Genomic DNA, 230,686 nt, shown 5'->3' on the forward strand with positions numbered 1-230,686 from the left:
GTAGTGTGGGGGATCCCATGTGAGAGTAGGTCGTCGTCAAGCTTCTAATACAGAAAGCCCTGATCAGAAATGGTCAGGGCTTTTCTCGTTTCTGAACGCGTAATCCAGAATAAAAAAGAATAGCCTACTCTGCTCCCTGAGCCTGTCGAAGGCTGGTTTAAAGGGGATTGAAAAGTGTGTCTTTTCTCTCATTTCATTGCTTCACTCTCCATTTAAACAGGCGGCTTTTCTGAAATCGACTAGCCACATACCGAACTTCGTCATGTATTGCCTTATTCCCCTGAAATAATCTGGAAACTTCATAATCGTTAACTCTTCAAAGTCAAAGAGTTAACGTGTTGTTATGCAAATTAATCTCAAATATCATGTTTTTTTCCGCAATTTTGGCGGAAAGGCTTCCTTTTATCTAGACTGAGTTCAGTACACCTCACCATACATTAGTTAAAGGGAAGAACAATGCGCATTCACTCTATTCGTTTAAAGGTCATGCTCCCAATATTATCTCTTGCAGCAATATTGGTCGCGCTTTTTACTTTTATGATTGTTATTAACAGTATTCAAAAGAATGCGATGTCTGTACAAGCAGAGCATTACTTTGAAGCGATAACGGAAGTATTAAACGCCGACCGAGACATTTATCAGGCGAGATTGGCATTGGAAAGGTATTATGCGAATGACGGCGACCCAATACAAAATAAAAGAGACTATGAAGAGAATGCCCAGCAAGTATTTGATAGATTTCAACTTTACCGACAATTTCTAGAAGATGAACCGAAAGAGCTGCTTGATCCATTTGAGTCATTTGATGAAGACTATAAAACATGGGTAGCAGCCAGTGACACCTTAATACAGACAACGCTAGCGAGCAATCAAGTTTCTCAAGAGTTTATCGACCTCGATGTAAAATTTTATAAAATTCGTAACATGCTGGATAAAGCTGGGGAAGAGTTACGAGATCATACTCATGTTATGGAACAAAAGCATGGATCGAATCTCGATATTGAACGCTATTTAGAAGGAATGTCAGAAGTACTCAATGCTGACCGAGATATGTATCAAGCTCGATTAGCTCAGCAAGAAATTATTAATGGTTTAGGGGATTACGAGGAGCGCAAAGCCACATTCGAAGAAAATGCCAAACAAGCAATACAAAGATTTCACTCGTATCGGACCTATTTATCCAAGGAACCTGAGCTTACTAAGGGTTATGAAGCATTTGACACTATTTATAATCAATGGCTACAAGAAAGTCGTCGTCTAATAGAGTCTCCTAACATTGAAAATAAATCCCATTTATCTGAAGACTTTATGATCGCCGAGGAAAAATTTGGCGAGATACGAGAGTTGCTTGATGTTGCAGGGGAAACGGTACGAGACTATGCGAGGGATATTGAAATAAAAATGTCCGAAAAAATATCTTTTTACCAAGATGTTGCAGTAGTTGTTTTAGCTCTCTCCTTCATTGTGGCGTTATTCTTTGGTTATTACGTCCCGCTCAAGCTTACGCAAAATATAGATAATATGGCGAGCCGAATTCGTGAGATCGCAGATGGAGACGGCGATTTAACACAAAAAATTCAATCAACCTCTAAAGATGAGTTAGGGGATTTGGCAAACGAGTTTGATGGCTTTGTTGAACAACTCAGGGTTATTATTGCTAATGTTCATCAGCAATCCAACGCTTTGGGAAAAATGACGCATGAGCTAAAAAATGCGTCAAACAATACTACGGAAATTACTAACGCGTTAACCAGTGTATCTAACTCTATTGTCAGTGCCGGACATCAAATGAGTATGTCAAACCAGCAAATGGAGAGTGCTGCGAGTGATACTGCAAGTGAGGCAACGAAGTCAACACAGCTCACTGAGCAGGGTATTAAAGCGGTAAAAATATCGCATAATGCCATTTCTAGTTTGATAAGTGATATTGAAGAATCTCTTACTAGAGCTAAAGAACTCGAAGAAAGCTCAGAAGCCATTGCTTCTGTGTTGGAAGTGATTAGGAATATCGCTGAGCAAACAAACTTGCTGGCTTTAAATGCCGCGATTGAAGCCGCTCGAGCGGGCGAGCAAGGGCGAGGTTTTGCAGTGGTTGCTGATGAGGTTAGAACCCTCGCGACTAGAACACAGGACAGCACAGACGAGATAGAAACCATGATTGATCGTTTGAAAGTCAATGTGAAAAAATCGTCTACATCTACTCAAAGTAGCCGCACCAACGTAAAACATACTGCAGATAATTTTGATGAAGTGATTCGCACCTTTGATGCGCTCAACGAATCCTTTGATAAAGTTCAGTCAATGGCTGCCCAAACTGCTCAGGCAACACAAGAGCAGTCAACAGTTGCAAATAACATCAACGAAAATCTCTTGTCTTTGCAAGAGCAAACCAATCAAGCTGAGAAGCTATCTAAATTGGTGGAAAGTCATTCGGATCAAATTTCAGAACTTTATGTGGGGCTAAATAATCAGGTAGGCAGTTTTAAAGTATAAATGATGTGTACTAGCTTAGACCTGATCTGACAGCTATCTCATTTTGAATCGGTGTCTCTCAGTTTAGATCTGAGCTAGTACAATTGACGGCAGTCACGCGGATCTCATGTGACGGCCGTCTTAGATTTGAATTAGCTCATAGAGTCATAACAATTCGGCCAGTAATATCTCCTTTCTCCATATCTGAAAAAATACCGTTTATATCATCAAGTTTTTTCTCGGTAATAATTGCTTTTACTTTTCCTCGCGCGGCAAACTCTAGACACTCTTCTAAATCTTTACGTGTACCGACAATTGAGCCTACTACACTGACACCATTGAGGACGGTATCAAAAATAGGGAGAGGCATGTCTTCAGGAGGTAGGCCTACTAGTACACATTTTCCTCCTCGGCGAACAACGTCATAACTTTGGCGAAATCCTACTTTGCTTACGGCTGTGCATACGCTGGCGTGTACGCCTCCTGTGAACTCCTTTATGTCCTCTACAACATTGTCTGTCATAAAATCAATAAACTCTTCTGCACCTAATGATAAAGACAGCGATTTTTTTGCGGCTCCTGTGTCCACAGCAATAACGCGCAACCCCATCGCAATAGCATATTGCACTGCGAGATGGCCTAATCCTCCAATGCCAAAAATAGCAACCCAATCACCCGGTTTGGCTTCAGACACTTTTAGAGCTTTGTAGGTTGTTACACCGGCACAAAATAAAGGAGCTGCGTCAACATAGCTGACTTCATCAGGTACTTTAACAACGTATTCGGAATGTGCTGCACAGTATTCAGCATAACTTCCGTTTACAGAGTATCCCGCGTTTTGTTGAGACAGACAGAGACTCTCTTTTCCGCTTAAACAGTATTCACAATGCCCGCACGCACTGTATAGCCAGGGTATGCCTACACGATCTCCCATTTTTAAATGTGTTACGGCGTTTCCAACTTCGACGATTTCGCCTACGCCTTCATGGCCAGGGATGAGCGGCATGATCGGTTTGACAGGCCAGTCGCCGTGGCATGCATGTAAATCTGTATGGCAGACTCCACAGGCGTGGATTTTTACTAAAATTTGGTGGGGTTCAATAGCCGGTTGTTTGACATCTTTAATGTCTAGCTTAGAACCAAATGCGTTAGCTACTGCTGCTTTCATAACAAACTCCATCTTCTATTTTGTGTTTTGAAGGAGCGAAATCGTCGCTCACTCCAAGCGTAGAACCTGTTAGGTTTAGAAATTTGCCTGCCAGTCCACATAATTAGCATATCAGTCTGACTTTTTTTAAAGATTGATTTAGCGCACGGTTCGCATTTACTTTTATCGGGAAGTCTTTATTTATGTGTTTTAAAAAAGGCGATCGCTATTAAAGAGAGCACTGACTGGGGAGACTTAAAGGTATTTCGATTGTGAGAAAGTGGCCTTATCGAAAACTGCTCGAAATTATGGCGTTCTATCGAGCGCTAAATGGAGTATAAATAAAAAAATGCGCCTAAATAAATAAAACGCTGTTTTAAAATATTGGATCTTAATCTATATTTGTGTAATATGACTTCGCTTTAGTCGCTCAAAGTTAACTACTCGAGGCAAGGATCCGTATGTTTATACACAATAATGATATTCCGCTTGAAGATCTTGGTGATGGTGTATCACGTAAAATCATGGCATATAGCGAGAACATAATGACTGTAGAGGTTCATTTTGAAGAGGGAGCAGTTGGGCCTATGCATCAACACCCTCATGAGCAGTTAACCTACGTATTGTCAGGAGAATTTGAATTCACAATTGGTGATGAAACTCGTTTGGTAAAGTCGGGCGATACCTTGTATAAAGAGCCAAATATTATGCATGGGTGTGTGTGTAAAAAACCAGGCGTCCTATTGGATAACTTTACACCTATGCGGAAAGATTTCGTCGAATAATAAGAGTCAAACTGGAGAGATTTATGAAAATTGCACTGATGATGGAAAATAGCCAAGCACCGAAAAACGCAGTCGTATTAGATCAGCTAAATACTGTCGCTGGCCCGTTAGGTCATGACGTATTTAACGTAGGCATGAGTGACGAAAACGATCATCACCTCACCTATATTCATTTAGGAATAATGGCAAGTCTACTCATTAATTCAAAGGCTGTGGATTTTGTTGTAACAGGTTGTGGGACAGGCCAGGGTGCGATGATGTCATTAAATCTTCATCCAGGTGTTTTATGCGGGTACTGTCTTGAGCCTTCGGACGCCTTTCTTTTTAATCAGATTAATAATGGAAACGCTTTGGCTCTTGCCTTTGCGAAAGGCTTTGGCTGGGGCGCAGAACTCAATGTACGATATATATTTGAAAAGGCCTTTACTGGAGAGCGTGGAGCAGGTTACCCATTAGAGCGAAAAGAGCCTCAAGTTCGCAATGCGGGTATCTTGAATGACGTTAAGTCAGCGGTACTAAAAGATAATTATCTTGAAACACTAACTTCAATTGATCAGGAATTGGTTAAAACCGCTGTTTCGGGCGAGCGTTTCCAACAGTGTTTCTTTGAAGGGTGCAAAGATGATGCTATTTCTGATTATGTACGTTCATTAATTAGCTAAAAGGTTTCGACTGTTAAATAACGTTAGAAGTCTTATTGTTCGAATAAAAGGCTGGCATGTATATGTCAGCCTTTTTTAGTGTTATAGGTGTTGATATATATCTTGTAAAAAATATCCATGAAAACTGGATAAAAGTGAAATTTTAGTGAAAAATAGTCTTGATAGCTTAGAGCTAAGTATGGTGTTGTTTTAACATGGAAGAATTCAATTTATAAGGGATAAATATGTTCTTATTACGAGGGGTAGTTTACCTCTTTTTTGTTGCCGGTGTTGCTCAGGTGATCTCGCTTGAAGCGTTTGATTTGGGCCCGTTAGCAGAATACTCTGAAGATTCATTAACAGAAACTCTACAAGATACCTTTGCAGCGTTAAGTGCAGCGATGTTTTTTACGGTAGCTTACATCAGTACCAAGTTTCGATATGCGGCGATATTGCTTGGCTCTCTCATGTCAATGATGTGGGTCCGAGAGTCTGATTCGTTTCTGGATCAAAATGTATTTGATGGTGCTTGGCAAGCAATTGTATTTGCGATCCTTGTTGTTACGCTATTTTCTCTTCGCAATAAGTTTGTTGCTGCTTATCAGTCCCTAAAAGACTACTCGACGACTGCAAGTTTCGGTTTAATGTCGGCAGGCTTAGTAATTGTATTGGCTTTTTCGCGACTTATGGGACGCGGTAAACTGTGGCAAGCTCTAATGGATGACTCTTATATGCGTGCCGTAAAGAACCTCGTCGAAGAGGGAACGGAGTTACTAGGGTATACCATTATTGTATTAGCGGCAGCTGAATTGTTAGTGTATGCGTTGAACTATAATAAGCGGACTAAAAACGAAGACGCTGCACATCCGAAAATGCAGTATCAGTAGATACTGTGTTTCATTAAGAGTAGTGTTAATTCTTAGGAAATGACTGAAGCATTTTCGATATCTGCTGTGTCATTTCTTTAATCTCTGATTGGTTTACGTATATCCCATCTAAAACGAGCCTTGCAAAACCATGCAGGCTCGCCCAGCAAGCTTGCCCGACTCTCAAAGGGCTGTTTTCTTTATCAAGAATTCCTTCCATTTGAAGCTCTTCAACCCATTTTATCCAAAGCTTGAATGTTGTTCTAGAGGCCGATTTTAGGCTATCTGTTTGTAATTGATTTCTCCATATTAACTGCCCGTACATAAGGTCATAGAGGTGGTGGTTATTGGCTGCAAAGGAAATGTAGCTTTGAACGTATTCTTCGAATGCCTCTCTTGATTTCTCTTTTTTCATTATTGTTTGTAGGGCGTTCTTTTGCGTCGCGAATCCAGATTCTGCTAGCGCACAAAGTAAGCTGTTTTTGTCTTTAAAGTGGTGATAAAGAGCGGTTCTCGACACGCCTACTTGAGCGGCAAGCTTTCGTATTGAAAGTTCGCTTACTCCTTCATTTTTCAATATTTTTTTTGCTTCTAAAAGTAATGTCGAATATAGGTCACCATGGTGATAGGGTTTAGGCATAGGGCTTACCATGTATATAAAAAGATGTAGTTTAGCGCCTATCTTGACGGTGTCAAAATTGAACGCTATCTTGACAGTGTCAACATAATAAAACAAGAATAAATAAAGTGAGGGTTTATGCCTAATTATCCGCTTCATGCCACTTATCCAAATGTGTTTACGCCGTTAGATCTCGGGTTTGCACAGTTAAAAAACAGAATCATCATGGGGTCAATGCACCTAGGGTTAGAGGAAGTTAAAGGTGGCTTTGAGAAAATGGCCGTCTTTTATAAAGAAAGGGCAGAGGGCGGCGTTGCACTAATCGTGACTGGAGGGATTGCTCCAAACTCAGAAGGAGCAGTATATCAAGGGGCTGCTCAAATGAGCACAGAGCGAGATGTTAACAATCATGCACTTGTCACAGAAGCCGTTCACAGCGTAGGAGGCAAAATATGTATGCAAATTTTACATGCTGGCCGCTACGCCTATTCCCCAAACCTAGTTGCCCCGTCGGCGCTTCAAGCGCCCATTAATCCTTTTCAGCCAAAAGCGCTTTCAGAAGATGAAATACAAAAACAAATTGATGATTTTGTTCAAGCGGCGGTTCTTGCTCAAAAAGCGGGTTACGATGGCGTCGAAATAATGGCTTCAGAAGGGTATTTCTTAAATCAGTTTATTTGTACGCGAACGAATCATAGGGACGATGGATGGGGAGGCTCATTCGATAATCGCATTAAATTGCCCATCGAAATTGTATCTAGAATCAGAGAAGCAGTTGGCACAGAATTTATTTTAATATTTCGCTTATCTATGCTGGATCTTGTCGAAGGGGGTTCTACCGCTGAGGAAACTGTGAAGTTAGGTCGTGAGATCGAGAAGGCGGGAGCGAATATAATTAACACTGGAATTGGCTGGCATGAAGCGCGAGTTCCTACAATTGCGACGAAAGTGCCTAGAGGAGCGTTTACATGGGTAACCAAAAAGTTTCGAGAGCAGCTTTCGGTTCCAGTAGTAACCTCAAATAGAATCAACATGCCAGAGACGGCTGAGTCCATATTAGCGGCGGGAGATGCTGATCTGATTTCTATGGCTCGTCCTTTTCTGGCGGATCCTGAATTTGTATTAAAGGCTCAAAATAAACGTACGAACGAAATTAATACTTGTATTGGCTGTAACCAAGCCTGCTTAGATCACGTATTTGATGGAAAAATGACGTCGTGCTTAGTTAATCCTCGGGCTTGCCACGAAACAAAAATTGTCATAACGCCAACAGACTTCCCTAAAAGAATCGCGGTTATTGGCGCTGGGCCAGCCGGATTGGCGTTCTCTACTACGGCGGCGAAACGAGGACACATGGTGACTTTATATGACAAGAACTCGAAAATAGGTGGTCAATTTAACATTGCTAAGAAAGTGCCCGGTAAATCTGAATTTAATGAAACACTTAGATATTTTGCTAAGCAGTTAGACTTATTCGGTGTTGATGTGGTGCTTAATCATGCAGTGTCTGCCAATGAGCTGAATGAATCAAACTTTGATGAGGTGGTGATAGCGACAGGAATTATACCCAGAGTACCTAAAATTGAAGGGGTTGCGCACCCAAAAGTGCTTTCCTATGTTGATTTGATTCGAAATGAAAAAACAGTAGGGGGGCGTGTTGCAGTGGTGGGGGCTGGCGGGATTGGATTTGATGTGTGTGAATACCTTGTTCATGAAAAAACGAGGGTGGCGGAACATCTTTCTGAAAAAGAAACCTTCTTACAGGAGTGGGGAGTTGATGGAAAGCTTAGTCAACGAGGTGGTTTGCTTCCTATCCAGCATAGAGAAAATCCAAATCGTCAAATCTATTTGTTACAGAGAAAAGATGCGAAAGTCGGTGCAAACCTAGGCAAAACCACCGGATGGATACATCGAGTAGGGCTTCTCAAAAAAGGTGTTCAAATGATGTCTGGTTGTGAGTATCTTAAAATTGACGACGCTGGGTTACATTTAAGAGTTAAGGGAGAGCATCTGACTATAGAGGTCGACAATATTATCATTTGTGCAGGCCAAGAGTCTTTGTCTGATATTCAAGAAGATTTGATATTGCCGAGCCATTTAATTGGTGGTGCGAGCTTTGCTTCTGAGTTGGATGCAAAACGCGCTATTAAGCAAGGGACTGAGCTTGCAACTAAGCTATAAGGTATATGTCTCTATTGGCGCCAATGTGGCACCAATAGGAAATGCAGCAAAAAGTTCGCTCTATATAATTTAGTGCTGAGTTTATTGTTCAGTACTGTCTTGGTTCGCCTCGTCTGTGCTTGATTGGCTAGGCGGCTCACCTGTTTTAAGTAATCGTAAGAGATTGAGGCGTTCTAAACTCGATTTCAAGGCGAGGTCTGTACGATATTGGTATTCGTTTGCCCAATCAGTACCTCGAGGTACGAGATCTGATAGATCACCAATGCCTTGGCGCATGACTGCCAAATAAGCTTGAATATTTTCTTCCTGATTGATTAGAATGTTTTTTAAAGCCGTTGAGCTGCTATGGCGTAAGTAGGTCTTGAGCACGCTGCTTTCTTGCTCTAGTTTACTGATAGTTTGCTGTTGCTGTGCAATTTGTGATTCAAGCGCTTTTAGTGTCTCTTCAACAGACTGTTCTCCTGTAACAGATTCGGTTACGCTGCTGCTAGAAAGGAAAAACGATATCCCAGATGACGCGCCGACACTGATTAAAAAGCACATGAAAAAACCAATAATTAATCCTAAAGGGAGCTTTAGTTTTTTCTTTTCGGCCTTGTCTTTCGTTTCTTCGTCTTTCGGTACATCATTTTTTGACATAAATAGTCCCCTTTATTAAAACGGGCTGATAATAACGGCTTTGTTAATTCTGTTGGCTTGATGTAGCGGGTTTAAAGCAATAATTCTGAATATTGCACGATCCGACGCTTAAGTTCCATCCTTTTACAGCAATTGTATGGGTGTAAAGGTTCAGTTTTTTAGAATTACACCGTAAAATACGCGCAAATTTTAAACTTATGATTAATAACCTACTAAATTAGTTGGTTATATACTTGATAAAAATACTGGGTTTTTTGTATACTTGGTCGCAAAGATAATCGTATTCGGTGGGTAAAATGCGCCTGACAACTAAAGGTCGCTATGCGGTCACAGCAATGCTAGACCTTGCTTTACACTCGGATAAAGGGCCTGTTTCTCTATCCGATATTTCTGCAAGGCAAGGCATATCTCTTTCGTACCTTGAACAACTATTTGCCAAGCTCCGTAAACAGTCGCTTGTTTCCAGCGTCCGTGGTCCTGGTGGAGGTTACCTCCTTAGTAGGGAGCGTTGCGACATATTTGTAGCTCAAATTGTCGATGCAGTTAACGAATCCGTCGACGCTACAGGATGTCGTGGACGCAGTGATTGTCAAGGAGGAACAACCTGTTTGACTCATCATTTATGGTGTGACCTAAGTGATCAAATTCATGATTTTTTAAGTGGAATCAGTCTCGAGAAACTCGTCCAACGAAAAGATGTGCGTTTGGTTGCAGAGCGGCAAGATTCTGATATTAGGCAGATTGATCAGTCGCATGATAAAGACCAAGACAAAATAAGTGCAGCGCTTCTTGGCTAAACCGTCAATAAAAGCATAGAAAATAATGGCAAAACGGGACTTCCCAATAAGTTTCGTCGAAAGCCAATAAAGAAAGTGGGCTTTCGCCCAATACAGTGAGTGAATTCCAATATGACAGAGCAGATTGATAAGGCGCTGGCGAGAGAATATGAAGCGGGTTTTGTATCAGAGATAGAATCTGATACGTTTGAACCAGGCTTAAATGAAGATGTTATTCGTCGCCTTTCGCAAATTAAAGGCGAGCCAGAGTGGATGCTAGATTGGAGGCTTAAAGCCTTTCGAGTATGGCAGGAAATGGAGGAGCCGGATTGGGCTCATGTCGATTATCCTAAGATCGATTTTCAAGCCATTGCTTATTATTCCGCCCCAAAAAGCATGCAAGATAAGCCTAAATCGTTAGATGAGGTTGATCCAGAGTTACTTCGAACGTACGAAAAACTCGGTATCCCTCTAATAGAGCAGCAAATGTTGGCCGGAGTTGCGGTCGATGCTGTATTTGATTCTGTCTCGGTTGTTACCACTTTTCGAGATAAGCTTGAAGAAGCTGGGGTTATTTTTTGCCCTATATCTGAGGCCCTTCATAAATACCCCGAGTTGGTTAAACAGTATTTGGGCAGTGTTGTTCCTACCAAAGACAATTACTATGCGGCGCTAAACTGTGCTGTTTTCACTGATGGGTCGTTTGTATACATTCCCAAAGGCACACGTTGCCCAATGGAACTGTCAACGTATTTCCGAATTAATGAGCAAAATACCGGACAGTTCGAACGTACTCTGATCATCGCAGATGAAGGTAGTTACGTAAGTTACCTAGAGGGCTGTACAGCTCCACAGCGCGATGAAAACCAGTTGCATGCCGCTGTGGTTGAATTGGTTGCAATGGATGATGCTGAGATAAAATATTCTACCGTTCAAAATTGGTATCCCGGTGATGAAGAAGGGAAAGGTGGTATTTATAACTTCGTTACGAAGCGTGGAATTTGCCATACGAACGCAAAAATATCTTGGACCCAAGTTGAAACAGGGTCTGCCGTTACCTGGAAATACCCCAGTTGTGTATTAAAAGGGGATAACAGTGTCGGTGAATTCTATTCTGTGGCGTTGACGCGTGGCCGTCAGCAAGCAGATACCGGGACTAAGATGATTCACCTTGGTAAGAATACTCGCTCGACGATTATTTCCAAAGGTATCTCCGCTGGTAAGAGTAATAACAGCTATCGTGGATTGGTGCGTATGAATCCCGGAGCGAAAGGTGCGCGAAACTTTACACAATGTGATTCATTGCTAATTGGTGATCAGTGTGGGGCTCATACTTTCCCGTATGTAGAGAGCCGCAATCCGTCTGCAATTATTGAGCATGAAGCAACTACGTCAAAAGTCAGTGACGAGCAAATGTTCTTATGTCAGCAGCGTGGGTTGGATCCAGAAAAAGCAGTATCCATGATTGTTAATGGATTTTGTAAAGAAGTTTTTAAAGAATTGCCGATGGAATTTGCCGTAGAAGCGGGCAAATTACTTGAAATAAGCCTTGAAGGTTCAGTGGGTTGAGGAATAAATCAAACATGTCTAACGAAAACGTTTTGTTATCGATTAAAGATCTGCACGCAAGTGTAGAAGAGAAGAATATCATTAAAGGCCTCAACCTCGAGATTAAACCCGGTGAAGTTCATGCGATCATGGGGCCAAATGGCGCGGGTAAAAGTACATTGGGTTATGTTTTATCTGGTCGCGAAGGTTATGAAGTTGATTCAGGTTCAGTTAGCCTAGGTGGCGAAGATTTGTTTGATATGGAAACGGAAGAGCGCGCTCGCGCTGGTTTGTTTTTAGCGTTTCAGTATCCAGTAGAAATTCCGGGTGTAAGCAACCTAGAGTTTTTAAAAGCATCCGTTGATGCGACTCGCGAAGCGAACGGTGAAGAAGCGATTACATCTGCGGATTTCCTTAAGCAAGCGAAAGAAGCCTGCAAAAAAGTTAATTTGCCTGTTTCATTTTTGAAGCGTGGTGTGAACGAAGGTTTTTCTGGTGGTGAGAAGAAGCGTAATGAGTTAATGCAAATGCTGCTTCTGAAACCAAAGCTTTGCATCCTTGATGAAACCGATTCTGGTTTGGATATTGATGCTCTTCAGGTAGTTGCTGAAGGTGTTAATAGTCAACGTTCAGACGAGCGAAGCTTTATTGTCGTAACACATTATCAGCGTTTGTTGGATTATATTAAGCCGGATTATGTGCATGTTCTCTCAGACGGCAAAATTGTAAAGAGCGGGGATGCATCGCTTGCGCTTGAGCTTGAAGCACAAGGCTATTCTTGGTTGCAAACTGAACCTGCTGAAGACGAACTAGAGGGCTAGGCATGAGCGAATGGTTTTCAAATGCGCTCATTCGAGCTCAAGACCTAACAGGGCTTGTGGATCAGCAATGGATGGATCCGGTTCGAACGAAAGCAATTACGCAGCTAAAAAACACTGCCTGGCCGAACCGCAAGACAGAAGCTTGGCGTTACACGCCGCTACGCTCTGTTGAGCGTACAACAGCATCTGTAAAGTCGACGGAAAACGACTTAAGCCAATTAGCACCTGTTGTAATACCTGGTATCGAGCCAATTGAAGTTGTGTTTATTGATGGTCGATATTGTGCGGCTTTAAGCTCTGGAGAGCTTCCTGAAGGCCTTTCTATTGTGCTTGGATCCAAGCTCGAAGCACGTGATGAGCTGCTAGATAAACTTTCTGCGATAAAGCCTGAACGGCATTTGTTTGGAATGCTAAATGATGCTTTAGCGCAAGACGTAGTTTGGATTAAAGTCGGTTGCGGTGTTTCGATTGATACTCCTATTCGAATCAGTAATTTGTCATCGCAGTCTGCAGAATCACACGTTAAGGCGTTTGTCTCTCTTGAGGAAGGCGCTCAAGCAACGATCTTAGAAATGGCTGATGCAGAAGGTCAGACATTGTCTACTGGGTTTACCGAGTATGATTTAGCGAAAAATGCTCGACTGGAGCACTATCGATTTGCATTGCAGACGGGCGACAACGTGTCGGTTGGAGGGAGTCATTTCAAGCTTGAAGAAGGTGCTCAATTAAATAGCAATATTATTGGTTTCGGTAGCGATTTACAGCGATTAGACACAGACATTATCTACGCTGGCGAAAACGCAAATGCTAAATTAAATGCTATTTATTTATTGGATGGAAAAGAGCTCTTTGACCTCCATGCTACGGTTGAGCACGCGGTGCCGAATTGCGTAACCGAAGAGAATATCCGAGGTATTGTTGCAGATCGAGCTCGTGCGGTTTTTAACGGTCGAATTCATATTCACCGTGATGCACAAAAAACGCTAGCTGAGCTTAATAACCGAAATTTGTTATTGTCTGATAAAGCTGAAATTAATACAAAGCCCGAACTTGAAATCTATGCTGATGATGTGCGATGTGCTCACGGTGCAACGGTTGCAGAGATTGATAAGAAGGCCCTTTATTATTTGCAAACGCGCGGCATCAGTAGAGCTAAAGCGCAAGTGATGCTCAATTTTGGTTTTATTAATGAGTTGATAGATCAGATGCCAAATGAAGTGATTGCGGAATGGGTGCGCCCTATGATTCGTAGTCGATTTGAGCAGATGGAAGTGAAATAGGCGGTAATGATGAAGTTTGATGTTGCGGCTATCCGTGAACAGTTTCCAATATTGAAGCGTGAAGTGGATGGCAATCCATTGGTGTATCTTGATAATGCTGCAAGTACACAAAAACCGCAGTGTGTTATTGATGCGCTGGTGGGTTATTACACACAATGCAACTCTAATGTTCATCGCGGTGCTCATCGGTTGGCGGACGAAGCCACTAAAGAGTTTGAATCAGCTCGTGACATTATTAAACAATTTATCAATGCCCCGCATCGCGAAGAAGTTATTTGGACATCGGGCACCACTGAAAGCCTAAACATTATTGCTCATGGCATGCGTGAGAAATTGCAGCATGGCGATGAAGTGATTGTTACTGAGATGGAGCACCACGCGAATATAGTAACATGGCAGCAAGCGTGTCGGTATGCGGGAGCGTCACTGAAAGTGGTTCCAGTATCGGAGCAAGGTGAGCTTGATTTGAACGTCTTTGAGGCGTTACTTAGTGTTAAAACTAAGTTGGTTGCTTTCCCTCATGTATCAAATGCATTGGGTACAGTGAATCCTGTTCATTGGCTAACCAAAAAGGCCAAAGAGGTCGGGGCACTCGTGTCGATAGATGGCGCTCAAGGGATCGCCCACGGTGGCGTAGACGTTCAAGATATCGGTTGTGATTTTTACTCGTTCTCAGGTCACAAAATATACGCTCCAATGGGTGTTGGTGTAATGTGGGGTAAGAAAGACGTCCTTGAAACTTGGCCAGTATGGCAAACAGGTGGAGAGATGATTTCGACTGTTACTCTTGAAAAAGCGACTTGGAATACGTTGCCTTATCGCTTTGAAGCCGGTACGCCAAATGTGGGTGATGCCATTGCTTTTGGTGCTGCGATCAAATGGTTTTGTGAATTTGATTTGCAAGAGGTTCAGGCGCATGAACAGCAGCTTATGGCTCGAGCAACGGAACTTGCTTCCGCGTTTGATGGATTAACTATTGTTGGAAATGCAAAAGAAAAAATTGGTGCACTGAGTTTTGTTCTTGATTGCGGTCATCCTGCTGATGTTGGATTTTTGCTGGATAGGCAGGGCTTTGCTATCCGTACTGGAGATCATTGCGCGCAACCGCTGATGTCTCGTTTCAATGTTCCTGGAACGGCACGAGTATCTTTTGCAATTTATAATACACTTGAAGAAGTGGATGCCTTTTTTGACGCACTTAAAAAAGTACGCATGATGTTGGCGTAGGAGGTAAAAGATGATAACTGCAACTTTTGATCCGAATCAAGCGGTGACGTTAACGGACGCTGCACAGAAATACTTTTCAGCAAAATTAACGTCTCAGCCGCAAAAGCTTATAAGGCTTAGTACTAAAGAAAGTGGTTGTACAGGCTTTGCTTACGTTTTGGATATCGTAGATAAAGCAGAAGACAGTGATGAGGTGCTAACGTTTGAAAACGACCTAGCATTTGCGGTTGAACAAGGATCGCTAAAACTGTTAAAAGGCACAGAAATTGACTTGGTGCGTGAGGGTGTGAATCACGTAGTAAAATTTAATAATCCAAACGTCGTTGCTGAATGTGGCTGTGGCGAAAGCTTTAGTGTGAATTAATTAATGCAGAAAATGGTTGTGACTCAACGAGCTTGTCCCGCTCGCCGAGTACCCAGTGGTGAGCCTATGCTCATTCCAGAAGGGCAGTTTATTACAATTAACCAAAGCTTGGGTGGAAACTATACCGTCACCTATCAAGGAAACATGCATCGTATTGATGGAACCGACGCCGATGCCATCGGACAGGAACCTGAAGTTCTAAATTTCGAAGATAACGGTTCCGGAATTATTGTTGAAGATCAGGTATGGCAGGCGCTAGATTCTGTATTTGATCCTGAGATTCCAATTAGTCTAGTGTCACTTGGATTGATTTATAGCGTAGATATTAATCAAGATGAAAATGCTGTTTCTATTAATATGACGTTGACTGCTCCGGGTTGTGGAATGGGTCCAGTACTGGTAAGTGATGTTAAATATCGAGTTGAACTTGTGCCTAACGTCGAAAGTGCCAATGTTGAGCTGGTGTTTGATCCGCCTTGGTCACGTGAAATGATGAGTGAAGAGGCTCAGCTCGAAGCAGGTTTGTTTTTTTAAGCTGTAATATAGTTTTTACAAAGATAAAATGTTCAAATAATTGTCTTAATGACAAGTTTTAATTTGACTAAATAGTGAACAACCATAGGCAAATGGCCTTTGGTTGTTTTTTTGTTTTTAGGGGTAAATGAGGGTAGTTATGTCTTTGCCAAGTACAGAAGATATTATTGATGATTTGTCGTTTTTTGACGATTGGGAAGAGCGCTATAAATACATCATCGATTTAGGTAAATCGCTTCCGAAGTTTGAGGAAGAATGGCGTACTTCTGAGCGTTTGGTAAAAGGCTGTCAAAGCAGTGTTTGGATTCAGCCAGGTAACGAAATGGATTCACAATATGGTGAAGTGTTGACGTTTTCTGTAGACAGTGATGCTGTGATTGTTCGGGGGTTGTTGGGGTTGGTGCTTGCTGCATATGATCACAAAACTGCCAAGCAAATCTTAGAGTTTGATATCGATGGGTATTTTGGAGCAGTGGATTTGGAGCGCCATTTAAGCCCGACTCGTGGGAACGGATTGCGCTCTATTGTCATGCGTATAAAAGCGATTGCAAGCGCTTCTGTTTAAAATTATTTAGTCGCTATTTCGCTCATTTTTAGATACATAAGTTAAAAGATAGTTAGAGACCCAATACATGCAAAGCCCAGTTTATCTCGATAATTCTGCCACTACTCCAGTGGATCCTCGTGTCGCCGAAAAGATGATGTCTTGTTTGACTGAAAACGGTAATTTTGGAAACCCTGCATCTCGTTCGCACCTTTTTGGCTGGCGGGCGGAAGAGGCCGTTGAGGAAGCTCGTCTTCAGGTTGCAGAGCTGATTCATGCTGATGCGCGCGAAATTGTCTGGACATCGGGGGCGACTGAGGCGGATAACCTCGCACTGAAAGGGGTTGCTTATGCTTATCGCAAAAAAGGTCGTCATATCATTACCTCTTCAATCGAGCATAAGGCGATATTAGACCCATGCAAGCAACTTGAGAAAGAAGGGTTTGAAGTCACGTATTTAAAGCCGAACTCTAAAGGTGAAATCACTGTCGCTTCTGTTGAGGCCGCCATTACTGAAGATACTGTTTTGGTGTCGCTTATGCATGGCAATAATGAGCTAGGAGTACTAACGGATATCGGGGCAGTAGGAGCGATTACAAAAGAAAAAGGTATATTTTTTCATGTAGATGCAGCCCAAACTACCGGGAAGGTAGATATAGATGTAAAGGCGATGAACGTAGATTTAATGTCTCTTACTGCTCATAAATCGTATGGCCCAAAAGGTGTTGGCGCTTTATATGTTCGGCGAACACCCAAAGTAAAATTAGAAGCCCAGATACATGGTGGAGGTCATGAGCGAGGCATGCGCTCGGGAACGCTGCCTACCCATCAGATTGTGGGTATGGGTGAGGCGTATAAGCTTGCTAAGCAAGAGATGGCGGACGATTCGATTCGCATTGCCGAATTACGGGATCATCTTTGGGAGGGGCTTCAAAAATTAGGCGGCGTGCATTTGAACGGTGCGAGTGATCAGCGCGTTGCGGGTGTACTTAACGTAGGGTTTGATGGAGTCGATGGTGAAGTTTTGTTGATGTCATTGAATGATGTCGCTGTATCTTCTGGCTCTGCGTGTACTTCCGCAAGCCTTGAGCCTTCTTATGTTCTTAAGGAAATTGGCTTGGATGATGCTTTGGCTCATGCATCTTTAAGGCTATCCATTGGCCGATTTACGACAAAGGCGCAAATTGATTACGCTCTAGATGTTATTACTAATGCGATATCTGCATTGCGTGAATAGAGCCGCATTACAGTTATCGCATATTGAGGTTGAAATGCTTTTTCGTTATTATCGCGCCAAATCTCAATAATCTATTGTTATTTAGGAAGCCACTCAAAAAACTCAATTTTGAGTCAGTGGTATTTATCATTTTTGAGAGTATAGTTATTAGTTAATGCTTTTTTCCATGCCAAATGGATTGCTGCATTTGAATGCTTACTTTAGATTGCTCGGTGTGGAAAAAGGATATTAGTATGACTAAGTCTGAAAAAGTAGAAATCGTTGAAAGTACAGAAAATGAAGCGACGGAAGAACTGTCAGGATCCGTTGAAAAAGCATCAGAGTCGGCAGCGTCTGAATTGGATCAGTTGCGGAACATTGTATTTGGAGCGGCAAAAGCTGATCTAGACGAAAGAATTCGAGCTCTTCAAAGTGAGATGAGAGCGGGCTTTGAGCAGGCTACTCAGTCTTTGCATCAGCAAATTTCAAACGTTCAAGCGGCACTGCAGGAAAGTGTTAATTCGTTAGAAGACCGTATTGGTCAGGTTGACAGTCACTACGATTATAAAACGTCAGAGCTTACTAAGAATATTGAGACGCTCGCCGCGGAAGTGGAATCGAATGACGAGAATAACCGTCAGTTAGATGAAGCACTTCATAAACGTATTGATGAAGAGATTCAGCAGCTTACCGATCAGTTTACTCAAAAACATAATCAAACAATTGACCTGCTTAATCAGGTTAAAAAAGAACTTAATTCCTCCAAAACAGACAGAAAAACCCTTGCGAAGCTTTTGGCTACGGTGGCGACAAATCTTGAGACAGAAGAAGACATCTGAGTTTGCCTATGAGCAGCAACAGGGACTCTCAAGCCAGTCAATTTGACGAAAACCAACAGATGGAGCAGTTGCGCTCTCTTGTTTTAGGTGAAGATTGTCAGATTGTTCGAGACGTTGTTGAAGAGAGTGCGCGAGATCTTGTTACCAATGTTTTAACGGAAGCGTTGCATGATAGGCAAAAAAACGACGGTAGTGTAACCGCTGTTATTGCGCCGCTTGTTGAGCAATCCGTAGAATCGTCGGTCGTCGCGCGAAAAGATCAATTTGTTAGTTACCTTTATCCGCTTGTCGGTAGCTTAGTTCGAAAGTCGGTAAGCTCGTTTTTAGCCGAGATTATTGAGCAGACTAATGAGCTTCTAGAAAGTAGCTTAACCTACAAAGGGCTTAAGTGGCGCTTTGAAGCTCGACGCGCGGGCATCAGTTATTCTCAGTACGTTGTACAGAAAACATTTGTTTTTCGTGTAGAGCAAGTTCTTCTTATTCATAAAGAAACGGGCATGTTGTTGAAAACGGTCATTCGGGATAAAACCCAAGCGACTGATGGCGATATGGTGTCCGCTATGCTGACAGCCATTAATGATTTTGTTGCCGACTCGTTTTCACCGCAAGAAAACGAACTAGAGCAAAGTTTGGATGAAATTAAAACGGATGATTTCATCCTTCTAATAAAACAGGGTCCTAAAGCCATGTTGGTTGCTGCGATTACCGGTAACCCTCCCGCTGGAATCGCTGACAAACTACAGCTTACTCTCGAGTCGATACATCAGATTTATAATGATGAACTAAACGACTACGATGGCGATTCATCTGAATTTGAAAACACCGAACAACAGCTTAATGAGTGTTTGTTAGCCCAGCAAAAAGAGAATAAAGCGGAGAAGAAAAAACTTCCGTGGTTAGCAATCGGGTTATTGTTGTTAGGGTTTGTTGGATTGGTTACATACTTCTCTAAAGGTTGGGAGCGAGAGGGTATTGCAAATGATATTCGCACTTTAAATGCGCCTCCTGGGATTGTGTTGCTCAGTTCTAAGACGTGTGGTGACAAGGTATGTGTTGAGGTACTGCGAGACCCTGTAGCTCAAGATGTGTCGACTTGGATCTCAAGTGTTTCTGATATGGATGATATTCTGCTTACCGAGCGAAGTTATCGTTCACTCGATGAAAGGCTACAGCCACAACGACTGAAAAAGGTTGCAAATACGTTTGCGGAGCTGCAATTTGATCCTGAAAGTGGAGTATTTCTCGGCAGTTTATCTAGAGAAAGGTACGATCAATTTCAATCTATGATTTCCGTAATCTTGGAGTCTAAATCTGTACAGGTAATTATGGATGCGGTTAAGCTGGATGAGCATAATGTGTCCAACACGATAGCGCTAAATAAATTGGCGAATAAGGTTCGTCTGCTTCCTGACGTACCCGGAATTGTACTGCTTAGTGCAGATGTTTGTGCAGAAAGTGTTTGTGTTGAGGTGCTTAGAGACCCTGATGCTCAAAAGGCATCTACTTGGATTCGTGATATTGGTTCTGAAAAACGAATAAAAATAAGAGAGCGTCATTTTCAAGCGGTTGATGAGAGGTTGTTGCCTAGTCGTTTAGCTAGAATCGTCAAAATGTACCCAGAACTGGTATTTGATTCTGATTCATTGCATATAACAGGCTCGATATCTGTGGCTCGGTTCCAAGAATTACGTACTCAATTGCTCGGCATACCTGAATCAATATCTGTCGATTTTCTGTTAAACGACGTCAGTGTTGAGTCGCAAAGCCTGTCTGAAAGAATGTCAGATGAACTGCAACTAGAACAATACATTTACGATATTAAGGCGACAAAAATTCGGTTTGATGTAAACGAAAATCAACTGCCTGATATTGAAATTGAAAACATTAAACGGCTAGGGATAAAGCTTGATGAAATACAACGTCTGGCTAAAAACGTAAAGCAAACGCTTTTTGTCATTATCATGGGAACGAGTACATCAGGTGGAACCGAAGCGTACAACAATAAATTAAGTCTAGATCGAGCTAATGCGGTAATGAAGGCGTTAATTGACGCAGGGATCCCTTCCAGTATTTTAAGAACGACAGGGCTTGGTGTGTTTGACCGGAATATCGATACACCAAAAGTGATATTTGATGTGGTCAGGCCATTATCCGAAGAAAATAGAGAAGTGCAGGACTAGATGATCCAAAAAAAAATATGCATGTTAGGTGCTTCTGCGGTTGGTAAAACCAGTTTGGTCAAACAATTTGTAGAAGGTATTTTTTCTGATAAATACCTCACAAGCATCGGTGTGAAAATCGATAAAAAGAAGTTGGAAGTTGACGAAACTACCGTGCAGCTCATGTTGTGGGATATTGAAGGTGTCGATCGATACGCAGGGTTTAATCCTAAATACCTACGAGGGGCTGCGGCTGCAATCATTGTTGTAGATCAAACACGCACTCAGTCATTTCTTGAGGGAATCGAAATTTGTCGTTTAGTAAAACTTGAAAAAGAGATCCCCATTTTTTTAGTAGCTAATAAAAGCGATCTGCCTAAATCAGAATCATGGGACAGTGCCGCTGATTGTGGTGTGACCTCGTTATTTGAGCTCAGTTTTAGTACGAGTGCAAAAACAGGGGAAGGCGTGGAAGATATGTTTCTTAATGTTGCTAAAGCAGCATTAAACAAATAGAGGTTGAGAGTATGAGTGCGCTGCTGTATCAAGAATTAGGAATATTCGATTGTGTCGTACTTAAGCATATAAAAGACGACTCTTTTCTGATTCATTTCGCAAACGATAACTGGTTTAACACTCTATTTCCCGGGATGCACGTAGGCGACGAAATCGTATTGGATGACACTCCTTATTATCTGGTTGACTTTTTGTATGATGCCAAAGAATTTTGGGGCTTAAATTCGCAGGGGCGAATTAATTCGGGTATCTGGAGTGAGCAAGTCGGTCGAAAGGTATTGCGTTTGGAAGCCGCAGCAATATCCAAAAAAGACGAGAACTTCCTTGTCCTCTTCAATCTTGAGAATGAATACAATAAAAGACAAAGTACGCTACAAATTGCGCGAGAGCTTCTTATTTCGAATGATAAGGTCTTAGAGCAACATGAAGTCATTCGCGAACGTATCGAAGCGTTAGCAGTTCAGCAAAATAATCGCAGTAGTATTAACTTGCCTGTAACGGAAGTTATTCAAGGAGCAGAGTTTGGCGTGGCTATCATAAGTCACGAATACCAGCCCATAGAGCAAAATCCTGCGTTGTTTAAGTTGTTTGAAATGCAGGTCGGTGACGGCGGTCAACCAGCAGCCTTGCTGATGGACTTGTGCGGACGTCAATTTCCTGAATTTCAGCGCATTTTAGATACTCGAAGTCGATGGAGTGGCGAGCTGTATTGGATGAAACCTCCGTCATTAAGTCGGTGGATGCAGCTTACCGTTTGTCCTATTGAAAGCGAGATCGATGGACTTTATTGGCTTCTTTTAGTGACTGACGTTTCTCGTGAGAAGTACCTTCAACAAAGCAATGAGAAGCTGACTTATTTCGATGTGTTGACGAACCTTCCCAACCGTCAATACTATTGGCAATGTTTAGAAAATGCGATAGACGGCGGTCAGAGCTTTTTTGCAATGCAGTTGGATATTAGGCAACTCAAAACGATCAATGAAGTGTTTGGTTTCGCTGTCGGCGATACGGTGTTGAAAGAGTTGGCGGAAAGATTGCGCCAACTGATTAGCCCAAACGACGTGCTTGCAAGGATCGGTGGAAATGAGTTCGCGGTCATTTTGCGAGAAGCGCCACATCAGAATTGTGAGCAGATCGCCAGAAGAATGGTATCTGATATTTGTGCTCCATATTATGTGATGGAAGAGCAGTATAAGTGCAGTGTGGGTGTAAGTATCGGTGTTTCGCATTTTCCATATGACAGTGTAATTGCAGAAGAGCTTATGAAGTACGCTGATTTGGCTTCTTTCACTGCAAAACAATCTGGGAAGAATGTTGTTCAATTTTACTCTCGCGAACTAAAAGACAGCTCATTGCGCCGGATGGAGTTAGAAGCAGCACTTCGTGATGCGATAGAGAACGGAGAGTTTGAGTTGTTTCTTCAGCCTATTCTCGACCTTTCTACTGGTAAAGTTTCTCAGGCTGAGGCGTTGATTCGTTGGCGGCGTCCTGATGTAGGGCTAGTCTTTCCTGATGAGTTTATTCCTATTGCTGAAAAAACGGGGCTTATCATTGCGATTGGGAAGTGGGTTATTCAAGAAGCTTCAAGGTTGTTATCGCAGCTTCATGAGAACGGACAGTATATTAAGTTGTCCGTAAACTTATCGCCAGCGCAGGTAAGTGACCGATCGCTTTTGCACTTTATTAAAGAGCATATTGAAACCAATGAAGTTGATCCGACTTATTTGGAGCTAGAGCTTACGGAAGGCGTTCTGGTTAACGACTTTGAGAGAATAAATCACTTTCTTTCTGAGGTTCGAAAATTGGGGGTTAGTGTCGCGATTGATGACTTCGGAACAGGATACAGCTCCCTTTCGTATCTACCTAAACTGCCGATCGATTTTCTAAAAATAGATCGCTCTTTTATCGGAGAGTTGATCGATAGTGAAAGTAATAAGGCGATTGTATTGGCAATTTTGGCAATGGCTGAAAGTCTGAAATTAGGCGTTATTGCAGAAGGTGTTGAAGTTGAATCACAAAAAGCGTTTTTGAGTAAACATAGATGCCAATCTGCCCAAGGCTATTTATTCAGTCGCCCTGTGCCGTTTGATGAATTTTGTAAGCTGCTTTGATACGCAAATGCAATGATGCCTGGTTTTTCCCTTGTTTGGGAATTAGTCATGTTTTCTTGCTCGACTGAAAAGTAATCAAAGATTTTTGCTATGAGCATACAATTTTAATAAATACATGCGTATAATCCACGCGCGAAACTTTTTAGATTACAGGCTCAATGTTTGGGTCTGTTAAAAAATACATATTGGAGTTTAAAATGGCGCTAGAACGCACCCTATCTATCATCAAGCCTGATGCTGTTGCAAAAAATGTTATCGGTGAAATCTACACTCGTTTTGAGCGTGCTGGTTTAAAAATCGTTGAAGCTAAAATGATCCAACTGGATGACGAGCTTGCTGGTGGTTTCTATGCTGAGCATAAAGAGCGTCCTTTCTACAAAGACTTGGTTGCTTTCATGACTTCTGGCCCAGTTGTTGTATCTGTTCTTGAAGGTGAAAACGCTGTAGCACGTCACCGTGAATTGATGGGCGCAACTAACCCTAAAGAAGCAGCGACAGGTACATTACGCGCTGACTACGCAGAATCTATCGATGCTAATGCTGTGCACGGTTCTGATTCTACGACTTCTGCTGAGCGTGAAGTGGCTTACTTCTTCGGTAACTAAGAATAAGCATGCGGTCTATTTAGCGACTAATATAAATAGACTTGCAGAGGTGCAGTCATTTTGCTGCACCTCTATTTAGAGGCTTCTGAAAAGCGTACTTCTTTTCAGAAGCTTTTTTCGTATTTAATATTTGTAACATTGGGTTTTTAGGCTGATAGTTCTGAATGGCTGTAAATCCCTCAAAGCGTTTACGCAAGTGATTGGTTGAAACATGTCTGCTATACAAAAAGTTAATTTGCTCGGTTTGTCCCCTGAAAAATTGATCGAGTTTTTCGAATCGATAGGCGAAAAGAAATTTCGTGCAACTCAGGTTATGAAGTGGATTCATCAAAAGGGTGCTGAAAGCTTCGAGGAAATGACGGACGTCAGTAAGAAACTGAGAGCGAAACTAGAAGGGATATGTGAGATTCGTGCGCCTGAAATTGTTGAGCAAAATATTTCGACCGATGGTACTCGTAAATGGATTATTCGAACTGAAGGTGGCAAAAATGACTGTGTAGAGACGGTGCTGATACCTGATGGCGACCGTGCGACGTTATGTGTTTCTTCTCAAGTCGGTTGTTCTCTAGACTGTAGCTTTTGTTCAACTGGAAAACAGGGTTTTAATCGTAATTTGACGCCTGCAGAGATCATTGGTCAGGTGTGGATCGCTATAAAGTCATTTGGACCTATGGATCCAAATGGTCCTCGTCGTGTCACTAATGTGGTGATGATGGGGATGGGAGAGCCGCTCATGAACTTTGAGCCGGTTGTTGATGCAATGATCTTGATGATGCACGACAATGCTTACGGCCTGTCAAAGCGACGTGTAACGTTGAGTACGTCAGGGGTTGTACCAAAGATTTACGAGTTGGTTAAGCGTACCGATGTGTCACTGGCCATTTCACTGCATGCTCCTAACAATCCATTGCGTGATGAATTGGTACCTATTAACCGAAAATACCCAATCGAAGAGTTGTTAGAAGCTTGTCAGCATTATTTAGACAATCTTCCTGATAAGCGTCATATTACAATTGAGTACACTATGATGGCGGGTGTGAATGACCAAGAAACGCATGCTCGTGAATTGGTAGGCTTGTTGAAAAATTTGGAATGTAAGGTAAACCTAATCCCATTTAATCCCTTCCCTCATTCTGGGTATGAGAAGCCGTCGAACAATCAGACTCGTCGTTTCCAGAAAATATTGGCAGATGAAGGGTACACCGTAACGGTTAGAACGACTCGTGGCGAAGATATCGATGCAGCGTGTGGGCAGTTAGTCGGTGACTTTCATGATAAGACGCGTCGGTCACAAAAATACATAGAACTGCGTGAAGTAAGCGACCAGTCTTAATCGATCAAAGACAGGATTTTATGAACTTTGATCGACTGAAACGTTCAAATAATGGTCAAAGTTCATGTTCTACCAAATTTTGATATAAAAATGTGCATTCTTTTGCGAATGAGGTTTGATGGTAGCCGTCAATCTTGTTTTAATAGCCATTATTGATAAGGTGTGCTTTTAAGTATTACATCAGGCTCGATAACTTGTTTTTTAATGGATATGTGTGATTTGACATGAACATAAGCCATAAAAATGAGTAATGATATGGATATGTCTGTCGTGAGTAGCTTTTCACGAGACTGACCTTTCTTTCCATTCATTTCATGCCACCTTGTTTTGCCTGAGACCCAAGGTATAAAAATGACTACCGAATATAAAGTAGAGACGGTCTCGTTAGACGATAACAGCGAGACAGAGATCGGAAAAAAATTAAAAATGAAAAGGATGTCGCTTGGTCTTGATGAAAGACAAGTAGCGACAGAACTGAAATTACCTATAGAACAGGTTATTGCACTCGAAAATAATCAATTTGACTATTTTCGCAGTAGCATGTTCGCTAGAGGTTATCTTAAAAGCTATTGCCGCTTATTAGACGTAGACCCTCGTCCGATTTTATCTGTTTTTGATCTACAGCAAGCTTCTCACGAACCTACCGTTAAACCTGTCGATAAAGTTAATAAACAGGCCAACTTTGGCGATCCAATTGTAATTCTTGTCTCCGTGGTCATTGTTGCGGTAATGATTTTTCTTGCTGTTTGGTGGCCGACATTGGAACGATCTTCGCCAAATGAAAGCGCTGAACCTGCATATCAAGAATCTGTGACTGAACAAGCAGGCGCGACTAACGATAGTGGTGTTGAGGTCATGCAACCGACTCAAGAGGGTTCAACGGTGACGGAGGCTGTCGTGGCAGGCGAGCTGGCTGAAGAAAAAGCGGTTGAAGACAGTGACATTGAAATTGGCTTATCTGCTGAAACAAAAGCTATTTTAGAAGAAGCGGGCGTTGATCCAGAAAAAGTCGCTAAAGATACAGCACGAGATACAAGCGAACCTGAGCCTGTACTTGAAGTGGTTAAGCCAGAATATAAAGACGACGTAGTGATGACCTTCAGTGCTGATTGCTGGACAGAAGTGAGAGACAGTCGAGGGAGAATACTGTATTCGGGCGTTAAATCTAAAGGAAGTACGCTTAAGCTAAATGGCAGCGCGCCTTATAGAGTCGTCTTGGGTTTTGCTCGCGGAGTATCGTCGCTTAAATATAAAGGCGAAGAGTTCGATTTTTCTTCATTTATTAGTAAAGACTTAGCTCGATTTGAGCTTAAATAGAGAGAACTATGCATTTCGAATCACCAATAAAGCGCCGACAGTCTCGTCAAATTATGGTCGGAAATGTGCCTGTAGGCGGCGGGGCACCGATCAGTGTCCAAAGTATGACGAATACAGAGACGTGCGATGTCGATGCTACCGTTGCGCAAGTTAGAGCAATTGAGCAAGCCGGTGCGGATATTGTTCGTATTTCCATTCCCTCTATGGAAGCTGCGGAAGCATTTAAAGAAATTCGAAAGCAAGTTTCGATTCCGTTAGTTGCAGACATTCATTTTGATTACCGTATTGCTCTTAAAGTGGCGGAATACGGGGTGGATTGTTTGCGAATCAATCCAGGAAACATAGGGAACAAAGACCGAGTGCGCTCTGTTGTAGACTGTGCCCGAGATAAAAACATACCAATTCGAATAGGTATCAATGCAGGGTCTTTAGAAAAAGACTTGCAAAAAAAGTACGGTGAACCGACACCGGATGCGCTTGTTGAGTCCGCATTTCGACAAATCGAGTATTTCGATGAATTGGATTTTCATGAGTATAAGTTAAGTCTTAAAGCATCAGATATATTTATGACGGTTGAGGCATATCGAAAGATCGCTTCTCAAATCGATAATCCACTCCATCTGGGCATTACTGAAGCCGGGGGCTTGCGCTCTGGAACCGTTAAGTCCTCAATTGGTTTGGGATTGCTTCTAATGGACGGTATTGGTGACACATTGCGAGTATCACTTGCAGCAGATCCCGTTCAGGAAGTCAAAGTAGGTTGGGATATGCTTCGAAGCCTAAAACTTCGTAATCGAGGGATTAACTTCATTGCTTGTCCAAGTTGTTCTAGACAGAACTTTGATGTTATCAAAACGATGAACGAACTTGAGGAACGTCTAGACGATGTTACTGTCTCAATGGATGTTGCAGTAATTGGGTGTGTTGTGAATGGTCCTGGGGAAGCGAAAGAAGCGGATCTCGGTTTAGCCGGGGGATCTCCAAATAACTTGGTTTATCTAGACGGTAAACCGAACAGTAAACTAAAGAATGAAACACTGGTTGATGGTTTAGAAAAAATGATTCGTGAAAAAGCTGCGGCAAAAGAAAACGAACTTTCTAACATCATCGCCAAGCAATAAGGAAACGAAAGTGGGTAGTAAAGTACAAGCAATTCGAGGTATGAATGATATCCTGCCTGGTCAATCCTCTATTTGGCAGTATATTGAAAATGCAGTCGCGGAAGTGGTTAACAGTTACGGCTACCATCAAATTCGTTTTCCTATTGTAGAGCATACTGAACTGTTTAAGCGCGGTGTTGGTGAGACGACCGACATCGTTGAAAAAGAAATGTACACATTTGATGATCGCAATGGAGAATCGCTTACGTTGCGTCCAGAGGGCACAGCAAGCTGTGTTCGTGCTGCAGATCAGGCTGGATTGTTATTTAATCAAATCCAGCGTTTATGGTACGTTGGTCCGATGTTTCGCTATGAGCGCCCGCAAAAAGGCCGCTATCGTCAGTTTCATCAAATAGGTGTGGAATCGTTCGGCATGGCGACGCCCGATATCGACGCCGAGTTAATTATTTTAACAGCACGCCTTTGGAAGAAGTTAGGTTTACTTGAGCACGTTGAACTTCAGTTGAATACCATTGGTGTCGCTGAAGCTCGTGAAAATTTCAAAGCCAGTTTGGTTGAATATCTAACTCAGTATAAAGATGAGTTGGATGAAGACAGTCAGCGCAGATTAGAAACGAACCCTCTACGTATATTAGATTCAAAAGATTCAAACACTCAAAAGGTGCTCGAAAATGCGCCAAGCCTAGATGAGTATATTGATGAAGAGTCTCAAGCGCATTTTGATCGTCTGCAAGCCATATTAAAAGCCAACGACGTCCCGTATGTAATTAATCGCAAGCTCGTTCGTGGATTGGATTACTATGGTAAAACTGTATTTGAATGGGTAACAACTCATTTAGGTGCTCAGGCAACAGTATGTGCTGGTGGGCGTTATGATGGGTTGGTAGGGCAGTTGGGTGGTAAAGCAACTCCAGCGGTGGGTTTTGCTATGGGGCTTGAGAGGCTTGTTCTATTATTAGAAACGCTGAACTTAGTGCCTGATGTCGCAAAAGCGTCCACTGATGTGTTCATTGTCAGCATGGGTGACGCTGCAGAGTTAGCTTCATTTAAAGCTGCTGAATCGATCAGAGAGACAGTGCCAAGTTTAACGGTATTGCGCCACTGTGGAGGCGGTAATTTTAAGAACCAGATGAAAAAAGCTGATAAATCTGGCGCACGGTTCACGTTAATAATGGGCGAGAACGAAGTCGAAAAAAATGTTTGTCAGGTTAAAGACATGACAACTGGGCATCAAGAAGAATGTGTTTTGGACAACATTGCTGAGTATTTACTGTCTTTTTTAAATTAATTGAACGCTAAGAGTTCTATCTTTAGTGGTGTAAGCAAAAAGGCAGTGTAAAGCAGCGGATTAACAGTAAAACAGCGGTTGTTAGCGATGTTGTCGTTAGATACGCTGTTTTGATTAATAAGATAAAGATGTAACCTGAGGACGATTAGGTGTCAGAGTTAAAAACAGAAGAAGAACAAATAGAAGCGTTTAAAACGTGGTGGAAGAAAAACGGTACAGCGTTGATTCTTGCTGTTGCTGTTGGAGTAGGTGGCTACTTTGGTTTTCAAACGTGGAAACAGAATGAAGCGGCTCACATTAGTGAAGCGTCATCCATGTACCAAACTTTGGTTGAAGCGGCTGCAGATCTAGATACTGAGAAAAACCAAAAAGATGTTGCTGCGCTCGCTGCTCAATTAAGTGAAGAGTACGGCGATACTGGCTATGCGATGTTTGCCGAGCTTTTTGTGGCAGAGCTTGAAGTAAACAAAGGCAATTATGATAAAGCCATTTCTGCTTTAGAGCGTGCTATCACTGGAACCGAAGATAAATCGTTCCAAGCTGTCGCTGTTATACGTGTGGCGCGCCTTCTCGCTGAGAAAGAAGATTACGATTCTGCGTTAAGCAAATTGGATATGGTTTCAGACAACGCATTCTCGGTACAAAAGAATGAACTGAAAGGTGATATTTATTTACGTCAAGGTAAACGAGACGAAGCAAGAACCGCTTATGAGCAAGCTAAGCAAGCACTGGAGGTAGGACAAAATCATCCTCTGCTTGATATTAAATTAGGTGATCTTGCGAAGAGCTAATTATGTCTAAAATATTGCTTTTGTCCTCTTTGCTTATTGCATTGTTTTTGCAAGGGTGTGCCACCCAACTGCCTTTACCTGAACCTGAAAAAATGGATCAAGAGGTTTTTTTTGATACATCTTGGCGACGTGGAGTCGACGGATCATATGGGGAATACACTGAACGCTTTAATCCAGTAGTAAAGGATGATGGTGTATTTTTCGTTACTCGTCGTGGAGCAGTATATAAACTACGCCAATCTGATGGCCGCCGCTTAAACTATTTTGTAACAGATTATGAGCCAAGTGCAGGCGTCGAGTTAAACAACGATTTGCTGTATTTTGGTACTTATGATGCAAAATTAGTTGCCGTTTCTCTGAGTACAAAAGAAGTGGTTTGGGAGCGTTCGTTGACGTCAGAGATTCTGTCGGAGCCGACTTACCAAAATGGCTTTCTTGCAGTTCAAACTGGCGATGGTTGGTTAAGTGTCTTAGAAGCGAATACTGGTGATACAATATGGCGCGCTAAAGAGGACATTCCTGCCTTAACGGTTCGTGGTACAAGTGTGCCCGTTATTTCAGGTAATAAAGTCATTGCTGGTTTTGCAGATGGTAAGCTTAAAGCCTTTTCTTTGTCTCAAGGAAAAGAGCTATGGTCATACGAAGTAGGCACCCCCAAAGGTCGTTATGAAATTGAACGATTAACGGACGTAAACGGTCGTCTTGTAGTTAAAGGTGAGACGGTTTATGCGGTGGCTTATAACGGAACGTTAAGTGCCTTATCGGTTGAAACAGGTAAGTTGGAATGGCAGCGCAGTATTCCAAGCGCTGTTGGCGTAGCGGTAAAGGATGATCAACTTGTTATTGTAAATCAGGATAGCAGCGTAATTGCTTTGAATGCTCTTAATGGAACCCAGATATGGGAAAACCGAGAGCTTGAGGATAGAGCGCTTTCTGAACCTACTTTCTTCAGAGATTATATTGCGGTTATAGACAGAGGTGGTTTTGTTTTTTTACTCGATCCTAAGTCTGGTGAGAAAAAAGCCTTTAAATTAGCCGATACCAATCAAAAGCCTGGAAGTAGAATGGTGTCTAATGGTAAGCAATTGTTTATACTTACGCCAGATTCAAAAGTAACTGCACTTAGCTACTAATTTATAGATACGTTTCTATTCGCTTATCTTAATGCTAAGAGTACTTTTTCAAGGCTGCCTTCTCTGAAACGGTCAGGGGAGGCATGATTAAGTCCACTGTATTGAGTGTGAGAAAATTGTTTCGTTAAAGGTAATTTCTCTGTAATGAATCTATTTACAGAGCGCTTTGATGGAATGTCGCACCGCGCTCATTGCCTTTTTAGTGTCATTGTTTTTAGCAGTTGAAGTATTGCTGGAAGTACGTCTTCCAATACTTTTTCGCGTTGATACATGAAACTCATTTAAAGGCGAAATGCACAGAGGCTAAATTCATCCTTCTTCAGGTAGCCGTACAATATTTAAATAGGTATAAAAATGATTCCAGTTATTGCATTGGTTGGTCGTCCCAATGTAGGTAAATCCACCCTTTTCAATCGCTTGACTAAATCTCGGGATGCGCTTGTCGCAGATTACCCTGGATTAACCCGAGATCGAAAATATGGTGATGGCAAATTAGGTGAGCATGATTTCATCGTTATTGATACGGGTGGTATAACAGGAGATGAGCAAGGGATCGATGAGAAAATGGCATCGCAATCCCTTCAAGCGATCGAAGAAGCGGATGCGGTTTTGTTTTTGGTTGATGGTCGACATGGCCTAAACCCCGCAGACGAAATGATTGCTAACCACCTGCGTCGCTCAAATAAATCAATTTATTTAGTCGTCAATAAAACAGACGGTATTAATGAAGATATTGCCTTAGCTGACTTCTACGCTGTCGGTTTAGGGGAGCTGTATCCTATTGCAGCTGCGCACGGAAAAGGTGTTCGGAGTCTGATTGATACAGCTTTAGCGCCATTTGCAGAGCAAGTAGCAGAAGCGCGCGATCAAATTCAGTTAGAGTCAAAAGGTATTCGTATTGGTGTGGTTGGTAGACCGAACGTTGGTAAATCCACGTTGGTAAACCGCATGTTGGGTGAAGATCGCGTTGTTGTGTATGACATGCCGGGAACGACTCGCGACAGTGTATACATTCCCTATCAACGACATGATAAAGAATATACCTTAATTGATACTGCTGGTGTACGTCGTCGAAAGCACGTTAAAGAAGCGGTTGAAAAGTTCTCCATTGTAAAAACGCTTCAAGCGATCCAAGATGCGAATGTTGTAATCTGTGTCATCGATGCGCATGAAGATCTTGTTGAGCAAGACCTTCATATGATTGGATATGTTCTCGACGCTGGGAGAGGGCTGGTTATTGCAATCAATAAATGGGATGGCTTGCAAAAAGACGAGCGCGAACATATAAAGAAAGAAGTTGAGCGTCGTCTTGGGTTTGTTCCATACGCTAAGGTGCATTACATCTCTGCGTTGCATGGAACCGCGGTAGGGGATCTATACGACACTATCGAAGAGACCTATGATTCTTGTTATTCTAAATGGTCTACAAATAGGCTGACACGAATCTTAGAAGATGCCGTTTCTGAGCATCAGCCTCCTATGGTGAAGGGTCGTCGTATTAAATTACGTTATGCGCATCAGGGGGGGTCCAATCCACCACGAATCGTTGTGCATGGCAATCAAACAGATGCTCTTCCAGGCAGTTATAAGCGTTACTTGGAAAATAAATTCCGTACTGTTTTGAATATAACAGGAACACCAATTAGCTTTGAATTCCTTTCGTCAGAGAACCCGTACGCACCCAAAAAATAGCGTGCTGGGTACGAACGCATTCTGCTAATTGAATATGAAACCATAGATCTATCGAGTAAGTTACTTGATCGGTCTATGGTTTTTTTATTTTCAGTTCGTACTTCCTTCCATTGAAATTTTCTCTATAGCGCTCTCATCAGATAACTTCTTTTCATAGTCTTTGAGTACGATTTTCAGGGCGTCTATCGCCGTTTGTGGTTGAATTTGATTTCCTTCTAATAAGTCGATCAAATCTACCGCTAATTTTATATGATCGGGTGCATTTTCTAGCGCCACGGGGTTCTCCTGTTGCATTTTTTTTGTATCTTGAAACTAAGAGGCAAAAGTATTTTTTAGAAAAAATGTGTAAATTGATCCAAACTGTGTTTGTAGACATATTTTTACCACACTTACTTTGCGAAGATAACAGAGTTGATTGAAAGGTGAGATTATTGTGATTACAAATGAGTTTTGGTTGGATCGATGGAAAGCTGGACGTATTGGGTTTCATGAAGATGAAGTTAGCCCATTGTTGACCTTCTATTGGCGAAGTTTACCTCGCGGCAGTCGAGTGTTAGTACCCTTGTGCGGTAAATCCAACGATTTAATTTGGTTGGCGGAGCAAGGGTATGACGTTGTTGGTGTAGAGCTGTCTTCACTTGCAGTGGTTGAGTTTTTCGGAGACAACGACCTCGAGTACACCACCGAAAGTACACCGTTAGGTAAAATGCACAGAGCATGCGATATGGCTCTCAGTATATTTGAGGGCGACATTTTTGACTTTGACGAAATAAATTTTGATGCATGTTACGACCGTGCTGCGATGGTAGCAATGCCGCCTTCTTCTAGGCAACACTATGTTGATAAAGTCAGTGCATGTTTACGACCAAAAGCCTACATCCTTGTAATTGCTCTATATCATGATGGGGACATCACTGATCCACCATTTTCTGTATCAGATGATGAGGTTGCTGCTCTTTGGAAGCGAGATATTCACAAAATCGCGAGCGAGGATTTAGTGCAAACTAACATCCGTTATAAAGAGAAAAATCATGCATTTTTCGAAGAAAGCGTCTGGCAAGTACTGCCGGATTAAAGTTTCTAATTGCTGCGGTATGCTGTGCTGAGCGCTAATGTCACTTGGTGCTGTATACCTGACTGTTTTTCTGGGATAATCGCATTTCTTAAGTTTACGACAAAAATAGCCGATCAGAAAAGCAAACTAATGCAGTGTTATTGCATACAGTGTCTGTCTGATCTGCAACTGAGTACCTCATGATAAAACGACACAAGACTGCGCCGGACCTTTTTTCCTATCCTCAATATTGGGCTGAATGCTATGGAGTTTCTCCGTTTTTACCCACAACTAGAGAAGAGATGGATGCCCTAGGATGGGATAGCTGCGACATCATCATTGTAACGGGTGACGCCTACGTAGATCATCCAAGTTTCGGAATGGCAGTATTAGGTCGTTTGTTAGAAGCTCAAGGTTATCGAGTGGGCATTATTGATCAGCCAGATTGGCGCAATAAAGATGACTTTATGCGTCTTGGCCGACCAAATTTATACTTTGGTGTCACGGCTGGAAACATGGACTCGATGATTAATCGCTATACTGCTGATTTGAAAGTTAGGAATGATGACGCCTATACGCCTTATGGGGTCGGCGGAAAACGTCCTGATCGAGCCGTAATCGTCTATTCTCAACGCTGCAAAGAGGCATTTAACGACGTTCCGGTTATGATCGGCGGGATCGAGGCCAGTCTCCGTCGTATTGCTCAGTATGATTACTGGAGTGATGAAGTTCGTCGTTCTGTATTGATTGATTCTACGGCCGACATACTTTTATATGGTAACGCTGAGCGCGCGATTGTCGAAGTGACTAAGCAAGTAGCAGCTGGCAAAAAAATGAATCAAATCACGGACGTTCGCGGCACGACTTTAGTACGTGATGTTCCACCCGGTGGTTTTTCGGAGATTGATTCAAGCCGTGTCGATTGGCCAGGGAAAATAGATAAGATTTACAGCCCATACGAATACATTCCAGAAGGCAAATGTCAAACGAAAGACTCCAGTGAAGACGATGATGTCATGCCGATTCGGGTTATACCTGCGCCATTGCGAAGAGGGGAGAAGCTGGATGCTGACAAAACGTATATTCGCTTGCCATCGTTTGAGAAAGTGTCAAAAGATCCCGTCCTTTATGCACATACTTCACGTATTTTACACTTAGAATCCAATCCTCATAATGCGAGAGCATTGATTCAAAAGCACGGTAAAAAAGAAATTTGGGTCAATCCGCCGCCAATTCCATTAGAGACTGATGAGATGGATGGTGTGTTTGATTTACCTTATGCGCGAGTACCACACCCGAAATATAAAAAAGCGCGTATTCCTGCTTATGACATGATTAAAACATCGATCAATATTATGCGTGGGTGTTTTGGTGGGTGTACTTTCTGCTCCATTACCGAGCATGAAGGGCGAGTCATTCAGTCTCGATCTCATGAATCGATCATCAATGAAATAGAGCAAATTAAAGAGAAAGTTCCTGGCTTCACAGGGCATATATCGGATCTTGGTGGCCCAACGTCCAATATGTATACACTGAACTGTAAGGACGATGCGATACAAGCATCATGTCGGAAACTATCGTGTGTTTATCCTACTATATGTTCTAACTTAAATACCGACCACAGTCCAACGACTCAGTTGTACCGTAAAGCACGTGCAGTGGAAGGGATTCATACGGTTTCCATTGCTTCAGGGTTGAGGTATGACCTTGCTGTAGAAGACCCTGAGTATGTCAGAGAGCTAGTAACCTATCATGTCGGTGGTTTGTTAAAGATTGCGCCTGAGCACTCGGAAAAAGGGACGTTATCGAAAATGATGAAACCCGGTATGGGGACTTACGATACGTTCAAACGAATGTTTGATAAATACTCGAAAGAAGCAGGTAAAAAACAGCACCTCATACCTTACTTTATTGCCGCTCATCCCGGATGTGAAGATGAGGATATGATGAATTTGGCGGTTTGGTTGAAGAAAAATGATTTTAAACCGGATCAAGTACAGACTTTTTACCCTTCACCTATGTCATTAGCGACTGCTATGTACCATTCGGGGAAAAACCCTCTGAACCGAGTGACGTATAAAAGTGAAGACGTTTATACGCCTAAGGATCATAAACAAAGAATGGTTCAAAAAGGATTTTTACGTTACCACGACGCCAGTAACTGGGGTGATTTAAGAGACACGCTTAAAAAGATGGGGCGAACAGATTTAATCGGCCATGGCACAAATAAACTGGTTCCTGCTGAAGACAAAGACAACCAGATGCCTCGTCGTCCGAAAAATGCCAAACCTGGGCAGCGTACTGGAGCATCGCATACGAGTAATCGGCCGACCGACAAAAATATTAAAGAAGCTGAGCGTAATAGACGTAAGTCTGCTAACGGAGAGTCGCCTGCCGCTAGGCCAGCATCCGGCAAAAACAGCGGAGTTAAAAAGCCAACGAACTCTTCGAAAGGCAGTACACACTCTCCTAATGGCGCTCGATCTAATAAGCCGACTAAACGCCGACGTTAGCTCGACTAATCTTTGATGTCTGCATTTAGCCGATAAATTAGCTAAGTGCAGACGTCTATTTATGGGCATTTGTATCAATCAAATATCGCCCCATTCAACGTAATCGCATTTATCGTTCGGGTGTGCTCCTCGAAAACACCATGACGAAAAAGCCGCGTTTATGAAGAGTATTAGCAGTTTTATTAGAAATTAGCGATTCAATAATTGTTGAAACTCTGTATTCTAAAGCATCTTAATCAATGAAAAAGATTGGGTTTTACTTTTTTAGAATGGACCGCACCCAATGGGGTTCATTTTGTAGTTGCCCTGTATCCACAATTTCTATGGCAATACATGACAGATTTTAAGCATCTTACATTTCCCTTTTCTGCAGTTGCAGGGCAAGAAGCGCTCAAACTTGCATTAATTCTTTGTGCGATTAATCCGAAAATTGGTGGCGTATTAATAAGCGGCCCTAGAGGGTCAGCTAAATCAACACTCGCTCGTGGTTTATCTGATGTGCTACCTCCATTTGAGGGGGAAGTGCCTGTCGCATTTGCTACGTTACCTCTTGGTACGAGTGAGGATCGACTGCTTGGGGCGATTGATTTACAACGTGTTTTGAATGACAAAAAAATTGATTTCCATCCCGGTATTTTGTCAAAAGCGCACGGTGGCGTACTGTATGTTGATGAAGTCAATTTACTGGCCGATAATCTTGTCGATCAATTGCTCGATGTCGCTGCAAGTGGATTGAACCGCGTTGAACGAGACGGAATCAGCCATGAACATGAAGCCAAGTTTTTACTTATTGGAACGATGAACCCTGAAGAAGGAGAGCTTAGGCCTCAGTTAAAAGACCGATTTGGGCTCATGGCTGTGTTGTCGAATCAATACAGTCTTGAAGAGCGTGTTCAAATTGTTCGATTGCGAGAAGAGTTTGATGGAAACCCACGCGCTTTTCGCGATGCATTTAAGTACAAACAAAAGACCTTGAAACAGAACATAAATTCAGCGCGAGCACGGCTCGCGAACGTTTCATGTTCTGATACGGTTCGAATGGACATTGCTTCAAGGTGTCACGATGCGAATGTCGATGGCGTTAGGGCGGATATTGTTTGGGTTCGAGCGGCGCTAGCTCATGCAGCTTGGCGTGGGGCGGGATCGGTGACGGCAGAGGATATTCAAGCCGTAGCAGAACTGGTATTGGTACATCGTCGCCATGCCTCGTCTGGCTCAAAAGGGTCGCAAGGAGAGTCTCATTCTTCGACACCGCCTTCTGCCTCCAGACCTCCAAGTAGTCGAAGACCTCCTGATTCGTATAAAACTCCTTCGAATAACCCGTCAGAAGAAAGTGAGGCATCGTCGGGAAAGCCACAAGCCGCTTCTGATCAAGATTGGGGCGGCCTTCCACCACAGCAGCAATCAACGTATTCAAAAATAGCGTTGAGCAAAGCTAATAATCATTCTGACGATCGACCTATAAAGACTGCTTTGTCTAGAGGACCGCTTCAGCAATGCGTCAGTAGGAAAATCGGCAAAGACGCGGGTGGTTATAGACTTTCCAACAGTTCATTGTCTACGTCGGTTAACTGGTGCAGAACATTGACGTTATCTCCCCACAAGTGGCCACCTAAACTCATAATGGCGAATGAGAAAACGGGACTGGGTGTATTGAATATTATAATGCTCGACACATCAGCATCTGTATTAGGTCAAACCGTTTTCTCGAAAATGAAGGGAGTAATTCTGGATATTTCTCAGCGGGCCTATTTAGCACGAGAGCAGCTTACTATATTTGGATTTTCAGAAGAGCGTGTCGAAACAATACTGCCGAAGGTTCGCTCTCCAAAAGATATACATACGTTACTTGATGGCCTTACCGCAGGAGGGGGGACGCCTTTATTATCAGCGTTGTCTAAACTAGAGTGTGAAGTCAGTCGCCATCGAAAACAGTATCCAAGGTTAAGCATAAACGCATATATAATGACGGATGGCCGAAGTCATATGCCGATTTCTGATATGCCTAATATCGACAGTAGAGTAATCTGGTTAGACACAGAGCTTGCTCACGTTAAGCGAGGAAGAGGCCGGCAATTTGCGGATGCGCTTGGTGCAGAATATTACACATTAGCACAGCTCTTAGCGTAACCTGTTAGAGACAGTAGCTTTTAAGTTATACGGATGAGCCATCGGCTTAGTGAAGTCGAGATACAACCTATTTTGAAAGATCAAAAGCAGAGTAATGATATGCCTTCAAATAAGATGATATTACAATCACCAAATACGAACCAAGTCGCATGCCCAGCGTTATTTCTAACTGCGCCTGCGTCGAATCAAGGTAAAACAACAATTACTGCTGCACTTGCCCGTCATTTTTCAAAATTAGGCAAAACCGTTCGGGTCTTTAAGACGGGTCCAGATTACTTGGATCCGCTAATACTTGCTCAGGCATCAGGGCATCCCGTTGAACAACTTGATATTTGGATGGCAGGTACAGAGTATTGTCAGGAACGTCTCTACTTGGCGGCACAACATGCTGATTTAATCTTAGTGGAAGGTGCGATGGGAATGTTTGATGGAGAGCCGTCGTCTGCTGATCTTGCGGCGTGTTTTGGTATTCCAATGGCCATCGTGATGGATGTAAAAGGCATGGCGCAAACCGCAGCGGCGGTTGCCAGTGGCTTAGCTGCGTTTAGAGACGATGTTGAAGTGTCTGGTTTGATTGCGAATCGCTGCGGCAGTGAACGCCACGCACAGCTAATACGAGACGCGCTACCTGAATCCGTTCCTTTGCTTGCAACATTGAAGCGTGACGAAGAAGTCACGTTGCCAGAAAGGCATCTTGGTCTTGTTCAAGCAGAAGAAGTAACTCAAGAGTTAGAACAAAAGTTTGAAGCCGCAGTTGATTGGTTACGGCAAACCAACGACAAAGGCCTTTTGGAATTGCCTAAGCCGGTTGTTTTTTCTGAACCCGTAACGTCTTATGAGAATAGCGATATAGAGCCACAGCTTGACGGGAAACGCATTGCTGTAGCGAAAGATTTGGCGTTTAGTTTTATATATCATGCGAACTTAGATGCTCTAGAGCGTTTAGGCGCTAAAATTTATTTCTTTTCTCCCCTTTACGATCACGAGTTACCGGACTGTGATGCGGTATGGTTACCCGGCGGGTATCCAGAGTTGCACAGTAATGTTCTCGCTAATAACGACGAAATAAAGCAAGCGCTGTATGCGTTTTATGAAGCAGGAAAACCCATTCTAGCGGAATGCGGAGGCATGTTATATTGCCTTGAGAGTTTGACGGATTTGGAGCAAAACACAGTGCCTATGCTGGGGATCTTGCAAGGCCAAGGGTCTATGCGAGGTAAGCGTGGTTGTCAGGGAATGCAGACTGCGGTTTGTCCTCAAGGAGAGATCAGAGCACACGCACATCATCGATCACGAAGTGCTGGCACACCGGATCCTATTGGACATGGACGACGACAACGACATCCTGCGCCCGGTGAACCGATATACCAAGTCAAAGGGTTAACCGCCAGTTATCTACATTTCTTCTTTCCTTCAAACCTGACCGCTATAGCGGCTATTTTTAGCGAACGATAAACGCGTATGTGGCCTGAAAGTGCAGAGGAAAATAAACCTCTTAGAACGGGATTAACAACAGGCACATGCGCAACGGTCTGTGTGATGGCTGCGGCGCAGGCTTTGATCGCACAGCGTGAAGATCCCAAGGCCTTTGTAGTGTTGCCGAAGGGGCAAAAAGTCTCTCAGGCAATTCTATATTACCAGTATCTCAATAGTGCTGTTAAAACAGCAACGATCAAAGATGGGGGCGATGATCCTGATGCAACCCATGGAGCGGTTGTTTGGGCTGAAGTTCGTCTCACCAAGCATAAAGGTATTTTCTTTATCGCAGGTGAAGGGGTTGGAACCGTAACGCGAAGTGGTCTCGTGCTCGATGTGGGAGAGCCTGCAATTAATCCCATCCCCCGAAAAATGATGATGGAAAACCTTACCTCTTTTGCAGCAGCATATGGCTATGAAGGCGGCTTTGAACTGACTATCGGAATTGAAAACGGTGACCAAATCGCGCAAAAAACCATGAACCCAAGGCTTGGAATACTGGGTGGCTTATCGATATTGGGAACGACCGGAATTGTTCGCCCGTTTTCTTGTGCGGCGTACATCGCGTCGATTCATCAAGGTATTGATGTTGCACGAGCAAATACGCTTAACCACATTGCTGCAACGACCGGGAACGCAAGTGAGAGTGCAATCAAAGCGCATTACGGTTTAACGGAAATGGCATTGATTGAAATGGGAGATTTTGTCGGCGCTGTTTTAAAACATATTCGTAAAGTAGAGAAAGAGCCACAGCTTAAAAAGCTCTCCATTTGTGGAGGCTTTGGTAAAATCAGCAAGTTGGCGCAGCGTAACATGGATCTAAACAGCCGAGCTTCCTCTATTAATCTCGATGCACTGGCTGACACCGCTTTAACATTAGGTGCATCAAGTTCTCTGCATGAAAAAATGCGTCTCGCGAATACCAGTGTAGAAGCATTAAAGTTTGCTCAACTCGAAGGGCTGGCTTTAGCTGATGTGGTTTGCGCTCAAGCTCTACACTTTTGTCGTGAATATATCCCTGATTATATGGAATTGGAAGTGTACGCAATAGACCGAAGTGGGCGTTTTGTTGGGCATGCTAAAGGTTAGAATTGATGCACGATGCCTTGGTATTTGTTTAATACAAAATGATAAGTGAAAATATTGAAAATTTTATTGCTTGGTGGAACCGCAGATGCCCGCCAATTGGCGGATCAGCTTCATTTGCGCGGTGTTCATGTGATCTATTCTATCGCTGGATTAGTACGTGTTCCCAGATTGGGGTGCGAAGTGCTGGTGGGGGGCTTTACTCAGTTTGGTGGGCTTGAGCGTTATTTAACGGATCACAATATCAGTTTAGTAGTCAATGCGACGCACCCGTATGCTCTTAATATGACGAATACAGCAGTGCGCGCCTCTAAAAAAGTAGGTGTAGATTGTTGGCGATTTTTACGTCCAGAGTGGCAAATTGAAGCGGGAGATAATTGGATCTACTATGAAAATGAAGACCAATTAATAAACGCTCTTTCTCGATTTCAGCGACCATTATTGAGCGCAGGGCAGCATTCACAAGAGTTTATAATGTCTGTTGCTGGGTTAAGTAGCATCGATGTCGTTTGTTGGCGTACCGCAGTCACTCCGAAGTTTATGCTGCCTGATGATGTTAAATGGCAAAAAGCAATCGGGCCATTTAATTTCGAAAGTGAAAGAGCATTTATTGGCGATAATCACATTGATGTTATTGTAAGTAAGAACAGCGGTGGAAAATCGACATACGCTAAGCTCGAAGTCGCAAGGAAGCAAAGTATTCCAGTGCTTATGCATAGAAGGCCAATTACCGAGACGGCTTCAGCGACTTACTCGTCACATGATGAGATAATGGATGACATTATCGATTTTTCTAATAAATTTTGTCAAAAGAACCAAGCTCAAAAAGGCAGCACGCAGCAGTGAAACAACCGCTAGAAAACAAAGATCAGTCTCTATTTAAGTATGAAGCGAATCCACAAGCGATCGAATCAGAAAGCTTCCGCCAGATTCGTGAATGCACAAATCTAGATCAATTTAGCCGAGATGAGCAGCAAGTCGTTATGCGGATCGTACACAGTTTGGGGTATCCAGACGTGGCTGAGCAAGTCAGGTTCAGTAAAAATGCGTGTGATGCAGGTAGAAAGGCGTTAGCAGGAAGCCACACTATATTGTGTGATGTTGAAATGGTGAAGCAAGGTGTGACGAAAAGAATGATTGAGACGCCGCCTGTCTGTCGCTTAAACGACCCAAAAACCGTTGAGCTGGCGAAATCTACCGGAGAAACCCGTTCGATGGCGGCACTTAAATTATGGGACACCGAACTTAAAGGAAGTGTCGTGCTCATTGGCAATGCGCCGACGGCCTTATTTCGCTTATTGGAAATGATTCGAGCTGGCGCTCCTAAGCCTGCTTTAGTCATAGGTATGCCCGTTGGTTTTGTTGGAGCGGCAGAATCGAAAGAGGCTTTATGGGAAGTGCATGAGTCGCTGGGAATAGAGTGCATTACACTTCTAGGAAAAATGGGCGGAAGTGCTGTCACCTCAGCCAGTTGTAATGCGTTGCTTCGTTGCAATAGAAATGAGTATTACTAATGCAGATTCATGTTGTTGGGCTTGGAGTTTCAGAGAACGCAGAATTAACAGAAAACGCCCGTTACCTAATTCATAACTTGACCCCCAGTGACCGATTGGTAGGAAGTGAGCGGCAAATAGAAATGCTTTCACAGTACCACTCGGGAACATCATTTATCTTGCCTAAGCTCTCTGAACTTAAAGAGGTGGTTAGCGCGTGGCATGAAAGCGGTGTTAACCGTGTTGTCCTTCTTGGATCAGGGGATCCGCTGTTTTACGGAATTGGGCGCTGGGTTCAACGACATTTTGCGTACCTCGACGTATCATTCTATCCTAATGTATCCAGCATTCAGGTCGCGTGCCATAGAATCGGTTTGTCGTTGCAAGACGTGCATACAGTGAGCCTGCATGGGCGTCCGCTGCAGATCCTTCGAAAACACCTTCATACCAATAAAGTACTTGTTTTATTAACCGACAGTAACAGTCATCCGGCGGCCATCGCTAAAGAATGTGTTCGAGCAAACCTTGGAGACAGTCGAATAACCGTCTGTGAAAGGCTGGGTTATAGTGATGAAAGAGTTCAGCATTTCACATCGAAAGAATTGCAATTCTCCAGTTTAACTTTTGATTTGTTAAATGTTGTGATCGTTGAAGTAAGTTGCCAACAAGCGTTAGTGCCTTCGACACCTGGTTTTCGCGATGATTTGTTTGTCACTGACAAAGGCGAAGGTAAGGGCATGATTACTAAGCGAGAAGTGCGCCTTTCTATTTTGTCTTATTTAGGGGCTGAAGAAGGTGAGACAATCTGGGATATCGGCGCAGGATGCGGAAGCGTGAGTGTTGAATTGGCTTATTGGAATTCGAATACGCAGGTGTATGCGATTGAGCATCATCCAGATCGCATTGCTTGTCTTGAACAAAATCGGGAAAAATTTGGATTGATGCAAAATCTCACGTTAATCCAAGGTAAAGCGCCAGAGGTACTTGACCAATTACCCCGTCCAGACCGTATTTTTATTGGGGGGAGCGGCGGTGAGCTGCCGGTATTGCTCCAATTTGTTTGGTCGTTGTTGCCTGAAGGCGGAGTATTGTTACTCAGCTCTGTTACTGATTCGACACAGCTCGAAGCCATGACGTTTCTTAATGTCAGAGAAAAAGCCTCTGATGCCAAATGTGAAAGTATCACGATTCAAGTTTCGCGCAGTGAAGTATTAGCAGGCAGTACACTGCGCAAACCCTCTTTGCCTGTTACATTGTGGCAATTTCAAAAGTCGCGCGTGTTAGAATCATGAAGCAAGAAATAGTGTTATTAATAGGAAAAAGTGAATGAATGCGCTTGGCTCTTTTGTTGGTATAGGTGTTGGGCCCGGTGATCCGGAGCTGCTCACATTAAAAGCTGCGAGTTTGATAGAACATGCACCTGTTGTTGCTTACTTAGCGAATGAGGAAGGTGTCTCACAGGCGAAAAAAATTGCGTGTATTGCAATGGAAAGACGATACTCTATACACCCTGATGTCGTTATTCCTATGCCCATGTCAATGGATAGAACGAAAGCAAACATTGCCTACGATCATGGAGCACAAGAAATTGCGCTGCATTTAAAACAAGGTCGAAACGTCGCATTTTTATGTGAGGGAGATCCCTTGTTTTTTGGCTCTTTTACCTACCTTATGGAACGACTGGAAGGCGACTACAATTGTCAGATTGTTCCAGGGATTTCAAGCATTCACGCAGCGGCATCTGCTCTTAAGCACCCGCTAACGGTACTTAAGGAGTCTTTCGCCGTGGTCAGTGGACGTCACTCAGACAATGAGATTGTGAGTGCACTTGAAAATCACGACTCTGTTGTCATTATGAAAGCGGGATCTGCGCGTCCGCGAATTTTAGCAGCGTTAAAAAGAACCGAGCGAATGTCCGATGCAAAATACTTGGAATACATTGGTCGAGAAAACGAGCATATAGTATCGGATGTTAGAGAGCTGGTTCCCGCTGCCGGCCCTTATTTCTCGTTGTTTGTCGTTACTCGAGGCGACAGAAACCGTCAATGATTCGCATTATTTCGTTAACAGAGCGTGGAAAAAAACTTTCTGAAGCGATAGCTAAAAGGTTGCAGGGTTGTGAAGTGACCCACAACCCAAAGCCCTTTAAAGAGACTGTTCAGGACTATTTTAAGCAGGGGGATAGCCTCATTTTCATCTGTGCGACTGGCATTGTCATACGCACCTTGGCTCCAGTGTTAGAAAGCAAACTTTCTGATCCGGCCGTATTGGTAATGGATGAATTTGGCCGGTTTGTCATACCTTTGTTATCAGGCCATGAAGGCGGCGCGAACCACCTTGCAAGCCAATTAGAAAAGCAACTTGCAGACTTTAACACACAGTTAGTTATGACGACTGCAAATACATATTTAGATCCTATTTATACACTTGGGATGGGATGTGAACGAGATTGCCCTTTAAGTTATTTAGAAGAATTGATGCTCGAAGCGTTAGCTTTAAAAGGCCTTGCTCCTGAAGACATACGTTCTCTTAACAGTATCGATATAAAGTCAGATGAGACTCACTTAATTGCTTTAGCGCAAAAGTATGGGTGGGCGTATGTGACTTACTCTGTTCAGGAGCTAGGAACAATGGAGTCGAGGCTTAATTCTCGCTCTGAATACGTTTATAAAACGGTTGGCGTATATGGCGTAGCGGAGTCTGCTGCTTTATATGGTGTACAAGAGGCAGCGGGTGCTACTCCTGAGTTGTTGCTACCTAAAATAAAAAATGCGAAAGCAACCTGTGCTTTAGCAAGAGCTTACCCCGCATCCAATCGCGAGGCCAGTCGTCGACAATAGAATATCAGGGTAAAACCATCGTAAAAGTAGGGATAATATCCTATTATTTGTTTCGTTTTGAATTGTCTTGGATCGAAGAGTTTCTATGCTTCATTGGTTAAATGCGTCATTAAACAGAAAGATAGGCAGTCTATTTGTCGTCCTTTTCTCGTTCCTATTCATTGTGATCATTTTCTCAATTTATAAGCTTCGTTTAATCGACTTTGAAATGAAAGAAGTCGCGGAGATTGATATCCCGCTTAATGAAGTGATGGTGCAGGCAGAAATGTTGCAACTAAAGCAACATGTCTTTATGGAGCAGTTTCGACGATTAGGGGGAGACGAGATGTTTACGGATCCCAAAGTACAATTCTCCGAGCGTCGTCAAGAACTGGTTCAGCTTTTGAACAGTGCAACTCACGTCATTCGTTCTAATATTGAGCGACATCGTATCCGGTTTGAGTTGTTAGAACACAAAGAACTTCTGAGAGAAATACAGGCCTTTCATCGAATAAGTAACGCTTTCGAAAACCAACTCGGTACGGTGTTAGATCTGCAGAATGTATCTGCATCTGAATGGCAGGCAGTCGAAACTCTTAGTGTACAGTTAGACAAGAGTATGAGTTCAATTCTGCATCAAATAGAAACTCTGTCATTAGAGGCTGCACGTTATACGGAAAAGCACGAACGAGAGTTTATGTTTATTAACGGGTTATTAGGAGCTGGAGCATTTGTTATAGGGCTTTTTTTAACCGTTTATATTATTCAAATTATTCGATTTCGAATTCTGCGAATACACAGTCAGGTTGAGAATATTCACCAATCGCTGGCAGAAGGTGGCCCTATTCAGGTTGATTTAACGTCAAACTCAAAGACAAAACCACAAGACGAGTTGGATGAACTTGAGCAAGACCTTCAAAAAATGGTGAGTCGCCTTTCGGATGAAATGGATGGACGGATTGCCGTGGAAAAGCAACTACTGACGCTTGCTACGCGAGACAAACTCACAGGCGCCTACAATCGCCATAAATGGGATGAGCAGATTAAAATCTCATTGGATCTCGCGCAGCGTGGCAGTGAATTTAGCTTAATCATGATGGATATAGATCATTTCAAAAAGGTCAATGATCAATATGGGCATCAAGTTGGCGACAAGGTATTACAGTTTTTTGTAACATCGTTAACTTGTTGCCTACGAAAATCAGATTTGCTGTTCAGATTGGGAGGCGAGGAGTTTGCAGTGCTTCTTCCCCAGCAATCTATTCAACAAGCTGCGGAGGTCGGAGAGCGAATACGTCAACGAATTGAAACGGCAGATGACGCTAATATTCCCGCTTTTACTGTCAGTCTGGGTATCAGTTCTTATCATGAAGACGACGAGGAAAGCTCAATTTTAACGCGAGCAGATAAAGCACTGTATAGGTCAAAATTAAATGGACGGAACATGCTGACGCTCGAAATAGAATCCTAAGAGATGGCTTCGCGTGTTTGAGTGACATAGCATATTGGCTGGGAGGTTATACGGTAATATCGATCAGGCTGCCAATCATGCTATCTGCGGTTTCAAGTACTTTTGTGTTTGCTTGTGCTTCTAACTTACTGCTAGAGGCTTCGATCAGTCCTTCTTGAATGTTAGAAGATCCGTTAGTCGAACCAGCCGTTGTCGCATTGACGACCTTATTACTTGCTTGATCTAAGTTGCTTTGGCTTCGTTGAAGCCCTGTTAGACCATTGCTAAAAGGTGATCCATTAATCTGCATCTTAGTTTACCTACTTTTCTCTACAAGCGAATTTATCAATTGTCAGCTTAGAGAGTCTACTTGAAAAAAGCAATGAGCTAGAGAGGGTGCAATTAAGCCTGTTGACTTCAATGAGCGGGCTGTTCGTCCAATACTCGGCAGTCGTCGCACCGAGTCCGATTACAACTACCGGGAGCGCCAATTGACTATACAGACGGGGCTGATGAAAAATACGAAGGCGTTAATTTCGTCGCAGTGTGTGGTTATGTTTTATAAGGTCGCTTTTTTATTACAACTTTTGACAAAAAGCGTGTTAACTGGCTTTTCAGGGTGTATCCGTTTTATCTTGAATCTTTTATGCTGGTTTGTTGAAGTATGTTTATCTTTTAAAACGCATTGAAGAGGGACGACGAGCTAAGATGATACGAAACGCGACACAGAATGATGCAGCCAAAATCGCGGCAATATACAATCACTATATTGCAAAAACAGTGATTACGTTTGAAGAAGAGCCTGTCAGTATTATTGATATTGTCGAGCGTGTGCAAAATGTTCAATCGCTTGATTTACCTTGGATTGTGGTTGAGGTAGATGGAGAGGTGGCAGGCTACGCGTATGCTGCTCATTGGCATAAACGAAGTGCGTATCGATTTTCAGTTGAAGCGACGGTCTACTTATCACCGTGCCACTCTGGGAAGGGTTTAGGAACCTTGTTGTATCAAGCGTTATTCGACAAACTTCGGCACTCTAATATTCGTACTGTTATAGGTTGTATTGCATTGCCAAATGATGCCAGTATTTCTTTGCATGAAAAGCTTGGAATGAAAAAAATAGGACACTTTGAAGAAGTTGGCTATAAGTTTGGTCATTGGTGGGATGTGGGTTATTGGCAGCTAACATTGGCGAGCGAATAAAAACCGAATTAACGCAGCGTAGAGCAAGGACAGAATATGATAGTTACCCCAATTTATGCCAGCCTGATTGCTTTATTGTTTGTTTATCTCTCTGTCCGAGTAATTAAATTGAGGCGTTTGCAAAAAATTGGCATTGGTGATGGAGATAATTTACTGCTTAAGCGTGCTATGCGAGTCCACAGTAATTGTGCCGAATATGCGCCGATCGGGGTTATCTTACTTGCGTGTTTGGAGTTTCAAGGCTTCTCTGTAATATTTGTACATGCGCTTGGGTTGATGCTGTTACTGGGGCGGCTGATTCATGCGTATGGCGTAAGCCAATCTAAGGAAAACCTCATATTTCGAGTCTCGGGAATGATGCTCACTTTTTCAAGTATTACCTTGTCTTCCATCTGCCTACTTGGCTATACCATTAAACTGGGACTATCTTAAAAGGAACGCATCTTTTTGCTGGGGTTCCTTAAAAATGGCCAGTTTTCTTACGTCGTTTTTAAAGCGTGGTGTCAGTGTTGTAACTCGTAAGCCACACTTTTTTGCGATTTGTCAGCCAGAACTTGAAAGCTTTCGCTTTAGATTGAGGCCGTTTCATATGGATGATGCCCGCCGAGTCGTGACTCTGGTGAATACGCCACTAATCGCTAATATGACTGCAAATATTCCGTTCCCTTATTCCTTGCATATGGCAGAAGACTGGATAAGTTCCCACCACCGCGCTTGGTTAACCAGTGAATACGGTGTGTTTGCGATAGAGCAAAAGTCCGATGGGCTGGTTATCGGAGCCTGTTCTTTAATGAGTTTCGCTAAGCACGAAGCGGAAGTCGGGTATTGGATCGGTACGGAGTACTGGGGGAGAGGTGCCGCGACGGAAGCAGTACGTGAAATATTAACGTTTGCCCATCAGTCTCTGTCTATTGAGTGTTTTCGTGCCCGACATCTAGTGGTTAACCCAGCATCGGGGAGAGTGTTAGAAAAGTTGGGTTTTAACCACACAAGTGATTCGTATGAACAAATTGGCTTAATGACTCATCCTCAGTGGATGAAAGTGTATGAATTGATATATTAAACGCACTTACTCATTCTCTAGATAAAGAAAAGGCTGCCCGAAGGCAGCCTTAAAAGGGGGATGTTGGTGATTAAAACTGGTTCATTGTGTTGTCTTTTCCTGATGCTTTCAGAGCCGCATCTCCAGAGAAGTATTCTTTGTGGTCGTCACCCATGTTTGAGCCAGCCATTGCTTGGTGTTTCACGCAAGCGATACCTTGGCGGATTTCTTGGCGCTGAACGCCTTTTACATAACCTAGCATGCCTTGCTCACCGAAGTATTCTTTCGCAAGATTGTCAGTAGACAATGCTGCTGTGTGGTAAGTTGGCAATGTGATTAGGTGGTGGAAGATTCCGGCTTCTCGTGCTGCATCTGCTTGGAAAGTACGGATGCGCTCATCTGCTTCAGCTGCTAGATCGCTTGCATCGTATTCAACAGACATTAAGTTGGCACGATCATATGCTGATACATCTTTACCTGCTTCGGCCCAAGCATCGAATGTTTGCTGACGGAAGTTTAGTGTCCAGTTGAAAGAGGGCGAGTTGTTGTAAACAAGCTTCGCATTTGGTACAGCTTCACGAATACGGTTAACCATGCCTGCAATCTGTTGTACGTGCGGCTTCTCTGTTTCGATCCAAAGTAGGTCAGCACCATTTTGTAGAGAAGTAATGCAGTCAAGTACAACGCGGTCTTCGCCAGAACCTGTTTTGAACTGGAACAAGTTGCTAGGCAGACGTTTAGGGCGAACTAGCTTGCCTTTTTGGTTAAGGAGTACATCACCGTTTTTCATGTTGCTTGCATCAACTTCTTCCACATCTAGGAAGCTGTTGTATTGATCACCTAGGTCACCTTCAGCAGCTGTTACTGCAATTTGCTTAGTTAAGCCAGCACCTAATGAGTCAGTACGTGCGACGATAACACCGTCTTCAACACCCAGTTCTAGGAAAGCGTAACGAACTGCGCGGATTTTCGCTAAGAAATCTTCATGTGGTACCGTTACTTTACCGTCTTGGTGGCCACATTGTTTTTCGTCAGATACTTGGTTCTCGATTTGAATACAGCAAGCACCTGCTTCGATCATTTGTTTCGCTAGAAGGTAAGTGGCTTCTTCGTTACCAAAACCTGCGTCGATATCAGCAATGATAGGCACAATATGAGTTTGGTAGTTGTCGACTTCAGCTTGTACTTTTTCTTCAGTAGCTTTGTCGCCAGCATCACGAGCTGCATCTAGGCTGCGGAATAATTCGCCTAATTCCCTAGCATCTGCTTGACGTAGGAAGGTGTATAGTTCTCCAATCAAACTTGATACTGAGGTTTTCTCATGCATAGATTGGTCTGGAAGAGGGCCAAATTCTGAGCGAAGCGCTGCAACCATCCATCCTGAAAGATACAAATAACGTCGGTCAGTAGAGTTAAAATGCTTCTTAATTGAAATCATTTTTTGTTGACCGATAAAACCGTGCCAGCAACCTAGAGACTGAGTGTATTGGCTAGGGTCACTGTCATAGCGTTCCATGTCCGCTCGCATGATTTTCGCAGTATAACGAGCAATATCCAAACCTGTCTGAAAACGATTTTGTGCTTTCATTCTTGCCGCAAATTCTGGGTTGATCGCTTTCCATGAATCTCCTTGGCTGGCGATCAAAGTTGCTGTGTCGTCGATATCTTTATTGTAATTAGACATGCTCAATTCCTCTATATAACAGTTTGAGTGGTTGCTTGAATCCGGTTAACAAATCCAGTTTGGCTATAAATAAATAATTTCTCAAATCTATGTTTGTTATTGTGTATATATATTTTATGAATGTGCTATTTCGTTTTTTATGCGGCATTATCGGTTTATAGGTTTTCTATACCGTTTGTTTTTGTGTTTTATAAGATTTGTATATTCATATTGTGAATGTGTGTATTTCGTAAAACGTATAGTTGATGTGACGGATCATGAAAATAACAATTAATAATGAAAGGGGCTGAAAGATGAATCAAATCCACCGGAATGGCTTAACAATAGCAACACCTCTCTATGATTTAGTGAACAACGAGATACTTCCTGAGACAGGGGTTATGCCTGATGTTTTTTGGGATGGATTTGAACGTGCAATAGAGACATTAACGCCAATAAACAAGGCTTTATTGGAAAAGCGTGAAGCCATGCAGAAGCAGCTAGATGAATATAACGTGTCTAGAAACCAGAGCGGTGACCCTTTTGCTCATTCTTTTGGTGAGTATGAAGATTTTCTAAAACGAATTGGTTATATCGTCCCTGAGGGAGCTGAATTTAAAATTTCTACTCAAAATGTCGATACCGAGATAGCTACTCAAGCAGCCCCCCAACTTGTTGTTCCTGTTAAAAATGCGAGATTCGCCTTAAATGCCGTTAATGCTCGTTGGGGGAGTTTGTATGATGCGCTTTATGGAACTAATGCAATTTCAGAAGCGGAAGGTGCGGAAATTACGACGGAATACAATCCGATTCGCGGTCAAAAGGTTGTTGAGTTTGGTCGAGCGTTATTAAATCAAGCAATACCGCTTTTGACTGGTAACCATGCTGATGTATTGCAGTATGCCATGGTCGATGGTGAGCTGGTTGCAACGCTGAAAAATGGCGATGCGGTACAATTAGCAAACCCGGATAAATGCATTGGTTATAAAGGTAAGGCTTCAAATCCTGATGCTATTTTATTGGTCAATAATCAATTACATATCGAAATCATTATTGACCGAGAAGGGAAAGTAGGCGGCACTGATAAGGCGGGAGTGCAAGACATTCTTCTTGAAGCGGCTGTTACAACGATTATGGACTGTGAAGATTCAGTAGCCGCCGTCGATGCCGAAGATAAGGTGGAAGTATACCGCAATTGGTTAGGGTTAATGAAAGGCACTTTGTCTGAAAAATTTGAGAAAGGCGGGCGAACCGTTACTCGCCAGATGAACCCAGATCGTGAATACCTAGATAAATCCGGTAATGAGTTTAGCTTGCCCGGCCGAAGCTTAATGTTTATTCGTAACGTTGGCCATTTGATGTCGAATCCTGCGATTAAAGATAAAGAAGGCAACGAGGTTCCTGAAGGCATAATGGATGCATTTATTACCGCACTGGCTGCAATTCACGATTTAAAAGGAAATACGGAACGCAAAAACAGCCGTGCGGGCAGTATTAATATTGTAAAACCTAAAATGCACGGTCCAGAAGAAGTGGCTTTTACAGTGTCGCTGTTTGAAAGCGTTGAAAAGGTACTCGGCTTGGCGCCAAATACCCTCAAAGTGGGGATTATGGATGAAGAGCGTCGTACAACGGTGAATTTAAAAGAGTGTATTCGAGCGGCTAAAGAGCGAGTTGTATTCATTAATACTGGGTTCTTGGATCGTACGGGAGATGAAATTCACACTTCAATGCATGCAGGGGCATTTGTTCCTAAAACAGAGATGAAAATGCAAGCATGGATCAAAGCCTATGAAGATTGGAATGTTGATGTGGGCATAGAATGTGGATTGCCAGGGAGAGCTCAAATAGGTAAAGGAATGTGGGCGATGCCTGATGAAATGGCAGCGATGCTTGAACAAAAGAGCGCACATCCGCTCGCGGGTGCGAATACTGCTTGGGTGCCATCGCCTAACGGAGCCACGCTTCATGCAACTCACTACCATTCGATCAATGTGTCGGAACGTCAGAACGTACTCAGTGAGCGTGACAGAGCAAGCTTAGAAGACATTCTTACTGTTCCATTGCTTCCGAAGGAACGTGTATTAACCGACGAGGAAATTCGGTCAGAGTTGGACAACAATACTCAAGGGATTTTAGGGTATGTGGTGCGTTGGATTGATCAGGGCGTTGGCTGTTCAAAAGTTCCTGATATTAATAACGTTGGCTTAATGGAAGACAGGGCGACTTTGAGAATTTCGTCTCAGTATATCGCTAACTGGTTATTGCACGGTGTATGTAATGAAGAACAAGTAATGGCGTCGTTGAAGAGAACGGCGGAGATAGTCGACAAGCAGAATAGCAATGATGCGTTGTATTCGCCAATGGCTCCAAGCTTTGATGGTACGGCATTTAAAGCTGCTTGCGATCTCATATTTAAAGGTGTCGATCAACCGTCAGGTTATACCGAGCCGTTGCTTCATGCCTACCGTTTGCAGAAGAAAATGGGGTAAAGGCGCTTCTTAACACTGCCAAGAAAAAAACCAAGTCCTTTTTTCTTGAAGAAGGTGTGCTCTTTTGGACTAAAGAGCTTTAAGTGAGCCTACACTCTAACTGTGTACGGCTCACTTTTCTTTTATCTAGAAAAATTTACGGCACTGATCGAATCTCGTTCTAACGTTTTTAGCCTTTTGTTGCTGATATTCTAATCGTCGTCAAAATCTGCTTCCAATATAAAAATTAAACTGCACGATGAAGTCAGTGGGCTTTTTCGTATCTTCCCTAGCCATTAAACCGCAAGAAGTTTCGTGTTACCCTGACCGTCAATTTTAGATCGTATGGTTTTTAGAGGTTAACGATGATGGTATTCCAGACCACAGCAAGGATGTTTATTGGAGTGATGGCCGTGTCTGTTGCTTCGACAAGTTGGGCGGTTGAGCGCCGAGAGGAGTCTAATTCAACTTTTATGGCTGAATACCAAACCGGTTCGGATATTGAAGCATGGTCATTGGGCTTAGGTGTCCAACCGAGCGATCAGCCGGGGAGCTTTGGTGGGATTTTTTATTCTCAGATGACGCTTAATGATGAGCAGTCGTTTGAAGGTGTCAGCTTGGGAGAACGTGAAACGACCATTAATAGCCTTGGTGTTCGAGGGTTTAGTGTAAACGGTACAGGCGATTCGTCTTATGGTGCAGATATGCGTATCGCGCTAAGTGAGACAAAAACTCAAAACTATTCACGTACAGGCCTGGAAATTGGAGCAGATTTTTACAGCCCGCTGGCAAAAGGTTTGACTTGGTTTGGCGGTATGACGCTTCGTCCGGAGTTTTTATCTTTTGACTGGAACTCGGATGTCATTACTGAAATTGGCGTAAACGTTGGGCTAGACTACCGCCCAGTGTCAGGAGTCGGGATTTTCGCAAAGTACTACTATGAAAATATGCTGACAGACAATTTAGATTCTTGGAATCTAGGAAGCGGTACATTAATTGGTGTAAACCTCGTATTTTAGGTTAAAAGCACCCTTGAGGTTTTGGTTAAGTCACTTCCGAGCTATATCATATAGTGAACGAAAGTGACTTAAAAAACTGAGCAGAAGAGCCTTATAGGCTCTTTGCTTTTTCTGTTAGGCGCATTGCCTCATCCGCCGCGTTAGCGAGCTCTTTTCCCTTTTTAACGAAATGACGCTTAAAGTAACTAGAATGCTCGTCATGCTCGTGGAAATTATGTGGCGTTAGCACGGCAGTTAGGACAGGAATTTCGGTTTCCAGCTGAACTTGCATAAGCGCATTGCACACGGTTTGAGCAACGAAGTCATGACGGTAAATGCCGCCGTCAACAACTAATGCACTGGCTGAAATCGAATCGTACTTTCCACTTTTTGCTAATAGTTTAGCCTGAAGCGGTATTTCATAAGCGCCAGGCACAGGGATTATATCGATGGAATTTTCATCATAACCGCGCTCTAGCAGTTCTGCTTTGAAACCTTCCCAAGCTTCTAGAACGATGTCTGTATGCCAAGATGCATGGATGAAAGCGATACGTTTGGTTTTTTGATTGTAGTTTTGGTTCGTCGAGCTCTGATTCATTTTGAATACCTATTACAACATTAGTGAATCAGGGCGAAGGTAGGGAACGTCTAAGCACAGACCATACAACCCTTTTATAGGCAAAATATTGTCTGCACTAGGACTCCATATAATTGGAATCTTCGTATACTACCCATTCTCTATCATCCGGACTGTAACCGTCGGCTCTGGATTCACACCAGATCTGCTGACCTTTCAAATTATTGAAAGCGCTCGCGGGCTTGAAGCATAACTTCTTACCGCCGGTGGGGAGTTTCACCCCGCCCCGAGAACGAATGCAGTTTTGTGACTGCATACTGAATATAACGACTTTGCTCTTTGACTGTCAAATACATCGAGACGATTTAGATCAACAAAAAATTAAATAGTGTAATTACTATGCATAAAGTGTTTAAGCCAGTAATATCTGCGTTACGAAATTGTGAATACGTCTACATGCTGAAGCCAGTAGAAGTATTCGTATTTTCTCTTAGAATCAATTTATTGAAGGTTAAAGTGAAAGGATTCGGCTAAATGAACAGATTAGCAAAAATTAATGTGTCCGTTCTGATTGTTTGTGCGTGTAGCGCTTCCCATGCAAATGACATGGTGGCGGCTTATGAATGTGAGGGGAAAGAACTTAAAGTTCACTTTCATGATGATTGGGCTGAAGCTCACTGGCTTGGCAGCGCGTATGAACTTCATAAAGCGGTCAGTGTCGATGATGTTGTTTATCTCGGAGAAGAGTTGAGTATTCGTGAAGACGCGACTCACCTTGAACTGGATATTATGAATAAAAAGCAAATACATTGCGTTCGAATTACATCTTAACGAAATGCAAGCTTACGACTTGATTGTTCACTGTTCTTGTTGAATTTTCCGGTTTTTCCATCATTCACGACTTGAACATTTCTCATTTTTTCGTTCGTTCCTTTCACCTTGGATTGCATCCGCTCCCAGTACAATGATTGATAGACAATAGCAAATCGAAATATGGTTTATAAACACTGAATGACGACATTATTTGTAATGGGAATGGGGCCGGGCGATCTAGGCTTGGTCGCTCCAAACGCAACGAAAGCATTGGCATCCTGCACTGATTGGGTCGCTTATGGTTATTATCTAGAGTTGTTGGGTGAGCTGAGCCAAGGTAAAACATTTCACGACTTACCCCTCGGAGAAGAAATTGGTCGTGCGCGATTGGCGCTCAACTTGGCCGCACAAGGGAAAAAAACAGCTCTTATTTCAAGCGGCGATATTGGCATCTATGCGATGGCGACCTTGGTGTTTGAATTGCTAGATCAGCAATTACAGGGAAATGAAAATCATCCAGAATGGCTGGATGTAGACATTGAGGTCATACCGGGGATTTCCGCTATGCAAGCGGGCGCAAGCCGTGTTGGCGCGTCGCTTGGACACGATTTTTGTACAGTATCACTGAGTGATTTACTCACTCCTTGGGAAACGATTGATAAGCGAATTCACGCTGCGGGTGCGGGTGATTTTGTGATTTCATTTTACAACCCAGTTTCAAAAAAACGAGACTGGCAATTGAATCACGCTCGGGATGTTTTGCTTCAGTACCGTCCTGCGAACACACCTGTCATGATTGGACGACAACTGACTCGGCCAGAAGAAGAAATTACGATTACCACATTGGCTGAGTTGGATGGCAAAAACGTCGACATGTTTACTATGGTAACGGTCGGAAACTCCGAATCAAAACACATTGTCAATAAAGATCAGCACTGGCTATATACTCCACGAGGTTATTCTAAAAAGCTTTAGAACAATACCAAGAGTAGAGAATCTCCCATTACTGCGGCCGAGTTGTTTAGAGAGTTATTTAGAGAGTAATTTATATGAAAGTGTTTTTTATCGGCGCAGGCCCTGGTGATCCAGAATTAATGACGGTTAAAGCGGTGAAGACCATCGAGCAATGTCCTGTAATCTTGTACGCAGGGTCGCTCATTCCGGAGCAAGTTATTGACAGTGTTAGAGGGAAAGCGGAAGCGATTTACGACACGGCATCAATGAATCTTGATGAAACCACTGCGGTTATAGAGAAAGCTGCAAAAGAAGGCAAAAGTGTTGCTCGTTTGCAGTCTGGCGATCCAGCATTGTACGGCGCGACAGGGGAACAAATGCGTCGATTGGACATCTTAGGTATTGATTATGAAGTGATACCCGGTGTCAGCGCGGTGGCGGCTTCTGCAGCATTGCTTAAGAAAGAGCTGACGCTTTCAGGAGTGTCTCAGACGGTGATTATGACGAGATACGAAGGTAAGACGCCATTTCCTGAGAGAGAGCGATTACCCGCGCTTGCACAAAGCGGAGCATCGTTAGCCATTCACTTAGGTATTACGCGAATACATAAAATAGTTGAGGAATTGATTCCACATTATGGGGAAGATTGCCCAGTCGCTGTTTGCTATCGAACAAGCTGGCCGGACCAAGATTATGTCACAGGAACACTGAGTGATATTGTCTCCAAAGTGCGAGAAAAAAAGTTCACTCGTACCAGTCTTATTCTCGTAGGACGCGTATTAGATACAGAAGACTTTGCAGACTCCTACTTGTATGACAAGAGTCAGGCCCACATATATAGAAAGATTCACAAAAATAAGAGCGAAGGTTGATCATGCAACTGAATAAAATTCCCACAACTGTCGTCACAGGTTTTTTGGGCAGTGGTAAAACGACGTTATTGTCGAACGTACTAAAACAAGCCGCTGGCAAGCGTATTGCCGTTATCGTTAACGAGTTCGGTGAGCTGGATATTGATTCTGATTTGCTGCGTAACTGCCCTTTAGACTGTGAAGACGGTCAGGAAGCAACACGCAGTGATGAGGGTTTTTACGAGTTGGCAAATGGCTGTATTTGCTGCACCGTAGAAGAAGAGTTTCTTCCTGTGATGGAACAGTTAGTGGCTCGTCGTGACGATATTGATCATATACTAATTGAAACCAGTGGATTGGCGTTGCCTAAGCCTTTGGTGCAAGCGTTTAATTGGCCGGGTATAAAAGAACATTGTACGGTCGATGCCGTGATTACCGTCGTTGATGGGCCAGCGGTCGCGGCCGGTCGCTTTGCGAATAATGAAGACGAAGTTCAGGAACAGCGTTTGGCCGATGAGTCACTGAATCACGACCCAAGCCTTCGAGAGTTACTAGACGACCAGCTAAGCGCAGCCGACCTAGTGGTTGTGAGTAAAAATGATTTATTGAATGACTCTGAACGCGAGGCGGTGAAAGATGTTATTCAAAAAGAGGTGCCAGACCAAGTTAAAACGGCCTATATAGAAAACGGCGAGGCGTCATTAGATGTGTTATTGGGGCTTGGTTCCGAAACGGAGTTGCGCATAGATCAAATACATAACCACCATGATCATCATCATTCTCATGGACATGAACATGATCACGCCCATGATCATTTCGACTCGTTTGTATTGACGTTTGGTGAAGTAGATTCAGAAGTCTTGGTTGAGACAATTGAGGATCTTGTTGAGTCGCGAAATATCTTTCGTGTAAAAGGCTTTGCGGCGGTAAATGCAAAACCAATGCGTAAAGTGATTCAAGTGGTTGGTAAGCGCGTCGACAAATATTTCGATCGTTTATGGGCTCCAGAAGAAATACGTAAAACCCAGCTTGTTTTTATCGGAAAAGGCATAGATAAAGATGATATAGAGGCTGCGCTTAATAACGCTTTGAGTGCGTAGTTTTCTATATTGAGATCTTCGCACGGTTAATCACAGAATTATAAAGGTGCATATGAAAATGCGCCTTTATTTTTTGAACAATATTAACAACTTAGAGGAAACTTGTGCACTTACTGGCAGCAAAACCGGGTGGCTTTGTTGATGATGAAGGCATTATCGACTTAGAGCAGGACCCAGCAGATATTGTCGTTTTATCTGCAGCAGACAGTGTATTAAGCGCGCTCGGAGGGGCTTTGGATCGGCTGCCCGATTTAAAGCACAGTGTGCGCTTGGTCAATTGGATGCAATTGGTAAAACCCGCTGCGTATGATTTGTACGAAGATTCCGTCTTGGATCATGCCAACGTTGTAGTATTGTCTTTGCTTGGTGGCGAACATTACTGGCAGTATGGATTTGACCGTTTGGTGGCGTGGTCGAAGAAAAAAGGCCGAACGCTAATTGTTGTTCCTGGTGATGATTCTCCTGACCCAAGGTTAATCGAAAGCTCAAATACGTCGGATCAAAATGTCTACCGAGTATGGCGCTATTTAAGAGAAAGTGGCCCTCAAAACAGCGATCAGCTGTTCTATTTTCTTGAGTCTGAATATTTAAATGCTGCCCATTTTTGGCGAGAGCCTGTTGCACTTCCTAATGCTTCCATTGTTATGCAAGGAGAGGCGGTTGGGTTTAGTACGTGGTGTCTGAAATATCGCGGTGTATTCCAGCCGACGATTTCTGTTGCCGTTGTGGTCTTCTATCGCTCACATTTACAAAGCGGCAATACGCAAATATTTTCTGAGCTTGAAGAAGTCTTGGAAACAGAGCAGCTAGTTCCGCTTTCAATCGCAGTAAATTCACTTAAAGATGAGCAAACCATTGCGCTAATTGAGAGTGTGATTGCTCGCGTGAATCATGAGTGCAATGGTGCAAGAGTGAGTGTGATCCTGAATACGACGGGCTTTGCTGCTAATCGATTTGGTGTCCCTGATTTGGCTTCGGAACCGACGGATTTTCAATCTAGCTTTGACTCTAAACTCCCCGTACTTCAGCTTATTTTATCTGGCAGTACGAAGGACGATTGGCAACAGCAGAAGCAGGGTCTTAGGAGTCGGGATGTAGCAATGCAAATTGTGCTTCCTGAAATGGATGGTCGAATTATCACCCGAGCGGTGAGTTTTAAAACCTTAAGTAAATACCATGAATCGGCACAAATTGATTTGGTTCGGTATGAGCTTGAATCTGAAAGAGCCGCTTTTGTTGCGAAGCTTGCTGCTAAATATTCGCAATTATCGAGAAAGCAAAACAGTGAAAAGCGCATAGCGCTCATTCTTGCAAACTACCCAACCAAAGATGGACGTATAGGCAATGGCGTGGGTTTAGATACGCCTGCATCCACGATTAACATATTAAACGCGATGTCTGGAGCGGGCTATCCGATACCGGATATTCCAGACGACGGCAATGCACTGATTAAGCGGCTCCTTGGAGCGGTAACGAATAATCCTAATACTCTTCACGAAAGATCAGCGTGGCAAAGCTTAGCGATTGATGTCTACTTAGAATATTTTTATCAGCTTCCGCTTGAATGTCAGCAAGCAGTTTGGGAGCGATGGGGAGCGCCAGAAGACGATCATAAATGCCGCGTTTCACCGACTGGCGAACGACGTATTATGTTGGCAGGTATTCGGTTGGGCGAGACTTTTATTGGTATTCAGCCGGCTCGTGGGTTTAACCTTGATTTGGCAGCAAATTATCACGATCCAGACTTAATACCACCTCACAGTTACCTCGCTTACTATTTCTGGCTGCGCCATGTTTACCAAGTTGATGCCATAATACACGTTGGAAAACACGGTAATTTGGAATGGTTACCCGGCAAAGGAACAGCGCTATCCGAATCTTGTTGGCCTGATATTACATTAGGGCCAATGCCGCATTTTTATCCCTTTATTGTTAATGACCCTGGTGAAGGTGCGCAGGCAAAGCGGCGCGCTCAGGCAACGATTATCGATCATCTTATGCCACCCATGAGTCGTGCGGAAAGTTACGGAGAGTTAGCTGAGCTGGAAACATTAGTCGACGAATATTATCAAGCGATGGGAATGGACAGTCGACGAGAGGCTTGGTTGCGCGCGAGTATTCTAGAGAAAGTCCGCACTGCGCATTTGTTAGAAGAGTTGACTGGTGTTGTTGACGAAAATGAAGATTCTGTTTTAGAAAGTTTGGACGCGTATCTGTGCGAAATCAAAGAGTCTCAAATTCGCCACGGCCTGCATCGACTAGGAGAGCTGCCAGATGACGATAAGCTGTCCGATACCTTGGTTGCTCTACTGCGATTACCACGTGGAAACGCAGTGACGTCTAAGGGGATCCTTCACGCCCTTTGTGAAGATCTAGAAATCTCGGAACCAGAGTTCGACCCAATGGAAGCCAGTCCGCATCTTTGGAAGTCCGGAAAACATGAGATACTTCTAAAGCAGAGCTCCGACAGCTGGCGCACCCATGCAGATGCAAAAGAACGTTTGGAACTGCTTGCCAAAATGCTTGTACAGCAATCGCTTATTTCAGCACAGGCAATAGAAAAAGCACAGTTTCCAGTAACGAGCCAATTGTTAGCACACGCAAAGAACAGTCTTTTCAAGGCGCTGAAAATGAGTGCACGGGACGAATTAGGTGCTTTACTTACGGGGTTAAGCGGTGGTTTTGTCCCGCCTGGGCCCAGCGGAGCACCGACGAGAGGGCGGTTGGATACGCTGCCGACAGGCCGTAACTTTTTCTCAGTAGATAATCGTGCTATTCCATCGCCGGCAGCATGGGCGATTGGCAAAAAGTCTGCTGATGCGCTTGTGTTAAGACACCTCCAAGAGCACGGTGATTACCCAAAAAATATTGGTCTTTCGGTATGGGGAACTGCAACCATGCGCACCGGTGGCGATGATATAGCGCAAGCGTTTGCGCTTATGGGCGTTCGTCCGATTTGGGCTACGGGCTCAAATCGGGTGACGGATTTTGAAGTAGTGTCATGCATGGAGCTGGGAAGGCCTAGGACAGACGTAACGCTACGCGTATCAGGCTTTTTTAGGGATGCATTTGCGAATGTGATGCAACTTTTTGATGCGGCTGTTCAAGCCATTGTGGATTATGATGAGCCAGGGACAGGTAATACCATTCGAAGCAGTATTCTAGAGCAGACTTCTAACCTAATGCAGCAAGGAAAGAGTGCTCACGACGCCGCACGACAAGCAAGCTTTCGTGTTTTTGGCAGTAAGCCCGGTGCCTATGGCGCTGGGTTGCAAGGTCTTATTGACGAGCGTTGTTGGGATACTCAAGCAGACCTTGCCGAAGCCTACATAAACTGGGGAGGATATGCCTACGATGGAAAAGCATCGGGAGGCGTAGAAGCGAAAAGTGCGTTTATTCAGCGCTTATCAAACATAGAAGTGGTGGTTCAGAATCAAGATAACCGTGAACATGATATTTTGGATTCGGATGATTATTACCAGTTTCAGGGTGGAATGACCAACGCAGTGACGGAATTAAGCGGTAACGCCCCAGAGATCTATCACAACGACCACTCTAATCCGGTTTCGCCAAAGGTCCGTACGTTAAAAGAAGAGCTGAACCGTGTTCTTCGCAGTCGCGTGTTAAACCCTAAATGGATTTCGGCAATGAAAGAGCACGGATACAAAGGCGCATTCGAAATGAGTGCGACTGTTGATTACCTGTTTGCTTATGACGCGACCACAGATTTAGTAGCGGATTATCAATATGAAAAGGTCGCGGATGCTCTATTGCTAGATGAAGATAATCGGGAGTTTATGGAGCAAAACAATCCTCATGCTCTGGAAGAAATGGCAGAGAGGCTGTTAGAAGCGATTCAAAGAGACATGTGGAATGATACGGGCGAATACGAAGATAAGATTCAGTCGCTTCTGCTTGATTTGGATCAGCAACAAGAGCAACCGCAATGATCGAAAGGTGTTTTCATTCTGAAATACGAGTGCCGCACTTGCAACTCACAATAATCTTATTACTATCTGCACTACTATCTGTACCCCTATTGGCACAAAATATAATTAGAAATTAGATAACATCTTACGATATCAAATAACGAGACGATTAATGAGCGAAACGACACAGGCTAAAAAAGGCATTATGATTTGCGGTCACGGCAGCCGTGATAAGGACGCAGAACGCGAGTTTGGTTTGGTTGCCGAAGGGTTAAAGCAACGCTTTCCTGATCTTCCCGTTGAATACGGATTTTTAGAGTTTTCCGCCCCAAATATACACATGGGGCTTAACCGTTTGTTAGAGCAAGGGGTTGATAATATATACGCAATTCCAGGGATGTTGTTTGCAGCGACACACGCAAAGAATGATATTCCTTCTGTTTTAACCACGTACGAAGAAAAGAATGCCGGTCTTCATGTGACGTATGGTCGTGAGTTGGGTCTTCAAGAAGACATGATAGAAGCATTTCAGGCACGCATTTATGAATCTCTAGGTATCGATCCAAATAACCCACCAGACAGCCTATACGACACGATGTTGGTTGTGGTTGGTCGTGGTACATCAGACACATCTGCGAATGCGGAAGCAACGAAATTAACGCGTATCGTAAATGAAAACATGGGGTTTGGTTGGGCGGATACTGTGTATTCAGGCGTGACTTACCCGTCTGTTGGTGTGGGTCTAGAGAAATTGCTTAAGCTGGGCTTTAAGCGCATTGTTGTTGCACCATACTTCTTGTTTACTGGACGTTTAATCAAGCGTATTCAAGGGTACGTTGATAAGGTGGCACAAGAAAACCCTGACATTGAGCTCATTCAAGCACACTATCTAAGTGACCATAGCCGTGTCATCGATGCATTTGAAAATCGAGTTAATGAAATCATGGATGGCTCACTGGAAGGTCAAGGTGAAGAAACACTTATGAGTTCGTTTAAGCGTCGTTTAGCTGCGGGTGAGGTTGATGTGCACCATCATCACGCTGAGTACGTGGATCCTGAGGATGACACTCAAGGGTTGTCTGTGTCAGATCATTCGCACAGTCATTCACATGGGCATTCGCACGACCACCATTCACACAGTCATGGTCATTCCCATAGCCATGGAGAAGGGCACCACCATCATGGCGTTTACCAGCATATTGGTCACCCATTGGGGCCTCGTACTATGATAGGTGAGAATATTTGTTGTTGCTTTATGGGACAATTTACAGCAGATATTTTGGAGGCAGAAAAGCACAAGATTGATGGCGATTGCACAAAAACGGCATTTGCTCATAAAAAGTAATAGCAGGTCTTCATCTCAGTTTTATAGGGTCTAAATGGGGGTAAGGGAGGCTGAATTTAAGCCACCTCCCTTTTCTTCTTTTTTGCCTTTTTTGTAAAAAGTGCGCCAAAAAGTAACACCTTTTCTTTTTTTATTCCTTTTTCACTTCCTCCATATTTAGCCTACCTTTCTTAATGCTTTGATTATCAAAGATTAAATTTATAATTCTTGTACGTTTTTTAAAATTGGTATAAACGTTGCCTATCTTAAAAGTTGAATATTCAATTAAATAGTGTTCTAAATTTTGATTGTTTTACGTCCAAATTTTGATTGTTTTACGTCCAAATTTTGATTTGTTCAAACTTTAAGGAGAAGGTTATGGGTTATAAATCTAAGTTGTTTGCAGGTGTAGCGTCTCTTTCTCTTCTCGCGGCACAAGCATTTGCCGCAGGAAGTACTCGTTTAGAAATTCAAAGTGCCTGGCCGCTTACGCTGCCTGCCAGCGGTGCCAGTGCAGAGCATTTCGCTAAGCAGCTAGAAGTCAGTGGGGCTGATTCGCTGAAGGTGCGATTGTACTCGGCAGGTAAACTGGTGCCGTCTTTGCAAATTTTTGATGCAGTGCAGCAAGGGACTCTCGATGCAGGCTACACCTCACCATTGTATGTAGCGGGTCGTTTTCCTGCGGTACAACTTTTTGGTGGTGTGCCATTTGGCCCTGACGCACTTGAATATGTTGGTTGGATATACAACGGCGGCGGATTGGATATTTGGAGAGAAATCTACGCGAAACAAGGTGTTGTAACTGTGCCATGTGGCATCATGGATTCAGAAGCTGGCGGTTGGTATAAGTTTGAGATCAACTCAATAGACGACTTAAAAGGTAAGAAAATTCGTTTCGCTGGCTTAGCTGGTGAGGTGATGAAGAAGTCTGGCGCTTCGGTTGTTCTGTTGGGAGGTGGAGATATCTATCCAAACTTTGAGCGAGGCGTAATCGATGGGACTGAGTTTTCAATGCCTGCAATCGATGCTGCAATGGGATTTGAGAAAGTAGCCCCTTATTATTATTTGCCTGGATGGCACCAGCCTGCGGCGATTACAGAATTAATTATCAATAAGCGAAAATGGGATCGAATGAGCGCACAACAGCATGCGTTAATCGAAAATGCGTGCAAAGATACGATGCTTTGGACCGTTACTTCGACATCCGTTGCCAACTCGGAGGCAATAGAGAAGTTTAAAGCGGCGGGTACTGAAATTAAATCATTTCCACCGAGTGTATTAGCGAAATTCAAATCGTCAACCGACGAGGTATTAAAAGAGCAATCAGAAAAGAATGCGGACTTTAAACGAGTATTGGACTCGTTGAACGCGTATCGCGAAGAAGTGGCATTGTGGTCGAAAAACCGTTCTTAATCTTGTAGCCATCGCAGGAACTCGCCTGCGATGGCGCTCACCTCTATTCTATTTGGTTGAGTAAATTATGTCGTTTCCTCGATATTTATCGCAGAAGATTGATTATGTTTCTGCACTAACAGGTAAGAGCGCTTCCCTTGTATTGCCTGTTCTCGTTATTACTATTCTTGTTAATGTCAGTTTGCGCTATGTGTTCAATATTGGATTGATCGAACTTGAAGAATTGCAGTGGCATTTAAACGCTATTGTGGTTGTTCTGTGTTTGGGTTACACCTTTCAGCATGATGAGCACGTTCGTGTTGATGTCTTGAGTCATCGCTTTTCACCTAAGACACGTGCTTGGTTAGAAATTTTTGGGTTATTGCTACTCTTCTTTCCGTTTACCGCACTTGTTACTTGGCATACTTGGCACATTGCAGCGTACTCATGGGAGCTTAGAGAGGGCTCGCCAATGCCATCTGGTCTTCCTGCACGTTACTTGATAAAAGGTGTTATGGCGCTCGGTAATAGCATTCTCGTTCTACAAGGCTTTTCTATTTTGTTGCAAAAACTGAGTATTGTTGCGGGCAATTCAAATGAGCAACATGCCAAGTCGGGAGATACCATATGAGCGTCGCCTTGGTTATCCTCTTATTTTCCTCGTTCTTAATATTCCTATTTACCGGCTTTCCCGTTGCCTTTGTTTTAGGTGGTGTTGGCGTATTATTCGCCATTTTAGGTAGTGTGCTCGCCGACGTTTTGGGCTATTACGATGTTGCAGAAATCCGTTCGATAGGTTTTGTTGCAAACCGTATATTCTCGACGATTTCAAATTACTCTTTGATCCCGATGTCTATGTTCATCTTTATGGGCTACTTGCTCGATCGTTCTGGTGTTGCCGAGCGACTTATAGCGGCAATGCATAAAGTGTTGGGAAGAACGCCTGGTGGGCTGTCAATCGCCGTGGTTTTCATCGGCGTCATTTTAGCCGCTTCAACTGGCATTATTGGAGCGTCGGTTGTTCTACTTTCGACGATCGCTTTGCCGTCTATGTTAAACGCAGGTTATGCTCGTTGGCTAAGTGCAGGCACAGTTGGTGCAACGGGCTGCTTAGGTATACTCATTCCGCCGTCTATTATGCTGGTGGTCATGGGAGATCAGCTTCGTTTGCCTGTTGGGGATTTGTTTACAGGCGCAATACTTCCAGGCCTCGTGTTAGCGCTGTGTTTTGTGAGCTTTATCTTTATTGTGGCGTTGGTTTGGCCTGAGACGATGCCGGCAACGAAAGATTCGGCGGAACGTTTTGATCGTCGGGCATTATGGGATCTCGTTGGCGCGCTGGTGGTACCTCTCGTTTTGGTGATAGCGGTCTTAGGATCGATTGTCGCCGGTATCGCGTCACCAACGGAAGCATCGGGTATTGGTGCGGCTGGTGCAATGGCGTTAGCAAAAGCAAATGGGCGACTAAGTTGGAAGGAGCTAAAAGACGTGTGTTATGCAACGGGTCGAACCGTAGCATTTTTATATGCGCTGATTTTTGGTGCTTCTTGTTTTTCCGTCGTCTTAAGAGGCTACGGCGGCGACGAAATCATTGAAAATGCGTTGCACTTCCTATCGCTTGGTCCAAATGGCACATTGATTCTAGTGCTTGGTATCATCTTTTTGCTGGGGTTCTTTCTGGATTGGATGGAAATTGTGCTCATTGTTGCACCGCTTTTAATGCCGATTCTGCTGCAATTTGGGTTAGACCCAATCTGGGTCGCGGTATTGATTGCGATTTGCTTGCAAACTTCTTTTCTCACGCCGCCCGTTGGAATGGCATTGTTTTATATACGTAGAGCCGCTCCGGCGGAGTTTAGCCTTGCTGATATTTATAAAGGTGCGATTCCCTTTGTGCTGTTACAACTGTTCGTTTTAGTGCTTGTTGCGTGTTTTCCTCAGTTGGTAACAGGTTTACTTTGACGTCAGTTCTAAGTAAGACGACGAGCCAAGTTAACGTATATTGAGCGAACGCAGAGTAAGCGAAAGCAGTCACTTAAAAAAGTAAGCGAAAAGGAATAGTAGCGAGAAAAGAGCGATGCATGGCATTGCTCTTTTCTCTGTCCTGTTACGTGTTAAGCCTGAGTTTCCGCTTCGGGCTGTGGTTGCTTTTCTAATTTAATTAACAACGTATAAAAAATGGCGGCGCTTAAAACACCGACAACAGGCGGTAGAATCGGGGTGAAGAACGCGCATGCACAGGCTAAAAAGTACGCTGTTAATCCAACCCCGTTGAACGACGGTAAGCGCGCTTCAGCAAGCTTTGGGTAGTGACCGTTATGTTTTATCCAAAAATCCGCCATAATGACGCCACCCAGAGGGGGTATAAAGGTTCCAAGTAAAATTAAGTATGGGATCAGATAGTTGTACATACCGCCCAAAGCTAGAGCGGTGCCAATAGCGGCGCCAGCCAACGTAACCAATTTACGTTTGTCTGTTCTTAATAAGTTACAGCCCGCCACAGCGAAGTTGTAAATAGTATTGTCTTGAGTCGTCCACAGGTTCATAAAAAGCATAAGGATAGCGAGAGAAATAGAGCCTTGTGCAATCATGACATCGACAATGTCTGCTTGTTGGTACATTAAGCTGCCGAGCGCTCCAGTAAGGATCATTAACCCATTACCGAGCACAAAGGCAGCAAGTGTGGCGTATATCGCGACCTTTCCTGATTTTGCAAATCGACTCCAGTTTGTCGCCTGCGTGCCACCACTCACAAATGTGCCGATAATAATGGTGATTGCAGTCGTAAAGCTCAAACTGTCATTTGATTCACTCGAAAACACGCCTTGTATTTCTGTGGTATCAAGAAAGCCTTTATATAGGCTTATCAAAATAAAGACCAGCATGGCGGGAACGGCGATGCGTGAAAGATAATCCATTCCTTTGTAACCTATCATGGCTGTAATACAGAATGCGAACCCGAAGAAGATTGTGAGAGGAACTTCAAGCGATGGCGCTAAAGAGAGGGTTTTGACCAAGACAACAGCAATGGTTGCTGCGCCCCAAGCGTACCAACCGACTTGAGTGAAACCGAGCAGCAGGTCAGATAGTTTGCTGCCTTTCTCTCCAAAACAAAAACGCCCCATTAAAATCGCGTTTAGGCCACTTTTGTATGCAATGTAGCCCAGTGCTGCTGCGTATCCGCCTAATAGTAAATTGCCTATTAATATCGCAAGTAGCATTTCTGTCATGCTAAAAGCGGCGCCAATTTTTCCTCCTGCAAACATAGTTGCAGTGAAAAATGTGAATCCCATCAACACCATACATGTCGAAAACATGCCTTTTCGAGCAGATTGTGGCACTTCTTCCAAAGGATAATCCGTTGCTTCACTCATAATAGCCTCCGTTCTATAGAATTATTAAAACTGACTTTTAGCCAGCTAGAATAAAAATCAAGCAACCAAAGTGCCATAATATGGAAATGGGAGACATTTTCATTAATTTGACTATTGGTGTGGTTGGTCGAGCTTTGTCGATAAGTGATTCATCATAAAGTCGATAAAAGTACGCAGTCTAGCCGGCATATAACGCGTTTGAGCGTATTGCATTATGATGGATCCATGATAACTGCTTTTAATATGCCAACTGGGTAGCACTTGTACGACGTCTTTTTTCTCAAGTGCCTCCTTCACGACAAAATCGTGAAAAATACCTATTCCAAGGCCTTGTTTCACTCCATTTAAGCGCATTTGCGAGTGATTTACGGCATATCGGCCGCCAACGGAAACTGAATAAGATTCGTGTAAGTTCATAAAGGTCCAAATGTTATCTTTGTCGTTTTCTGCTAAGTACAAACAATCGTGGTTAATAAGATCATTTGGGTGTTTAGGTATGCCTTTGCGAGAGAGGTAATCTGGACTTGCACAGACCATTAATGCCGTTTTTCCGATGTTCTTCATGACCTGATTTTCATCGGGTTGATCTGTTAATCGAAACGCCACATCAATGTTGTCGTTGAATATGTCAATGTGGCCGTCGGCGGCACGTAATTTGAGCTGAATTTTTGGGTGCTCTAATAAAAATGGCACGATCAAAGGTTGAATCACGGAGAACAAAAATGCCTCAGGCGCTGCAACGGTAAGCTCGCCAGCGGCTTCAGCGTGCTCAGCGTCTGAAAGTTCTACCGCATTTTGAGCCGCATTGATCATCACAAGGCATTGTTCATAAATTCTTTGACCAGCAGCTGTAATAGCCAGCTTACGTGTTGAGCGCTCAAGCAGTTTGACAGACAACGCATTTTCTAATCGAGTAACCAGCTTACTCAATGCAGAGGGGGTGACTCCTAATTTATGGCTTGCAGCCGTAAAGCTGCCTTCGTTGACGATAAGAATGAAGGTAGCGAGGTCTGGCAGTAGTGAGATGAGTTGCGGAGTCATGCTGTTTTGTCACCTGAAGCAAAGGAGTTCTAAAGACATACATAGAATATTATAGATTTCAGGTTGCTGAATATCTTTTATTTGGTCTTTAGATTCATAAATGATTTTCCTGAAGCTAGTCTAATGTACGGCGAGTTCATGGCATATAGTTTTTAGAAGTAGCGAAGAGTTAGCGCTCTTTAATAAATTTTAACGGTAGGTAACGCCATGTCTTCTGAATTCTATAGTCAACTTAATGCCCAGATTGATGTTTTAAAGCAGGAAGGCTTGTACAAATCCGAGCGTGTTATTACATCCGCTCAAAACGCCGCGGTTGACGTCGCATCGGGTAACAATGTATTAAATTTTTGTGCAAATAATTACTTAGGGCTCGCTAACCATCCGGAACTTATTCAAGCTGCTCATGAAGGCTTAGAAAAGCACGGTTTTGGTATGGCGTCGGTGCGATTTATCTGCGGTACGCAGAATATTCATAAAGAGCTTGAGAATAAACTGTCTAATTTTCTCGGTATGGAAGAAACGATTTTGTATTCCTCTTGCTTCGATGCCAACACGGGCTTATTTGAAACTGTGTTAGAAAAAGAAGATGCCATTATTTCAGATGCTCTGAACCATGCTTCCATTATTGATGGTGTGCGTTTATGTAAAGCAAAGCGCTTTCGATACGCCAACAATGATATGGCTGATCTTGAGCGACAATTGATTGCAGCTGACGGGGCAGGTGCTCGTCACAAAATGATAGTGACCGATGGAGTGTTCTCTATGGATGGCATTGTGGCAAACTTACCTGCCGTATGTGATCTCGCGGATAAATATAACGCACTTGTAGTTGTTGATGATTCTCACGCAGTTGGTTTTATGGGAGAGAACGGGCGTGGAACCCATGAATATCACGATGTTGTAAATCGTATTGATATTATTACCGGAACATTAGGTAAAGCGATGGGGGGCGCATCGGGTGGTTATACGTCAGGCAAAAAAGAAGTGGTTGATTGGCTGCGTCAACGCTCTCGTCCTTACTTGTTTTCAAATTCTTTAGCGCCGTCTATTGTCAAAGCGTCTATCCATGCTTTGGAGATGCTAGAGAACAGCAGTGAACTTAGAATTCGGCTTTGGAAAAATGCCAATTACTTTAGAGCTCAAATGCGCAATGCAGGGTTTAAGTTGGCGGGAGCGGATCACGCTATCATTCCTATTATGTTAGGCGATGCCAAAATTGCGTCAGAGTTTGCTGAAAAAGCGTTGAAGAAAGGCGTTTATGTCGTCGGTTTTTCTTATCCGGTTGTGCCAAACGGTTTGGCGCGAATTCGTACTCAAATGTCGGCTGCTCATACAAAAGATCAACTTGATCATGCAATCGACACGTTTATCAGTGTCGGCCATGAAATGGACATCATATAGGAGATCACGTTATGGCACTTTTACAGGCAACATCGGGCACAACAATTTCTTGTAAAACCAAGAGTGATACGCGATTAGAGCAAGTGTCGACAATCTCTGCTTTGTCTAAGCTCAAGGCAGAGCAAGGGTTGTGGATGACGCAAGTTCAAAAACCTATACCAGGCCCAAATGATTTACTCATTCAAATTAAAAAGATGGCCATTTGTGGCACGGATGTTCATATCTATAATTGGGATGAGTGGGCTCAAAATACGATTCCAGTACCAATGGTAGTTGGGCATGAATACGTTGGCGAGGTGGTGGAAGTCGGGCAGGAAGTAAACGGATTTGATATAGGGGATCGAGTTTCTGGAGAAGGGCACATTACGTGTGGACATTGCAGAAACTGTCGAGGTGGGCGTACCCATCTTTGTCGAAATACCATCGGTGTGGGCGTTAATCGTACAGGCTGTTTTTCGGAGTTTTTAGTCATACCGGCTTATAACGCTTTTAAAATTCCGGTTGAGATACCAGACGACATAGCGGCGATTTTTGATCCGTTTGGTAATGCATTACATACCGCATTGTCATTTGATTTAGTCGGAGAAGACGTTTTGATTACGGGTGCAGGGCCCATTGGCATTATGGCCGCTGCGATAGCAAAACATGTTGGTGCTCGCCATGTCGTTATTACCGATGTGAACGACTACCGACTTGAACTCGCTAAAACGATGGGAGTAACGCGCGCCGTTAATGTAGCTCATGAATCCCTGTCAGATGTAATGAATGAACTTAAAATGACAGAGGGTTTTGACGTGGGAATGGAGATGTCTGGCATCCCTGCAGCCTTTAGCGATATGTTGCTTGCAATGAATCACGGTGGACGTATTGCTATTCTTGGTATTCCTCCCTCTGATACCTCAATTGATTGGAAGCATGTCATCTTTAAGGGGTTAGTTATTAAAGGGATATATGGAAGAGAGATGTTTGAAACTTGGTACAAAATGGCCAGTTTGGTTCAATCGGGCTTGGATTTAACGCCTATGATTACCCATCACTTCCCGATTAAAGAGTTTCAGACTGGTTTTGATGTTATGCGCTCAGGAAACTCTGGAAAGGTATTGTTGGAGTGGTAGTTGTGGTCTGATATGGACTTAATTAACCTAAAAAAGAAAGAAGCCAATTCATTCAGAATTGGCTTCTTTCATGTTCTTTAATCGCTTGCTTAAGGCGGGCTGAGAAATCCCCAGCATCTGAGAAGCTAGCGACTGGTTTCGATCTGCACGAAGCATCGCTTCATTTACCAGCATTTCGGACAGTTGATTCAGCGTTGGTAGAGGCTGATTTTCTGAAAACTTCACTTTTTCTTCGCCGAAATTCTGAATGCTTACATTTTCTAAAATGGCGTCAAACGGCGTAGTTGCTAGAGTCTCTCCTTGAGTCTGACTAACACTGTCATAAACGAGCGCTCTTAATTCACGCGCATTACCGGGAAAAGGGTAATGCATCAGTCGACTGGGCAAGCTTTTCGGAATCTTTAAGGGCGCTTTACCCATTTCCTCACAGGCAACGCGCATGAAGTGATTTAAAAGAGGAGGGATATCTTCGGATCTTTCTCTCAGAGGCGGGATATCCACGCGATGAGTTCTTAAACGATAGAATAGATCTTTTCGGAACTTTCCTTCGGATTGCCTTTCAGCAAGGTCTTGATGGGTTGCAACGATGACTCGTGCTTCTATTCTTTTGGGACGATCGCTCCCGATCGGGTAGTATTCACCTTCTTGAAGTAAGCGGAGCAGCTTTATCTGAGATGCTGGGCTTAAATCGCCTATCTCGTCTAAAAAAAGCGTTCCACCAGATGCTCTTTCTACTAATCCAGAACGTTGTTTGTCCGCTCCCGTAAACGCACCTTTGGAATGCCCAAATAACGTATCAGAAAATATGTTGTCGTCTAGGCCGGCGACGTTAACCGTAACCAGTTCACCACTGCGTTTGCTCGCCGCATGTGTTGCTTGTGCAATTAATTCTTTACCGACGCCACTCTCGCCTGTGATCAAGAGAGGTTGATTGCTTTGTCCTATAGATTCTAAATAGCGGAACACAGAATACATTTGATTATTGACCGTGATAATAGAGGAAAAATAATCGGATTTTTGCGCTGTGTTAGATAAGAGCTGGGTACGTAGAGCGTGATTTTCTAAGCTAAGTTCTTGCGTGTTAATCGCTCGTTTAATGGATTCGAGAATTTGTTCTTGATCCGCAGTCTTTACGATGTAATCAAAGGCTCCTTTTTTTACGCAATCTACTGCTGCATCTATTTGATTCAAACCACTGAAAATAATAACGGTGATATCTGGATGCTCTTCCGTAAACCAATTGAGAAGTTCTTGCCCCGATATAATGGGCATAGTTAAGTCAAGCAGCACCAAGCCTACTTGCTCTGTACTCACAATATTTTTGACATCTTGAGGTGATGAGCAAGTCATTAAATTGTTGTAGCCCTGACGCTCAAGAGTCAGCGACATACTTCGCAGAAAGGATACTTCATCATCAATTAATAGAATTTTGAATTGTGGGTAAAAACGTGTGTTCAAATCGAACTCCTAATCGTGTACCAGCGCCGCTCTATTGATTCATCTATTCGCTGATTTCAGCGGGTTCAATGCCGGGCAAAATAGCAGTAACCGTTGTACCTATTCCGAGTTCCGATTCGAATGTTAAACGTCCTTTGTGTGCTTTTATTATGCCTGCGGAGACAGACAATCCCAAGCCTGTCCCTCCCATTTCTCTTTTTGTCGTAAAGAATGGATCTGTTAAGCGAGGTAAATCTTCTGGTGAAATACCATCGCCTGAGTCGATTATTGTGATGTAAACTTCTTTTTTGTCGAGACTGAAATTTGTGCTGATTTCCAGTGTTTTATTCACTTTTTTAGAGCTTTGAAGCGCGTCGCATGCATTAATAATGAGATTAATTATGACTTGCTCAATGCGTTGCGGGTTTGCAATGATTGTGGGCTCAAATTGATCTAGGTGAATGGTAAAGTGATCAACCGATTTTTGGATCGATTTCTCTACAAGCCTTATAGCAGCGTTCGTAAGTTTGTTTACATCGACTTCATGAACGACTTCATCTGGCTGAGCTCTCGCGAAGTCTTTAAGATCATTTACGATGTTGCGAATTCTTTCAGAACTCATTTGCATCTCTTCTAATAGAAAAGGCAATTCGCTCTTTAATCTCGGATAAGGTAATCCAGCGATTGTTAAGCGCTGATCTTTTTCGTATATCTCATCCAATATTGGCAGTATGTCGTGCCAAGCGTCTTTCAATATGGGGAGATTTAACAGTAGCAGCCCCGTAGGGTTGTTAATTTCGTGTGCAACGCCGGAAACAAGAACGCCTAACGACGTCATTTTATCGGCTTGGATCAATTGTTCTTGTTGCTCTTTTAGTTGCCGTGATCGCTTTTCTACTTCTTTTCGTAACATGGCGGACCATACGGTAACAGCCCCAAGAATTATGATTAAAACGAGAATGGTGTAGAGCGCATACTGACCAAGCTTTTTCCATTGAACTTTAGGCTCGTTCAGAGCGCCTAGCCATTTATCATAGATTTCTTGTTGTTTGCCTGTATTTTTTAAAATGGCCAAACCTTCACTAAATAGAGCAATCAGGTCTTCATTTTTTGGAAGTGCGCCGTACCCTAATCGTTGTCCTGAGACGGGTCGTCCAGCGGGGTGGATATTATGTAGCCCTAGCTCTTTGCTCAGATATAGGCTAGGAAGATTCGCCGTCAGTGCAAAATCGTGCTTTCCGGACGCTAATAACCTAAGTGCTTCTGCATGCGTTGCTGTGGGGATGGGAATAGCTTTGGGTATTTTTTCCTTTAGGTATTCGTGCATGATGCTCGAGTTTTGAACAATGACTTCCTTCCCCGAGAGTTCACTAATACTTTGTATTTCCGGTGCTCCCTTTCGGGCAAAGATAGATTGGTTTGCAATAGAATGAGGTGATGAAAAGAGAATATGTTCTGCTCTTTTTTCGGAAAAAGCGATGCCTTGTAAAACGTCGTATTTGCCGGTTTTTAGACCTTTATAAGCTTCCTGCCAATTGGTGAGTATTATTTTTACTTCAAACCCCATGACCTCAGCAATGGCGTTGGTTATGTCCACGGTATAGCCCGTGGGCTCTCCATTTTTATCGGCGAATTCGTAGGGTGGGTAATTGTAATCTGCCGCTATTGTTATTGTTCGTTTATCAATATGACGCTCTCTGTCTCTGGCGTTAATATCGTTTGGAGATGCAAACATAAATGTGCAAATCAGTACGACTAAGAGAGATTTGATGATTGATTTCATTTGGCTAAAACTTCGACAGATTTTATTGTGCGCAATATTAACGAGTAATGTTATGAAAATGAAGAGGAGTAAAATTTTCTGATTGAGGTGGATGAAAATCAACCTATAACTTTTGTTATATGTATTGATTTTGTTATAAATGTTCAAATTTATCGCAAGGCCTTCTGTTTAGGGCGGTTGCACGCAAATGAGATTAGATGGTGGCGATTTAGAGAATGAAGTATATAACAAAAGTTATAGTATACGTGTTGCGTTTTTTTATGGGTGTGTTGTTAAAAAAATAATAAAAAACAATGGGTTATAAGCTAATTTGTCGAGTTGGCACTCTCTTTGCGATAGTTTCCTCCGATTTTTCTATTTATTTTAAATAATATGACACAACGAGGAATTTTTTATGACCATTAAAAAAGCGATATTATCTTCGATTTTTGTTGGATCAATGGCCGTGTCTGGCGCCGCTGTATCATCTGACATGCAGTTTATTTCGATAGGTACTGGCGGTGTTACGGGTGTTTACTATCCTGCTGGTGGTTCAATCTGCCGTATGCTAAACAAAGGACGTAAAGAGCATGGCATTCGTTGTTCTGTAGAATCAACGGGCGGATCAGGTTACAACGTAAACAGCATTCGAGCGGGTGAACTTGAATTCGGTGTTGCGCAATCTGACGTTCAATCTGATGCATTGGAAGGGAAAGGACAGTTCAATAACAACCCGTATCCGAAATTACGCTCAGTATTTTCTCTTCACCCAGAGCCTATTCATATGATGGCACGCGAAGATTCTGGTATCTCTTCGCTGGATGATTTCGAAGGGAAGCGAGTCAACATAGGTAACCCAGGTTCAGGTAACCGCTCTATGATGGAAATGCTTATGGCGGAAAAAGGTTGGACAAAAGACAACTTTGCTTTTGCAGCTGAACTAAAATCTTCAGAAATGGCTCAGGCAATTTGTGACGACAAATTTGACGTTACAATTTTCGTTGCGGGCTTACCGAATGGGTCTGCACAAGAAGCGACTACAACCTGTGATATTAAACTGATTCCAATGACGGATGACGCTTCAATGGCTGTTATTAAAAAGCAGGGCGCATATTCACAAGCAATCATTCCGGGTGGCATGTACACAGGTAACCCAAATGACGTTCCTACATTTGGCCCTAAGGCAACGATTGTGACATCAACAGACGTGTCTGACGAAGTGGTTTACCAACTAACTAAATCTGTTTTTGAAAATCTTGAATCGTTCAAGCGTTTACACCCAGCATTTTCTCGTTTACAGCCTGTAGAAATGGTTCATACCTCTTTGGTTGCACCATTGCATCCGGGTGCTGAAAAGTACTACCGCGAAGCGGGCTTAATTAAATAATCCTACCGTTATTTCAACCTTAGTTATAACTGTAATGCCTTCATTGAGCACAGATTAATAATCTGTGCTCACTTTTTTTATTTGTGTTTATCGGAGTTCCGTATGTCTACGACTACTTCTGAACCCATGTCTAATGACAAGCTTGACGAGTTGGTTGCTGAAGCCGATACAGGGAAACGTATGCCTACGGGTAGGATTGCGTTATCGCTACTCTTTGTCCTGCCTTTGTGTTGGTCTTTATTTCAGCTTTGGATTGGATCACCTTTACCGTCTCAGTTTGGTATTGGTTTTCTCAATGATACTCAGTCTCGTGCTCTTCATTTAGCCTTTGCCGTTTCATTGGCGTTTTTGGCTTTTCCTGCATTCAGCAAGAGTCCGACATTTAAAATTCCGGTACTTGACTATTTATTTGCGCTCACCGCAGCATTTTGTTCCGCATACTTATTTTTATTTTATGATGAGTTAGCGATGCGTCCAGGCCTGCCGACGTCGTTTGATTTGGTTGTTTCGATTGTCGGGTTATTGCTGACACTGGAAGCGGCTCGTCGATCTCTTGGGCCGCCGTTAGCCATTGTTGCAATTCTCTTTCTCCTTTATGTCTTTTTTGGCGATTCCACATGGCTTCCTGAGGTTATTCGATGGAAAGGTGCCTCTATTGAAAAGGCCATGACTCACATGTGGCTTACCACAGAAGGAGTATTTGGCATCGCACTGGGAGTGTCATCTGGTTTTGTATTTCTATTTGTGTTGTTCGGTGCCTTGTTAAATCAAGCAGGAGCGGGCAACTACTTTATACAAGTCGCTTTTTCTTTACTCGGGCACATGCGTGGTGGCCCAGCAAAAGCAGCGGTACTGTCTTCTGCGATGACAGGACTAATTTCGGGATCATCCATTGCGAACGTGGTAACTACAGGGACTTTTACGATCCCATTGATGAAGAAGGTCGGCTTTAGCGCTGAAAAAGCAGGGGCGGTCGAAGTGTCTTCTTCTGTGAATGGCGTGATCATGCCTCCTGTCATGGGCGCTGTTGCTTTCTTGATGGTTGAGTATGTAGGCATTCCTTATATTGAGGTTGTAAAACATGCCTTTCTCCCTGCTGCTATTTCTTATATCGCATTGCTTTACATCGTGCATTTAGAAGCAATGAAAGCCGATATGAAGGGCCTGCCTCGTTCTACTCCAGCGCGCCGTTTCTCTGAGCAGTTGATTCGTACTGGAATCATAGTATCAAGTATGCTGATTCTGGTCGGTGCACTTTATTATGTGATTGTTGCGATTAAATGGTTATTGGGTGACTTCGCTAATCTAGCGCTGGTTCTGTTCGTGGTATGCGGGTATTTCTCTTTGCTCTATGTGTCTTCAAAAAGCGCTGATTTAGACTTAGATGCAACGGGTGGAAAGATTGAGAAGTTGCCAATTTTTGCCGATATCTATAAATCAGGTTTGTACTACCTTGTACCTTTGGTTGTACTGGTTTGGTTTTTAATGGTTGAGCGCAAATCGCCAGGACTTTCTGCGTTTTGGGCGTCCATGTTAATGGCATTTATCCTGTTCACTCAAAAGCCTATAAAAGCTTGGTTTAGGCGAAACACCGTAGAAGGTTCGGTAACTAACCTTTCTACACAATGGAAGTCAGGTCTTATTGATTTGGTTGACGGCTTAAATACGGGCGCACGCAATATGATAGGCATCGGTGTTGCGACCGCGACAGCTGGGGTAATCGTTGGCACTGTAACGCTAACTGGAGTCGGACAGGTTATGGCTGAATTCGTTGAGCTAATCTCCGGCGGTGTTCTGATTATTATGCTTCTTATGGTGGCTTTGATCTCATTGGTATTGGGGATGGGCTTACCAACGACGGCCAATTACATTGTCGTGTCCTCATTAATGGCCAGCGTTGTGGTTGAACTCGGTGCTCAATCCGGTTTGATCGTGCCAATGATTGCTGTACATATGTTTGTATTCTATTTTGGCATTATGGCAGATGTCACACCTCCAGTTGGTTTGGCGTCTTTTGCCGCTGCTGCCGTCTCCGGTGGTGATCCTATTAAAACTGGATTTACGGCTTTCTTTTATTCGATGCGTACCGCGTTGTTGCCGTTTTTGTTTATTTTCAATACGGATCTGTTATTGATTGATGTAACTTGGTGGCAAGCTATTTTTGTCTTTATTGTTTCCCTCGCAGCAATGCTTGTGTTTGCTGCTGGTACTCAAGGTTACTTCTTTGCTCGCAGTAAATTGTGGGAAAGTGCGTTGTTAATATTGATTGCGTTTACTTTATTCCGCCCCGGTTTTTGGTTGGATCAGGTTGAAGCGCCATACAGTCATATTACGGGCAGTGAGATGATGTCTTATATTGAGGCGCACCCAAATACGACAGAAGTTCGATTATCGGTTGAAGGTGAGAACCTAGAAGGCCGATGGATTGAGAAAACGGTGAATTTACCACTTAGCTCTATGGGCAGCGCAGAAGATCGTCTTTTTAAAGGTGCGGGATTAGAAGTGCGTAATGAGGAAGGGCGTGTATTTATCGATAATATGGGCTTTGGTAGTGCCGCTGAAAAGCAAAAGTTAGATTTTGATTGGGAAATCACCGGAGTGGAAATCGAAAATGATCGACCTGCAAAGGAATGGTTCTTTATTCCTGCTTTCCTGATTTTAGCGTGGATCATAATTCGCCAGCGCAAACGAATGTAGAAACATTCTGAAAACCTCTTTGGAAGTACCTGATTAAGGATGGCGGGTACTTTCTTTTTTCTTTCCCTTTTTGTCGTTTTTATTTTTACCATTTATATTCCTGTCTTAAGCTTTCCTAAAGGTTCAGTCGCTAAAGTGACCTTAGTTCAACGTAATTAAGGAAGAAACTTATGCCTCGCTACCGCCACTACGCCGACTTTATGCGTCTTGTACGCCATGCAAACAGCCATTTTGAAACACATCTACCAAGTGGGATACATCAGCTCATCGAAGTTTTGAATGATGATTCTTGTACTTTATCAAGAGTTCAAGACGCGTTGAGCAATGTAAATGCTACGAGAATCCGTAAATACCGCGAGGCTCTGTGGTTTCTAAAAGCGTCCTATCCAGGTTTAGGGCAACGTAGGTTGAGTATTGGGGAATTAGGTAAAGCGGAAGCCACAAAGTATACAAGAGCACCTTTAACTGCATCCTATAATCCTGAGGTAATACCCCCAGTGCGTCACAAACCTCAGTCAAATAAATTAGGTAAAACGGTTGAGGAGTGGTTGCTCGATTTTAATGGAAGTGTTTCGATTATTTTGATTCATCTATCGGATTATGTTGCCAATATGGACGATGTTTTTAACGAGCGTAAGTCGGTAGATCATATGAAATCCGTACTTAGAATTGGCAATATGAAAGGAGCGGATGTTGCGTGTCTTCATATAAAATCAACTCCCCTTTGTATGGAACTCGAAACCGAGGTTCAAAAATACGGAACACGGCGGCAGAATTTTCGGACACCTAGGCATCATATGGGCACGACCAATGCGCTCTTTAGGGCAATGTGTGTCAGTAAAGATGCTGTTATTGTTATGGGCTTTGACGCCAATGTATGTGTTAATGCAAATATGTTTGGAACATCGGATAAAGATGCAAATGACGTCTTAGCAACACCTATTACGGCACTCACCAATGTGATTACTTCGCGTTCGCTATTAGTCACAGACGGAGTGATATGTCCCGCTATGGGAGGAACAGAGTGGGGACCACTTTACATGGATTAGGTCGCAAGTGCTCACATTTTATTCGCTGTCTATCTCCGGCAAGGAAGCAAATAATCGTTTTTTATCTGCCATCCAATCTGAAAGCCCTGATGGTTTGGCCATGATGTCTCTCATTGCTTCCATGGCCCTTAGATGAGCCTCATCGCCTTGTTTTAACATGTGTGTCCCATGCGCCTTGCTAAGTTCGGCTATTTCATTAAAGGTGTTTCCTTTAAATACCATGTCACACGCGCCCCCAAGTTGTTTACATGTCATTGATTTCAAAATAATTCTCCGTTGAACTTATAAATTCTAGTAATATTAATCCTAGCCGACAATATCAAAGTTATCTTAGCTGACTATCGAAAAACCGGCCATCAAACAGTATGTCTTTGTATCGCTGGAAAAGGTCAAAATTGATTCATGAATTTTTCATGTTTTTTTTACAGCGAGCCGCTTAGAATTGTCGTGCTTTGTAATTAAATGTAAATATTACTGTTCTAGTATAAAGCAAGTATTGAAACATCGATTCAGAGGTAAGTATGAAGAAGGTAATTTCGTTGATCATGGCGTCAGTTATTGCGCCAACGACCGTATTCGCAAGTGAGCACACCGCGTCACAAGATGTGATTGCCGAACAAAGGCAAGAACTGGCAGAGAATACCTTTGGTAAAGGGTTTGGGCCACAAGCTCCACGTGATATCGATGCTCATTATGGGAGCAACAAGCGAGCATTTTCTACGGCTCCGAAATACCAGAAAATGAACCTATGTAATATTCATTTTCATAAAAATGCAGAACATAAAGGCGGTCAATTTACGACATTTGCTGGCGCAGGTGACGGTCACGGTTATAACAGCGGTTACAAATACGATGGCGTTCTTACAAAAGCAGAACTAAAGCCAGCAGGTGACATTTGTGATAGCAAACACGGTGGCCTAGATTCTGGTGACACGATTGAAGTGCACTATGTTTTCTCCACTGCGGCCATTGAACCTGGCCCGACTTTAGGTTCTTGCTTAAGTCCAGATGTGATCAACAACCCTCAACTTCGTGTTGAATCACAAGTGTTTGTGGCTGTGAATGATGAAAATGCCCAAGACTTTATGGCGTTGGTTGCTCATGAGAAGCAAAATGGACTTTATCAAGCCACAGGTATACCAAGTGATACTGGTAACCCTGTCGAGTATGCTGGCTCAACAACGGGTCCTGGCTACAATGAAACTGGCTCACCATTTCAAGTAACTTGGAATGTTCGCCCGTTGGTATCAAAAGTGAATATCAAAACGGTCGGCGAATGGTGTAAAGGAAACGTCTTTAAAGAAGACCATGCTCACGGAGTTCGTAATCTAATCACGAACCCTGAGTTACTTTCTCAAATTCCTTAAGTAAATTACTAAAGCGATAGAGAATAAGGCCATCACTCCAGTCTACTGGAGTGATGGCCTTTTATTTATTTATTTATTTGTTTATTTATTTGTTGTTGCCACATTATCGACTGGTCTCAGTCCGTCTAATTTTTCTTCATACTTCCTGTATTCGCCCAACGCGACGTCTTTTGAAACAATGTCTTTATCGTGATTTTTGTTCATTTATGTAATTTGCAAATTTTTGGCATATACAAAATGGCGATACCTATTAAGCTTGAAGGGTACGTAAGTTTGTAGAATACGATCGATACATCAAAGACATCCGTCATTTATGACAACTTAAATAAGTAGAGGAATGTGTATGTCTAACGGTGTGAGTCAGCTGTCACCTTCGACTTGGTATGCATCTACGATTTTCGCATTCGGAATCGCAGCAACGGTTTTTGTGTGTGCAGTGCTTGGTATTTTGACTCGTCCAGAAGGAATGCCTGCGATTATTTGGCCATCGAACGCTATTATTCTTGGCGTTATGATTCGGTTTCGTCAGTATTGCCGTTATCTTATTCTTGGGTTTTCATTTTGTGCATTGGTTGCTGCCGATGTGGTAACGGGCAGTGTGTTTTGGCAGGCGTTTGGGTTCACATTTGCAAACATAGTCAGCGTTGTACTCTGTTACTTGATATTGACTCGATGCCCCGGTTTGGATTCTCAACTTCGAGAAAAATACTCGATTCTACACTTATTGTTGGCTTGTTCCGTAAGCGCCATAGTTGGCGGAATGGTTGGCGCTTCTATTTTCTACTATTTCAGCGGTCATGGCTTTTTACAAAGCTTTGTTTTGTGGTTCACCGCTGATATTTCCAGTACATTTGCAGTATTACCTGTGTTGTTGACTCTTCCCGATCGTTTTAACAGATTATGGAATAATATTAATTTCAAGCGTAGAAATGTGGTCCCCGTCGTCTCTGTCGTGCTTGCTACAGCACTTACAATGACTATTTCAGGGCCCGGCGCAGTGGCTTTTCCAATCTCAGCTCTTATTTGGTGTGCTTTAACCTATAGTTTGTTTGTGAATGCAGTGATAAGCATGTTACTCGCCGTATTTTTGTATACGATGGAAGCGCTTAATTTGATCGCTATATTTTCATCCGTTCATTTTGTGTCAGATATTGTATCGTTCCGCATTGGTGTCACGATGCTGGTATTAGCCCCGTTAGCGGTGGCTTCCATAAATATATCTCGGTTGGATATCATTAAAGACTTGGATTATGCAGTGAATCATGATCATCTGACCCGAGCGATGTCCAGAGGAGCTTTCGAATCAAGTGTTCAACAGCATGCTCATTCTGAAGAAGCAAAACATTCTGCGGCCTTTATTATGATGGATATTGATCATTTTAAGGTGGTAAACGATCGATATGGACACTTAGGGGGAGATCAGGTTTTAATCAAATTTTCTCACCTCGTAGAAAATTGTTTAGCTGACACAGATCTGTTTGCCCGAATGGGAGGAGAGGAGTTTTGCGCATTAATCCATGATAAAAGCTACTCGGAAGTAATAGAGCTCGCTGACACGATCAGGGAAAAGGTCAGTCGTCTCAAAGTGACGTCTTTGGATAATCGAGAGATGATGATAACGGTCAGTATAGGACTGTTTTTTAAATCTGAGGGGGAAGTGTGCCACCTAGATGAAGCTCTGATTGGTGCAGATAGGGCGTTATATCGAGCGAAGGAGGCAGGGCGCAATTGCTTGTATTGCACCCAAGCCGCAAAGACTGCATAGAACTGCGCAGAAGCTCAACCCTCGTTATTTTTTAGCGCGTTGTCTGCTTCATCCCTTATTTCTAAGAGAAGCATGAATGCTCCTTCTGGTGTCATGTGATACGGATCAAATAGACCATTAGCATTGTATTTGAAAAAGAGTTTTATCAATGTGCCTGTATTTTGTAAATACCCCATATTCCAATTTGGGAACTCTCTAAAATTGACACTTTGGTAGTCTAAAATTTCTAGCTTCTCGTGACGAGAATCGCTCGCGATGCGATGGTAGATCGCATTGACATTTTCACGAGAGCCTTCTAGGCATTGCAAAAAATAGTGGCGATCAAATGTAAGCATGCCGGTGACATTCTCTTTCGCGTTATTTCTTTGCGCAGAGGCAAGTATTTGTTTTATGTCGTCGGCGTTAAAGCTATCACTAATAGTACTTGCGTAAAGTAGGCGAACTAAGCTCATTGTTCTCCTCCGTCAATTCTAACTTGTTAATTTATATTGAAAGTAATGATCTAAGAGTATCTTGACCAAAGATTAGTGCGATCTGTTATATTGGTCAAATTTGTGTAAACAGGCTGCTTCTAGAATTGAAATTATCTTAGTCTGCAGCAGGCTAATCCGAAGCCAGTTAACTGGAAATGTTAGTAAGTCATAGATGTTATTGATTTTTATTAGGGATGCGTAAGGATGCATTATGGGAAATTATTTTTCTGAGAACATCGAGTTTTTGGGATCTTTTGTGCCTTATTTGGCAAAGCAATATCGAGCGTATAAACCTCAAAAAATCCATGTAGATGATCAATATGAAGATGATTTAATTGTAAACGGGCGTCCCTTTTATGGAGGTAATGCTCGCTCAGCATGTGTATCGCAAGTTGAGGTGTTCAAAAAGCACCCTACTCACCATTCTGTTTCCTATCGGTCACAGCCTCAAGCAAAAAACGTACATCAAAAAGTAATAAACTCTTTGAATGATGCTGCAAGTGATTTGGATCATCGTTCAAAAGGCAAGCCTTACGAGGCTTCATTATTTATCTTAGGTGTCGGCTTAGGTTTTCATATTGACGCGCTAATACAAGGGGAAAACTACCCTCATATTATCTTAGTTGAGCCCGACTTTGATATATTTTATCACTTTTTGCATTCAGTTCGTTTAGTTGAATTACATGAATACTGTGAAGCTCGCGGTGGCCAATTGATAATACTTCAACCTGAAAGTTTAAGAGACTTCTCAGTAAAGGTGTCTTCATTATCTAAAAAGGTTGGTATAAAAATATTGAGTGAAATATCTGTTTTTAGACACTATGAAACAGATTTAATAGATGAAATTTATTGCGGGTTTCGATCACTAAGACATGATTGGTTGTCTGCGTGGGGTTTTTTTGATGATGAGATTATTGGCCTAAAGCATTCCTTAGAAAATTTAAGTGAGAGCAGGTTTGCTGTGAATGAGTGTAAAAGACTCGATTCAGAGGCTGTTTTTCTTGTTATTGGCAATGGCCCGTCGTTAGACTCGGATTTAGATGAAATTAGATTTAAACGAGAGCAATTTGTGGTCGTCAGTTGTGGGACGTCTGTTGGAGCACTTTTACGAGCAGGTATAGAGCCAGACATACATGTTGAAATGGAGCGGAGTCTGTTTACGGCTTCCGTGCAATCTCCTTGGTTTGATGACGAGTTTTGTGCCAGGACTTTACTCATTGCTTTGAACACCGTGCCTTCGTCGGTTATAAAAAAATTTCCAAACTCTATTTTATTCGCCAAGAACGGCGATGTTGGATCAACGTTTCTTAATAAGTGTTTAGGCAATGATTGGCACTACCTTCCAAACTGTAATCCAACTGTTACGAATCTAGCTGTTTCAGCACTTGCTCGTTTAGGTGTTAGAAAAATTGCGCTTTTAGGGTGCGATTACGGTTTTCGGAAGTTAAATCACCATCATTCAACCAAGTCAGACTATTTTAGCGACAAGAGTGTACTAAAAGGTGCACGCTACGAATCTGAAGTGGTTGTTAGGGATAATCACGGGAACGGTATCCACTCGACACGAATATTTAATCAGGCAAGAAAAAAAATAGAGAGCGTTATTAGTGAATGCACCGCGACAACGTTTATTAATTGCTCAGATGGCGCAAAAATTAATGGAGCGGAATTCCAAATATTTTCGGATGTTAGATCCACGGAATTTTCGTTTGGTAAAATACGCAATCACTTTTTTGCAAACTTAACGTCATATGATAACGACATACAGTCGGGGTTGTTTCAAGGTCTTGAATATTTGATTGGTGTCGCTGAGCGGCAAAAACAAATATTTTCAATTAATCATGGCACTCTTAAGACTTCTTCAATACTTAATGACTTGTTTACGCATGCTATTTTAGAGTTGGAAAAACAAAATAATCAATTTGGTGAATACGTTTTATATAGTGGTATAAATAAGTATCTTTCGGCTGCCTCATCAGGGCACCTGTGCAGGATGCCTGAGCATAATCGTTCCAGTTATGTTCAGGTAGTGTTAGACGAAGTGAGTCTAATGTGGGATGAAATAGGAAAAGAGCTAAGAGCTATAAAGGAGCAATTTAATGAAGTTTAGTGTTAAGTCTGCGTTGCCTGTTGCCTTACTAGCGGTCGGAGCTGTTGGTAAAATAGAGCGTTCGTTTGCGGATAGCTTTGAATTCCAAGGTGATGGCCCGTTAACATACAATGCAATTAGCGTATCTAATGGAGCGTGGGGATCGTCTGATAGCTATGATTCAGGCGACAGCTATGACTCAGGCGGTGGCTATGATTCAGGCGATAGCTATGACTCAGGCGGTGGCTATGATTCAGGCGACAGCTATGACTCAGGCGGTGGCTATGATTCAGGCGACAGCTATGACTCAGGCGGTGGCTATGATTCAGGCGATAGCTATGACTCAGGCGGTGGCTATGATTCAGGCGATAGCTATGATTCAGGCGACAGCTATGACTCAGGCGGTGGCTATGATTCAGGCGACAGCTATGACTCAGGCGGTGGCTATGATTCAGGCGATAGCTATGATTCTGGTGACAGCTATGATTCTGGAGATAGTGGTTGCTCTTCAGCAGTTTGCAACGACGACCCTAAAATCGAATATGGAGTCTACGTAATATCGAGAGACTTTGTTAAGGACGGGTCAGTTGATTTGTGGTCAAGTGTTCAAGATACTTTGTGTGTTAAGCGTTTTAACGATGAAGTAATCATTGCACAGTCTGTTAATAGTTTCTCATATCCGTATGTAGCGACAGGAAAAATCGCTTCAGATGGTAAGATAAAACTTAAGTTGTCGGATGATCCTAATGTTGAGGGAGATTACGTTTCTACTATTAGGTTTAAACAAGACCGCCATAACCCATATGGACAATGGAAGGGACGCTGGAAAAACCATGTAACAGGTGGTGATGTCGTTGTAACGGTCTACAATGATGTCGACGGCTATGGTTATTATAGCTCTTATGGATGTAGCTATTATTTAGGCGTAAAATAAAGTTTTTTGAATTTTGGGTATAGCTGAAAAGGGGAGGTTTTAGAACCTCCCCTTTTTTATTGACAAATAATTTGGGGTTTTATGCGACGTTTGCGCAGCAATTATGTCATCGTTTTTCTCGTACTTTGTGCTTTCGCTCTGAACTCAATTTTGTGTCGGTTTGCTTTGAGCCATACGAGCTTAGATCCGATGTCATTTACTACCCTTCGACTTGTGTCTGGGGCGGCAGTATTGGTTGTGTTGTTAACACTACTGAACAATCGAGAAACGGTAGGATGTTTTGAGATACAAGAGTTTAGAACGGAGTGGTTCACACCTTTATCTCTTTTAGTTTATGCGGCGGGTTTCTCCTATGCGTATGTGTCGTTACCTGCGGGTATGGGTGCGTTATTGCTGTTTGGTGCTGTTCAGTTTTCAATGATTTGCTACGGGCTTTATTCAGGAGAAAGGCTGAATACTATTCAGTGGATCGGATTGTTGGTCGCTGTAGTCGGTGTTTTAGTGTTGTTTTTACCCGGTGCAACGGCTCCTAGTCTTTGGGGGAGTGTGCTAATGGTGACTGCAGGAATCGGTTGGGCGTTTTATACTGTTCGTGGAAAAGGGGCATCTAAGCCTGTCAGAGCAACCGGAAGTCATTTTGTAAAAGCGAGCGTAATTTCTCTATTGATTTCAATTGTTTTAAGTTCGGAAATTCGTTGGGATGGGGCGGGCGCGTTGTACGCTGTTCTTGCAGGTGGAGTGACTTCGGGTTTGGGCTACGCGTTATGGTATTTTGTATTGCCTTCTATCAAAGTAGCGACTGCCGCTACCTTGCAGCTTAGTGTTCCCGTTATTGCGATTATAATGGGGTTACTGTTTTTAGAAGAGCAGGCGACACTGCACTTGTTTTTGTCCTGTATAACCATTCTAGGCGGTATTTTTCTTTACATTTTTTCGGGTATGAGAACACGCTAAAGAAGGCGACTCAACCTGATAATTTGGATAAGCCGCATTTTTTATTTTCGTTTCTAGAAGCTGTTAGTCTATACCCTATTCTTAATCCAGTGCTATTGAGGCATTAATGTAAAGGTGCCTTTAGGAGTTACTGGAAGGTACTTTTTATAAAAATCTAAATACGCGTCTTCCGGGTTGAGATCAGCAAATACCGTGGGATACATGGCTTTGGCAAATAATTGGATCATTGCACCGTCCAGTATTGTTCGGCATGCTCCGTGATATGCTCCAAATAGGCGATTGTTTTTTATCGCCGATAGATTCGACCAGCCTAGTCGATCTTTAAAGCCTTCTAGTCTGAGTCTTGCTGATTTTTCAGAAACACCTTGCCCCATTATCATACCGTCGCTGCCGCTTGCTGATTCGTATCCAGTCATAATGATTACATCAGGATTTGCTGCGATTACTTGTTCAGGGTTTAATTTTCCCCACCATTCAATATACGGTGCTGAAATGTTGTCTCCCCCAGCCATTGTAGAGATGGCACCCCACATATTTTTCCCAAATGTATAGCCCATTTCATCAACACCAGCTGCACCGTATTCTGCATATACTTTTGGCTTAGGTAGGTTGTTTTCTTCTAGGCGATTTTGGATCATTTCCAAGTTCGCTTTGTATTCTTTTACGATTTTGGCAGCTCTTTCTTCTTGGCCTGTAATTGTGCCTATGATCTCTGTGCTCTTACTGTGGCGCGCTAATGTCTGCGCATTGAAGTCAACGACCACAACAGGTACGCCAGCGGATTCAATTCTTCGAACTTCCGATCCCAGCGCTTTATATTGCCAATCTGCAAGTAATAGGATATCGGGTTTTAGGCTGAGTACTTGTTCGATTGAAAAGGCTTGAGAACCAATTTTTCCGATTGCAGGAATATCATTCAGCGATGGGCGATGTTCAACATACATTTCCCAGTTTGCTGGACGGGCTTGCCATATGTATTTAGAGAGACCAACCACGTTGTCATAAGCCGCCTCCGTTCCGATTGCCATATAGTCTTCAGGGTAAAAGCCAACAATGACCCGTTTTGCAGGAGCGTTAAATGTGACACTACGATCTAGCACGTCGAGAATAGTAATGTCTTTCGCCCAACTGATGTTGATCTGGAGTAGCACGATTAGGCTTAGGAGGAGGTGTCTATACATTGAGAGAGTACCGTTTAATGAATTGAAGTTATATGATAATCATTATTAAATAATATTGAAAATCAATATTTTGTTGATTCATAATAATTTTCGAGTAGTATTCTCAAAAAATATTACATGGTACAGACCAAATTTTTGGGATATCCCGTCTTAATACTCTTGGAAGGAGAAAAATATGCAGTTTGGTAAATGGTTAGCGGCGTCTACGATTTCTGTTATGTGCACGGTTACAGCACAGGCCGAAGTGATTCAGGATGTTTTGGATCGTAAAGTGGATGTTGACCTTCCTGCAGAGCGAGTAGTGTTGGGTTTTTACGCAGAAGATTACATGGCAATTGGTACGGAAGCGGCTTTTGATAAAGTTGTCGGCATTTCTCGTGATACTTGGGAAGCGTGGCGACCTGCAAGCTGGAAGCTTTACACAGATTACCGTCCTTCATTGAAAGATATTCCTGATGTTGGTGAAGTTGAGTCACAAACCTTTTCTATTGAAAAAGTACTCAGCCTGAAACCAAGCGTTGTCGTGTTGGCCGATTGGCAATACAAAGGTTTGGGAATGGATGTAGACCGTCTAGAAGATGCAGGCGTCCCAGTTATTGTGGTTGATTACAATGCTCAAACTCTTGAGCGTCATCTTAAAAGTACTGAGATATTAGGCGAATTAACAGGCCAAGAAGATCGCGCGAAGCAAATCTCAGAAGAATATGAAAACACGATTGTATCTGCCCAGAAGCGCATTGCAGACGCACACCTTCCAAAGCCTCGCGCTTATGTCGAGTTCGGCAAAAAAGGGCCTGATCAGTACAGCTTTACATACGGTAAAAACATGTGGGGCGCAATGCTAACGGCAATGGGCGGCGATAATATCGCTGCACCTTTTGTTGAATGGTGGGGGCCGATGAATCCTGAACAGGTTATCGCTTCAAAACCAGAAGTGGTATTTATCTCTGGAACGGAATCTGGCGTTAAAGGGAAAGCAATGGTTATGGGACAGGGAATCGACCAAAAAATATCGGTGGAAAGACTAAAAGGTTTTGCAAATCGTGCTGGTTGGTCTGAAATGCCTGCAGTAAAAAATGAAAATTTTCATGGAATATACCAAGGCGCATCTCGCTCAATTTTAGACGCTTCAATGGCTCAATACATTGCAAAGTCTCTTTATCCTAAGCTGTTCGAAGATGTAAACCCTCAGCAAGGTTACTTGGACTTCTATAAAAAGTATCTCCCTGTTGCTCCTACGGGAACATTTGCTATCTCGATTACGGAGTAATGGGTGCTATGTGATTGATACTCATTTATAATCGAAAATTAATCACATTAACTCAGATAAAATTTATGCATTCACAATCTATTTCGAGTGCAATACAAGACCAGCGGCGAAGTGAAAAGCGCCGCTGGTTTGTTATTTGTATACTCTTCATTATTCTTGCCTTTTCTTTTGTTCTCGATGTTGCGACAGGTCCTTCGATGCTTGGTGTTGTTGAGGTGTCTCGCGCCCTTATGCAGTTCTTTGGTTTACCAGCGAAGGTGGACGTAACGACACTCGTGATCGTAACCGAATTGAGATTGCCTATTGCTATTATGGCGGTCATTGTCGGTGGCGTATTAGGAGTAGGCGGAGCAGAAATGCAAACTTTGCTAAACAATCCGATGGCCAGCCCATATACGTTGGGAATGGCGGCTGCAGCAGGTTTTGGCGCTGCCTTAATGCTTTACATCGGATCCTTAGGTTTAAGTTCAAATGTAGCGGTTCCTATTGGGGCCTTTGTTTGCTGTATGTTGGCAGCGTGTTTGTTGTTTGCATTGGCAACAATGCGTCACATTACATCAGGGCAACTCATTTTAGCCGGTATCGCGTTACTCTTTTTATTCCAGTCAATGTTGTCTCTTGTGCAATTTATTGCCTCGCCCGAGTTAAGTCAGCAAATCTTGTTTTGGCTGTTTGGAAGTCTTTCAAAAAGCAGTTGGACGAATCTTGCGATTGTCGCAAGTGTGACGGTTGTCAGTATGGCGTTGCTAATGAACGATGCGTGGCGTTTGACAGCCTTAAGGTTGGGTGAAGAACGAGCAAAAAGCCTAGGAGTAAATGTAAACAGTCTAAGGCTTAGAACATTGTTTATCGTCGCGGTCATGACAGCGACTGTAACTAGCTTCGTTGGGATCATCGGCTTTATTGGCATTGTCGCACCCAATATAGCGCGAATATTGGTCGGAGAGGATCAGCGTTTCTTTTTACCGCTGTCTTTTATCATTGGATCATTTTTGCTTTCCAGCGCTTCAGTCCTATCTAAGGTCATCGTTCCCGGCGCTTTATTTCCCATTGGAATCGTGACGGCCATTATAGGCGTTCCATTTTTCTTTTGGCTCATCATTGGCAGGCGTCGTCGGTAATTCCTATGAATCAGAAAATAATAGAACAAAGCCTTTGTGTGAAGAATCTACATGTGAAAATTGATCAGCTTGAGCTGGCAAAGGGCATGTCATTTGATCTTCATCCAGGCGAAGTAACCGTTATTATCGGACCAAATGGGACGGGAAAGAGTACTCTTTTAAAGACCTTATTCGGTGACATCAATAGACAACAGGGTGATATCTGTTTTGGTGAAACAAGCTTAAATAAAAAATGGTTGAGTAAGTGGCGTAAACACTTTGGTTATATGCCTCAGGACATCCATTTAGACATTGAACTGAGTGTGCTTGAAGTTGTTTTATTAGGGCAGCTTGATGCACTCAGTTTGCGTTTGAATGAATCCATGGTCAGTGAAGCATTGTATGCGTTGGAGCAGATAGGTTTATTGCACCTTGCGGATCGCCCAGTGAACGCCTTGAGTGGTGGTCAGTGTCAGATGATATTGTTTGCTCAAGCGATGATGCGAAAACCGAGTATCTTAATGTTGGACGAACCTGTCAGCGCATTGGATTTACACTTTCAGCAAGTGCTTCTTGATCACCTTGATAGGAAAACTAAAGAAAATCGTTGGATATCCTTGATGGTGTTGCATGATCTTAACTTGGCTGCACAGTATGCGGACAAATTACTTGTTGTGAAAGACGGTCTCATCGTTTCTCACGGTGCGCCAAAGACGGTTCTTACACCCGAGCTTGTCAAAGATGTATATGGTGTCGATGCGGAAGTCACAGTGGATGGGCAAGGTATTCCCTTTATTCGTACAAGACGCTCTTCTTATAAGCAAGAGCCGGATAACGTAAAGACGAAATTGAAGAAAGAAACAGGAGTTTCAAGTGTATTTTAGATGTATCACTAAAGCAGTTATCGTGGCGTTTGGCGTTGTGCTGTCAACCTTAAGTGTCGCAGAAGAAATTAAAATCGAAATGCTTAACTACGGAAAAGATGGCGGGATGGTTTTTCAGCCTTCTTTCGTTAAGGCGGAGGTTGGGGACGTGATTACTTTCGTACCGACGCATGCTGGGCATTATGCACAATCTTATATTACACCAACAGAGCAATCTGGCTGGAAGACTAAAATGAATGAACCGTTTTCATTAGAGCTTTCACATGAAGGGTTACATCTGTATTATTGCCCGCCCCATTTGATGATGGGAATGGTAGGAATGATTCAAGTAGGTCAACCTACGAACCTCGAACTTGTAAAAACAAAAGTGGGCCGCTTGAAGTCTAAAGTCGCACTTAAACCTGAACGTGTCGATGCATTAATGCAGCAAATTCAAGAGTGATAGTGTTCTGACCTTCAAGGCCAAGATTTGATAGATTAGGCGTTGATGGTTTTAAAAAAATTCTTATATGATTGGCGTGACCTCACTCCCGCAGGTCGCGTTCTTATTCTTAACGGTTTTACGTTTAATCTTGGTTTCTATATGCTTTTGCCATATTTGGCGAATCATTTAGAAAATACCATTGGATTAAGCGGCTGGTATGTTGGTTTAATTATTGGGCTTCGTGTCCTAAGTCAGCAAGGTATGTTCTTGGTGGGTGGAACACTGGGCGACTACCTAGGCTATAAACGATTAATACTGCTAGGCTGTCTTGTTCGTGTGTTCGGCTTTGCTTTGCTCGGAGTCGGGCAAGATATTGTTGTATTGGTTATCGGAGCCATTTTATCCGGTCTCGCAGGCGCTTTATTTACGCCTAGCAGCCAAGCGTATCTGGCGTATGAGTACCCCACTCAGGAACACCGAGATCGCGTCTTTGCCTTACAAAGTTTTAGCACGGTTACAGGTATGCTCCTCGGGCCAATTATTGGGTTGTTGTTGGTGGCCTACAGCTTTGCTTGGATCGGGTTGATTTCCGCAGGTTTATTCTTCATTTTATTTTGGGTGCAAAAGCACTTTCTTCCGGATATTCCTGAACAAAGCGGTAATCATAAGCAGAGTGGCTCATTTTTTCAGCATTGGCTAAGTATGCTAAATCAGCCGATTTTTATGACATTTGTACTCGCGGCATCGGTTTATCAAGTTCTATTCCATCAACTTTATATCGTGATACCTCACGAAGTCACGTCGAGACATTTTGATGTTTCTGTCATAACGTGGACATTCATGACCACCTCGATTATGGGGGTGGTTTTGCAGCTGCCCGTTAGTCATTGGATTTCTAAAAATTTAGACACGGGCAAAGCCATGGGGATGGGTCTGGCCATAATGGGCAGTGCTTTTTTGTGTTTATCACTTCCAATAGCGGATCATTCGGCGATACCTTTTGTTGTGTGTGCAATGGTATTTAGTCTTGGCTCTATGATGGTATTTCCACTTATTGGCTCTTATCTTCCTAATTTTGCAGGGGAAAATGAACTAGGGCGATACTACGGATTGTACTCTTGCGTCGGCGGTATTTTTGCATTTATCGGTAATGTCACGACAGGCTGGCTGCTTTCGAGCTCGTCTATCGATCATATTTGGATTTGGACAGGGATGATGTTCATGGGAGGCGTTGCGGGTATTACTCTTTATTGGGTTGTCTCCACCGAATTTAAAACGGCTACGGTGTAGCCGTTTCCGACGCTACTTAATTAAATTCCTCCGTTAATGTAATGGGCAAGCGTATTTGGAAGTGCGCTCCCAGTGAGGCGTCCTGCTCAATCACACGGATTTCCCCTGCCAATTTCTGTGATACAAGATTATAAATAACGGAAAGTCCTAACCCTGAACCACCATTAGACCTGTTTGTAGTAAAGAACGGTGTAAAGATGTTTTTTGCAATACTGTCGCTGATTCCCACTCCATTGTCCTGATAATCGATCACAAAATCTTTCCCCTGAACAAACACTTTTATAAAAATAAGATTGTGTCGTTGGTTAGATGCTTGGAATCCGTGAATACAGGTATTGTTGACTAGGTTTGTCAGTATCTGATCGATCGATTCTGAATAAGTGGTGACATAAAGCGCATCGGGTATATCAAGAACGAACTCGACTTGATGAGGCTCGTAGATTGGAGTGAGGCTGGCAATGATAGAATCGATTAAGGTCTTTAGTTCTAATGTGACGAGTACCCTGTGACTTTGATCTGCGGATGTTTGTTTAAACTCATGGATTAGCGTTGCCGCTCGTCGCATATTCACTTCTGCAATGTCGTGAGCGGATAGGGCGTGCTCGATGAAGCTCATAAATGTTGGCTCATCTAATGTGCCTGAATCGTACGACGTCTTCAGCTTGTGTATTTCCTCGCCTAATATCGACAATGATGTGATAGCAACGCCAAGAGGCGTGTTTACTTCATGGGCAACTCCACAAACGAGTTGCCCCAACGCCGCCATTTTTTCTGACTCGACGAGGTGTCCTTGCGCCGTTTGTAGATCTTCAAGCGTCTTTTTCAGCTCTTGATTACGTTTTAAAACGGTTTGTTGGAGATCCAAATTGGCGTTTTTTAACGCATGTTGAAGCTTATTATTTTGTGTTGCGAGAATCGCTCTGCCAAATAAATTTGCAAGGGCGCTAGTGAACGGAATGGATTTTTCGTCAAACCCTGCTTGATGGTTTTGTCGCCTTCCTTGTAAGAAGCCGACGATGCTTCCTTTATGATATATCGGAGTGTAAATAACGGAGTGGTTGATTAAGTCTACATTAGAGACCCAATAGGCGCTTGTTGCTTGTTTAGAATTTAGAACAAGGTAAGCGTTGCTGCCTAACTCTTGGAATAGAATCTTAACTTGCATTTCATCCATCGCGGAGAAATGATTAATCGATTTCTCATGCATGTCTAATATAAATGAACACACCATGCTGCCATTGTCATCTAATAGCCAAATGCTGCCGTCTTTTAGATACATTGCTTTAACAAACGCTTGTAATACCGCTTTTGAGGCTTCGTGGATATTACCCGAATCGATAGACGAGTTTCTAAGCAGTTCTATTAGGTACTTTTGATACTTCATTTTAGCGCTATTCCTTCGGATCTGGGAACTGGTCACGAATACGCATAATTTCATCAAAATTTTGGATGACTAAATGACAAAGCTCAGGGTCAAAATGGCGCCCTTTTTGTTCATCTAAGAACGTCGATATCTCGTCGCTACTCCATGCCTTTTTATATGAACGATTTGAACCGAGCGCATCTATAACGTCTGCAATGGCCATAATTCGTCCTTCTAAAGGGATATCCTCGCCACTTGTGCCATTTGGGTAGCCCGATCCATCCCATTTTTCGTGATGAGCGATGGATACCATTGCGCCCATTCTAGGCAAGCCGTGTTTGGATCGGCTCAGTAATTTATACCCAATAGTCGGATGAGATCGCATAATATGCCATTCTTCATCTGTTAATTTGTCTGGCTTATGAAGGATACTTTCAGGAATGCCGATTTTCCCTAGGTCATGCATTGGAGCAGCATGTTTAATCATGTGAACGTGTTTTTCTGGTAAACCAATAAGGCTGCCAATGAACTCACAAATATGTGCGACACGTCGAACGTGAGCCCCAGTTTCTTTTGAGCGCTCTTCGATCGCTTCACTGAGCATAAGCATCAGTTCTTCCTGCACGTTCTCTACTTCGCGTTTTGCACAGATTTTTTCAAATGCTAAGGCGATGTTGGTCGTAAATAGAGGCAACAACCGCGATCGATTTTTGGTTAGTGGCTTGGGAAAGTTTACATGGACGATCACATGGCTGAACTCATCGGTTGAGACTTGATGAGTGACATACGTATCACCACGTTCTAGAACAGTTTGGTGAGCTTGAGGTGATCCATTATTTTGCTCAAATTGCGAAAGAGTTTCAGCGAGTTCGTCGACACTCTGACCCTGCTGAATGGAATCGTTTGAAACATAAAATTGAGTGACAGATTTTTCTGCATATGGAACATAAGCATGAAAACTAATGCCTAAATTTAACTGACTTTGCTTTAGAAATGAGCTGATTTCTTCCTGAGCTTTACGCAAAAATGCGTTGACGTTAGAGTGTGCTAGGACGCTGCTACAGGATTCGAGCATATGTTCGACTTTTCTTTGATTGCTCGATATGGCCATAAGGTCTCGATAGGATCGTAACGAAGCTAAAATAGTGGTTTTTAGCCGAGACGCTGTCATGTCTGTTTTATGTTTGTAATCGTTAATTTCGTATTGATGAATAACGGTTTCTTCAGGGGCTTGGCCTGGCTGCCCTGTTCTCAATACTAAGCGGATATGAGCGTTTTTTTGCTCCTCTCTAATCCACTTTACTAAATCTAAACCAGCGCTATCTGTTTCCATAACAACATCGACTAAAGCGAGAGCGATGTCATTGTGTTCATTTAAAATCGTACGTGCTTCTAATCCTGAATTAGCTTCTAGAATTTGAATAGGTGCATTTTCAAAAAAAAGGTCTTTTACGGCCATTTTTGAGACGGAGATTACATCTTTCTCATCGTCTATAAGAAGCACTTTCCAAGGCCTCATCGTAGAAACTAACGAGTTAGTTTCCGATTTTTTGGGGTTGCTGTGTGCAGCAGCAAAGAGCGAGTTTTTCATATCGGAATCGGCCTTCTTTCGAAATTATATCTCATATAATTTAATCACATATTATGCATTTATTATGCATAAATATGTGTTCTCAGTGTGTAGAAGCACAATAAAGGTATTTTTAGACCCCAAATTACATTCGCTTCCCCAAAAGAATAGCAGTGCGTTAAGGAAATAAGGGAAGAACTTAACGTCGTCATGAATCCTTCATCGCGTTGTCATACCCATTTCTTACGATATTTGAGTAATTGTTGACCAAATGGATAAGAATTTGGTATGACTATACGGTATTACAGAATATTATTGTTATGCCTGAGTCGTTAGTGCGAGGAGGGAATTGCACGTTAGTGACAATTTTCAAACAAAAACCGCTTGCTGAAAAAAACAAACTAAATATCGGTAAGCAAACGCAGGAACTTTGAAATGAACACATTAACCAAAGCATTGATAAGTGCTTCGGGACTGACATTGGCGTCAGTATCGCATGCACAGCTCGTTATCAGTGAATATGTCGAAGGAAGCGGCTATAACAAAGCACTTGAGCTTTACAATTCAGGGACAGACTCTGTTTCACTATCAGAATATGAATTGATTCGTTATGTGAACGGAAGTACAACAAGCTCCTACAGCATCAGTTTGGGAGAAGACTCTATTTTAGCAGGCGCGACTTACATTCTTGTTGAGAATAAAAGTAATACCGACGATGCTCTTAAGGCAAAAGCCGATCGAATTACGTCTTTAAACTTTAACGGTAACGATCCTATTGCTTTGAAAAAGGATGACGTTGTTGTTGATTTCTTCGGGGATTATTCCGGATCAAATTTTGCGAAAGATAAAACCTACGCTCGCACCGATTTGACGCTACTGGCTGACGGGGAGTGGCGTGCGGATTCATGGAATGTTTTGGCGAAAAATGATTTTTCGGGTTTAGGTATTGCCCCCGATGGCACGGTAACTGAGCCTGTGGTGTTCAGTTGTGAAGGTCAGTCTTTAACACCTATATACAGCATTCAAGGGAGCGGAGAAGTCAGCCCTTTGACAGGCGAAGACGTGTATACGACCGGGATTGTTACGCAAATCGTTTCGAGTTTGTATAAAGGCGTATTCATCCAAGATTCGATTGGCGACGGTGACAATACAACGTCGGACGGACTGTTTGTATTCAGCTCTAATATACCTTCGGATGTCGAGGTTGGAGATGAAATTTGTGTTCTTGGTAATGTAAAAGAGTATTACAACTTAACCGAGCTGGTATTGAAGGACGACAGTGTTGAAGTCTTATCAAAAGGCAATGTTGTTGCCTCAACACCGATGGAGTTATCAGGTGATGCGCTATTGCATGATCAACTGGAAAAGTACGAAGGCATGCTGGTTTCGACTACGGACAGCGAGCTGGTCGTGACTCGTCCATTTAGCTTCGATTATGACTCATACCGTAACAATATGGTTTTGAGTTACCAATCTCCATTGTATAAGTCGACTCATTTGTACATCGCAGGTTCCGAAGAGGAGCAACAACTTGCGCAGGACAATATGAAAGGCGCGCTGTTTGTTGATACGGATGCGAAAGCACCTAACGGAGTTGTCCCATATTTCTCTGATTTTAACGCAGAGGATGGCTACATTCGTATCGGTGATGAAGTGCAAAATCTCGAAGGTGTGATCAGTTACAGCTATTCACAATATCGACTCATTCCAACTGCGGATGAAAATCTAGCCAAATCAGATTTTGAACATACTTTTACCGATCGTACTGGGTATGGTCCTGAATTGTCGCAGCAAGGGGATCTTCGAATTGCGAGCTTCAATGTTCTCAACTTGTTTAACTCACCGTTTAACGGTGCAGAAAACCCATTTGGCGATAATCGCGGTGCGGAGTCTTTGGAAGACTACAACTTGCAGTTAACGAAAATTGCGACGGCAATCAGTTTACTGGACGCCGACATTGTCGGGTTGATGGAAATTGAGAACAATGGGTTTGATGAAAACAGTGCAATAGCAGCCCTTGTTGACGCGATTAATACGACGCAATCAGCCAGCGCAGCGCCTTATGAGTTCATCAAAGCTGATGCCGGGTATGTTGGATCTGATGCCATTGCTGTGGGTTTGATTTACCGTCCGAGCGTTGTGAAGCCTAAGAAAACCCCTGTCTTGATTGAAATGCCAGAGCAACATGGCCTAGATGCAGACGGGAACCAGTTTGATAAATATCAGCGTACCGCATTGTTACAGACGTTTAAACACAGACGTTCTAGAGAGCGCATTTCGGTTGTAGTTAACCACTTTAAATCGAAAGGTTCTGGTTGTATTGAAGATTCCAATGCGCAAGCAGCGGGTCCACAAAGTAACTGTAACGCTTTTCGTGTATCGGCTGCGGTTGCTTTGGGTGATTATTTAGAGCGTAATGTGCGCGGTAAGGTCATGATCCTGGGTGATTTGAACTCCTATGGAAAAGAAGACCCTATTCGCGTATTAACGAATTACAACGCTTTCTCTCCAGAGTTTCCTATTTACACGGCTGAGCAAGCAACGCTTAACGGCGCTCAAATTAATAACGGCGACTCAGTAGAAGTCACACGTAATTACGGCTTTACTAATCTGGTTCCTCATTTTCAAGGCGATAAAGCATTCTCATATACTTACAACGGCGAGCTAGGTGGTTTAGATCACGCTTTGGCAAACTGGCAACTTATGAAGCATGTTGTTGATGCGGACGATTGGCATATAAACTCAGCCGAATCTAATTTACTTGAATACTCTAGCGAGTTTACGGGTGATTTGGCTAAATCGAACAATGCTTACTCGTCTTCTGATCACGATCCCGTTGTTGTTGAGCTAAGAATGAGTCATTGGAAGCCTTGGCATGGTGGGCACCACCGCCCATGGCATTTAGGGCACCTATTTGGATATTCAAATCATAATTCGAATTGGTACCACCAACCAATGAGATGGGGCTGGTGGAGATAGCACCTTAAATCTCCTCGGTTGTATTTGAAGTCGAATATGAACGATACAAAGGGCTGCCGACGGTAGCCCTTTCTTTTTTTTGCCAATATGGTAAATTCCGCGCCCCTTCAAAATTGATTTTAAAAGAGGTAAGGCATGTATTGTGGTTTTGACTATGGAACATCTAATTGTGCGATGGGTGTTTTTGAGAACAATGAACCTCAGCTCATTCCTCTTGAGGGCGAAAAAGTGTTTTTGCCGTCTGCATTGTATGCGTTTAGCCGCGACTTTATTACAGAGGGCGTTGCTAAGTCTATTCAAGATGAGATTGCTCGACGTTCATACATTGAAAGTCGAAAGGCTATTCTGACTCGTGCTCAACGGGTACGAAGAGAAGAAGATTATCAGGCAGACGACCAAGTTGTGTTTTATGGTCGAGAAGCGTTTTCTGAGTACTACAGTTACCCAGATGAAGGGTACTTTATCAAATCACCAAAATCATTTTTGGGTGGATCTGGGCTTCGAAACGAGCATATTCGCTTTTTTGAAGACATCGTTACATTAATGATGTTGAAGGTGAAGCGCGCCGTCGAAATTAAAACAGGTAAAACTCTCACTCAAACGGTCATTGGGCGTCCTGTAAACTTCCAAGGAATTGATGCAGAAGCGAGTAATAAGCAGGCATTAGATATCTTGATGGTGGCTGCAAAAAGAGTCGGCTTCCAAGACGTCGAATTCCTATTTGAGCCGATTGCCGCAGGTATGGATTTTGAACGTCGGCTGGAAACGGATCAAACCGTATTGGTTGTCGACATTGGCGGTGGAACGACGGACTGCGCCGTGGTTAGGATGGGGCCAAGCTATCGTGAGAAATTGGATCGTACGGGAGATTTCTTAGCACATACTGGTGAACGAGTGGGCGGGAATGATTTGGATATACAGCTTGCAGGCAAAGAATTTATGCCTCTTTTTGGTATGGGCGCACCGCTAAAAACAGGCCTTCCTATGCCGACACAGCTTTTCTGGAACGCCGTGACTACCAACGATGTGTCAGCTCAGACAATATTCAACAGCTTAGAGACAAAAAAACAAATTGATGAGCTGAGATTGGATACCACCACCCCAGCACTAATAGATCGCTTCGCACATTTGAGAGAGCACAAACATAATTTCCATCTGGTGCGAAATTCTGAAGAAGCCAAAATCAACTTGTCAGAGATGAGTGAGACGCAAATTCCGTTAGATTACATAGAGAAGGCTCTGTCGCTCACAGTATCTCGTGATCAATTGGGAGCGGCCATTACGCCACCGCTTGAAAAAATGATGCAGTTAATGTCGAGTGCGATCGAAGAGGCTGGAGAAAAACCGGATGTCATTTACATTACAGGTGGTTCAGCAAAGTCTCCTATTATTCAGCAACAAATACGTGAGCGAATTGGTGATATTCCTGTTCTTGATGGGGATCACTTTGGCAGTGTCGCGTCAGGCTTAACTGTTTGGGCTGCAAAAATCTACAAATGACTGATTTAAGTGTAATTCTTCTTTTTTACAGCTGAGAAAGGCTGTTTAAGTCTATTTTTAATTTCTATAGAGAGAAAGGTTATAGTTCGGGCGCCGCAACTCCCGTCCGTAAACGTCGCATAAAAATGTCCACGATCTGTTTTTGTCAGCAAAACGTAATTTTCACACTGGTCTCCTCTTGACTAGTTGTACCTTAAACTATCTAATTGATATCTGATATTTTTTATTAGCGAAATGGCTTTATTGCTCTAGAAAATTTCATTGTGGGATAAAGGCATTTATTTGAGTATTTAAGGATATAGATAAGGAAACGTATGAAAAAGTTAACTTCAATTTTGTTGTGCAGTATTTCGGCAATGCCTGTGTTTGCTTCAGAGTCTCTTCAACTTGGTATTGGTTATTCCTCTTTAAGTGTCTTGGATTCACGTAGTCAAATTGATTACACGGATACTGTTGATTCAGTCCACTTAGCTGCAAAATACGTTTTCAACGATAACGTTGCAGTATCAGGAATGTACCGTATTGCTAGTGATTCTGAATGTGAAACTTCTTTTGATACGGACTGTACTGATCCAGCATTTGAAGTTAGTGGTATCGATATAAATGTTCTCCTTGGTGCTAACTTAGATAACAAGCGTGCGTTATATGGTTATACAGGCCTAGGTATATATTCTGAAACATGGGATTACAACAATGGCCAAGTGGAAGATACATTTAGAGGCCTTCAGATCCCTTTTGGCATAGGTTACAATTTTGGGGTAGTAGCGCTTGAAGCTGAATATTTGATGAGACTGACAGGTGATTACGAAAACGGGCTCTCAAATTATTTCTCAGACGATATTTCAGCTGGTTTGTTCTCTGCTAGGGCGTTGGTTAGCTTTTAATAGTACACTGATTGACGTATCGATTTTATTTAGACAGCATAAAGGCTCTTTCTCAAGAGCCTTTTTTATATCAGATATAGTTATGGATACGAAGACGTTTACTTATTTAAGTGAAAATTTTTTACCTACTATAGGAGCAAATTACTTTCTTCTTTTAGGATATCTAAAAGGTATTTGTATTTTTTAAGTTATATACAGTGGTAGTTATTAGAGTCTTTTATCCGAGATATAGAACTTTGTTTATAGGGGTTCATCATCCACTATATTATGCTTTAACTATAAGGGGAGTGTTGTGTTATCCAAAGTAGGCCAACTCCTTAAAGAGCTATCAAGCATTAACAAAATAAAGCGGCCGTGGCACCTGCCTTTGGTTGCGGCGTTTTGTGTTGGGCTACCCGCCATGATTGGTGCGGCTCTGGAGCAATTCCCACAAGGCATGTTAGCCAGTTTGGGGGCAATGGTCGTTCTTTATATGCCTCAAACCCGAACCGCTCATCGTATTGTGACTCTCAGTTTATGCTGCTTTGGGTTCATTTTTTGTTTTATGGTGGGCTCTTTGTCAACGGTCGTCAGTTGGCTGCCTCCGTTTGCTTTGTCGCTTACTTTGTTTCTCGTGGTTGTCATGTCACGCTATTATCGTCTGCCGCCACCGGGTAGTTTTTTCTTTGTTGTGGTTACAACAATCTCGATAGCATTGCCGTTTGATTTGCCATCTTTGCCCAACAATATTGGGTTGTTGGCAATAGGGGGCATGACGTCATGCATCGTTTGTTTTATTTACAGCTTGATGACAGGGGCCAATGCTCTCCCCAAAACCGATGTTCAACTTGATGAAAGAGTCAATGCAATTGTCTTGGAGGCTTTGTTTGTTTCCTGTTTTGTAGGTGGTTCCTATGGACTGGCATTGGCACTTGCGCTAAATAACCCATATTGGGTGCCAATATCGTGCGCGGCGATTTTGCAAGGTGCGACGTTTAGGCAAATCTGGCATAGGAATGTTCACCGGATACTTGGAACCTTAGTCGGTATGTTGCTCGTATCCGCTATCTTCTTTTTCCAACCGAATGCTTGGGTGTTGGCATTTTTGATCTTCGTTTTACAATTTATTATTGAACTGCTTATTGTAAAAAATTATGGCTATGCAGTGATATTTATTACACCTCTAACTGTGATTATGGCGGAGGTTACTAATGCGCAAATCTCTCCAGTATTGCTTCTTGAATCTCGTATTTTTGACATTGTTTTAGGCAGTGCTATCGGATTCGTTGGCGGCGCTATTTTTTTTAAAACTCAATGGCTTGCCGCTCTTGAAAAGAAAATGAACGAACGTAAATCACTTTCTCATCTGCTCTCTAGAAAGAATCACTAGTCATTGCTTTATCGCTTAATTTCACACATGTCATAATTGTCATTTAACTGTCACCGGACTGTCATTGATGCTCTGTACATTTACTTCGTCTTTGAGGAAAACACTAACCTCAAGCAGTTGATGGGCTTTGTCTGGTAACGAAGCTCTACTGACAATAACTGTGGCTTTGAGTGGTACAAAGTCATTGATTGATAAAACATAACAGGGCAGAAAAATGACTATCGAGAAGCATGAAGAATTGAGCTTTGACGCGTTTGATGAAATGGTTCGTCCAGCGCCAGAAGTAGTAGAGTTTGAAGAAGTAGCAAATGCAATGGTGTCGCGCCGTGGTTTTCTGTCAGGAGGCGCAGCAGTCGGTGCGACAGCATTCGTTATGGGGTCTACTTTGGGTGCTGCGCAGGCAGTAGCTGCGAATCACAAACCTACTCGTTTAGCGTTTGATATGGTGAAAGCAACAACTGCAGACACAATTACCCTTCCTAAGGGATACAAATGGGATGTTTTGGTTTCTTGGGGTGATCCACTTTGGTCAAATGCGCCAACTCTAAATACTGCAACAGGTGGTACAGGCGCTTCTCAGGAACTTGCGTTCGGTGACAACAACGACGGTATGGCATTCTTCAACGCCAATGGTCGTTACGTTATGGCAATCAATAACGAATATGTAAATGCAAAAACGCTTCATGCTAACCGTGAAGACGGCACGCCAATGACTGCTGATGACGTACGCAAGAACAAAGCGGCTCACGGTGTTTCTATTGTCGAAGTTGCTAATCGCGGCGGTAAGTGGAGCGTTGTTCAGGACTCTATGTACAACCGTCGTATTACGGCTGATTCTGAAATGGAAATTACAGGACCTGCGCGTGGTCATGATTTAGTCAAAACTTCTGCTGATCCAGAAGGTGTATTGGCAAAAGGTACTTGGAACAACTGTGGTCAAGGTCAAACACCTTGGGGTACGTACCTAACGTGTGAAGAAAACTTTAATGGTTACTTTTCTGCAAGCGATGACAGCTATGAAGTGCCAGAAGAACTTAAACGATACGGCGTAAGTACTAAAGCTGGTCGTTATAAGTGGGAAATGGCCGACGAGCGTTTTGATCTTTCAAAAGAGCCAAACGAGCCCAACCGTTTTGGTTATGTTGTTGAAATTGATCCAATGAACCCAAATGCTCGTCCGAAAAAGCGTACTGCTCTAGGTCGTTTTAAACATGAAAATGCGGAAGTAACGATCGCTGCAAATGGTCATGTTGTTGTTTACTTGGGTGATGACGAGCGTGGTGAGTTCTTATATCGTTTCGTATCTAAAGGTAAATACCAAGTAGGTGGCGATAATTCTGAGTTGCTTTCAGAAGGTACGTTGTACGTGGCTAAGTTCCACGAAAACAACAAAGGTGAATGGCTAGCGCTTACGCCTGAAACGACAGGTATGACAGAAGCGGAAATCGCGATCCATACTCGTCAGGCTGCATCTAAAGTAGGCGCAACAACAATGGACCGTCCTGAGTGGGTAGCGGCGAACCCTAATAAAGTTGAAGCGTACTGCTGCTTAACGAACAACAAAAACCGTGGTGTTAAACCTAATGCTGGTGGTGATGCAACAGCTCCAGGTGGTCCAAACCCACGAGTTAAGAATAAATTCGGTCAGATCGTTCGTTGGGAACCAATGAATGAAGATCACACTGCTGATATGTTTGTTTGGGATCTGTTTGTAATGGCGGGTAACCCTGCAGTATTTGATGATGCTTACGCAGGTTCTGCTAACGTCAACAAAGACAACATGTTTAACTCTCCAGATGGCCTTAAGTTTGATCGCAATGGCCTTCTATGGATTCAAACAGACGGTAACTACTCGAACGAAGGTGACTTCGCTGGTCAGGGTAACAACCAAATGTTGGTAGCGGATACTGAAACTGGCGAAATCAAGCGTTTCATGGTAGGACCGACTAAGTGTGAAGTGACGGGTACTGCATGGAGTGCGGATCATACAACTATGTTTGTTAGTATCCAGCATCCAGGTGGCACTTGGCCAACAGGTTCAACGCCACTTTCTAGTGTTATTGCTATCTCCCGTGAAGATGGCGAGATGATTGTATAAGACAAAGCGTCTTTTCGAAAAAAAGCCAGCTCATTGAGCTGGCTTTTTTGTTGCGTTTGATGATAGATAAACGACCGATAATATCGCTCAGCTGTATTATCGGTATAATAATTGCTTATACAAAAACTTATTGAGCAAGATCATTTTTTTTCATTTTCCAAGGTGACAGCGGTACTTTTTTTTGTAAGTCTATAACGAAAAGTAATATTCTGATTCGAATTCAGTTAGATCTCAAAAGCGCGGTTGGCTAAGTGGAGCGTGATTTACGTTGTATTTAGTTCCCTTTAATGTGCGTGAAGCGCCCGTGCCCAAGCTAGGTAGAGCAGCTCTTACAACAATGTGAAAGTATAAGGATCGTCGAAATGATTGCTATTGAGCAAGTCAGTTCATTTCTCCTACAATTTGTTCCGAGGGTGGCTAGCCGTGAAGAATTTTGATTTTTCTCAGTCGCTCTATTTAAAGCAAGCCGTTCTAACGTTTTTGCTGGCTATCTTTTTAAGCGTTGCTTTAAGCTGTTTGCAGTTTTATCAGGTATTTGAATATCAAAAGAAGCAACGAATAGAGCAGGTAAATCAATTACTTGATGTGATTGAGGAGCCACTAGAACAGGCTTTATTTAGAATCGATAAAGTATTGGCTCAGAAGCAGATCAACAGCTTGCTCAGCCGATCAAATATTTCTCAGGTAACGATACTGGATGAAAATAATATTGAATTTGTAGCCTCGAGAAACGAGCCATCTAACCTTGGTTTAAGCAGCGGATTAGTGGATTTATTGATCGGCGAAGACAGTGAGCAGGCAAGGCCGCTTGCGATGATCTCACCTCAGCTTTTTCTTGGAACAATAAAGATTCGACTTGATCGTTCTTCGCTTGCTCAGCAAATCCTTTTGTACAGTTTCAGCGTTTTTATTCAAAACCTTTTCAAAGATCTGATATTAGCATCTCTTATTTCACTGCTTTTTTATTATGTAGTGACGCGCCCAGTTGAACAACTGACAAAAGCGTTATCCAATATACAAGGCACAGATCATTTGATGCTTCCTAAATCGTTCAATAAAGATCATGAATTCGATGAACTTGGACGACTCAAAAAAGTATTTTCAGGGCTATGGGAGCGCTTGTCTAAGGCTTTAAATGATGTAGAGCGTAGTAACTTGCATTCTAAAGCAATGATAAATCACGCAGCAGACGCGATTTTAGTACTAAATGAGAGCGGTCAAATAACACTTTCCAATGCTGCTGCAGAAAATCTCACTGGGCTGACAAGCTATGAGTTGACCCGAACAAAAATGTCCTCTTTGTACGATGATCCGTGGATTTCTATGTCGGAGATATTGGCTGATATGCACTTAAATCAGTCGATCACCATCGAAACGTTTTTTGTATCGAAAGAAAAGCGTGTTCCTGTAGAAATACGTATCGCCAAATATGAAATCCATAAAGTTATTGAAATTGTTCTGCTTGTTCGCGATATCACTGAGCGTAAGCGCGCAGAAGAGCGAATCAATCGTTTGGCATTTTATGACTCACTAACGCGTTTACCTAATCGACACTTTTTTGTAGAACGGCTAAATGAACTGCTTGACGAATTGCGTTTAAATAGACGTCACGCAGCTCTTATTATGTTCGACTTGGATCGATTCAAAAATATAAATGATTCATTAGGGCATAATGTGGGTGATGAATTGTTATGCAAAGTGGTAGGTGCCATTACGCCGTTGCTCCCTGAGCGAGCAATGTTTGCTCGCATCGGAGGAGATGAGTTTGCCATTTTATTACCCGAATTTTGTCAAGAAGGCGTTGGTGCGAATCAACCACTCATTGATATTTCAAAGGACATTCTAGCTCGCTGTAATACCGTCAAAAAAGTGGGTGAATTTGAGCTTCACGTGAGTGCCAGTATAGGGATCTGTCTTTTTGATGGTAGCATTGAAACCTCCACTTCCATCCTCAAACAAGCTGACAGTGCTTTGTATCGGGCAAAAGAGTTAGGGAGGAATACCTTTGAATTTTATGAAGATAATATGCAAGCCATCTCCGATGAGAACCTTAAAATGGAAAGGGCGCTGTTTTTGGCAATGGAGAATGAAGACTTTGAGTTGTATTATCAGCCTCAAAATGATGCTTCGGGGAGGTTGATTGGTGCCGAAGCTTTAATACGTTGGAATGAGTCTGAGCAAGGTTTTATTTCTCCAGCGAAATTCATTCCTATTGCCGAAGAGATGGGCTTGATTGTTGAGTTAGGAGAGTGGGTTCTTCATCAAGCACTAAAAGATGTCAGTCGCTGGCGCTCACTAGGGCTTTGGGACGATTCATTGCAAATGTCTGTCAATGTTAGTCCAATTCAGTTTCAACATGCGGGTTTTATGCAAATGCTTAAATCTGCTATCGATAAGTTTGATGTGCCTGCACATTGTTTGGATTTGGAAATTACCGAGAACACGTTGTTATCTGACTCTAATGCAAGTTTAGACTTAATGTATCAGGTTCGTTCCCTCGGCGTGCGCTTGTCAATTGATGATTTTGGTACCGGTTACTCTTCGTTAAAGTACTTAAAATCACTTCCAATTGGTCGGCTAAAAATTGATCAGTCGTTCGTAAGAGATTTGTTGAATGACCACAGTGACGAGGTGATTGTGTTAACAATCATTGCAATGGCAAAAGCGCTGGATATTGACGTACTGGCGGAAGGCGTTGAAACCAAAACTCATCAGATTCGGCTTGAAGAGATGGATTGTACTCTCTATCAGGGGTATTACTTCGATAGACCGTCCCCTGCGCACATTTTTTCTAAGGCATGGTTAGAATCATAAAAAGCTCATAAAGAGCTTTATTTACGCGTTTTCCTCTATTTTTGTTGATGAGCTCACGGGATTGTAACGTTCTCTAAAATAGGTTGAAATAGCGCCGTAAATGCTTTTTTGCTTAACTTTGAGTTAGCAACTGAGGTCATGTGTTTTGGTAAACGACTTTTGTTAGGGAGAAATAATGAAGTCCCCAGTTCCTTTTTGTTCGCGTTTAAGTATAGAAGAGCAGCGTTTTTGGGTTAATACGTTATCTGAAGCATTACCTGAAGAAAAAATTTTGCTGTTCTCGGAGTTGTCGGAATCAGAACGAGCTTCTGTGGAGGTTGCTATCGTGGCTAATCCCGAACCTTTAGAGCTTTTAGCGTTACCTAATCTGATTTGGGTGCAAAGTGTTTGGGCCGGTGTGGAACGCATGATTAAAGAGTTGCCTACCGCATCGTTTAACATTGCTAGAATGATCGACCCGAATCTTTCAAAAACCATGTCTGAAGCCGTGTTGGCTTGGGTTCTGTATTTACATCGAGACATGCCCGCTTATATGCGGCAGCAAAAAGAGGCCAATTGGCATCAGCATTTTGTATCACAACCAGAGCAAAGGCGCGTGGGTGTTTTGGGGCTTGGCGAGCTTGGTCAGGTTTGTGCTAAAAGGCTACTGAGTAATGACTTTGACGTGTGTGGTTGGAGCCGCTCTCAAAAAGAAATTGAAGGCGTTGAATGTTATTCAGGAGAAGAAGGATTCAAGAAAGTCATTTCACAAAGTGATATTATTGTTATTTTGTTACCCTCGACGCCTGATACGAATGGCCTCATAAATTTTGAAACCGTAAAAATAATGAAGCCAGGGGCACAGATAATTAATTTTGGTCGAGGTCCCATTATTGAAGAAGAAGCTCTATTGTATGGACTCAATACTGGCGCGTTAAAACACGCAGTGCTTGATGTATTTGATCGGGAACCATTGCCACGCTCCCATGCATTTTGGACGTATCCAAATGTTACAGTGCTTCCTCATATTTCAGCACCGACCAGCCCGGATACCGCGAGCGTGATCGTAGCAAAGAACATTCGAGCGTACCGTAATCTAAAAATGTTGCCTGAGTGCATAGATACTAAAAAAGGATACTGATTCTTTTTGGTTCATCGGCTGGTAATCGTAACAAACAGCTTGCAGTGTTGTAACGATTATCTACAGTCGCTAGTATGGCTTAAAAGGTGTTTTTTAATGAGTCGTATGCAAAGAGCATCTATTCATACAAATTATAACTGTAACTGATAGGAGCGGCATATGCCTCATTGTATTGTTGAATACAGTCAAAATTTAGCACAAGAGGTCTCTCCTGATGATTGGTTGGAGGCGGTAAAAAGAGGGTGCCTTGATTCGGGATTATTTGAAGAATCTGACATCAAGTTACGAGCTGCTGCATTTAAAAACTATATGACCGGCGGGCAAGAAGACGCATTTGTGCACGTCGTTGTAAAAATTTTGGATGGGCGTACTCAAGCTCAAAGGGCAGTGTTATCCGAGTCTGTATTACATCAGCTTACATTGTTGCAAGTTAAACAAATCAGCTTGACTGTAGAGGTCGTTGAAATGGAATCGGCTTCTTATTCTAAGCGAGTGGTGCTCGACTGATGCGCTCGTTTTCTACCTATATTCGATCGATGGGACCCCTAACCCTTGCTCTTTCTTTTGGTTGTACCGTGAATACCAGCCTTGCAGAGACAGAACACATTGTTGATGCAAGCTTTAAAGAAACAACTGAAGTGGATGTGCAAGGCAGTGAAGAGGGCGCACTGGGTATTCCGTTACCAAGGGAGCCTGAATCCCCTGAGACTATTCAGCAACGCGTTCAAAAAGATGGGTTATTAAAGCAGAGAGAAATACAAGAGCTGAACTCTATAGCAAATCCATTTGTGCTTACCCCTCATCGACCAAATTATTTTCTGCCCATCACTTATACGGATAACCCAAATGGTCGAGACTTTGTTGTTCATGATGAAAGTGACGGTGCATTAGACAACGTTGAGTTCAAATTTCAGTTAAGTGTTAAGTTCCCTGTTGCCTATGATGTGGTAGGCCGAGGCTCTAGTTTGTGGTTTGCGTATACTCAACAGGCATTTTGGCAAGCGTATAACAGTGAAATCTCGGCGCCATTTCGGGATACATCGCATGAGCCAGAGGCGTTTATTGTCGATAGGCTCCATGGCGACTTTTTGGGAATCAAGCCTACTTACATAGCATACGGTATTAACCATCAGTCTAATGGTCAAAGCGAGTTAATGTCGCGTTCTTGGAATCGCCTGTTTGTAAATGTCGTATTTGAATATGAACATCTCGCTGTGTCGATTAAGCCGTGGTATCGCATACATGAAAGCGAAGATGAAGACGATAATCCAAATATTGAGCGGTATCTTGGTTACGGAGAAGTGACCGCCGTTTTTATAGATCAAGATATTAGCTATGATCTGATGCTTAGAAACAACCTGCGTTCGGATAATAAAGGAGCAATTCAGCTAGGTGTAAATTTTCCCTTGTGGGGCAAGACTCGTGGATACGTTCAGTATTTTGATGGATATGGGCAATCTTTGTTGGATTACAACAACCATATTCGCAGTTTAGGTTTTGGTATTATGCTTACGAATTGGCTTTGATATTAATTCATTAAGGTTAAAGATGGCGGTGTTGTAAATAGATCGTCATTTTTTTGTCTTATTTCTGACACATATATCTCTTAGGGTATTACCCATATTTAACTAGGAGAAAGACCATGAACAAGAAAATTCTACCTTTCGCAAGTGGGTTATTAGTTGCAGCAATGCTAACAGCATGTGGGCAAGGTAACGTAAAGTCTTCTGATGACATGGCTGCGGCTGAAATGTCTTTGAACAACGAAGATATGTATGAAGTTCATCATGAAGGCCGTATTTACGTTTTTGATGATAAAGGAATTTACGAAAGCTTCATGGCAGTGGGTGAAACCGCATTCCGAAAAGTACGTATTGGTGAAGGTCCTCATGGTGAAACAATCGTCTTTGGGTTAACGGGTGCAGACAAAAAGAAAACATCTGGCATCGCTAGTATCGATATGTACGATGGCAACTTAGAAGGTGCTGAAGATTTTTACGGTGAAATGCGTACAGAAGGTCGTATATACGTATTCCAATCACTTGAAGAAATGAACACAGCTCGTCTTGTTGGTGAAGTACCATTGCGTTATACGCAGATTGGCGCAGGTCCAAAAGGTGAAACCGTTGTTTTTGCCCTAAACTCTAGCAATAAAAAACAGAAGCCAGAAGCTCTTATTGCTAAGTTCAAAAAAATGAACAACATGTAATAACCGCTATAGATATTTCTAGATAAGAGCACCGAATCGGAGCTCTTATGAAAAAAGCGCCCCATATGATCGGGCGCTTTTTTTGTATTTTAGAATACTTTCCTGATTATATTTCACGTCATAAAACGGTCACTGAAGTGCAACCTTGCTGACATTTGTTCTGAGTACATTGATTAGGAAACTTGCAATTAGGTCTTCAATTTTTATGAAGGGCTATCGGCACATAAAGGTCAGTCGAATTATTCAACGCTTCTCTAGCAACAAGTGAACATTCAGAGAAAGGGGTGACGTTAATGCTTTTCTTAAAAAGTATTCATGCGATAGACGTACACACATTTTATTGGTGTATGGCTCGAAAACACCGAGTATTGATTACAAATATTGGACGAGCAATTTCCAAAACTGCAGATGGTCCCTTGTATGCGGTTCTTGCGATGGTGTTTTGGTATTTAGGCGAAATGGCTTGGGTGATGATTATGGGCACAGGTTTTTTGTTTGAACGGCTGTCCTACTTTATTTTAAAGAAAGGTTTTAAGCGCAATCGCCCCGCCGATATATTGGACAATTTTAGTAGTTTTATTATTCCATCAGATAAGTTCTCGTTTCCGTCTGGTCATACTTCGGGCGCTTTTTTCATGGCGTTTCTTTTGTCTGACTGGTTTCCCGACTTTCAAATTGGTTGGTACCTTTGGGCCGCTCATGTTGGGCTTGCAAGAATTTTTCTTGGCGTTCATTTTCCGACAGATACCCTAATGGGGGCGTTGTTGGGCTCAAGTTGTGCAATGTTTGCGTTAACGATGGTTGGTGTATGAAAATATTATATGGGGTTCAAGGGACTGGGAATGGTCATATAACACGTGCTAGAGCGATGGCCGACGCGTTTAAAAAGTGTGATGTTGAAGTTGACTATGTCTTTTCAGGGAGGCCAGAGAAAGAATATTTTGATATGGAAGTATTTGGCAACTATCGAACGTTTAGAGGTTTGTCGTTTGTAGCCAGAGATGGAAAGTTGGATCTGCTCGCGACGTGTAAAAATGCGTCTCTAAGAACTCTTTTTAAAGATATAAAGAGCTTAGAACTCGATAGTTATGATCTCATTGTTACGGATTTTGAGCCAATTGTTGCATGGGCCGCGAAAATGAAAGGCGTTCGATGTATTGGGTTTGGTCATCAATACGCATTTAACTATTCTGTTCCTAAGCATAAAGGAGATCGTTTAGGAGCGTGGATCATGTCAAAGTTTGCACCCGTTGATCTTTCATTAGGAGCGCATTGGCACCACTTTGGTAACCCCATTTTACCTCCTTTGATGCAAAGAGAGCATCAAAGTTACGTCGTAAATGAGAAAGACGTATTGGTTTACCTGCCTTTTGAAAACAGTGAAGAGGTAATGGATTGGCTTGAAAATATTCCGGGGTATCGGTTCAGGTTTCATTGTAAAGACATTGAACCGGGCGTTTATGACAACATCACCGTTTACCCATTCTCAAGAGATGGATTTCAACGGAATTTAGGTGAATGTCGGTCCGTGCTTTGTAATGCTGGATTTGAATTGAATTCTGAATCACTAATGTTAGGGCGCAGAATTTTAGCAAAACCACTTAAAGGGCAAATTGAGCAGCATTCAAATGCGTTGGCACTTGATATGCTTGGTATCGCAAGTACCACATCGTATTTATCCAACAAGGTGATTCGACAGTGGTTGGATGAAGGGCAGGTGGTTAAAATTGATTACCCAGATGTGGCAAGTGAAGTTGCGAAGTGGCTATGCAATAGAGCAGATGATTCAATTTACGAGCTCTGCCGCAATTTGTGGAGCCAAGTTACTCCGACACAAGGTTTGGACTTTGTGTTAGAAGAAGAGGCCGAGCCAAAGTTTGTAAAAGTGGGCTAATCCACGTTTTAAAGTCAGTACCTGTGAAAAGGCACTGACTTTAAACATCATTGGCTTGTACTTCTGCTTATTTGCAGTAACGCTACACTATACCGAGTTTTTGGTTGAAAAAAGCAACGGTTCGACCCCATGCTAAATCTGCCGCTTTTTGGTCGTATCTCGCTGTCGAATCATTGTGAAACCCGTGGTTTACATTCTCGTACGTATACGCAGAGTAATCAATCGCTGCATGTTTTAACGCTTTCTCATACTCGCTCCAAGTGTTGTTTACTCGCTTGTCCAATTGTGCAAAGTGAAGAGAAAGTGGTGCAGTAATCCTATCTACTGGCGATTTGGGAGGCGTTCCATAGAACGGAGCGCCTGCATCTAATGTGGAACCCAAAACGGCAGCCAGTTGATTCGTAAGATACCCACCAAAGCAAAAGCCAACCATGCCTAATTTACCTGTAGTAAGGTCATGTCCTTTAAGTAATTTTGCAGCAGCAATAAAGTCAGCTTCAATTTTATTTCTATCGAGGGTCTTTTGCATAGCGCGGCCCTCATCGTCGTTACCAGGGTACCCGCCTAGTGGGAATAGGGCGTCAGGAGCAAATGCGACAAACCCTTGTTTTGCTAAGCGTCTAGCAACATCTTTAATATAAGGGTTTAAACCGCGATTTTCATGTGCGACCAAAACTGCGGGTGCTTTGTTGGTCTTCGAAACATGGTTTGGCTGAACGAAGTATCCCTGACCTTTGATGTGTCCATCTGGAGAATCAAACTCTAAGTAGGAGGCTTTGATATCAGGGTCGTTAAAAGATACCTGTTCAGCCAGCGCGTAATTTGGAATTAGTGCGCCTGTAATTGATGAGATCGACAGCCCCGCGAGGCCAAGAGTCCCCAGTCTCTCTAAAAAGGTTCTACGATTAATGTCGCCATGAGCATATTCATCATACCAATCGAATGCTTCTTGGGGGATTTTACTACTGTCTACGGGTTGTTGAAATTCAGCCACTTTTGTCACCTTTCCTTTTCAGATGTATGAATACAGCAATGGAGTTGTCAAATGTTCTCTGTTACCTAGTGGTCAGAAAAAAGTCACAGGCATTTTGTGCTGATGTCTACTAGGGTGTTAGGGAAAGAACGACTAAAAAAGTATTGCTCAGTCAGAGAAGGCGAATCGCTATCGTCGCATACGCTTATCTGCATCAAATATTTTAATAGCATGATCTAACCTCAATAATAAATCGTAGAAGACATATGGTCTGTTGTATTATTGAATATAGCTATCGGGCAGATATGTCCAAAATACTAGAAAGGATATTGTATGCAGGAAAAATTACCTATCCTGATAACGGGGGGAACCCAAAGACTGGGTTTGGCTATTACCCTCTCGTTGGTGAAGGCAGGGTACGAACTCATTGTAACGTATCGAACGCCCAAGGAGTCGATTGATGTATTGCAAAAAATGGGGGTGAAGTGCATTCGTACTGATTTTGAAAAGAGCAGCAGTGTCGCGGAGTTAGTGGACATTGTGGCTCAGGAATACGGGATGTTGAGGGCGGTGATTCACAATGCGTCTGATTGGTTAGCAGAAGATGATGTGCCGTGCTCCGAGTTAATGGACAGGATGTTTAAAGTTCATGTAAATGCCCCATACCAGATCAATATCGGCCTGTCTGATTTATTAATGAAGGGCTCATCGAATGATGAAAACCAAGGGGCGGATATCATTCATTTTACTGATTATGTTGTAGAGAAGGGGAGCGATAAACACATTGCTTACTCAGCGAGTAAAGCCGCTTTGGCAAATTTAACCTTGTCGTTTGCAAAAAAGTTGTCTCCGCAGGTAAAAGTGAATAGCATTGCGCCTTCTCTTCTAAAGTTTAATGATGAAGATGACGAAGAGTATCGTGCAAAAGCGCTAGCGAAGTCGCTTTTGCAAATAGAACCTGGCGAACAAGAAGCGGTAGCGGCAGTAGAATACATTTTAAGTAGCCGATATATGACTGGACGAACGATTGCTCTTGATGGTGGGCGGCACTTGGCCTGATGTTAAATTGTTGAGTGTATGGCTAGTTGAATTAGGAATTTAGGAATTTATTATGACCACTGCAATTGCAGAAAATACGTCTTCTCTAGGGTTGACTGAATTGTCCGAAGAAGCGGTAAAAGTGCGCGATGCGCTTGTTAAGCATGGCTTAGAAACTCCAATGATTGACAACGGATTATCATCAGAAGAGAAATATCAAAGAATTAAGTCTGCGTTTGAGGATGTTGTATACACACTCGGGCTGGATATGAGTGATGACAGTTTGGCGGAAACACCACATCGCATCGCTAAAATGTATGTTCGTGAAATCTTCTCTGGGCTAGATTACGCTAAGTTCCCGAAAATCACGGTCATTGACAACAAAATGAGTGTTGATGAGATGGTTAAGGTAAACAATATTAGTTTTACTAGTACGTGCGAACATCACTTCGTTACGATTGATGGGTTTGCCAAAGTTGCCTATTTACCTAAGAACAAAATCATTGGTCTATCGAAAATCAATCGTATTGTTCGGTTTTTTGGTCAGCGTCCACAAGTACAAGAACGACTTACCCAGCAAATACTGGTTACATTACAGACTTTGCTAGAGACCGATAATGTCGCAGTGAGTATTGAGGCGACGCATTATTGCGTTAAAGCGCGAGGCGTTATGGATGCGAGTTCTTCTACACAAACTACTGCGCTGGGTGGGTTGTTTAAAAGAAGTGATAAGACTCGCAGTGAGTTTTTATCCAATTAATCTAATGGTTAATAAAGGATGAATTCCTGATTAACAAGTGGAATATATGAAAGAATCAAAAGTTTGGTTTCCAGCGAAAAAAAATGGGTGGGGTTGGCAAGCCCCTACTTGTTGGCAGGGTAGAGCTGTATTAGTTGTGTATTTTGTATTTTTTATACTTCTTACGAGCCTAATACATCCGAAAGAAAATTTAGAAGCTTGGGTGATCTGTACTGTCGTATTAACCAGTATTGTTTTGGGTGTAATACGGCTTAAAGGGGATGCACCTAATTGGAAATGGAAAAAAATCGAAAAGGAAAAACGCTCGTTATTTCGATTTGAAAAATCCATTGACCTTGGTGACAGTGTTGAAAGCAAGCCGACTGAAAAAAAAGATTAATTTTTTATAAAAAGGTTGACTCAATTTCTCAATTCCCTATAATGCTCGCCATTCCAAAGCGGGAGTGGTGGAATTGGTAGACACGCTGGATTTAGGTTCCAGTGCTTCACGGCGTGAGAGTTCGAGTCTCTCCTTCCGCACCATATTCGAAAAGCCAGTAGTTACTATGTAACTACTGGCTTTTTTCGTTTTTTCTCCTAAGGTTTGTCTTCTAGTGTTTGTCTGGATACGATTTGAGGAAACAAATAGATCCAAATTCCGACAATGGCAAGCGTGCCAACTCCGCCAATAAGTATCGCTGGTATGACGCCAAACCAAGCCGCTGTTACGCCAGATTCAAATTCCCCTAATTGATTCGAACTGCCTATAAAGATTGAGTTTGCAGCTGCAACTCGTCCTCTCATTTCATCCGGTGTTTCTAACTGAACAAGAGTAGAGCGGATTACGACGCTGACCATATCGGCAGCGCCCAGTGTTGCTAAGACAACCATCGATAAGATTAAGTTTTGAGACAAACCGAATAAGATGGTCGCAAATCCGAAAATAGCGACCGAAGCAAACATTATTTTTCCTACGTTGTGCTTCAGAGGGAAGCGCACTAGGTATATAGACATGAGTAAAGCACCTACCGCTGGTGCACTTCTTAGTAACCCTAACCCCCATGAACCTGTGTGTAGAATATCTTTTGCAACAATGGGCAATAGAGCTGTCGCACCGCCGAGTAGAACTGCAAACATATCCAGTGATATGCATCCGAGAATGATTTTATTGTTTTTTATGAATTTGAACCCGCCAAGTAAATGGTTCAGATCGACCGGGGCTTTTGAGGCCGAGTTATAATTGTATTGAAGAAAAAATATCAATATGCAGGAAAGCAGAAAGCAGCTCATACTTGTAAAATACAGGATAGGTGCGCCGAGAAGGTAGATCAATCCGCCTAAGGCTGGTCCCGCTATGACGGATATTTCACGCGCTGAGGCGATGGCACTCACTGCTCGGGAGAGTATGTTGTTAGGTACTAAATTTGGGACAATTGATTGGTTTGCCGGCAGCTCAAAGGATCTCGCCATACCTAAAAGAACGGCGCAGAGGTATATGACATTTGGGCTGAGTTCATCGATTAAGTTCGTATATGCGAGCAGTAGCGCCGTAGCGCCCATGATGAGGCGAGTGGAAAAACAGATTAAGCGTCGGTTGTAGCGATCGACCACATGTCCAGTGATGAGAGTCAGTACAAGTTGCGGAAGAAATTGATACAGCCCCACTAGACCTAAGGCAAGGGCGCTGCCTGTTAAATCGTATATTTGCCAAGAGATACCAACAGCGAGCATTTGGAAAGCGAAGGATGAGCCTATCTGAGCGAACCAGAATTGAACAAAACGTGATTGTTTGAAAATAGACTCTGATGGCATGCTTGTTCCCTATAAAAATTAAAGCGCCGATTTCGGCGCTTTAATTGAGTATTGTTTATCCAATCATACGGCGTGTGTTACAAAATAGAAACGCCTCTCCCCATCTTGGGCTCTCCGCGCATGTATTCATAAAAGCGCATCATGTAGCCACAAGACAGTGGTTCGCTAACATGGTTCATGAGTGTATGCGAAGGAGGGTTTATATTAGGTATACCATTAAAGCTAATGATATCGAAACTGTTAGGCTGCAAAATGGTTGTCAGCCTTTCTAAAATATTCGAGTTGACCGCACTTAGATCCATGTTTGTTTCAAAGCTAACGTAAGAACTTTCTTCCTGAGGCGTTATATGAATGGTTGCATAAAGTTGATCTTTTATTGCATTCATAGAATAGCCAAATGGTTCAAATACAAAATCGTTGATCTCGAACCCAGGCAGTAGCTGGTCCAGTTCTAGCAATTCTCGGATTTTATCAGCGGATTGATGCTCGCTTCTTAGATACTGAGCCGCATTTCCATGAATGTGATACATCAATAATTCGTAGGTGTAGTCGTCAGGCGTTGCGGTATAGGGCTTATCTAAATGATAAACATAGTTGTGGTGAGTATCGAGATTACCTAATTGATAAGCTTTTCCTGTTAACTCTTTTTCTAGCTTATTAATATCTTCATTAAAAGACGATTTTTGAAGATGAGACAGGTATTCATTTTTCCGTTGGAAAATCAGCGAAAGGACTTGCTCTTTTTCAAAGCTCTCTAAAAAGTGCAGAACCGCGTTAACGAGGGTTGTTGTCCCACAAGTTAACATCACAAAGTGATGATCCCAGACAAACAAACTTGATTCAGAAAGCAAATACGCATCACACTTGTCGTTTGAGACAGTTGAGAGTATTTCTGCATTCGCATGAGCAACAAGGTTGCTCCAGTAATCTTGTCCAAGAGATCGCAGTGATGGAGTTGACTCGCATACGACCACCTCAACCTTTTTTTCGGAGCCTTCAAAAAACATCAATTATGGTTTCCCCCAGTCGTAAAAAGCCTTGATTCTAAAAGTGCTATTGTATCTATATGAGGGAAAATCGATAGTCATATTTTCTATAATTAGTTTAAATTTTTGCTCAGTATCTGGCTTGGTGGAATGCCATAATGCTGATGGAATCGGCGACTAAAATGGCTAAGGCTTTGATAGCCTAGATCGTAGCTGACTTGAGTTACTGAATGGTTTTGTCTTAACTTTTGATAGGCTGTCGCCATTCGCCTTTGGTGTTGATATTCTGCGGGCGTACATCCTAAATGGCGTTTAAATTCTTGATAAAAGCGACTGCGGCTCATACAGGCCATTTTACTCAGTTCGTAAATATCCAAATGTTCCGATAAGTTGGATTCAATCCAGTAAAGAGCACTGCTTAAGCTGTTTGCTTCAGGGTCTTGTTGACAGTATTTTAAGAGTGTTTCTCTTCCATGATGTCGTAAAATTCGAGTAACCAATTCACTGACACCGAGATCAACCAATAAATCTCTGTCGGGGTCGTTTTGAACAAAGCCACTTACCAATCGTTTTAGCAGGTGTTCTGTGGCTTGATTATGAAGCGTGTGAAGAGGCTGTTCTGCATTAAACGTATACGAAGGAACGCGTATCGAGGACGACTGAGTAATGTCGTGCATTCGGTCACACAGTTGAGAAATGCGCTCTGAAGAAATTTCGATGGTTAAACAGGTCGTAGGTGTGTCCAATCTCGCTTCTGGGAAATCGATGAAGACTTCTTCTTTTGGCGCTAAAATAAAGGATTCATGGGGAAGAAACGGAATGTTTGGCTGACGTTTGGTGTGCATGACTTTTGCCCCTGTGACCATGCCACAATAAAGCAGTGAATCTGCTTTCAGGCTAACTTGGCTGGCTTGCTCGTATGTGTCATACACACTGAGCTCTGATTCTGGTCCGGCGAAGCAAATTCGGTTTTCAACCAATTTAGCAGGTTGTGATGGCCGATTCGTTCTCGTGATAATCTGTTCTAATGTCTGCTCCATTGTACCTGCCCTACCTATTTTTATTGTTTCTTATCGTTAGAGAGTTCATCAAGTCTATACCGAAATTCACGAAAAACGATGAAAAAATTCAGTTATGGACTGCAAGATAAATTTTTTAGACTCTCAGGCAAGCACTTTGTATCGGTGCTTACTAAATTCAGGGTTCAAATAAAAAAATAATACGGAGAGCTCATATGATTTACGCCAAACCTGGAACCGAAGGTAGTGTTGTTAACTTTCAGAGCCAATACGAAAATTTTATTGGCGGGGAATGGGTAGCGCCTGTAAAAGGCCTGTATTTCGATAATGTCAGCCCTGTTGATGGTCAAGTATTTTGTCGTATTCCTCGTTCAAGTGAAGACGATATTAACCTAGCATTGGATGCTGCGCACAGGGCAAAGGTTGCGTGGGGAAAAACATCTGTTACAGAGCGTTCTAATATACTGCTCAAAATGGCGGATCGGATAGAGCAAAATTTGGAAAGAATAGCCGTAGCCGAAACCTGGGATAATGGTAAAGCGGTTCGTGAAACCTTAGCTGCGGATATACCTTTAGCTGCCGATCATTTTCGCTATTTCGCAGGATGTATCCGAGCGCAAGAGGGCAGTACGGCCGAGCTTGATGAAAACACCGTTTCTTATCACTTTCATGAACCTTTAGGGGTTGTGGGGCAAATAATTCCGTGGAACTTTCCTATTTTGATGGCTGCTTGGAAGTTGGCTCCCGCTCTTGCCGCAGGTAACTGCATTGTTTTGAAGCCTGCGGAGCAAACTCCCGCATCGATTCTTGAATTGATCAAAGTGGTTCAAGACCTTTTGCCAGCAGGCGTGCTGAATATTGTAAACGGATTTGGTGCAGAGGCTGGTCAGGCTTTAGCGACCAGTAAGCGTATTGCTAAGATTGCATTTACCGGCTCTACACCTGTCGGATCTCATATTTTGAAATGTGCCGCGGAAAACATTATTCCTTCTACAGTTGAGTTGGGCGGTAAGTCGCCTAATATTTACTTTGCAGACGTTATGCAGCAAGAAGATGCATTTGTTCAAAAAGCGGCAGAGGGATTGGTTTTGGCGTTTTTTAATCAGGGTGAAGTCTGTACGTGCCCATCTCGTGCGCTTATTCAGGAATCAATATATGACGACTTTATCGGTCACGTACTTGAGCGCGCAACCAGAATTAAGCGAGGTAATCCTCTCGATACAGATACACAAGTCGGAGCCCAAGCCTCTCAGGAACAGTTTGATAAGATATTAAGTTACATTGATATCGGCAGGAAAGAAGGTGCTCAAGTGCTGTGTGGTGGTGGTGTAGAGCAATTGGATGACTTTAATCGAGGTTTTTATATTCAGCCTACGATAATGAAAGGCAACAATGATATGCGGATTTTTCAGGAAGAAATATTCGGGCCTGTTGTGAGTGTCACGACCTTCAAAGATGAAGCTGAAGCACTTGCTATTGCAAACGATACGGAGTTTGGTTTAGGGGCAGGGGTGTGGACTCGTGACACCAACCTAGCCTATCGCATGGGTCGCAATATTGAAGCCGGTCGTATTTGGATGAACTGCTACCACCAATACCCTGCGCATGCGGCATTTGGAGGCTATAAGAAATCGGGAGTAGGGCGTGAAACTCATAAAGTTGCGCTTGAGCACTATCAGCAAACCAAGAATATGTTGGTGAGCTACGATATTAATCCGCTGGGTTTCTTTTAAGCAAAAAAAAGCCGATGCTTTACGTTAAGCATCGGCTTTTTTAGCGGTAATTCTTATTTGAATTTTTTGAATTCGCCTGCGCGAAGACGAGTCATGTAAGAATTTAGCTCTTTCTTAACGACTGGCATTAAGAAATACAAGCCAATGATATTCACAACAGCCATTGCAAAGATGGCAGCGTCAGAGAAATCGATAACTGGACCTAAGCTGATCGTTGCACCGATAAAAACAAAAATACAGAAAATAATTTTGAATGTTAGCTCTGCGCCTTTGCTCTCGCCAAATAGGTAAGTCCATGCTTTTAGACCGTAGTATGACCAGCTCAACATGGTTGAGAAAGCGAATAATACGACAGCAACAACAAGAATGTATGGGAACCAGCTGAACGCTGAAGCAAATGCTGCTGATGTCAATGCAACACCAGAAGAACCGTCAGCAGTTTGAATAGTGCCAGACTCATTTAGCATGTACAGACCTGTTGTAGGGTCTACGACCAATTGCTGAGTGATGATGATCACCAATGCAGTCATAGTACAAATAACAACGGTATCGATGAATGGCTCTAGAAGAGACACAAGACCTTCTGTAATCGGCTCGTTTGTTCTTACTGCAGAGTGAGCTATCGCAGCCGAACCTACACCTGCTTCATTCGAGAACGCTGCACGTTTGAAGCCTTGAATCAAAGCACCAACCATACCGCCAGCTACACCTAAACCGGTGAAGGCTCCTTCGAAAATCTGGCCAAATGCCCAGCCAATTTTATCCGCGTTCATTAGAATAATAACGAGAGCCGTACCAACATAAAGCACACCCATGAAAGGGACTACTTTTTCAGTTACGTTTGCGATTGATTTAATACCACCAACAATAACTGCGAAAACGACAACAGCAAAAATAATACCTGTGATCCAACCAGGGTAATCGCCAATAACACCGCTTAGTTGAGCGTGTGCTTGGTTTGCCTGGAACATGTTTCCGCCACCTAATGCGCCGAAGATACAGAAAACTGCAAACAGCGCCGCTAGGAATTTACCAAAACCTGCTGGTAAACCACGTTCGATGAAGCCTTTAGAGATGTAGTACATCGGGCCACCAGAAACACGACCATCGTCGAATTGGTTACGGTATTTAACACCCAGTGTACATTCTGCAAACTTGGAAGCCATACCCAATAAACCAGCAAGGATCATCCAAAATGTCGCGCCAGGACCACCGATGCTGACAGCCACTGCAACCCCTGCAATATTTCCTAAACCTACGGTGCCGGACAACGCCGTTGCTAAGGCTTGGAAATGGCTTACTTCACCTGCATCATTAGGGTTAGAGTAATCACCTTTTACAAGAGATATAGAATGCCCTATAGCGCGGAACTGGATAAAACCGAAATAAAGAGTGAAAACACTCGCTCCGACAACCAACCAAAGTACGATCCAAGGAAAGCTTGTACCCGGTAGAGGAGAGAAGATAAGACTAACAAACCATCCCGTTGCGGAAGAGAAAACACTGTTTATTGTTTCATCAATTGAACTTGCTGAAACCAGCGAACTAAAAAGAGCAAAAAACGATACGGTCAAAGCCGTAAACAGTTTTGAAATCATAGAAAATACCTGAAATTAACTTACTACAGTGACGGGGACATTAGAACCCATTACAAGATTAGCGGTAACACTGCCAAATACGCGCGCGCTCAAACCTTGTTCAGTGGAACGAGCCACAAAGATTTGCTCAGCGTTATTCTCAACCGCAATGTTATTTAGGATTGTCGCAGCTTTACCGTGGATGACACGGCCTTCAGCATTAATGCCGTCGTTTTTAAGGGCTTCTAGCAAGGGGTCGATAACGCGTTTTTGGGCGCTGTCAGACTCTTCCTGCTTTTGCTTATGACGAATCGCATTCTCTTCTGTTGTTTGGAATTTATATGGAGACCATTCAACGACACATACAAGCATAAGCTTGCATTCTTCGCCTACTAAAGAAGCTTGCCTCTTTGCAAATGCCAAAGCGCGGTTGCTTGCGTCACTCCCGTCAACTCCGACTATAAATGTTACGGACATATTCCCATCCTATCGATTTTTATTGTGGGGTACACATGGTTGTGTAGGCGCGTATTAAACTGAAAGTTTGCTCAGAACTCAAACTAAATTTAGGGCTTTAGGCCACATTTTGTACTATTTTTTCGCATTTATGCGCGTCTTGAGCTATTGGGCTAGGGTAAAAGCAGTTTTTTAAGCTGTTTTTGCAAAAATTACTTATTAGGGGTTTTATCTTAATCTCGGCTGTGTAGAATTGCCGAGCCTTAGATGTGACAGTATGGTTTCATTTATATTTCATAAATGTTACCGAAATGTTGCGGTGCTGGCAGGGACTGAATTAAGTACATGATACTGGCCTGCTTATTTAAAGGGATAATAAGTGGTCGCTAATCAATATTACTTAGTATTGTTTAACTCTATATAAAGAACCATTTATGGACTTCACGAATAAAACCACTGATTCGAACTCACACAGTTCTGATTTCATCAAAATTCTCATAGCCTTAGCATTTATATGTTGCGCTGGCTACTATGCGACGTCTAATGGCGCTGCGGTTTCAAATGTATCTATTTTAGCGATTGCTGCGGCAATTGGCGCTTACATGGCAATTAACATTGGTGCAAATGACGTTGCTAATAACGTTGGTCCTGCTGTTGGTGCGAAAGCGTTGACGATGACCGGAGCTATTCTAATTGCGGCTATTTTTGAAGCAAGTGGCGCACTTATTGCGGGTGGTACTGTTGTGGGTACCATTAAAAAAGGCATCATTAACCCTGCCGCTATAGCGGATGCGTCTACCTTTATTTGGGTTATGATGGCCGCTTTGCTAGCCGGGGCGATTTGGTTGAACCTAGCTACGTATCTCGGTGCTCCTGTATCTACGACACATTCCATTGTGGGTGGTGTTATGGGTGCTGGTATCGCTGCTGGTGGTTGGGACATTGCAAATTGGAGCAAAGTTAGCGCGATTGTCGCTAGTTGGATTATCTCTCCCGCATTGGGGGGGATGATCGCCGCACTCTTTCTCATCTATGTTAAGCGAGCCGTTACTTATAAAAACGACATGATTAGCGCGGCCAAAAAAGTTGTTCCTTTGCTGATCGCAATTATGGTGTGGGCATTTTCGACATACCTTATTGTTAAAGGTTTGAAGAAGCTGTTTAAAGTTGAATTTATTACCGCTTTGGGCCTTGGTTTTATCATTGCTATTGTTGCTTATTTAATTGTGCGCCCTATGATCGCGAAAGCGGCTGCGTCCTTAAAAAATGAAAAAGAGTCCGTTAATAGCTTATTTACCTTGCCTTTGATTGCGTCGGCTGCCTTACTGAGTTTCGCTCATGGAGCTAACGATGTTGCTAATGCGATTGGACCATTGGCAGCGATAAACGATGCATTGATCAGCGGCGGTATATCAAGTAAAGCGGCTATTCCTCTTTGGGTTATGCTGGTTGGCGGTGTCGGTATTGCTGTTGGTTTGGCTTTATTTGGGCCTAAGCTGATAAAAACAGTTGGCTCAGAAATCACGCACCTTGATAAAACGCGTGCATTTTGTGTCGCAATGGCTGCCGCGATTACCGTGATTATTGCATCTCAGTTGGGTTTGCCTGTGAGCTCAACTCACATCGCAGTGGGCGGCATCTTCGGTGTAGGTTTTCTTCGTGAATACTTGAAAGCATCATACGAGAGAAAGCTAAATGAAGTGATGGTGCACTCTAAGCGAGCAGGTTATGATGTTGATCAAACGACATTGTTTGTAGAGCGTTTCAAAAAAGCTGACGTTGATGAGAAAAGAGCCATTCTTAGAGAACTCAAAGCAGAAAAGAGTACAGATCTTATTTCTAAACAAGATCGTAAAACTCTAAAACGTGCCACTAAAAAAGAATTAGTGAAGCGTTCTGCTCTGCTTCGCATTGCCGCAGCATGGATAATTACAGTGCCTGCTTCTGCACTGCTATCTGCATTGCTTTTCTATACGTTGGTTGGGTTTGACGTTATAAACGGTTAAGTATTACTGTTAATATACCGTTTGAAAATGGCTGGTTTATCCAGCCATTTTTTATTATTAAATTAACTTAAGTTAATGGATGAATTTTTCTTATTAGAGTGGGGTTCTTTAAGGTAAGTTTCTCTGTCTCTTCTTCTTAGTGCGAAGGAATCGCTCCTCCGTTTTTGGCAACAAGGCCAACGATGTTGTAATATCAACATTGATGTCGGTCTGTTAGTGTTGGCTTTTTTTAAAAATGTCTCAGTATGTTAAGAACTTAAAGACGAGTTGTTTTCCTAACTTTCTGTTCTGAGTGTTATTTTTTGATAAGCCTATTGTGTAGAATCTAGAATCGCAACTTACCAATACTACCTTTTCCAGGGATGCTTAGCACTCTATGTTACGTTTAGAAATCATTCTAATAACGGCTGGACTAGCCCTTCTATTTGCGGCTGTTCTTGCTATCGCAATTATGCGATGGCGGAAGAAGCAACAAGTTTTGCAGTTAGAAGCGAACATGCGCTTGCTGAAAAGATGCTTGAAAATTGATGACTTATTAAGTGTTTTAGCCGATCGCTATATCCCTCTTTCGACAAAAATGATGCTTGTTGACTATGTAATTGCTTCAATGGAAAAAGTAAAATCCCTCCCTAATGCTTTTCCTCTTACCGAAAAACATGAGGAGTACGTGGGGCTTCGTAGCGAGTTAATGCGCGCAGAGCAAGCTACAAAAAACGAAAAAGTTGCTGTTCAGGCTGAATTTGTAAGGGTTCAAGGGGCGTTAAGAGTATTACTTACGTTAGTAAAAGCGTTCTCGGCAAATAGAATGATCGATAAAGCTTCTGCGAAACAGCAAATGTCCATGATTCGATATGGGTATCAACTGGCACACTGTGATCTTCTGGTAAAAGAAGCGCAAGAGGATCTGGATTTAGAAAAAAATGCTCGGGCATTGGAGAAATATCGAACCGCGTTGTCTGAAATGGAGAGTGTGAGCTTTATTCCTGAGTCAAATCGAGTAATTAATACACTAAAAAATAGAATCCAGATGGTGGAAGGTATATTATTTAAGAAGAAGCAAAATGTGGATCAGGGATAGTTTTTAATCGTAAATCGTAGTCTCTGAAACTATAGCTGGTACTTTGAGCAATTTTATGACGTTATTACTTGTATTAGAAAACATATGACCTCTATCGCAGTTACATTAATGTTGGTGGCGATAGGTGGCTTTATAGCATTTGCTATTTACTTACAAATGAAAGAGCAAGCGCGCCTTGAGCGCTTACGTAAGTCCGCTTTACTAGGAAACCAAGCCCGTCAATTACGACGTTATCTGGATGATTTGCCGCCTCAATATCAACCTAAAGACATGCGTATTTGGATTTTACGTAGGCTGGTTGCTACTTATGATGAGTTGATTGAATTACAGGCTGACGATTCACTCCGCCGCCATCGTGGTTTTTTTATTGAAGAGTTGCAGCAGTTTCAAGAAAGTAAGGTGAAGCGAAAAGCAAAGCCCGTAAATGATGAATTGCAAATTACTGAACTCAGGCGTTTGTTTGAATCCTTTAAGGGCTACCTTGAATTTGCCAAACAGAATAAAAAAATAGACCCTGATCTGTATGTTCGGTATCAAGACCTTTTTACATTCTATAGCTATCGAGTGAACGCCGACTACCATGTTTATATGGCTCGTCAGGCGTTTCTTACCGAAAAATTCGATAAGGCAATTGAACTTTACAAAGAGGCGATTTCACAACTTCAACCTATCAATGAAAACCCTGAAGCGAAAGTTGTTATTGATGGTTATCAAGAAATCATTGATGAAATAGAAAGTGATTTGGCACTGCAGCGTCAAGAGGAAGAGCTTGCCGCTGCGAGCGAAGAAGACGATCAGGCAGAGGAAGATTTAGATGATGAATGGAGTCAGTTTATGGACCAGAATACATTTAAAAAGAAGAAGCACTTCTAACCTGAATTAATACATTTAATTCCGTGATATTAATTTTCATATCCAATCTATAATTAGGTTTTTGTATTCTAATGAACTTAAATTTACTGTCTGTTTTTATTCCTACGTTCTTTTTTGTCTCTGTGACGCCTGGGATGTGCATGACCTTGGCAATGACACTTGGAATGACCGTCGGGATTCGACGAGCATTGTGGATGATGGTTGGTGAACTCGTTGGTGTTGGGCTTGTGGCTGTTCTTACAGCAGTAGGCGTCGCGACGATTTTGCTACGTTACCCAGATGCTTTCCTTGTATTGAAGTACGCTGGCGGCGCTTACTTGGCCTATATGGGCATACAAATGTGGCTTTCAAAGGGGAAGATGGCGATTAAAATGGAAGAGGAAAAGAAGCCTGCTTCCAAAATTGAACTTGCCGCTCAAGGTTTCGTTACAGCTGTATCTAACCCAAAAGGTTGGGCATTCTTTGTTGCATTGCTTCCACCGTTCCTTTCGACCGAGACATCACTTGTTTATCAGCTGTTCATTCTTGTTTCCGTTATTCTGTTACTTGAGTTTGTTTGCTTACTTATTTATGCATTGGGTGGGCGTAGTATGAAATCTATACTCATGAAGAGTGGTAACGTGAAAATGATGAATCGACTTGCAGGCACTCTGATGCTATTTGTCGGTATTTGGCTTGCTTTCGGGTAATCAAAGAGTCACTGAACAAAAAGTCGCTAAAATATTGTCTTTCGCTCTAAGTATTCGATGCCTTCTTTTTGTATGTTCTTTTAGTATACGACCCTTTCGATTTCTTTGCGGTTGTTGCTTTTCGTGATGTTCTAACGGACTTCGCTGGAGTACTCTTTGCTAATTGAGTTAGTGATGTTAAAGGAATATTCCTAGCTTCTTGCAGCAATTGATTTAACGTGCTCTCAAGCGTATCCATAAACTCTTCATAAGAAGCTTGCCTTTCACTGATTGCACTTAGAGTGGATTCCCAAACGGCGGTCATATCAGGTGTGATAGTGGGTTGAGGTAAACACGCGACAAACAATCGGCCTGCTTCTGTTGCTTTTATTTGTTTGCTGTCTCTATAGAGAAATTGGCGTTTAAACAGCAGCTCTATAATACTGGCTCGTGTAGCTTCTGTGCCTAATCCATCGGTTTCCTTTAGCACGCTTTTTATCGAGCGGTCTTCTACGTATTTTGCGATACCTGTCATTGCACCAAGCAAAGTTGCATCCGTAAAATAGGATGGCGGTTTCGTTTGCTTTTGTATAACTTCACCTAAGCGACAAAAGAGCTCATCGCCTTGTGTCAATTTTGGTAGATTAGGTGTGGCCTCTTCATTTTTTTTATCGTCATTGTTTGAGTTTGCGCCAAGAAGTAATTTCCATCCCTGTTTTAACGGTGTGCTGCCGGTTGCCGAAAAAGTACCGCCCTCAATGTCAGCGACGATTTTCGCGGCTAAATACTCATAATGCGAGTAAAACTGCATTAAATACTGACGAACTATGAGTTCGTATACTTGTTTTTCTATTCGGCCAATAGATCCATATTTCTGAGTTTGAGGTGTAGGGATAATTGCATGGTGAGCGCCCACTTTTTTATCGTTCCAAGCATTGCTTTTAAGGCTTAGGTTTGCGTTTTCGCTCCAGTTACTTATTTCAGAGGATGTGTTTTTTAGTGATCGTACTATCGGTTGTATTTCTGACATTTGTTCAACTGGCAAATATCGGCAGTCAGACCTAGGGTAGGAAATCATTTGGTGTTTTTCATAGAGATCCTGACACGCATCTAAAACTTGTTGAGCAGATAGCCCCCAGCGTTTGGCTGCATCAATCTGCAAGCTCGACAGGCTGTACGGTAGAGGAGGGGGTTGTCGCTTGTTGTTGTATTCGGCTTTTATAACCTTCCCAGGCTTTTGGGTAATACGTCTTGCAACGTTCTCGGCCAATGCTTTATTGATGACTCTGCCGTCTTCATCCATATGAGGTTTACAGGCATCACTTGGTTGCCAACCAGCAATAAAGTTGTCGTTCGTTGTCGTTGCAAGGTGTGCATGTACTTGAAAATAATCCTTAGAAACAAAGTTCTCTATTTCAAGGTCTCTTTTTACAACAAGGCCAAGAATCGGAGTTTGGACACGGCCAATAGAGAGTACGCCTTGGTATCCAGCTTGGCGGCCTTTTATCGTATAAGCGCGTGTAAGGTTGAGTCCGTACATCCAGTCAGCTCTCGCTCTTGCGAGTGCAGAGCGGGATAATGCTGAAAACTCACTGTTTGACTTGAGTTTGTTTAAAGATTTTTTTATGGAGGTGGGTGTTAAATCGCTTACAAGAAGACGTTTGGTTGCTTGCAGTTTTTTCTTTGGGACTTTCGTATAGTGTAATACTTCATCGACCAATAACTGTCCTTCTCTGTCTGGATCCCCCGCGTGGACTAATTGATCGGCTTGTTTAATTAACTTTTTCAGTTTGGTGAGCTGTTTTTTGGTCTGGCTTTTTTCTTGCCATTTCCATTCGCTGGGTATGATAGGGAGGTGATCTAGCGACCAACTTTTGTATATTGGATTGTATGCATGTGGCTCAGCCTGTTCCAGCAGATGTCCAATGCACCACGAAACACAGTCGCCGTTTGGTAACCAAATGCATCCATCTTCTTTTTTTTGTGGAGAGGGAAGTGCTGCAGCGATGGCTCTGGCTAAGCTGGGTTTTTCCGCAATATAGAGAATCATAAAAACTACTGTATATATGTTTATATATACAGTAGTTTATCGAATATGAAGGTGATTTGTAAGAGCTGTTTTTTATACAGTGTGATCGAGCGCTATTTGATTGGGACGACCAACACAGGAACATCGCTGTGGTGGATGACTTTGTTTGCAGTTGAGCCAATAATCATTTGACCGATGGCGCTGTGTGTTCGGCTATTCATAACAATAAGATCAACGTTTTTGGACTTTACCGTTTTTTCAATAGCGTCAGCAGGTGCGCCCGTTGTAATGACTATTTCAGGCTTTGAAATACCGTCAAGATCATTCTTGTTAGCCTCTAAAAAACTAGCAAGTTGAGTTTCTGCTTTATCGGTTGTTGCTTGTAGGGTTTCTTTTCGAAGTCTCTCTAGCGTTTCTTCGGGAATGTAGTTGTTGATCAAATAAGAAGAGTGCGTAGTGAGCGGTTCTAACGCATGCATAAGAACGACGCTTGCTTGATTGATTTTTGCCAATTGCATGACATAGCCAAGTGCTTCGTTGCTTTGGTTATCCAAAAGGTCGCAAGCGTAAAGAATAGTATTGATTTGAGGTAACATTGCTTTTCTCCAGTGAGAGGCTGATGCAGATTGTTTACCCTCTGCATATTCTTAAATTTTGGAATTTCTCCCGACCTCTTTAGTGTAGCCATCTTCCAAATCTTCGACCTGATGTAGATCAATGATGCTTACGCCTTTTTTTATCGTTACTTGTTCATGGTGGGCATCGAGCAGGAAACCTGACGCGGCAAAGATCAGTACAAGGCTCGCAAATACAGCAGTCCAACGGCTTTGTCTTTGAGAGGAACTTTTCATATTGTTTGTTGGGATTCTATTCATAATAGTGCTGTTGCCTTTGTTGAGAGCGATTGAACAAAAGGTGGTATATAAAATTATAAATGATAATAACTATCATTCAAGGTGTGTTTTCTTTTTATTGTGATGATGGACATTTTCACACCTCGTAAACGTGTGTATTGGTCGTCAGCGAACCTACCGTTATGTTAATATTCTGCTTCTTTTTTAAATGACTAAGAGTATTGAACATGTCAGAACTGTCTTTCGACACGAATGAAGCGAAAATTGCTTACGGGATTGGTCGTCAAATCGGTGATCAACTTAAGAGTGGAGATTTAGGTGAATTGTCTCTTCCACATCTTTACGCTGCAATTGAAGATGCACTAAACGGTGCTGAAATGCGTGTACCGGGCGCTGAATTAGAAGCGGCATTTTCTAAGCTTCAAGAAGAAATGGAAGCGAAGTCTAAAGAAGCTGCAAAAGAAACTGTTGCTGCTGGCGAAGCATTTTTAGCTGAAAATAAAAAAGCTGAAGGTGTTCAGGTTACAGAGAGTGGTTTGCAATATGTTGTACTTGAAGAAGGTACAGGCGCTATTCCAAACGCTCAGTCTACTGTAAAAGTTCATTACGAAGGTCGTTTGACTGACGGTCAGGTATTTGACAGCTCAATTGCACGTGGTGAGCCGATCGAGTTTCCTCTAGGCGGTGTTATTGCTGGTTGGACAGAAGGTCTTCAACTTATGAAAGAAGGCGCGAAGTACCAATTTACAATCCCTGCTGAGCTAGCATACGGCGCACAGGGTGCTGGTGCTATGATCAAGCCTCATTCTGTGCTTGTATTTGATGTAGAGCTTCTAGAAGTTAAATAAGCTCAATAAGAAATGGACGGCAGCGCCGTCCATTTTTTTAGATTTTTCTTTCCATACGAATGTGTGGCTTTCCTGCATCTAGAAAAACCTTGCCGTCCGTATTAAATCCTATGCGTTCGTAGAATATTTGAGCGTCTATTTGAGAATTGAGGAATACAGAGTCTAAGCCCATTTCTCGCGCTACCTGAACAGCCCGTCTCATCAACATGATACCGTAGCCTTGGCTTCGATAATTCGGTAGCACAGCCAGTCGAGAAATTTGACCGTTTTCTGTGAGTCTACACACTCCTGTTGGGACAGCAGTTGTTCCAAATGAAACAAAGTGAACAGCATCTTCGTCTTTCCCATCCCATTCATCTTGTTCGTCAAACCCTTGCTCTAAAATAAAAACCTGTTTTCTGACGAAAGTAAGTTGGGCTTTACTGCTTCCCCAATCGGAGGTTAGTACCTTCATGTTTCTCTCCTTGTTCTTATTCAGTTGGTAAGGCAACAAGTGCTTGGTATTTAAAGAAAAAGCGTAATAGCGGCTCGAGCTCCTTTGATTGAGATAGATCTAAGCCACTAAAATCGAATTCAGTATCATCGCTGACTGCTTGCACAAACGAGGTAAGATGGCTGCCTATGACCATTTTTACTCCATTGCAGTAGACGGTGGTGCTTTCTTTGTCTTGGTAATAGCATATACGAGCATCGCCTGGCCTTATAAAACTGGCGCCTTGCATTGCAAGGTCAAACGTATCATCTTCTTCTGTTTGATTGAGTGCAGGATTAAATTCTGGGTATTTGCTTTCACTCATTGTTTCGCCAAGCCAATCGGTAAGTAGCTCAGGCTGCTCAATTAATTCAATCAATTTGCTTCGAAGATGTTCAATGTCGGATTGACAAATTTCACCATGGTGCGGGCGTTCTAAAGGTTCTTGAGCGCAGAACCTACGTTTTTCTAATGCCGTATTTTCGCTTGCTTGTTCTTCAAGAAGAGTGTTAATGCCTGAAAGTGCTTCACTAGAAGACGGTGCACGGAATCCAATTGAATAGGTCAAACATTCATTGTCTAGTGAGCGCCCATTGTGTGCAAAGTTAGGAGGTAAGTAGAGGATGTCTCCTGGAGCGACGTCCCATTCCATTTCGGTTTGTTCTGGAAAACCATCTAAGATATGAAGAGGAGTGTTTTCTAGCGCAGAATCTTCATAGCTGTTTGGTGGTGCTACTTGCCAATGGCGTTTTCCAGACATTTGAATCAAAAATACATCGTATTGGTCATAGTGTGGGCCAACACTGCCACCTTCAGTAGCGTAGCTGATCATCACATCGTCTAAACGCCAGCTGGGTAAAAAGTAAAAGCGCTCTTTTAATGCTTGTACTTCCGGTACCCAATGATCGACGGCTTGTACTAATAACGTCCACTCTTTTTCAGGTAGGTTTTGGAATGTGTCTTCTTGAAATGGACCTTGCATGAGTTGCCATGGCGTCTTTCCATTTTCGATGACAATTCGTGCTTCCGCCTCTTCTTCCATTGAAAGACCTGCCAACTCGTTTGCATCCAGTGGTAATTCAATGTCTGTTAGCCCTCCACGAATAAGCAGGGGTTTTTTCTGCCAGTATTCAGATAGAAAGGTTTCGAGTGTCATTCCGCCTAAAATGCTAATCGGAGTATCAGAGGTCATTATGGTTTCCAGTTTTAATTGCGAGCGTCAGTTGTGTTTAAAGTAGCAGATTTTTATCAAATGGGTTGCTCAAAATAAGTAGGGCGTTGAATCTATGAAAGATATCAACGCCCTAAATAATACCTTGAACAAGGTTCGTAATAATTAGTAATTAATTACGAATGGCTTTTGCCTGATCAACTGCATTACCGATGTATGTTCCTGGGGTCAGAGCCTTAAGTTCTGACTTTGCAGACTCAGGTAGCTCTAGGGTATCGACGAATTCGCTGATTGTCGCTTGATCGATATCACGGCCACGTGTTAGCTCTTTTAGCTTCTCGTAAGGTGATTCGATACCATAGCGGCGCATCACTGTTTGAATTGGTTCAGCAAGTACTTCCCAAGAGTTATTTAGATCATCGTCTAGTCGCTGAGCGTTGATTTCCAGCTTGCTGATACCTTTAAGTGTCGCTTGGTATGAAATTAAGCTGTGAGCAAGACCAACACCTAGGTTACGCAATACTGTGGAATCTGTTAGGTCACGCTGCCAACGAGAAATCGGAAGTTTAGCGCTAAGGTGATTCATAATTGCGTTAGCAATGCCTAAGTTCCCTTCCGAGTTCTCGAAATCAATCGGGTTCACTTTGTGAGGCATTGTAGAGGATCCAATTTCTCCAGCAATGGTTTTTTGCTTGAAGAATCCCATCGAGATATAGCCCCAAACATCACGATCGAAATCGATCAGGATTGTGTTAAAGCGAGCAATGGCATCGTATAGCTCAGCAATGTAATCATGTGGCTCAATTTGAGTGGTGTAGGGATTCCAAGTCAGGCCTAATGACGTTACAAATTTCTCAGCGTGAGCTTGCCAATCAACATCTGGATATGCAGACAGGTGAGCATTGTAGTTACCGACAGCACCATTGATTTTGCCTAAAAACTCAACGGCTTCAATTTGTTTAAGTTGGCGGCGTAATCGCGCAGCAACGTTCGCCATTTCTTTACCAATGGTCGATGGAGAAGCAGTTTGTCCGTGTGTACGGGACAACATTGGTTGAGCTGCATGCTCGATCGCTAGGCCTTCAATCGCTTCTGTTACTGCAACAAGTTCTGGTAAAACACCTTCTTCTAACGCTTCGCGAAGCATTAGAGCATGAGAAAGGTTATTAATGTCTTCAGAAGTACACGCAAAATGAACAAACTCTGACACAGATGCCAGTTCTGTGTTCATAGCCATCTGATTTTTTATGAAGTACTCGACCGCTTTCACGTCGTGGTTGGTCGTTTTCTCAATGTCTTTGATTGCTTGCGCATCTGCTTCATTGAAGTTTTTAGCCAAATTATCAAGCAATTGATTGGCTTCTTCGCTAAGTGGCGGAACTTCGGTGATTTGAGGGTGGTTAGACAAAGCTTGAAGCCAGCGGACTTCAACGATAACACGCATACGTAGTAAGCCAAATTCGCTTACAGAACGACGAAGTACGTTAGTTTTTGAGCCGTAACGACCGTCGATAGGAGAGATAGCATTTAAGCTGGTTAATTGCATTGAGATAACGCCTCGACCATGTGGTTTTCAGGGAGCCGCTATTATAGGTGAAAGTGGTTTCGAGTTCTATTGGAACAGAGGGATAGATAGAAAAAGACCCCTTCTCCTCCCCCTTAGCAAGGGGAGGAGAAGGGGTCTTAGAGTTTACTAAAATTAGATCGCAGCAAGAATTTCGTTAAAGGTTGCGCTTGGACGCATTACTTTAGTAACGGCATCCAGATCCATGTTGTAGTAACCTGATAGACCAGCATCTTTACCTTGAACAGAGTTAAGCTCTTCAACAATCTTAGACTCATTTTCGACCAACGCTTTCGCAACGCTTGCGAACTTGTCAGCAAGTTCAGCATCGTCAGTTTGAGTCGCTAATGCTTGAGCCCAGTACATTGTTAGGTAAAAATGACTTCCGCGGTTATCAATATCACCTACTTTACGAGATGGGGATTTATTGTTATCCAGTAGTTGCTCAGTCGCACGATCTAGGGCAGCAGCCAGTACTTTTGCTTTAGCGTTATCTTGCTTAATGCCCAATTCTTCAAAAGAGACGGCAGTTGCAAGGAATTCGCCTAAAGAATCCCAACGTAAGTAGTTTTCTTCTTGAAGCTGTTGTACGTGCTTAGGAGCAGAACCGCCTGCACCTGTTTCGTACATTCCGCCACCATTCAACATAGGAACGATCGATAGCATTTTCGCTGATGTGCCTAGCTCCATGATTGGGAACAAGTCGGTTAGGTAATCACGAAGTACGTTACCAGAAACTGAGATAGTATCTTGGCCACGCATCATTCGCTCCATAGAGAAACGAATCGCTTCGTTGTAAGACATGATATGAATTTCAAGACCTTCAAGATCATGATCCTGCAAGTACAGTTTTACTTTTTTGCGTAGTTCATTATCGTGCGCGCGCTCTGCATCTAACCAGAAGACTGCAGGAGTACCAGAGTTACGAGCTCGTGTAACACCTAATTTTACCCAGTCTTTAATCGGAGCATCTTTCGTTTGGCATGCGCGCCAAATGTCGCCTTTTTCTACGTCGTGCTGCATTAGGACATTGCCGTCTGCATCAACCACGCGCATTGTACCGTTTTCTTGAACTTCAAACGTCTTATCGTGTGAACCGTACTCTTCTGCTTTTTGAGCCATAAGGCCAACGTTAGGTACAGTACCCATTGTTGTTGGATCAAATGCACCGTTTGTTTTACAGAAGTTGATAACTTCCTGATAAATACGAGCGTATGTGCTTTCAGGCATAACGGCTTTAGTGTCTTTAGTCTTGCCGTCACGTCCCCACATTTTACCAGAACTACGGATCATAGCAGGCATAGAAGCATCAACAATGACGTCACTTGGTACGTGCAGGTTTGTAATACCACGAACTGAGTCTACCATTGCAATTTCTGGACGGTGCTCGTAGCAATCGTGGATAGATTCTAAAATTTCGTCTTGAGTTGACTGTGGAAGAGTTTTGATTTTATCGTAAACGCTGCCGATACCGTTGTTTGGATTAACGCCAATCTCATCGAAAAGGTCGCCAAATTTGTCCCAAACTTCTTTGTAGTAAACCGTTACAGCGTGACCAAATACGATAGGGTGAGAGACTTTCATCATGGTCGCTTTTACGTGCAGTGACCACATGATACCCGCTTCTTTTGCTTCTTGAAGAGATTGCTCGAAGAAGTCGCGAAGTTTGCTTGCACTCATGCGCATTCCGTCAAGTACTTCACCTTCTAACAAAGGCAACGTTTTCTTAACGTCTACTTCGCCTGATTTGTTTACAAACTCAATGCGTACTTCTTGAGCTTTGTCCATAGTGACAGATTGTTCAGAAGAGAAAAAGTCGCCATCACGCATATAGTCAGCGTGAGTTTGAGATGTTTTTTGCCATTTACCCATGGAGTGAGGGTTTTTGCGAGCAAACGCTTTTACTGCAGCAGGCGCACGACGGTCAGAGTTACCTTGACGCAGTACTGGGTTTACAGCACTACCTAGCACTTTAGAGTAGCGAGAATGAATTTCTTTTTCTTCATCTGTTGCAGGCGCTTCTGGGTAGTCAGGGATTTCGTAGCCTTGTGATTGAAGCTCTTTAATTGTTGCCGTTAATTGAGGAATAGAAGCACTGATGTTCGGCAGTTTGATGAAGTTAGCATCTGGATCTGCAGTTAATTCACCTAGGAAAGAAAGACCGTCTTCAACTTGCTTATCTTCAGGTAGGCGGTCAGTAAATAAGGACAATACGCGCGCTGCCAATGAGATATCCGTCAGTTGCAAGTTGATATCAGCTTCTTTTGCAAATGCCTGAAAAATCGGCAGTAAAGATGCGGTAGCAAGTGCTGGCGCTTCGTCTGTCAGTGTATAGTAGATAGTGTGCTTTGACATGTAATTCCCCTAACGTTTATGGCCTGATTGTTTGCCAATGAATAGAAGGTGACTTATGGTCGCCATTCCTTTTAAAAACCTCAAAATGACTTTTCAAGGTTTTTGTATCGACACCGTGTTTTACATTTAGATATCGACTTCGAGTGTCGTCTAAGGCCAAATGTGCGTTTTTAATAAATGATGTCGAGTATAAACTCGCGAATATAGTACATAAAATTAATTCAGAGTGACATTGCAGGAGGATATAGTGGGAATTGATGCCACCTATATAGTCCTATTTGTACAGGCGAGTTTACAATGAATTCTTAAATTAACCCCGCCTAACATTCAGTTAAGCGGTTGTTAAATAGATGTTTTTTTTAGGATCGTATTATGCGTCGAGTGCTTTTAGCAATGCTTTACGTTTAAAAACTAAATGCCAGCGTTTGCCGCCCAATTGACGCCAAAGCATCGAGGCTCGGATTCCGGCCATTAAAATCGCGCGCACTTGGTTAGCGACATGGGGCTGTTGAAGAAAGCGGCTGTCTCCTTGAACTTGAACTCGAAACGGGAGTGTGCTCAACGTGTCTTGATACATGCCAGCAATGCCTGCTATTACGTTTTCGTGCATTTCGTCTTCATAATGCTCAGACTGACGTTCAATCTGCTGAATTCGGTTCCCTATTGCACTGAGCATATCAGGGTGCTTTTTTAGTTTATTTTCTAGGTGTACGAGACTCAATGCATATCGAAGTGTCTCTGGATTGACCTCTGCTCTATCTTTACCAAACGTCTGTCGGGCGATACGGCGACCAAGCATGAGATTTTGCTTATAATCCCATTCCCCACCATATATCTCTTCGGTGTTACTAGCGTTAACGGTCAAAATGCTTTTGATGAGAGGCAAAGTTTCTTCCCTAGGAGCGTTGCCATTCTTGGCGAGCTGGGAAACAAGGTCTGCCGCTTGAAAAACAGCAGACAGTGCGATGGATTGATACTTTTCTTGTTGGCTCACAGAGGTTATCCAAATCTTATCGCTTTACTCAATGGATCACTGGTGTATTTGTTTATCCGTTGAGTAAAAAGCAAAATTAATTTTTGTTAAAGGCGATGTTTATGATTCCGCCACCGAGACAATTCTCTCCTACGTAAAATACGACGGATTGCCCAGGTGTGATGGCTCTTTGTGGTTCCTTAAAACTGACTTCCACTCGGCCATCTTTTAGTTCTGAGATGACGCACTCTTGATCAGGTTGTCGATAACGACACTTTGCCACGCAGGTAAGAGGGAATTGCGGTTTCTCACGTGCCACCCAGTCGAAATTATCTGCAATAAGATGAGTTTTATAGAGCGAAGGGTGTTCCCCGCCTTGCGTCACTTGCAAGACATTTCTTTCAAGGTCTTTCGCAACAACGTACCAAGGCTCGTCTGGGTATTTAGAAAGCCCACCAATGCCCAAGCCTTGTCTCTGGCCGATTGTGTGGTACATGAGTCCGTGGTGTTGAGCAATTATATCGCCTTCTAGGGTTTCTATGTCACCCGGTTGAGCGGGCAAATATTGTTCTAGAAAGTCTTTAAAACGTCTTTCACCGATGAAGCAAATACCGGTGCTGTCTTTTTTATTGTGCGTGATTAGGTTGTGCTCTTCTGCAAGTCGGCGAACTTCTGGTTTTTCCAATTCACCGACAGGAAAAAACGTTTTCGCGATTTCATTCTTTCCAACGGCATAAAGGAAGTAACTTTGATCTTTGTTGTTATCTAACCCTTTTAACAGAAGGGCGTTGCCATCTTGGTCTTCACCTTTTCTTACATAGTGACCCGTTGCTATGTAATCCGCGCCTAATGTCAGTGCGTATTCTAAAAAGGCTTTAAACTTAATTTCTTTGTTGCATAAGATGTCGGGGTTGGGCGTCCTGCCTGCTTTGTATTCTTCTAAAAAGTGTTCGAAAACATTGTCCCAATATTCTGCCGCAAAGTTTGCTGTGTGCAGTTTAATACCCAATTTATCGCAAACAGCCTGAGCGTCGGCCAAATCTTCTTTTGCCGTACAATATTCTGTTCCGTCGTCCTCGTCCCAGTTTTTCATAAACAGGCCTTCGACGTTATAGCCTTGCTGCATCAAAATAAGAGCCGAAACGGAGGAATCAACACCGCCGGACATGCCAACGATAACCTTAGTATTGGGGTTGTTTTCTGAACTGTTCATTGTGTCTCTAGTAGTATCGCGAGAAAATCAAACGTGCATTTTTCGAAATGCACTCAGAATCTCACATTGAAATAATGAGTAAATTAATTAGATTGTACACCAGTTCGAGAAATGGAACGATATTGCGATGAATAAGTCAGTGTTTATTGCAAATTATGGTGTTTCATTGATCTTAAAAATCGGCATGTACAGGCTATAAATAATCGTTACATATGGCATCAAGTGGGATAAGTGATCTCTTGGATTTTGCGTATGATGTTAAGTCATCAATGCACTTTTTTACAAGAGGGCTTCTTAATGCATGTGCATTAATCTCAGTTTCGCTAAGCCAAACGCTTTCAATGATGTCGGGGTCGAGCTCAAACGATACTTGCTCTAAAGCATCGCACACGATGCAAATGCGATGGTACGTATCGGCTCCATGGAATGGCGTTAAAGTATAAAAACCGAGAATGCCTTTAGGTTTGACGCGCCATCCTGACTCTTCATATGTTTCTCGGATGACCGCGGATACGATACTTTCGTTATTTTCGACGTGCCCCGCGGGTTGGTTGAGTACGGTTATCCCGTCCTGTATTTCCTTTACCATGAGAAACTGATCGTCTTTTTGCACTATTGCGGCCACGGTTAGGTGCGGCTGTCCGTTTATTTTGCTCAAATTCGGATACCTGTTGTTTAAGTTGTTGAGTGAGCTCGACTTCGGTGGATTCGCCTGATTTCAAATTCGCTAATGAATATGGCCCGATAGAATATCGTATTAGCCTCAAGGTAGGGAATCCGACTGCTGCAGTCATTCTTCTTACTTGTCTATTTCTTCCCTCGGTTATCGTGAGTGCGATCCAAGAAGTGGGGATATTCGCACGATAGCGTACGGCGGGGACTCTGTCCCAGACGTCGGGGGCAGTCATTTTTTCACAGATTGCTGGCTTGGTAGGCCCGTCTTTTAGAGTAATGCCATTAGAAAGCGATTCAATTGCGTCATCCGTAATCTCTCCCTCAATCTGCACCCAATACGTTTTGGGCATTTTAAAGTTTGGTGATGCAATTAAGTGTTGAAGGGAGCCATTGTTGGTCAGCAACAATAGCCCTTCAGAATCGTAATCTAATCGACCCGCTGCGTAGACATCGGGGTTATTTACGTAGTTGGCTAATGTCTCTTTTCCATCATCAGAGGTAAATTGGCTCAGTACACGAAAGGGTTTGTTTAAAATGATCAGTTGTTGCGGCATTTATTGAGTCTGACATTATTTAAGAATGAATAGGCGCAATAATACCATCTTCCTGTCTTATCCAGTAAGGGAAGTCAGACCGTTTCATGAATTACGTTATATTGTGCTAAAAACGCAATCACGCGGGCAGTGTGTCTTTATTCTCGATGCTTTCGTTTTCATTAACGGCAAAGCCAACGGGTGTTATATCTACGGCATGGAGACCTCTCTTGCCGGGGCTGACGTCAAAAGTGACAGATTGACCAGCTTTTAGTGTTTTATAGCCTTCCACATTGATTGCAGAATAATGGATGAACAAATCCTCATCAAAGCTGTCTGATACGATAAAGCCATATCCCTTAGCATTATTAAACCATTTAACAGATCCGCGGTGCATGAGTCACTCCTTAAACACTCTAAATGGCTGTTGTAGGTAAACAGCCTCTTACTCACATTTGGTTCAAGATTTGAACTCTGAAGAGTGCTACCATGAGAAGATTATTTTAACAAATATGTAAATAACCGTTGATTGCACAAATCAAAGCCCTCATAAATGAGATTAGAAGTGGTTTGGCAATTTGTAAAATGTAAGAGTGATCTGTTTATAAACTCGCAAAAATTGCGTCGTTATATGTGGATTGCGTGTAATTTTGTAGTCTTTGAGGCTTAAGATGTTTGTTTTTCAACAAATTCAACTAAATTTAGAAGACGAGGATCAATACGGACACTCGTCAGTCGCTACGGCACCAGATGATGTAGAGTTGTCACCTCCCTCCATGTATCAGGTGGTTTTGTTCAACGATGATTATACGCCAATGGATTTTGTCGTATTTGTCTTACAACGCTTTTTCAATATGGACAGTGAAAAGGCAGAGAAGGTGATGTTAGAAGTTCATATGAAAGGGAAAGGTGTGTGCGGAGTGTTTCCATTCGGCATCGCTGAAACCAAAGTGGCACAGGTGCAACAATTTGTGCAACAAAATGAACACCCCCTAATGTGCGACTTACAACGAGTCGACGGATAGAGATGAGGGACAGGCTATGCTAGACAAAGAACTAGAGCAAACCCTGAATACGGCGTTTAAAGCAGCTCGCGACAAACGTCATGAATTTATGACTGTAGAGCACTTATTATTGGCTCTTATATCAAATGATGCCGCTTCTAGTGTTTTAACGGCATGCGGTGTTCGACTGGAAGTATTAACTCGCGAATTGGAAGAGTTTGTAGACAGTACCACTCCATTAATTCCTGAAGACGATTCCGAGCGAGAAGTTCAGCCAACACTTGGTTTTCAAAGAGTGCTTCAAAGAGCCGTGTTTCACGTGCAATCATCCGGAAAGCGTGAAGTTACCGGTGCAAATGTATTGGTTGCAATTTTCAGCGAGCAAGAAAGTCAGGCAGTCTATTTACTGAAACGGCATAGTGTTGCTCGCATTGATGTTGTTAATTATGTCGCACATGGCATTTCCAAGCTAGGAGATGCATCTCAGACAGACGGATCAGAGCAAGAGGATGAGGAAGGGGAGGAATCAACTAAAGCGCCACTTCAAAAGTTTGCAACCAATCTAAACGAAGAGGCGAAAGCCGGACGAATCGACAAGTTGATCGGACGAGAGCAGGAAGTAGAGCGTGTCGTTCAAACTTTGTCGCGTCGTCGGAAAAATAATCCGTTGCTCGTTGGTGAATCCGGTGTGGGTAAGACGGCGATTGCTGAAGGCTTGGCAAAACGCATTGTCGATAACCAAGTACCTGATGTGATTTCGGATGGCGTTGTTTACTCTCTTGATTTGGGCGCATTGTTAGCAGGCACGAAATATCGTGGTGATTTCGAAAAACGTCTTAAACATTTGCTAGGGGAGTTGAAAAAGCAACCTAACGCAATTCTATTCATCGATGAAATTCATACCATTATTGGGGCTGGTGCCGCTTCAGGTGGTGTGATGGACGCATCCAATCTCCTTAAACCTGCATTGAGTTCTGGTCAACTGCGTTGTATCGGTTCAACCACATTCCAAGAGTTTCGTGGAATATTTGAAAAAGACCATGCCTTGGCTCGACGCTTTCAAAAAGTCGATGTAAACGAACCAAGTGTCGACGATACTTATCAAATATTGAAAGGAATCATCGGCGCATTTGAAGAACATCACGATATCAAATATGAAGAAGCGGCATTATTGGCAGCAGCAGAGCTGGCTGACCGCTATGTCACTGATCGACATATGCCTGATAAGGCTATTGATGTGGTCGATGAAGCAGGTGCGTTTCAACGTCTTCAGCCGGAAGGTAAGCGTAAAGAGCTTATTACCGTAGAAGACATTGAAGATATTGTTTCTAAAATTGCCCGAGTTCCCGTTAAAGCGGTTAACTCAGATGATCGTAAAGTGTTAAGTAATCTTGAACGTGATCTTAAAATGGTCGTGTTTGGTCAAGATGAAGCGATCGAAACGCTTTCAGATGCCATTAAATTGTCCAGAGCAGGCTTGAAAGCCGATCAGAAGCCAATTGGCTCATTCTTGATGGCCGGGCCGACTGGGGTTGGTAAAACCGAGGTGACTCGTCAGCTAGCGAAACAGATGGGTCTAGAGCTTATTCGTTTTGATATGTCGGAATACATGGAGCGTCATGCGGTGTCTCGCTTAATTGGTGCTCCACCGGGATATGTAGGCTTCGATCAAGGTGGTCTGTTAACAGAGGCTGTGACGAAAAATCCGCACAGCGTTGTGTTATTAGATGAAATTGAGAAAGCCCATCCAGAGGTCTTTAATTTGCTGTTGCAAGTCATGGATCACGGTACATTAACGGATAACAATGGGCGCAAAGCTGATTTTAGAAATGTGATTCTGATCATGACATCTAATGCAGGGGCGGAAGAGCTTGCAAAACGCTCGATTGGCTTCTCAACGCAAGATAATTCCACCGACGGTATGGAAATCATTAATCGTACTTTCACGCCTGAGTTTAGAAACCGATTAGATGCCGTAGTGCAATTTAAACAGCTTGATGAGCAGATTATCTTCAATGTCGTGGATAAGTTCCTTGTGGAGCTTCAAGCGCAGCTTGATCCAAAAGGAATATTGTTGGAGGTGTCTGATACAGCGAGAGGTTGGTTGGCTCATAGAGGCTATGATCGACAGATGGGCGCGCGTCCTATGGCTCGTGTAATTCAAGAGCAACTTAAGAAGCCGCTTGCGGATATGATCCTGTTTGGTGATTTGTCTGAAGGGGGTGTGCTTAAAGTTACGTTGGATGATGTGAAAGACGAACTTGTATTTGATGCGGTAATTGAAGCACAAGTGCAGCACTAACGAATCTAAATGTTCGGTTGAGTGTTTGGGATTTTTGTAAGAAGCAAAACCGACAACATTGATTATGTTGTCGGTTTTTTTATATCGCTACTAGCGACCGCGGTATACGATGCGGCCTTTGGATAAGTCATAAGGAGTCAGCTCAACTTTGACTTTATCGCCTGTTAGGATACGGATGTAGTTCTTGCGCATTTTTCCTGAGATGTGCGCAGTTACAACGTGACCGTTTTCAAGTTCTACACGAAACATAGTGTTAGGTAAGGTATCAATGATCGTACCTTCCATTTCAATGCTGTCTTCTTTTGCCACAATAAGTGTCCTATATAATTAATCGAAGTGCGCATTTTTGCGTTTTATGTGTGTTTTAAATCGATTTCTGAAAGCGCTTTGGCTTGATTCAAGGATTACGATATTCAACTCGCATGCAAATGCGCTAAATTTATCGGGCGTATTTTGCCCAATTTGCTTCCCTAAGGCAAATTGTAACTCTAATTATCTGATAAATACTTTTGTTTAGACTCAGATAAATCCATTAAAGTTGTATTTTTAGACGGATTTTCGACAAAATTGGCCAATTCTGAAATAAATTCCTCTCTTGGGAAATTTTTCGCGCCCAATGATATTAGGTGTTCTGACTCCACTTGGCAGTCAATGAGTTTGATTCCCCATTCGTTACAGTGATCCGTAAAGAATTTTAGTGCCACTTTGGAGGCATTTGGCTTCAGGGAAAACATAGATTCGCCGAAAAATACATGACCTAACGATACGCCGTAAAATCCACCCGCCAACTCGTTCTCGCTCCAAACTTCAAAAGAAAATGCATAACCATTTTTGCTGAGATTGATGTAAGCGTTCTTAATATCTTCTGAAATCCAAGTTCCCTCATTTTCGGCGCGCAATGATGAACATTTTTCAATGACTGTTTCGAAGCAGGTGTTAATGCTCCAGCGCCAGTTTCCTCGCTTTATTGATTTTTTTAGAGATCGCGACGTATGAAAGTCGTTTGGAATTAAACAACAGCGATGGGGTGGGTGCCACCAAAGTATTGGGTCGGGGTCACTGTACCATGGAAAGAAACCTAACTGATATAAATGAATCAGTCTTTCAAGAGAGAGGTCGCCTCCCACTGCAGCGAGCCCTTCAGGTTCATCTAAGGCTAGATTTGGTATCGGGGTATCGTAAGGGTTGTCGGTGAGGAGAAGAAGCTCTTTTTCCGGTTTATTCTGCTGGGTCAAGATATAGGCTCTTTTAAAGGAACTTTTGTTCAGGTAAATTATTAAATGTTAATTTATTCGGTTATGAACAATTTATTTCATAGTAGAACACATTTAATCGAACAAGAATGATCTTTGAAAGGGATGAATTTAACAAAGAGAGCTAAGTTCTAGCAATCAGAATAATGGTTTTTTATTGGTTAGTTTTTTTCACTTATTTCTTGTGAGGTTTTGTTGAGTTGAGTGAAAAACATACTGAGAATGTTTGTTTTTTGCATGTCGATGTGTCATAAATGTCATATATCGGCACAAAATGAAAAAAAAACCTAAAAAATGTGCTCGTAATGCTTGACCGACAAAGGAAAACTTGGTTTTAATCGATGTATTCCAAGACGATGCGAAATCGGTTCGTATTTTTTGTCGGGGGATTTACACGAATCTTTTGATTTTTGTGTTAATTGTCACAAAAATGAAACTGATCGATTTTATGATGCTTGAGTCGTTGATTTGTCAGCGCTTATTGACATAATGAAAATCGTTCAATAGGTCTACAGACCAAATATATAATATAAAGGGGAATCTTGAATGAAAGCGATTAAACTTGCTTCTGTATTTGCGGTATCTGCCGTAGCAGCTGCTGTTTCTACTACTACTTTTGCTGCTGAGCCAGTGTTTTCTGGTACTGCGGGCTTAGTTTACACATCTGCTGAAGCTGATGGCGGCGATAGCTGGGGCTCTAAAGGTGAGGTTAATATCATCGCCGACACTGGCGTTGTGTATTTTGATCTTGATATGAAAGATGGAGCCTTCGTACTTGACGAAGCTTACGTTAAACAAGGTGCTGTATCTTTCGGTGACTTCGACGGCACACTTGTTGATTCTGCTGTAATGTATGGTGGCGTTGAAGAAGGTAATGATTTCTCAACTGATTTCGGTATCACTTTGGGTGCTCGTTACGACGTAATGCCTGGTTTGACTGTTGCTCTTGAAGCGGTTGAAGGTTCTGCTGGTACTTTCGGTGCGTTCTCTTACACAGCTGATCTAGGTGCCGCTGAGCTTACTCTTTCTGGTGGTGCTTCTGTAGGTACTGACAAATCTAACCAAGCTGTAGCTGTAGGTGTATCTGTTCCTGCTGGCGACATGGTTACTGTTCAAGCTTACTACCAAACTGGTGAAGAAGCTGATGCTGACATCGGTAGCATGGGTGCTGGTATTGACGTAGCTGTTTCTGATGAGCTATCTATCTCTGCAGCAATGTATACTGATCAAGAATACACTGCTAAGAAGAAAGCTGCCGGTAAAGATGAAGATATTACTGAAGTATCTGCATACTACACTGCAGGCGATCTAACATACTACGCAACTTTCTTGTCTGGCGATGCTGACAAAGGTTCAAATGACTACTCTTTAGTAGGCGTTAAAGCTTCTTTCTAAGATTTCCCTATCTTAGCGAAAGCGAAAGCCAGCCCTTTGGGCTGGCTTTTTTTATGTTAAGCTATTGCTCTGTTGATCCTATTCTAAAGCCTGTATTCCTTTTCCGTGTATATGCTTTAGAATGGGATTGTTTTTATTTGGAATTTGTAAATTTCTAGGGTAGGTTGAGTTTGTCAGAAAGTCGGAGTGAGTCGGTACGATCACCCATTTGGGGCACTTTTTCGAAGCAAGCTGCATTTATATTTGCGCTTGTTGTTTTTGCGTTTTTTGCGTTTTCGACGTACACCTATAGTCCGAATGACCCTGGATGGTTTTACTCAGGTTCAGATGGTCTAACTCGAAATTCAATGGGACCGATGGGGGCATTGGTTGCGGATTTGAGTTCGGCGTTTTTTGGTTCTTTATTTTATTCACTTCCTCCACTGTTTTTAATCGTTGCTTTCATAATTTGGCGTAACCCACATAAACTTTTTCCGCTTAATAATGCTCTGCTTACCACGGTTGGTAGTGTGACTTACCTTTCATTTGGTTCAAGCTTGTGTTTTTTACATACAATCGGTACGGATGAATTGCAATACGGAGCTGGTGGAATACTGGGCCGTGCGCTGGGTACTATGCTTTATCATTTTATTGGCTATGATGGGGCAACGTTAGTCAGTCTGGCGTTGTTTCTTCTTGCTATAACACTTGTGTGCCAAGTGTATTGGTTAACGGTGATTGAGTTCGTCGGTGAGAAGGTCCTGTTGCTGGTTGAAGGGCTTTCAAGTAAAGCTTCTCGATTTCAGGCGAAACGCGAGCAAACGAAAGCAGATAAAGAACGAGCTTCAGAAGGTGTTTCTCAGCTGAACAGTGAAATGGAAGGCGAGCTCGAAAGTGAACTAGAGCTTCCAGCTATAGAACGAAAACGTTTGAAAAAGATCAGGTTGGGTGTCAGTGAGCATGTGTCTAGAAACGAGGATTCTAAAACCGAGGCGCCCAGAAATGAATTGTCAGAAGCGGGTACTGAGGAAGTAAACACAGATAACGCTGAAAATGATCCAAGCGCTCGAAAAAAACGCTTTTCTATTGGTCAACTGTTTAATAAGAAAGAAAAAACAGAAGATGCTATCTATGAACATAAAGAGCCGAGTTTCGATAATCTAGATTTTGATATCGACAGTATTCCCGTCAGCGATGTTGAGCTAAGCGATGATATTTCCGTTGACGATACTTTGTATATTGAAGAAAGTTTCGACGATACAAAAGAGCGGGCGGAAAATGTCTCTCTTGATATCCCCGCAACACCTGTTACAAAAACGAGAACAGAAAAGCCCATTGAGCAAAAGAAAGAGCCTGAGCCTAACGCCCATCTTCAAGAATCAGATGTTCCTTGGAACCTTGACGACCACCAAGAAAAAAGCGAAATTGCAGATGCGCCACGTTTAGAAGAATTACGTAGCGCAAAAGAACCAGACAGTATAAAAGAAACGGACAATACAAAAGAAGCACATCGACCAGCAGTCAGAACTTTGTCAGAAGCGAAACAGCTGACTCATTTGGAGGGGCCGTCATCCACAGCAGCACTGACAGAGAAAAAAGAGCATACGCCTTACTCTCTTCCTGATCGATCTGTATTAACCAAACCAACCCCTAAAAAGGGCGGCTATACGGAAGATCAGCTATTAGAGCTCTCTGAGTTGCTTGAACAACGTTTAGCGGATTTTGGTGTAAAAGCGGAAGTGGTAGAGGTTAATCCAGGTCCTGTTATTACTCGGTTTGAAATACAACCAGCACCGGGCGTCAAGGTTTCTAGAATTACGAATTTGGCGAAAGATTTAGCTCGATCTCTCAGTGTAATGAGTGTACGTGTCGTAGAAGTTATTGCGGGTAAATCCACGATTGGTATCGAGATACCGAATCAAATTCGCGATACCGTGTTCTTTTCAGAAGTCATTAATACCCCCATTTACGATAATGCCACGTCGCCACTGACGTTGTCTTTAGGTCATGATATTTCCGGTGAGGCTGTTGTGGTAGATTTGGCTAAGATGCCGCATTTACTCGTTGCAGGTACAACAGGCTCAGGTAAATCTGTGGGTGTGAATGCGATGATTTTGAGTATGCTGCTGAAGTCGACTCCCGATGAAGTGCGCATGATCATGGTCGATCCAAAAATGTTAGAGCTTTCCATTTACGAAGGCATTCCACATCTATTGACCCCAGTGATCACAGATATGAAAGATGCGGCCAACGGGCTGCGTTGGTCAGTGGATGAGATGGAACGGCGTTACAAACTCATGTCAAAAATGGGTGTACGTAATCTCGCGGGGTTCAATAAGAAAGTACGAGACGCAATCGATGCCGGTACGCCGATAGAAGATCCACTGTGGCAACCAGAAGAGGCTATGTTCTCGCAAGACGGTGTCGCTAGAACGGTTCCTCATTTAGAGCCCTTACCCTACATCGTCATTGTCGTCGATGAATTTGCCGATATGATGATGATTGTCGGTAAGAAAGTTGAAGAACTTATTGCTCGAATTGCGCAAAAAGCACGTGCGGCAGGCATTCACTTAATTCTTGCAACCCAAAGACCGTCAGTAGATGTGATTACAGGGCTTATTAAAGCAAACATTCCGACACGTATGGCATTTCAGGTGTCCTCAAAAATTGACTCAAGAACCATTCTTGATCAAGGTGGGGCAGATCAGTTGTTGGGACAAGGTGATATGTTGTATCTTCCCGCGGGGTTGCCTACTCCGATTCGCGTACACGGCGCGTTTGTGTCAGATGACGAAGTGCACGCGGTTGTTGAAGAGTGGAAGGCCCGCGGAGAGCCTGAATATATTAATGGTGTCGTTGCTAACCCTGAAGACCTAATGGGAGGAGATTCGAATGAAGACAAAGACGAGCTGTATGATCAAGCGGTTCAAATTGTGATCGAAACTCGAAAAGCGTCGATTTCATCCATACAAAGGCGTCTAAAAATAGGGTATAACCGAGCTGCTAACCTTGTTGAATCGATGGAGGCGGCTGGCTTGGTTGGGCCAATGGGAACCAACGGCCAAAGGGAAGTTCTAATCCCTGAATGATTCATTTTGGAGAAAACATGTTTAATAAGATAGTGATTGTGTGCCTTTGGTTTTTATCTTGCAGCTCTTCATTCGCGTTAGCAGAAGATATAAATCAAGCTCTTGTTGTACTGTTGGAAGAAAATCGGAATGTCGAAGGTGAGTTTCGTCAAATTACATATACAGAAGAAGGAAAAGAGCTTCAAAATAGTGAAGGCGTATTTTTACTAGCACAACCTAATCGCTTTGTATGGGACAGCATCTCACCGTTTCCACAGCGTATAGTGTCTAACGGCGAAACAGTGACAATTTGGGATGTTGATTTAGAGCAAGCAACACAAAAGCCACTTGCGAAAACGGTGGGAAACTCTCCCGCTGCTTTATTAAGTCAGCCGGCTGTTGATGTGCTTCCTCATTATAAAGTGCTTGCTCTTGCCGGCAATAAATATCGCCTGACGCCGAAGGATGAAGATGACTTATTTCAAACACTGACTCTGTCTTTTAAGGGCGACCTCATTGCTGCAATGAGCTTAAAAGACACATTAGGTCAAACAACAGTCATTGAGTTTACGAATTTAGAGCACCATGAAGGTGTTTCGGCAGAAAATTTTAAAATAGATTTGCCAAAACACGTTGATTTGATTGTTGAGCAGTAACTCGATGAACGATCTTTTTTACGACGAGAGTGCTGAGCGACAGTACCAGCCTTTAGCTGCTCGAATGCGACCATTGTCCTTGAATGAATACATTGGACAGGAGCATTTAGTTGGTGAAGGAAAGCCTCTTCGCAAAATGATAGAAAGCCAACATGGTCACTCATTCATATTGTGGGGGCCGCCAGGTGTTGGGAAAACGACGTTTGCGAAACTGTTTGCCAACTCTATGTCTGCGCAGTTTATCGAATTGTCAGCGGTTATGTCGGGCGTAAAAGACATTCGGGCAGCCGTTGAGAAAGCCAAACAATGGCGTACCGTACACAACAGCTCAACACTCTTGTTTGTAGATGAGGTTCACCGTTTTAATAAGTCTCAACAAGATGCTTTTTTGCCATTTATCGAAGACGGTACTTTTTTGTTCGTAGGGGCGACGACCGAAAACCCTGCCTTCGAGCTAAATTCAGCGTTACTCTCTCGAGCGCGAGTTTATCGGCTCAAAAATCCGTCGGTTTCAGTGATCAAGCAAGTCTTGCTCAATGCGTTAAACGATTCAGAAAAAGGGCTTGGTCAGCACCGTATTGATATTTCTGACGAGCAGTTGGATATATTAGCGCATGCAGCCGACGGAGATATCAGACGTTCGTTAAATTTATTAGAAATTTTATCTGATTTTACCGAACCCAGTACGCCAGTTACCCAACAAATGTTAGAAAGCGTGCTTGGGAGTAGTATTCGGCGTTACGACCGTAATGGCGACATCTTTTACGACCAAATTTCAGCTTTTCACAAATCTGTTCGCGGTTCGTCTCCTGATGGTGCCTTGTACTGGATGGCTCGAATGTTAGATGGCGGCTGTGATCCCCTTTATATTGCTCGCCGTTTACTTGCCATTGCTTCCGAAGATATCGGCAATGCAGACCCTAGAGCACTTCAAGTCGGGTTAAACGCTTGGGATATATTTGAGCGAGTCGGGCCAGCAGAAGGAAACAGAGCCATTGCTCAAGCAGCTGTCTATATGGCTTGCGCGCCGAAAAGCAACGCCGTTTATCAAGCCTATAAAGACGCGATGCGAGAGGTAGCGCAGCAGCCAAGTTTTGAAGTGCCGGATCATCTACGAAATGCACCAACAAGCTTAGCGAAGGAAATGGGGCATGGCGAAGAGTATCGTTATGCACATAACGAACTAAATGCGTTCGCTGCGGGAGAATGTTACTTACCCGAAGACATTCACGAACAACGTTATTACCACCCAACAGATCGCGGGTTAGAGAAAAAAATATCCGAAAAGTTGGATTGGCTCGATAAATTAAATAAAGAAAGCCCATTAAAGCGGTATTGAGTGTAACAAGGTCGACGGGCACACATGTTCATTGGCATGCATGTCCATTAATACAATAGTAGAGCGAAAACTGTATGACATATTTGATGATCGCCTTAGGCGGCGCATTGGGTGCAATAAGCCGATTTGCTTTAGGGAAATGGATCTCAAATTTATGGGGTCATACTTTTCCACTCGCTACTTTTTCCATCAATATTCTAGGTAGCTTTTTAATGGGCGTGGTGTTTATTCTTATTTCTGAAAAAATGGCCATTCCAGAGACCTATCGACCTTTGTTAATGGTAGGTTTTTTAGGCGCGTTTACCACTTTTTCTACGTTTTCATTAGAAATTGTCTCACTAATTAACCAGCAGGCTTGGCTTACTGCCATAAGCTATTTATTATTGAGCTGCCTGCTGGGCGTCTTAGCGCTCGCGGCAGGAATGTTTATAGCGCGACTGATGTGATTTTCAGCGCGAGGGCTTGAAAATTCAGGTACCATTCAAAAATTATTTTTCGTCAACGTGTTTTTATTCATAAGTCATTCTCATCGAACTTGGCGTTATTAAATGCGTAAGAACCCACTAAACAGAGGAAACTGTTGCAACAATGTTAGACATTAAAGCACTCCGTACAGACCCAGACGCGATAGCGGCTAAACTAAAGAAAAAAGGGTTTGAGTTAGATGTTGCTGCGTTCTCATCACTAGAAGAGCGTCGCAAAGGTATTCAAATCGAAACGGAGAATCTGCAACAGTCCCGTAACTCTGTATCGAAGCAAATTGGTCAGGCAATGAAGTCTGGCGACAAAGAAAAAGCGGAAGAGTTAAAAGCGCAAACGGCTACCTTGGGTGACGACCTTGCGAAAGCCAAAGAAGAGCTACACCAGGTTCAAGCCGATTTAGAGCTATTGCTGGAAGGTGTTCCGAATCTGCCTCATGAATCTGTACCAGAAGGCACCACAGAAGACGATAACGTAGAAATTCGTCGCTGGGGTGAGCCACGTACGTTTGATTTTGAAGCGAAAGATCACGTGGATCTGGGCGAAGCTCTGGGCGGTTTAGACTTTGAATTAGCCGTCAAAATTACGGGTTCTCGTTTCGCAGTAATGCGTGCTGATTTGGCACGTCTTCACCGCGCTTTAACACAATTCATGATCAATACTCATGCTGATGAGCATGGATATTCTGAAGTGTATGTGCCGTATTTAGTTAACGCTCATTCGCTTAAAGGCACGGGGCAACTGCCTAAGTTTGAAAAAGATCTGTTTAAAGTGCCTGTCGATAAAGACAGTGGTAACAGTGATTTGTATCTAATTCCTACTGCTGAGGTTCCTGTAACGAATATTGTACGTGATGAAATTCTTAATGATGCCGATCTTCATCACAAATACGTTGCACATACTCCATGCTTTAGAAGTGAAGCGGGAAGTTACGGCCGAGATACGCGTGGAATGATCCGTCAGCACCAATTTGAAAAGGTTGAATTGGTACATATTTGTCGTCCTGATCGCTCAACTGAGATTTTAGAAGAGCTGGTGGGGCATGCAGAAGTTATCTTGCAAAAACTTGGATTGCCGTACCGTACTGTTATTTTGTGTGGTGGCGATTTAGGCTTTTCTGCTCATAAGACGTATGACATTGAAGTGTGGTTGCCTGGACAAGGTAAATACCGTGAGATTTCTTCTTGCTCTAATATGTGGGATTTCCAAGCGCGTCGTATGCAAGCTCGTTGGCGTAACCCTGAAACCGGTAAGCCTGAACTGGCTCATACCTTAAACGGATCTGGGTTAGCCGTTGGTCGTACTTTGGTAGCGGTATTGGAAAACTATCAAAATGAAGACGGCAGCATCGATATCCCAGAAGCCTTAGTACCGTACATGGGCGGAAAAACAAAGTTGGTTCCTTAGTTTGATCCACTAGTGTTTCAAGTCCGAATAAAAAAGCCTCATTTGAGGCTTTTTTTTGCATATTTTTTTGAAAACTAGATAATGGTTGTTCAAAGAGAAGATATTACGTTTACATTCGTTTGGCTAAAAGGTTATTCATGTCTGGAAAAGTTTACTTAATTGGCGCGGGTCCAGGGGATCCTGAGCTTCTTACACTAAAAGCTCATCGTCTGCTAAGTCAGGCAGATGTGGTGTTGTATGATCGACTTGTCGGCCAGCAAATTATTGAGATGATTCCTGAACAGGCAGAGAAGCTCTACGTAGGAAAAGCGAAATCTTTACATACGCTTCCGCAGGAAGATATAAACGTTTTGTTGGGAAAGAAAGCGCAAGAAGGGAAAACCGTTGTTCGTTTAAAAGGCGGAGACCCATTTATTTTCGGGCGCGGTGGTGAGGAGCTGGAAGAACTAGTAGAAGAAGGGATTCCTTTTGAAGTTGTCCCCGGTGTAACCGCAGCGGCGGGGTGTGCGGCTTATGCAGGTATACCACTTACACACCGTGATTATGCGCAGTCTGTTCGCTTTTTAACGGGGCACTTAAAAGACGGTACGACGGAGCTGCCTTGGGATGAGCTTGTACACCCGTCTCAGACACTTGTTATTTATATGGGGTTGACTGGTATTGAGTCAATCAGCCAATCTCTTATTCAGTTCGGAATGCCTCCTACCATGCCTGTTGCGGTTGTTGAAAAGGGCACCTCTAAAGATCAGCGAGTTTTCACCTCAACGATAACAAGCATCAGTGATGTGGTACGTGATAATGATGTGAAATCTCCGGCCTTATTGATCATCGGAGAGGTGGTGACCTTGCAGGAAAAACTGTCTTGGTATGGAAAGTAAGAACGTATAACCAACAAATATAATAAATAAAAGAGGCTCGACGAGCCTCTTTTACCTTAAGCGCAAGGGGAATGATTTACATACGGTAGGTCGCGCTTAAGCCTACAGTTCGTGATTGCCCAACGGCCGCTCTTGAGCCTCCATTTATGATATAGACAACGTCCTCATCTGTTAGGTTTTTTACGTAACCGCTGATCGTAAAATCACCGATTTCGTAATCAACACTCGTGTCCAACAAGGTGTAGTTGCCTACCGTATAGTCTTCAGTATTTGAAAGGTCTGAGTAGCTTTCTCCGACATACGTTGCATCGCCACTAATTGTCCAGTTTTCACCAATAAGAGTGGTAAAGCCAATTGATGCGTTCCAGTTGGGTGCATTCGATAATTCGTTACCTTCATAGGTGTCATTTTCGTCGATTTCGGACTCCAGATACCCGATTGACTGGCGAATGTCGAGTTGGTCATTTATACGCTGAATCGCTTCGACCTCGATTCCGGCAGTGTGAGCAGAAGAAACATTTCGAATTCTACTCTCTGATAAGGCTTGATAGTCCGCGTATTTGTTGTAGAACAATGCGACTCGAACACTGGATCCGTCTTCTAAATGTGTTTTGGTGCTCAATTCGTAGGCGTGAACAGTCTCAGAATCATATTCATAGGTTTCAGGATCAAAGGCTTGCCCAATACCTGAACGCCAACCATCATCGTAGCCAATGCCGCCAGAGTTGTAGCCTTTACGAGCGGATAGTCCAACGTTAGTTTGGCTGGTTATGTCGTAGGTTGCGCCGATTTTAGGGAGGAATACATCGTCAGTCATTTTTGTATCGATATTAGTCGTACCATTATTCTCGTAATAACGAGTTTGTTCTTCGTGTTGGAAGCGACCTCCGGCATCGATAGCTAGCTTTTCGGTGAGTTGGTAACTGGCATTCGTATAAACACCCATTCGTTCTTCGGTTGTCTTACCTTTTGTGTCTTCATTGTCTAATGTATTCTTGCGATCTGCAGCCATTATCCCTACGACGCCGCTAAGTGACGAAGACGATGTGTTAAACACTAATTTGCTTTCGAATATGCTGTTCTCATCCTTAAACGTATAGGTTTCTTCCTGTGGGTATTGGTCAAATCGGTTCTTTTGAGAATTTTTCGAAATTGTTGATATATTCGTGAGAGCATTGGACAGAGGATAACTTACCTCCAAGGAAAGGTTGTTTGTTTCGGAATCTTGGATACGTGTATTGTCGTAAGTAGCATTATTCAGAGTAAAAGTTTCGTCTTCATTGCCAGTACCATTACTCCAGTTTGCCCAGTTCAAATAGCTACCATTTGCTTTCCTATGGTTAGCAGTCAGCTTTACGGTAAAGTCTTCATCGGAGGTGGGCTTCCAAAGTAACTTTCCGCGAATATTAAGCGTATCACTTGCTTCAGGATCCACTGGAACACTGCTGGTTTCTCCGTCATAACTTAAAAAGCCTTTTCCATCAGTACCATCGGCCGCAATGCGGTATGCAAGGTCATCCGTAATTGAGCCAGAATTCATAACCGCGAGGTTTTTCATTAAGTTTCCATTCTCATAGGTTTCGATACCTAAACGAACAGCGGACTCAGGATAGAAGGTTGGATCATTGCTCTTGACTACGATGGCGCCGCCAATCGAGTTTTCGCCTTGAGAGGTAGATTGCGGCCCACGCAATACTTCAATTTGCTGAAGATCCCATACACCAGATCCGATAAAATTATAGCCAGTAAATGCGTCCGGTACACCGTCAACAGACGTGTTAATACGTTGGCGACTTCCGCTTACCGTCGCATAGTACCCCGTTGTTGCGCCGCTTCCATTAATACCGCGTATGTTGACAGTTCCGAATCCAGCAGTAACCACATTTGGTGCTGCTGTTACGACATCATTAACGGTTTTAGCATCTCCGTTTTCAATTTCATGGCCTTGTATCACTGTCACGGCGGTCGCTGTGTCTTTTAGGTTTTTATCAATTTTCTCGCCCGTAACAACAAGTGTATCCAATGCGATTTCTTCTGCTTGAGCGGTTGAAGAAATAATCATTGAGTTGATGCTAATTACTGATAAAGCGACTAATGACAGTGAAGAGGGGATGTAAGCGCGACGCGGTTTATTCTCAAGAGCCATGGTTTTTACTTCCTTCATTTTACCAACAGGTTAGGTTTGAAAAATTGATGATGTCTTTATGAATCCGCTTAGAGTTCTGTTTACAAAACATACTGAATTCGTAAATACGGCGAGAAGTCTATTGATAGTGATAATGATTTGCAATAGCATTTACATAAAAGTTGAACTTGAGTGCTTGTTCTAATTTCAGTTCATTTTTTGGATGCAAAGTAAATTTAATGGGATTGGGGGCGTTTATATGATCGCAAAGGATGTCGGTATCCAACCTGATATAGACATGGAGAAGTTACTTGAGCAAGAGCCTATGGATTGGTTGGACAGCACCTACGTTGGTTCGGAGCTTTGGTGGCGAGGTTTAGCAAAAATCGGCGGGCCATTTCAGTGCTCGTTTAGTGAGCCCGCAAGTTCTTTTAACGGCAAACGGCGTGTGGATTTCTTTTGGCGAGACCCCGAAGGGAATCAAGACGAATCGACCATTTTCCAAGTCTTGCTGGACATTAATTCGGTAACTAACCATAAAAGCTGGGAGCCAACGTGTTTGAAGCGCGTTAAAAATACAGATGTCTGGCATCAGTGTGTGTATGTGGACGAGAAATGGAGAGGAAGTTATAGCTTTATTCCCTTGATGCAGAATCAATCTTCATCCGTTGTTTACGCTTTGTCTGACGGTTCGTCGAAAGCGCAGCGGAGCTGGTATCTGTCAATTATGGATTTCGCGATAGCAGACCCATTGAACACCCGGCCCGAAATAATATCCAACCGCGGAACGTCAGCGTCAATGCTCATCATGAATGACGCTGAAGTCGAAATGGGGTGGGATCAATGGGACCAACGCACTTTACCGCCAAAAAAAAGAGAGGATGTTTTTTCTTTCTTATGGAAAAGCGACCTGCTCAAAAATACCCGTCGAATTTGGCATATAGAGACGCATCGCTCGAATGAATCATTTTCTACCAGTGATCGTCAGAAGGGTGTACGAGAGAAAGTGCCAAAACCAATCGTTATTTTGCTGGACGGTCAACGTTGGACAGCGCCATCAGGCACCCCCTCTGTGCTGTCTTACTTGACTGAGATCGGAGAAATAGCGCCCGCACATTACCTTTTGATTGATTCTCTAGACGGGGAAACGCGCTGGAAAGAGTTGTCGTGCAATATCACGTTTTGGCAAGCCATGTTTACGGAATTGGCTGTCGAAGCGGCTCATAAAGTTAACCTACCTTCGCTTGAAAGCAACGTCATCATTGCGGGTCAAAGTTTAGGCGGTTTGTCTGCATTCTATGCCGGCGTGCATTTTGAGACCTATGTCACAAAAGTGATCAGTCTGTCCGGCTCTTTTTGGTGGCCAGACGTTGATAGGTTGGTTGCGCATCAGTCTAAAGAAAGTTGTTTAAACGAACTTATTTTAGGTACGCCCTTGGGTGGGCCGCTAGAAGAGCTTCAACGAGGTTGTATTGATGTTAAGCATTTAGAGCTGTTTATCAGCGTAGGGTCGGGAGAGGGGGATATGAACCTCTATAACGATATCTTAGCGACATCTCTACAGCGCAAACAGGCTCGGTTCACATTTGAGCGTTTTAGTGGTGGCCATGATTGGTTGGCATGGCGTTTTAGCTTGATTAACGGACTGCGCACTTTAGTACCTCACAACCCCTCCTACCAACGCGTTTAACACCTTTAATTTAAATGGAATAACCCTTATGAGCGACTCTTCAATTAACCCCTTTGATAACGAATCTTTGGTCTTTTTAGTGCTTGTGAATTCATTGAATCAGCACAGTTTATGGCCGGAATTCGCGCCTATCCCTGAAGGCTGGGCGACTGTTTTTGGTCCTGCTGCACATGCTGAATGTCTAACCTTTATTGATGAGCACTGGTTGGATATTCGCCCAGTTAAACGTACTGCTTAAATTACATTTCTTAGGCAATGTTCCAATCATTTTTCTGATAGAGGTGCGCCACAATGGCACTCCAAGACAATGTATATAATCAAGAAAAAAGCCCCACACTCCCTTTAACAGACATTCAGTTAGGTATTTGGTTGGGTGATCAAATCGCTGACCATAGCAATGCATTTACCATCGCTCATGCTGTCACCATAACGGGACACATTAACGTTTCTCAGTTAGCAGAAAGTATTAACGAGACATTGCTGAAGGCAGACACGATATGTGCGGAGTATGGTGAAAGTAATGAAGGAAACCCTATACAAACCTTGAGCGTTGAACTTGCAAGCGTAAAAACACAAGTTGTTAGCCTAGTTGAGCACAATAATGCTGAGCAAGCTGCGCAGGAAGAGATTATGCGGGATGTGAATGCGGATCTCTCTTTAACTGCTGAGCGTCCACTTTGCCGCCAGGTTTTGTATATTGTTTCTCATGAAACAGTTATTTGGTATCAGCGTTTTCATCACATAATGTTAGATGGATTCAGTTTTAACTCCTTTACCAAGCAGGTTTCGAATCATTATTTGTGGGCTACTAAGGCGACAAACGATTCGACGGGAAGCGTCTCGATTGATGCTCCATTCGCGCCCTTTAGTAACGTTGTGCTTGAAGAAAGTGCATATAAAGAGTCTAAAAAATACCAAGATGACAAAGCATTCTGGAACGATTACGCCTCGAATATTAGTAACGTTGTCTCATTGAGCTTCGAGGGAGTCGGTTCAAAAGCGCCTGCTTCAACTAGGTTGACATCAGAAGAACATTTAACAAACGCCATTCAAACGCAGTATGCCGATAGCGCTCAGTGCCTATTGCGAAAAGACTCAATCATATCAAGTCGCCTATTAGATAAGTTCATGGTGTCGTCTCGTTTGAAGCGCGTTAATCCCGCAGATGTGTCTCTCGCGTTGGTCTTTGCCTATCTTCATAAAATGACTGGCGCTCGAAAAATTCCGGTCGGTTTTCCATTTATGGGGCGAATTGGCAGTGCATCTTTATTGGCGTTAGGACCTGTAGTGAACGTGCTTCCGTTGCAGATAGATGTGGATTTTGATTCGTCGCTAGACGATGTAATAGCCAACGTTACAGCAGAACTTAGAAAAGTTCGTAAACATCAAAAATACAACGCCGAACAGATTGCTCGGGATGTGGGCCGTGCAGGGGAGGATTTTCCTCTGTTTGCGGCAACGCTTAATTTACGTCTTTTCAATTATGATCTTTCGTTTGGCGATGCAACGGCGCAGATAGAGCATTTAGCGGCAGGCCCAGTGGAGGATTTGGATTTCGGTATGCATTTTGAAGAAGGTAATTTGCATATTGAATGGGTCGCGAACAGTCAACGTTACAACGACGCCACCTTAGCACGACATACAGAGCGTTTTATCGAGTTCGTCAATCAACTAGCGGAAGCGCCGAATAAAAGGATTGCACATCAAGGTGTTGCTACTCAACAGGAATTGAGGCGAATCCACCATTGGCAACAGAGCCCATACAGCAGTATTGAAAACAAGCCATTGGTCTTTTCAGATGGGGGTTCCACAACAGATATTACTGAACAGTTTTTCTTACGCCCTAATGCGTATTCTCACTATTTGGCGCTTAAGACGGATCTTTGCGAGATATCGCACCTTCAATTGACGCATTTGGTGTGTCGATGGGCGCGAGCGTTTCAGCATTATGGTCTTAAGCAAGGCGATGCGGTGGCGATGCTTCTACCTAGAGACGAGCGTATTGTTCTAGCCATTCTGGCGTTGATGCAGGTGAGAGCGACGGTAATTCCAGTTGACCCTGAGTACCCCATATCGAGATTAGAGTGGATTTTTGAAGACTCTGCGCCGCAAGCCATTATCACAATCGCTTCTTTATCATCACGACTGCCCGAACTTACCAATAGCGCAATACAGTACGCAGACAAAACAATAGTGCTGGATGATCCTAATGTGATTGCTCAGATCGAATCTCAATCTGATGAAATGTGGGGAGCGCTTGATGGAGAGGTTCCACAGCGGTCGCCGCTTGATCTGGCTTACATCATGTATACCTCTGGTTCAACGGGGAGACCTAAAGGTGTAGCCATTCCTTATCAAGGGCTGACTAATTTGTTCCAAGCGCATCGAGTTGCAGACTATGAACCATTGTTAGCGCAAAACCGTGGAACGGTGTGCGCCGCTCACACGGCCTCATTTTCGTTTGACAGTTCGTGGGATATGTTGCTTTGGATTTGGATGGGGCAAGTGCTTCATATTGTAAATGATGAGCTTCGTACCGATGCGGCGGAGTATGTTCAGTACATACAAAACGAAAAAATTGATTCAATCGATGTTCCTCCTTCTTTTCTGATGCAAATGCTCGATGCAGATTTGTGCGCAGATGAGCATGTACCAAAGATGATTTTTATTGGCGGTGAAGCGGCTTCTGCTGCGCTGTGGGAACGCGTGCGCCGTCTTTCAAATATTGAAGTGAAGAACTATTACGGCCCAACAGAAAACACCGTTGACAGTGTTAGTTGCTCTGTTCGTGATTCAGAGAGCGTCATTATAGGCAGGCCAATAGCGGGGACTCGATCTTATATTTTGGATGAAGGACTAAACCCTGTACCTGAAGGTGTTGTCGGCGAATTGTATGTGTCGGGCGCGGGTCTGGCGCATGGTTACATTAATCGCGCTTCGCAAACTGCCAGTCGTTTTGTGGCGAACCCATTTGAAAGTCATGCCCGAATGTACCGAACAGGGGATTTAGCAAAATGGACAGCCGAAGGGCATATCGAGTATTTGGGACGCAGCGATCATCAAGTTCAAGTTCGTGGATATCGTGTGGAGCTAGAAGAAGTTGAGAATGTTATTGGCGCTGTCACCGATATATCAGCCTCAAAAGTGTATGCAGTTGAACAGGGCGCCAGCAATCGATTAATTGCTTATTGTGTATGTTCGAACCTAGACGACAGCAATGAGGACTTAATCACAAATCGCGTAATGGCAGAGATATCTAAAAAATTGCCTGATTACATGTTACCCAGCGCTCTAAAAGTGGTAAACGCGTTTCCGCTAAACGTAAATGGTAAAGTGGATCGCAGCGCGCTGCCCACTCTAGATACTCAGCAAAGAGAAGAAGGTAAAGCACCTGAATCGTTACCGGAACAGCTGCTATGCAGCGCGATCGCAAATTGCCTTGGAATGGAACAAGTTTTTGTTGATGACGATTTCTTTCAGTTAGGGGGCGACAGTATAACGGCCATGTCACTAGGGAATTTGCTGCGAAAAGAGGGGTTCCGAGTACGACCGAAAGAGATCTTTACAGCCAAAACGCCAGAAGCCATAGCCAAACTAATGGTTCGATTAGACACACATAAAACAGCTAACCAAATGGTAACATCGCAAAGAGTGTCATCGAACGGTGAGTTAAAAGATTTGCCAATTTTGCATTGGTTTAACGAACACGTTCACGCAGAAGGTGAAAGAGGCAAGCAAGAAGAATACGAGGGACAAATAGCAGAAACGTTAAATCTCACTTATGTTCAAGGGGTATTTGTTCTCCTCCCGCCACTAGTGACCCAAGATCATGTAAATCAGGCGTTGGATATCGTTGTAAAAAGGCACCCGATTTTGACTGCGGCATTCAATCGTGGGGTGTTATATCTATCCGATTCAATAGAACAGCAAAACTGGTTTATTTCTATTGAGGAAAACCACGACGCTCTTCAGGTAAGTCACAATCATTGTGAATTAAACCACAAAGATCTTGGGCGAATCGCCGATCGAGCGTTTCATCATATTGTGCAGGCGATTTCTCCTCAAACGAGTCAATTACTAAAAGCAGCGTACATAGATGGCAACATTAATGGCAGCCCGAATCAACGCCAAAGCCCTAACGGATTGGTATTAGGAATACACCACTTAGCGGTAGATGGCGTGTCTTGGAGAATACTTCTTCAAGAGCTGAAGTCTATTTGTGAGAGCTTGCTTTCTGGAGAAAAAGGCGCGATAGAAGAATTTAATAAAGAAGGAGAAGAAACATCGCTACGTCAGTGGCAATCTACATTGTTAGATAATATCGATGTCTACCGTCAGCAGAGCGCATTTTGGAAGCAGCAACTTTCTCCACGTCAACGAACTGTACTACCAACAAAATCATCCCGTAAGGCGCTTAGGCACAATCGTGTGTTACTGGGCGTTGAAGCCACAAAAACCTTGCTTGAACAATTGCCTCAAGATTATCGAGCGAACCTTGATGAAATTTTAATGGCAGTTACTGCGTTGGCGTACGCACGGCATTTCGACAAAGAAGACGTTCGCTTTGCTCTCGAATCTCATGGTCGAGCCGAGTTAGAAGATAGCAAAGGGATTACCAGTGACTTATCCCGCACGGTTGGGTGGCTTACATCGGAGTTTCCTCTGCGTATTGAGCTGAGTGGATCCGTGTTTGACCGATTAAAAACACTTGATCTTCCTTATGAACAAATAGTGCGCGTCGTTCGTTCACAACTTCAACATGCTGGAGAATGCGGTATTGGCTATGGAGTCTTGCGGTATTTGGATCCTCACATGAGTGAAGAATTAAAAACACTAGAGCAAGAGAATCGCCCAGATTTACTGTTTAACTATTTGGGGCGCTTTAGAGAAGGGCAGTCTTTTTGGTCGCCTCAACAAACCGATGGCGCTTTTAAAGATGCTTTTGCCGTTTATCAAGCAGAAACCGTGTCACAAGACTATCCAATTGAACTCAATATATTCGTACAGGAAGGAGAAGACGGTGCGCAGCTTGCTTTACAGTGGAGTTGGTTACCTGACTATTGTTCTGAACAGGACATAGAATCAATAACAGAAACAGTGGCTGCGTACGCACAGTGTATGCATCAATATGCGAAACGAAACCCTGAAACAGCCGCTAATACCGCGACTTTGATGGAGATCAGCCCGTTAACAGTGCCAGAAGGCGCAGTAGTTTCTTTGAGCGAGAAATATGGCGTTGTCGACAAAGTTTTACCCGTATTACCTCTTCAAGAAGGGTTGCTGTTTCATGCTCAGATGAACGAACTTAACTCCGATTCAGAGACGGAAGAACAGCGTGATTCTAGCTACAGCTCTCTTGCAAGGCTGACGCTCGACGGCCCCTTGGACCTACCGCGCTTACAGCGATCCTTAGATGCCGTTATTCATAAACACCCTCAATTGGCTGCAATATTCGATGTTAATACCTTGTCACAGCCCGTACAGGTTTTAACATCCATAACCGGGCGTGTCTTCAATCAACAGGCAGCAAACATAGATACAAAAGGTTCATCGCTTTGGCCTTTGGAAACCGTCGATCTTTCACATATGCAATCCGGTGAGCAAGTAGCAAGGTTACAGGAACTTGAATGCAAAGAATTAAGCCGAGAGTTTAACGTTTTTCAATCTGATGGAGAGCCGTTGTTGCACGCGGTGTTGGTCGTTTTAGCAACTGAAAAGCACATGCTGTTCCTAAATGCGCATCATTTGGTTGTAGATGGGTGGTCAACTCCGATCATGCTAAACGATCTTTTATCCGCCTATGGCTCAGCTGACCAGCGGCTGGCTCAGACGACTGCTCCGTACCATCAAATTGTTTCCGATATGTGCGCGCGTAACAAGCTCGAAATGAAGGCTGCATGGCAAGAGATGCTAGCAGGCGTGACACCGACACTGGCATTTGGTGAAAATCCACCAGACGATAGAGTTAATACATATCGTATTCACCTAAACGAAACGAAATTCAGTACTTTGGTACTCGCTTATCAGAGCAGAGGCCTGACGCTAAATTCGGTGTTACAAACCGTATGGGCAAACGTATTAAGTGCTATGACAGGAAAGTTTGATCTTGTTTTTGGTACACCGATTTCTGGACGCTTTAATTCGATAGAAGGCGTTGATGAGCATATAGGTTTATTCAGTAATACCGTTCCGGTTCGTGTCACTCTTTCCCCCAAAAATACGCTGTGGGAACAAATTCAGGTTGTTCAAAATGACCAAGTTCAGCTTTTAGAGCACGATGGACTGGGTCTGTCAGAGATACAACGCCTTGTGCAACCGACAAATCAAGTAAGTGGGAATCTATTTGATACCTTGCTGGTGGTTGAGAATTTTCCTGATCAAGATCATTTGGGCGAGAAGGCATTCCACGGTTTGCGGTTAACCAATGTAAAAAACCGAGGCTATACTCATTACCCGCTTACTATTTTGGCGTTGCCGAGTAACGAGCTGGAGCTTTTGTTTGAATATCGAGGTGATAAAGAAAGCATTCAAGCGATCATGTCTCGATTTGAGTGGCTTCTGGGTCGATTGATCGATGACACGTCGTCGAAATCTCAAGAGCATTCAAAACTCGTCACGTCCACTGAGCCTGAATCAGAAAAAACCATAGCGGCATTGAACCTGCAAACTCCCTCTGAGCAATCTTTAATTGCATCGATTAACGAAACTGCCTTTGATTTGCCTGCATCAACGTTGCGACAGGAACTCGCGTCTCAGGTTGTAAAAACACCCAATGCGATATGTTTAATGGATGAAGAGTGCGCTCTAACCTATACACAAGCGCGTGAACAGGTCGTAGCACTTGCACATCAACTTCAACTAATTGGGGTGCAACGAGGTGACATAGTTGCGGTCGCGCTGCCGCGAACGGTCCGATTGACCATTGCGTTGTGGGCCATCATTGAAGCGGGTGCCGCCTATTTACCTTTAGATACTGGATACCCAACGGACCGCCTAAACTACATGTTAGACGATGCAAAACCGTCAGCATTGATCACATTAACTAGCGAAGCAAAGCGGTTTGACAGTCAGGCCACTGTTGTTCTATTTGAACGTCTTATTGAAATTGACCAAAGTATAAAGGCGCTGATCGAGCATCAATGGAGTGCACCGGAATTGTCTCCTTCTGATGCCGCGTATTTGCTTTATACATCGGGTTCAACAGGGAAACCAAAAGGCGTTTTGGTTCCGCACAATGCAATTGTAAATCGAATCTTATGGATGCAAAGCATGTACCCAATGGACGCTACCGATACTGTGTTGCAAAAAACGCCGTGTAGCTTTGATGTGTCCGTTTGGGAATTCTTCTGGTCAGCGATGGTTGGCGCTAAGCTGATGATGGCGCCGCCAGAGTCACATCGGGACCCACAATGGCTGCGCCAGTTGATAAACGATTTTCAGATAACCACCGTACACTTCGTGCCGTCCATGTTAGCGGCCTTCGTCAGTGATTGTATGGGGTTGCCTCCTGTCGAACAGAGTAGCAAAGATTCGGAAGCCCTGTGTGCAAGTTTACGTCAGGTTTTTTGCAGTGGAGAAGCGCTTTCTACCTCGTTATCGACAGCCTTTGAAACGCTATTCAATAGACCATTGCATAATCTATATGGGCCTACTGAAGCCGCTGTCGACGTGACTTATCATCCCGCGTTTGGACCTCATTTAAGTAAGGTGTCGGGCGTCTCTGTGCCTATCGGGAAGCCTGTCTGGAATACACAGTTGCGCGTTTTGGATAACTATTTACGTCCCGTTCCCGTTGGTGTACCCGGAGAGCTTTATCTTTGCGGGGTTCAGTTAGCAACGGGTTACTGGAATCGATTTGATCTTACGGCTTCGCGCTTTGTTGCTGATCCATTGGGTCAAGGGGCGCGCATGTATCGAACAGGTGATGTGGTTCGTTGGTTGGCCGACGGGTCTGTTGATTATCTTGGGCGCAGCGACGATCAACTGAAAATTCGAGGCCAACGTATTGAGCTAGGTGAGATTGAGAGAGTACTGAACGCGCTTGAAGGGGTGGATCAATGTGCTGTCGTCGCCAAAATATGGGGACAATCGGAGAATATTGTCGGGGAAGATGCGCGTCAGCTGATTGGTTATGTTGTGTGTGATGAGTGCGGAAACCTTGATGTTGCCGCTGTCCGTGCACGACTTGCAGAAATGTTACCGATACATATGGTTCCTTCCGTCATTATGCAGTTGGACGCATTGCCACTTAGTGCGAACGGAAAACTGGATCGAAAAGCCTTACCCGTTCCGAGTGAATCCAGCTCTACCGAAGGACGAGAGCCTCGTCCCGGTTTGGAAACCAAGCTCGCGACGACATTCGCTCAAATATTGGAAACCGACCACATCTATGCGGACGATGATTTCTTTGCGTTAGGAGGGCATTCGCTGCTCGCCGTCAAATTAGTGTCTGAATTGAGGCGTCACTGGCAACTTAACGTGTCCATTGGGCAGGTTATGGTTTCGCCATCCGTGGAGAAATTGGCGCATGTTCTTTCTGATGAAACGTTGGCAAACAATCGGGAATTGGCGGGTTTTGGTCAAATTTTACCGATACGTCAAGGCAAAGGTACGCCGATATTTTGTATTCACCCCGCATCTGGATTTGCATGGCAATACACGGGTATTAGTCGTTACTTAACAAACAATTGTCCGATTGTCGGTCTTCAGTCGCCTCGTCCAGATGGCCCAATTGCCGCGCAAGCGGATTTAGAAGGCATGATTGATCAGCACTTTGAGTTACTGCTCACCCAGCAAGCGACCGGCCCGTATCGGTTAATGGGATACTCTTTGGGTGGCGTAATTGCCCACGGATTGGCGGTGCGATTGCAACGTATCGGAGAAGAAGTCAGCTTCCTTGGTTTACTCGATACGTATCCACCTGACGATCAGGATTGGAGTGATCCAACGGACGAAGAAGCTCAGCAGGAAGTTGAACGAGAGAAAGCGCAGTTTATGAATGATGCTGCGGAGCACTTGGACAGCGAACATCATGAAATCGAAAGTACAGCGGCTCAGGAAAAAGACGCCATGTTCGAGGGAATCGTCGCGAACTACGCCGATTCTATTCGTCACTTATCGCAGGCAACGACTCATAAGTTTTACGGTAAAGCGGTTCTTTTCGTCGCCGATCGAACTGTCCCAGAGGGAATGGACATCGACGCAACATGGATGCCCTTTGTCGACGAGCTTGAAAAGCATCATTTTGATTACCCACATGAAGACATAATGTCTCCAGATGCATTGGCTGAGCTAGGTCCCTTGGTGAATCAATTAGTAAATCAAATTTTAAATGCGCACGACGCATAAAACGTTGGAAGAAACATGTCTAAAACAAACATTATGCTGGATTTCAGCTTATTGAAAACAAATAAGAATTTTCGAGCCATTTTCATTGCACGGCTTATGTCGGTGCTTGGTATCGGGATGCTCAACGTGGCGGTTCCGATACAAATCTATGAACTAACTGGGTCCAGTCTTCAAGTAGGCTTTGCCGTTGCGCTAGATGGTTTTGGTATGTTCGTAGGGTTGATGTTGGGCGGTGTGCTGGCCGATAGATACGACCGAAGGAAACTGATTCTTTTCTCTCGGTTTATCTGTGGAGTGGGCTTCGTTTTATTGGCGCTAAACAGCTACCTTACTGCACCCTCAGTGTGGGCTGTGTACGCAATATCCTTATGGGATGGATTTTTCAGCGCCATCGGCATGACGGCATTACTCGCTTCCATTCCGCATCTGGTAGGGAGGGAAAATGTACCCACGGCTGGCGCGTTAAGTATGCTGATAGTGCGTATTGGGTCAGTTATCTCACCTGCGTTAGCGGGTGTTGTTATCGTATCGTTGGGGGTTACGTGGAATTACGGTTTAGCCGCAGCTGGAACACTGTGCACGCTGTTATCTCTTGTGTTTCTGCCCAGTATGAAGCCGACAGAAAAACCAGAAGACGATAATCCGATTAAATCCATGGTGGGCGGTTTTCGTTTTGTTTTCCAACATAAAGTCATTCGTAGTGTCGTTGCATTGGGTACACTGGAGGCCGTGACAATTTCAATTCGAGTGCTTTTCCCCGCGCTTGCACTGAGCGCATTCGGTGGCGGAGCGTTTGAGGTGGGCTTGATGTATGCAGCCGTTCCCGTCGGCTCAACTCTAGGTGCATTAACCAGCGGTTGGGTGCGATCGGTTAATAAGCCCGGCATCGTGATGCTGACAACAGCGTTCTTAGCATTTATGTGTGTGGCACTGCTTGGACTCATGGATCACCTTATTCCGACCCTGATTATTTTGGGAATGTTCGGCTATTTCGGCTCCATTGGCAGCTTATTGCAATATTCAATAGTACAAGGTCACACTCCCGATCAAATGCTTGGTCGAATGGGGAGTTTCTGGACCGCTCAGGATGTGATCGGTGATTCAGCAGGAGCGCTGGGCATAGGTGTATTGGGTAAAGTGCTTGCTCCATTCACTAGCTTATTATCACTTGGTTTAGGTTGTGCAGGCGTTACCTTGCTAATGGCCGCGAGCTTTAAATCTCTCCGTACGGCTAAACTGATCGATCCAAGTGTTATGGTTGTGTCGGATAAAACAAACATCGACCCTGACGTATCGGATACCGGAAGCACTCATAAGCTTGCGCAGAGCGCAACTTAACGGAGAATGAACTCTTACTTAAGTAGTAACTTAATCACAGATAAGACTCACGTTGAAATACGGCTTAGGCGTTGTGAGTCTTATCTGTCATACAAAATCTACAGGAAATACATCACACAGGTTCCCGCAACGACACTCAATACAAGAGTATATGGCAATGCCATCCACACCATTTTCCCGTAAGACAATCTCACTAGCGGTGCAATCGCAGAGGTAAGCAAAAACAGGAATGCCGCTTGACCGTTGGGTGTAGCAACACTGGGTAGGTTGGTTCCTGTATTTACGGCAACGGCAAGAATTTCGAATTGCTCTCGTGAGATCGCACCGATATCCAATGCATCTTTAATTTCACTGATATAGACGGTCGCAACAAACACGTTGTCGCTGATAGCGGATAGCAAACCATTAGCGATGAAGAACATAATGGGTTGGCTATGGGGTGGAAGCGCGAGTACATAATTGATGATGGGGTCGAATAGGTGTTGAGAGTGTATGACGGACACAACAGTAAAGAACACGACAAGCAATGCTGTAAAAGGGAGTGCTTCTTCAAATGCATGACCAATTTGGTGTTCGTCAGTCACGCCATTGAAGGCCGTGAGTAATACGATGACCATTAGCCCGACAAGCCCCACTTCTGCAACATGAAACGCCAACGAAAGAACAAGTAGAACAGCGACTAACCCTTGAACCACCAAAGTGGCTTTACGTTTCTCAGTGTATTTTGCTTTTTCTTCCTTTGAGAAATTCTTTAATATATTGCGAACATTTTCAGGCAGCTTCGCGCCGTAACCAAACCAGCCTGATTTCTCTAATATTATCACCGTGCATAGCCCGGCAACGAGAACTGGCATTGAGATCGGTGCTACATGTAAAAAAAAGTCTACGAAATCCCACCCAGCGACTTTAGCAATGATCAGGTTTTGAGGTTCTCCGACCATTGTGGCGACACCGCCTAATGCGGTTCCAACAGCACCGTGCATTAACAGGCTTCTTAAGAACGAACGAAAGTGAATAAGATCATCTTTGTTAATTTCTAATATCTCGCTGTCGTCGTTGTTATTGGACGCATTGGAGCTACTTGGCTGGCCTGACGCTACTTTATGGTAAACAGAATAAAACCCGACGCTGACACTAATAAGAACGGCAGTGACTGTGAGTGCGTCTAAAAACGCTGAGAGAATCGCAGCGGTCAGACTAAACACCAACGAAATGGCAATCTTTGATTTGATCCGTACTAGCAGCTTGTTGAAAATGAAAAGCAGCATGTCTTTCATAAAGTAAATGCCGGCAACCATAAACATCAACAGCAGGATCACATCAATGTTATGGATCACTTCAGTATAAATACCGTCGGTAGTGGTGAGGTTGAGCATAACGGCTTCTAACGCAATTAAACCTCCCGGTTGAAGTGGGTAGCATTTCAGCGCCATTGCTAGGGTAAAGATAAACTCGATGATCAGTAACCAGCCCGTAATGAAAGGGCCAAATGCGTTCAAAATGATGGGGTTCGCGATTAAAAACACAATGATTACTTGCTTATACCAAAGTGGTGAAGCGCCAAGAAAGTTATTACCAAATGACTGGGCAAACGCTGACTTCATTCATTTACTCCTTGTGTGTGGTTATTTTTTATTGTTATCGATCAAATTTTGAGCTAGATGATAGGGTAATAACGACAAGCATGCTATGAATTCATTGGTTGTGTCATTGTTATTAGTCAATCAATCCCCATATAAAAATGAATAATTTTAGATATTGCAGAGGACTATTTTGGAATTTATTACGGAATATGCAGGGTTTCTTATACGACTGCTAACGGTCATTGTGCTATTTGCATTGGTCTTAGTGTTGCTGACCGCTGGGAAGAGCAAAAAAAGCGCCGGTCTAAGTATCAATAAGCTTAATGAAGGCTACGATAAAGCGAAGTCTTTAATGGAAGGCGCGTTATTGGATAAAAAAGCGTTAAAAGCCAAGGCTAAAGCACGTAAAAGCGAACAGAAAAAAGAGAAAAAATCGCCAGCAGTAGACAAAAAGAAAGTTTTTGTACTGGACTTTGACGGTGATATTAAAGCGTCTGCGGTCGAATCAATGCGCCGCGAAATTACCGCTATCTTAACTGTTGCAACGAAAGAGGACGAAGTGGTTGTTCGTCTTGAAAGCGGTGGTGGTATGGTTCATAGCTACGGTCTTGCGGCTTCTCAACTTCAACGCATCAAAGAAGCGGGCATTTCGCTCACTATTTGTGTTGATAAAGTGGCAGCCAGTGGGGGTTATATGATGGCGTGTGTCGCTGACAAAATTGTAGCTGCGCCATTTGCTATTTTAGGTTCTATAGGGGTTGTTGCTCAGGTTCCTAATATTCACAGGTTGTTAGATAAAAACAATATTGATGTGGAACTGCACACTGCGGGTAAATACAAACGTACATTGACCGTAATCGGTGAAAATACCGAAGAAGGACGCGATAAATTTAAACAAGATCTGGAAGACACCCATGTTCTATTTAAAGATTTCGTGGCGTCACAACGTTCGGTGTTGGATATTGAATCCGTTGCGACAGGTGAAACTTGGTACGGTAGCCAAGCAGTAGAAAACAAATTGATTGACGAAGTAACCACCAGCGACAGTTACATCGTGGGTCAATATGAAAAAGCCGATGTGTTTAAAGTAGAGTACACCGAGCCAAAATCTGTTGCTGAGCGATTAGGTCTCTCTGTGCTAAGCGCTGTAGAAACGAAGGCAACTGGCTGGTTTTCACGAGTGCTTAATAGCCGAGGGTTTTAATGCGCTGTTATTAGAGTCGGTCTTAACGATCTTAAAAAAAGCTCTTAAAAAAACCTCTTTAAAAGCCTGCTTGAGGGGCTGGAAAACGAGTTTTCCCAGTCCCTCTCTCGGTGATTTTAATCATCAATGTGTTGAGTTTTAATCCCGTTTAATATCAGTTGATACAACGTATTTAAGGTTTCGTCAAAGAAAGCTTTGTTGTTCAAATTCTTACCTGTAATCGCTTCAATTTGTACCGCAAAATCCGCGTAGTGTTGAGTTGTTGCCCATATGCTAAAAAGCAAATGGTACGGGTCAATACGCTTCATCTTACCCGCTTTAATCCATGCGTTAATGACTGAGACTTTCGTTTCGACTAAATCATGCAACGGTGTCTTTAATTCGTCAGACAATAGCGGAGCACCTTGAACGACTTCCATACAAAAAAGGCGTGATTCTTCTGGAAAATCTCGCGACATTTCGAGCTTAATTCTAATGTAATTCGAAATCGCTTCCATCGGCTCCTGATCTTCTGAAAAGCCTGCCAATGGCGTAATCCATACGTCCAAAACACGCTTAATCACTTCGATATAGAGTTGTTCTTTGCTGTTGAAATGATAAAGCAGATTACTTTTCGATACGTCCGCAAGCTCCGCAACTTGATCAATACTGGTGCCGCCCAGCCCATAACGGGAAAAAAGCGTTAACGCCGCTTCCATAATGCGATTTTGCTTACTTTGTTTTGCTTCGGATCGCCGCCGTACGGTGTCCACACTAAAAGCTCTTTCTGGTTTTGTTTTATGCGTTTCGGGTGTGACGTTATCTGATGACATACTTCTTACTTCAGTTGTTATAAAACGCCTGCCTTTACCGAGCATTTTTGTATCTAAGCGGAAAGGGCGACTCATTCATTGTAAAAGGTACCTTAGTTTTTATCTATATTTTGAACGACCTTCCTTTGCGACAACTCGCTATTTCTGGATAAAAAGTACTCTGCACAAAATGTGAGCAATAATCCTGACTTATTGTTCCAGTTTAGACCATTTGGTCAAAATACATCTCTAATAATTTCTTAACTCATTGAAAATAATAATAATTATTTTTTGGCATGCATACTGCTAATAGTAATTTGTCATTTGAAAAAAGAGTGAATGGGAAACGCGAACATGTAAATCAATGTATTTGCAGTTTTGTATCACTTAGACGGCTCATCAAAGGCCGGCGATTAACCAAAAGATAAGAGAGGCGAAAATGGACGTAGGCGTATTTATTCCAATTGGTAACAACGGCTGGCTAATTTCAAAAACGTCACCGCAGTACAAACCGAGTTTCGATCTGAACAAAGAGATTGTTATGAAGGCTGAGGAGTTCGGGATGGACTTTGCGCTTTCTATGATCAAGCTTCGTGGCTTCGGCGGTGAGACGGAGTTTTGGGATTACAATTTAGAGTCTTTTACTCTTATGGCGGGTCTTGCCGCTGTTACAAGCAAAATTCAGCTTTATGCGACAGCCGCAACCTTAGTCTTGCCTCCCGCGATAATGGCAAGAATGGCGACCACGATAGACTCTATATCTAATGGGCGCTTTGGTGTGAATTTAGTGACAGGTTGGCAACGTCCTGAATATTCACAAATGGGCATGTGGCCCGGAGACGAATATTTCGCAAGTCGTTATGACTACCTTGATGAATACATCAAAGTGGTTAAGGAGCTGTGGTCGACTGGGAAGAGCGATTTTAAAGGCGAGTTTTTCCAAATGGATGATTGCCAAATGCTGCCTAAGCCTTCTCGCGATATCCCGATCATTTGTGCTGGTCAGAGTGCTTCAGGCATGGAATTTACCGCTAAACATGGCAACTACAATTTTTGCTTTGGCAAAGGTGTTAATACACCTACAGCATTTGCTCCAACAGCAGCACGTTTGCAGGAAGCTGCGAGCAAAGCCGAACGCAGTGTAGATTCAGCCGTTCTTATGATGGTCATTGCTGACGAGACGGATGAAAAAGCCATGGCCAAATGGGAAAGCTATAAAGAAGGTCAGGACTTTGGTGCAACGGATTGGATGACGCAACAAGGTGCTGCCGATAAAAAATCGGGTAAAGACACCAACGTTCGAGATATGACAGATCCAACCTCAGTCGTGAATTTTAATATGGGAACTTTGGTCGGGTCGTATGAAAAAGTCGCGGCAATGTTAGATGAGATTGCTGACGTACCGGGATGTGGTGGTGTTCTGCTTACATTTGACGACTTCATTAAAGGCATGGACGACTACGGCAATAAGATCCAACCGCTAATGAAATCTCGTGCACACATTCATCAGTCGGCGGCGGTTTAAGTTATGAGTGTTAGTGAGCAAATCAGTGAGCTGAATGTGGCGGGTTATTGTGATGGCAGCCAGCCGAATGAAATTGTATTACCAGCAAAACCAGAACCGTTAGCCATCAACTTGTCTGAAACGGCGGTCATTGTTGTTGATATGCAAAACGCCTACGCAACAAAAAATGGGTATTTGGATCGTGCTGGGTTTGATATCTCAAGTACAGGCCCGGTGATCGAACAAACCGCAAAAGTACTTAATGTTGCGCGTAATGCCAATATCCCCGTTGTTTATTTTCAAAATGGCTGGGATCGAGAATACACAGAAGCGGGTGGCCCCGGATCCCCCAACTGGTACAAATCCAATGCGTTAAAAACGATGAGAAAGCAGCCTGAGCTAATGGGTACTTTATTAGCGAAAGGCACTTGGGATTATGAGTTGGTAGAGGCGCTTAAACCTCAATCTGGCGATATTGTCATCCCAAAAACGCGGTACAGCGGATTCTACAACACAAATCTAGACAGCATGTTGAGAAGTCGAGGTATTAAAAATCTCATATTTACCGGCATCGCAACCAATGTCTGTGTTGAATCCACTCTGCGAGACGGTTTTTTTCTGGAGTATTTTGGCGTTGTTCTCGCCGACGCAACACATCAGGCGGGGCCTGATGCGATACAAGAGGCCTCGCTTTACAACATTGAAACTTTCTTTGGCTGGGTATCAGACGTCGACACTTTCTGTGTTCAAGTGATGGAAGCAAATACATCGGGTAAATGATGCATCTTCAAACGTATGGTCAGCAGCTTTACAGCATAACTTAAATAAGAATTGAGGAATCAGGTATGAGTAAAAAGTCGATAATTCCAGCAGGTACAGGTAAACCATTAGCGCCTTATGTTCCTGGGTCTATGGCAGACAATGTTCTTTATGTTTCTGGAACCCTACCTTTTGATAGTGAAAACAATGTCGTTCACGTTGGCGATGCCGCAGCTCAAACTCGTCATGTATTAGAAACCATCAAGGGTGTCGTTGAGGAGGCGGGTGGCACGATGGATGACGTTACGTTCAATACAATCTTGATCACTGATTGGGATAACTATGCGGCAGTGAACGAAGTATATGCGTCGTATTTTCCGGGTGAAAAACCTGCTCGTTATTGTATTCAGTGCGGTTTGGTTAAGCCGGATGCGTTGGTTGAGATCGCAAGCTTTGCGCACATTGGCTAAATAAAAAGTGAATAAGCAGCGGTTGAAGAGAAGTTAAAGAACATTTAAACCGCAGAAACTTGAGTTTGCCTCCCCTTAATAAGGGGAGTGCCAGAGAGCGGCGTTATTCCAATAAAGGGCAAGTTATGTATTTCGAAGTATTGGGTGTTACTGATCCAAATGCACACACAGTTGTACTGAGTTCCGGATTAGGCGGTTCTGCGCACTTTTGGAAACCTCAATTAGAAGCGTTAACAAAACAGTATCGAGTGGTTGTATACGATCAGCTTGGTACAGGTCGAAGCCCTGCGACCTTGCCAATGGATTACAGCATCGAACACATGTCAGACGAGCTGCTTGAATTGCTAGATGGTTTGGACGTTAAGCAATGCCACGTTGTCGGTCATGCGCTTGGTGGTTTGGTCGCAATGAAAATGGCGTTAAGGCGTCCAGATATATTAAAAAGCATGGTGCTGATCAATGCGTGGAGTAGCCCAAATCCACATACGTTGAGATGTTTCAATATTCGAAAAGCCATTTTAGACACATGTTCAAAGGAAATCTTTCTGCAGATGCAGGCATTGATTTTATACCCTCCGGATTGGATCGCCGACAACATTGCAACACTGGTTGAGGAAGAAGCGCACCTTCTGAAGGTGTTTCCAGACAAAGACAACTTATTAAAGCGTATTGCGGCGTTAAGTACGTTCGACATTGAGAATCAGATAAAACAGATTCAAACCGATACGCTGATTATCGCGAATAAAGACGATCTGTTGGTGCCATGGCAGCAATCGAAGCAGCTTGATGACGCATTGCCGAATTCAAAAATGAGTTTGCTTGATTATGGTGGTCATGCTTCAACCGTAACGGCGACTCAGACGGTTAATACGATACTGATGGAGCATCTCAATTGCTATTAACGAGTTCGAAGTCAGCAATCATTTCAATGACTACCTGAGAGGCCGGTTAGTCAAAGAATAGACAATAACGAGAGAACATAATAATGAGTAATACGAACGAATTAGCAATCGAAAAACAGATGCCGATTACGGCGCAATCTTATAAGGAAGGGATGGCTAATCTTGCTGGAGCGGTCAATATTGTGACCACAGCAGACGGTGGTGAAAAGGTGGGCTTCACTGCCACCGCCGTATGCAGTGTGAGTGACAGTCCGGCAACTTTATTGGTTTGTCTCAACCGAAATTCATCGGTTTATGAAACGTTTAAAACGGCATCAACCGTTGCGATTAATACGCTCGCAAGCGGGCAAGATGACCTTTCTAACATGTTCGGTGGCAAAGCGCCTATGGCTGAACGTTTTGAGAGCGGTGAATGGACGAAACTTCAAACGGGTTCTCCTGTATTAGTCGGTGCAGCAGTAAGTTTTGATTGTCAGGTCAGCCATCGACAGAGTATTGCAACGCATGACGTGTTTTTTTGTGAAGTCGTCGCGCTAAAAACCACGGATGAAAGTGGCGCTTTACTGTATTACCAACGAGGCTACCACAACCTCTAGTGACCATCGTTCCGCCATAACGCATTAAATCTAATATCAATTAATGCCTGTTGTTCGCTGATTTTATTGAGAACGGATGAGTAGTATGAGTATGACTGCAGATGTCTTTGAAAAATCTGATGTATTAGCCGAATTTAACCCGCCTCAATCTGCTAGAAAAATGATTACGATTGAGGATTTATCTCTTGTATTCGAAACAAATGATGGCCCTGTGAATGCGTTGTCTCATATTGATTTAGCAATAGAAGAGGGGGGTTTTGTCTCTTTTATCGGTCCGTCAGGTTGTGGTAAGACCACGCTTTTAAGAGTGATAGCGGATCTTGAGCGCCCAACCTCTGGAACCATTTTAGTGGACGGTACATCTCCTGAGGATGCACGTTTAAATCGATTGTATGGCTATGTGTTTCAGGCTCCCGCTTTATTCCCATGGCGTACAATTGCAAGCAACTGCAAAGTGCCACTGGAAATTTTTGGGCTATCAAAAGAGCTACAACAGCAGAAAACAGACAAATATTTGGAGCTAGTAGGGCTTCAGGATTTTCACAACAAGTTCCCTTGGCAGCTGTCGGGAGGCATGCAACAGCGTGCATCGATAGCACGAGCATTGAGTTTTGAACCGCAATTATTACTAATGGACGAGCCGTTTGGCGCACTAGATGAAATTACGCGTGACCATTTAAACCTTGAACTGCTCAAAATTTGGCACGAGACCGGTAAAACAGTCGTCTTTGTAACGCACTCGATACCCGAAGCCGTATTGCTTTCTACGCACATTGTGGTGATGTCACCCAGACCGGGTCGTATTGCAAAGATAATCAAAAGCCCATTAGCAAAGAAAAGAACATTGGCGGATCGAGAAAGCCCTGAATTTGTGGCAGTGATGCAAGAAGTACGTGAAGCGCTTGCAAACGATCATCGAATTGATTGAGGGAAATGAATGAAACGTTTAACTCATCCATTGTCTATCGACTCGTTAAAAAACAGTCAGCCTGCCGCGCTTCTATTGGTGTTGATAGCTCTGACGATTCTTTGGTATTTGGCCGCATTTTGGTTAAACAGCGATTTATTGATTAAAGGATATGAGCGTCGCGGAATGACGTGGGATGTTAGTCGGCTTATTTCCGATGCGTATTCGATGAAGCGTCCTTTGTTACCAACGCCTGACCAAATTGGTTATGAACTGTACAAATCCATCTTTGAAACCAAGATTAGCTCTAAACGTTCATTGGTTTATCATTCAGGGATCACCTTATCTTCAACGTTATTAGGCTTCTTACTGGGAGCATTCCTCGGTATTGTGTTAGCGATAGGTATTGTGCATAGCCGTACATTGGAGCGCAGCCTGATGCCATGGGTTATCACGTCTCAGACGATACCAATATTGGCCATTGCGCCTATGATCATTGTTGTTTTGGGAGCAATGAATTTTACCGGCATCCTGCCCAAAGCCATTATCTCTATGTATCTCTCCTTTTTTCCTGTGACCATTGGCATGGTAAAGGGATTACGAGCGCCAGACACACTTCATATGGAGCTGTTGGCAACTTACAGTGCCTCTCCAGAACAAACTTTTCGAAAGTTACGTTGGCCAAGTGCAATGCCGTATTTATTTGCGAGTCTGAAAATCGCCATTGCAGCATCATTGGTGGGCGCTATCGTCGGAGAGCTTCCAACAGGAGCGCAAGGAGGGCTGGGTTCTCGATTATTAAGTGGATCCTATTACGGACAAACCATACAAATCTGGTCTGCTTTAGTGGTCGCCGCTATATTGGGATCGGTACTGGTTGCCTTAGTTGGGTATTTTGAAAAACGAGTGAATCGACGAATGGGGATCACAGGATGAAGCACGTAACCATTATCTTAGCGGGCTTTGTTTCTTTACTCCTTAGCCTGTATTTAGTGTCGAATTACGAAGGGGTGTACCTTCAGCGTCCACTTTGGCTCACCTTGGTTCCTGTTATGCTGGTAGGTGCTTGGTTTTCAATGGTACAACTGACAATACTTGCCGACAACGTGACGTCTAAGTTAGCGGAGCGGTTCATTGGGGTGATGGTTCCTGCGCTGTTTGCATTTGTTTTACTGGTTCTTTGGCAGCTGACAGTCACTGGTTTTAGCGTTCCTAAAGTGCTTTTACCCGCACCAAGTACCATTCTTACTACCTTCGTGACCCACATTGATGTGCTTTCTAAAGATTTTGCTCAAACGTGGTTAAAAGCCGTGTTGGTCGGTTGGATAATAGGCTGTGCGAGTGGCTTTATCGTTGCGTTACTGATTGATGGCAGTCCATTTCTACAAAAAGGTTTTCTTCCTGTTGGCAATATCATGTCGTCCATTCCTATTGTTGGTATTGCACCAATTATGGTGATGTGGTTTGGCTTTGATTGGCAATCAAAAGCCGCTGTAGTCGTAATCATGACTTTCTTCCCTATGTTGGTAAATACGCTTGCAGGCTTACAAGCGAGGGATTCATTGCATCTCGACGTCCTGCAAACCTACGCGTGTAAACGTCACCAAGTACTTTGGTATGTTCAATTACCAGCCGCATTACCTTTTATTTTCAACGCTTTGAAAGTCAATTCGACGTTGGCTCTGATCGGCGCCATTGTTGCCGAGTTTTTTGGTACTCCGATTGTAGGAATGGGGTTCAGAATCTCGACCGAAGTAGGGCGCATGAACATGGATATGGTGTGGGCTACGATATTAGTTGCCGCACTTGCTGGTTCCATCAGTTATGGGGCGCTGGCCTTGCTTGAATCAAAACTGACCTTTTGGCATCCATCAAGAAGAAGCAAATAGTTCATGACATAGATCTGTGAGTCTATTCATGAATACACCTATGAAAGAACAAAGAGAGTTAACCGAGAGAACTACAAATCGAGAAGGGGCAATAAGTATGAAAAAGAGTATCCGTTCGTTGATCGCAGGTTGTACCTTGACGTGTTCTGCATTGGCGGCATCGATGTCGCAAGCGGCAGACCCGTTAACATTACAGTTAAAGTGGGTAACTCAAGCGCAATTTGCGGGTTACTATGTGGCATTGGAAAAAGGGTTTTACGAGGATGAAGACCTCGACATGACGATCAAACCGGGCGGGCCAGATATTGCTCCTCCGCAAGTCATAGCGGGTGGCGGTGCCGATGTGATCGTTGAATGGATGCCCGCTGCGCTGGCGTCCCGTGAGAAAGGATTGCCGTTGGTTAATATTGGTCAAATATTTAATAAATCGGGCATGATGCTCACTTGTCTGAAATCGTCAGGGATTGAAAAACCAATGGATGTGAAAGACAAAACATTGGGTGTTTGGTTCTTTGGTAACGAATATCCATTCTTAGCTTGGATGTCAAAAATGGCTATTGCTACAGATGGCAGCGAAGGCGGGGTTACCGTACTTAAACAAGGATTCAATGTTGATCCTATCTTTCAGGGGCAGGCTGATTGTGTATCAACCATGGTATATAACGAATACGGTCAGGTTCTTGATGGTGGTCTAATGCCATCTGAGTTAACGGTCTTTAGCTATCAAGAGCAAGGTGTGGCTATGCTTGAAGACGGCTTATATACAACCGAAGATAAGCTGAAAGACTCAGCCATGGTTGATAAACTTGCGCGGTTCTTAAAAGCGTCTGTAAAAGGTTGGGAATGGGTTGCAAACAATCCAGAAGAAGCGGCTGAAATTGTCCTTGAATATGATGATACTGGCGCACAAACGCTAGAGCATCAAGTTCGTATGGCGAAAGCCGTTGCTAAATTGATAGAAGGAAACTCTAAAGGCGTTGGGTATTTAGACCCTGCGGCCTATGATCGCACTGTCGAAGTGTTAATGAGTGGGGATTCGTCACCGGTTATTACAACCAAACCATCAGGAGCTTGGACTCACGATATCTACGAGAAATCGGGCCTATAATTGATAATCGACTAAAGATGCCTTTCTAAAGGAGCGGTTTGTCATGCAAACCGCTCGACTCAGTCTTCGTTCTGCTTTCTCCAAGCCAGCTGCTTAAATGTTTTTCTCGTTTCTTTCTGATTTTTACTAGTTATTCGAGAATGGCCCTTTTTTATACCCTTTGCCAATAAATAGTAGAGTTTGTCGCCTGAAATAAGTCGCCTGATTCATATCAATTGTTATTATTCGAGCCTCTCACGAGAGGCAAAAATGCCTTTTCTAGTGTTGCCAAAGAACGATAAAAGAGATGAGTGGTTTACGCGACGCCTTTTCTCTTGATTACAAAGAAAAAAACCTTATATAACCCACTATTAGCAAGAAGATATAGATCACTCTCAAATATGCATTTGAGAGTAATACCGACCATAAATTTATGGTAGGGTATGCACTCTTAAGAATATAACCGAGTAGGAATAATGGGCAAAGAAATTGTTTTAACAGGTATTACCACCTCAGGAACGCCTCATCTTGGCAATTATGTTGGTGCAATTCGTCCAGCAATCGAAGCAAGTAATCGTGAAGACACCGAAGCTTTCTTCTTTTTGGCGGATTACCATGCATTGATTAAGTGTCAGGATGCCGAGCGTGTGCAACAGTCTCGTCTTGAGATTGCGGCTACCTGGCTAGCGTGTGGACTGGATACTGATAAAGCAACTTTTTACCGTCAATCTGACATTCCTGAAATCAGTGAACTAAACTGGTTGTTAACCTGTGTTACTGCGAAAGGTCTAATGAACCGTGCTCATGCGTATAAAGCAGGAGTAGATGAGAATGTAGCGGGCGAACAGGATGCAGATTTTGGCATAACAATGGGCTTGTTTTGTTATCCAGTGTTAATGGCCGCGGATATCTTGGCATTTAATGCGCACAAAGTGCCAGTTGGTCGAGATCAAATCCAGCATATTGAAATGGCACGTGATATTGCAGGCCGCTTTAACCATATCTATGGAAGCGAATTTTTTGTGATGCCTGAAGCGGTTGTTGGTGAAAGTACTGCCATCCTTAAAGGCTTAGACGGACGTAAAATGTCTAAGAGCTATAACAACACTATTCCGTTGTTTGACACTGAGAAAAAGCTGAAGAAGGGCATTAACAAGATCAAAACAAACTTGTTGGAGCCAGGTGAGCCAAAAGACCCAAATGATTCGACTGTATTTGAGGTCTATCAGGCGTTTGCAACACCTGAGCAAACTGAAGAAATGCGTCAGAAGTTTGCAGACGGTATTGCATGGGGCGAAGCGAAAAAAGAACTTTTCGAGTTGGTTAATGGTCAACTAGGCGAGTCACGAGAGAAATATTTAGAGCTTATGGCGAATCCAGCGCAAATCGAAGAAGTACTACAGGCCGGCGCCGCAAAAGCCCGTGCTCGTACTCGCGATCATATTAAGAAGCTGAGAGAAGCCGTAGGCCTTGTGAACTTTGTTTAACGCAAATTTAAGCAAAGTGTCTCAGAACAGTTTTATTTAAAACTATGGAGTAATATCGTGAAAACATCTGTTTATGCCATTGTTATGGCATTCGTATTGATGGTAGGAGGCGGCTTTAGTGCGGACCTTCAGGCTAAAAAATTTGGTGGCGGCAAAAGCTTCGGCAAGAGCTTCTCTGTTTCTAAGCCTGCAAGTTCGTCTAACAAGTCGCTTAATAATTCTGCTACAAACAGCACAACTAAGAAGAAAAGTGGTTTTCTTGGTGGCCTAGGTGGTGGATTGCTAGGCGGTCTTCTTGCCGGTGGTTTGTTTGCCGCTCTGATGGGAAGCGGTGCATTTGATGGAATCTCTTTTGGAGACATCCTATTATTTGCTTTGATCGGTTTCCTAGTCTACAAGTTCTTTATCGCGCCGAAAAAACGCGCTATGCAGCAAGCTGCTGGCCATGGTGCTTATCGCGAAATGCCTGAGTCATCACGTGATTCTTTTCAACCGTCTCCGATGTCGGGCAATGCAAGCTTTGGTGGTCAACCTGACATTCAGCTTCCACCCGGTTTCAACGAACAAGCATTTGTTGCTGAAGCAAAAAATCATTACATTGATTTGCAAAAAGCATGGGATGACAATAATTTCGAGACGATTCAGGAATACGTCAGCCCAGATTTGTATAATATGCTAAAAGAAGAGCGCGCTGCTCTTGGCGCTGATAAGCCAAAAACAGACGTTGTTTCTCTAATGGTAGACCTAGTACGTGGCGAATTTATCGGCTCTACTGCGTCCATTAGTTTGCAGTTTTCAGGTTGGATAAAAGAAGGCGGTGAAACGTCTGAAACCAAAGAAATCTGGCATTTAGAAAAAAATATGTCGGATGCAAGTTCAAGTTGGGTTATTGTTGGTATACAACAAGACAACTAATTGTTACGCAAAATTCTAGGCTAGATAGCGAAGTTTTAGCTATCATGTAAAAGAGTCTGGTATCTGGGGAATTTGAAGACAAGTTCCCCAGCCGTCCAAATAAAATGAGTATGGAAGTAAGCCATGTCTGAGATAGCGACTATTAAAGAATCTGGAAAAGGGTTAGCCTCTGAGAGTAGTAAAGGCGAACTACTCCAATATCTGACCTTTAAGTTGTTGGAAGAAACATACGGTATTAACGTAATGCAAATTAAAGAAGTATTGCGTTACAGTGAAATAGCACCTGTACCGGGTGCGCCGATGTATGTTCTTGGTATTGTGAACCTTCGTGGTAACGTCGTAACGGTTGTTGATACTCGCGTTCGATTTGGCTTGCCAGAGTGCACCATATCTGACGATACTCGAATTATCATCATCGAACATGATGGTGAGCAAATTGGTATGCTAGTAGACGCCGTACAGGAAGTTTTCTACTTGTATCAAGGTGAAATCGAGCAAAGCCCAAGTGTGGGTAATGATGAAGCACTTATGTTTATTCAAGGTGTCTACCAGAAAGAAGAAGAGCTAGTAATCCTACTGGATCTTAATCGTATGTTTGAAAGCAACGAAGCGCTTGGCATTGAAGCGATGATCTAATCGTTTAAGACTTTTTTGTACACCAATAAAACCGCATGAGGCGTTAAGCCTATGCGGTTTTTTTATTTACTGAGATTCACTTTTTTCCTATCGCCTGCAACTCTTTATATATCTCTTGAGCTTCGTAAGTAAGCTGAGAATACGTTTTAATATCACCACTACGTTGCGCTTTCATCGCCAGTTCGAGTTTCTCGGAATACTGCTTGTCTAATTTTTTGGCTGGATCTGATTTAAATATTGAAAACATTTTAGTCTCCGTTATTGTCATACCTTACATACGTATCAAAGTAAGCATCGGCCTCAAATTTGAATAAAATTAATGAGTAAGGCATGGAAACACGCTAAGACGGACAATGTTTAATCGGTGCGACTTCTTTATGACGGATTGCTTTGGAGAAGGATAAGAGAAAGGAGAAGGAGGTCCGTGACCTCTCTCCTCTTAAGCTAGAACACGTTCAGAGGGTTAAATTCGATTTAAAAGTTCAGCTTTTTTTGCATTGAATTCATCTTGAGTCAGCACACCTGCATCAAATAGTTTTCCAAGTTTTTCAAGCAAAATGAAAATTTCGTCTTGAGTACTAGAAGCCGTACTTATGCCGTAATTCGAGTCGTTCTGCGGTGCTTCAACCGCGTTTTGAGAAAGGTTACTAGGCTCAGCGAAGTTTACCTGAGTGTTATTTCCAATCACGGTGTCTTGGTTAGTATTACCTTGTTGCGATGATGATCCAGATATAACGGGTAATGTATCGACCGAGATTTCGCCGAATTGGCTTGAGAAGCTGAGTGAGGTGTTAGACCCTTGTTGCTGGCTTACGCCGCCAATGTTGTGGTTCAGAGTATCATAAACCGTAACTGCGCCGTTGAGTTCTACCGCTAACCGATTTGGAAATACCGCATATCGAATATTGTTTTGGGCTCCGCTACTAAATGGCTGGCCTAAATCTCCTGGCCACCATTGTAGTCCACCAGCGCTATTGGCTGGCGCTGGTGGAAAAAGTTGCATGTTGGCTAACGCATTAGCGAGCTCGGAGCACAGGTTGTCGACGGTATTTTTTAAACCATTGTTAAACATATCGCCAACCATAGTCATGCCGCCCTGCATCCATTGGCCTGACCCGCCAAGCTCAGGGCAGTTAAATTGCGCCATAGTTCCATTGCCATTATTGACCGCAACCAACATATGTATCACTGCATCTTGGCTAATGCCGAAGCGATACGATATATCGCTGACTAAATTTTGGCCAGCAGGTGTGAGATTTTGCATAACTTTCTTCCTAAAATATTGTGCTTTTCGACGATGCTTGAAAATGCAATTTGGGTTGGTTGAGCCTGATAATGAACCAGCAAGCTTAAAGTGAGAGTCTAGTCCGGCATTGTGACACATTATCGTGTGCGAGTGCTTATTATTTAAACAAAAAAGCTTGATCGGAAAGGCGAAATAAAAGCTATATAAAAAACTACATCGAAAAAGAGTGATTGATTTATGATTATTTCGTATCCAATAATAACGTTAAGGAGATTTGGTTTGATGCAACTGTTTTTATCATGAAACATGGTGTTGTCTTTAAACTTGTATTCATTTTTAGGGTAGTATTGGTACAAAGGACTTGAGAGTTCTAGCTCTCTTTCAATAAAGCAAGGAAAAAAGCAAGGAACGCCGTTTGGGTTTTATAAGTATGTTCTTACTAAGGGGCACAAAATTGACCTTTAGTTGTGATCAGAGGGTAAATGTATGTTTTCTAATGTCAGCTTTCGAGTAAAGCTTTTAACGTTACTGCTCACTGCTATTTTTGGCTTTGCGATTGTAACTGGCGTCGCCTTCAAAGGCCTTAACGAGCAAGATGCCTCATCGGTTCGTTTTGATACGTTAACCGAAGTCGATAAAAACTTATCGTCGCTGGTTATTTCCATCATGAAAGAGTCTGAAGCACTTAATCGTGTGGACGATCAATCTTACGCGGAGTTTCTAGATCGCCAACAAGACAACTATAACCACTTTAGCGCCATGTTAGCGGATGACGTGAGTGTGTTGGTTGACCCAGCAGCTCAGGGTCATTTACGAGAAGTCGCTGCTGAATTTAAACGTTATAACGATTTGATGAGGCAATTGTTAGAGAGCAAACATAAAGTAGGCTTTACTGGTTCGACTGGGTTGCGTGGCGAAGTCAAATTATTGGGCGAAGCTCTTTTCGCAAAAGTCTCGCGCTTAAGTCTTATGAAGCAAGCTTTCTCTCCAGTCCGTGAAGCGGAAAAGGTCTATATTTTTGAGCCAACTAAAGAGAACAAAGAAGCCTTTTATGCGGCGTATAGTGCTTTCTCGGAAAGTGTGAAGAAGTACAATTTAGAGGACCGCTTCTCCGAGGCGATGACACCTTACTTAGCGGGTCTATCCGTATTTGATGACGCCACAAAGCAGTATGGCGAGTTGCAGAGTCAATTTACAAGTGTGAGTGAATCCTTGAGCAGTGTGCATCAATCTGCTTCCGCTTTTATACAAAGCTTGGTATCTAGCGCCAGAAACGATGCTCAAGACAGTGCTGCGCAAGCGAAAGTCAGCCTTTTAGCCGTTAGTATTATTGTGGCTGTGGTTGCAGCACTGATGATGTTGGGCATTGGTCGCAGTGTAAATAATATGCTAAGCCAAATTATTAAAGACCTTGGCAAAATTAAAGAAGGGGATTTAACCGCCCAACTTGCCGTGAACAAAGCGCGAGGAGATGATTTTGATCAGCTCTGCGGCTCTGTTAATGAAATGACCGAGGGCTTAGGGAGCGTAATTGGCGATGTCATTTCAACGACTCAGGATGTAAATGACAAAGTCACGGAGTTAAACTCAGCGGTATCGAGTATTACAAAAAGTAATCTTTCAGTGAGTCAGCAAACAATCGAGCTGGCGTCATCTACGCAGCATATTTCGGCGACGATCTCTGATATTTCTGCAACGACCAGCGATTTGAGTACACAATCCAACAATACTTACGACTCAGCGAAACAAGGAGCGGAAACCATCAATGATGCGCTTTCAAACCTTACTAATGCCATTGATATTGTCAACCAAACCAGTCTTAAACTGAATGAATTGGGTGTTCTATCTAAGGACATTGATGGTGTTATTGCAATGATTAACGATCTTGCCAATCAAACCAATTTATTGGCTTTGAATGCTGCCATTGAGGCCGCACGTGCGGGTGAGGCTGGTCGCGGTTTTTCTGTTGTCGCGGATGAGGTTCGGTCCCTAGCGGAAAAAACCGTAGAGGCAACATCTTCGATTACAGGGATTGTGAGTACTATCCAATCCTCGACAGAAGAAGCGATATCGACCATGAGCAGTGGCCAGGAGAGCCTAAAAGCCATCGAACAATTGGGTGAAAACGCAGGCTTGGCGATTCGTGAAATAGAGCAAAATGCGCAAATGAGTTCCACAACATCGAATGACATGGCGCAGGCAGTGAAAGACATTTCTCAAACCGTGGTTCATATGAATGAAGAAATGGACAATGTTGCGCAGTTGCTCAAGAAGGATCATGAATTTATTTCCAGTATTGGCAGCAATGCTGGCGATATTTACGAGAAAGTTCATTATCTCGACAGTAAAACGAGAACGTTTACTATATAGAGAGCGTTTCTATTAGATTATTCTTCAATAACAAGCGCGATCTTGATCAGCGCTTGTTATTGAAATACTGCCGTTCGAATAAACGAGTAAGAAACGAAAGTTTACCTTTCCCAATAAGCTTCTTCCAAGCTGTCTTCTCTTTCTGGTAATCCTTTGCTTAGTCGCGGTGCGCTTTGCGCTAAAATCTCATAGCTGACGCGATTGGAGTATTTGCATATTTGAGCGAAAGACGAATAGGCAAGGAAAGGTGCCGCATGCTTACTGGAGCTTGGCACAGCTTGTTTGTGATAGTGGTTGGCTGAAATGTCGTGCAGCAATGCAGACAAAGCGCCATCACCAGCGCCATTGGTGTTTTTTATCTTCTCCGGCCCGCCCATATATGGGTCTATGTGAGAATAGACCTTGATGGAATTTTTGCACAGCTCACGTTTCATAGGTCGGCTAAATTCCCAACGATTGAAATCGACGATTTCACCGGATTTAATGGGGTTGTTGGTTTCTCTTTTGAGGTCGTTCTCGACGTGTCCGCAGAGATATAGGCCTTCTGGCCCATTTGTAAGAAGAACCATGTTAACGTCGTCCAGAATGGACTCTGCGGCTAACAACGGCTCCTTATGTCCTGTCAAAGCTTCGGCTTCTAGCTCATTCATTGCCAAAACAGTTACGTATTCACGTATTAGCGTAAGCAGTTCGTCGCGATTGTCTTCAACGAGGTGTTGTGTTCCTAACGTGAGTACGACGGGCACATTGTGCTTTTTAGCATCTTGCAGAGCTTTTAACATGGCAGGCTTAATGGGTTTACCTTCATGTCGCAATGGGTAAGCACAAGTGACTAATGATGCAGCGCCGGCAATGATATCCTCAGGGATATGGTCTACATTAAGTTCATCCATATCACCGGGTGATATCGCAAATGTTCGTTCACCATCAGGTGTTACAAGCGTGACGCCTCGGCCAATATCTCCTGCAACGCCTTGCAAGTGGCTCATATTTACTTTGCTGCTGGTCGTGCAGACATAATGGTATTCCGGTGATCCTAATGTGATATTCGAGGACATAACACCTAGAAGTACTGATTTGTCGTCCGCAAGCACGGAATAATTATGGATAGTGTTAGCAATGGTGCCGCCAGCAAAGTGGTCAGAGATACTGTTGTTTTTGATCAGTTCCGCGTAGATCTGTTGTGCAGTGCTGGCGTCAATCAGGTTAGATAATCCTTTTTTGATGCCAAACTTATCTAAAAATGCTTCGTCGATGTTTGCTACAAGATCAACAATGGTTTCATCTAGTCCGACAATATAGGTATCCTTATCAGGCCTGACCTCTGTAGAAGGTAAAACGGCTTTTTCTTGGGATACAGGGAAATAATGTTTGAGCTTTCGTCGGCCAGGAAATTTCATGTAGTGTGTCCGTCTAAATCATGCTTGTAAATTAAACTGCGGATAATATCAGAATTTTGACCTATCGGGCAGGAATAGACCCGTAGCGTCACTTAATTAGAGTGAGTAAATGAACGAATCACAACTCAATCGGTACAGCCGCCAATTATTGCTTCCTAATTTTGATATCGAAGGTCAACTTAATCTTAGTAGCAAACATGCTTTAATTATAGGGGTTGGTGGGCTAGGGAACATCGCAGCAACCTATCTAGCTGGGGCGGGAGTGGGGAAGCTAACGCTGCTGGATGACGATACGATCGAGGAAAGCAACCTACCAAGGCAAGTCTTGTTTAATGAGCGGAATGTTGGCGAGAGCAAAGCAATGGCCGCTCAAGCATTGTTGCGTGAGAAAACATCCGAGGTCGACATTCAGGCCATTGAGAGTAAGTTGACAGAAGAAAACGCAGACGCCTTGCTTAGGAGCGTCGATGTTGTTTTAGATTGCACAGATAACTTTACAACGAGAAAGCTGCTGCACCGAGCATGTCACAGCAACAAGGTACCGTTAGTGAGCGGTGCAGCGATTCGTTGGGAAGGGCAAATTATTAGCTTTCGGTACGATACCAACTCAACGCCTTGTTACGAGTGCTTGTATTCCGAGCTGTCGGATCAAGCATTGAGTTGCAATGAAAATGGCATAATCGGCCCGGTAGTCGGGATGATAGGGGTAATGCAAGCGCTGGATGCATTGAAGCTCTTAAGCGCTAAGGGCGAGGTTGTACATGGCCGTTTGAAAATCTTTGATGGATTTTCTGGAAGTTGGCGTGAACTGACATTAACGCAAGATCCAGAATGTGCGCTTTGTACGCTTGAAAAATCATAGAGAGTCCCTATTTAAACAATTAATTAAATTCTCTAAGCATTTGGCGTTTTTTCCGTTATCATCTCGCCAAATGATATTAAAAGCTTTTTAAGGAGCGCTTAAATGAGCGAAGTTAAACACGCTAAATTACTGATTTTGGGATCTGGTCCTGCTGGCTACACTGCTGCGGTTTACGCTGCTCGTGCGAACTTGAACCCAGTTATGGTAACTGGCATGCAAATGGGCGGTCAGCTTACAACGACGACTGAAGTCGATAACTGGCCGGGTGATGATCAAGGTGTTCAAGGTCCTGAGTTGATGGAGCGTATGCGTAAACATGCAGAGCGTTTCGAAACGGAAATCATTTTTGACCATGTTGGTAAAGTAGACCTTCAACAACGTCCATTCCGTCTAGAAGGCGACAGCGGTGTGTACACGTGTGATGCTTTGATCATTGCAACGGGCGCAAGTGCTCAATACCTTGGCTTAGAAAGCGAAACGAAATTCATGGGGCAAGGCGTATCTGCTTGTGCAACATGTGATGGTTTCTTCTACCGTGGTAAAGATGTTGCGGTAATTGGCGGCGGAAATACAGCCGTTGAAGAGGCGTTGTACCTGTCGAACATTGCGAACTCCGTGACTGTTATTCACCGCCGCGATAAATTCCGTTCTGAGAAAATTTTGTCTGACAAACTGCTTGAAAAAGCAGAAAACGGCAACGTTAAAATCGAATGGAACTCAGAGCTTGACGAAGTGTTAGGTGACGACGCTGGCGTAACAGGTGTTCGCATTCTTAACAAACAATCAGGTGAGAAGAAAGATCTTGAGATCGCAGGTCTTTTTGTTGCCATTGGCCATAAGCCGAATACAGATATCTTTGATGGCCAGCTAGAAATGGAAGACGGCTACATTAAAGTTCAATCTGGTTTGGAAGGCAACGCAACTCAAACGAGCATACCGGGCGTTTACGCTGCTGGCGATGTAATGGACCATATTTATCGTCAAGCGATTACATCTGCGGGTACGGGCTGTATGGCTGCTCTTGATGCAGAAAAATTCCTAGACGATATGGAATAATCTGTAACGCATTACAGAACGAAAAAAGCCGATCAAATGATCGGCTTTTTTGTAGCTAATATTGTTGCAAGTTAAATCGCTGAATTATTGAGCGTTGTACGCTTCAACACCTTCAACAAGTGCTTTGCGCGCTTCGTCAGCATTCGCCCAGCCGTCAACTTTAACCCACTTACCTTTTTCAAGTGTTTTGTAGTTTTCGAAGAAGTGTTCGATTTGATCACGTAGAAGCTGAGGAATGTCTTCAACGTCTTGGACGTTGCCGTATTCCTTGCTAAGTTTTTCGTGAGGTACTGCAACAAGTTTTGCATCTACGCCAGCTTCGTCTGACATGTTTAACACGCCAACAGGACGACAACGAATAACAGAACCCGCTACAACTGGGTATGGCGTGATAACCAATACATCAACTGGGTCGCCATCGTCTGCTAACGTATTGTTAACATAACCGTAGTTTGCAGGGTAAAACATCGGAGCCGTCATGAAACGGTCAACGATCAAAGCATCCATATCTTTGTCTACTTCGTATTTAACTGGGTTCGCCTCAGCAGGGATTTCGATGATTACGTTGATGTCATTTGGCACATCGCGGCCAGCAGGAATGTCTTTAAAGCTCATTGTAAGTCTTCCAATGGTGTTATAAATGCCGAGCATTATAGGAGCTGATAAGTCTTCGAACAAGTGCTGTTGCGTCTAAATAAGACTAGAGTATGAGGTTTTCGTCTGCGTCGGTAAAAGTGATGCTTTAGCGATTCTGACGTCAAAAAAGTGAATAATCATAAAAAATAACATAAAAAGTTAAGAAATATTGGGGTTCTTGCGCTATAAGTTATTGCTTTCTTTCTAGATTTAGCTAATCTTAGCAAAGTGATCAAATTCTAGTCGAGAGGACGAGATGACGAAATCTGAGCTGATAGAAATATTGATCGATCAGCAATCTCATTTGCCTGTGAAAGATGTGGAGCTAGCAATCAAAGCGGTTCTAGATCATATGTCTGAATCTTTAGCAAATGGTGAGCGCATCGAGATTCGCGGCTTTGGTAGTTTCTCATTGCACTATCGAGCACCAAGAGTAGGCCGTAACCCAAAAACGGGCGATTCTGTGGAACTTACCGCAAAATATGTTCCACACTTCAAGCCTGGGAAAGAACTGCGAGAACTTGTAAATCTAGATGATTTAGCTCATCAAGAGCTTAATTAATGTGTAAGCGTACTCGAAATTTACACCAGACAACGGCATAATGTAGCGACAGTATTTTTTGGTGGGGACATTATGTTGAAATGGCTTAAACGTGTGCTTTTAGCGGCGTTGCTTATTATATTTCTAGTTGTCGGTGTGTTTTTCTCTATTCGCAATCCACAATTAATTACTTTGGACTTGGTCATTTGGCATGCCCCTGAACTCAGTATAGCCCTTTACCTAATCTTAGCGTTTGCTGCGGGTGCTGCTGTCACTTTATTGGCCAGCTCTGTCACGCTTATACGTTCTGATCGACAAATTAAACTCCTATCCAAAAAACTTGAAAAAAACAGGTCTGAGTTGGATTCTCTCCGTAAAGCCTCTCTTACGAAAGAGCTTGCTGAAAGCAAGGAGTAAAGACACTTGACCGAGTTGGGGTTGTTTTTTGTTCTTTTTGTTGCGCTCTTTTTAGGGTGGGCAATGGGGCGACGTGGATCTGAGAAAACGTCCAAAAAAGAACTTAAAACCATCTCATCTGATTACTTTCGAGGCTTAAACCATTTATTAAATGGGCAACAATCCGAAGCCATCGATGCCTTTGTAGATTCGCTTGAAGTAAATTCTGAAACCTTCGATATCCACCTGACACTCGGGAACCTGTTTAGGAAGAAAGGTGAAATCGAAAAAGCCATCAACGTTCACCAAAACTTGCTTGCTCGCCCAGATATAGGCGATCGAGAAATGCGCCTTGTGCAATTAGAGTTGGCAAGCGATTTTATGTCGGCGGGCTTACTTGATCGAGCCGAGCGATTATTGCTGAACATTGCCGCCAGAAAAACAGAGTTTCAAACGCAGATTCTGACGTTGCTTATTGACTTGTACGAGTTTGAGCAAAGCTGGGAGAAGGCCATTAGCATCAGCGCCCAGTTGCAAAAAGCAAATCCATCGGCAAAAGAAGCAAAGCGTTTAGCGCACTTTCATTGTGAGCTTGCTCAAGCACAAATGAAGAACGAGCAATGGAAACCGGCGTTTTCGCATTTCAGAGATGCATTAAACGCTGATCCTAAATGCGTACGTGCGAGCGTCGGGATGGCCGATGTATTATGTGAACAAAGGCGATATCGTGACGCAATCAAAGAGCTAAAAAATGTGGCAGAGCAAGATGCCGATTTTATTCCGGTTATATTGCCCCAGTTAAAAGAAGCGTATCAAAAAATTTGGTCTGGTAGCGGTTATCATCAATTTCTGGTGGATCAAAATAAAGCGCACGCATCTGCGTCGATCATCCTTGCACTGACGAAACATTACGCACAAGACGATAGGCGTTTTGCAGAGCAGTTTTTAATAGAACAACTTCGAACACACCCAACTATTAAAGGGTTTAAAGAGCTTATTCAAATGCAACTCTCTGAAAGTCAGGGAGTAAACGAGCAGCATTTGAATGTCCTTTTTGAGCTGATTGATCAGCTAACAAAAGCGAAACATAAATTCCAGTGTCGTCAGTGTGGCTTCTCTGGGCATCAATTACACTGGCAATGCCCTAGCTGTAAAAGTTGGGGATCAGTGAAACCTATACATGGTCTTGAAGGCGAATAATCTCAAGGCGAAATTGAAAGAAAGAGGAATACGAATGACCTGCCAATCCCCAATTGTGGTGGCTTTAGATTTTCCAACACCTGCTCAAGCAATCGATATGGCGAAACGCTTAGATCCAGCCCTTTGTCGAGTAAAGGTCGGGAAAGAATTATTTACTAAAGCAGGTCCTGCAATTTTAGATGAATTGCATGCATTAGGGTTTGATATCTTTTTGGATCTTAAATTCCATGATATCCCTAATACGGTTGCAAACGCGGTGTCTGTTGCGGCCAAAGCGGGTGTTTGGATGGTGAATGTTCATGCATCTGGCGGTCGTCGTATGATGGAAGCTTCCGCAAATGCGCTGGCTAACATCCAAGATCACAATACCTTACTGATTGCTGTAACGGTATTGACGAGTATGGACCAGACGGACTTGCAAGAAATTGGTATCGACTTGTCTCCAAGAGATCATGTGTTGCGTCTGGCGACATTAGCAAAATCATCTGGCATGGACGGGGTAGTCTGCTCTGCGCAAGAGTCTCAAATGTTGTCATCAGAACTCGGTAAAGATTTTGTTTTGGTAACTCCGGGTATTCGCCCTGTTGGTTCAGATCAAGGCGATCAAAAACGTATCTTAACACCCGCAGAAGCCATGGCTGCCGGAAGTCATTATTTGGTGATGGGTCGTCCTATTACTCAAGCCGCCGACCCCATTGCGGTTTTGATGCAGACAAATAAAGATCTTGGTGTTGCATAGAACGTTATCGTTTACTCTTTCGTGATAAGCGGTTGAGTTAAATAAGCAATCGAGATAATCTACTTAGCCGACTCAGAAGAGTCGGCTTTTTTGTTTCGTAATGCAGTTAATGGATTAGGCAGACAATGCCTGTCATTGACCTCAACCGAAATTGAGAAAGGAATGTAAGAAAGTTTTACTGTGAAACCATGAAGGTTTCAATTTCAGATAAGGAAATCGAATTATGTTTGTTAACGCTATTCAACTATGGGCACGTACGGCTGCCTTTGTATCTATCTTGTTCTCTTTACTGTGCTTTTCTACCGTCAGTTTAGCGGCAACTCCCTTAAACATTAATGTTGCGACTGCCGATGAACTTGCACTTGTATTAAAAGGCGTAGGAAAGTCGAAAGCACAAGCGATTGTAAATTACCGCAATGCACACGGTTCGTTTGCGAGTATTGATGATCTAGTAAACGTAAAAGGCATTGGTACTTCATTGCTTGAGAAAAACCGAAACGTTATTCGCGTCGCGAAAGAAACAGACTAGCCATTAAACATCGGGGAGGTGACAACGCTATTTGTTGCTTCCCCAATGTTATCTTTTCTTTTGTGGTTTTGTTTACCCACTAGCATTTCGCTTCATACTCTAAAAGGTTCTCTACTGCCTGATGTTGAGTTAAGAAAATGCTGCCAGATAAATGCTGAATGAACGAAGTCGACTTGAGCCTATCCATCACCGGCCCTTTGATCTCAGAAAGATGCATCTTTATTCCCGCTGATTGAAGTCGAGAGTGAATCATCTCGATGCTTTCCAGAGCGCTCGAATCAATCAAATTGACAGCAGTACACATTAAAATGACGTGTTTGATCTCACCTTGATGAGCAACAAGGTAGTTAACTCTATCTTCTAAAACTCTGGCATTGGCGAAAAATAGGTTTTCATCTATCCGCACTGTAACAATAGAAGGGTGAGTCTCTACGTCGAAGCGTTCGATATTTCTGAAGTGTTCTGTCCCCGGAACCTTACCAACAACCGCAATGTGGGGATGGCTGGTATGCCATAAAAATAATAAAATGGATAACCCTACGCCAGTCACAATACCGGCTTCAACACTCATCAAAAGCACCACAATAAACGTGGCCATCATAGACGCCGCATCGTGTTTCGAATAACCCCAAACAGATAGAAAATTCTTAATATCGATGAGCTGTACGACTGACACAATGATTGTCGCTGCAAGTACGGTATTTGGTAAGTAGTAAAACGCATCAGTAAGGTAGCTAAGTGTGAGCAAGATGAATAGAGCGGTAAAAATGCCGGTCATTGGTGTTCTTGCCCCCGCATCGAAGCTGACAACAGAGCGAGAAAAACCACCGGTTACGGGAAAGCCCGCGCTGATTGCCGAGCTGATATTTGCCGCTCCCAACCCAATGAGTTCCTGATTCGGGTTGATGCTTTGTCTTCGTTTAGCAGCAAAAGATTGTGCGACAGAGACCGATTCTACGAATCCCACAATACTGATAAGAACAATTGACGGAAGTAATTCTGAAAGCGTTTCAATATGCCATGATGGAAGAGACAGCGCGGGAAGCCCATTAGGTACAATCCCGACAACCTTTACATCATTTTCATAAAGCTCAAGGTACATGACAGACAGTGTCGCTAAAATAACAACCAGAACCGGAGAGGCCTTGCTAAGGAGTTGGCTAGAAGCTTGGGACAGGCCTAATTTTTGTAAGTATCTAGGCATGTATCTACGAAAGGTGACTAATGCCCCGATGGAAAAAATGCCTAATATTAGCGTTGCAGGGTTACTGTTGGGCAAGTTCTCATACAAGGCGTTCAACAGCTCTAATAAGTTGTGTCCTCCTGCGTTAATACCAAGAAGGTGTTTGAGTTGCCCGGCAGCGATAATGATAGCCGATGCACTTATAAACCCTGAGATCACAGGGTGGCTGAGAAGGTTTGCTAAAAAGCCAAGCTTTAGGATTCCCATACCGAGTAAAAACAGCCCGGAAGTTCCCGCCAGAAGAATGACTATCCCCGTGTATTCTGCCGTTCCCGGTGCAGCAAACTCCATCGCCGCAGCTCCCGTCATCATAGAGACTACCGCAACGGGACCGACAGCGAGCGTACGGCTAGAACCAAATAGCGCATAAGCAACAAGCGGTAAAATACTGGCGTACAAACCGACTTCTGGAGACAGTCCAGCAAGCATTGCATAGGCAAGGCTCTGTGGGATCAGCATCACAGTAACAATCACGCTGGCAATCAAATCCGCGTGAAAGTCGGATTTTTTATAGGTTTTAAGCCAATCTATGGCTGGGATATACCGACTTATATTCATATGCTGACTACTTTTATTAGGCTCTTTTGTTTGTCGCTTTTGTTAGCCACTTCGGTTTTAAACAGCGTTTAAAGGAATTTTTAGATAACGAACACCATTGCTCTCAGCTGGAGGCAACTGCCCCGCACGCATATTCACTTGCACAGAGGGAAGAATCAGTTTTGGCATATTGAGTGTTTTATCTTTTGCAGTACGCATTTCACAAAATTCATGTTCGCTTATACCGCTGTGAATGTGCGTATTGGCGTTTTTTTGCTCAGCAACACTGGTTTCCCATTGATAGTCGTCACGACCGGGCGCTTTGTAATCGTGACACATGAAGAGCTTTGTCGTGTCAGGAAGCGAAAAAATGCGCTGAATTGAGTGATAAAGAGTGCTTGCATCTCCTCCCGGAAAATCACACCGGGCTGTGCCGTAATCCGGCATAAACAATGTATCGCCGACAAAGGCAGAACCCCCAATGTGATACGTGACGCAAGCGGGTGTATGGCCCGGTGTGTGCAGAACCTCAATGGAAAGCGATCCCAATGGAAGCTGTTCAGCGTCGGATACTAGAATGTCGAATTGTGAACCGTCTCTGGCGAAATCTGGTTCTGCATTAAACAGGCTGCCAAACGTTTCTTGAATGGTGGTGATGTGTGAGCCTATTACGATCTGACCACCTAATTTCTCTTTGATATAGGGCGCAGCGGATAAGTGGTCGGCGTGTACGTGAGTTTCGAGTATCCAATTAAGGGTTAATTGGTTTGTCTGGATGTAATCAATGACTAAATCTGCGGAGGCGAAAGAGGTTCGTCCAGAGGCACAATCGTAATCTAATACGGAATCTACAATGGCACACGCTGACGAGTTTGGGTCTGTTACCACGTAAGAGACGGTATAAGTGGCTTCATCAAAGAACGCTTTCACTGAGGGTTGGCTGATATGAGACATGTTACCTTCAATATGGTTATAAAGTTATTTCTAAAAAGAATAAGTGAAAAGTCTATATTAGTAAATACTGATCTAATTCATATATCTTATTAAAATTTGTGAGTTGGCTACTATTTGGTTATATGGCGACACAACGTCACGCGTAAACTCGGTTTTGAAACGTATTCTGTTTGTATTTTTCGTCAAACATAGGATTCAGCTCGGACGAGAAAGCGAATTTTGTTAAGATGAGAGCGTTCTACAAACGCAAAGAAAACTGGAAGGTAGGAAGGCAACGTGACTCAACAATTTGAAGTAGTATCTGCGTATCAGCCCGCTGGTGACCAGCCAACAGCCATTGAGAAATTGACTCAGGGAATTGATGCAGGTTTGGCACATCAGACATTGTTGGGTGTAACGGGATCAGGTAAAACCTTTACTGTGGCGAATGTTATTGCGAAAGCAAACCGCCCGACCATTGTTATGGCGCATAACAAGACATTGGCAGCGCAATTGTATGGTGAGTTTAAAGAATTTTTCCCAAACAATGCCGTTGAATATTTTGTTTCTTACTATGATTACTACCAGCCAGAAGCCTACGTCGCGGCGTCGGATACCTTCATAGAAAAAGACGCTTCTGTAAACGAACATATTGAACAGATGCGATTGTCTGCAACAAAAGCTCTGCTTGAGCGTGAAGACGTAATTATCGTCGCGACGGTCTCCGCTATTTATGGTTTGGGCGATCCTCAATCGTACCTGAAAATGATGCTTCACCTTGATCGTGGAGATCGAATTGACCAGCGCGCCGTATTGCGACGTTTGGCTGAGCTACAATACTCCCGAAATGATTTGGTGTTTGAACGCGGTAATTTTAGAGTGCGTGGGGATGTGATTGATGTCTTCCCAGCAGATTCTGAAGACACGGCATTTCGCATAGAGTTATTTGACGACGAGGTTGATAATTTGTCTATTATTGACCCATTAACTAACAAAACCATTCGCAAAGTCCCCCGCATTACCATTTATCCGAAAACGCACTATGTAACCCCTCGCGAAACCATCGTCGAAGCGATCGAAAAAGTGAAGCTTGAGCTGGATCAGCGTTTAGAACAACTGAAATCATTGAATAAATTGGTGGAACTTCAGCGATTAGAGCAGCGAACAAACTATGATCTAGAGATGATGCAAGAGCTAGGCTACTGCTCAGGCATCGAAAACTACTCTCGATATTTGTCAGGGCGACCAGAAGGCTCACCGCCGCCAACGTTATTTGACTACTTACCCGCCAACGCATTACTGGTGATCGACGAATCTCACGTTACGGTTCCTCAAATCGGCGCAATGTACAAAGGTGATAGGTCACGAAAAGAAAACCTAGTCGAATACGGTTTCCGTCTACCGTCTGCGTTGGATAATCGCCCGATGCGCTTCGAAGAGTGGGAATCAATAAAACCGCAAACGATCTTTGTTTCCGCAACACCGGGTAAATACGAAGCAGAGCATCAAGATTGGGTCGTAGAACAGATTGTTCGACCGACCGGATTGATTGACCCAGAAGTGGAAATTCGCCCCGTTGCAACGCAGGTAGATGATCTTCTCTCAGAGATTAACCTTCGTTTGCCGAAAGGCGAACGCGTGCTGGTTACCACGCTGACAAAACGCATGGCCGAAGATTTAACCGATTACCTCTACGAACACGGCATTCGAGTTAGATATCTTCATTCCGATATCGATACCGTCGAACGGGTCGAGATCATTCGAGATCTTCGTCTTGGGGAGTTTGATGTGCTGGTGGGGATCAACTTGCTGCGAGAAGGTCTCGATATTCCAGAAGTTAGCTTGGTGAGCATTCTTGATGCAGACAAAGAAGGTTTCTTACGCTCAGATCGTTCATTGATTCAAACCATCGGTCGTGCCGCGCGAAATGTGAACGGTAAAGCGATACTTTATGCCGATAGAATTACTGGTTCTATGCGTCGTGCCATTGATGAAACTGACCGTCGCCGTGAAAAGCAACAAGCCCATAATGAAGAACATGGCATTGTACCGAAAGGCATTTCCAAATCGGTAGAAGACATAATGGAAGGCGCTTATAATCCGGGCGCAGGCAAAGGTCGAGGCAAACAAACGCGTAAAGTGTCTGAAGCATCTAAAGATTACAAAGTCGAGAACATGGACGATGTAGCAGAAGTGCGCAAAGCCATCATCAAATTGCAAAAAGACATGATGGAAGCCTCAGAAAACCTACAATTTGAGCTTGCTGCTGGCTACCGCGACCAAATCCGAATCTTACAGAAAAAGCTGAAAGAAGTAGGCGAATTTTAGAGGGTAAAAAATGTCACTGACATTACGAAATCGAAATATCATCCGCGTGATTGATGGCGATGTCATCGTAAACTGCACCATCATCAAAATGTGCTTTGATTACGTTGTTGTCGTGTTTAGAGAAAACGAATACAAAGTACCCTATGACAAAATAGACGAAGTCATAGGGCACGAACTGTTAGTACCGGTGAGCTAAAAATCGTTGAGCGGCTAATGTCGAAAATGTAAATAAATACGCGAGAATGAAAAGTCTACGCAAAGTCGATAACGACGAACCGTAGGTGGTGGCATACTGAGTGTTATCACAACCTTAAGTATGAATATTATGAACCGAATCTTTTTATTAGCTTCCCTCATCCTTTCGTTTTCGACGTTTGCACAAGACCGCCCAGAACCGCCAACTGGAGGAATGGGGGGGCAACCACCAAGCTTTTCAGACTTTGATCAAAACGGTGATGGCTACATTTCCTTAGATGAAACACGCGGACCGATGCAAGACGATTTTAATGAAATTGATGCAAACAGCGACAGACTTTTGACGGAAACTGAGATCGATCTTTTTATGAAGAACCGTCGCCCACCACAACCACCGCGTGATTCAAATTAGAGAAAAGCAGAGGTAATAAAATTTTCATAAAACCTTAAAAATTATTAGGTTAGTGCTTGCCAATACAATTCCTCTGCGTATAATAACCACCAATTCGTAGGTCTATAGCTCAGTTGGTTAGAGCGCTACCTTGACATGGTAGAGGTCAGCAGTTCGAATCTGCTTAGACCTACCAACGAATTCTACTCACTTCCTAAGTGAGTCACGAAAGCCGAACCCAGTGTTCGGCTTTTTTGTGCCTGAAATTTATGTCACATCCGTTTTACAGATTACCTTCCAGTGCCTCCCACTTCTTAAGGTTAAAGCTCTCGCGATTTCCTGACTTCCACCCGCTACTGAGCCTAGGGCTAGGGTAGGATTAGAGGCTCGTTCGAACAAAAAAAACTATCAATAGATAGTTTAGATAGTAAGAAGATAATACGACTAAGATCTGACTAATCGGTATTCTGCGGCGTAACCAAAGGACTTAAAGAGCAACCGCGACCAGGTGAAAGGTTCTCAAGGATTAGGTTTGCCAATCATTTATTATCTGGGTAAAACTAAAACGTTCAAAAAAGAGGCTTCTTAGTTGTATCTAAGGACGAGGCCACTCGAAAACACACCGCAAACACATAGGAGGTCGTATTCTTAAAAGATCAAACCCCCTATATAAATTGCGGCAGTTTAATAAGTGCTGCACGGAGCTTATGTGTTATCCCTTGTAAGAAAAATAATTGCGCACTGATTGAGTAAACGTCAGTCCCAAACTGACGATAGAAATGACGATACCTATAGGTGCTGGTATAAAAATGGAAAGGATCAGATCGGCCGCAATTACCGACCGCATTCCGACCATCTGTCGTTTTAGGATGAAAAGTATCATTACCGCGAATAACGCAAGATATCCAAAGGCTGCATAAAGCATTGTCATCGCCGCTGAATCACCCGCAAGCTCACCAGCAGTGAAGCCAAAATACTTGAAAGCGGTAAAGAAACCGAACGTGATTAAAATTTTCAGCGCGTTTAGGATGAAAATGATGCGAAGCTTTATGGGCTTTTTAGCGCCTGTTGCTGTTGTAATAGTCATTAAACTGTCTCCTGTAAGTTCGTAATATTGTCGTCTTTGAATTCGGATCTAATGGTGCCCATAATGCGATCAACGCTGCTGCGTACTCGGATATCATCCGACTGATCAATCCAACGAATTATGCCGTTTTCGTCTATGAGCAAGGTGGTGGGTATGGCCATTGCTTCAAACTTAATTGGCGCGAAACCAAGGGCAACGCCGCCCAGAGTTGAAGTTGGGTTTTTTGTTTGTCCAAGTGTTTTATGATGTTCGGCACCATAAGACCGGATTACTTCAAGTTGAGGGTCTGATAGAAGGGTAACGTCTAGCCCATCGCGGATTTTATGAACGTTAGCTTCTTGTGGTGTGTCTTTGCTTAATGCATAGACGGAAATGTTGAAACGCTCTAAGTTAGGGGCCATCTTATTAAACGCAGCCAGCTCGGCAACGCAATAGGGACACCACCCACCGCGATAAAATTTAAGAAGAACTCTGCGGCCGTGAAACTCGTCGCTACTAAAGTGTTGTCCGGCACTTGTTGTCGAAGTAAATGGCTGTATTTTGTCGCCGACCTTTACTTTGAGGTCTCCCAAAGGGATTTTGCGCTGCGAAAGGAAGAACAGAATAAGTGAGCCAAAAGCTATTGAAAAACCTGCTGGTAAATACACTGCCAAACTCGCGCTTCCAACCCCCGTTGCACCTAAGAAAATCCCCATAACTGATGATGAAACACCAAGCACAAGTCGAGCAGTAAGTCCGGTAACGGATTTAGGTACTGTTCCACGTGGAATTGTTCGGAAATACAGAACAATCGTTGCGAAGGTGAAAACGAAGCCAAATAAGGAGAGCGATAAGGCAATTAAATTCATTTTACATATCCTGTACAATTAAAGTTAATGAATGTTTGCTCTGAAAAGAACATACTATCCAGTCGGATAGATTTGTAATTCTATCCGACTGGATAGATTAATCAAGAGGAATTTTATGTCGCGCAAAAGAAATACAGATCATGAAACGGCAATAATCGCTTCCAAGCGCCTTTTTTGGCAGCGAGGATATGCTGCTACTAGTACCCGTGAAATTGAGGAAAAGACGGGCTTGACACGCTTCACCATTCAAAAGACTTATGGCGGTAAGCGCGGCCTTTTCTTAGATACCTTAGATAATTATCTAGAAAATGCCGAAACTCATATTTTAAGGGATGCTGAAACTGGAGATCTAGAAGACCTAGCATGTTGGTTTGAGCGACTTGCGAGCAATGACCAGATACCACGCATCGATGAAATGGGTTGTTTAGTATTGAATTCGATAGACGAATTTGAGCGTGAAGACAGCGAAGTCAACGAGCGAATAGAGCGCTATTTTAAATTTATAGAAAAACGGTTTGTAAACATTCTTAGCACTGCTGTCGCAGCTAAGAACGCACAGCCTAATCTCGACATTCAGTCATTGGCTGTTGTATTAATTGACCTTTTGCTTGGCGTGCAAATGGTGTTTAGAGCACGAACAGAAGATTCTTTTGCGCGTTCACATGCCCGCGCTGCTGCAACATTGATTCGTAGCTGGAAAATCGCTGATTAGAAATTTAATTTACGGGTTTAATGACAAGGGCTCTTAAGGGTTAGACCCGCGTTAATATTGGACAATCAACAACACCGCACAGACACAGGGAGGTCGCATCATGGAAAAAGTCCCTGACATAAAAACCAATAAAGAAGAAAAACCGCGTTAACCCAAAATCAATTATGTTTTTTGGGGACGCACTGTTGTTTTTACACAATGTTGCCATAAAGGTATATCTAAAATCTAAAGTAGTATTAAAAAGCATTTTTGCTTTGTCTTTTAGCGCTGCCAGTGCAAAGTTGTTGTTGTCAAACCTAAAAAAGTAGAAAGTAATTAGGGAACCTGCGAGTAAGTCGGCAACATGAGACTATCTCACCGACTTAAGCCGACTAAGATTCCCAATCAACCATGAACCAACTCTCCTTCGCAGATACCGAATTTGCCAGCAAACGCCGTAAAACCCGCAAAGAGCTTTTTCTGGGTCGAATGGATGAGTTGATTCCATGGAAAAAACTCGAAGTTCAAATTGAGCCCTTTTACCTGAAAGCAGGTAACGGGCGACGAGTCAATTGTGTCAGCCGACTTAGGCTACCGTGGTGTAGAAAAACGAGAGGAAACTAAAGGAAAGAAGCTGGGTTGGTTGATTGCTGAAATGCCCAGTAAAATGCGAGCTTGGAAGAAACGTCCTCGTATAAATAAGAACCCCATCCGAATAGAGTATTTAAAGGCCAGTATTAGAGCCAAAGTCGAGCACCCGTTTAGAATACTAAAATGCCAGTTTGGCTTCCGAAAAGTAGTCTACAAAGGCTTGTCGAAGAATGACAATAAACTTGCTGTCTTATTTGCGCTTGGAAACTTACTGCGAGTCGACCAAATGATACGATCTGCACGGGGGGAGTCTGTCTAGCCTCCCAAAAAATGGGAGTAACAATCCCAAAATGGTGTTAAAAGCGCTCGAAATTTATGTTTATAGAGCGCAAATGCAAAACTTCAACGCTGAGCGACTAATAGACTGAGTTATTCGCAGGTTCCCATACCATGATGCTGTGTATTGTGTGTCTTACAAGCATCTGCCTAGGGAATCTACTGATCGCCAGACAATAATAATTAAGGCCAACATCATGTTGGCCTTAATTATTTTCCGTGAGAAAGCGAATAATGGACGAGCAGATTAACTCACCATTTTATGTGGGTCGATAACGAATTTTTTCGCAGCGCCGCCATCGAAGTCAGCATAACCTTGTGGTGCTTGATCCAATGAGATCATTTGTACGTTCACTGCTTTTGCTATGTCGATTTTATCAAACAAGATAGCTTGCATCAGTTGACGGTGGTATTTCATGACGGGGCATTGACCAGTGTGAAGGGAGTGAGATTTTGCCCAACCTAGGCCAAATCGCATGCTTAAACTGCCTTGTTTTGCTGCGTCGTCTGTCGCGCCTGGATCTTCTGTAACATACAGCCCCGGTATGCCAATTTGCCCACCTGCGCGAGTCATTTGCATGGCAGAGTTCAATACGACAGCAGGGGATTCTTGATGGTGGTTACAGCCACAGGCATGCGCTTCAAAACCCACGCAGTCCACAAACGCATCCACTTCGCGATCACCAAGTATTGCTTCAATTTTATCTTGAATGTCGCCATCTTGAGTAAGGTCGATGGTTTCGCAACCAAATGAGCGAGCTTGGTCCAATCGATCTTGCACCATGTCACCAACGATAACACAGGCTGCACCAAGTAAATGCGCCGAGGCCGCGGCAGCTAAACCAACTGGACCCGCGCCTGCGATATAAACAGTGGAACCTGGGCCTACGCCTGCGGTAACACAACCATGAAAACCAGTGGGAAGAATGTCAGAGAGTAATGTCAGATCTTGAATTTTCTCCATTGCTTGATCAGCATCGGGAAATTTAAGTAAGTTGAAATCGGCATATGGCACCATGACATAGTCGGCTTGTCCGCCAACCCAGCCGCCCATGTCCACGTAACCATAAGCCGCACCGGGGCGAGCAGGGTTGACGTTTAAGCAAATGCCAGTCTTGCCTTCTTTACAGTTACGGCAACGGCCACAGGCAATATTGAATGGAACAGAAACCAAATCACCTACTTTAAGGAATTCTACATCGCGACCACATTCGATGATTTGGCCAGTGATTTCATGGCCAAGCACCAAACCACTTGGCGCGGTCGTTCGGCCTCGAACCATGTGTTGGTCACTGCCGCAAATATTCGTTGTGACAACCTTGAGAAGAACGCCATGATCACAACGGCGTTTACCTATGGATAACTCGGGAAATGCAATGGCGTCGACCTTAACCGTACCATTACCTTGATAAATAACACCTCTGTTTACGTGGTTACTCATAATGACACCCTTATTTGCTGTTGTTTTTGTTGTGTGCGTATTTGATCATTTTGTCACCAGCAGTAAACGGAGTAGGTCTTTTCGCGACGGAAACAGGGGCTGAAAACGACAAATAAGTCACTTTTTCTGACACTCCTTAAGATCATTGTATTTCTCGCTGTATTCCCTGTGCTTTCATTTATGGAGAGAGGATTCCTGAACTGACAAAAGCTTCGAACATTGTTGTAGTTGGATCGAAAGCCGTCTTTTATGTCTTGATCAAGTATATTTCGTTGAGGCGCGTGCTTATGACGTGATGATTGATGGCGACCTTTTCTACTATCTCTCTTTTAGAATGGGCATGAATATTGCCTTAATTTATTGAGTGACTCATTCGTATATTCATCATCCGCTGTAGAGGTCAGAACATGTTAAATAGATTATTTAAAAAACAGAAAGCACCTCGTTTGGCTATTGACGATAGTCGCCTCAATGACATCTCAGAAAATCAATATTCTGAAACAAATCAACAGAATAATCGTTTTGAGGCTCTTACTCATGGTGTTTCTAGCTCATTGAATTTTCTGCAAAATTTACTCAGATTCGCCAGTACAGCAGGGGAAGCGCAAGACAGTTTAATGCGCGAAATAGATGTTCGTTCTCATAATTTACGTACTGGGTTAAGCGAAACACGCGAAGAAATAGAAACCAGCACCAAAAGTGCCAACCAAGTTAAGGAAAATACCCGTCAATCAGTCGAGCAAAGAACGCTCGCAATCAATAATGAACTGGCTCGTATTCGTGACGAACTTGACACTAAAGCAGAAGGGGCAACTAAGGTTCTTAATAATATCGAAGATATAGGGAAAGGCATTCAGCTGCTTGCCCTTAATGCCACCATTGAAGCGGCTCGTGCAGGGGATCAAGGGCGAGGCTTTGCCGTCGTTGCGAAAGAGGTAGGTGAACTTGCCAAAAAAACCATGGCACAAACCAATGAAGCGGTGAAATTGATCGACTTATCTGGAGTGACTCAGTCTCTTCAGAAAACGATGAGCACAATTGATCAGGAGCTCAATACGCTGGATATGGAGATTGCATCTTCCTTGTCCGATATCCAAACGCGTTTTACTCAAATGTCCGATCGTTTAGAAACCATCAGTGAGCACAACTCAGTGGTATTTGAGTTGCTCGAAGCCAGTAAAGAATCCTCAAATCGAGCGATAAATAAGGTCGGGTGGGCGACTGATATAACCCGATCTTTAGACTCTTACCTCGCTCGTGATGAGGGTTTGATTGAAGAGGGCATTAACCAATTTTTAAAAGTTAATCATGTCTACAATACGCCTTCATTTGATAAATTAGCGGATATTAAAAAACGTGGTGTCATCCGTGTTGCAGTGGACCCTGCATTGGTTGGCGTGACATTTCGCCGTTCATCCAGTGGAGCTATTCAAGGTCTGGATGCGGAGTATGCCAGAGCCTTTGCAGATTGGCTGGGGGTCAAATGTGAGTTCGTAGAACATCCTTGGGACCTTCTAACGGAACTGTTGTTTGCAGGAAAAGAAAAAGGCCAACGAAACGCGGATGTGGTTTGGTGTGCTGTACCTCCTAGTGATTTTTATCAGGGCATTGCTTTTTCAGACACCTACACCTACCTAAAATTTGTCTTGTGTCGTCAAGCCAACGACGCCTCAATCAAGCATTTGTCTGATTTAGAAGGTAAGGTACTCGGCGTGGTTAATGACCCTGCCGCATTAACCACTTTAGAAGATCAGGGTTTTCGATGGGCGGAAAATGAACACAAACCTGGCGGCAAGGTAAAACTGTCAAACCTCATTGCTTATGGAGACATATCAAGGGTGCATGACGCCTTGGCTAATGGTTCGATTGATGCTTTTGCCGCTGATCATCCCGTATTTCATTGGGCGTCGGTTAGTCCAGATAGTCCTTGGCATAACAAGGTCGAAGTGATTAACAGCATCCTGCCTGACCCGTTTTATTATTCCGCGGTGGTTTCAGCTGAACCTTCTTCGTACCAATTATTGAAAGCCATTAATGACTTTATAAAGGAGTTCAAACAAACGTCTAAGCGCCTAGAAATTGAAAAAGAATGGCAGGGGGAGGCGATAGATCACACTCTGAGTTATCGTGATGAAACGGGTAACTTAAAAGGCATTGATGAGGTGCACTCTCTTTACTTAGAACATCAACAGAAACATTCTTTGGTCGAGGCTTGACGTTTTATGGTGCAAGTATTATTTAACAACTTATAAAGAAACCTACTTTTTAGTGGTTTCAGGCTTTGGTTTTCATGTTCTCAGTGGCGTTAATTATTGGGAGTACTCATAATTAACGCCAAATTGATAAAGACATTGCGGATACGTTTGAAAGCGCTCAATTTATCTGTATGAAGAATCGAATTATGCAAGTAGGCCGACTGATCTTTGGTGGTAATTGGGCTTCTTCGAAACTTCATTTTTTTAATTAAGCGCAACTCCTTAACTAATGAACGACTTACATAAACGTTCAACTTCTGTTCGATATGTCTTACTTACTGGGATAAATTCACCGTTAGTCATGACCAACTGCCATTTTCCTTGCTTCTTATCTAACCTTTCGATGAACTGTAAGGAAACCCACCAAGAACGATGAACTCTCATTCCACTGTAAGGTTTCAGTAATTTCAATGCATCGCTGAAGCGGTGCAATACAAGCTGACTTTCTTGCTCAGTAACAATTTTGATGTAATGATCTTCGGCGGAGATAGAGACCAACCTTCCTTTCATTTCAACATCGAACAACGCCATAAGGTTTGGATGCGACGTGGTTTTTGGTAAATCTATTTCATTTTTTTCGGTGGTAAGAGTGGATGTAGGCTCAGTTATGGATTCCTTTTTTAATGGCGTTTTAAATCGCTTTTCTAACCTTTTCCCAAGCGGTAAAAAAATCATCAATAGAACCAGCAATACATAGGCCGACAACTCAAGAATAGAGATAGGCATTTCTATCGGCATCATCTTTTGATTTAGCCAATGAACTTGAAAGCTGGCGGGAAAGGCCATGATCAAAGACGTTACAATCATGGTTTTAGACGTTGGCCATTTGGCGGTCATTGGCAAGTGGAAGAACATTAAGATCAGTACTAGGCTTTCGTGCCCGATGACAGCGATCGTGAGTTGCCAATATACCAATCGTTTTAACAAACTCATTTCTGAAAAAGTGCCAAATGGCCCGATGATGGATATCACAAAACCAATCACAAGGCAGGATAGGGCAAAGTAGATGAACTTTTGATTATTGTTCACAGTGTTGAAAAAATTACGATACATTATTAAAAATCAATAACTTAAAAGAGTGCAATTCACGATTCGTGAATTGCGTATCAAGGCTATTGACGAATTCCCTCCGCCGTTCACGTATTCACTATTGGTCGAATTTTTTATCTAACCATAATGATAGAAATCTTAACACAATGGAGAATTAAAAAATGACAACCTTGTTCTACAAGGCTTTTTCGGCCATCACATCATCCCTATTAAAACTTATTTTTTCACTGATTGTCTTGTATTGCACATCAAGCCTAGCATCTGAAAAATCAGCTGGATTACAGCTGACTTTTACGGGGTTAGTGCCAAATTCTGGCTACATTATGGGAAGTTTTTACCACTTAGAAGAAGACTTTAAAACAGGGAAAAACGGTTTTTCACAAATTAGAGAACCTGTTTTATCGGATACGCTTGCCATTACAGTTTCAGATTTACCGGACGCGCCTATCATTTTTGTTAGCTATCAAGATCTAAATGACAATCAGGCGTTAGACACAAATTTGTTTGGCGTGCCTACAGAACCGTACGCATTCTCAAATAATGCTAAAGGTCGATTTGGCCCTCCTAAATTTTCAGACATGCTTTTTACGCCTAGCATGACCAATGAGATGACAATTCATTATTCACACACTTCTGATTGATTAGGCTTGGAGGTCTTATGAACCGTCGTGAATTCATCAAACTACTTTCATGTACGATGGCGGCGTCAGGCGCTACGCTTTTTCCTGCGGCGTTGTATGCAACCTATCTGGAAGGTCATCAAAGCAATTTTGCAATAAGCTGGAAAAAGTCATTTGATGCAGCACTAAATAAAAAACCTTGGCTGGCTCATATCTCCAGTTTAGACAAATCGCTTTCTGCACAAAACTTGGTAATAGAAGGAAAGATTCCAACCGGTTTGATTGGGACTCTATACCGGAACGGGCCGGCACAACATGAAATCAATGGACAGCGTTATCATCATTTATTTGATGCCGACGGCATGATCCAGCAGTTTTGCATTAATGGAGAAAATCAAACGGCCACTTACTTTGGGCGTTTTGTCGATACGGCGAAGCGAAGAAAAGACCTGTTTACAGGACAAATGAGCACACCAACATTTGGTTCTGCGTTTCCAACTATGAGCCATGTGACTAAAGCAGACGATATGAACGCTGCAAACACCAGCATAAGACAACATGCCGGGAAATTACTGGCCCTATGGGAAGCTGGGTCTGCGTACGAAATAGATCCACTCTCATTATCGACAACTGGCATAGTTACTTGGTCTGAACAGACTCAAGGTATGCCTTATAGCGCGCATCCAAAAATTGACCAAGATGGCAGTATGTGGAATTTTGGTGCTATCGGTACGTTTCAAGGATTGGTTTTTTACCATATTGGGGCTAGTGGAAAGTTGTTAAAACAACAAACCATTCGTTTACCGGAAGCGAGAATGGTGCATGATTTTATGATCACAGAGCGATATTTGGTGTTTATCCTAGCGCCTTTTGTCTTTGACCATGAATTGGCTCATTCTCGCTTGCTTACAAGCTATCTAGACGCGCATCAATGGAAGAAGCAAGAAGCTAATTGGTTGTTACTCGTAGATAAAGATAATTTGAGTAACGTCCGCCGCCTAGAGCTGCCTGCAAGCTGGATCTTCCATTTTGGGAACGCTTGGCAAAAAGGCCATTGGCTTTACTTTGATATGTGCGAATACAAAGACACATCGGTGATGACGCAAGGTCTTCGCGACATAATGAAAGGGGATGACCATGTCACCGAATTAGCAAAACACAGTGCTCTCAAAATAAATCTGAAAACAGGCTATTTTGAGAAAGACACTCTTTATCAGAACGTTGAATTTCCAATCTATGACGAACGTTTTGTTGGCCGAAAAAATCAATACACACTTGCGATCTGCAACAGAAATGGCAACCATCTTTTAAGTGCTAATAGGCTGGTTTTAATTGATCTCACTAACGGTCAGCATCGCCACTTTGATTTCCCCGAAAATGAGGTAATTGAAGAGCATTTATTTATTCCCAATAAGTACTCAAACAAAGAAATGGAAGGCTGGTTTATTGGCGTTTCATTCGACTACAAACGGATGATCAGCAAGGTTAATATTTTTACAGCGTCTTCTTTTGAATATGGCCCAGATGCAATGATTCAACTGCCTTACCATATTCCTACTGGTTTTCATGGCACCTTTGTAGGTGCAACATAAAAGCAGTTATCTGAAACGATCAAAGGGAGTCACGCCATCGTGTGGCGGTTTAATTCTCTTACTATTGCCGTAAAGAGACTTGAGCAGAGAGACTTTAGTTTGATGGAAATGAAATCGACGAATGGCATTTTATTCGGTGCTCCGCAGCGTCATTTTTCGAGTCACAGAGTGGCTGTAACCAAGCGGAAGTCTCTAAACAATCTTAGCTTGCTAATCATCTGTGATCTGGGTACAACTAATGTGATAGAGGAGCATGATTGCTCCGTGTAAGTACCATCTAGCCACAGGCCGGGTCGAGATCATTTGAAAACACACTCAATCATCAGGCCGTTATAATTGTGGCTGTGTCGTTGTATAACCTTTAATTGTTAAGAGACAAAATGAGTATCACTTTCCAACAAATAGAAGATCCATTTTCAGATGAAGTTTTTCGGTTAACCAAAGTCGGACTTTTTCCATATGTTAATGAAGTATTTGGTTGGGATGATGAGTTTCAAAAGCAGCGTATGCGTGACGATTATCAGCCCGAGTGGTTTCACTGGGTTTACCATGTGAATAGAAGAATTGGCTACGTGTGTTTTAAACCGTATGACCAAGCACTGCATGTGCATCTCATCGTGTTGGACCAGAGTGTCATTGGTCGAGGGCTAGGTAAGAAGGTAATGGTCGAAATTCACAGACTCGCTGCTGAAGAAGAGCGCGATATTACATTATCAAGTTTTAAATGTAATGAACGCGCAGTGAGAATGTATGAATCACTAAATTACGACATTGCAGAGGAAGAAGAGCATTTTCTTTCATTCCGAAAGCCTCATAACAAAGCGCTGTAGAAAATGGACTCAATTCAACGCCTCGCTTGGCGCTCTAGCTCCTGACTGTGCTTTTTCCACAGATGTTGATTTCATTATTTTAATATCTGACTTGCATACCTTTTATTCGTCAAATAGTTATCCACCACCATTTTGTTACCTATGACCTAAAATATTCTGCGTGAGATTCTTCTAATGGCAGAATTCTCGGTATCAGCTGCCCAATATGGAACCTCATTGCGTCTCTTGCGGCATCGACATCTTGGTTTTTGATTGCCGCAAGGATCGCTTGGTGTTCTTTTACGGCTTCTTCTGGTCTTCCTGCCTCTGGCAAAATCAACATACGCGCTCGGCTTAATTGTAACGACACGCTGTCGAGTACGTGCGACACACCACTAAACCCCGTGAAATTCATGAGCAATGTATGAAATTCTTCGTCTATCTGGTACGAGCCGATGAAGTCTTTGTCTTCGACTAGTAAAGCTTGCATTTTTACATTGCGAGTTAATGCGGCTAATTGCTCTTCGCTGCGTTCTTTGGTGACTTTTTCAACGGCTGCAATTTCTAATGCTTGTCGTAAAAAGCACGCTTCACGTATTTCATCCATTGAGAAACAAGATACTTTGGTTGCAGATTGTGGAATGACATCCACTAAGCCTTCCGCCGAAAGTCGCGCTAACGCTTCAGAAACAGGGGAGCGTGATACGCCCAGTTGTTCACATATTTCGTTTTTTCGGATTACCGTGCCGGGCGGGTATTGCATTGAGAGTATCGCTTCGCGCAATGATTGATACACTCGCTGAGACAGTGAACCGCTCAAATTTTGGATTCTATTTAGTGAGGATTCGGTCATAAATATACGTTCCTGATAACTAACATGTTAGTTGACGGTTGATAATGTCGATGCTAGTTTAATATACAATAACAATAATTAAATGTGAATTTAGAACAGGGGATTACCCGTGATAATTGGGTCTAAACAAAGTATTCGTTTACACGCTCATGACAATGTTGCAATTGCCTTAAGTGATCTTTCTCAAGGCAGCAATTTAACCGAATTTGATGTCACTCTGCTTGGGTATGTTCCACGAGGTCATAAAGTAGCGATCAAAGAAATCGCGAAGGGCGACAATGTTGTTCGCTATGGTCAAGTCATTGGTCAAGCGACTCAAGCGATTGCCATTGGTGAACATGTACATGTTCAAAACATGGGAATGGGAGCGCATCTACAAGACTACGCATTTTCTAAAAGCAGTGAACCTCTCCCGCCTATTTCAAGTCCTCGTACGTTTAACGGTTTTCATCGAGAAAACGGTAAAGTAGGCACGCGTAACTACGTAGGGATTTTAACGTCTGTAAATTGTGCTGGCTCAGTGGCTCGATTTATCGAAGAAGCCGCTAATAAATCCGATTTCCTAAAAGACTATTCAAATATTGATGGCATTGTTCCCATTGTTCACAGCACTGGCTGTGGTATGTCGTCACAGGGGGAAGGTTATCAAACCCTCCATCGCACACTCATGGGTTACGCTAATAATCCCAATTTTGGTGGCATTCTTTTAGTGGGTCTTGGTTGTGAAGTGTTGCAAGTATCGAGTTTGGTTGATCGCCAAGAACCGAGTGCAGCTTTTCGGTATATGTCGATTCAATCCGAGGGGGGAACACGAAAAACGGTGGAAAAAGGCTTGCAAGAGTTGCACGCATTAGCCAGTGAAGCTAACAAAGCGACCAGAAAGCCTGCGCCAGTTTCTCAAATCATGGTAGGCATGCAATGTGGTGGTTCCGATGGTTATTCAGGTATTACTGCTAACCCCGCTCTTGGTTATGCTTCTGATTTATTAGTACGTCACGGTGGAACAACCATTCTTTCTGAAACATCTGAAGTGTACGGTGCTGAGCATTTGTTGACTTGTCGTGCTGTGTCTGAGGATGTTGGAAAAAAACTCATTGACCGCATTCATTGGTGGGAAGATTACTGCGCACGCAATGGCGGAGAAATGGACAATAACCCAAGTCCCGGTAACAAGAATGGGGGGTTAACAACGATTCTAGAGAAGTCTCTAGGTGCCGTGGCGAAAAGCGGTAATTCACCTTTAATGGACGTGTATCAATTTGGCGAAACGATTGATAAAAAAGGTTTCGTGTTTATGGACAGCCCAGGTTTTGATCCGTGCTCTGTTACTGGTCAGGTGGCTTCGGGCGCTAACATCATCATTTTCACAACGGGGCGCGGTTCCGTTTCTGGCTATAAGCCCACTCCTTGTATCAAGTTAGCGACTAATACCGAGATGTATCACCGTCTTCAAGAAGATATGGACTTGAACTGCGGTGACATTGTTACGAGCGGCATATCTATCGAAGAGAAAGGCAGCGAGCTTTTTGAGCTTATTATCCGAATTGCATCGGGCGAAGAAACAAAGAGTGAAGCGCTCGGGTATGGCGGTGTTGAGTTTGTTCCTTGGCAAATTGGCGCTGTTATGTAGGCCTTTATTGTTCGAGTGTTTTTTAAAAACCAAGTGCTTTCTGCCGTTCTAAGCGGTCTATGTACACGAACATATAGAATGAGGCGTACACATGAGACTCGATGGAAAAACCATACTGATAACAGCAGCGGGACAAGGGATCGGCCGTGCCAGTGCTGAAGCGTGTTTGAGAGAAGGGGCGAACGTCATAGCGACGGATATTAATGCCGAGGCGCTTCACTCTTTGAAACAAGAATATCCTCACGTTGAGACGCATCTACTTGATGTGACAAACGCTCAGGCGATTGCATCTTTTGCTGCTCAGATGCCAAATTTAGACGGTTTGTTTAATTGTGCTGGCTTTGTCCATAACGGCACGGTGTTAGACATCAGTGATGAAGATTGGGAATTCAGCCTCAATTTGAACGTGACTTCTATGATGCGTATGTGTCGCGCGTTTTTACCGGGAATGATGGAACAAGCGAAAATAACGGGCTCATCGTCTGTGGTAAACATGGCTTCGATGGCGTCTTCGGTGAAAGGGTTCCCAATGCGAACCGCCTACGGCGCAACGAAAGCGGCTGTGATTGGTTTATCAAAAGGCATTGCTGCTGATTTTGTAAAGCAAGGTATTCGTTGTAATTCAGTTTGTCCGGGAACCGTGGATACACCTTCCTTACAAGGTCGTATTTCTTCTGCCGCGGATCCAGCTCAAGCCCAAAAAGATTTTATTGCTCGACAGCCTATGGGTCGCTTAGCCAACGTTGCGGATATTACACCGATGATTGTGTACTTGTTATCTGATGAGAGTGCATTTGTAACAGGGCAATCTTTGTTAGTAGACGGTGGTGTTACGATTTAATTTATTTTACTTTATCGCCCAGTCGGCGCTGGTTGCCGCCTTTCAAACATCTCAATTAGGAGAAGGTAATGAAATTAGTTCGCTTTGGAGCATCAGGAAGTGAAAAGCCCGGAATGCTTGATGAGAATGGTCGAGTACGAGATTTATCTTCGGTTATTCCAGATTTGCGCGATGAGCATTTAAGCTTAGCGACCATGGCGACATTGAGTGCGTTAGACATTAACTCTTTACCGTTGGTAGATGGCGTGCCACAAGAAGATCTTCGACTTGGCGCTTGTGTGGCAAATGTCGGGAAGTTTATTTGTATTGGACTGAATTACGCAGATCACGCTGCAGAATCGGGTATGCCCGTTCCGGATGAACCTGTTATTTTTAGCAAATGGACTTCTGCAATTGTGGGGCCTAATGACGATGTGAAAATCCCCAAGGGTTCTGTTAAAACTGATTGGGAAGTAGAGCTGGGCGTGGTCATTGGCGAAGGTGGCAGTGACATTGATGAAGCTGACGCAATGAAACACGTAGCGGGTTTTTGTGTGATTAACGATGTGTCTGAGCGAACTTTTCAATTAGAAGGAACCGGTACTTGGGACAAAGGAAAAGGTTGTGACACCTTTGGTCCGACCGGTCCTTGGTTAGTTACTCCTGATGAGGTAGGAGACAGTAATGATCTCGGCATTTGGTTGGAGGTTGACGGGAAGCGTTATCAAAATGGCTCGACTTCGACCATGGTCTTTAAAGTGCCTCATTTGATTGCCTATTGCAGCCGCTATATGAGCTTACAGCCGGGCGATATCATTTCAACGGGTACACCACCAGGAGTCGGCCTTGGACTTAATCCGCCTGTTTATTTAAAAGGCGGAGAGCACATGAAACTCGGGATTGATAAATTAGGCGTGCAGTGTCAGAAGGTCACTCGAGCTTAGTTTTAAAGTATCGATAGTTTTCCTTAGATTCCAATACGCTGGTGAATTGAACAAAACATGATTCTCTTTTGATATTTCGTTATTATCCACGCACTTTCAAATATTCAATGGACGTTTTGTATGGATTACAGCCTATTTACCATTTCTCTTCTAGTAGGAACGGGGTTTATTGCTGGAATAATTAACACGTTAGCGGGCGGAGGTTCAAACTTAACCTTGCCTGCATTAATGGTGATGGGGATGCCCGCAGACATTGCTAATGCAACCAACCGCGTCGGCGTGTTTTTGCAAAATGTCGCAGCAACAATGGGCTTTAAGAAAGCGAAAAAAATTGATTCTCAAGATGTTTTGCCTGTCATGATTCCCTCTCTATTAGGGGGCGTCGTAGGGGCATTTGCTGCGAGTTATGCGCCGGAAACGTGGCTAAAACCTTTATTGCTAAGTGCTATGATTGGCATGACGATTATTATGATTGTAAAGCCCGCGATGATAGCGCCGCCAGAAGGAACAATACCGTTTAAAGTCTCCGAAAAACCGAGTGCATGGTGTGCGTTGTTTATTGCAGGCGTTTACGGAGGTTTTGTTCAAGCAGGGGTTGGCTTTATTTTGATCGCGGCATTAGCGGGCACATTGCGTTATGACTTGGTGCGAACGAATGCGCTTAAAATGGTTTGTACCTTAGGGTTTACTGGATTAGCACTTATCGTTTTTATTTGGAACGACCAAGTACTCTGGGTGCCGGGTTTGATTTTGGCTACAGGTACGATGCTAGGTGCGCACGTGGCCGTTAAGCTGGCGATTAAAGCGAATCCTAACCACCTTAAATGGTTTCTACTTGTTATGACTCTCTGTGGCAGCGCCGCAGCAATGTTGAGTGATTAGGAACGTTGAAGCCTCTTCGACTGAATATCACATAGTAACTAGGACGATTAAAATCATTAATTTTCAATTATTAATTGACATCTAAATCGCTTGTGTATAAATTACCCGCAGCTAGAAAGTTAGCTTCTTTTTAATCAGCTCCATTTCGTTGCGTTACTACCAAGTTCGTCGTCCTGTAGTTTTTAAATTTTTGTCTTTTTTTTGCGCTAATTCAGTTTGCTGTTATTTTGACAAGCGAGCAAATCTAATTTTATTTACAGGATAATAATCATGTCTAACAAAACGACTGGTACAGTTAAATGGTTCAACGAGTCTAAAGGCTTCGGTTTCATCGAGCAAGAGTCTGGTCCAGATGTATTCGCACATTTCAGCGCGATCGTAAGCACTGGCTTCAAAACACTTGCTGAAGGTCAACGCGTTGAATTCACAGTTGGTCAAGGTCCTAAAGGTCCTCAAGCTGAGAACATCGTAGCGCTATAATTTCAATAGTGCTCTGAAAAAAGCAAGCTTATAGCTTGCTTTTTTTATGCCTGACGTTTGAGCAAACGGCACTTTGCTGACCTCTCTGTTTCTCCTCGTTTTACTTTTGTTTTACCTTCCTTTGAGCATTGCCTCTCATTAATTTAGCGTTTAGCATACCGTTCCAATATAGATGTGTTTTTGGAGAGTGGTGTGAGTACAGATTCAAGCAATGCAATTGCCAAATTAGACAAGATTCGAGCTGCATGGTTGCCCGTGCTTATTAAGTTGTTTGGAGCTCCTGCAAAAGAGTCTCAGTTCGAGGGCTTTATTCTTGATGATGTGGCTGCGCCTTCTGCGTTATATGAAGATGCTGCGAACCCTTATACCTTTAAAATACGCATTCCAGAAAAAAGCCTCGAAAATGATGTAATGTTATTGGCAGATGTCGTTCATGAGAGCTGTTTAGGCCTGTATCCATGCGGTTGGAACGTTGTCTCTGCGGGTAAAAAAGAAACGGTATTGTCGAAAGGCGCGGCGGTATATGGCTCTTTGATCGCACTACGTTTTGCGTTTGGAGACGATTGCGTTGCTGATTATCTGCAGGCACTTGATGAGAAAGCACCTGAAAACTTGGAAGCGTTTGAGGCGATCGAATCTCTGTTGGAAAAAGACGCTCAGGCGATTATTAAATTGCGGGCGGAACAGACGTTTTTAAACAAAATAACGGCCGAAGAGTTCCAAAAAGCAGGTATAGAATTGGATGAAAGCCAACTTAATCAATTACTTGCGCCGTATACAATTTAGAGCGTAAAGCGAACTAAATACTGAAGAGAGGTGGACACGGGCGATCCGTGTTTGAACTTTACCGCTGGGCTTCCCATACTTTTGTTTGAGAACGAATAAATCAATATTTAAAGGTGTTCATTTAATATGAGAAAAGCGTTAATAGCACTGTGTTTAACTGCGCTACTTACAGGGTGTTCTGACAATGAAGTAGGGGATGTGTCGCTTGGTTTGTTCACACTAAAGGACATTAAAATCTCAAACCTTTACGATGACAAAATTCCTGGTGTTACCTGTCACGTTGCGTCTATTGAGGCAAACTTGAGTTTATCCGATCCAAGTGATAGCTCGATCTCTTGTCGTCAAACGGGCGATATTACACCTGAGATGATCGCTACAATCGATAAATCTAAATCGGGCGAAGTGGTGTTTAAGAAGTCGAAAAGTATCTTCTTTAAAACCATGAAGGTCCGACGCATTTACGATGCAGAGAATCAAACATTGTTGTATTTGTCTTACACAACGAAAGAGACTGATGGAAGCTTCAAACACAGTTTGTCGACTGTTCCATTGTGGGGAACTAAGGCCTATCAAGAGCCGATAAAACCATAAGCGCAAAGCCGTATCGCTGCCTAAGCATTGCTGGCGATACGGTGTAAATGCTTGATTCTTAGAGATTACCCTTATAATCTCGACACTCATATTGAATGGAAATCTAACAGGAGTGATTCTTATGAGCGTTCAACCTTTCCACCTTGCGATTCCCGTGCACGATGTGTCGCTAGCCAGAGCTTTTTACCGAGATGTATTTAATTTAGAAGAAGGTCGCTCGTCAGAGACTTGGGTGGATTTTAATTTCTTTGGGCATCAGCTTGTGATTCATTATCACCCTAAAACGCCTTCTCAAGAGAGTGCAACCACGAATCCAGTGGATGGGCATGATGTGCCAGTACCACATTTTGGTGTGGTGTTGACGTGGGATCAATGGGAGGCATTAGCTGAGCGCCTTAAATCATTGGGTACGAAGTTTGTAATTGAGCCCTATGTTCGATTTAAAGGGCAGGTCGGTGAGCAAGCGACGATGTTTTTATTCGACCCCTGTGGCAACGCATTAGAGTTCAAAGCGTTTAAAGATATGGATCAATTGTTTGCTAAATAATCTTATTGTTACAGTCTCTATGTAATTTCTGAATACCTTTCAATCAGGCTGTTAACCATTGTTGGCAGCTTCTCTTCCACAATTCTATCAATACATTACGCAATCTTTTACTTCTTTTCTGCTCTTTTGGTACAAAGGTTCAGAGCAGTCATAAAAATTCCTCCTAATAAAGCATCATATTTGCGTACCTTTAATTGGTTTGACGGATAAATAGTGTGATCACACCGATTTATCCGTCTCTAAGCGAAATCTCGCTCTAGGTAATCAATCACGCGGCACTCGCCGTGCGAGTTCTTCCAAATAGCGGTTGGGCTGTCAAAGCTAAACTCATTGTGTTCAAGTGGTGCTTTATTGGTGTAAACACGTATTGAGCTAGAGGCTTCAATTTTTGTTGATTCAGGAAAGAGGTAGCTCTTATTATTGGTTCTGGATAGGACGTGCCACCCAGCAATTAAGACATCAGAGTTGGCGAGGTTAGAGGTTTCGACATATTCATCACCTTCCGTACGAACGTGTTCTCCATCATGGTGAATGTAGGTAATTACTACCTTGTCTCGGGCATGGTCGCCATAACTAAGAGCGGAAACTAAATTGCCAGCATGATCAAACAGTTGGTCGGTGTCTCCTTTATCGTTCCAGATGGGGACATTGGAACCAAATGAATGTTTCGTATCGCCATAGGTATCGATGGTTAGAGTCCCGAACGGCTTAATGTATGAATCGCTAGGAAATGTATAGTTCTGCTTTGGGCCCGCGCTGATACGCCACCCAGATAGATCGATTGTGAGCTCACCGCGATTTGATAGTGTGACAGACTCATCGAGACGGTTCATAGTGCCTTTGTACTTAATTGTTTCGATTTGCACCTGTGACAGCGCTTGAAGCTTATTAAGTTTGCTCCAATAATCGTCAATTTGGCGGCGCTCTAGTGGGGTATCTGAAAAAAATACGCCAAGAAGGTGTGCTATATCTTGTTGTAGTTGACGGCGGTTTGATGACATTGATGTTTCTCCGTTGAGTATGTCTGTAATGTCGTATGGAATGGTCAAAGAAAACTTGCAAAAAGCGCGGTAGGCGGACTTTATCGCCTCCGCCATTTTGCGCAATGAATCAGATAATGCTGACTTAGAGTGTTCCGTAGTTGTCATAAGCTGCCTTCAATTTTTCATCGTAATGGTTTTCTGCATAGCTCGGTCCATTGTAATGGCGGGCAAATGTCGCCCAGTCTAAGCTCTGGATGGATTCAAGCAGAGAAGTATTCGATTTGATGAAATTGACGAAGGCCTCCAAATGGTGCTTTTCTGCTAGGAACATGTCACAAACGAAAGGCTCGACATCATCGTACCCAGCGGTTTCGTGATTAAACCCCATAATTTGATAGCGTCCATATGATGCTGACATTAATGCGGCCTCACGGTCTAAAGACATGGCTTTCTGTAGGCGTTTGTATTCTTTCTCGCCGCCGAGATACAGAGATCGATCCCATGATTTTGAAGAAATATCAGGGTGCGATTCGTCAAATTGATGTTGGCTGTATTTCGAGAAAATATGTGCTTCAAATAGAATGCACGGCATACCATTCTCAAAATAACCACTGCCAGAGGACTCTACCTTCGATACCGCTTTAATAGCGGCGACATCACACGACAGCATTTCAGCAGCGTGCTCGAAATCTTCGTCTTTTAGACCTTCCTCTGGTGTGATTTTAGGTAGAAAAAGGTTGGAGACGGACGATACTAACTTGTTTACTGCTTTAGTAAGCGCCCTATGACTTTTACCGTTTGGATCGATAACACCATCGGGATTTTTAAATCCTAAAATGGCACTTTGCATGGCGCATATTGCAATGCAAGTAGGGGATTCCTCTGTGTTGTCATTAATGAGGCCATCTTCTGCTAGAGCTTCCTCCAGATTAATTTTTTTGCTGATGCAGTTGAGGGCTTTTTGTACCTCAATCACGTCATTTGAATCGTTGTGACCATTGATACCGACGGACGCTGAGAGTGCTAGTTCAGACATTGTTTTCACCTTTAATTGATGTGTTGGTGATGAAAACTGTAATCAAAAACTTTAGTGTAATATCGGTGCGACTGAGTTTCTCATCCGCTTAATATAGGAAGTATGCGCAATGGTTGGAATATTGGGGTTTCGTCGGAGAGAGTTCTAAGGAGGGTTTTATCGGGTTTTAGAATGCCGATTTTAGATGATTTTCTGAAATAGGTACGAATTAAAAGATCAGATTGAATGAAAAGTGTACACATTTGTAAGTTTTTTGAGATTTATTCGCCGCTTTTTTAAAGACTGGTTTTAATGAAGTATGCTGTTAAGTTTGCGAAAATGTTAGATAAAAATAAAATGTCGTTTTAAAAATCGATTTATAATGTGCATAAAATAAGATCGAAATGTTGTTTTCTCGTTACAAAAATGGTGAGGCTTTCCCTTTATATGCGCGGTGCTCTGCTAGGTTTAGGTTGTTCACACACGTGAGCGGATAACCTATTTTTTTAGAGTTGAGGGATGGCTATGAAAAATAAAAATATTAAGAATACTCATTGGAAAACGTTATCTAGTGTCATGATATTGGGTGGTTGTGCTCTGTCTTTAGACGCTGTTTCAGCGGATTACTGTACAGATTCTCCGAAGGATGGTGAAGTTTATAAGATAATCAATGCGGGCGCGAACAAGCTATTGGCGGCACAAAATGGATCAACAAACGCTAATACTCAAATAGAAAGCAATACAGGGCTGGCATCACAGCGTTTCTATCTAAATAAAAACACTTCTTCTGGAGGATGGGCGATTCAGGCGGCAGACACCTACTACGCTGTGACGGTTGACGGAGGCTCTACATCTAACGGCGGTAATTTGCTTCAAACTCCATACACTCAAAGTTCAACTCAAGAATGGTCTATCCAACAAACGTCTTCAGGTTCGCATTCTGGAAGCTACAGAATGATCAATCTGAATTCGTCACTCGCGATGACAGTGGCGGGTTCGCAAGAGGGCGCAAATGTTTATCAGAATCAAGATGCAGCGGAAAGCTCACAGCGCTGGTGGTTAGAGCCAGTCAATGCATCATGTGATGGCGGCAGTACGGTTTCTCTGTCTGGATACGGGGGCAACGGTTCTGTAACGTTAAACTGGTCGGATTCCGGCACTGGTTCTGCTTACCAAATCTATCAAGACACTGACAGCAATCCATCCGGTCGAGCGCGTGTTGGATACGTTTCGTCATCAACTCATAACTTCACCGTTACTGGCTTAAACAACGGTACAACCTACTATTTTTGGATTAAATTCAAAAACAGTGACGGAACATTTTCAAATTCGAATGCTTTTAGTGCGACGCCAAATGGAACGAGCGGTGGTTCGCAAACCGATAGCTCTAGTTCAGCTGCAGCGCCAACGGCAGCGGCGGCTTCCTATGCGGGTGCTAACAGCGAACCATTAACGAATGGTTTTCCATCGTTTATTCGTTCTTACTCATCAGGAGCAACGGTCGTATCGAGCATGAGTGCGCTTCAAAGTGCTATATCTTCTGCAAGTGCGGGCGATGTTATCTATATTCGTCAGGGTACGTACAGTACGTCATCTACGATCAAAATGACCAAAAACGGTACGTCTTCTAATCCTATTGTATTGAGTGCTTACCCTGGCGATGCGCGCCCTGTTATTAACTTTTCGTCTCAATCTGAGAGTAGCAGTAATCGTGGTTTTCAGTTGTCGGGTGATTATTGGCATATCTATGGTTTTGATATAAGAAATGCGGGTGACAACGGTATGTTTGTATCGGGGTCACACAACACCATTGAGTTTATGTCTTTTTACCGTAATGCAGATACAGGGTTACAGTTAGGTAATGGTGCAGCGTACAACTTCGTTAAAAACTCAGATTCGTACTATAACGCCGATTCGAGTTTAGAAAACGCCGATGGTTTCGCAGCAAAACTGACCGTGGGTACAGGGAACTATTTCTACGGTTGCCGCGCTTGGCAGAATTTAGACGATGGATTTGATGGGTATCTGCGTGACAACAATTCAACGATTCTGACCACAATGGAATACAGTTGGATGATTCGTAACGGTTACCAAGAAAATGGTTCTGCAGGTGTCGGCGATGGTAATGGCTTTAAGACAGGAGGGAGTGACGATAAAGACCTTGCTCACAACGGTGTCTATATTAATACCATTTCCGCTGAGAACACGGCCGATGGCTATGATCAAAACAGCAACCGAGGTTCTGTAACCATCTACAATGCGATGGCGTATAAGAATAACCGCAACTTTGGATTGGGAGACAGCGGTTCTCGTGAGCTGAATCAATTGATCATAAAAAATTCAGTTTCTTATGATGGAAACAGTTCAGACAAATTCAATGCTAATTCGACGAGTATTTCTAACAATAGCTGGCAGGTTGCGTCTGTGTCATCTTCCGATTTTGAGAGCTTAAATATTGACGAATTATTAAGCGAACGTCAGAGCGATGGTTCTCTGCCGGTGGTTAATTTCTCCCATCTTAGGAGTGGAAGCGACCTCATTGATGCAGGTACAAATGTTGGGCTAAATTACAATGGTTCAGCACCCGATTTAGGTTCATTTGAATCGAATTAATAATAAATCGTAGGAGCAAAAAAGCAGGGCTTTTAGCCCTGCTTTTTTATTTATAGCGTTTTAAATGGAAACAATTAATGGAAGATTTGGGCGTAGATCATAGGTTTTTCCTTGTCGCCCATGATCCAGTTCAAGTTCTAAAAGGTGGATGTTTGGCAGTACATTCGGTGAGTGACTTTCTTCTATCTGATCTTCTATCCTTTGCGTTTCTAGGAGTGTTAGCTGATCAATGTCACTAAGCGTTCTTTTTGTTTCGTCTGAAAAATGAGCACAGTGAAGTTGGACGTTCGTTACGTGTTCTGCGCCGTTCTTGTGGATAAGCGAATCGTCGTTGTTTAGTGTGTTACTCGGTGCTTTGCCAAAGCTCAAAAAGAACCACATCGGCTCGTTTACGCCACGTGTGCTAACGGGAATCGAAACGCCATTTGGTAAATAGCTGGGTTTGTAATCCCAACATTCCATCGTAAATGAAAAGCTGTTAATAGACGGTCTAAAGCACACGCCAAATGGAGAAACCGTCGGGTGTCTCGATGGAGTCAATCGTTGATAAAGCTGAGTTCTTGAAGTTGCGGAGCTGGTTGCTTCATGTTCGTCTACGAGATATAAAAATTCGAGAAACACATTGTTGAATCGAACGATTCGATTTTTTGTGCCTTGGCCTGCATGGCGGCGTCCTTGAGTTTCATTAAACCCTAAGTTGAAAAAGGCGTTGGCTTCTTCGCGAGATGGGGTCGCGATGAATACATGATCAATCTCCACGTTTACAGTCCCTACATTATGCGTTTTTGATATGAAACGTATTCAAAACATCATAAGGACGAAATCGGCTAACCGCCAGCGTGTAACTTTGTAAATATTAGGGAAGTCAGTCTTTATGGTTCGCTTTCTCTGAATACGTTCTCCATATCGACTTTTTTGTTCTCCCAAAAATCCAGTTTTAAGTGACTTTCAATATCAGCTAAATGTTGTTTCATATAGAGAATGGCGGCGTTTATATCGCTGTTTTCGAGTGCTTGTACAATGTTTTTATGGTCATCACAGCCACATAATTCTCCCGCTTCAATTTGATAGAGAGAAATTATGAGCGAACTTCGTGTAATGAGGTTTTGCAGCATGTCTGCAAGGACGGAGTTGCCCGCGAGCCGTGCTAAAAGAAGGTGAAATTCACCTGATTCCTTAATGATCTGCTCTCGTTTGTTGTTTTGGATCGCAGCGAGCTCCGCTTTGAGTTGCTTCTTTAGAATCGCGATGTCCAATTTGCGGCACTTTTCACTCAGTATCTCAATGATGCCGCGTTCAACAATGGATCGAGCTGTAAAGACTTCTCTGGCTTCTTCAACCGAAGGTTGTGAAATGCTGGCGCCTTTGTTGGGAACGATCGATACGATACGCTCAAGTTCTAACCGTTTTAGGGCGGAACGGACGTGGTTTCTATTGGCTTTTAGGCGTGCAACCAACTCTGCTTCGACCAATCGTGTCCCCGGCGGAAGTCGTTGTTCAGCAACGGCATTGCTGATCGCTTGCACGAGTCTTTGAATTTCAATTTCTTTTTTATTAGACATAATAAATTACGATTGTTAGCAATATTTCTATTGAGGTTAGCATAAGCTCTTTTTGTACGCCAAATGCCCAAAGTGCACTTGTTTTGATCATAATGTTTAAAAATGCACTAATTTAATGTGTTTTATCTACTCTATAAGGGATCTTTTTCGGTACTTATAAACTTCCTCCAGACCTGTCTAATCAAGCTTCTAATAGAAATGGCATCGCATTTGCAAATAGGTTAATCAAGATTGCTAACAATTTATGGATAATTATTTAGGATTCTGAGGTATGTCAGGTTCGATAGAGTTAGTGCAGACAACGAAGGTTTATGATCAGATCTCAGTCGTTGATGCGATTAATGTTAAGGTCGACAAGGGGAGTTACTGCTGTCTGCTTGGGCCAAGCGGTTGCGGTAAAAGCACGACGTTACGGATGATTGCAGGTCATGAAGCCGTCACGGAAGGCGACATTTTATTAAACGATCGAAATGTAACAAGATTGACGCCACGACAACGTGGCACCGCCATGATGTTTCAAGACTACGCGCTGTTTCCTCATATGAGCTGTCTAGATAACGTTGCATATGGATTAAAAGTAACAGGTGTCAGCAAAGTAGATCGGTACGAGCAAGCGGACGCAATGCTAGGCCTTGTGAACATGGCGGAACATGCCAATAAGTTTCCCGACCAGCTTTCGGGAGGCCAACAACAACGAATTGCTTTAGCAAGAGCGTTAATTTGTAAGCCAGATGTTGTGCTCTTAGACGAGCCGCTGTCTGCTCTGGATCCATTCCTTAGAATACAAATGCGAAAAGAGCTAAAGCAGCTTCAGCAAAAACTCGGCCTCACTTTTATTCACGTTACCCATTCTCAAGAAGAGGCATTCGCTTTAGCGGATCAAGCGATTGTTATGTCTCGCGGCAAAATTGAGCAAGTGGGCTCACCCAGAGCCATTTTTGAGTCTCCAAACACGCCATTTGTGGCCAATTTTATTGGTGGGCACAACGTTCTTAAAGCATCGGGTTCCCTTGAGTTTTTAAGCTGGAGCGCTGGTTCAGATTCGGATGATCCGCTTTTAGAGGCGAATACCTCATTCTCGGTGAGGGCAGATCACATCACGACTCAGCCCCGATCAGATAAAGACGTCGCAGTGAAAGCAGAAGTGATTGGTACAGAGTTTCAAGCTCAATTTTATCTTGTGGAATGTGTTCTGGAAGACAGTCAAAGCGTTACCTGCTATCTACCCGAAGAATCCTTCGACGTCCATTTGATATCCTCCGGTAAATCTCTTTACCTGTATTGGTCCCAAGAGCGGATCAATACGTTTCGTTGTTAGTTAACCTCAATGGAGACAAAAAATGAAAGACAAAATGGTCATTGATCAAGTAAATCAGGACAACTCTTCTTCTGTCGAGACGGATCTCAAGTCTCCATCTGTGAGTCGTCGCGGGTTATTAAAAGGCGCAGCCAAAGCCGGTGTTGCTGCGGGGGCGATTTCTGGCTTCCCAATGATTTGGGCGCAAAACATAAAAAACATTACTCTTCGTCAGTTTGGTACAGGCGTGTCTAACCTAAATGCCATTGCCGATAAATGTAAGGAAGACTTAGGCTTTAATTTGCAACTGACATCGCTTGATTCAGACAGTGTGACGCAGCGTGCGGTCACGCAACCGAACTCATACGATATTGCTGATATCGAATACTGGATCTGTAAAAAGGTTTTTCCTTCTGGTGTGATGCAGCCGCTGGATACGAGCAAGTTAAAGAACTTCAGTAAAATCTCTCCGTTATTTATAAACGGTAAGCTGGCTCCTGATTCTACTATTGCCCAAGGCACTGCACCTCATACCGTTGGTTTTGTCGAATCGAAAGATTCTAAACGATTCGCTACAGAGCAAACGAATTGGATGACGTTGATTCCTACGATCTACAACGCTGATACTTTGGGGATTCGTCCTGATTTGGTGGGGCGCCCAATCACCACTTGGGCAGATATTATGGATCCTGCGTTTAAAGGAAAAACCTCCATACTGAATATCCCTTCTATTGGCATTATGGATGCTGCAATGATCTGTGAAGCGATGGGAGAAATTAAGTACGCTGATAAAGGCAATATGACGCGTGAAGAAATAGATAAGACCATCGAAATCTTGATCGCTGCGAAGCAACAAGGACAATTTCGTGCCTTTTGGAAATCCTTTGACGAGTCAGTCAATCTCATGGCGTCAGGTGAAGTAGTGATTCAAAGTATGTGGTCGCCCGCGGTTGCAGCAGTTCGAGGTCGTGGTATTCAGTGTGCGTATCAGCCTTTAAAAGAAGGATATCGAGCTTGGGGTGGCGGCTTAGGTTTAGCGTCTCATTTATCGGGCTTGGAGTTAGAAGCCGCGTATGAATACATTGATTGGTATTTGTCGGGTTGGGTCGGAGCGTACCTAAACCGTCAAGGTTACTACAGTGCAGCGCCTTCAACATCGAAAGACTATATGACACCGGATGAATGGGGATTCTGGATTGAAGGTAAGCCTGCACAAGGCGCAATTTTAGGGCCTGATGGCAATTTGATGGAAAAAGCCGGTGCCGTGCGTGACGGAGGATCGTATTGGGATCGCATGGGAGCCGTTTCGTGTTGGAACTCCGTCATGGACGAAAACAAATACATGGTTAGGAAGTGGAACGAGTTTATCGTTTCTTAAAGGGAAAGAGAGGATAGGGATGTCCTCAATTTTATAAGGTAAGTAAATAGACCATGATGTTGTCGAGACAAATACACAGTTACTGGCAAGCATTACCGCTAACGCTCATATTGCTTGGTTTTTTAGTGTTTCCTATTTGCGTTATTTTGGTGGTGAGTTTTTGGGACTATAACGAATATTCATTAATACCGGATTTTATTCTAGAGAATTACGAATTCTTGCTCACGTCAAAAGTAACATTAAAAGCCTATTTGCAGACGTTCAAGTACGCATTTCTCTCTTGGCTTTTTACTTTTTTGATTGGTTTTACCCTTGCCTACTTTTTGGCGTTTCACGTACGCAGCCAGAAAACCCAGACCGTATTGTTTCTTCTTTGTACCGTGCCTTTTTTCACTTCCAATATCATTCGCATGATTTCGTGGATTCCCTTATTAGGTCGAAATGGTCTGGTTAATTCATCCTTACAATCCAGTGGTTTGATAGACCAACCTCTGGATTGGCTGCTCTATAGCGATTTTGCCATTGTTTTGGCCTACATTCATTTGTATACCATGTTTATGGTGGTTCCTATTTTTAACAGCATGATGCGGATCGACCGCAACCTTGTAGAAGCAGCGTTAGACGCAGGAGCCGCACCGTGGCAAATTTTAAAAGACATTATTGTTCCTTTGTCTAAATCGGGAATTATGGTGGGGAGTATCTTTGTTTTTACATTGGTAATGGGCGATTTTATTACCGTAAAAATTATGGGAGGCGGCATAAAAGCGAATGTGGCGACCTTAATTTATAACGAGATTTCGCTGCTTCAATACCCCGCGGCAGCCGCGGGCGCCATTGTACTTTTGATTACGGTGCTAATGATGCTGATGATTCTATTTAGACTCGTTGATGTGCGTAAGGAGTTATAGCGTGGATAAAAGGCCGATGAGTTTCTATTTTTTAGGGGCGTTTTTCATTGTGTTTTTGTTGTTTTTGTACGGCCCAAATATCACGATTGCGATTTTGTCATTTCAGGGGGAAAACGGCGGATTAACGTTTCCAATGCGAGGCAGTTCACTGCATTGGTATGCTCAACTGTTTGAACGCCAAGCGGTTGGGGATTTTACCAGCGCGTTGTTGCGATCTTTGGCGTTGGGTGTGATGGTCATGATCTGCACGGTTGTGTTTTCATTACTTGCAGGCCTTGCGTTTCGTAAGCGCTTTGTTGGAAGCAGTACGGTGTTTTATCTCACGTTGGCCAGCCTGATATTGCCTTCGATATTAGTCAGTCTGGGGATTGGGTTGATGTTTGATCGTTTTGGGTTGACGCCTAATTGGTTTAGTTCTGGTTTTGGCTCTCACTTAACGTGGACATTGCCGTTCGGTCTGCTCATCATGTTTGCGGTATTTAATCGGTTTAACCCCAGCTATGAAATGGCCTCGGCCGATTTAGGGGCAACTACTTTACAAACCTTTCGTTTAATTCTCTTACCTTTGTTAGCCCCCAGTTTGATGGGCATTGGGTTATTTGGATTCACGTTAAGCTACGACGAATTCGCTCGTACCTTAATGACATCGGGGGCATTAAATACCTTGCCTCTAGAGCTGTTCGCGATGACGACCAATGTGACCTCGCCCGTGCTGTATGCGTTAGGAACCGTGACGACTTTAGTCTCACTTTGCGTTATTTTACTCACTTTAGTTCTGCTAAAGCAGTTAAACAGAAAACCAAAGCATCAAGGGAATTAACACGTTTCAAAACCGCCGTGTATTGAGCAGGGCAATGAATGCCCAATAGGATAAGGATAAGCCGATGACGATTGCGATTATAAACCCGAATTCATCACACACCATGACTCAGCAAATGCAGTCATCGTGTGTGAACCTCATTCTTCATAATGAGACTCAATGGTATGAATGCTCAAATAGCCCTGCAAGCATAGAAGGCCACAGCGATGGCGCTCAGGCAGCGTATCATCTGTTAGAAAAGATTCGAGAGCTTGAAAGTTCTGAGGTGCCGCCGAAAGCCTATGTCATAGCATGCTTTGATGACACAGGGTTAGACGCAGC

General features: G+C 43.2%; 198 protein-coding genes, 2 tRNA genes, 2 pseudogenes and 1 riboswitch (1 of these 203 cut by a window edge). Of the genes and pseudogenes, 147 read left to right on the forward strand and 55 right to left on the reverse strand.

The annotated features are described in order from the left end of the window. The first annotated feature begins 456 nt into the window (after nucleotides 1–456). The gene (locus DFP79_RS01695; RefSeq protein WP_133502230.1) at nucleotides 457–2,493 is read left to right on the forward strand and encodes a methyl-accepting chemotaxis protein; all 2,037 of its coding nucleotides are present in this window, start codon (nucleotides 457–459) and stop codon (nucleotides 2,491–2,493) included. Between the two features lie 136 nt (nucleotides 2,494–2,629). Here the strand turns inward: DFP79_RS01695 and adhP are convergent, their stop codons facing one another. Continuing rightward, on the reverse strand, nucleotides 2,630–3,640 hold the full coding sequence (gene adhP, locus DFP79_RS01700) for an alcohol dehydrogenase AdhP (RefSeq protein WP_133502231.1): 1,011 nt from the start codon (nucleotides 3,638–3,640) through the stop codon (nucleotides 2,630–2,632). 440 nt (nucleotides 3,641–4,080) lie between these two features. Between adhP and DFP79_RS01705 the strand changes: the two genes are divergently transcribed. The 3 genes from DFP79_RS01705 (at nucleotide 4,081) to DFP79_RS01715 (ending at nucleotide 5,932) form a co-directional block, all read left to right on the forward strand. After that, nucleotides 4,081–4,404: a cupin domain-containing protein gene (locus DFP79_RS01705; RefSeq protein ID WP_133502232.1), complete on the forward strand. Its 324-nt coding sequence runs from the start codon at nucleotides 4,081–4,083 to the stop codon at nucleotides 4,402–4,404. A gap of 23 nt (nucleotides 4,405–4,427) precedes the next feature. After that, nucleotides 4,428–5,066 (forward strand): RpiB/LacA/LacB family sugar-phosphate isomerase, encoded by a 639-nt coding sequence (locus DFP79_RS01710; protein ID WP_133502233.1) that lies wholly within the window; start codon nucleotides 4,428–4,430, stop codon nucleotides 5,064–5,066. A gap of 224 nt (nucleotides 5,067–5,290) precedes the next feature. Next, nucleotides 5,291–5,932 carry a hypothetical protein gene (locus DFP79_RS01715; protein WP_133502234.1) on the forward strand — a complete coding sequence of 214 codons (642 nt, stop codon included), beginning with the start codon at nucleotides 5,291–5,293 and terminating at the stop codon, nucleotides 5,930–5,932. Between the two features lie 25 nt (nucleotides 5,933–5,957). Here the strand turns inward: DFP79_RS01715 and DFP79_RS01720 are convergent, their stop codons facing one another. Continuing rightward, the gene (locus tag DFP79_RS01720) at nucleotides 5,958–6,551 is read right to left on the reverse strand and encodes a TetR/AcrR family transcriptional regulator (RefSeq protein WP_133502235.1); all 594 of its coding nucleotides are present in this window, start codon (nucleotides 6,549–6,551) and stop codon (nucleotides 5,958–5,960) included. A gap of 117 nt (nucleotides 6,552–6,668) precedes the next feature. Between DFP79_RS01720 and DFP79_RS01725 the strand changes: the two genes are divergently transcribed. Beyond that, nucleotides 6,669–8,711 (forward strand): NADPH-dependent 2,4-dienoyl-CoA reductase, encoded by a 2,043-nt coding sequence (locus DFP79_RS01725; protein WP_133502236.1) that lies wholly within the window; start codon nucleotides 6,669–6,671, stop codon nucleotides 8,709–8,711. Nucleotides 8,712–8,792: 81 nt separating this feature from the next. Here the strand turns inward: DFP79_RS01725 and DFP79_RS01730 are convergent, their stop codons facing one another. Then, a complete protein-coding gene (locus tag DFP79_RS01730; RefSeq protein WP_243730170.1) occupies nucleotides 8,793–9,350 on the reverse strand; it encodes a hypothetical protein in 558 nt (185 codons plus the stop codon). Between the two features lie 296 nt (nucleotides 9,351–9,646). Here DFP79_RS01730 and iscR point away from each other — a divergent pair, with 296 nt between their 5' ends. The 15 genes from iscR to rlmN all read left to right on the forward strand — a co-directional run bounded on the left by iscR (nucleotide 9,647) and on the right by rlmN (nucleotide 25,223). Continuing rightward, complete coding sequence (iscR, locus tag DFP79_RS01735) at nucleotides 9,647–10,147, forward strand: Fe-S cluster assembly transcriptional regulator IscR (RefSeq protein WP_133502237.1); 501 nt, start codon at nucleotides 9,647–9,649, stop codon at nucleotides 10,145–10,147. 111 nt (nucleotides 10,148–10,258) lie between these two features. After that, nucleotides 10,259–11,695 carry a Fe-S cluster assembly protein SufB gene (sufB, locus tag DFP79_RS01740; RefSeq protein WP_133502238.1) on the forward strand — a complete coding sequence of 479 codons (1,437 nt, stop codon included), beginning with the start codon at nucleotides 10,259–10,261 and terminating at the stop codon, nucleotides 11,693–11,695. Nucleotides 11,696–11,709: 14 nt separating this feature from the next. Next, the gene (gene sufC / locus DFP79_RS01745; protein WP_133502239.1) at nucleotides 11,710–12,495 is read left to right on the forward strand and encodes a Fe-S cluster assembly ATPase SufC; all 786 of its coding nucleotides are present in this window, start codon (nucleotides 11,710–11,712) and stop codon (nucleotides 12,493–12,495) included. Nucleotides 12,496–12,497: 2 nt separating this feature from the next. Beyond that, on the forward strand, nucleotides 12,498–13,775 hold the full coding sequence (sufD, locus tag DFP79_RS01750) for a Fe-S cluster assembly protein SufD (protein ID WP_133502240.1): 1,278 nt from the start codon (nucleotides 12,498–12,500) through the stop codon (nucleotides 13,773–13,775). Between the two features lie 9 nt (nucleotides 13,776–13,784). Then, nucleotides 13,785–15,002, forward strand: a complete 1,218-nt coding sequence (locus DFP79_RS01755) for an aminotransferase class V-fold PLP-dependent enzyme (protein ID WP_133502857.1) — start codon at nucleotides 13,785–13,787, stop codon at nucleotides 15,000–15,002. Nucleotides 15,003–15,012: 10 nt separating this feature from the next. Then, entirely contained in the window at nucleotides 15,013–15,366 is a 354-nt protein-coding gene (locus DFP79_RS01760) for a HesB/IscA family protein (RefSeq protein ID WP_133502241.1), read from the forward strand. A 3-nt stretch (nucleotides 15,367–15,369) separates the two neighbouring features. Next, nucleotides 15,370–15,900 (forward strand): putative Fe-S cluster assembly protein SufT, encoded by a 531-nt coding sequence (gene sufT / locus DFP79_RS01765; protein WP_133502242.1) that lies wholly within the window; start codon nucleotides 15,370–15,372, stop codon nucleotides 15,898–15,900. A 139-nt stretch (nucleotides 15,901–16,039) separates the two neighbouring features. Then, complete coding sequence (locus DFP79_RS01770; protein WP_133502243.1) at nucleotides 16,040–16,465, forward strand: SufE family protein; 426 nt, start codon at nucleotides 16,040–16,042, stop codon at nucleotides 16,463–16,465. Nucleotides 16,466–16,532: 67 nt separating this feature from the next. After that, on the forward strand, nucleotides 16,533–17,681 hold the full coding sequence (locus tag DFP79_RS01775) for an IscS subfamily cysteine desulfurase (RefSeq protein ID WP_133502244.1): 1,149 nt from the start codon (nucleotides 16,533–16,535) through the stop codon (nucleotides 17,679–17,681). A 233-nt stretch (nucleotides 17,682–17,914) separates the two neighbouring features. Then, nucleotides 17,915–18,499 (forward strand): MlaD family protein, encoded by a 585-nt coding sequence (locus DFP79_RS01780; RefSeq protein WP_133502245.1) that lies wholly within the window; start codon nucleotides 17,915–17,917, stop codon nucleotides 18,497–18,499. Between the two features lie 8 nt (nucleotides 18,500–18,507). Continuing rightward, entirely contained in the window at nucleotides 18,508–20,679 is a 2,172-nt protein-coding gene (locus DFP79_RS01785) for an OmpA family protein (protein ID WP_133502246.1), read from the forward strand. Then, complete coding sequence (locus DFP79_RS01790) at nucleotides 20,680–21,174, forward strand: Rab family GTPase (protein ID WP_133502247.1); 495 nt, start codon at nucleotides 20,680–20,682, stop codon at nucleotides 21,172–21,174. Between the two features lie 11 nt (nucleotides 21,175–21,185). Next, nucleotides 21,186–23,285 carry a putative bifunctional diguanylate cyclase/phosphodiesterase gene (locus tag DFP79_RS01795; RefSeq protein ID WP_133502248.1) on the forward strand — a complete coding sequence of 700 codons (2,100 nt, stop codon included), beginning with the start codon at nucleotides 21,186–21,188 and terminating at the stop codon, nucleotides 23,283–23,285. A gap of 197 nt (nucleotides 23,286–23,482) precedes the next feature. After that, a complete protein-coding gene (gene ndk, locus DFP79_RS01800) occupies nucleotides 23,483–23,890 on the forward strand; it encodes a nucleoside-diphosphate kinase (protein ID WP_133502249.1) in 408 nt (135 codons plus the stop codon). A 211-nt stretch (nucleotides 23,891–24,101) separates the two neighbouring features. Next, nucleotides 24,102–25,223, forward strand: coding sequence for a dual-specificity RNA methyltransferase RlmN (gene rlmN / locus DFP79_RS01805; RefSeq protein WP_133502250.1), 1,122 nt, complete (start codon nucleotides 24,102–24,104; stop codon nucleotides 25,221–25,223). 149 nt (nucleotides 25,224–25,372) lie between these two features. Here rlmN and DFP79_RS17850 read toward each other — a convergent pair whose 3' ends face one another. Then, complete coding sequence (locus tag DFP79_RS17850; RefSeq protein WP_166637619.1) at nucleotides 25,373–25,534, reverse strand: hypothetical protein; 162 nt, start codon at nucleotides 25,532–25,534, stop codon at nucleotides 25,373–25,375. A 40-nt stretch (nucleotides 25,535–25,574) separates the two neighbouring features. Between DFP79_RS17850 and DFP79_RS01810 the strand changes: the two genes are divergently transcribed. From DFP79_RS01810 to der, 6 genes are all read left to right on the forward strand, one after another. Continuing rightward, a complete protein-coding gene (locus tag DFP79_RS01810; protein ID WP_133502251.1) occupies nucleotides 25,575–26,540 on the forward strand; it encodes a RodZ domain-containing protein in 966 nt (321 codons plus the stop codon). Between the two features lie 8 nt (nucleotides 26,541–26,548). Continuing rightward, on the forward strand, nucleotides 26,549–27,661 hold the full coding sequence (ispG, locus tag DFP79_RS01815; protein ID WP_133502252.1) for a flavodoxin-dependent (E)-4-hydroxy-3-methylbut-2-enyl-diphosphate synthase: 1,113 nt from the start codon (nucleotides 26,549–26,551) through the stop codon (nucleotides 27,659–27,661). 10 nt (nucleotides 27,662–27,671) lie between these two features. Continuing rightward, nucleotides 27,672–28,949 carry a histidine--tRNA ligase gene (hisS, locus tag DFP79_RS01820; RefSeq protein WP_133502253.1) on the forward strand — a complete coding sequence of 426 codons (1,278 nt, stop codon included), beginning with the start codon at nucleotides 27,672–27,674 and terminating at the stop codon, nucleotides 28,947–28,949. 149 nt (nucleotides 28,950–29,098) lie between these two features. Next, the gene (locus DFP79_RS01825) at nucleotides 29,099–29,740 is read left to right on the forward strand and encodes a tetratricopeptide repeat protein (RefSeq protein WP_133502254.1); all 642 of its coding nucleotides are present in this window, start codon (nucleotides 29,099–29,101) and stop codon (nucleotides 29,738–29,740) included. Nucleotides 29,741–29,742: 2 nt separating this feature from the next. Next, entirely contained in the window at nucleotides 29,743–30,873 is a 1,131-nt protein-coding gene (gene bamB, locus DFP79_RS01830; protein WP_133502255.1) for an outer membrane protein assembly factor BamB, read from the forward strand. A gap of 354 nt (nucleotides 30,874–31,227) precedes the next feature. After that, nucleotides 31,228–32,565, forward strand: a complete 1,338-nt coding sequence (gene der / locus DFP79_RS01835; RefSeq protein ID WP_133502256.1) for a ribosome biogenesis GTPase Der — start codon at nucleotides 31,228–31,230, stop codon at nucleotides 32,563–32,565. Between the two features lie 90 nt (nucleotides 32,566–32,655). On the opposite strand, the gene rsmS is transcribed toward der, so the two are convergent. Further along, on the reverse strand, nucleotides 32,656–32,841 hold the full coding sequence (gene rsmS, locus DFP79_RS01840; protein WP_133502257.1) for a pleiotropic regulatory protein RsmS: 186 nt from the start codon (nucleotides 32,839–32,841) through the stop codon (nucleotides 32,656–32,658). A gap of 157 nt (nucleotides 32,842–32,998) precedes the next feature. Between rsmS and DFP79_RS01845 the strand changes: the two genes are divergently transcribed. The 11 genes from DFP79_RS01845 (at nucleotide 32,999) to DFP79_RS01895 (ending at nucleotide 46,607) form a co-directional block, all read left to right on the forward strand. Beyond that, entirely contained in the window at nucleotides 32,999–33,640 is a 642-nt protein-coding gene (locus tag DFP79_RS01845; RefSeq protein ID WP_133502258.1) for a class I SAM-dependent methyltransferase, read from the forward strand. Nucleotides 33,641–33,819: 179 nt separating this feature from the next. Beyond that, nucleotides 33,820–36,132 carry a YgiQ family radical SAM protein gene (locus DFP79_RS01850; protein WP_243730171.1) on the forward strand — a complete coding sequence of 771 codons (2,313 nt, stop codon included), beginning with the start codon at nucleotides 33,820–33,822 and terminating at the stop codon, nucleotides 36,130–36,132. A 333-nt stretch (nucleotides 36,133–36,465) separates the two neighbouring features. Further along, nucleotides 36,466–38,262: an AAA family ATPase gene (locus tag DFP79_RS01855; RefSeq protein WP_133502259.1), complete on the forward strand. Its 1,797-nt coding sequence runs from the start codon at nucleotides 36,466–36,468 to the stop codon at nucleotides 38,260–38,262. Between the two features lie 114 nt (nucleotides 38,263–38,376). Beyond that, the gene (locus DFP79_RS01860) at nucleotides 38,377–39,717 is read left to right on the forward strand and encodes a cobyrinic acid a,c-diamide synthase CobB (protein WP_133502858.1); all 1,341 of its coding nucleotides are present in this window, start codon (nucleotides 38,377–38,379) and stop codon (nucleotides 39,715–39,717) included. A 6-nt stretch (nucleotides 39,718–39,723) separates the two neighbouring features. After that, complete coding sequence (locus DFP79_RS01865) at nucleotides 39,724–40,827, forward strand: cobalt-precorrin-5B (C(1))-methyltransferase (RefSeq protein ID WP_133502260.1); 1,104 nt, start codon at nucleotides 39,724–39,726, stop codon at nucleotides 40,825–40,827. A 45-nt stretch (nucleotides 40,828–40,872) separates the two neighbouring features. Then, on the forward strand, nucleotides 40,873–41,670 hold the full coding sequence (locus DFP79_RS01870; RefSeq protein WP_243730172.1) for a precorrin-6A/cobalt-precorrin-6A reductase: 798 nt from the start codon (nucleotides 40,873–40,875) through the stop codon (nucleotides 41,668–41,670). Next, entirely contained in the window at nucleotides 41,667–42,338 is a 672-nt protein-coding gene (locus DFP79_RS01875; RefSeq protein WP_133502262.1) for a precorrin-8X methylmutase, read from the forward strand. Before DFP79_RS01870 ends, DFP79_RS01875 begins: the two co-directional genes overlap by 4 nt. Beyond that, nucleotides 42,338–43,609 (forward strand): precorrin-6y C5,15-methyltransferase (decarboxylating) subunit CbiE, encoded by a 1,272-nt coding sequence (gene cbiE, locus DFP79_RS01880; RefSeq protein WP_133502263.1) that lies wholly within the window; start codon nucleotides 42,338–42,340, stop codon nucleotides 43,607–43,609. The genes DFP79_RS01875 and cbiE overlap by 1 nt, the downstream gene beginning before the upstream one ends. 34 nt (nucleotides 43,610–43,643) lie before the next feature. Then, complete coding sequence (gene cobI / locus DFP79_RS01885; RefSeq protein WP_133502264.1) at nucleotides 43,644–44,366, forward strand: precorrin-2 C(20)-methyltransferase; 723 nt, start codon at nucleotides 43,644–43,646, stop codon at nucleotides 44,364–44,366. After that, on the forward strand, nucleotides 44,363–45,157 hold the full coding sequence (locus tag DFP79_RS01890) for a cobalt-precorrin 5A hydrolase (protein ID WP_133502265.1): 795 nt from the start codon (nucleotides 44,363–44,365) through the stop codon (nucleotides 45,155–45,157). The genes cobI and DFP79_RS01890 overlap by 4 nt, the downstream gene beginning before the upstream one ends. Nucleotides 45,158–45,242: 85 nt before the next feature. Beyond that, nucleotides 45,243–46,607 carry a GGDEF domain-containing protein gene (locus DFP79_RS01895; protein WP_133502266.1) on the forward strand — a complete coding sequence of 455 codons (1,365 nt, stop codon included), beginning with the start codon at nucleotides 45,243–45,245 and terminating at the stop codon, nucleotides 46,605–46,607. A gap of 46 nt (nucleotides 46,608–46,653) precedes the next feature. Here the strand turns inward: DFP79_RS01895 and DFP79_RS01900 are convergent, their stop codons facing one another. Continuing rightward, entirely contained in the window at nucleotides 46,654–46,896 is a 243-nt protein-coding gene (locus DFP79_RS01900) for a hypothetical protein (protein WP_133502267.1), read from the reverse strand. A 398-nt stretch (nucleotides 46,897–47,294) separates the two neighbouring features. On the opposite strand from DFP79_RS01900, the gene DFP79_RS01905 reads away from it, so the two are divergent. Genes DFP79_RS01905 through DFP79_RS01915 form a run of 3 tightly spaced genes read left to right on the forward strand, consistent with a single transcriptional unit; the run spans nucleotide 47,295 to nucleotide 48,852 of the window. Beyond that, nucleotides 47,295–47,789, forward strand: coding sequence for an arsinothricin resistance N-acetyltransferase ArsN1 family B (locus DFP79_RS01905; protein WP_133502268.1), 495 nt, complete (start codon nucleotides 47,295–47,297; stop codon nucleotides 47,787–47,789). 36 nt (nucleotides 47,790–47,825) lie between these two features. Further along, entirely contained in the window at nucleotides 47,826–48,221 is a 396-nt protein-coding gene (locus tag DFP79_RS01910) for an MAPEG family protein (RefSeq protein ID WP_133502269.1), read from the forward strand. Nucleotides 48,222–48,255: 34 nt separating this feature from the next. Further along, on the forward strand, nucleotides 48,256–48,852 hold the full coding sequence (locus DFP79_RS01915; protein WP_133502270.1) for a GNAT family N-acetyltransferase: 597 nt from the start codon (nucleotides 48,256–48,258) through the stop codon (nucleotides 48,850–48,852). A gap of 70 nt (nucleotides 48,853–48,922) precedes the next feature. On the opposite strand, the gene DFP79_RS01920 is transcribed toward DFP79_RS01915, so the two are convergent. Then, nucleotides 48,923–50,515 (reverse strand): isocitrate lyase, encoded by a 1,593-nt coding sequence (locus DFP79_RS01920; RefSeq protein WP_133502271.1) that lies wholly within the window; start codon nucleotides 50,513–50,515, stop codon nucleotides 48,923–48,925. Between the two features lie 293 nt (nucleotides 50,516–50,808). Here DFP79_RS01920 and DFP79_RS01925 point away from each other — a divergent pair, with 293 nt between their 5' ends. Together DFP79_RS01925 and DFP79_RS01930 are read left to right on the forward strand one after the other, a co-directional pair. After that, nucleotides 50,809–52,986 (forward strand): malate synthase G, encoded by a 2,178-nt coding sequence (locus DFP79_RS01925; protein ID WP_133502272.1) that lies wholly within the window; start codon nucleotides 50,809–50,811, stop codon nucleotides 52,984–52,986. Nucleotides 52,987–53,330: 344 nt separating this feature from the next. Then, nucleotides 53,331–53,984 carry a hypothetical protein gene (locus DFP79_RS01930; protein WP_133502273.1) on the forward strand — a complete coding sequence of 218 codons (654 nt, stop codon included), beginning with the start codon at nucleotides 53,331–53,333 and terminating at the stop codon, nucleotides 53,982–53,984. Nucleotides 53,985–54,075: 91 nt separating this feature from the next. Here the strand turns inward: DFP79_RS01930 and DFP79_RS01935 are convergent, their stop codons facing one another. Further along, nucleotides 54,076–54,561, reverse strand: a complete 486-nt coding sequence (locus DFP79_RS01935) for a 6,7-dimethyl-8-ribityllumazine synthase (RefSeq protein ID WP_133502274.1) — start codon at nucleotides 54,559–54,561, stop codon at nucleotides 54,076–54,078. A 131-nt stretch (nucleotides 54,562–54,692) separates the two neighbouring features. Then, nucleotides 54,693–54,838: riboswitch (FMN riboswitch) on the reverse strand. A 236-nt stretch (nucleotides 54,839–55,074) separates the two neighbouring features. Between DFP79_RS01935 and DFP79_RS01940 the strand changes: the two genes are divergently transcribed. From DFP79_RS01940 to DFP79_RS01980, 9 genes are all read left to right on the forward strand, one after another. After that, complete coding sequence (locus tag DFP79_RS01940; protein WP_133502275.1) at nucleotides 55,075–55,371, forward strand: hypothetical protein; 297 nt, start codon at nucleotides 55,075–55,077, stop codon at nucleotides 55,369–55,371. Nucleotides 55,372–55,551: 180 nt separating this feature from the next. Then, the gene (cobJ, locus tag DFP79_RS01945; RefSeq protein WP_133502276.1) at nucleotides 55,552–56,328 is read left to right on the forward strand and encodes a precorrin-3B C(17)-methyltransferase; all 777 of its coding nucleotides are present in this window, start codon (nucleotides 55,552–55,554) and stop codon (nucleotides 56,326–56,328) included. A gap of 74 nt (nucleotides 56,329–56,402) precedes the next feature. Continuing rightward, on the forward strand, nucleotides 56,403–57,179 hold the full coding sequence (cobM, locus tag DFP79_RS01950; RefSeq protein ID WP_133502277.1) for a precorrin-4 C(11)-methyltransferase: 777 nt from the start codon (nucleotides 56,403–56,405) through the stop codon (nucleotides 57,177–57,179). A gap of 2 nt (nucleotides 57,180–57,181) precedes the next feature. Next, entirely contained in the window at nucleotides 57,182–58,258 is a 1,077-nt protein-coding gene (cobW, locus tag DFP79_RS01955; protein ID WP_133502278.1) for a cobalamin biosynthesis protein CobW, read from the forward strand. Between the two features lie 104 nt (nucleotides 58,259–58,362). Further along, on the forward strand, nucleotides 58,363–62,208 hold the full coding sequence (gene cobN / locus DFP79_RS01960; protein WP_133502279.1) for a cobaltochelatase subunit CobN: 3,846 nt from the start codon (nucleotides 58,363–58,365) through the stop codon (nucleotides 62,206–62,208). A 151-nt stretch (nucleotides 62,209–62,359) separates the two neighbouring features. Continuing rightward, nucleotides 62,360–63,532, forward strand: coding sequence for a sirohydrochlorin chelatase (locus DFP79_RS01965; protein ID WP_133502280.1), 1,173 nt, complete (start codon nucleotides 62,360–62,362; stop codon nucleotides 63,530–63,532). Between the two features lie 357 nt (nucleotides 63,533–63,889). Further along, nucleotides 63,890–64,924 carry a TRAP transporter substrate-binding protein gene (locus DFP79_RS01970; RefSeq protein WP_133502281.1) on the forward strand — a complete coding sequence of 345 codons (1,035 nt, stop codon included), beginning with the start codon at nucleotides 63,890–63,892 and terminating at the stop codon, nucleotides 64,922–64,924. Between the two features lie 67 nt (nucleotides 64,925–64,991). Next, complete coding sequence (locus tag DFP79_RS01975) at nucleotides 64,992–65,534, forward strand: TRAP transporter small permease subunit (RefSeq protein WP_133502282.1); 543 nt, start codon at nucleotides 64,992–64,994, stop codon at nucleotides 65,532–65,534. Continuing rightward, nucleotides 65,531–66,865: a TRAP transporter large permease gene (locus tag DFP79_RS01980; RefSeq protein ID WP_133502283.1), complete on the forward strand. Its 1,335-nt coding sequence runs from the start codon at nucleotides 65,531–65,533 to the stop codon at nucleotides 66,863–66,865. The genes DFP79_RS01975 and DFP79_RS01980 overlap by 4 nt, the downstream gene beginning before the upstream one ends. 152 nt (nucleotides 66,866–67,017) lie before the next feature. Here DFP79_RS01980 and codB read toward each other — a convergent pair whose 3' ends face one another. Together codB and DFP79_RS01990 are read right to left on the reverse strand one after the other, a co-directional pair. Then, nucleotides 67,018–68,277 carry a cytosine permease gene (gene codB, locus DFP79_RS01985; RefSeq protein ID WP_133502284.1) on the reverse strand — a complete coding sequence of 420 codons (1,260 nt, stop codon included), beginning with the start codon at nucleotides 68,275–68,277 and terminating at the stop codon, nucleotides 67,018–67,020. A gap of 111 nt (nucleotides 68,278–68,388) precedes the next feature. Further along, a complete protein-coding gene (locus DFP79_RS01990) occupies nucleotides 68,389–69,318 on the reverse strand; it encodes a LysR family transcriptional regulator (RefSeq protein WP_133502285.1) in 930 nt (309 codons plus the stop codon). Nucleotides 69,319–69,525: 207 nt separating this feature from the next. Here DFP79_RS01990 and DFP79_RS01995 point away from each other — a divergent pair, with 207 nt between their 5' ends. Together DFP79_RS01995 and tdh are read left to right on the forward strand one after the other, a co-directional pair. Then, entirely contained in the window at nucleotides 69,526–70,719 is a 1,194-nt protein-coding gene (locus DFP79_RS01995; protein WP_133502286.1) for a glycine C-acetyltransferase, read from the forward strand. Between the two features lie 92 nt (nucleotides 70,720–70,811). After that, entirely contained in the window at nucleotides 70,812–71,834 is a 1,023-nt protein-coding gene (gene tdh, locus DFP79_RS02000) for an L-threonine 3-dehydrogenase (RefSeq protein WP_208111389.1), read from the forward strand. 48 nt (nucleotides 71,835–71,882) lie between these two features. Here tdh and DFP79_RS02005 read toward each other — a convergent pair whose 3' ends face one another. Both DFP79_RS02005 and DFP79_RS02010 read right to left on the reverse strand, forming a co-directional pair. Continuing rightward, the gene (locus DFP79_RS02005; protein WP_133502288.1) at nucleotides 71,883–73,292 is read right to left on the reverse strand and encodes a sigma-54-dependent transcriptional regulator; all 1,410 of its coding nucleotides are present in this window, start codon (nucleotides 73,290–73,292) and stop codon (nucleotides 71,883–71,885) included. A gap of 43 nt (nucleotides 73,293–73,335) precedes the next feature. Continuing rightward, a complete protein-coding gene (locus tag DFP79_RS02010; RefSeq protein WP_133502289.1) occupies nucleotides 73,336–75,054 on the reverse strand; it encodes a transporter substrate-binding domain-containing protein in 1,719 nt (572 codons plus the stop codon). A 394-nt stretch (nucleotides 75,055–75,448) separates the two neighbouring features. Between DFP79_RS02010 and DFP79_RS02015 the strand changes: the two genes are divergently transcribed. From DFP79_RS02015 to DFP79_RS02025, 3 genes are all read left to right on the forward strand, one after another. Beyond that, nucleotides 75,449–76,420 carry a TAXI family TRAP transporter solute-binding subunit gene (locus tag DFP79_RS02015; RefSeq protein ID WP_133502290.1) on the forward strand — a complete coding sequence of 324 codons (972 nt, stop codon included), beginning with the start codon at nucleotides 75,449–75,451 and terminating at the stop codon, nucleotides 76,418–76,420. A gap of 102 nt (nucleotides 76,421–76,522) precedes the next feature. Then, nucleotides 76,523–79,117: a TRAP transporter permease gene (locus DFP79_RS02020; RefSeq protein ID WP_133502291.1), complete on the forward strand. Its 2,595-nt coding sequence runs from the start codon at nucleotides 76,523–76,525 to the stop codon at nucleotides 79,115–79,117. Between the two features lie 170 nt (nucleotides 79,118–79,287). Further along, the gene (locus tag DFP79_RS02025; protein WP_133502292.1) at nucleotides 79,288–80,166 is read left to right on the forward strand and encodes a hypothetical protein; all 879 of its coding nucleotides are present in this window, start codon (nucleotides 79,288–79,290) and stop codon (nucleotides 80,164–80,166) included. A gap of 18 nt (nucleotides 80,167–80,184) precedes the next feature. On the opposite strand, the gene DFP79_RS02030 is transcribed toward DFP79_RS02025, so the two are convergent. Next, entirely contained in the window at nucleotides 80,185–80,421 is a 237-nt protein-coding gene (locus DFP79_RS02030; RefSeq protein WP_243730197.1) for a DUF1059 domain-containing protein, read from the reverse strand. Nucleotides 80,422–80,687: 266 nt separating this feature from the next. On the opposite strand from DFP79_RS02030, the gene DFP79_RS02035 reads away from it, so the two are divergent. Next, nucleotides 80,688–81,533 (forward strand): delta-class carbonic anhydrase, encoded by an 846-nt coding sequence (locus DFP79_RS02035; RefSeq protein ID WP_133502294.1) that lies wholly within the window; start codon nucleotides 80,688–80,690, stop codon nucleotides 81,531–81,533. Nucleotides 81,534–81,876: 343 nt separating this feature from the next. Then, complete coding sequence (locus tag DFP79_RS02040; RefSeq protein WP_166637620.1) at nucleotides 81,877–83,298, forward strand: sensor domain-containing diguanylate cyclase; 1,422 nt, start codon at nucleotides 81,877–81,879, stop codon at nucleotides 83,296–83,298. Nucleotides 83,299–83,312: 14 nt separating this feature from the next. On the opposite strand, the gene DFP79_RS02045 is transcribed toward DFP79_RS02040, so the two are convergent. After that, nucleotides 83,313–83,750, reverse strand: coding sequence for a BLUF domain-containing protein (locus tag DFP79_RS02045; RefSeq protein WP_133502296.1), 438 nt, complete (start codon nucleotides 83,748–83,750; stop codon nucleotides 83,313–83,315). Between the two features lie 232 nt (nucleotides 83,751–83,982). Between DFP79_RS02045 and DFP79_RS02050 the strand changes: the two genes are divergently transcribed. The 3 genes from DFP79_RS02050 to DFP79_RS02060 all read left to right on the forward strand — a co-directional run bounded on the left by DFP79_RS02050 (nucleotide 83,983) and on the right by DFP79_RS02060 (nucleotide 87,748). Beyond that, a complete protein-coding gene (locus DFP79_RS02050; protein ID WP_133502297.1) occupies nucleotides 83,983–85,881 on the forward strand; it encodes a motility associated factor glycosyltransferase family protein in 1,899 nt (632 codons plus the stop codon). Further along, entirely contained in the window at nucleotides 85,871–86,794 is a 924-nt protein-coding gene (locus DFP79_RS17950; protein ID WP_208111382.1) for a hypothetical protein, read from the forward strand. Before DFP79_RS02050 ends, DFP79_RS17950 begins: the two co-directional genes overlap by 11 nt. 81 nt (nucleotides 86,795–86,875) lie before the next feature. Beyond that, complete coding sequence (locus DFP79_RS02060; protein WP_133502298.1) at nucleotides 86,876–87,748, forward strand: DMT family transporter; 873 nt, start codon at nucleotides 86,876–86,878, stop codon at nucleotides 87,746–87,748. A gap of 92 nt (nucleotides 87,749–87,840) precedes the next feature. On the opposite strand, the gene DFP79_RS02065 is transcribed toward DFP79_RS02060, so the two are convergent. Beyond that, a complete protein-coding gene (locus DFP79_RS02065) occupies nucleotides 87,841–88,929 on the reverse strand; it encodes an ABC transporter substrate-binding protein (protein ID WP_133502299.1) in 1,089 nt (362 codons plus the stop codon). A 175-nt stretch (nucleotides 88,930–89,104) separates the two neighbouring features. Between DFP79_RS02065 and DFP79_RS02070 the strand changes: the two genes are divergently transcribed. The 5 genes from DFP79_RS02070 to DFP79_RS02090 all read left to right on the forward strand — a co-directional run bounded on the left by DFP79_RS02070 (nucleotide 89,105) and on the right by DFP79_RS02090 (nucleotide 93,897). Next, nucleotides 89,105–90,199: an ABC transporter substrate-binding protein gene (locus tag DFP79_RS02070; RefSeq protein WP_133502300.1), complete on the forward strand. Its 1,095-nt coding sequence runs from the start codon at nucleotides 89,105–89,107 to the stop codon at nucleotides 90,197–90,199. Between the two features lie 65 nt (nucleotides 90,200–90,264). Next, the gene (locus DFP79_RS02075; RefSeq protein ID WP_133502301.1) at nucleotides 90,265–91,320 is read left to right on the forward strand and encodes a FecCD family ABC transporter permease; all 1,056 of its coding nucleotides are present in this window, start codon (nucleotides 90,265–90,267) and stop codon (nucleotides 91,318–91,320) included. 5 nt (nucleotides 91,321–91,325) lie between these two features. Continuing rightward, entirely contained in the window at nucleotides 91,326–92,183 is an 858-nt protein-coding gene (locus DFP79_RS02080) for an ABC transporter ATP-binding protein (RefSeq protein WP_133502302.1), read from the forward strand. Continuing rightward, complete coding sequence (locus DFP79_RS02085; protein ID WP_243730173.1) at nucleotides 92,173–92,625, forward strand: plastocyanin/azurin family copper-binding protein; 453 nt, start codon at nucleotides 92,173–92,175, stop codon at nucleotides 92,623–92,625. Before DFP79_RS02080 ends, DFP79_RS02085 begins: the two co-directional genes overlap by 11 nt. Nucleotides 92,626–92,670: 45 nt before the next feature. Further along, nucleotides 92,671–93,897, forward strand: a complete 1,227-nt coding sequence (locus tag DFP79_RS02090; RefSeq protein WP_133502303.1) for an MFS transporter — start codon at nucleotides 92,671–92,673, stop codon at nucleotides 93,895–93,897. Between the two features lie 16 nt (nucleotides 93,898–93,913). Here the strand turns inward: DFP79_RS02090 and DFP79_RS02095 are convergent, their stop codons facing one another. Then, complete coding sequence (locus DFP79_RS02095; protein WP_166637621.1) at nucleotides 93,914–95,281, reverse strand: sensor histidine kinase; 1,368 nt, start codon at nucleotides 95,279–95,281, stop codon at nucleotides 93,914–93,916. A gap of 7 nt (nucleotides 95,282–95,288) precedes the next feature. Further along, nucleotides 95,289–96,851 (reverse strand): HD domain-containing phosphohydrolase, encoded by a 1,563-nt coding sequence (locus tag DFP79_RS02100; protein WP_133502305.1) that lies wholly within the window; start codon nucleotides 96,849–96,851, stop codon nucleotides 95,289–95,291. 414 nt (nucleotides 96,852–97,265) lie between these two features. Between DFP79_RS02100 and DFP79_RS02105 the strand changes: the two genes are divergently transcribed. The 12 genes from DFP79_RS02105 (at nucleotide 97,266) to DFP79_RS02160 (ending at nucleotide 113,697) form a co-directional block, all read left to right on the forward strand. Then, nucleotides 97,266–99,809, forward strand: a complete 2,544-nt coding sequence (locus tag DFP79_RS02105; protein ID WP_133502306.1) for an ExeM/NucH family extracellular endonuclease — start codon at nucleotides 97,266–97,268, stop codon at nucleotides 99,807–99,809. A 135-nt stretch (nucleotides 99,810–99,944) separates the two neighbouring features. Beyond that, nucleotides 99,945–101,309 (forward strand): molecular chaperone, encoded by a 1,365-nt coding sequence (gene yegD, locus DFP79_RS02110; protein WP_133502307.1) that lies wholly within the window; start codon nucleotides 99,945–99,947, stop codon nucleotides 101,307–101,309. A gap of 314 nt (nucleotides 101,310–101,623) precedes the next feature. After that, entirely contained in the window at nucleotides 101,624–102,193 is a 570-nt protein-coding gene (locus tag DFP79_RS02115; protein ID WP_133502308.1) for an outer membrane beta-barrel protein, read from the forward strand. A gap of 292 nt (nucleotides 102,194–102,485) precedes the next feature. After that, nucleotides 102,486–103,562, forward strand: coding sequence for an FUSC family protein (locus tag DFP79_RS02120; RefSeq protein WP_133502309.1), 1,077 nt, complete (start codon nucleotides 102,486–102,488; stop codon nucleotides 103,560–103,562). Between the two features lie 214 nt (nucleotides 103,563–103,776). Then, on the forward strand, nucleotides 103,777–105,660 hold the full coding sequence (locus tag DFP79_RS02125) for a PhoX family protein (RefSeq protein WP_133502310.1): 1,884 nt from the start codon (nucleotides 103,777–103,779) through the stop codon (nucleotides 105,658–105,660). A gap of 423 nt (nucleotides 105,661–106,083) precedes the next feature. Then, nucleotides 106,084–108,474, forward strand: coding sequence for a putative bifunctional diguanylate cyclase/phosphodiesterase (locus DFP79_RS02130; RefSeq protein ID WP_133502311.1), 2,391 nt, complete (start codon nucleotides 106,084–106,086; stop codon nucleotides 108,472–108,474). A gap of 175 nt (nucleotides 108,475–108,649) precedes the next feature. Continuing rightward, complete coding sequence (locus DFP79_RS02135) at nucleotides 108,650–109,594, forward strand: 2-hydroxyacid dehydrogenase (RefSeq protein WP_133502312.1); 945 nt, start codon at nucleotides 108,650–108,652, stop codon at nucleotides 109,592–109,594. 159 nt (nucleotides 109,595–109,753) lie between these two features. Continuing rightward, the gene (locus tag DFP79_RS02140; RefSeq protein WP_133502313.1) at nucleotides 109,754–110,101 is read left to right on the forward strand and encodes a 5-carboxymethyl-2-hydroxymuconate Delta-isomerase; all 348 of its coding nucleotides are present in this window, start codon (nucleotides 109,754–109,756) and stop codon (nucleotides 110,099–110,101) included. After that, complete coding sequence (locus tag DFP79_RS02145; protein ID WP_133502314.1) at nucleotides 110,101–111,120, forward strand: phospholipase A; 1,020 nt, start codon at nucleotides 110,101–110,103, stop codon at nucleotides 111,118–111,120. The genes DFP79_RS02140 and DFP79_RS02145 overlap by 1 nt, the downstream gene beginning before the upstream one ends. Nucleotides 111,121–111,236: 116 nt before the next feature. Beyond that, the gene (locus DFP79_RS02150) at nucleotides 111,237–111,803 is read left to right on the forward strand and encodes a hypothetical protein (RefSeq protein ID WP_133502315.1); all 567 of its coding nucleotides are present in this window, start codon (nucleotides 111,237–111,239) and stop codon (nucleotides 111,801–111,803) included. A 293-nt stretch (nucleotides 111,804–112,096) separates the two neighbouring features. Next, nucleotides 112,097–112,615 (forward strand): phosphatase PAP2 family protein, encoded by a 519-nt coding sequence (locus DFP79_RS02155; protein ID WP_133502316.1) that lies wholly within the window; start codon nucleotides 112,097–112,099, stop codon nucleotides 112,613–112,615. After that, on the forward strand, nucleotides 112,612–113,697 hold the full coding sequence (locus tag DFP79_RS02160; protein ID WP_133502317.1) for an MJ1255/VC2487 family glycosyltransferase: 1,086 nt from the start codon (nucleotides 112,612–112,614) through the stop codon (nucleotides 113,695–113,697). Before DFP79_RS02155 ends, DFP79_RS02160 begins: the two co-directional genes overlap by 4 nt. An 82-nt stretch (nucleotides 113,698–113,779) precedes the next feature. Here DFP79_RS02160 and DFP79_RS02165 read toward each other — a convergent pair whose 3' ends face one another. Beyond that, complete coding sequence (locus tag DFP79_RS02165; RefSeq protein WP_133502318.1) at nucleotides 113,780–114,691, reverse strand: dienelactone hydrolase family protein; 912 nt, start codon at nucleotides 114,689–114,691, stop codon at nucleotides 113,780–113,782. Between the two features lie 312 nt (nucleotides 114,692–115,003). On the opposite strand from DFP79_RS02165, the gene folM reads away from it, so the two are divergent. From folM to DFP79_RS02185, 4 genes are all read left to right on the forward strand, one after another. Beyond that, on the forward strand, nucleotides 115,004–115,729 hold the full coding sequence (folM, locus tag DFP79_RS02170; protein ID WP_133502319.1) for a dihydromonapterin reductase: 726 nt from the start codon (nucleotides 115,004–115,006) through the stop codon (nucleotides 115,727–115,729). 52 nt (nucleotides 115,730–115,781) lie between these two features. Then, nucleotides 115,782–116,468, forward strand: a complete 687-nt coding sequence (folE, locus tag DFP79_RS02175) for a GTP cyclohydrolase I FolE (protein WP_133502320.1) — start codon at nucleotides 115,782–115,784, stop codon at nucleotides 116,466–116,468. A 46-nt stretch (nucleotides 116,469–116,514) separates the two neighbouring features. Next, nucleotides 116,515–116,847, forward strand: coding sequence for a hypothetical protein (locus DFP79_RS02180; protein WP_133502321.1), 333 nt, complete (start codon nucleotides 116,515–116,517; stop codon nucleotides 116,845–116,847). Nucleotides 116,848–116,905: 58 nt separating this feature from the next. Next, nucleotides 116,906–116,990 (forward strand) — tRNA-Leu (locus DFP79_RS02185). Nucleotides 116,991–117,044: 54 nt separating this feature from the next. Here the strand turns inward: DFP79_RS02185 and DFP79_RS02190 are convergent. From DFP79_RS02190 to DFP79_RS02200, 3 genes are all read right to left on the reverse strand, one after another. Next, nucleotides 117,045–118,259, reverse strand: a complete 1,215-nt coding sequence (locus DFP79_RS02190; protein ID WP_133502322.1) for an MFS transporter — start codon at nucleotides 118,257–118,259, stop codon at nucleotides 117,045–117,047. 77 nt (nucleotides 118,260–118,336) lie between these two features. Then, nucleotides 118,337–119,266: an adenosylmethionine decarboxylase gene (locus DFP79_RS02195; protein ID WP_133502860.1), complete on the reverse strand. Its 930-nt coding sequence runs from the start codon at nucleotides 119,264–119,266 to the stop codon at nucleotides 118,337–118,339. A gap of 92 nt (nucleotides 119,267–119,358) precedes the next feature. Further along, nucleotides 119,359–120,285 carry an AraC family transcriptional regulator gene (locus tag DFP79_RS02200; RefSeq protein WP_133502323.1) on the reverse strand — a complete coding sequence of 309 codons (927 nt, stop codon included), beginning with the start codon at nucleotides 120,283–120,285 and terminating at the stop codon, nucleotides 119,359–119,361. 194 nt (nucleotides 120,286–120,479) lie between these two features. Between DFP79_RS02200 and exaC the strand changes: the two genes are divergently transcribed. Further along, the gene (gene exaC / locus DFP79_RS02205) at nucleotides 120,480–121,997 is read left to right on the forward strand and encodes an acetaldehyde dehydrogenase ExaC (protein WP_133502324.1); all 1,518 of its coding nucleotides are present in this window, start codon (nucleotides 120,480–120,482) and stop codon (nucleotides 121,995–121,997) included. A gap of 53 nt (nucleotides 121,998–122,050) precedes the next feature. Here the strand turns inward: exaC and DFP79_RS02210 are convergent, their stop codons facing one another. Together DFP79_RS02210 and DFP79_RS02215 are read right to left on the reverse strand one after the other, a co-directional pair. Further along, entirely contained in the window at nucleotides 122,051–123,595 is a 1,545-nt protein-coding gene (locus tag DFP79_RS02210) for an alanine/glycine:cation symporter family protein (RefSeq protein WP_133502325.1), read from the reverse strand. Between the two features lie 15 nt (nucleotides 123,596–123,610). Next, complete coding sequence (locus tag DFP79_RS02215; RefSeq protein ID WP_133502326.1) at nucleotides 123,611–124,051, reverse strand: universal stress protein; 441 nt, start codon at nucleotides 124,049–124,051, stop codon at nucleotides 123,611–123,613. Between the two features lie 413 nt (nucleotides 124,052–124,464). On the opposite strand from DFP79_RS02215, the gene DFP79_RS02220 reads away from it, so the two are divergent. The 4 genes from DFP79_RS02220 (at nucleotide 124,465) to DFP79_RS02235 (ending at nucleotide 128,676) form a co-directional block, all read left to right on the forward strand. Further along, on the forward strand, nucleotides 124,465–126,036 hold the full coding sequence (locus DFP79_RS02220; protein ID WP_133502327.1) for an inorganic phosphate transporter: 1,572 nt from the start codon (nucleotides 124,465–124,467) through the stop codon (nucleotides 126,034–126,036). A 376-nt stretch (nucleotides 126,037–126,412) separates the two neighbouring features. Next, complete coding sequence (locus DFP79_RS02225; protein WP_133502328.1) at nucleotides 126,413–127,114, forward strand: hypothetical protein; 702 nt, start codon at nucleotides 126,413–126,415, stop codon at nucleotides 127,112–127,114. A gap of 84 nt (nucleotides 127,115–127,198) precedes the next feature. Next, a complete protein-coding gene (locus DFP79_RS02230; RefSeq protein ID WP_133502329.1) occupies nucleotides 127,199–127,987 on the forward strand; it encodes a hypothetical protein in 789 nt (262 codons plus the stop codon). Between the two features lie 71 nt (nucleotides 127,988–128,058). After that, the gene (locus DFP79_RS02235; protein WP_133502330.1) at nucleotides 128,059–128,676 is read left to right on the forward strand and encodes a LysE family translocator; all 618 of its coding nucleotides are present in this window, start codon (nucleotides 128,059–128,061) and stop codon (nucleotides 128,674–128,676) included. A gap of 46 nt (nucleotides 128,677–128,722) precedes the next feature. Here the strand turns inward: DFP79_RS02235 and DFP79_RS02240 are convergent, their stop codons facing one another. The 3 genes from DFP79_RS02240 to DFP79_RS02250 form a co-directional block, all read right to left on the reverse strand. Continuing rightward, entirely contained in the window at nucleotides 128,723–130,705 is a 1,983-nt protein-coding gene (locus DFP79_RS02240) for a DNA topoisomerase III (protein ID WP_133502331.1), read from the reverse strand. 92 nt (nucleotides 130,706–130,797) lie between these two features. Further along, complete coding sequence (locus tag DFP79_RS02245) at nucleotides 130,798–131,280, reverse strand: universal stress protein (RefSeq protein ID WP_133502332.1); 483 nt, start codon at nucleotides 131,278–131,280, stop codon at nucleotides 130,798–130,800. 51 nt (nucleotides 131,281–131,331) lie between these two features. Continuing rightward, entirely contained in the window at nucleotides 131,332–131,559 is a 228-nt protein-coding gene (locus DFP79_RS02250) for a hypothetical protein (RefSeq protein WP_133502333.1), read from the reverse strand. Between the two features lie 206 nt (nucleotides 131,560–131,765). Here DFP79_RS02250 and bamJ point away from each other — a divergent pair, with 206 nt between their 5' ends. Further along, on the forward strand, nucleotides 131,766–132,386 hold the full coding sequence (bamJ, locus tag DFP79_RS02255) for a BamJ family beta-barrel-assembly machinery protein (protein WP_133502334.1): 621 nt from the start codon (nucleotides 131,766–131,768) through the stop codon (nucleotides 132,384–132,386). A gap of 37 nt (nucleotides 132,387–132,423) precedes the next feature. On the opposite strand, the gene DFP79_RS02260 is transcribed toward bamJ, so the two are convergent. The 9 genes from DFP79_RS02260 to DFP79_RS02300 form a co-directional block, all read right to left on the reverse strand. Continuing rightward, nucleotides 132,424–132,840 carry a GNAT family N-acetyltransferase gene (locus tag DFP79_RS02260; RefSeq protein ID WP_133502335.1) on the reverse strand — a complete coding sequence of 139 codons (417 nt, stop codon included), beginning with the start codon at nucleotides 132,838–132,840 and terminating at the stop codon, nucleotides 132,424–132,426. 16 nt (nucleotides 132,841–132,856) lie between these two features. Further along, the gene (locus DFP79_RS02265; protein ID WP_133502336.1) at nucleotides 132,857–134,050 is read right to left on the reverse strand and encodes a cupin domain-containing protein; all 1,194 of its coding nucleotides are present in this window, start codon (nucleotides 134,048–134,050) and stop codon (nucleotides 132,857–132,859) included. A 151-nt stretch (nucleotides 134,051–134,201) separates the two neighbouring features. Further along, nucleotides 134,202–135,575 (reverse strand): adenylosuccinate lyase, encoded by a 1,374-nt coding sequence (gene purB, locus DFP79_RS02270; RefSeq protein WP_133502337.1) that lies wholly within the window; start codon nucleotides 135,573–135,575, stop codon nucleotides 134,202–134,204. A gap of 153 nt (nucleotides 135,576–135,728) precedes the next feature. After that, on the reverse strand, nucleotides 135,729–137,948 hold the full coding sequence (locus DFP79_RS02275) for an NADP-dependent isocitrate dehydrogenase (protein ID WP_133502338.1): 2,220 nt from the start codon (nucleotides 137,946–137,948) through the stop codon (nucleotides 135,729–135,731). 370 nt (nucleotides 137,949–138,318) lie between these two features. Further along, on the reverse strand, nucleotides 138,319–138,942 hold the full coding sequence (gene hflD / locus DFP79_RS02280) for a high frequency lysogenization protein HflD (protein ID WP_133502339.1): 624 nt from the start codon (nucleotides 138,940–138,942) through the stop codon (nucleotides 138,319–138,321). A gap of 76 nt (nucleotides 138,943–139,018) precedes the next feature. Further along, nucleotides 139,019–140,134 (reverse strand): tRNA 2-thiouridine(34) synthase MnmA, encoded by a 1,116-nt coding sequence (gene mnmA, locus DFP79_RS02285; RefSeq protein ID WP_133502340.1) that lies wholly within the window; start codon nucleotides 140,132–140,134, stop codon nucleotides 139,019–139,021. A 193-nt stretch (nucleotides 140,135–140,327) separates the two neighbouring features. Next, complete coding sequence (locus DFP79_RS02290) at nucleotides 140,328–140,723, reverse strand: NUDIX domain-containing protein (protein WP_133502341.1); 396 nt, start codon at nucleotides 140,721–140,723, stop codon at nucleotides 140,328–140,330. After that, entirely contained in the window at nucleotides 140,659–141,363 is a 705-nt protein-coding gene (locus DFP79_RS02295) for a pseudouridine synthase (protein WP_133502342.1), read from the reverse strand. The genes DFP79_RS02290 and DFP79_RS02295 overlap by 65 nt, the downstream gene beginning before the upstream one ends. Nucleotides 141,364–141,481: 118 nt before the next feature. Further along, a complete protein-coding gene (locus DFP79_RS02300) occupies nucleotides 141,482–141,739 on the reverse strand; it encodes a cold shock domain-containing protein (RefSeq protein ID WP_133502343.1) in 258 nt (85 codons plus the stop codon). Nucleotides 141,740–142,013: 274 nt separating this feature from the next. Here DFP79_RS02300 and clpS point away from each other — a divergent pair, with 274 nt between their 5' ends. Then, a complete protein-coding gene (clpS, locus tag DFP79_RS02305; protein ID WP_133502344.1) occupies nucleotides 142,014–142,367 on the forward strand; it encodes an ATP-dependent Clp protease adapter ClpS in 354 nt (117 codons plus the stop codon). Between the two features lie 16 nt (nucleotides 142,368–142,383). Beyond that, a complete protein-coding gene (clpA, locus tag DFP79_RS02310) occupies nucleotides 142,384–144,648 on the forward strand; it encodes an ATP-dependent Clp protease ATP-binding subunit ClpA (RefSeq protein ID WP_133502345.1) in 2,265 nt (754 codons plus the stop codon). A gap of 90 nt (nucleotides 144,649–144,738) precedes the next feature. Here the strand turns inward: clpA and infA are convergent, their stop codons facing one another. Together infA and aat are read right to left on the reverse strand one after the other, a co-directional pair. After that, on the reverse strand, nucleotides 144,739–144,957 hold the full coding sequence (gene infA, locus DFP79_RS02315; RefSeq protein WP_013660522.1) for a translation initiation factor IF-1: 219 nt from the start codon (nucleotides 144,955–144,957) through the stop codon (nucleotides 144,739–144,741). Nucleotides 144,958–145,136: 179 nt separating this feature from the next. Continuing rightward, entirely contained in the window at nucleotides 145,137–145,883 is a 747-nt protein-coding gene (aat, locus tag DFP79_RS02320) for a leucyl/phenylalanyl-tRNA--protein transferase (protein WP_133502346.1), read from the reverse strand. 564 nt (nucleotides 145,884–146,447) lie between these two features. On the opposite strand from aat, the gene DFP79_RS02325 reads away from it, so the two are divergent. The 7 genes from DFP79_RS02325 (at nucleotide 146,448) to cobA (ending at nucleotide 155,103) form a co-directional block, all read left to right on the forward strand. Next, nucleotides 146,448–147,296: a hypothetical protein gene (locus DFP79_RS02325; RefSeq protein WP_133502347.1), complete on the forward strand. Its 849-nt coding sequence runs from the start codon at nucleotides 146,448–146,450 to the stop codon at nucleotides 147,294–147,296. A 170-nt stretch (nucleotides 147,297–147,466) separates the two neighbouring features. After that, nucleotides 147,467–150,364 (forward strand): DNA translocase FtsK 4TM domain-containing protein, encoded by a 2,898-nt coding sequence (locus DFP79_RS02330; RefSeq protein WP_133502348.1) that lies wholly within the window; start codon nucleotides 147,467–147,469, stop codon nucleotides 150,362–150,364. 17 nt (nucleotides 150,365–150,381) lie between these two features. Next, a complete protein-coding gene (gene lolA, locus DFP79_RS02335; protein WP_133502349.1) occupies nucleotides 150,382–150,999 on the forward strand; it encodes an outer membrane lipoprotein periplasmic chaperone LolA in 618 nt (205 codons plus the stop codon). Between the two features lie 4 nt (nucleotides 151,000–151,003). Next, nucleotides 151,004–152,338, forward strand: a complete 1,335-nt coding sequence (locus DFP79_RS02340) for a replication-associated recombination protein A (RefSeq protein ID WP_133502350.1) — start codon at nucleotides 151,004–151,006, stop codon at nucleotides 152,336–152,338. Nucleotides 152,339–152,412: 74 nt separating this feature from the next. Further along, the gene (crcB, locus tag DFP79_RS02345; protein ID WP_133502351.1) at nucleotides 152,413–152,784 is read left to right on the forward strand and encodes a fluoride efflux transporter CrcB; all 372 of its coding nucleotides are present in this window, start codon (nucleotides 152,413–152,415) and stop codon (nucleotides 152,782–152,784) included. A gap of 142 nt (nucleotides 152,785–152,926) precedes the next feature. Next, on the forward strand, nucleotides 152,927–154,225 hold the full coding sequence (serS, locus tag DFP79_RS02350) for a serine--tRNA ligase (RefSeq protein ID WP_133502352.1): 1,299 nt from the start codon (nucleotides 152,927–152,929) through the stop codon (nucleotides 154,223–154,225). Between the two features lie 137 nt (nucleotides 154,226–154,362). Continuing rightward, complete coding sequence (gene cobA / locus DFP79_RS02355) at nucleotides 154,363–155,103, forward strand: uroporphyrinogen-III C-methyltransferase (protein WP_133502353.1); 741 nt, start codon at nucleotides 154,363–154,365, stop codon at nucleotides 155,101–155,103. 76 nt (nucleotides 155,104–155,179) lie between these two features. Here cobA and DFP79_RS02360 read toward each other — a convergent pair whose 3' ends face one another. After that, nucleotides 155,180–157,249, reverse strand: coding sequence for a TonB-dependent receptor (locus DFP79_RS02360; protein WP_133502354.1), 2,070 nt, complete (start codon nucleotides 157,247–157,249; stop codon nucleotides 155,180–155,182). Nucleotides 157,250–157,487: 238 nt separating this feature from the next. Between DFP79_RS02360 and fes the strand changes: the two genes are divergently transcribed. The 4 genes from fes to entS are packed head-to-tail and all read left to right on the forward strand — an operon-like array spanning nucleotide 157,488 to nucleotide 169,604. Further along, complete coding sequence (fes, locus tag DFP79_RS02365) at nucleotides 157,488–158,918, forward strand: enterochelin esterase (RefSeq protein ID WP_166637622.1); 1,431 nt, start codon at nucleotides 157,488–157,490, stop codon at nucleotides 158,916–158,918. 28 nt (nucleotides 158,919–158,946) lie between these two features. Beyond that, nucleotides 158,947–159,156 carry an MbtH family protein gene (locus tag DFP79_RS02370; protein ID WP_133502356.1) on the forward strand — a complete coding sequence of 70 codons (210 nt, stop codon included), beginning with the start codon at nucleotides 158,947–158,949 and terminating at the stop codon, nucleotides 159,154–159,156. 53 nt (nucleotides 159,157–159,209) lie between these two features. Further along, on the forward strand, nucleotides 159,210–168,266 hold the full coding sequence (locus tag DFP79_RS02375) for a non-ribosomal peptide synthetase (protein ID WP_133502357.1): 9,057 nt from the start codon (nucleotides 159,210–159,212) through the stop codon (nucleotides 168,264–168,266). A 15-nt stretch (nucleotides 168,267–168,281) separates the two neighbouring features. Next, a complete protein-coding gene (entS, locus tag DFP79_RS02380; RefSeq protein ID WP_133502358.1) occupies nucleotides 168,282–169,604 on the forward strand; it encodes an enterobactin transporter EntS in 1,323 nt (440 codons plus the stop codon). Between the two features lie 98 nt (nucleotides 169,605–169,702). On the opposite strand, the gene nhaB is transcribed toward entS, so the two are convergent. Continuing rightward, nucleotides 169,703–171,208 (reverse strand): sodium/proton antiporter NhaB, encoded by a 1,506-nt coding sequence (gene nhaB, locus DFP79_RS02385; protein ID WP_133502359.1) that lies wholly within the window; start codon nucleotides 171,206–171,208, stop codon nucleotides 169,703–169,705. A gap of 169 nt (nucleotides 171,209–171,377) precedes the next feature. Between nhaB and sohB the strand changes: the two genes are divergently transcribed. After that, nucleotides 171,378–172,391 carry a protease SohB gene (gene sohB, locus DFP79_RS02390; RefSeq protein ID WP_133502360.1) on the forward strand — a complete coding sequence of 338 codons (1,014 nt, stop codon included), beginning with the start codon at nucleotides 171,378–171,380 and terminating at the stop codon, nucleotides 172,389–172,391. Between the two features lie 116 nt (nucleotides 172,392–172,507). Here the strand turns inward: sohB and rutR are convergent, their stop codons facing one another. Next, nucleotides 172,508–173,203 (reverse strand): HTH-type transcriptional regulator RutR, encoded by a 696-nt coding sequence (gene rutR, locus DFP79_RS02395; RefSeq protein ID WP_133502361.1) that lies wholly within the window; start codon nucleotides 173,201–173,203, stop codon nucleotides 172,508–172,510. Between the two features lie 418 nt (nucleotides 173,204–173,621). Between rutR and rutA the strand changes: the two genes are divergently transcribed. The 12 genes from rutA to DFP79_RS02455 all read left to right on the forward strand — a co-directional run bounded on the left by rutA (nucleotide 173,622) and on the right by DFP79_RS02455 (nucleotide 184,334). Next, nucleotides 173,622–174,707: a pyrimidine utilization protein A gene (gene rutA, locus DFP79_RS02400; protein ID WP_133502362.1), complete on the forward strand. Its 1,086-nt coding sequence runs from the start codon at nucleotides 173,622–173,624 to the stop codon at nucleotides 174,705–174,707. Between the two features lie 3 nt (nucleotides 174,708–174,710). Further along, nucleotides 174,711–175,466 carry a pyrimidine utilization protein B gene (rutB, locus tag DFP79_RS02405; protein ID WP_243730174.1) on the forward strand — a complete coding sequence of 252 codons (756 nt, stop codon included), beginning with the start codon at nucleotides 174,711–174,713 and terminating at the stop codon, nucleotides 175,464–175,466. A 65-nt stretch (nucleotides 175,467–175,531) separates the two neighbouring features. Further along, nucleotides 175,532–175,915 (forward strand): pyrimidine utilization protein C, encoded by a 384-nt coding sequence (gene rutC, locus DFP79_RS02410; RefSeq protein WP_133502363.1) that lies wholly within the window; start codon nucleotides 175,532–175,534, stop codon nucleotides 175,913–175,915. A 125-nt stretch (nucleotides 175,916–176,040) separates the two neighbouring features. Further along, entirely contained in the window at nucleotides 176,041–176,817 is a 777-nt protein-coding gene (gene rutD / locus DFP79_RS02415) for a pyrimidine utilization protein D (RefSeq protein ID WP_133502364.1), read from the forward strand. 83 nt (nucleotides 176,818–176,900) lie between these two features. Next, a complete protein-coding gene (locus DFP79_RS02420; RefSeq protein ID WP_133502365.1) occupies nucleotides 176,901–177,413 on the forward strand; it encodes a flavin reductase in 513 nt (170 codons plus the stop codon). A gap of 85 nt (nucleotides 177,414–177,498) precedes the next feature. Further along, entirely contained in the window at nucleotides 177,499–178,341 is an 843-nt protein-coding gene (locus DFP79_RS02425) for an ABC transporter ATP-binding protein (protein WP_243730175.1), read from the forward strand. Between the two features lie 9 nt (nucleotides 178,342–178,350). Beyond that, complete coding sequence (locus DFP79_RS02430; protein ID WP_133502366.1) at nucleotides 178,351–179,256, forward strand: ABC transporter permease; 906 nt, start codon at nucleotides 178,351–178,353, stop codon at nucleotides 179,254–179,256. Then, the gene (locus DFP79_RS02435) at nucleotides 179,253–180,209 is read left to right on the forward strand and encodes an ABC transporter permease (RefSeq protein ID WP_133502367.1); all 957 of its coding nucleotides are present in this window, start codon (nucleotides 179,253–179,255) and stop codon (nucleotides 180,207–180,209) included. The genes DFP79_RS02430 and DFP79_RS02435 overlap by 4 nt, the downstream gene beginning before the upstream one ends. Before the next feature lie 97 nt (nucleotides 180,210–180,306). Further along, entirely contained in the window at nucleotides 180,307–181,317 is a 1,011-nt protein-coding gene (locus DFP79_RS02440) for an ABC transporter substrate-binding protein (protein ID WP_133502368.1), read from the forward strand. Nucleotides 181,318–181,772: 455 nt separating this feature from the next. Further along, a complete protein-coding gene (trpS, locus tag DFP79_RS02445) occupies nucleotides 181,773–182,783 on the forward strand; it encodes a tryptophan--tRNA ligase (protein WP_133502369.1) in 1,011 nt (336 codons plus the stop codon). Nucleotides 182,784–182,840: 57 nt separating this feature from the next. Then, nucleotides 182,841–183,698 carry a Tim44 domain-containing protein gene (locus DFP79_RS02450; protein WP_133502370.1) on the forward strand — a complete coding sequence of 286 codons (858 nt, stop codon included), beginning with the start codon at nucleotides 182,841–182,843 and terminating at the stop codon, nucleotides 183,696–183,698. Nucleotides 183,699–183,821: 123 nt separating this feature from the next. Further along, entirely contained in the window at nucleotides 183,822–184,334 is a 513-nt protein-coding gene (locus tag DFP79_RS02455; protein ID WP_013661922.1) for a chemotaxis protein CheW, read from the forward strand. A gap of 76 nt (nucleotides 184,335–184,410) precedes the next feature. Here DFP79_RS02455 and DFP79_RS02460 read toward each other — a convergent pair whose 3' ends face one another. Both DFP79_RS02460 and DFP79_RS02465 read right to left on the reverse strand, forming a co-directional pair. Next, nucleotides 184,411–184,581, reverse strand: a complete 171-nt coding sequence (locus DFP79_RS02460) for a DUF6435 family protein (RefSeq protein ID WP_133502371.1) — start codon at nucleotides 184,579–184,581, stop codon at nucleotides 184,411–184,413. Nucleotides 184,582–184,797: 216 nt separating this feature from the next. Continuing rightward, nucleotides 184,798–185,598, reverse strand: a complete 801-nt coding sequence (locus DFP79_RS02465) for an SHOCT domain-containing protein (RefSeq protein WP_133502372.1) — start codon at nucleotides 185,596–185,598, stop codon at nucleotides 184,798–184,800. 468 nt (nucleotides 185,599–186,066) lie between these two features. Between DFP79_RS02465 and DFP79_RS02470 the strand changes: the two genes are divergently transcribed. Continuing rightward, nucleotides 186,067–187,950, forward strand: coding sequence for a methyl-accepting chemotaxis protein (locus DFP79_RS02470; protein ID WP_133502373.1), 1,884 nt, complete (start codon nucleotides 186,067–186,069; stop codon nucleotides 187,948–187,950). Between the two features lie 101 nt (nucleotides 187,951–188,051). On the opposite strand, the gene DFP79_RS02475 is transcribed toward DFP79_RS02470, so the two are convergent. Then, entirely contained in the window at nucleotides 188,052–189,350 is a 1,299-nt protein-coding gene (locus tag DFP79_RS02475; RefSeq protein ID WP_133502374.1) for an inosine/guanosine kinase, read from the reverse strand. Nucleotides 189,351–189,459: 109 nt separating this feature from the next. Here DFP79_RS02475 and DFP79_RS02480 point away from each other — a divergent pair, with 109 nt between their 5' ends. Further along, nucleotides 189,460–190,212 carry a HesA/MoeB/ThiF family protein gene (locus tag DFP79_RS02480; protein ID WP_133502375.1) on the forward strand — a complete coding sequence of 251 codons (753 nt, stop codon included), beginning with the start codon at nucleotides 189,460–189,462 and terminating at the stop codon, nucleotides 190,210–190,212. Between the two features lie 102 nt (nucleotides 190,213–190,314). Then, nucleotides 190,315–191,268: a thioredoxin-disulfide reductase gene (gene trxB, locus DFP79_RS02485; RefSeq protein ID WP_133502376.1), complete on the forward strand. Its 954-nt coding sequence runs from the start codon at nucleotides 190,315–190,317 to the stop codon at nucleotides 191,266–191,268. Nucleotides 191,269–191,352: 84 nt separating this feature from the next. On the opposite strand, the gene ppa is transcribed toward trxB, so the two are convergent. Then, nucleotides 191,353–191,883, reverse strand: coding sequence for an inorganic diphosphatase (gene ppa, locus DFP79_RS02490; protein WP_133502377.1), 531 nt, complete (start codon nucleotides 191,881–191,883; stop codon nucleotides 191,353–191,355). 277 nt (nucleotides 191,884–192,160) lie between these two features. Between ppa and ihfB the strand changes: the two genes are divergently transcribed. The 5 genes from ihfB to DFP79_RS02515 all read left to right on the forward strand — a co-directional run bounded on the left by ihfB (nucleotide 192,161) and on the right by DFP79_RS02515 (nucleotide 195,309). Further along, entirely contained in the window at nucleotides 192,161–192,466 is a 306-nt protein-coding gene (gene ihfB / locus DFP79_RS02495; RefSeq protein WP_133502378.1) for an integration host factor subunit beta, read from the forward strand. Nucleotides 192,467–192,538: 72 nt separating this feature from the next. Beyond that, on the forward strand, nucleotides 192,539–192,862 hold the full coding sequence (locus DFP79_RS02500; RefSeq protein ID WP_133502379.1) for a lipopolysaccharide assembly protein LapA domain-containing protein: 324 nt from the start codon (nucleotides 192,539–192,541) through the stop codon (nucleotides 192,860–192,862). Between the two features lie 6 nt (nucleotides 192,863–192,868). Further along, entirely contained in the window at nucleotides 192,869–194,041 is a 1,173-nt protein-coding gene (gene lapB / locus DFP79_RS02505; RefSeq protein ID WP_133502380.1) for a lipopolysaccharide assembly protein LapB, read from the forward strand. Nucleotides 194,042–194,075: 34 nt separating this feature from the next. Then, the gene (gene pyrF / locus DFP79_RS02510) at nucleotides 194,076–194,780 is read left to right on the forward strand and encodes an orotidine-5'-phosphate decarboxylase (RefSeq protein WP_133502381.1); all 705 of its coding nucleotides are present in this window, start codon (nucleotides 194,076–194,078) and stop codon (nucleotides 194,778–194,780) included. A gap of 223 nt (nucleotides 194,781–195,003) precedes the next feature. Next, entirely contained in the window at nucleotides 195,004–195,309 is a 306-nt protein-coding gene (locus DFP79_RS02515; protein ID WP_133502382.1) for a ComEA family DNA-binding protein, read from the forward strand. Nucleotides 195,310–195,388: 79 nt separating this feature from the next. Here DFP79_RS02515 and DFP79_RS02520 read toward each other — a convergent pair whose 3' ends face one another. Beyond that, complete coding sequence (locus DFP79_RS02520; RefSeq protein ID WP_133502383.1) at nucleotides 195,389–197,110, reverse strand: SulP family inorganic anion transporter; 1,722 nt, start codon at nucleotides 197,108–197,110, stop codon at nucleotides 195,389–195,391. A 57-nt stretch (nucleotides 197,111–197,167) separates the two neighbouring features. Next, a complete protein-coding gene (locus DFP79_RS02525) occupies nucleotides 197,168–198,034 on the reverse strand; it encodes an MBL fold metallo-hydrolase (RefSeq protein WP_208111392.1) in 867 nt (288 codons plus the stop codon). 285 nt (nucleotides 198,035–198,319) lie between these two features. Between DFP79_RS02525 and uvrB the strand changes: the two genes are divergently transcribed. The 4 genes from uvrB (at nucleotide 198,320) to DFP79_RS02545 (ending at nucleotide 201,132) form a co-directional block, all read left to right on the forward strand. Continuing rightward, nucleotides 198,320–200,350 (forward strand): excinuclease ABC subunit UvrB, encoded by a 2,031-nt coding sequence (uvrB, locus tag DFP79_RS02530; RefSeq protein ID WP_133502385.1) that lies wholly within the window; start codon nucleotides 198,320–198,322, stop codon nucleotides 200,348–200,350. Between the two features lie 10 nt (nucleotides 200,351–200,360). Then, complete coding sequence (locus DFP79_RS02535) at nucleotides 200,361–200,546, forward strand: hypothetical protein (protein WP_013661890.1); 186 nt, start codon at nucleotides 200,361–200,363, stop codon at nucleotides 200,544–200,546. A 129-nt stretch (nucleotides 200,547–200,675) separates the two neighbouring features. Next, complete coding sequence (locus DFP79_RS02540) at nucleotides 200,676–200,957, forward strand: EF-hand domain-containing protein (protein ID WP_243730176.1); 282 nt, start codon at nucleotides 200,676–200,678, stop codon at nucleotides 200,955–200,957. A gap of 98 nt (nucleotides 200,958–201,055) precedes the next feature. Next, nucleotides 201,056–201,132, forward strand: a tRNA-Val gene (locus tag DFP79_RS02545). A 516-nt stretch (nucleotides 201,133–201,648) separates the two neighbouring features. On the opposite strand, the gene DFP79_RS02550 is transcribed toward DFP79_RS02545, so the two are convergent. Together DFP79_RS02550 and DFP79_RS02555 are read right to left on the reverse strand one after the other, a co-directional pair. Next, nucleotides 201,649–202,023 (reverse strand): hypothetical protein, encoded by a 375-nt coding sequence (locus DFP79_RS02550; protein WP_133502387.1) that lies wholly within the window; start codon nucleotides 202,021–202,023, stop codon nucleotides 201,649–201,651. Then, the gene (locus DFP79_RS02555; protein ID WP_133502388.1) at nucleotides 202,023–202,871 is read right to left on the reverse strand and encodes a peroxiredoxin family protein; all 849 of its coding nucleotides are present in this window, start codon (nucleotides 202,869–202,871) and stop codon (nucleotides 202,023–202,025) included. The genes DFP79_RS02550 and DFP79_RS02555 overlap by 1 nt, the downstream gene beginning before the upstream one ends. A gap of 115 nt (nucleotides 202,872–202,986) precedes the next feature. Between DFP79_RS02555 and DFP79_RS02560 the strand changes: the two genes are divergently transcribed. The 3 genes and pseudogenes from DFP79_RS02560 to DFP79_RS02565 all read left to right on the forward strand — a co-directional run. Further along, on the forward strand, nucleotides 202,987–203,583 hold the full coding sequence (locus DFP79_RS02560; RefSeq protein WP_133502389.1) for a TetR/AcrR family transcriptional regulator: 597 nt from the start codon (nucleotides 202,987–202,989) through the stop codon (nucleotides 203,581–203,583). Nucleotides 203,584–203,973: 390 nt separating this feature from the next. After that, nucleotides 203,974–204,129: pseudogene (locus DFP79_RS18215) on the forward strand (IS5/IS1182 family transposase); the annotation flags it as partial. Beyond that, nucleotides 204,122–204,472, forward strand: a pseudogene (locus tag DFP79_RS02565) (transposase); the annotation flags it as partial. The pseudogenes DFP79_RS18215 and DFP79_RS02565, both read left to right, overlap by 8 nt. A gap of 264 nt (nucleotides 204,473–204,736) precedes the next feature. On the opposite strand, the gene fdhA reads toward DFP79_RS02565, so the two are convergent. After that, nucleotides 204,737–205,930: a formaldehyde dehydrogenase, glutathione-independent gene (gene fdhA, locus DFP79_RS02570; RefSeq protein WP_133502390.1), complete on the reverse strand. Its 1,194-nt coding sequence runs from the start codon at nucleotides 205,928–205,930 to the stop codon at nucleotides 204,737–204,739. 407 nt (nucleotides 205,931–206,337) lie between these two features. Here fdhA and DFP79_RS18150 point away from each other — a divergent pair, with 407 nt between their 5' ends. Beyond that, complete coding sequence (locus DFP79_RS18150) at nucleotides 206,338–208,146, forward strand: methyl-accepting chemotaxis protein (RefSeq protein ID WP_133502391.1); 1,809 nt, start codon at nucleotides 206,338–206,340, stop codon at nucleotides 208,144–208,146. A 261-nt stretch (nucleotides 208,147–208,407) separates the two neighbouring features. Here the strand turns inward: DFP79_RS18150 and DFP79_RS02580 are convergent, their stop codons facing one another. Beyond that, nucleotides 208,408–209,238 carry a LytTR family DNA-binding domain-containing protein gene (locus tag DFP79_RS02580; RefSeq protein ID WP_133502392.1) on the reverse strand — a complete coding sequence of 277 codons (831 nt, stop codon included), beginning with the start codon at nucleotides 209,236–209,238 and terminating at the stop codon, nucleotides 208,408–208,410. 158 nt (nucleotides 209,239–209,396) lie between these two features. Here DFP79_RS02580 and DFP79_RS02585 point away from each other — a divergent pair, with 158 nt between their 5' ends. The 3 genes from DFP79_RS02585 to DFP79_RS02595 all read left to right on the forward strand — a co-directional run bounded on the left by DFP79_RS02585 (nucleotide 209,397) and on the right by DFP79_RS02595 (nucleotide 212,277). Continuing rightward, a complete protein-coding gene (locus DFP79_RS02585; RefSeq protein WP_133502393.1) occupies nucleotides 209,397–209,876 on the forward strand; it encodes a DUF2141 domain-containing protein in 480 nt (159 codons plus the stop codon). 17 nt (nucleotides 209,877–209,893) lie between these two features. After that, a complete protein-coding gene (locus tag DFP79_RS02590) occupies nucleotides 209,894–211,447 on the forward strand; it encodes a carotenoid oxygenase family protein (protein WP_133502394.1) in 1,554 nt (517 codons plus the stop codon). A 380-nt stretch (nucleotides 211,448–211,827) separates the two neighbouring features. Then, nucleotides 211,828–212,277, forward strand: coding sequence for a GNAT family N-acetyltransferase (locus tag DFP79_RS02595; RefSeq protein ID WP_133502395.1), 450 nt, complete (start codon nucleotides 211,828–211,830; stop codon nucleotides 212,275–212,277). 139 nt (nucleotides 212,278–212,416) lie between these two features. On the opposite strand, the gene DFP79_RS02600 is transcribed toward DFP79_RS02595, so the two are convergent. Then, nucleotides 212,417–213,109: a GntR family transcriptional regulator gene (locus DFP79_RS02600; RefSeq protein ID WP_133502396.1), complete on the reverse strand. Its 693-nt coding sequence runs from the start codon at nucleotides 213,107–213,109 to the stop codon at nucleotides 212,417–212,419. Nucleotides 213,110–213,218: 109 nt separating this feature from the next. Between DFP79_RS02600 and DFP79_RS02605 the strand changes: the two genes are divergently transcribed. The 8 genes from DFP79_RS02605 to DFP79_RS02640 all read left to right on the forward strand — a co-directional run bounded on the left by DFP79_RS02605 (nucleotide 213,219) and on the right by DFP79_RS02640 (nucleotide 219,789). Further along, complete coding sequence (locus DFP79_RS02605) at nucleotides 213,219–214,739, forward strand: UxaA family hydrolase (RefSeq protein ID WP_243730177.1); 1,521 nt, start codon at nucleotides 213,219–213,221, stop codon at nucleotides 214,737–214,739. Between the two features lie 91 nt (nucleotides 214,740–214,830). Next, the gene (locus DFP79_RS02610) at nucleotides 214,831–215,580 is read left to right on the forward strand and encodes an SDR family oxidoreductase (RefSeq protein WP_133502397.1); all 750 of its coding nucleotides are present in this window, start codon (nucleotides 214,831–214,833) and stop codon (nucleotides 215,578–215,580) included. Nucleotides 215,581–215,648: 68 nt separating this feature from the next. Next, nucleotides 215,649–216,503, forward strand: a complete 855-nt coding sequence (locus tag DFP79_RS02615) for a fumarylacetoacetate hydrolase family protein (RefSeq protein ID WP_133502398.1) — start codon at nucleotides 215,649–215,651, stop codon at nucleotides 216,501–216,503. 120 nt (nucleotides 216,504–216,623) lie between these two features. Further along, entirely contained in the window at nucleotides 216,624–217,385 is a 762-nt protein-coding gene (locus DFP79_RS02620) for a sulfite exporter TauE/SafE family protein (protein ID WP_133502399.1), read from the forward strand. A gap of 270 nt (nucleotides 217,386–217,655) precedes the next feature. After that, nucleotides 217,656–217,865 (forward strand): cold-shock protein, encoded by a 210-nt coding sequence (locus tag DFP79_RS02625; protein ID WP_133502400.1) that lies wholly within the window; start codon nucleotides 217,656–217,658, stop codon nucleotides 217,863–217,865. 192 nt (nucleotides 217,866–218,057) lie between these two features. After that, nucleotides 218,058–218,651, forward strand: a complete 594-nt coding sequence (locus DFP79_RS02630; protein ID WP_133502401.1) for a hypothetical protein — start codon at nucleotides 218,058–218,060, stop codon at nucleotides 218,649–218,651. 126 nt (nucleotides 218,652–218,777) lie between these two features. Next, the gene (locus DFP79_RS02635) at nucleotides 218,778–219,242 is read left to right on the forward strand and encodes a CreA family protein (RefSeq protein WP_133502402.1); all 465 of its coding nucleotides are present in this window, start codon (nucleotides 218,778–218,780) and stop codon (nucleotides 219,240–219,242) included. A gap of 121 nt (nucleotides 219,243–219,363) precedes the next feature. Continuing rightward, nucleotides 219,364–219,789 (forward strand): VOC family protein, encoded by a 426-nt coding sequence (locus DFP79_RS02640; protein WP_133502403.1) that lies wholly within the window; start codon nucleotides 219,364–219,366, stop codon nucleotides 219,787–219,789. 239 nt (nucleotides 219,790–220,028) lie between these two features. Here the strand turns inward: DFP79_RS02640 and DFP79_RS02645 are convergent, their stop codons facing one another. Then, nucleotides 220,029–220,937: a lamin tail domain-containing protein gene (locus tag DFP79_RS02645; RefSeq protein ID WP_133502404.1), complete on the reverse strand. Its 909-nt coding sequence runs from the start codon at nucleotides 220,935–220,937 to the stop codon at nucleotides 220,029–220,031. After that, nucleotides 220,915–221,808 carry an N-acetylmuramidase family protein gene (locus DFP79_RS02650; RefSeq protein ID WP_133502405.1) on the reverse strand — a complete coding sequence of 298 codons (894 nt, stop codon included), beginning with the start codon at nucleotides 221,806–221,808 and terminating at the stop codon, nucleotides 220,915–220,917. The genes DFP79_RS02645 and DFP79_RS02650 overlap by 23 nt, the downstream gene beginning before the upstream one ends. A 504-nt stretch (nucleotides 221,809–222,312) precedes the next feature. On the opposite strand from DFP79_RS02650, the gene DFP79_RS02655 reads away from it, so the two are divergent. Beyond that, entirely contained in the window at nucleotides 222,313–224,400 is a 2,088-nt protein-coding gene (locus DFP79_RS02655) for an RICIN domain-containing protein (RefSeq protein ID WP_133502406.1), read from the forward strand. Nucleotides 224,401–224,460: 60 nt separating this feature from the next. Here DFP79_RS02655 and DFP79_RS02660 read toward each other — a convergent pair whose 3' ends face one another. Continuing rightward, nucleotides 224,461–225,159 (reverse strand): VOC family protein, encoded by a 699-nt coding sequence (locus tag DFP79_RS02660; RefSeq protein WP_166637623.1) that lies wholly within the window; start codon nucleotides 225,157–225,159, stop codon nucleotides 224,461–224,463. A 113-nt stretch (nucleotides 225,160–225,272) separates the two neighbouring features. Then, nucleotides 225,273–225,962, reverse strand: coding sequence for a GntR family transcriptional regulator (locus DFP79_RS02665; RefSeq protein ID WP_133502408.1), 690 nt, complete (start codon nucleotides 225,960–225,962; stop codon nucleotides 225,273–225,275). Nucleotides 225,963–226,233: 271 nt separating this feature from the next. Here DFP79_RS02665 and DFP79_RS02670 point away from each other — a divergent pair, with 271 nt between their 5' ends. From DFP79_RS02670 to DFP79_RS02690, 5 genes are all read left to right on the forward strand, one after another. After that, nucleotides 226,234–227,280, forward strand: coding sequence for an ABC transporter ATP-binding protein (locus tag DFP79_RS02670; protein WP_133502409.1), 1,047 nt, complete (start codon nucleotides 226,234–226,236; stop codon nucleotides 227,278–227,280). A gap of 22 nt (nucleotides 227,281–227,302) precedes the next feature. After that, a complete protein-coding gene (locus tag DFP79_RS02675; protein ID WP_133502410.1) occupies nucleotides 227,303–228,637 on the forward strand; it encodes an ABC transporter substrate-binding protein in 1,335 nt (444 codons plus the stop codon). Nucleotides 228,638–228,690: 53 nt separating this feature from the next. Then, nucleotides 228,691–229,545, forward strand: a complete 855-nt coding sequence (locus DFP79_RS02680; RefSeq protein ID WP_133502411.1) for an ABC transporter permease — start codon at nucleotides 228,691–228,693, stop codon at nucleotides 229,543–229,545. Nucleotide 229,546: 1 nt separating this feature from the next. Next, complete coding sequence (locus DFP79_RS02685; protein ID WP_208111383.1) at nucleotides 229,547–230,365, forward strand: ABC transporter permease; 819 nt, start codon at nucleotides 229,547–229,549, stop codon at nucleotides 230,363–230,365. A gap of 64 nt (nucleotides 230,366–230,429) precedes the next feature. Then, a protein-coding gene (locus tag DFP79_RS02690) for an aspartate/glutamate racemase family protein (protein ID WP_133502413.1) crosses the window boundary here: on the forward strand, nucleotides 230,430–230,686 show its 5' end (the start). It continues 454 nt past the right edge of the window; 257 of the gene's 711 nt are visible here — the first part of the coding sequence; the start codon lies at nucleotides 230,430–230,432; its stop codon lies beyond the right edge, outside the window.

The organism is Marinomonas balearica, assembly GCF_004362145.1.
In the GTDB taxonomy this organism is placed as follows: Bacteria; Pseudomonadota; Gammaproteobacteria; order Pseudomonadales; family Marinomonadaceae; genus Marinomonas; species Marinomonas balearica.

What these genes read in the sequence shown, in the direction of transcription:
- DFP79_RS01695 (WP_133502230.1), top strand. Translation starts at nt 457, where the DNA reads ATGCGCATTCACTCTATTCGTTTAAAGGTCATGCTCCCAATATTATCT.
- adhP (WP_133502231.1), bottom strand. Translation starts at nt 3,640, where the DNA reads ATGAAAGCAGCAGTAGCTAACGCATTTGGTTCTAAGCTAGACATTAAA.
- DFP79_RS01705 (WP_133502232.1), top strand. Translation starts at nt 4,081, where the DNA reads ATGTTTATACACAATAATGATATTCCGCTTGAAGATCTTGGTGATGGT.
- DFP79_RS01710 (WP_133502233.1), top strand. Translation starts at nt 4,428, where the DNA reads ATGAAAATTGCACTGATGATGGAAAATAGCCAAGCACCGAAAAACGCA.
- DFP79_RS01715 (WP_133502234.1), top strand. Translation starts at nt 5,291, where the DNA reads ATGTTCTTATTACGAGGGGTAGTTTACCTCTTTTTTGTTGCCGGTGTT.
- DFP79_RS01720 (WP_133502235.1), bottom strand. Translation starts at nt 6,551, where the DNA reads ATGCCTAAACCCTATCACCATGGTGACCTATATTCGACATTACTTTTA.
- DFP79_RS01725 (WP_133502236.1), top strand. Translation starts at nt 6,669, where the DNA reads ATGCCTAATTATCCGCTTCATGCCACTTATCCAAATGTGTTTACGCCG.
- DFP79_RS01730 (WP_243730170.1), bottom strand. Translation starts at nt 9,350, where the DNA reads ATGTCAAAAAATGATGTACCGAAAGACGAAGAAACGAAAGACAAGGCC.
- iscR (WP_133502237.1), top strand. Translation starts at nt 9,647, where the DNA reads ATGCGCCTGACAACTAAAGGTCGCTATGCGGTCACAGCAATGCTAGAC.
- sufB (WP_133502238.1), top strand. Translation starts at nt 10,259, where the DNA reads ATGACAGAGCAGATTGATAAGGCGCTGGCGAGAGAATATGAAGCGGGT.
- sufC (WP_133502239.1), top strand. Translation starts at nt 11,710, where the DNA reads ATGTCTAACGAAAACGTTTTGTTATCGATTAAAGATCTGCACGCAAGT.
- sufD (WP_133502240.1), top strand. Translation starts at nt 12,498, where the DNA reads ATGAGCGAATGGTTTTCAAATGCGCTCATTCGAGCTCAAGACCTAACA.
- DFP79_RS01755 (WP_133502857.1), top strand. Translation starts at nt 13,785, where the DNA reads ATGAAGTTTGATGTTGCGGCTATCCGTGAACAGTTTCCAATATTGAAG.
- DFP79_RS01760 (WP_133502241.1), top strand. Translation starts at nt 15,013, where the DNA reads ATGATAACTGCAACTTTTGATCCGAATCAAGCGGTGACGTTAACGGAC.
- sufT (WP_133502242.1), top strand. Translation starts at nt 15,370, where the DNA reads ATGCAGAAAATGGTTGTGACTCAACGAGCTTGTCCCGCTCGCCGAGTA.
- DFP79_RS01770 (WP_133502243.1), top strand. Translation starts at nt 16,040, where the DNA reads ATGTCTTTGCCAAGTACAGAAGATATTATTGATGATTTGTCGTTTTTT.
- DFP79_RS01775 (WP_133502244.1), top strand. Translation starts at nt 16,533, where the DNA reads ATGCAAAGCCCAGTTTATCTCGATAATTCTGCCACTACTCCAGTGGAT.
- DFP79_RS01780 (WP_133502245.1), top strand. Translation starts at nt 17,915, where the DNA reads ATGACTAAGTCTGAAAAAGTAGAAATCGTTGAAAGTACAGAAAATGAA.
- DFP79_RS01785 (WP_133502246.1), top strand. Translation starts at nt 18,508, where the DNA reads ATGAGCAGCAACAGGGACTCTCAAGCCAGTCAATTTGACGAAAACCAA.
- DFP79_RS01790 (WP_133502247.1), top strand. Translation starts at nt 20,680, where the DNA reads ATGATCCAAAAAAAAATATGCATGTTAGGTGCTTCTGCGGTTGGTAAA.
- DFP79_RS01795 (WP_133502248.1), top strand. Translation starts at nt 21,186, where the DNA reads ATGAGTGCGCTGCTGTATCAAGAATTAGGAATATTCGATTGTGTCGTA.
- ndk (WP_133502249.1), top strand. Translation starts at nt 23,483, where the DNA reads ATGGCGCTAGAACGCACCCTATCTATCATCAAGCCTGATGCTGTTGCA.
- rlmN (WP_133502250.1), top strand. Translation starts at nt 24,102, where the DNA reads ATGTCTGCTATACAAAAAGTTAATTTGCTCGGTTTGTCCCCTGAAAAA.
- DFP79_RS17850 (WP_166637619.1), bottom strand. Translation starts at nt 25,534, where the DNA reads ATGAATGGAAAGAAAGGTCAGTCTCGTGAAAAGCTACTCACGACAGAC.
- DFP79_RS01810 (WP_133502251.1), top strand. Translation starts at nt 25,575, where the DNA reads ATGACTACCGAATATAAAGTAGAGACGGTCTCGTTAGACGATAACAGC.
- ispG (WP_133502252.1), top strand. Translation starts at nt 26,549, where the DNA reads ATGCATTTCGAATCACCAATAAAGCGCCGACAGTCTCGTCAAATTATG.
- bamB (WP_133502255.1), top strand. Translation starts at nt 29,743, where the DNA reads ATGTCTAAAATATTGCTTTTGTCCTCTTTGCTTATTGCATTGTTTTTG.
- der (WP_133502256.1), top strand. Translation starts at nt 31,228, where the DNA reads ATGATTCCAGTTATTGCATTGGTTGGTCGTCCCAATGTAGGTAAATCC.
- DFP79_RS01850 (WP_243730171.1), top strand. Translation starts at nt 33,820, where the DNA reads ATGATAAAACGACACAAGACTGCGCCGGACCTTTTTTCCTATCCTCAA.
- DFP79_RS01855 (WP_133502259.1), top strand. Translation starts at nt 36,466, where the DNA reads ATGACAGATTTTAAGCATCTTACATTTCCCTTTTCTGCAGTTGCAGGG.
- DFP79_RS01860 (WP_133502858.1), top strand. Translation starts at nt 38,377, where the DNA reads ATGATATTACAATCACCAAATACGAACCAAGTCGCATGCCCAGCGTTA.
- DFP79_RS01865 (WP_133502260.1), top strand. Translation starts at nt 39,724, where the DNA reads ATGTGGCCTGAAAGTGCAGAGGAAAATAAACCTCTTAGAACGGGATTA.
- cbiE (WP_133502263.1), top strand. Translation starts at nt 42,338, where the DNA reads ATGCAGATTCATGTTGTTGGGCTTGGAGTTTCAGAGAACGCAGAATTA.
- cobI (WP_133502264.1), top strand. Translation starts at nt 43,644, where the DNA reads ATGAATGCGCTTGGCTCTTTTGTTGGTATAGGTGTTGGGCCCGGTGAT.
- DFP79_RS01890 (WP_133502265.1), top strand. Translation starts at nt 44,363, where the DNA reads ATGATTCGCATTATTTCGTTAACAGAGCGTGGAAAAAAACTTTCTGAA.
- DFP79_RS01895 (WP_133502266.1), top strand. Translation starts at nt 45,243, where the DNA reads ATGCTTCATTGGTTAAATGCGTCATTAAACAGAAAGATAGGCAGTCTA.
- DFP79_RS01900 (WP_133502267.1), bottom strand. Translation starts at nt 46,896, where the DNA reads ATGCAGATTAATGGATCACCTTTTAGCAATGGTCTAACAGGGCTTCAA.
- DFP79_RS01905 (WP_133502268.1), top strand. Translation starts at nt 47,295, where the DNA reads ATGATACGAAACGCGACACAGAATGATGCAGCCAAAATCGCGGCAATA.
- DFP79_RS01910 (WP_133502269.1), top strand. Translation starts at nt 47,826, where the DNA reads ATGATAGTTACCCCAATTTATGCCAGCCTGATTGCTTTATTGTTTGTT.
- DFP79_RS01915 (WP_133502270.1), top strand. Translation starts at nt 48,256, where the DNA reads ATGGCCAGTTTTCTTACGTCGTTTTTAAAGCGTGGTGTCAGTGTTGTA.
- DFP79_RS01920 (WP_133502271.1), bottom strand. Translation starts at nt 50,515, where the DNA reads ATGTCTAATTACAATAAAGATATCGACGACACAGCAACTTTGATCGCC.
- DFP79_RS01925 (WP_133502272.1), top strand. Translation starts at nt 50,809, where the DNA reads ATGAATCAAATCCACCGGAATGGCTTAACAATAGCAACACCTCTCTAT.
- DFP79_RS01930 (WP_133502273.1), top strand. Translation starts at nt 53,331, where the DNA reads ATGATGGTATTCCAGACCACAGCAAGGATGTTTATTGGAGTGATGGCC.
- DFP79_RS01935 (WP_133502274.1), bottom strand. Translation starts at nt 54,561, where the DNA reads ATGAATCAGAGCTCGACGAACCAAAACTACAATCAAAAAACCAAACGT.
- DFP79_RS01940 (WP_133502275.1), top strand. Translation starts at nt 55,075, where the DNA reads ATGAACAGATTAGCAAAAATTAATGTGTCCGTTCTGATTGTTTGTGCG.
- cobJ (WP_133502276.1), top strand. Translation starts at nt 55,552, where the DNA reads ATGACGACATTATTTGTAATGGGAATGGGGCCGGGCGATCTAGGCTTG.
- cobM (WP_133502277.1), top strand. Translation starts at nt 56,403, where the DNA reads ATGAAAGTGTTTTTTATCGGCGCAGGCCCTGGTGATCCAGAATTAATG.
- cobW (WP_133502278.1), top strand. Translation starts at nt 57,182, where the DNA reads ATGCAACTGAATAAAATTCCCACAACTGTCGTCACAGGTTTTTTGGGC.
- DFP79_RS01965 (WP_133502280.1), top strand. Translation starts at nt 62,360, where the DNA reads ATGAGCGAAACGACACAGGCTAAAAAAGGCATTATGATTTGCGGTCAC.
- DFP79_RS01970 (WP_133502281.1), top strand. Translation starts at nt 63,890, where the DNA reads ATGGGTTATAAATCTAAGTTGTTTGCAGGTGTAGCGTCTCTTTCTCTT.
- DFP79_RS01975 (WP_133502282.1), top strand. Translation starts at nt 64,992, where the DNA reads ATGTCGTTTCCTCGATATTTATCGCAGAAGATTGATTATGTTTCTGCA.
- DFP79_RS01980 (WP_133502283.1), top strand. Translation starts at nt 65,531, where the DNA reads ATGAGCGTCGCCTTGGTTATCCTCTTATTTTCCTCGTTCTTAATATTC.
- codB (WP_133502284.1), bottom strand. Translation starts at nt 68,277, where the DNA reads ATGAGTGAAGCAACGGATTATCCTTTGGAAGAAGTGCCACAATCTGCT.
- DFP79_RS01990 (WP_133502285.1), bottom strand. Translation starts at nt 69,318, where the DNA reads ATGACTCCGCAACTCATCTCACTACTGCCAGACCTCGCTACCTTCATT.
- DFP79_RS01995 (WP_133502286.1), top strand. Translation starts at nt 69,526, where the DNA reads ATGTCTTCTGAATTCTATAGTCAACTTAATGCCCAGATTGATGTTTTA.
- DFP79_RS02010 (WP_133502289.1), bottom strand. Translation starts at nt 75,054, where the DNA reads ATGAAATCAATCATCAAATCTCTCTTAGTCGTACTGATTTGCACATTT.
- DFP79_RS02015 (WP_133502290.1), top strand. Translation starts at nt 75,449, where the DNA reads ATGACCATTAAAAAAGCGATATTATCTTCGATTTTTGTTGGATCAATG.
- DFP79_RS02020 (WP_133502291.1), top strand. Translation starts at nt 76,523, where the DNA reads ATGTCTACGACTACTTCTGAACCCATGTCTAATGACAAGCTTGACGAG.
- DFP79_RS02025 (WP_133502292.1), top strand. Translation starts at nt 79,288, where the DNA reads ATGCCTCGCTACCGCCACTACGCCGACTTTATGCGTCTTGTACGCCAT.
- DFP79_RS02030 (WP_243730197.1), bottom strand. Translation starts at nt 80,421, where the DNA reads ATGACATGTAAACAACTTGGGGGCGCGTGTGACATGGTATTTAAAGGA.
- DFP79_RS02035 (WP_133502294.1), top strand. Translation starts at nt 80,688, where the DNA reads ATGAAGAAGGTAATTTCGTTGATCATGGCGTCAGTTATTGCGCCAACG.
- DFP79_RS02040 (WP_166637620.1), top strand. Translation starts at nt 81,877, where the DNA reads ATGTCTAACGGTGTGAGTCAGCTGTCACCTTCGACTTGGTATGCATCT.
- DFP79_RS02045 (WP_133502296.1), bottom strand. Translation starts at nt 83,750, where the DNA reads ATGAGCTTAGTTCGCCTACTTTACGCAAGTACTATTAGTGATAGCTTT.
- DFP79_RS02050 (WP_133502297.1), top strand. Translation starts at nt 83,983, where the DNA reads ATGGGAAATTATTTTTCTGAGAACATCGAGTTTTTGGGATCTTTTGTG.
- DFP79_RS17950 (WP_208111382.1), top strand. Translation starts at nt 85,871, where the DNA reads ATGAAGTTTAGTGTTAAGTCTGCGTTGCCTGTTGCCTTACTAGCGGTC.
- DFP79_RS02060 (WP_133502298.1), top strand. Translation starts at nt 86,876, where the DNA reads ATGCGACGTTTGCGCAGCAATTATGTCATCGTTTTTCTCGTACTTTGT.
- DFP79_RS02065 (WP_133502299.1), bottom strand. Translation starts at nt 88,929, where the DNA reads ATGTATAGACACCTCCTCCTAAGCCTAATCGTGCTACTCCAGATCAAC.
- DFP79_RS02070 (WP_133502300.1), top strand. Translation starts at nt 89,105, where the DNA reads ATGCAGTTTGGTAAATGGTTAGCGGCGTCTACGATTTCTGTTATGTGC.
- DFP79_RS02075 (WP_133502301.1), top strand. Translation starts at nt 90,265, where the DNA reads ATGCATTCACAATCTATTTCGAGTGCAATACAAGACCAGCGGCGAAGT.
- DFP79_RS02080 (WP_133502302.1), top strand. Translation starts at nt 91,326, where the DNA reads ATGAATCAGAAAATAATAGAACAAAGCCTTTGTGTGAAGAATCTACAT.
- DFP79_RS02090 (WP_133502303.1), top strand. Translation starts at nt 92,671, where the DNA reads ATGGTTTTAAAAAAATTCTTATATGATTGGCGTGACCTCACTCCCGCA.
- DFP79_RS02095 (WP_166637621.1), bottom strand. Translation starts at nt 95,281, where the DNA reads ATGAAGTATCAAAAGTACCTAATAGAACTGCTTAGAAACTCGTCTATC.
- DFP79_RS02100 (WP_133502305.1), bottom strand. Translation starts at nt 96,851, where the DNA reads ATGAAAAACTCGCTCTTTGCTGCTGCACACAGCAACCCCAAAAAATCG.
- DFP79_RS02105 (WP_133502306.1), top strand. Translation starts at nt 97,266, where the DNA reads ATGAACACATTAACCAAAGCATTGATAAGTGCTTCGGGACTGACATTG.
- yegD (WP_133502307.1), top strand. Translation starts at nt 99,945, where the DNA reads ATGTATTGTGGTTTTGACTATGGAACATCTAATTGTGCGATGGGTGTT.
- DFP79_RS02115 (WP_133502308.1), top strand. Translation starts at nt 101,624, where the DNA reads ATGAAAAAGTTAACTTCAATTTTGTTGTGCAGTATTTCGGCAATGCCT.
- DFP79_RS02125 (WP_133502310.1), top strand. Translation starts at nt 103,777, where the DNA reads ATGACTATCGAGAAGCATGAAGAATTGAGCTTTGACGCGTTTGATGAA.
- DFP79_RS02135 (WP_133502312.1), top strand. Translation starts at nt 108,650, where the DNA reads ATGAAGTCCCCAGTTCCTTTTTGTTCGCGTTTAAGTATAGAAGAGCAG.
- DFP79_RS02140 (WP_133502313.1), top strand. Translation starts at nt 109,754, where the DNA reads ATGCCTCATTGTATTGTTGAATACAGTCAAAATTTAGCACAAGAGGTC.
- DFP79_RS02145 (WP_133502314.1), top strand. Translation starts at nt 110,101, where the DNA reads ATGCGCTCGTTTTCTACCTATATTCGATCGATGGGACCCCTAACCCTT.
- DFP79_RS02150 (WP_133502315.1), top strand. Translation starts at nt 111,237, where the DNA reads ATGAACAAGAAAATTCTACCTTTCGCAAGTGGGTTATTAGTTGCAGCA.
- DFP79_RS02155 (WP_133502316.1), top strand. Translation starts at nt 112,097, where the DNA reads ATGCTTTTCTTAAAAAGTATTCATGCGATAGACGTACACACATTTTAT.
- DFP79_RS02160 (WP_133502317.1), top strand. Translation starts at nt 112,612, where the DNA reads ATGAAAATATTATATGGGGTTCAAGGGACTGGGAATGGTCATATAACA.
- folM (WP_133502319.1), top strand. Translation starts at nt 115,004, where the DNA reads ATGCAGGAAAAATTACCTATCCTGATAACGGGGGGAACCCAAAGACTG.
- folE (WP_133502320.1), top strand. Translation starts at nt 115,782, where the DNA reads ATGACCACTGCAATTGCAGAAAATACGTCTTCTCTAGGGTTGACTGAA.
- DFP79_RS02180 (WP_133502321.1), top strand. Translation starts at nt 116,515, where the DNA reads ATGAAAGAATCAAAAGTTTGGTTTCCAGCGAAAAAAAATGGGTGGGGT.
- DFP79_RS02190 (WP_133502322.1), bottom strand. Translation starts at nt 118,259, where the DNA reads ATGCCATCAGAGTCTATTTTCAAACAATCACGTTTTGTTCAATTCTGG.
- DFP79_RS02195 (WP_133502860.1), bottom strand. Translation starts at nt 119,266, where the DNA reads ATGTTTTTTGAAGGCTCCGAAAAAAAGGTTGAGGTGGTCGTATGCGAG.
- DFP79_RS02200 (WP_133502323.1), bottom strand. Translation starts at nt 120,285, where the DNA reads ATGGAGCAGACATTAGAACAGATTATCACGAGAACGAATCGGCCATCA.
- exaC (WP_133502324.1), top strand. Translation starts at nt 120,480, where the DNA reads ATGATTTACGCCAAACCTGGAACCGAAGGTAGTGTTGTTAACTTTCAG.
- DFP79_RS02210 (WP_133502325.1), bottom strand. Translation starts at nt 123,595, where the DNA reads ATGATTTCAAAACTGTTTACGGCTTTGACCGTATCGTTTTTTGCTCTT.
- DFP79_RS02215 (WP_133502326.1), bottom strand. Translation starts at nt 124,051, where the DNA reads ATGTCCGTAACATTTATAGTCGGAGTTGACGGGAGTGACGCAAGCAAC.
- DFP79_RS02220 (WP_133502327.1), top strand. Translation starts at nt 124,465, where the DNA reads ATGGACTTCACGAATAAAACCACTGATTCGAACTCACACAGTTCTGAT.
- DFP79_RS02225 (WP_133502328.1), top strand. Translation starts at nt 126,413, where the DNA reads ATGTTACGTTTAGAAATCATTCTAATAACGGCTGGACTAGCCCTTCTA.
- DFP79_RS02230 (WP_133502329.1), top strand. Translation starts at nt 127,199, where the DNA reads ATGACCTCTATCGCAGTTACATTAATGTTGGTGGCGATAGGTGGCTTT.
- DFP79_RS02235 (WP_133502330.1), top strand. Translation starts at nt 128,059, where the DNA reads ATGAACTTAAATTTACTGTCTGTTTTTATTCCTACGTTCTTTTTTGTC.
- DFP79_RS02240 (WP_133502331.1), bottom strand. Translation starts at nt 130,705, where the DNA reads ATGATTCTCTATATTGCGGAAAAACCCAGCTTAGCCAGAGCCATCGCT.
- DFP79_RS02245 (WP_133502332.1), bottom strand. Translation starts at nt 131,280, where the DNA reads ATGTTACCTCAAATCAATACTATTCTTTACGCTTGCGACCTTTTGGAT.
- DFP79_RS02250 (WP_133502333.1), bottom strand. Translation starts at nt 131,559, where the DNA reads ATGAATAGAATCCCAACAAACAATATGAAAAGTTCCTCTCAAAGACAA.
- bamJ (WP_133502334.1), top strand. Translation starts at nt 131,766, where the DNA reads ATGTCAGAACTGTCTTTCGACACGAATGAAGCGAAAATTGCTTACGGG.
- DFP79_RS02260 (WP_133502335.1), bottom strand. Translation starts at nt 132,840, where the DNA reads ATGAAGGTACTAACCTCCGATTGGGGAAGCAGTAAAGCCCAACTTACT.
- DFP79_RS02265 (WP_133502336.1), bottom strand. Translation starts at nt 134,050, where the DNA reads ATGACCTCTGATACTCCGATTAGCATTTTAGGCGGAATGACACTCGAA.
- purB (WP_133502337.1), bottom strand. Translation starts at nt 135,575, where the DNA reads ATGCAATTAACCAGCTTAAATGCTATCTCTCCTATCGACGGTCGTTAC.
- DFP79_RS02275 (WP_133502338.1), bottom strand. Translation starts at nt 137,948, where the DNA reads ATGTCAAAGCACACTATCTACTATACACTGACAGACGAAGCGCCAGCA.
- mnmA (WP_133502340.1), bottom strand. Translation starts at nt 140,134, where the DNA reads ATGAACAGTTCAGAAAACAACCCCAATACTAAGGTTATCGTTGGCATG.
- DFP79_RS02290 (WP_133502341.1), bottom strand. Translation starts at nt 140,723, where the DNA reads ATGGTAAAGGAAATACAGGACGGGATAACCGTACTCAACCAACCCGCG.
- DFP79_RS02295 (WP_133502342.1), bottom strand. Translation starts at nt 141,363, where the DNA reads ATGCCGCAACAACTGATCATTTTAAACAAACCCTTTCGTGTACTGAGC.
- DFP79_RS02300 (WP_133502343.1), bottom strand. Translation starts at nt 141,739, where the DNA reads ATGCACCGCGGATCTGTTAAATGGTTTAATAATGCTAAGGGATATGGC.
- clpS (WP_133502344.1), top strand. Translation starts at nt 142,014, where the DNA reads ATGTTTGTTTTTCAACAAATTCAACTAAATTTAGAAGACGAGGATCAA.
- clpA (WP_133502345.1), top strand. Translation starts at nt 142,384, where the DNA reads ATGCTAGACAAAGAACTAGAGCAAACCCTGAATACGGCGTTTAAAGCA.
- DFP79_RS02325 (WP_133502347.1), top strand. Translation starts at nt 146,448, where the DNA reads ATGAAAGCGATTAAACTTGCTTCTGTATTTGCGGTATCTGCCGTAGCA.
- lolA (WP_133502349.1), top strand. Translation starts at nt 150,382, where the DNA reads ATGTTTAATAAGATAGTGATTGTGTGCCTTTGGTTTTTATCTTGCAGC.
- DFP79_RS02340 (WP_133502350.1), top strand. Translation starts at nt 151,004, where the DNA reads ATGAACGATCTTTTTTACGACGAGAGTGCTGAGCGACAGTACCAGCCT.
- crcB (WP_133502351.1), top strand. Translation starts at nt 152,413, where the DNA reads ATGACATATTTGATGATCGCCTTAGGCGGCGCATTGGGTGCAATAAGC.
- serS (WP_133502352.1), top strand. Translation starts at nt 152,927, where the DNA reads ATGTTAGACATTAAAGCACTCCGTACAGACCCAGACGCGATAGCGGCT.
- cobA (WP_133502353.1), top strand. Translation starts at nt 154,363, where the DNA reads ATGTCTGGAAAAGTTTACTTAATTGGCGCGGGTCCAGGGGATCCTGAG.
- DFP79_RS02360 (WP_133502354.1), bottom strand. Translation starts at nt 157,249, where the DNA reads ATGGCTCTTGAGAATAAACCGCGTCGCGCTTACATCCCCTCTTCACTG.
- fes (WP_166637622.1), top strand. Translation starts at nt 157,488, where the DNA reads ATGATCGCAAAGGATGTCGGTATCCAACCTGATATAGACATGGAGAAG.
- DFP79_RS02370 (WP_133502356.1), top strand. Translation starts at nt 158,947, where the DNA reads ATGAGCGACTCTTCAATTAACCCCTTTGATAACGAATCTTTGGTCTTT.
- DFP79_RS02375 (WP_133502357.1), top strand. Translation starts at nt 159,210, where the DNA reads ATGGCACTCCAAGACAATGTATATAATCAAGAAAAAAGCCCCACACTC.
- entS (WP_133502358.1), top strand. Translation starts at nt 168,282, where the DNA reads ATGTCTAAAACAAACATTATGCTGGATTTCAGCTTATTGAAAACAAAT.
- nhaB (WP_133502359.1), bottom strand. Translation starts at nt 171,208, where the DNA reads ATGAAGTCAGCGTTTGCCCAGTCATTTGGTAATAACTTTCTTGGCGCT.
- rutR (WP_133502361.1), bottom strand. Translation starts at nt 173,203, where the DNA reads ATGTCATCAGATAACGTCACACCCGAAACGCATAAAACAAAACCAGAA.
- rutA (WP_133502362.1), top strand. Translation starts at nt 173,622, where the DNA reads ATGGACGTAGGCGTATTTATTCCAATTGGTAACAACGGCTGGCTAATT.
- rutB (WP_243730174.1), top strand. Translation starts at nt 174,711, where the DNA reads ATGAGTGTTAGTGAGCAAATCAGTGAGCTGAATGTGGCGGGTTATTGT.
- rutC (WP_133502363.1), top strand. Translation starts at nt 175,532, where the DNA reads ATGAGTAAAAAGTCGATAATTCCAGCAGGTACAGGTAAACCATTAGCG.
- rutD (WP_133502364.1), top strand. Translation starts at nt 176,041, where the DNA reads ATGTATTTCGAAGTATTGGGTGTTACTGATCCAAATGCACACACAGTT.
- DFP79_RS02420 (WP_133502365.1), top strand. Translation starts at nt 176,901, where the DNA reads ATGAGTAATACGAACGAATTAGCAATCGAAAAACAGATGCCGATTACG.
- DFP79_RS02425 (WP_243730175.1), top strand. Translation starts at nt 177,499, where the DNA reads ATGAGTATGACTGCAGATGTCTTTGAAAAATCTGATGTATTAGCCGAA.
- DFP79_RS02430 (WP_133502366.1), top strand. Translation starts at nt 178,351, where the DNA reads ATGAAACGTTTAACTCATCCATTGTCTATCGACTCGTTAAAAAACAGT.
- DFP79_RS02435 (WP_133502367.1), top strand. Translation starts at nt 179,253, where the DNA reads ATGAAGCACGTAACCATTATCTTAGCGGGCTTTGTTTCTTTACTCCTT.
- DFP79_RS02440 (WP_133502368.1), top strand. Translation starts at nt 180,307, where the DNA reads ATGAAAAAGAGTATCCGTTCGTTGATCGCAGGTTGTACCTTGACGTGT.
- trpS (WP_133502369.1), top strand. Translation starts at nt 181,773, where the DNA reads ATGGGCAAAGAAATTGTTTTAACAGGTATTACCACCTCAGGAACGCCT.
- DFP79_RS02455 (WP_013661922.1), top strand. Translation starts at nt 183,822, where the DNA reads ATGTCTGAGATAGCGACTATTAAAGAATCTGGAAAAGGGTTAGCCTCT.
- DFP79_RS02460 (WP_133502371.1), bottom strand. Translation starts at nt 184,581, where the DNA reads ATGTTTTCAATATTTAAATCAGATCCAGCCAAAAAATTAGACAAGCAG.
- DFP79_RS02465 (WP_133502372.1), bottom strand. Translation starts at nt 185,598, where the DNA reads ATGCAAAATCTCACACCTGCTGGCCAAAATTTAGTCAGCGATATATCG.
- DFP79_RS02470 (WP_133502373.1), top strand. Translation starts at nt 186,067, where the DNA reads ATGTTTTCTAATGTCAGCTTTCGAGTAAAGCTTTTAACGTTACTGCTC.
- DFP79_RS02475 (WP_133502374.1), bottom strand. Translation starts at nt 189,350, where the DNA reads ATGAAATTTCCTGGCCGACGAAAGCTCAAACATTATTTCCCTGTATCC.
- DFP79_RS02480 (WP_133502375.1), top strand. Translation starts at nt 189,460, where the DNA reads ATGAACGAATCACAACTCAATCGGTACAGCCGCCAATTATTGCTTCCT.
- trxB (WP_133502376.1), top strand. Translation starts at nt 190,315, where the DNA reads ATGAGCGAAGTTAAACACGCTAAATTACTGATTTTGGGATCTGGTCCT.
- ppa (WP_133502377.1), bottom strand. Translation starts at nt 191,883, where the DNA reads ATGAGCTTTAAAGACATTCCTGCTGGCCGCGATGTGCCAAATGACATC.
- ihfB (WP_133502378.1), top strand. Translation starts at nt 192,161, where the DNA reads ATGACGAAATCTGAGCTGATAGAAATATTGATCGATCAGCAATCTCAT.
- DFP79_RS02500 (WP_133502379.1), top strand. Translation starts at nt 192,539, where the DNA reads ATGTTGAAATGGCTTAAACGTGTGCTTTTAGCGGCGTTGCTTATTATA.
- pyrF (WP_133502381.1), top strand. Translation starts at nt 194,076, where the DNA reads ATGACCTGCCAATCCCCAATTGTGGTGGCTTTAGATTTTCCAACACCT.
- DFP79_RS02515 (WP_133502382.1), top strand. Translation starts at nt 195,004, where the DNA reads ATGTTTGTTAACGCTATTCAACTATGGGCACGTACGGCTGCCTTTGTA.
- DFP79_RS02520 (WP_133502383.1), bottom strand. Translation starts at nt 197,110, where the DNA reads ATGAATATAAGTCGGTATATCCCAGCCATAGATTGGCTTAAAACCTAT.
- DFP79_RS02535 (WP_013661890.1), top strand. Translation starts at nt 200,361, where the DNA reads ATGTCACTGACATTACGAAATCGAAATATCATCCGCGTGATTGATGGC.
- DFP79_RS02540 (WP_243730176.1), top strand. Translation starts at nt 200,676, where the DNA reads ATGAACCGAATCTTTTTATTAGCTTCCCTCATCCTTTCGTTTTCGACG.
- DFP79_RS02550 (WP_133502387.1), bottom strand. Translation starts at nt 202,023, where the DNA reads ATGACTATTACAACAGCAACAGGCGCTAAAAAGCCCATAAAGCTTCGC.
- DFP79_RS02555 (WP_133502388.1), bottom strand. Translation starts at nt 202,871, where the DNA reads ATGAATTTAATTGCCTTATCGCTCTCCTTATTTGGCTTCGTTTTCACC.
- DFP79_RS02560 (WP_133502389.1), top strand. Translation starts at nt 202,987, where the DNA reads ATGTCGCGCAAAAGAAATACAGATCATGAAACGGCAATAATCGCTTCC.
- fdhA (WP_133502390.1), bottom strand. Translation starts at nt 205,930, where the DNA reads ATGAGTAACCACGTAAACAGAGGTGTTATTTATCAAGGTAATGGTACG.
- DFP79_RS18150 (WP_133502391.1), top strand. Translation starts at nt 206,338, where the DNA reads ATGTTAAATAGATTATTTAAAAAACAGAAAGCACCTCGTTTGGCTATT.
- DFP79_RS02580 (WP_133502392.1), bottom strand. Translation starts at nt 209,238, where the DNA reads ATGTATCGTAATTTTTTCAACACTGTGAACAATAATCAAAAGTTCATC.
- DFP79_RS02585 (WP_133502393.1), top strand. Translation starts at nt 209,397, where the DNA reads ATGACAACCTTGTTCTACAAGGCTTTTTCGGCCATCACATCATCCCTA.
- DFP79_RS02590 (WP_133502394.1), top strand. Translation starts at nt 209,894, where the DNA reads ATGAACCGTCGTGAATTCATCAAACTACTTTCATGTACGATGGCGGCG.
- DFP79_RS02595 (WP_133502395.1), top strand. Translation starts at nt 211,828, where the DNA reads ATGAGTATCACTTTCCAACAAATAGAAGATCCATTTTCAGATGAAGTT.
- DFP79_RS02600 (WP_133502396.1), bottom strand. Translation starts at nt 213,109, where the DNA reads ATGACCGAATCCTCACTAAATAGAATCCAAAATTTGAGCGGTTCACTG.
- DFP79_RS02610 (WP_133502397.1), top strand. Translation starts at nt 214,831, where the DNA reads ATGAGACTCGATGGAAAAACCATACTGATAACAGCAGCGGGACAAGGG.
- DFP79_RS02615 (WP_133502398.1), top strand. Translation starts at nt 215,649, where the DNA reads ATGAAATTAGTTCGCTTTGGAGCATCAGGAAGTGAAAAGCCCGGAATG.
- DFP79_RS02620 (WP_133502399.1), top strand. Translation starts at nt 216,624, where the DNA reads ATGGATTACAGCCTATTTACCATTTCTCTTCTAGTAGGAACGGGGTTT.
- DFP79_RS02625 (WP_133502400.1), top strand. Translation starts at nt 217,656, where the DNA reads ATGTCTAACAAAACGACTGGTACAGTTAAATGGTTCAACGAGTCTAAA.
- DFP79_RS02635 (WP_133502402.1), top strand. Translation starts at nt 218,778, where the DNA reads ATGAGAAAAGCGTTAATAGCACTGTGTTTAACTGCGCTACTTACAGGG.
- DFP79_RS02640 (WP_133502403.1), top strand. Translation starts at nt 219,364, where the DNA reads ATGAGCGTTCAACCTTTCCACCTTGCGATTCCCGTGCACGATGTGTCG.
- DFP79_RS02645 (WP_133502404.1), bottom strand. Translation starts at nt 220,937, where the DNA reads ATGACAACTACGGAACACTCTAAGTCAGCATTATCTGATTCATTGCGC.
- DFP79_RS02650 (WP_133502405.1), bottom strand. Translation starts at nt 221,808, where the DNA reads ATGTCTGAACTAGCACTCTCAGCGTCCGTCGGTATCAATGGTCACAAC.
- DFP79_RS02655 (WP_133502406.1), top strand. Translation starts at nt 222,313, where the DNA reads ATGAAAAATAAAAATATTAAGAATACTCATTGGAAAACGTTATCTAGT.
- DFP79_RS02665 (WP_133502408.1), bottom strand. Translation starts at nt 225,962, where the DNA reads ATGTCTAATAAAAAAGAAATTGAAATTCAAAGACTCGTGCAAGCGATC.
- DFP79_RS02670 (WP_133502409.1), top strand. Translation starts at nt 226,234, where the DNA reads ATGTCAGGTTCGATAGAGTTAGTGCAGACAACGAAGGTTTATGATCAG.
- DFP79_RS02675 (WP_133502410.1), top strand. Translation starts at nt 227,303, where the DNA reads ATGAAAGACAAAATGGTCATTGATCAAGTAAATCAGGACAACTCTTCT.
- DFP79_RS02680 (WP_133502411.1), top strand. Translation starts at nt 228,691, where the DNA reads ATGATGTTGTCGAGACAAATACACAGTTACTGGCAAGCATTACCGCTA.